Raw genomic sequence first — 230,686 nt, 5'->3', positions numbered from 1 at the left:
GCGTCGACACGATATTGAACGCGGCCACCGCGACCACCAGCAGCAGGATCAGGAACATCGCCGACTTCGTGAGCTGGATGGAGCGAAAGAAGTTGGCGTGCTTGCGAGTCCAGTCGTCGATGTAATAACCGCCGCCCAGCGACAGCGCCAACTCGCGCACCAGGTGAGGAGCGAGAAACATGTCCGTGAGCTTCAGGCGCACGCCAGTCACATCGTCGCCCATGCGATACAGACGCGCGGCGTCCTTCAGATTGATGTAGGCGAGATTGCGATCGAACTCGTACATCTCTGCGTTGAAAATGCCGACCACCTTGAACGCACGATAGACCGGCATGACGCCCACCGGCGTCGTCTTGCGCAGCGGAGTCACGACCACGACCCGATCGCCCAACGACACATTCAACGTCTTCGCGAGCTCCACGCCGAGCACGATCCCGAAGCCGCCGGGCTGCAGCTCTTCGAACGACCCTTGTGACATCTTCTCGGTGATCGATGTGACTTTGCGCTCGTAATCGGGCAGCACGCCGGTGACCATGGCGCCGCTGCTCTTCGGGCCCGCCATCAACAAAGCCTGCGCCTCGATGTAGGGCGCAGACGCCACCACTTCGGGATGCTCGCCGATCTTCGCCGCGGTTCCTTGCCAGTCGGGCAGGCCCGCGCCGAACGCACTGATCGCAGCGTGCGATGTGAGACTCAGAATGCGACCGCGCACCTCGCGCTCGAAGCCATTCATCACCGACAGCACGACGATGAGCACCGCCACGCCGATGGCGATGCCGAGCATCGAGATGGTCGAGATGAAAGAAACGAACCGGTTGCCCCGATTCGAGCGCAGATAGCGCCGGCCGATCAGGAACTCGTAACGCTTACTCATAGCGCAACGCTTCCGCAGGCTCGGTGGCCGCGCCCCGCAGCGACGGATAGATCGTCGCCAGCACCGTGAGCGCTAACGCGGTGAGCGTGATGCCCATGACCTGCGGCCACTGCACCTCCGAGGGCATGTCGGAGATCACGAACACAGTCGGATCGAAGACCTTCGCACCGAACAGGCCTTCCAGGAACGGCACGATGGTAGAAACATTGAACGCCAGCAGCAGCCCGACGACGAGGCCGAGCAGCGCGCCGAACCAGCCGATCAACACACCTTGCGTCATGAACACGCCAACGACGGCCCGCGGCGTCATGCCGACGGTGCGCAATATCGCGATATCGGTGCGCTTCTCGTTCACCACCATGACCAGCGCCGCGATGATGTTGAAGGCAGCCACCGCGACGATGAGCATGAGGATCAACGTCATCATGGTCTTCTCGATGCGCACCGCGCGGAAATAGCTGGCGTTCTCGATCGACCAGTCGCTCACTTTGAACTTGCCGCCGAGCGCCTCGTTGATCTGCGGCGTGCGCACCGGCGCGGCGAAGATGTCGTCGAACTTCAAGCGCAGTCCATTGGGCATGCCATGCGTTCCCGCAAGGCCGGATGCATCTTGCAGATGTATCAGGGCGAGCACGTTGTCCTGCTCCTGCGCGCCCGCCTCGAACACGCCGCTGACGATGAAGTTCTGAATGCGCGGCTTGAGATCGATGCCGCTCACCACGCCTTCGCCCTGAGCCGACAGCGCCGGCACGAGCACCGTGATCTCATCGCCGACCCGCGCATCGAGCGCATAAGCGAGACCCGCGCCAAGGATGATGTGCTGCTCGCCCGCGATCAGATCGGTGAAGCTGCCGACCTGCATGTGCGCGCCGATGTCGGAAACCTGCGACTCCAGCTCAGGATCGACGCCGCGGATCAGCGCCGCCCGCATGTCCGCGCCTCGCCCGAGCATGCCTTGCAGATCGATATAGGGGGCGACGCCGACGACGCCCTCTTCCTTGCGGATCCGATCCGCGAGCGCCGGCCAGTCCTGCAGCTGTTCAGGTTCGCCGGACAAGGTGGCATGGGAGGCCAGGCTCAGCAGGCGCCCCCGCATCTCGCCTTCCAGCCCGTTCATGACCGAAATCACCGTGATCAGCGCCGCCACCCCGACGCAGATGCCCAGCATCGAAACCCAACTGATGAATGAGACGAAGAAGCCTTGGCTGCGGCTGCGCACGTAGCGCAGCCCGATGTAAAGCGGCAGGGGGTGGAACATGTCACTCCTTTCGGGCGGGCAAGGCTACCCTGGCCCGGCCGTTATGGAAACTGGCCGCCAAAATGTGAACTGCGACAACAATTTGGGGTGTCGTGCTTGGCCCTTATGTAAGCCGTGCAGTACAGTCCCCGCCGGTCCTCCGTTGCGCCGCTGACGGCGCACAGAATTGAACATCGGGGCCGGATGGTTGATCCCAGGAGGGTGTCATGAGCTTTCAGATTCGCCCGAAACTGCGCTCCAAGCTGCCGCTGCTCGCGGCCCTGGCCGTGTCCGCGGCCGCTACGGCTGTACAGGCCGATGAGCTGACCACCCCGCCTGCCCCCTCCGCCAGCCAGCAGACGAACGTGCCGGCGCGTGGCACGTCCATGGAAAAGGTCGAAGCTCAATTCGGCGCCCCCAGCGAGCGCCTCCCGGCCGTCGGCGAACCGCCGATCACGCGCTGGAAATACCCCGGCTTCGAGGTCTATTTCGAGCATCAGCTGGTCATCCACACGGTCGTCTCGGCCTCCTAGGGCCCGCGTTAAGAGCTGACGCAGCCGCCGTCAGGTCCTCTCTGGTAGAGTCATCGCCCCTTCGGGGACGCCGCGAGGCGTCGACCCGAGTGTCTGCTATTTGGAACTGACACCCGCGCCCATATTTCAGGCGAGCGATGACCGACTCCGACCGTCCGATTCTTCCCAGCCGTACACAACTGCAGGTTCGTTGGGGCCAGCTTTACGGCTCCGCGACTGCGTTGTGGTTAGCCGAGGCCGCCCGCAAATCCTCTCAGCCGATGCTGGTCGTCGCGCACGACGCGCGCGCCGCCAGCCGCATCGAGGACGAGCTGCGCTTTTTCTGCGAGCCCGGTACGCCGATTGAAACGTTCGCGGGCTGGGAAACGCTGCCCTACGACCTGTTCTCACCGCATCCCGACATCGTTTCGCAACGACTGCGATTGCTGTCGACCCTGCCTCGGCTGACCCAGGGCATCGTCATCGTCGATCTGGAAACGATGCTGCAGCGATTGCCGCCGCAGGCTTACATCGATGCGCATGCGTTCGATCTGCGGGCCGGCGAAACATTCGATGTCGCCGCGTTCCGCGATCGCCTGGCCGGCGCCGGCTACGTCTCGAGCTCACAAGTGATGGCGCCTGGCGAGTTCGCGGTGCGCGGCTCGATCGTCGACCTCTATCCGATGGGCAGCGACTCGCCCTATCGCCTCGACATGTTCGATGACGAGGTCGAATCGATCCGCAAGTTCGATCCGGAAACGCAGCGCTCCGGCGACAAGGTGCCGGCGTTGCGTTTGTTGCCTGCGCGCGAGTTCCCGCTCACCGCCGAAGGCATTCAGAACTTCAAGCGCCGCTTCCGCAATCGCTTCCCCGGCGATCTCACGCGCATGTCGATCTATCGCGATATCGCCGAGGGCGCGCCACCGCCGGGCATCGAGTACTACTTGCCGCTGTTCTTCGACAAGACGGCGACGCTGCTCGATTACCTGCCACAGAACACCATCATCGCCGTCGAACGTGAGATCGACTCGATGGCGACGCAGGCGTTCACCGAGGTCGAAAACCGTTACGAGCAACGCGGCCACGACGTGGATCGACCGATCCTGCTGCCGCGTGAAGTGTTCATGCCGGTCGCCGAGTTCATGCAGCGCATGACGTCGTATCGACGCATCGAGCTGTCGCGCGTCGAGCTTGATCCTCTGACGCAAACACTGCCCTATCAAAACTTTTCCACTCGCGTGCCGCCGAGCCTGCGGGTCGATCAGCGCAGTGAAGAGCCCGCGCGCGAGCTGGTGAATTTCGTCAGCGCGTTCCAAGGGCGCGTATTGCTCGCGGCCGAATCCGCTGGGCGCCGCGAGATGCTGATCGACCTGCTGTCCAAGAGCCATTTGAAGCCGCAACTGGTCGAGAGCTGGTCGGCCTTCGAGGCCAGCAAGGATCGCCTCGCGATCACGGTGTCGCCGATTTCGACCGGCCTGCAGTTGGATGACCCGCCGCTCGCCTTGATCGCCGAGGAACAACTGTTCGGCGAGCGCGCACGACAGGAGCGCCGTCGACGCCGGCCGGAGCGCGATCCGGAAAAGATCATTCGCGATCTCACCGATCTGCATCCGGGCTCGCCGGTCGTGCACGAGGAATACGGTGTCGGCCGTTTCGTCGGCCTGGCGACGCTGGATGTCGGCGGCCTCACCAGCGAGTTCCTGGTCCTCGAATATGCCGAGGGCGACAAGTTATATGTTCCGGTGCAGGCGCTCGATCTGGTCAGCCGCTACACCGGCGCGCCGGCCGAACATGCGCCGCTGCATAAGCTCGGCGGCGATGCCTGGGAAAAGGCGCGCAAGAAAGCTGCGCAGCGCATTCGCGATACTGCAGCCGAGCTGCTGGATTTGTATTCGCGGCGAGCCGCGCGCCAGGGCGAACAACTGCTTGCGCCTGAAGACGATCTGCGTGCGTTCGAAGCCGCGTTCAAGTTCGAAGAGACACCCGATCAGGCGGCAGCCATTCGCTCGGTGGTCGACGATCTCGGCAGCGGCCGGCCCATGGATCGCGTGGTCTGCGGCGACGTGGGCTTCGGCAAAACCGAAGTGGCGCTGCGCGCCGCGTTCGTCGCCGTGCAGGCGGGCAAGCAAGTCGTCGTGCTCGTGCCGACCACCCTGCTCGCCCAGCAGCACTATCAAACATTCGCCGACCGCTTCGCCGATTGGCCGGTGCGCGTGGAATCGTTGTCGCGCTTCCGTACGACCAAGGAAGTGAATCAGGTCATGGAGACGCTGGAGTCCGGTCAGACGGACATCGTCGTCGGCACGCATCGCCTGTTGCAGTCGGGCGTGAAGTTCGCGCGGCTTGGCCTGCTCATCATCGACGAAGAGCATCGCTTCGGCGTCAAAGACAAAGAGAAGCTGAAACAGCTGCGCGCTGAAGTGGATGTTCTGACGCTCACGGCGACGCCGATTCCACGTACGTTGAATATGGCCATGGGTGGCCTGCGGGAGCTGTCGTTGATCACGACGCCGCCCGTATCGCGACTGTCGATCAAAACGTTCGTTTCGCAGTGGGACACGGCGACGATCCGCGAGGCCTGTCTTCGCGAAATCCGCCGCGGCGGTCAGATCTATTTCCTGCATAACAGCGTCGACACGATCGAGAAGACAGCGCGCACATTGGCCGAGCTCGTTCCGGAAGCGCGCATTGCCGTCGGCCACGGTCAGATGCGCGAGCGCGAGCTCGAACAGGTAATGCTGGATTTCTATCACCAGCGCTCCAACCTGCTGGTGTGTACGACCATCGTCGAGAGCGGCATCGACGTGCCGTCCGCGAACACCATCATCATCGATCGCGCCGACAAGCTCGGCCTGGCACAGCTGCACCAGCTGCGCGGACGCGTCGGTCGCTCGCATCACCAGGCGTACGCGTATTTGATGACGCCGCCGCGCAATCTGATGACGGCAGACGCGGTGAAACGTTTGGAAGCGATCGAGTCGCTGGAAGACTTGGGCGCAGGCTTCACACTCGCCACTCACGATCTCGAGATTCGCGGCGCCGGCGAATTGCTCGGCGAGGAACAGAGCGGTCAGATCCAGGAGATCGGCTACGCGCTCTACATGGAGATGCTGGAACGCGCGGTCAACGCGCTCAAATCCGGCAAGGTGCCGCAACTCGATCAGCCCATGCACCAGGGACCGGAAGTCGATCTGCATGCGCCGTCGTTGTTGCCGGATGAATATCTGCCCGACGTGCACTTGCGCCTGGTGCTGTACAAGCGCATCGCGGCTGCCAAGACGAACGAAGAGTTGCGAGAGCTGCAGGTGGAGATGATCGACCGCTTCGGCCTGCTGCCGCCACCGGCGAAGAACCTGTTCCGTATTGCCGAGTTCAAGCAGGCGGCACGCAACTTGGGCTTGCGCAAGATCGACATCGGACCGGGCGGCGGCTCAGTGACGTTCGAAAGCGACACCAAGGTCGAACCCGGCACATTGATCCGTTACGTTCAGCGCAACTCCCGCACCCACCGCCTCGAAGGCGGCAACAAGCTGAAGTTCACCCTGAACATGGAACAGGAAGAGCTGCGCTTCACCCAGGCCGAACAGCTGCTCGCCGAGCTCGGCAAAGCGACGCCGACTGCCGCCGAGCTCGCAGCGGAAAAAGCCCGCGAGAAAACGATCGCGGCCGCCGCGACCAAGGTCAATCCGCCGCCGAAGGCTCCGCCGCCGAAGCCGACCGTGAGCTACAAGCCCGGCTCGAGCAAGCCGCAGCGATTCAAACGCTGAGCAACTGGTAAACTCATCGCATGAGCCATTCAGCTTTCTTCTCTCGCGTGAGGGCCGGCCAGCGCAAGCTGGGCGTGGCGGTGTTGCTTGCGGCATTCATGTCGGTGAGCTCCGCCGTCGCCCAACAAGTGGCCCCCATTCAGTCCTACGACGTCGAATTGCTGATCTTTCGCAATCTCGGCGGCCGGGAGACGCCGGAGAGCTGGGGCGTGGAAGCGGCCGACTCCGTTCAGCAAATGGAGATTCCTGACGACGAGTCCGAGCCGGCAACGCCGCCGACGACCGCGGCGCCGCCGGTCGCGAGCTACCCTGCCCTGCCCGCGGCAAAGATGAAGCTGACCGCCATCGAGGAAACATTGCGTCGCAGCCGCGGTTATCAGCCGCTGGCGCACATCGGTTGGACTCAGCCGGGCTACGCGCGGAACGACGCGAGATATCTTTCGGTCGGCTCACTCGTGCCTGCGTCGGCGGGATTACAGGGCCAGATCGCGCTCACGCGCGGCCGCTATCTGCATCTCACATTGGATCTGGTGCTGGATGGCGGCGAAGGCTCCAGCTATGTGCTGCGACAGACGCGTCGCATGCGGAGCAACGAACGCCATTACATCGACAGCCCGAAGTTTGGCGTGATCGCGATCATCACGCCGAGCAGTGAATGATCAGTCCGCCTCGCGGCTGACGACGCGATTGCGGCCCAGCTCCTTGGCGTCCTTCAGCGCCTTCAGCGCCATTTCATAAACTCGTTCAGGCGCCGCATCGTGCGGCGGCACCAGCGACACCACGCCACAGCTCGCGGTCACGTAGCGAGACACGATCGAGCGCGGATGATGAATGGCGAGATCGCGCACTCGTCCGAGCACCGCTTCCGCCAGCTTCGATGCCTGGGCCAGATCCAGCCCCGTCGTCACCGCCGCGATCTGATCCTCGTCGAACCGGCCGCACAGGTCGCTGGCGCGCCGGAAACAGCCGCTGATGACGCGCGAGATGCGCTTGAAGGATTGATCGGAGCCGTTCTTGCCGAACGTCTCTTTGTAGGTGAAGTAACAATCCAGATCGAAAATCAGGAAGCTCAGGCGGCGCGACTCGCGCTGGGCCAGGCCCCAGTCGCGCTTCACCAGTTCATCGAAGTAAGTCCGGCGCAGCAGGCCGGTGAGCTTGTCGTCACGCAGATAAGCCAGCATGGTCTGCGTGGAGAGCGTCGGATCGGTCTTCTCGCGCGACTCGCTGAGCCGCAGGCGATCGCCGCCCTCGCGATGGAAACCTGCGAAGTGCGTCACATTCCCGTTGCCATCGCGCAGCGGCTGAATGGTCACTTCGTTCCAGAACATGGTGCCGTCTTTGCGGTAGTTACGCAGCGTGGTCTGCACCGATACGCCCTGCCGCAGCGCCGTCCGGATCTTCTCCAGGCCTTCCTGCTCATGGTCCTCGCCCTGCAGGAAACGCAGGTTGCGGCCGCGCATGTAGTTCGCGTCGTAGCCGGTGAGCTTCTCCATGGCCGCGTTCACGAAGATCACGGGGCGATCGGCCGCCCGGGCATCGCAAATGACCACGCCATCCGGGGCGGATTCCACCAGGCTCTGCAGCAGTGTTGCGTCGACGCTCATATGTTATGAATTCAACCGGAGATCGGGCCGTTCCATACAACCCTTGACCGCCCCCTCGCAGGTTTGCCAGTCCATCGAAGCGTGCAGGGCCTCCCGGGTCAATCCCGGCTTGCCGTGCAGGCGGGCCATGCGAACTTGACTTAAAGGATCCCCGCTCCCCCGCAAAGAATCGATGACCTGGAGCACACCTTGGCGATCGTTACACACCGAAAGCACGTCACAACCGGCCGCGAGGGCTGCTTTTGCCCGGGCCGGCATGTCGCCGATGGCCTGGGCGCCGGCCATCGAGAGGTCGTCGGTGAAGATGGCGCCGTCGAAACCGAGCCGGCCGCGCAGCTCGCTCTGCAGCCAGCGGCGTGAGAATCCGGCCGGTTTGTCGTCCACCTCGCTGAAGATGACGTGGGCCGCCATGATGGACGCCACGCCGTTGTCGATCAGCCGGCGGTACGGGGTGAGGTCGTCATCCATATCGGCCAGCGGCCGGCGGTCCACCGGCATGGCGACGTGCGAGTCCGGCACCACGAAACCGTGGCCGGGATAGTGTTTGGCGCAGGCCGACATGCCTGCCTCCCGCATGCCGCCCATGAACGCGATGGCCAGCTCCGAAACCACGCGGGGATCGCGATGGAAAGCGCGATCGCCGATCACGCTGCTGGCGCCGTAATCCAGATCGACGCACGGCGCGAAACTCATATCGATGCCGACCGCGCGCAGTTCGGCGGCCATCAGCCAGCCGCATTGGCGAGCCAGCAGGCGGCCCGCGACCGCGTCCAGGTCATATTGGCGCCCGATGATTCGCATCGACGGCAGCACGGTAAAACCCTGGCGAAACCGCTGCACGCGACCGCCCTCGTGATCGACCGTAACCAGCAACGGCGGCGAGCGCACGGCGCGAATTTCGGCGACCAGCTGCTGGAGCTGCTCGACGCTCTCGAAATTGCGTGTGAACAGGATCACAGCGCCGACCAGCGGATGCGCCAGCAGCTCGCGATCTTCCTGGGTCAGGGACTTGCCCTGCACGTCCATCATCACCGGGCCGAGCGTCATATGGGTTACGTCTATGGCTTCACGAATAATGCGGCCGATTCCACGTGGGCCGTATGCGGGAACATGTCCATCACGCCCGCGGCCTGCAGCTTATAACCATGCTCATGCACCAGAATACCCGCGTCGCGCGCGAGGCTGCCCGGATGACAGGAAATATACAACACGGTGTCGGCACCAGACTTAGCGACCACCGGCAGCACTTCTTTAGCGCCGGCGCGCGGCGGATCGAGCAGGACCTTGTCGAACTTGCCCGCCCAGAGCGCCGGCGACTGCGCTGAGCCGATGCTCTCGTCCGCGAGATTCGCCGTGAAAAACTGCGCATTTCCCAGGCCATTTCGCGAGGCGTTGTCTCGGGCCCGCGCGACCAGACCGGCCTCGCCCTCCACGCCCACGACTTGTCCGGCGCGCCGCGCCAGAGGCAGTGAGAAATTGCCCAGGCCGCAGAACAGATCGAGCACGCGATCGTCCGGCTTCAGCGCCAGCAGCTCGACGGCCCGATCGATCATCTGCAGGTTCAACGGACCGTTCACCTGAACGAAGTCGGTGGGCAGGAATTGCAGAGTGAGGCCGAAGGACGGCAGCCGGTATTCCAGCGGCTCGACATCCTCCATCGGCGCGATGGTCTCGTAGCCGCCAGGCTGCAGGAACATCTGCACCGAATGTTCGCGACCGAAGCGACGTAACAGCTCCCGGTCGGCCTCCGTCAACGGTTCGAGCACGCGCACGACGAGCGCAACCGCATTGTCGGCGACCGCGACTTCGATCTGCGGAACGCGATTGCGAATGCTCAAAGCAGTCACCAGCTCGGACAACGGCACGAGCAGCTGATCGAGCGGCGCTTGCAGCACTTCGCATCGTTGCAGGTCCGTGATGTATGGCGTGCTTCGCTCGCGAAAGCCCACGACGGTGCGATTCTTCTTCGGCACCCAGCGCGCCGCGAGACGCGCGCGACGACGATAATTCCAACTGCCAGCTTGCAGCGGCGGCAACGTTTCCTGCGGCGTGACTCTGCCGATGCGCGTCAACGAATCCATCAGCTGCTTCTGTTTGAACTGCAGCTGCTGCTCGCCCGAGAGGTGCTGCAGCACGCAGCCGCCGCACATGCCGAAATGAATGCAACGAGGCTCGATGCGATCCGGCGACGGCTCGATCACTCTGAGCAGCCGGCCTTCGTCGAAATTGCGGCCGCGCTTGATCCGCTGCCATTCCACCAGCTCGCCAGGCAATGCATCGTCGATGAATACGGTCTTGCCCTCGACGTGCGCGACGCCGCGGCCTTCGTGCGATAAGTCGGTAATCCGCGCGGTTTCCCGCGGGATGACCCCGGCCGAGCGCCCTTCGTTGCTCTGCCTATGGGCCTCTGGCTGAGCGGACGCGCGCTTTCTGGCTTTCGCGTTCACGTGCACGGCCCTTGCGAAATCACATCCGGCGGCGGCCCCCAGGCGGCGAGGAATTCCTGGAAATGCGGCTTGCCCTGGGCCGCGAGCACATCGCGCACGCGAGCCACCTCGGCGTGATATTCATCGCGCATCAAGCGACCGCGCATCAGCTCGAAACGCAAATAGACCAGGAAAGTATTCAGCACGTCGGTTTCACAATAGTTGCGGATCACATCGAGCTGGCCGTCGAGATACGCATCCCAGACTTTGTCGCCGCTCATGCCCAGCTTGCCCGGCAGTCCCAACAGCATCGCGGCCGCTTGCAGGCTCACGCGCGCCCGTCCCTGGAAGCTCGACAACACATCCATCAGGTCCAGATGCCGCGAGTGATAGCGGTTCAGATAGTTGTTGAAGCGGAACGATTGATCCTCTTCGCCCGACTCCCAATAGCGCGGCGCGACGATGCCATGGCGAAGCGCGCGATAATGCAGCACCGGCAGATCGAAGCCGCCGCCGTTCCAGGACACCAGGTCCGGCGTGAACTTGTCGATGCCGTCGTAGAAGCGCTGGATGATCTCCGCTTCCGAAGCGTTCGGATCGCCGAGCGACCAGACCTTGAAGGTGTCGCGCGTGCGCAGTGCGACCGAGATCGCGACCACGCGCTGCTGCTCATAAGAAAGAAATTCGGTGCCCGATTCCTCGCGCCGCTTGGCTTGCATGACGTAGCCGACCTGCTTGTCGCTCAGGTCGCCCAGATCGTAGATGCGCCGGCCCAGCTCGACGTCGGGAATGGTTTCTATATCGAAAACGAAAACAGCCATGCTCGCACCTCGGGTGCGCAAAGAAATCTTCAGGGATGCCGCCGGTGCGCCTCGGCGCAGAGGCCGGAAATCATCGTCCGGCGCGGGCCTGCAGCATCAGGCGCTTCATCTCCGAGACCGCCGTCGCCAGGCCGTGGATCACGGCATGCGCGACGATGGCGTGCCCGATGTTCAATTCGACGATCTCGGGAATCGCGGCGATGGGCTGCACGTTGTGATAGTGCAGGCCGTGCCCGGCATGCACTGTGAGCCCGAGCTTGGCGGCGTAACGGGCAGCAACCTCGATGCGATTGAGCTCTTTGGCGCGATGCTCGCCGAGCGCTTCGGCATAGGCGCCGGTGTGCAACTCGACGACAGGTGCGCCGACACGCACTGCGGCTTCCAGCTGCGCGGGCTCGGGATCGATGAACAGCGAGACACGGATGCCCGCCTCTTTCAGCCGGCCACAGATCCTTTTCAACGAGTCCTGCTGACCGAGCACATCGAGACCGCCCTCGGTCGTGACTTCGGTGCGCTTCTCCGGCACCAGGCACACGTCGGGGGGCCGCACTTCCAAGGCGATTCGCACCATTTCATCGGTCGCAGCCATCTCCAGGTTCAGCCGCGTCTGCAGCGCGCCCTTGCACATGCGGACATCGCGGTCCTGGATATGCCGACGGTCTTCGCGCAGATGAATGGTGATGCTGTCCGCGCCCGCCTGCTCGGCGATCAACGCCGCAAACAGCGGATCAGGATAGGTAGTGCGGCGCGCCTGACGGAGCGTGGCTACGTGATCGACATTGACACCGAGGTGAAGCATTCGAGAATGCTGTCATTTTCCCTTTCTCAACGCCAGCATCACGTGCCGGGTGCGCAGCTCTCGGCCATCCAGGCAGCGGTCCAAAGCGGCGCGCAGCAAACGGCGGGCATCGGTACAAACTGCCGGATCCGACAGCTCCTCGCGTCCGAGCGACAGCAGCGTTGCGCCGGAATAAACCAGGGCGCTCTCGGCAGCGCCTTCGACGCGCACCGGACCTTGTTCCATCCGGTAATGATAGGAAGCGTCCGGATCGAGCTGCGAGCCATCCTGTGCATCCCGTTCCAAGGCGAGACCATAGCCGATCGCTTCGAGCAGGCGCTTCTCGAACAGGCGCAGCGGACGGATCGCATCCTCGAGCTTCAACCGATCCATCGTCTGCGAATAGAGCGCGAACACATCGGGATGGCTGTCATGCCGAGCGAACAGCTTCAGCAGCAGCTCGTTCAAGTAAAAGCCGTGCACCAGTCGGTCGGCCGGCAACGGCGTCATCGCGCCGTCGAACTCCGCACCGGTGAGCTGCCCCGCCTCGCCTCGCCCGCTCCATGAAACGAGCAAACGGTTGAACGGTTGCAGGATGGGCAGTAGCGACGCGCTGGCCTTGGCGCCGCCGCGCGCGCCGCGGGCAAATACGGAGACTCGCCCGTGATCTCTAGTAAACAGCTCGAGAATCCGGCTCGTATCCCGATACGGCCGGTGATGCAGCACGTAGGCGGGCTGCAGTTGAATGCGGCGAGCGTCGCTCACGCTGCCTCACATCTCATATCCCAACTGCTTCAGCGCCATCTCGTTGTCCGACCAGTTCTCCTTGACCTTCACCCACAGCTCCAGGTGCACGGGCCGGCCGAACAGATTGGACATTTCGATGCGCGCCGAGCGGCCCACTTCCTTCAATTGCTCGCCGCCCTGGCCGATGACGATGGCCTTCTGGCCGGTGCGCTCGACCCAGATCACGGCATTGACCAGCAGCCGGCCGTCTTCTTCCTTGAATTGCTCGAGGGCCACGGTCAGTCCGTACGGCAGTTCCTGGCGCAGACGCAAGGTGAGTTTCTCGCGCACGATCTCGGCGGCCTGGAATTCCGGGCTGCGATCGGTCACCTGATCGGGCGGGAAATGCGGCGGCGACAGCGGCAGGTGCTTCGCGATGATCGACGGCAGCTGCTCGAGATTGCTTTTTTTCAGCGCCGACAGCGGCACCACTTCGACGAACTCGGCGCGACGATTCATTTCCTGGATGAACGGCAACATGCGCTCGCGCGGCTGCACCTTGTCGACTTTGCTGAGCACGAGAATGATCGGGCGCTTCTGCTGTTTCAGCGCATCGAGCACGCGCTGATCCTCTTCGCTCCAGCTCAACGACTCGACGACGAACAGGTTGATGTCCGCGTCCGCCAGCGATGACAGCGCGGCGCGATTCATATGTCGGTTCATCGCGCGACGCGCCGAGGAATGAATGCCCGGCGTGTCGACGAAAATGATCTGCTCTTCCGGTCGCGTCAGGATGCCGAGGATGCGATGACGCGTGGTCTGCGGCTTGGGACTGACGATGCTGACCTTGCGGTGGAGCAAGGCATTCAGCAGCGTCGACTTGCCCACGTTGGGCCGGCCGACGATCGCGGCGAAACCGCAGCGATAGTTCGACGGGACGGGATCGCCCGCCTCGGCCTGCTCGGCGCCGTCGTCCACATCATCGAACTCAGGGGGATCCTCATGCATCGCGCTTACTCATCAAAGGTGATCAGGGCCGAGGGGAAATTCCCTGGCTCTCGTGAAAGGCTGCCAACAACAGTTGCGCGGCGGCCTGCTCGGCACGGCGCCGGCTGGCGCCGCTCGCCGATACTTTCAGGCCCAGCGAGCTGACCGAGCAGCGCACCTGGAAAACTTGATTGTGCGCCTCGCCGGAGATGGATTCGACTGCGTATGAAGGCAAGGGCAATCCGCGTGCCTGCAGCGCCTCCTGCAGACGCGTCTTGGGATCTTTGAGCTCGGCCGCGCTCGGCAGCCGGTCCAGCCGCGGCACGAACAGGCGCTCGATCACCCCAGCCGCGGCCTCGAAGCCGCCGTCGAGATAGACCGCGCCAAACAGCGCCTCGAGGGCGTCGGCCAGAATCGATTTGCGTCGGAAACCGCCGGACTTCAGCTCGCCGGATCCCAGCCGCAGCTGGCTGCCCAGATCGATTTCCGCGGCGATCACAGCCAGCGCCTCTCCGCTCACCAGGCTGGCGCGGAAGCGGGACAGGTCGCCTTCGTCGGCGGTCGCGAACTCATGGAACACCAGCTTGGCGACGACGCAGTTGAGGACCGCGTCGCCGAGGAACTCCAGGCGCTCGTTGTGCGAGCCACCGGCGCTGCGATGGGTGAGCGCCGACTCGAGCAAGGCCGGGTCGCGGCACTCGTATCCAAGCTTGTCACGCAGCCATTGGGAAGCAGTCTTCAAGTCTCAGCCATCGCTCCGCCGGTGCTGACAGTCTTGTCGAAGTCGACGACCAGCGAAATATTCGAGATGAAAGGCGCTTCGGCACGATACCAGGCGCGCATGCTGTAGCCGTTGCCGCTCCGCTTGACCTCAATGTCCTTGTAGTCGACGCTTTTGATGTCCTCGATTGACCAGCGCCGCCCGAGTGCGGTCCGGATGTCCTTCGGCGAGGCGGCGCCTTCTTGGGCGGTCTGTTCCATCGCCCGGACGACCGCCATGTACTCGAGGTACAGCGGCACCACCCGGATCACGCCGTATAAGCCCAAGCCCACGATGGCGAGGATGGTGATCATGCCCAGGGCTGTGGCGCCACGCTGACGAGACCGCATGCACGAACTCCGTTAAACAGGCCGGATATAGGCCAGCATGGCGCGCAAGATACTCCAATCAGTGGATTGGAGCGCCGATCCGGTCCCAAATTGGCGCGTTCGGCAGGTCCCAGTTGAGCCAGATCCGGACCGCTTTGCCGACCAGGTTGCGCTCCGGCACGAAGCCGACATCGAAGAACCGGCTGTCCTTGCTGTTGTCCCGGTTGTCGCCCATGAAGAAGTAATGGCCGGCCGGCACGATCTCATCGTAATCCCGGCCCTCGCCGTCGTACCGGTCACGCATGTACAGCACGCTGTGGTCGACGTTGCCGAGATGCTCGGTCGCCCGCATCGCGCGGGTGCCGTGTTCGTTATAAGGCCCGTTCAATTCCGTCGGCACGCGCTCGCCGTTGATATACAGGTTCTCGCCGCGCACCACGATGTGGTCGCCCGGCAGGCCGACCAGCCGCTTGATGTAGTTGGTCGCCGGATCCCGCGGCAGGCGGAACACGATGACATCGCCCCGCTGCGGATCGCCGATCGAGACGACCTTGGTGTTGACCACCGGCAGGCGCAGACCGTAGGAAAACTTGTTGACGAAGATGAAGTCGCCGTCCAGCAGCGTCGGCATCATCGAGTCGGAGGGAATGCGGAACGGCTCGAACAGGAACGAGCGGATCAGCAGCACGATCAGGATGACGGGAAAGAACGAGCGCGCGTATTCGACCATCAGCGGCTCGCGAATGTTGTCCGGCGCCACGCCTTTGGCGCTGGCCGCAGCCACACGCTTGGGCTTGAAGGCCAGCGAGTCGATGCCCCAGATCAGGCCGGTCAGCAACGTTGCCGCGACCAGGATGAACGAGAAGTCGAAGATCATGCTTTGTCCACTTATTCTTTCTTGGCCTTGCCTACCTGCAGAACCGCCAGGAACGCCTCCTGCGGGATTTCGACCGAGCCCACCTGCTTCATGCGCTTCTTGCCTTCTTTCTGCTTCTCCAGCAGCTTGCGCTTGCGCGAGATGTCGCCGCCGTAGCATTTGGCCAAGACATTCTTGCGCAGCGCCTTCACGGTCGCGCGGGCGACCACGTGACTGCCGATCGCCGCTTGAATCGCGATCTCGAACTGCTGCCGGGGAATCAGCTCCTGCATCTTATCCACCAGTTCCCTGCCGCGGTGGTACGCGTTGTCCTTGTGCACGATCAACGACAGCGCATCGACGCGATCGCTATTGATCAGCACGTCCAGCTTCACCAGCGGCGCGGTCTCGAAGCGGTTGAATTCGTAATCGAACGAAGCATAGCCGCGGCTCACCGACTTCAGTCGATCGAAGAAGTCGAGCACCACTTCAGCCATCGGCATTTCGTATTGCAGCGAGACCTGGTTGCCCACGTACAGCATCTTGGTCTGGCGGCCGCGCTTTTCCGTGCACAACGTGATCACCGCGCCGACGTACTCCGGCGGCAGCAGAATGTTTGCTGTGATGATGGGCTCACGCAGATCTTCGATGTCGTTGCTCGGCGGCAGCTTCGAAGGATTGTCGACGTTGACGATGGTGCCATCGGTTTTCAGGATCTCGTACACCACCGTCGGCGCGCTTGTGATGAGGTCCAGGTTGTACTCGCGCTCCAATCGCTCCTGCACGATGTCCATGTGCAGCAGGCCCAGGAAGCCGATGCGGAAGCCGAAGCCGAGCGCCGTCGAGACTTCCGGTTCGTAGTGCAGCGCCGAGTCATTAAGCTTGAGCTTGGCGAGCGCGTCTCTGAAGTTTTCGTAATCGTCCGACTGCACCGGAAACAAGCCGGCGAACACGCGCGGCTGCACCTGTTTGAAGCCAGGCAGCGGCTCGCTGGCCGGCCGGCTGTCGAGCGTGATGGTGTCACCCACCGGCGCGCCGTTGATCTCTTTGATGCCGGCGATGACGAAGCCCACTTCGCCCGCTTCGAGCGTCTCGCTCGGCTTGGACTTCGGCGTGAAGCGGCCGAGCTTGTCGACCTGGTGCGCGCGGCCGGTCGACCACATGCGGATCTTCTGGCCCATGCGCAGCGAGCCATTCATCACACGCACCAGCGACACGACGCCGACGTAATTGTCGAACCACGAGTCGATGATCAACGCTTGCAGCGGTCCGTCCGGATCGCCCTTCGGCGGCGGGACGCGCGCGATCAACTGCTCGAGCAGCTCGGGCACGTTCTCACCGGTCTTGGCGCTGACTCGGATCGCGTCCTCGGCCTCGATGCCGATGATTTCTTCGATCTCCTTGATCACCCGATCCGGCTCGGCCGACGGCAGATCGATCTTGTTCAGCACCGGCACCACTTCGAGGCCCTGCTCGATGGCCGTGTAGCAGTTCGCGACGCTCTGCGCTTCGACGCCCTGCGCCGCGTCCACGACCAGCAGCGCGCCTTCGCACGCAGCCAGCGAGCGGGACACTTCGTAGGAGAAGTCCACGTGGCCCGGCGTATCGATCATGTTGAGCTGATACGTCTGGCCGTCGCGCGCCTTGTAGCGCAGCGACACGCTTTGCGCCTTGATGGTGATGCCGCGCTCCCGCTCCAGATCCATGGAGTCGAGCACCTGCGCCTCCATCTCGCGCTGTTCCAGACCGCCGGTCAACTGAATGAAGCGGTCGGCGAGCGTGGACTTGCCGTGATCGATATGGGCAATGATCGAGAAGTTGCGGATCAGCTTCATCTGCAAGGGCTTGTAATTGCGGGCCGGGGGACTGGCCGGCGGCCGCGGATTATAGCGGGGGTTGGCGGCCGGCGGTTGGCCGTTAGCGAACTGCCGGCTAGCGGACGATCTGCCGGACCCGCTCCCGGTCCAGGCGGTAGTCGCAGACGAAGTCGCCGTCGGCGAGCAGGACGGGCACCCGGTGACCGTATTTACGGGCCAGCGCCGGGTCGCCGTCGACATCGACCACGCTGACCCGGGCGGCCTCGGCGGGGCTCAATTCTTCGGCCAGCTCTGTCAGCAATTGCTCGCACAGGCTGCACTCGGCGCGGCTGAGCACCGTCCAAGCGGTCATTATTGCTGGGGCGGGACGGCGGTTGCGGGGGTGGGGGCGGTCTTGGCCTCATCCTTGGTGACGCTGGAGGCAATCGCTTCCAGGGTGACTGGCGACACTTCGCCTACAGCCGTGACCTGGTGACCGTCCAGTGCCCGCGAGAATGCAAAGGCGGCCCCGACCTTGGCCAGGCCCCGCATGGGCTGCGCCTGCGGGTCGGACGGCTCGATGAACACCGACACCGACGCCAGGCCATCCGAATACACCAGGTGCTGCACCGGAACGTTGGAGCCGGCGATCAATTGAATGCGCCACGCCGTCAGCCGGAAGCCCGCGGGCAGGCGAATCACGCCCCACCCTCCGACCTGACCCGCAGCCAGCTGTGGCTGCACGTCCTGCCGGATCCAGCGAAAACCTTCGCCGGAAATCGATGGCTTGAGACTGTCGGCGGGAATACGGTCGCGGAAGTTCAGCTCCGCGAACAGGATCTGCTCGATGACATTGCCGTCGCGATCGCACAGCTGCGACTTCAGCGGCATCGCGGTCTCGTCATCCAGCCACAGGCGATAGCCATAGCGGAACTGGTCGCGCGGGGTGACATTGATCACCTGCGTGCGGCGGCCCAGCGCCTTGGTGAATGGGCCGCGCTCGATGTTGTAGTGAGCTTCGAGCTCTTCGTTGTACGCCGGCACGGCGGCGAGCAGCGTGTTGTCGTCGGTGCGCTTCTCCACCAGCACCGTGCGACGGTCCGGCAGATAGCAAACCACTTCGCTCTGATTGCGGATGATTTCGCGGCCGCTGCCGTCGAGCGACACCAGCCGCTCGGTCACCTTGCCCTTGTCGACCCGGTGATAGATGCGCATCGCCTCCCGACGGGAGTCGCGCATGTGGAAAAAACGGCCTTCGTAATTGCGGGTGGCGAGCGCCTCCGACATGCGCTCGAGCCACTGGCGGGCTTCGCGATCCCCGGCATTCGCCGTGGAAGCCACCGTCAGCAAGGCGGCGATCAGCGTAACAGGCCATCTAATCAGCATAGAGACAGTGGCGCGCTGTGATGCCATCAACGTTCCGCGGAGCCGTCGTCGCCGATGGAAATCTTGATCTCGCCTTCGCCGGACTCGAGGGCTTGCGCTTCCTGGTCATCGGCCAGCACGCCGCTCAACACCGAGCGACGGCCGAGCGGCGATGAATATTCACTGTGCGCGACCACGTAATTGGTCAGGCGCGTCGCCGGAATGAAGGGAGACTGGGTCGTCGAGGTCGGCACCACGTAGCTCGACTCGGCATCCGATGCAACCACTGGCTCGTTCGCGGCAGGTTGATTCGCCGCGACCAGCGGAGTGCTCACCACACCCAGATCGGACTGACCGGTCGGCTGCATCGTCAGCACGGCGACCGCCGCGACACCGGCGGCAATGGCCATGCCGGCTGCGGGACGCAGATAGCGAATGACTGCCGGCGACATTCCCGAGGCGCGCTCGGCGGCGGCCGGCTTCTGAGCGACCTTCGGACGAGCCATCGGCGCCGCCGTCTCGGCCTGGGCCGGTTCAGCGGCCACTGCGGCCATGACCTTGCTGGCGAAATCGCGCGACGCGACCGCTGGACGTTCGGCCCGCATCGCCTCGCCGATCAGCGAGTAGCGGCCGATCGCGGCACGCAGCTCAGCCTCCCGCCCCACCCGCTTCAACAGCAGGTCGAGCTCCGCCGGCGGCAATTCGCCGTCCAGGCAGGCAGAAAGCTGTTCGTTCAGAGCATCCGTCATGCTGTCACCACGATGGTCTTCGCCCATCAAATTTGCCACAACTCCACGCCCGTCGGACGGCTCACCCCTGCTCACTCGATCATTTTAATCGAGTAGGGGCTTGAGCTTTTTATCGATGGCCTCGCGCGCCCGGAAAATCCGCGACCGCACCGTGCCCACCGGACAATCCATTGCTTCGGCAATCTCCTCGTACGACAGCCCTTCCAACTCGCGCAGCACGATGGCGGTGCGCAGGTCTTCGGGCAGTTGCTCCATGGCCTCTTCGACCACGGCGCGAATCTCGTCCGTCAGCAGCACCCCTTCGGGAGTGTCCGCTTCCTTCAGTTTCGCCTGCCGGTCGTACTGATCCGGATCCTGCAGATCCAGATCGAAGTCCACCGGCCGGCGTCGCTGCGACACCAACGCGTTTTTCGCGGTGTTGATCGCAATCCGATACAGCCATGTATAGAACGCGCTGTCACCGCGAAAAGATGCCAGTGCCCGGTACGCCTTGAGGAAGGCTTCCTGGGCGACATCCTCGGCCTCGGCGGCATCGTTGACGAAGCGGCCCACCAGCTTCAACACGCGATGCTGGTATTTCAGCACCAGCAGGTTGAACGCCGTCTGGTCGCCCGCCTGTACGCGCCGGACCAGTTCCTGGTCGGTGTCATCCGCGTTGATCGCGTTGGTCGTCAAGCGCCCGCTCCCTGCCCGGTGGGCGGAAGCGCGCTCATCGGCAACGCCACGACTGCCCTCATAGACTGACGAGCCGCGCGAAAGTTCGCTGCGACATAAGCGTTCCTGAACACTTGCTGAGCGATTGCGTGACGGGCTTCAAAAATCATCGTCCCGCACCGGCCAAAGCGCATAAAGAGACTGATTCCAGTCGCAACCGGGCGTTCAGACGCCGTAATTCTGCAGGTAGTACGTCGCCCTTCAGGATCAGCATCGAGCGATGCCGGGGGTGCGCGCCCGGAATGTGCCAGCGGAGCCACAACCAGCGGCTGCCGATGCGCGAGCTGGCGGACAGCGTGGCCGGAATATTTTGCCGGGTGGCGCTGGCGAGCCGCCAGCTGCCGTCGGACAACCAGCTGACCGCCGTCAACCGGTCGGTCCCGCCGAGCCATCCTTGCCACCACAGGCCGAACCCGACGAGGCTGGCGGCGATGACAAAAAACAGTGCGGCGGCCAGCGGCGGAATGGGCAGGAGCATGGCGGCGGCCGCGACTCCCAGCAGCGCGAGCGCGCCCAGCCGCCGTTCGGAGCGGCGGCTCCGTACGTCAAGCGTCAGCGTTGGGATTGCGGAGTCTGGCAATGACATGCGCCCAATCCGGATCGTCCGGGACCTCTCGTTGCACTACGTAGGCGAACAGCTGCGGGTCTGGCGCCTCGAGCAATGCTACGAAGGCCTGTTGTTCGGCAGCCGGGGCGGAAGGATACCGTTCCTTTAGATAGCGTTCGAGCAGCACGTCCAACTCGCGCATGCCCCGCCGGCAACGCCAGCGGAGCTGTCCCACGGTTGGCGGCCCATTCATAGACGATATGCCATCAGTGCTTGCGCTCGGCGATCTTCTTCTTGATCTCGGCAATCGCCTTGGCCGGATTCAGGTCCTTCGGACAGGCCTCGGTGCAGTTCATGATGGTGTGGCAGCGATACAGCTTGAACGGATCTTCCAGCGCATCCAGACGCTCGCCGGTCGCCTCGTCGCGGGTGTCCACGATCCAGCGATAGGCCGCCAGCAACGCCGCCGGACCCAGGTAACGATCGCCATTCCACCAGTAGCTCGGGCACGAGGTCGAGCAACAGGCGCACAGAATGCACGCCGCCGGACGGTCGATCTTCTCCTGATCTTCCTTGGACTGCAGGCGCTCGCGATCCGGCGGCGCCGGCGTGCGCGTCTGCAACCACGGCTTCACCGAAGCGTACTGCGCGTAGAAATTCGTGAGATCCGGCACGAGATCCTTGATCACCGGCATGTGCGGCAACGGGAAGATCTTCACCGTCCCTTTCACATCCTCGGTGGCGCGCGTGCAGGCCAGCGTGTTCACGCCGTCGATGTTCATCGCGCACGAGCCGCAAATGCCTTCACGGCACGAGCGACGGAACGTCAGCGTCGGATCGATCTCGTTTTTGATCTTGATCAGCGCGTCGAGCACCATCGGACCGCAGCTGGCCATGTCCACTTCATACGTGTCATAGCGCGGGTTCTGGCCCGACTCCGGATCGAAGCGATAGATCCGGAACGTCCGCACATCCTTGGCGCCTGCCGGCGCGGGGTAGTTCTTGCCGACGCCGATGACCGAGTTCTTGGGAAGACGGAATTGCGCCATGATCAGTACACCCTCGCCTTGGGCGGAACGACCTCAACGTCGTTGGTCAGTGTGTTCAAGTGCACGGGCCGGTAGTCGAGCGACACCTTGCCCTGCGGATCCACCCACGAGAGGGTGTGTTTCATCCAGTTCACATCGTCGCGCTCCGGGTAGTCCTCGTGGGCGTGCGCGCCACGGCTTTCCTTGCGGTTCTCGGCGGACACGATGGTTGCGACCGCCTGGCTGCGCAGGTTGTCGAGCTCGAGCGTTTCGATCAGGTCGGTGTTCCACACCATGCCGCGATCGCTGACGTTGACCTCGTCGAACGACTTGAACACTTCCTGCATCTTCTGCACTCCCTCGATGAGCGATTCGGAAGTGCGGAACACGGCCGCGTGGTTCTGCATCGTGCGCTGCATGTTCAGTCGGATGTCCGCGGTCTTCAGCGAGCCCTTGGCATTGCGGAACTTGTCGATGCGGCTGAGCGCGAGATCGCCCGCATCCTTCGGCAGCGGCCGATGTCTGGTATTCGGCTTGACGATCTCGGCAGCGTGACGCGCAGCTTCGCGGCCGAACACCACCAGGTCGAGCAGCGAGTTCGAGCCTAGACGGTTCGCGCCGTGCACGGACACGCACGCCGCCTCGCCCACCGCCATCAAACCCGGCACCACGGAATCGGGATTGCCGTTCTTCAACGTCACCACTTCGCCGTGATAGTTCGCCGGGATGCCGCCCATGTTGTAGTGAACCGTCGGCAGCACCGGAATCGGCTGCTTGGTCACATCGACGCCCGCGAAGATCTTCGCGGTCTCGGCGATGCCCGGCAGACGCTCGTGAATCACTTCGGCGCCGAGGTGCTCGAGGTGCAGATAGATGTGATCTTTGTGCGGGCCGACGCCGCGGCCTTCGCGAATCTCCATGGTCATGGAGCGGCTGACCACGTCGCGGGACGCGAGGTCCTTCGCGTTCGGCGCATAGCGCTCCATGAAACGTTCGCCCTGCGAGTTGCGCAGAATGCCACCCTCGCCGCGCACGCCTTCGGTGATCAGACAGCCGGCGCCGTAGATGCCGGTCGGATGGAACTGCACGAACTCCATGTCCTGCATCGGCAGACCGGCGCGCAGCACCATGCCGCCACCGTCGCCCGTGCAAGTGTGAGCAGACGTACAGGAGAAGTACGCACGACCGTAGCCGCCCGTCGCGAGAATCGTCTGATGACCGAGGAAACGATGCAGCGTGCCGTCCGCCATGTTGATGGCGACGACGCCGCGGCACTCGCCGTTCTCCATGATCAGGTCGACGGCGAAATATTCGATGAAGAACTGAGCTTCGTGACGCAGCGCCTGCTGATACAACGTATGCAGCATCGCGTGGCCGGTGCGGTCCGCCGCTGCGCAAGTACGCTGCGCGGTGCCCTTGCCGTAGTGCGTCGTCATGCCCCCGAACGGACGCTGATAAATGCGACCGTCATCGGTGCGCGAGAATGGCACGCCGTAGTGCTCCAGCTCGATCACCGCGCCGGGCGCTTCTTTGCACATGAACTCGATGGCGTCCTGATCGCCCAGCCAGTCCGACCCTTTGACGGTGTCGTACATGTGCCAGCGCCAGTCGTCTTCGCCCATGTTGCCGAGCGCGGCGCTGATGCCGCCCTGCGCGGCCACGGTGTGGCTGCGCGTTGGGAACACCTTCGTCAAACACGCAACGGACAGGCCGGAATGCGCCAGACCGAAAGTGGCGCGCAGGCCGGCGCCGCCGGCGCCGACGACCACGACGTCGTAACTATGGTCGATGAATTGATAGGCGCTCATGCGGCGCTCCCGAAAGCAATGCGCAGCACGGAGAAGATGCCGAGCGCGCCGAGAAGGAAATGAACGAACTGCAGGACGATCTTGGTGACGATCTTCGCGCCGTGCCCGGCGACGTAGTCCTCGACCACTTCCTGCACGCCCAGCAGCGAGTGATACAGCATGGTGCCGATCAACAGCGACAGCAGCACGGCGTTGATGGGCGCCGCGATCCAGGCAGTGACGCTCGCATAGCTCGTGTCAGGCATGCGAACCAATGAAAACACGAACCACAGGCCGAGCAGCACCAGCGCCACCGAGGTGACCCGCAGCGTCCACCAGTGACCGACGCCGTCGCCCGCCGAGCCCAGTCCCAGAACCCGTCCTACCGGACTGCGCAGACTCATACTTCACCCCGGCGCACGAGCAAGAACCACAACAACGCGGTCAACACGACCGCGCCCAGGAACGCGATCCAGCCGCTGGTGCGCGCCGTCTTCTTGTCGAAGCCCCGCCCCGTGTCCCACACCAGGTGACGCACGCCGTTCAACAAGTGATAGAAGAACGCAAACGAGAATCCGACCAGCAGAAGCTTGATCAGCGGATGCGCGAACACGGCCTGCGCGTTTGCATACGCCTCCGCGCCGCTGGCGGCAGCGACCAGCCAGTAAACAAACAACAGCGTACCCACGCTGAGCGCACAGCCGGTGAGCCGGTGCAGGAACGACAGCGTATTGGTGTACTGCCATCGATACATCATGAACGGCGATAGCGGCCGCTCGTACTTGGGATTGCTCATGTGAGGTAGGGCCTCAAGTCGGAAAGCGGATCAAAAATCGATGCAACGGCCGGCCTTTTCCCAATCGCCGAAGCGCGTCGGCTCCGGCCCGTCCCGGCCGCCGATTTCTTTCGGCGCGACGTGCTCGCTAGTGGAACCTGCGGTGCGTGGCTCGGTCGAAACGTCCGCGTGCGGCCCCTCGGCCCCAGCGTGTGAATCTGGCCGCGAATTTGTATCTGCCATTGAACCGGACGATGATGGCGGTGGACCGTTCGAACGGCCGGTAGTGTGCCAGAAGGCCCCCCTGCCCGGAACGGCGCGCTTTTCGTTTGTGGCGAGGCTTGATTTCGGATTTCACGAATGTCTGCCCCTATTTCCGTCCCAGCCGTGAGTATTTTCGCCCCCCTGACCAGGCTCGCCACCATTATGGTGAGCGGCGCCGACGCGCGCGCCTATTTGCAAGGTCAGCTGACGGCCGATCTGGACACGCTCGGCTCGAATCGAGCGCAGCTCACCTGCTGCAATTCCCCGCAAGGCCGAGTGCAAGCGGTGTTTTGGATGTTGGCACGGACCGAGGGCATTGCATTAGTGCTACCCGCGGCCCTGCTCGATAGCACCGTGCTGCGCCTACGCAAATATGTGCTTCGGGCGAAAGCGAAGATCGAGCCGGCCAAACATCTGCAGCTTGGTGTCGTGCCCCGCTCTGCCCTGCCCGCGGATGTGACTTTGGCTGAAGCCGGCTCGCACCAGGAGATCGGCGGTGTGAGCTATTTCACATTGCCCGGCATGGAAGATGTGCTGGTGCTTGGCGCGTTCTCTGCCGCTGTCGATGCGGCGAGGGAACATCAGTTCCATTTGTCACAAGTGCGCGCCGGCCTGCCTCAGGTTTATCCGGAAACTCACGAAGCGTTTGTCGCGCAAATGCTGAACATCGACCTGCTCGGCGGTATCGCCTTCGAGAAAGGTTGCTACACCGGCCAGGAAATCATCGCCCGCGCCCATTTCCGCGGCACCGTCAAACGCCGCATGTTTCTTTTTCACAGCGCCGGCGCGGCGCCCGTTCCTGGGACGCGCGTGTTGGCTGGGGAGCAACATGCTGGCGATGTGGTTGATGCCGCGAGCACCCAGGATGGATGCAACATCCTGGCGGTCATCAGTCTCGCGCAGCTCAACAGCGAGCTACACGTCGATGGACAGGATGGATTGCTTAAGCAGCTGCCGATGCCGTATTCGCCGTCGGAATAAGAGGTTTGGCAACGAAGAGGATGGGTGTGACACGCTCGCAGCCCCGGGTTACGGCGGCGGGAGAACTCTCAGAGGTGTTTCGCCTGCCGGCACGCATGAGCAAGCACAGTCTTGATTACGCCGGCGGCAGAGTTCTCGGAAGCTGTTCGCCTGCTGGCACGCATGAGCAAGCACAGTCTTAATCACGCTGGCGGCAGAGTTCTTGGAAGCTGTTCGCCTGCTGGCGCGCACGAGCAAGCACAGTCTTGATCACGCCGGCGGCAGAACTCTCGGAAGTCTTTCGCCTGCCGGCGCGCACGAGCAGGCGCAGCCTCGATTGCGCCGGCGGAGCAGCTCTTAGAGCCTTTCGCTGACTCTGCCCTCCCCCGCGCCCAGCGAAGCGCAGGCGCCGCGAAAGCGTGCTTGAGGCGCGAAGCGCCCCATGCTCGAAAGGAACCGGCGTGGCCCGCGACAGGAAGCATCGAGCCGCGCATCTTCGAGCTGGGGAAAGGTGGAGGGTCTCGGGAAGTTCGCAACCACGGTGACTCGGCCACCACGGCCATTCGAGCAAGCCGTTGCACGTTGGCAGTACCGATGACGATGCGCGTTGCAGCTCGCAGCGCGTTAGCGCGCAGCGAGCGACACGGACGGTGACGCGGCCACTGAGCAAATCGTGCGGCAGCCATCGAGGCAAAGCCCGCCGACAGTGAAGACGCTCGCGAGTTTCCCGAGACCCTCCACCTACGCCCCAGCTCTGCCGAAGGCTGCGCGCAATGCGTTAGCACCGCGCGCGTTAGCGCCAACGCGTCAGCGAAACCCGTCAGGTCTCCGGCCGCATGTATGGGAACAACAGCACATCGCGAATCGACGGGGAGTTGGTAAACAACATCACCAACCGATCGATGCCGATGCCCAAGCCTGCGGTCGGCGGCAAGCCGTACTCCAGCGCCCGGATGTAGTCGGCGTCGTACTGCATGGCCTCTTCATCGCCCGCCGTCTTGCGCGCAAGCTGATCTCTGAAGCGCTGCGCCTGGTCCTCTGGATCGTTCAGCTCGGAGAAGCCATTGGCGATCTCACGCCCGCCGATGAAGAACTCGAAGCGATCCGTGATGAACGGATCCGAGTCATTGCGCCGTGACAACGGCGACACTTCGGTCGGATAACCATAAACAAAGGTCGGCGCGAGCAGCCGATGTTCGGCCGTCTTCTCGAAGATCTCGATCTGCAGCTTGCCCGGCCCATCGCCCTGCCCGTAAGGAATTCCCAACTTATCGCAGTGGCCACGCAGGTACTCGAGATCACGCAGCTTGGCGCGCTCGATGCCGGGATTGAAGTGCACGACCAGGTCCTCGACCGTCACGCGACGGAACGGCTGACCGAAGTCGAACACCTCGCCCTGATATTCGATCTGCCGCTTGCCGAGGATGGTGTCGCACAGACCCTGGCACATCCGCTCGACCAGGTTCATCAGATCGGTGTAGTCCGCGTACGCCTGATACAACTCCAGCATCGTGAACTCGGGGTTGTGCCGGGTCGACACGCCCTCGTTACGGAAGTTGCGGTTGATCTCGTAAACCCGCTCGAAGCCGCCGACCACCAGGCGCTTCAGATAAAGCTCCGGTGCGATACGCAGAAACAAATCGATGCCGAGCTGGTTGTGATGCGTGACGAACGGCTTGGCGACCGCGCCGCCGGCGATCGCCTGCATCATCGGCGTCTCGACTTCGAGGAAGTCCATCGCGTCGAGGAAGTCACGCAAATACTTCACGAGCCGCGTGCGCGTGCGGAACGTCTGCCGGCTGTCCGGGCTGACGATGAGATCGACGTAACGCTGGCGATAGCGCGTTTCCTGATCCGACAGGCCGTGCCACTTGTCCGGCAGCGGCCGCAGCGACTTCACCAGCAGGCGCAGCTTCTCGACCTTCACCGACAGCTCGCCCGTCTTGGTGATGAACAGCGTGCCCTCCGCGCCGAGCACATCGCCGACATCCCATGTCTTGAACTCGTCGTAGACCGCGCCGACCGCGGCGCTCTGAATGAACAGCTGAATCTCGCCGCTGCGATCCGCGATCTTCGCAAAGCTCGCCTTGCCCATGACCCGCTTGATCATCATGCGGCCGCCGACCTTCACACGCACCGTGTTCTGATCGAACCAGGCGGGCTCGCGATCGCCGTACGCCGTCAGCAGCTGATCCGCCAGCGCGTCACGGCGGAAATCGTTCGGAAAGCCGTTGGCGCCCGCGCCGCGCAGCTTGTCGAGCTTGGCGCGCCGCTCGGCAATGAGCTTGTTCTCATCGACTGCTTCGGCAGCCGGTGCATTCGGGGCCTTGGTGTTTTCAGACATGTTTTACAGCCCCTGCTTCAGGCTCGCTTCCAGGAACGGATCCAGATCGCCATCGAGCACCTTGTCGGTGGCGCCGATTTCCACGTTGGTGCGCAGATCTTTGATGCGCGACTGATCCAGCACGTACGAACGGATCTGGTTGCCCCAGCTCACGTCGGACTTGGCGTCCTCGAGCACCTTGGCGGCGGCGTTGCGCTTGTTCACTTCCAGCTCGTACAGCTTGGCCTTCAGCATCTTCATCGCCTTGTCGCGATTCTTGTGCTGGCTGCGCTCGGCCTGGCAGGCCACGACGATGCCGGTGGGCATGTGCGTGATGCGCACGGCCGATTCGGTCTTGTTGACGTGCTGACCGCCGGCGCCGCTGGAGCGATACACATCGGTCTTCAGGTCCGCGGGGTTGATGTCGATCTTGATGTTGTCATCGACTTCGGGCGAGACGAACACCGACGCAAACGACGTGTGCCGGCGCGCGTTCGAATCGAACGGCGACTTGCGGACCAGGCGATGCACGCCGGTCTCGGTGCGCAGCCAGCCGTAGGCATACTCGCCGGTGAAGTTGATGGTGCAGCTCTTGATGCCGGCGACTTCGCCGTCGCTCACCTCTTCGACCTCGGTCTTGAAACCGCGCTGGTCGCCCCAGCGCAGATACATGCGCATGAGCATGCTGGCCCAGTCCTGCGCCTCGGTGCCGCCGGCGCCGGCCTGGATGTCCAGGAAGCAGCTGTGCGGATCCATCTCGCCCGGGAACATGCGCTGGAATTCCAGCTTCTTCAGCTGCGCATCGATGGCGGCGAGGTCACGCTCGACATCGGCGATCGCCGACGGCTCGTTCTCGGCGATGGCCAGTTCCAGCAGCTCCTCGGCATCCTTCACGCCATTGGTGACCTTATCCAGGGTGCCGACGATTTGCTCCAGGCGCGCGCGCTCCTTACCCAGTTCCTGGGCTCGGTCGGGCGTATTCCAGATGGCAGGATCTTCCAGCTCGCGGCTTACTTCCGCGAGGCGTTCGCTCTTGGTGTCGTAGTCAAAGAAACCTCCTGAGCGCCCCGCCGCGCTCGGTGAGGTCTTCGATGGAACGGCGGATGGGATTGGTTTCCATGTCTTGAGCTTGGCGTCGATCGCGGGAAATTGAGAAGGCGGATCCTAGCAAAAACCGACGCTTAAAGGACCCGCAAATACTCCACGACCAGCTGCAGGCGCTCCGAGCCGTTGTACCGGTTCACGTCCAGCCGGTAGGCCAGCTCCACCCGGGAATCCGGTTCGACGTGCGGCGCATCGTCGTGATCGAAGTGGCGGAACGCGATGGCCTCGCAGCTGGAGCCGCCCAGCGGCCCATCGCTCGACACACTGCGCACCTCCAGCTTCAAGTGGCGTTCGCCCAGAATGCGCACGTTGCGCACCTCGAAGCAGCCATCGAACATCGGCTCGGGAAAGTTCTGGCCCCACGGCCCCGCCTGCTGCAGCAGCCGCGCGACGTCGAGCGTCAACTCGTCGTGCTGCAGGCTGCCGTCGGAATGCACGATGCCGATGGTGTCGTCGATGCTCATCCAGCGGCGCACTTCGGCGTCGAACTCGGCGCGGAACATATCGAGCGTCGCGGCCGGCAAGGTCAGCCCCGCCGCCATCGCGTGGCCGCCGAACTTTTCGATCAGTCCCGGATGGCGAGTCGCGACCGCGTCGAGCACATCACGAATGTGCACGCCCGAGATCGAGCGCGCAGATCCCTTCAACGTATTCGCATCTGCGCGAGCCAGCGCGATGACCGGACGATTCACCCGCTCCTTGACGCGCGAAGCGACCAGTCCGACCACACCCTGGTGCCACGACTCATCGAACAAACAAAGCCCGAGCGGCAGCTGCGGATCTTCGGCGCGCATATCAGCGATCGCCATCAGCGCTTCCTGCTGCATCTGGAGCTCGAGCTCCTTGCGATCGCTGTTCAACTGCGTCAGCCGCGCCGCGAGCATGCGGGCCATGTTGGGATCGTCGGTCAGCAAACATTGAATGCCGATCGACATGTCATCGAGCCGGCCGGCCGCGTTCAAGCGCGGGCCGATCTGGAATCCCAGATGAGCTGCGACCACTTGCGATGGAATGCAACCCGCCGCCTCGACCAGCGCATGAATACCCGCGACACATCGACCCGCTCGGATGCGGCGCAGACCCTGATGGACCAGCACACGATTGTTTCTATCCAGCGGCACGAGATCCGCCACCGTGCCGAGGGCGACGAGATCGAGCAACTCTGTGACCGCCGGCGGCTTCGCGCATAAGCCGCGTTCCTGCATGGCTCTCGTGAGTGCGGCCATCAAATAAAACGCCACGCCGACGCCGGCCAGCGCCTTGCTGGGAAACAGATCGCCTGGCGCGTTGGGATTCACGATGGCGTTCGCGGCCGGCACGGTCGCGGGCGACAAGTGATGATCCGTAATCAATGTCTGGATCCCGAGCGAGGCGGCCATTGCCACACCGGCATGACTGGAGATGCCGTTATCGACGGTGACGATCAGCCCGGGTTTCATTTCCGCGGCGAGCTGCACGATCTCCGGCGTCAGGCCGTAGCCGTACTGAAATCGATTGGGCACCAGGAAGTCGACTTGTTTGAAGCCGAGCCCGCGCATCTGACGCACCACCAGCGCGGTGCTGGTCGCGCCGTCGGCATCGAAATCACCGACGATCACGATGCGACTGCCGCGACCAAAATGATCGCAGAGCAAATCGACCGCGGCATCGATGCCACCGAGGCGAGTGACCGGGATCAATCGCGCCAGGCCCAGATCGAGATCGTCAGCGGCGTTCACGCCTCGATTGGCGTACAAGCGTTTCAGCAATGGGTGCAGATCGCCGGGCAGCGCCATCGCCCCACCCGCCTCGCGGCGACGAATAGTGCGATTCAACATGCAGCCCAGTTCGCCGGCTGCAAATCACGACGCCACAGCTTGAACATGGCGGCGCGGTCGGCGACGACCTGCCACCCATCGAACATCACGGTGAGCCGGGCGATCGCGCCGCTCATCAAGGCGCGACTCGCCGGCGCCAGCCACTTTGTCTCGAGCGCCTCGACATCGGCCGCATCGATGAAAGCCACCGTCGGTCCGCTGATTCGAGACAGCAGCGAAGCAGCATCCGCCGGCTGCGACTGCATCGGCCGCTCATGCAGGCGAAAGACGCCACGCAAATAAACATCATCGCCGCAGGCGGCGGGCAGTGCCTGTGCACTCACGTCACTCAACATTCCTTCCCCATGCAACCAGATCGCATTCAGCGCCGGCAAGCCTCGCAGCTGACGCTGTGTGTTGACCGGATGCTCGTGTAACAACATTTGCAGCTCGGTCATCAACCGCCGCAGCCCGGCCGCATCGCGCCCGCTCGGCAGAATGTGTTCCGCCGGATTTGCAGCAGCAAACTCGGGAGTGACGGTCTGCACTTGCAGCGGCGCTTCGCTGCGCAGTAGCCATTCGCCATCAGCGCCGTCGTGCAGCTCGAAGCCCGTGGACTGTAGATGATCGGCGAACCTCGGCGCCAACGAGTTGCGTTCAGCAATGCTCATGCGCGCTTGGCCGTGCAGAGGCACCGTCGTCAACCGATCCAAACCCGCGGCGAAGTGTATAGGCTGCGCGCGCAGCCAGAAACCGCCGGCGCGCTCACCAGTAAGGCCAGTACGAATGACCGCGGCACTGGGATACTTATCGGCAACATCGTGGAGTTGAAGTGCGTCGAGGATGGCCGCATGCAAGGCATCCTGGCGGGCTTCGATCGGTCGCTTGCCCACGGAGCCGCGGCCGGCGAGACGCGCGAGTTGCGGCCATCGAGCGGGGCCGGCCTCATCCCCGGCGCGCAAGGGATTCAGGCCCGAAACGATCAAAGTCAGCGTCTTCAACATCTTCAACGCAGCGGCTTGCGACCTGCGCTATGGTAGCCCAATGAAACTCACCGACGAGAAAATTGCAGGCATCAACCTGATCCGCTCCTACGGGGACAGCGAGGTGCGCATCGGCGAGACCGTGATTCACGGCAGCTGCCTGGTGAAAGCGGATCGGATCGTCAGCGACTGGCGGCCGCAGAGCGTCGCCGAGTTGACGCTCGACGATCTGCAGCCGGCGCTGGCGATGCAGCCCGAATTGATCGTGATCGGTTCGGGCCCGAAGCAGGAATTCCCCGCGCCCGAGGTGCTGGGCGCAGTGATGTCGCGCGGCATCGGTTGTGAAGTGATGGATACAGGCGCGGCGTGCCGCACCTATAACATTCTCGCGAGCGAGGGACGCACCGTCGTCGCGGCGCTGCTGCTCAAGAACAGTTGAAGAACATTCTCCCGGTCACCCTGTTGGCCAGGATGACCGGGAGAAGACGCGAGGGACTGAAGATCGTTCGACCCAACTCGCCTGGCCGCTCCACTGGAGTCGTCGCCTGACGGAATATTCTTTTTCTTTTGCTTTTGTTCTTCTTCGCGCTGTTTCCTCGAATCCCCCTCCGCCCCCGCGTCTTCTCCCCGTCACCCGGCTTCGGTGGTATTACCGACGACACGATGGGGGCGGATTTAGACACACGATCGCGCAATGCGCAACCCTTGTTCGCTTCGCGAAATCCCCGGGGGCCGACGCGTCATCTCGACTGCAATGATCGGGCCAGTCGCTTCGACGCGTTGCTCACTCACCGTTGCGGCAGCAATGTCAGCGGATTGCCCGGCGTGCCATTGATCCGGATCTCGAAATACAGCTGCGGCGAGCCCTGCGGCCCGTTGCCCATGGTCGCGATGCGCTGACCCGCGGTGACTGCATCGCCTTCCGCGGTCAGCACCGACTGCAGATGTCCGTAGGCGCTCAAATACGTTTCGTTGTGCTTAACGATGATCAGCTGGCCATAACCCAGCAGCCCGGAGCCCGTATAAACGACGCGGCCGGGCCCAGCCGCGCGCACGTCCTGACCGAGCTGCCCCACGATCATCAGCCCATTGCCGCCGTTAGGACGCGATGTGAGCGTCGCAGTCCCGTTGCTCACTGGCCATTGCCACTTCACCGGCGGCCCGGAGGGAATTGCGGGCCGGCGGGGCGCCGTCGGTGTGGGTCGTGCCTTCGGTGGAGTCGCTCTACGCGAAGCGGAGGCCCCTGCTTTTGGAGCAGATGAAGCAGTGCGTGCGCTGCCGCCAGGAGCGGAGAGCCGCAGCGTCTGGCCAGGATAAATCACATAATCCCGGCCGATGCGATTCCATCGCGCCAGGTCTTTGTAATCGAGCTTGTGACGAAACGCGATGGAGTAAAGGGTGTCGCCGCGCTTTACGATATAGGTGCCCGCGCGCTCCGGATTCGACGCGCAGCCGGCCAGCAGGGCCAGCGCGATCAAGCAGGGCGCGAGCCACCGGCGCGACACAGAAATCAGTTGAGTCCCTTGAGCAGCGGCACGAAACTGACCAACCCCAGTGTCTCCTTGTGAAATTCGTCGCCGCGGCGTTCATCGACACGGCGTGTGATGCGCACCAACTGTTGCCGGCCTTCGGGCCCGACCGGCGCGATCAAGCGGCCACCCGGCGCCAGCTGCTGAAACAATACGTCCGGAATCGCGAGCGGCGCGGCCGCCATCAGAATGGCGTCGTAAGGCGCGTGCCCGCTCCAGCCCTGAAAGCCGTCGCCGTGACGTAAATGGACATTGGAGATATTCAGTTCCCGCAAACGCTGCCGCGCGCGCTCCTGCAGGGCGCCGATGCGCTCGATGCTGTAGATGAACCGCACCAGCGGCGACATCACCGCTGTTTGATAACCGCAGCCGGTGCCGATCTCCAGCACCTTGCCCGGCGTGCCCGCTTCGATCAGCGCTTCCGTCATGCGAGCGACGACGAACGGTTGTGAGATGGTCTGGCCGTGCCCGATAGGCAGCGCTGTATCTTCGTATGCACGCGTCGCGAGCGCTTCATCGACAAACAAGTGGCGCGGCACGTTGCGGATCTGATCGAGCACCGCTGGATTGACGATGCCCTGATCGCGCAGGCGCTGAACCAAACGTTCGCGCGTGCGTGCCGATGTCATGCCGATGCCGGCACGGTTTCCGCTGTTGTTTCTCGGCGGCGCGGGCGGCTTCATTCAGGCCGTCCCTGCAGCCAGTTGCGCATGTCGTCGAGCATCGAATGGCGCGTCAGATCGATCTGCAGCGGCGTCACCGAAACATAATTGTTCGCGACCGCATGGAAGTCGGTGCCCGGACCGGCATCCTGACTGCCGCCGGCAGGACCGACCCAATACACGGGACGCCCGCGCGGATCGGCCATCTTCACGATGGGATCGGAGCGATGGCGGAAACCCAGGCGCGTCGCCTGATAGCCGCGCAACTGATCGTAGGGAACATCGGGGACGTTCACGTTGAGAATGGTCGCCTGATGCAACGGCGAGCGCTGAATGCGCATCACCAACTCGGCAGCGACGCGTGCGGCCGTCTCGTAGTGCACGCCCGAGTCTGGCTGAATGACCAGCGACACGGCCATGGCAGGCAGGCCCAGAAAGCGTCCCTCGACGGCGGCGGCGACCGTGCCGGAGTAGATCACGTCATCGCCCAGGTTGGGACCGTCGTTGATGCCGGAGACCACCATGTCGTGGTCGTCCTCGCCTTCGAACAGTCCGGAGACCGCCAGGTGCACGCAATCCGTCGGCGTGCCGTTGACCACCAGGAAGCGGCGCTCGCCGAACGGCATCACGCGCAAGGGCACGTCCAGCGTCAGTGAGTTACTGGCACCGCTGCGGTTGCGGTCGGGCGCGACCACGGTAATGTCGGCAAGCGGCGTGAGCGCTTCGTCGAGGGCACGCAGGCCCTCGGCGCGGTAACCGTCGTCGTTGCTGAGAAGAATCTTCATGCATTCATGAAAGCTGGCGGCGCGGAACTATACTGGAAATGTCGCGTCGACTTCATGAGCCGGCGCTGGAGTAACGGGTGAACGACGATCCGGATCATGACAGCCAGGCCTTCCGGGAGGCGATGCGCGACGTACGCCGTTTGCGTGACACCAGCAAGCGCGCCCCGACGGCGCCCAAACCGCCGCCGCGAGCGCGCTTTACCCGGGCAGATCAGCAAGAGGTCCTGAGGGAAAGCCTGCTGCCGCCGAGCGATGAGGCCATGCTCGCGACCGGCGACGAGCTCAGCTTCCGCCGGCCGCACATTCCCGAATCGGTCCTGGTCAAGCTGCGCCGGGGTCACTACACCGTCGACGCCGAGCTCGACCTGCATGGCATGACCGGCGCCGAAGCCAAAGCCGCCATGCGCGACTTCCTCACCCAGGCCGTATTCCGGCGACTGAGCTGCGTTCGCATCATTCACGGCAAGGGCCGTGGCTCCGGACCGCGCGGCCCGGTGCTGAAGAACGTCGTGAACCAATGGCTGCAAAGGATCGACAACATCCAGGCCTTCGGCTCGGCGCGACAGGTGGACGGCGGCAGTGGCGCCGTCTACGTGCTGCTGCGAGTGAAGTGACGTATCAAACATCGGCTTCGGGTGTCTCAGCCTGGAACGCGTTGCCGATCAACTCATGAAGCACGGCCGTCGCGAACGAGCCTCGCTGCAAACGAAATTGCAGATGCACGTCGGCGCCGTCGATGCGCCACTTCAGCTCTCGCACCGGCACGCGCAGCGGCCGGCGCTCAGGCTCCATTCTCGCCTTCGCCAAACCTGCGGCGAGCACCGCGAATCGCCGCGCTGTCTGCGTTTCAAGAGTCGCGACTGCGCCCTTCGATAGCAACGAATCGCCGTGCCACATCGGCCCGGTGGGATGCACATCGAGTTGCTGGCAACGATCGCGCAGTGTGTCGTCGATGGTCTCGGCAAGGAAGAAACTGCCGCTGCCGTTGAGATTCACCACCTCGCCATCGAGCAGCCGATTCCAGGTGCCCGCGTTGAGTCGCTCGGCCAGCACCGCGTTGAAAATGACGGAACGCGCCGCTGATAACGCGAAGCCGCGCTCTGCTCGCTCCGGCGCCGGACCGCCCTCGAACCAGGCGACCGCCGTGGCGATATTGGAGCCATTGTGACCGAAGCGCTGCGGCCCGAAATAATTGGGCGCCCCCGCGGTTGCCAGCGTTTGCAGCCGCTGCTCGAGCAGCGCCGCATCGCCGGAGAACTCGCGCAGCACGATCTCGAAATCGTTGCCCTTCAGCGCGCCCCGCTTCAGTTTGCGTCGCGTGCGTTCGGCGCCGATGACTTCGAAGCCATCGCCTGTGACACCGAGCCAATTGGGAACGGCAGAACGGCCCGGCACGGTGAACGCCTGCTCGGCGACCGCATCGCGATCTTTCAAGCCCGCAAAGCCGACATCGCGCGGATGGATCTTGCCGATTCGCGCCAACTGCTTTGCGACCCACATCGTGTTCGCGCCGCGCTTGCGGACCTTCAACAGCAGATGATCGCCCTCGCCGTCCGCGTCGAAACCGAGCCATTCGCGCACGACGAAATCTTCCGGCGCGACACGCAAGCGCGCACTGCCAGCCGGTCCGCCGTGGGCGCACGGCAGATTCATGAGGTCGACGAAATTCATCCGGAGATATGCTCGATCAGTGCGATGGCCTGACACGCGAGCCCTTCGGCGCGGCCGATGAAGCCCATCTTTTCGCTGGTCGTGGCCTTGATGTTCACGCGAGTGATGTTGATGCCGAGATCGGCTGCAATGTTGGAGCGCATCGCCTCTCGATACTTGCCGAGACGCGGCGCTTCGCAAATGACGGTCGTATCGACGTTCACGACCACGTAGTCGCTCACCTTGAGCAGGTCGCGGACGTGACGAACGAACGCGCGGCTGTCGGCGCCTTTCCAGCGCGGATCGGTGTCTGGAAAGTGCATGCCGATATCGCCGAGCCCGGCCGCGCCGAGCAACGCATCGCAGATCGCGTGCAGCAGCACGTCGCCGTCCGAATGCGCGAGGATGCCATGGGAGTGTGGAATCTTTTCACCGCCGAGCGTCACGTGATCGCCCGCGGTGAATGCATGAACGTCGTACCCCTGCCCGATACGAAGTTGGGAAGTCATGTGGCGCTCCGTGATTTCAAAATGCGCTCGGCCCGCGGCAGGTCTTCGGGCAACGTGATCTTGACGTTGTCCGCGTCGCCCGCAACCAGCTTGGGTTGCAATCCGAGTGCCTCGATCGCCTGGGCCTCGTCGGTAACAGCCAGGCCTTTCGCCTGGGCGCTCTGCAGTGCTCTCTGCAAGAGATCGCGACGAAACATCTGCGGCGTGAGTGCACGCCACAGTTTCTCTCTGGGCACGGTTTGCAAGACGCGCCCGCCGTCGTCGGCGCGTTTCAACGTATCCACGACCGGCGCGGCGAGCAGTCCGCCCACGTCGTCATTGCTCAACTCGTTCAGCAAGCGATCGAGATCGCCGGCAGACAAGCACGGCCTCGCTGCATCGTGCACGAGCACCCAATCGTCGGGCGCTGCGCGATCCTGCAACGCTCGCAAGCCCGCGAGCACCGAGTCCATGCGCTCCGCGCCGCCGATTGCCGTAGCGATCTTGGCATCGCCTGCGATGGCGATCTGCGGCCAGCGCTGATCCTGTTCGGCAAGCACGACCACGATCGCAACGGTGCGCGCATGCGCCAGGAACGGCGCGAGCGACCACTCGATCACAGTGCGGCCGGCGAGCGGCAGGTATTGCTTGGGCACAGCGGCGCCCATACGGCGGGCACTGCCGGCCGCGGGCACGACGACCCAGAACCTCTTATCCACTAAAAGGAACCTCAAACGTCCGACTAAGGATCGGGCGCTAGTCTTTATCTCGGCGAGCGAGCCTGAATGACGCTGGCGGGGCTGTTGCCGCGCGAGCTGCCACCGCCGCTCTCTTCCGGTTCGCTGGGCGGCGCCGGCGTCGCGGGCTGAGCGGTCGGCTTGGGCTCGACCACCTGGTAGAAGGTCTCACCGCGACCGACCATGCCGAGATCGGTGCGCGCCCGCTCCTCGATGGCGACTGTGCCCTTCTTCAGGTCCTGCACTTCCGCCGCCAGCGTGCGATTGCGCTCCTTGAGCTCGCGATTCTGCTCGCGCTGCTGCTCGATCTGAGCGCGCAACTGATGGACCTCACGCATCCCGCCGTCGCCCAGCCACAGCCGGTACTGCAAGAGCACCAGGACGATGACCAGAGCGGCGGCGAGAACCTTCATGCGTGGTGTCGATCAGCTCAGCAGGACATGCCAGGCAGCGGCACCGGCAGCGCTTCGATGCCGGCGTACTTCGCTTCGCTGCCCAGCTCCTGCTCGATACGCAGCAGCTGGTTGTACTTGGCAATGCGATCCGAACGTGACATCGAGCCCGTCTTGATCTGCGTGGCGCGCGTCGCGACGGCGATATCGGCGATCGTCGCGTCCTCGGTCTCGCCCGAGCGATGCGACACCACCGCCGCGTAACCCGCATCCACCGCCATGTCGATGGCAGCGATGGTCTCGGTCAGCGTGCCGATCTGATTCACCTTGATCAGGATGGCGTTGGCGATGTGCTTCTCGATGCCCTGCTTCAGGAACTTGGTGTTGGTGACGAACAGGTCGTCGCCGACCAGCTGCACCTTCTTGCCGAGCCGCTCCGTCAGATGCGCCCAGCCGTCCCAATCGTCCTCGCTCATGCCATCTTCGATGGTGACGATGGGATAGCGGCCCACCAGGCCCTCGAGATAGTCGGCGAACTGCTTCGAGTTGAACTTACGGTTCTCCGACTCGAGATGATAGATGCCGTCCTTGAAGAACTCGGTGCTGGCCACGTCGAGGCCGAGGAAGATCTGCTTGCCGGCCTTGTAGCCGGCGCGGTCGATGGCTTCCAGAATGGTTTCCAGCGCCGCTTCGTTCGACGGCAGGTCCGGCGCGAAGCCGCCTTCATCGCCCACCGAGGTCGCGAGCTTGCGCTCGTGCAGGACCTTCTTCAGCGTGTGGAAGATTTCCGCGCCATAGCGCAGCGCCTCGGACAACGACGGTGCGCCGACCGGGAGAATCATGAACTCCTGGATGTCGACGCTGTTATCGGCGTGCGCGCCGCCGTTGATGATGTTCATCATCGGCACCGGCAGCGTCTTCGACGTGCCCAGGCGACGGAACAACGATTGTTTGGTTTCCTTCGCCATCGCATGCGCGTTGGCCATCGAAACGGCGAGCAGCGCATTCGCGCCGAGGCGCGACTTGGTCTCGGTGCCGTCGAGCTGAATCATGGCCTGGTCGATCGCCGCCTGGTCGCCGGCATCGCGGCCCACCAGCAGCTTCCTGATCTCGCCATTCACATTGGCGACGGCCTTGAGCACGCCCTTGCCGAGGTAACGCGATTTATCGCCATCGCGCAGTTCGATGGCTTCACGCGCACCGGTCGAAGCACCGGACGGGACTGCGGCGCGACCTACGGCGCCGGAATCCAGATACACATCGGCCTCCACGGTCGGATTGCCGCGCGAATCGATGATCTCGCGGCCGCGGATGTCGACGATCTTGCTCATAACAAACTTTCCTCGTATGGCCGTGACTTCACGGCTTGGTCCAGTTCTTTAAGTGTTGTCAGCAACGCTTCCATGCGCGCCAGCGGCCAGGCATTCGGGCCGTCGGACAAAGCTTTGGCGGGATCGGGATGCGTTTCCATGAACAATCCAGAGACGCCAGCTGCTACAGCCGCGCGCGCCAGCACCGGCACGAACTCGCGCTGACCGCCGGACGACGTGCCCTTGCCGCCGGGCAATTGCACCGAGTGAGTCGCATCGAATACGACCGGCGCGCCGGTCTCACGCATCACCGACAGCGAGCGCATGTCGGAGACCAGATTGTTGTAACCGAACGTGAAGCCGCGCTCGCACACCATGATCTGCTGATTGCCGGTGGAGCGCGCTTTCTCGACCACGTTGCCCATTTCCCAGGGCGACAGGAACTGGCCCTTCTTGATGTTCACGGGTCGATTGTGCGAGCAGACATTCACGATGAAATTGGTCTGGCGGGCCAGGAACGCCGGCGTCTGCATCACGTCGACGACCGAGGCGACCTCACCGAACGGCGTGTCCTCGTGAACGTCGGTGAGCACCGGCACGCCGAGCTGTTTCTTCACTTCCGAGAGGATGCGCAAGCCTTCTTCCATGCCCGGGCCGCGGAAGCTCTTCACGGACGAACGGTTCGCCTTGTCGAAAGACGACTTGAAGATGAACGGCACGTTCAAGCGCGTCGTCAGCTCCTTGAGCTTGCCGGCGACGTCGATGTTCAAGCCTTCGCTCTCGATGACGCAGGGGCCGGCGATCAGAAAAAACGGTTTGTCCGGCCCAACGTCGAAGTTCAGCAGTCGCATCGTCTTCAAATCTCTCTATCAGGCGCCGCCGACGGCGACGCGCTTTTCTTCCGGTTGCTGGCTCTGGTGATACGCGCGCGCAGCCTTCACGAAGCCGGAGAACAGCGGATGACCGTCACGCGGCGTGGAGCGGAATTCCGGATGGAACTGGCTCGCCACGAAGAACGGATGCGACGGCAGCTCGATCATTTCCACCAGCCCGTCGCGCGAGAAGCCGGAGAAGCGCAGGCCCGCGTTCATCAGCTTCTGCAGGTAACGGTTGTTGAACTCGTAACGATGGCGATGACGTTCCATCACCGTGTCCGAGCCGTAGATCTGATGCGCCTTCGAGCCGTGCGACAGACGCGCTTCCTGCGCGCCCAGGCGCATGGTGCCGCCCATGTCCGACTTCTCGGTGCGCTGCTCGACCACGCCCTTCTCGTCCTGCCACTCGGTGATGAGTGCGACGACCGGATGCGGAGCACCGCGGTTGAATTCTGTTGAATGCGCGCCCTGCAGGCCGGCGATGTTGCGCGCGAATTCGATGATCGCCAGCTGCATGCCCAGGCAGATGCCGAGGTACGGAATCTGGCGCTCGCGGGCGAACTTGATCGCCGCGATCTTGCCTTCGACGCCGCGCTCGCCGAAGCCGCCGGGCACCAGGATGGCGTCGACGCCTTCGAGACAAGCGGTGCCATGCTTCTCCACGTCCGTCGCTTCGACGAACTGGATGTTGACGCGGGTACGAGTGCGCACGCCCGCGTGAGTCAGCGCTTCCGTCAACGAGATGTAAGAGTCGCGCAGGTTGACGTATTTGCCGACCATCGCGATCGTGACCTTCGCCTCCGGATTCGCCTTGGCGTTCACGACCTGCTTCCACTCGCTCAGATCGGCCGGCGGCACGTCGAGGCGCAGCTTGTCGACCACGATGTCGTCCAGGCCTTCTTCGTGCAGCAACTGCGGAATCTTGTAGAGATCGTCGGCGTCCACCGCCGTGATCACGGCGCGCTCTTCCACGTTCGTGAACAGCGCGATCTTACGACGATGCTCGGCCGGCACGGCGTTCTGCGAACGGCACACCAGGATGTCCGGCTGGATACCGATGGAGCGCAGCTCCTTCACCGAGTGCTGGGTCGGCTTGGTCTTGATCTCGCCCGAGCTCGGGATGTACGGGATCAGGGTCAGGTGCATGTAGAGCACGTTGTTGCGGCCGAGCTCGACGCCCAATTGACGGATCGCCTCGAGGAACGGCAGCGACTCGATGTCGCCGACCGTGCCGCCGATCTCCACCATGCAGATGTCGGCATCGCCGGCGCCCATGCGGATGCAATGCTTGATTTCGTCGGTGATGTGCGGAATGACCTGCACGGTCGCGCCCAGGTAATCGCCGCGACGCTCCTTCGCGATCACGCGCTCGTAGATGCGCCCGGTCGTGAAGTTCGAATTACGTGAAGTCGTGGTGCGCACGAAGCGCTCGTAGTGACCGAGGTCGAGATCGCTCTCGTAGCCGTCGGTGGTCACGAACACTTCGCCGTGCTGGAACGGGCTCATGGTGCCTGGATCGACGTTGATGTACGGATCCAGCTTCACCATGCTGACCTTGAGGCCGCGCGATTCCAGGATGGCGCCCAGGGAAGCCGCGGCAATGCCTTTGCCCAGCGAGGAAACAACACCGCCGGTTACACAGATAAAACGCGTCATCGTAAAGCACCGTCGCAAACAAGAAGGGTGGGATCTGGAATCGTGACGCGCCAGATCGAGGTGGGCGCATCAATGAATCACGACGGGAGCGCAGTGTATCTCAATACGTTGCGTACGGATAGACGAGAACGGATAGAAATCCTCTATACGTTGGGGTAGCGCCCGACTATGGCGGGTCGGTGCTCCCACACGATCGACACGGCGGGCTCGCCGTCCGTCGCGGCGAACTCGTCGGCAATCCACAAATCGCCGACAGCGACGAGTTGCTTGCCCGCGTAGACCAGCGGCAGGCGCTCGCGCCACCACGGCAGGACCGCCGACGCTTGCAGCAGCTTCTTGAGCTTGTGGTGAATCGCGTGACCGACGGGCTGAATCGTCTCGCCGCCCTCGCGAAAGCGCACAGTCAACGTTGCGGGCAGCTTAGCAGCGCTGAGCCGCCCAGGCTCTCCAGGAGAGATACGTAACGAGCCGAGGCCCGCCGGCAATTGCAGGGGCGCATGGGCAGGCCAGGCAATCGCCTGCCCGGTATCGAGCGCCGGCAACTTTTGCTCGCAATAGAGCCAGCCCCGATGGCGGCGCATCTCCCAACCGTCCCAGCCGACGCAAGGCACGCGATCCATGCTCGCAGCCAACATGTCGTGCTCGATGCCTGCCAGCTTGCGCGTCGAAGGAGCACGCGCGCCACGGCGGCGGATCCAATAGCGCAACAGGTTCCGGCGACGCTCCGGATTGAGCGCCCTCAACGCCTCGACACTCAGACACTCGCCATCGATGGCGCGCTCGGCGTCGATGGCCGCTAGTTGCTCCAGCGCCCGCCAGGCTTCTTGCAAGTGCTGCGAGGAACGAAGCGCCGTTTGCGCGGCGGCCGGCCAGCGCTCGCGAAGCGCCGACACGATGCGATGACGCACGAAGTTGCGATCGAGCGCCAGATTCGTGTTGGAGGGATCCGTGAGCCAGTGCAATCCTTCTGCCCTCGCCCACATCTCCAACTCGGCGCGCGTGAAATCCCAGAGCGGCCGGAGCAAGGCGCCGCGAGCGAAAGGCTCGAACACTTGCATCGCGCCCAGGCCCAGCACGCCGGCGCCTCGCATCAACGCGAGCAGCATGGTTTCCAACTGATCGTCGGCGTGATGACCGACTAGAAGATATTCGCCAGGACGCAGCTCCCTGGCGAAAGCAGCGTAGCGAGCGTCACGCGCAGCGGCCTCGAGACCGACTTCATCGATGCCCGTGACAGCGACACGCATGGAGGTGAATTCAACCTGCAACGCTTGCGCCTGACGTGCGCAGTGGTCCCGCCACAGCGCCGAGTCCGCATGCAATCCATGATCGATGTGCACGGCGCGCACCCGATAGCTGTTCGGCTCGGCTGCGAGCCGAGCGAACGAATGCAACAACACCGTGGAATCGAGCCCGCCGCTGAAAGCGACACAAACGGCAGCATCGGGTGGCAGCCATGCCCTGCCCCCAGCTCTACCTTGCACTCGATCTTGCAGCTCACGTGGAGTGAACATGAGCCACGATACCGTCAGCCGACGCTGTAAACTCCGTAGCCGCGCAGGCGCTGTTCGCGCGCCTTCATCAACTGCTCCAGCGGCTTGGCCTGCAGATCGTTGAGATGACGCAGCAGTGCGTCCTTCAACGTATCGGCCATGACTTGCGGATCGCGATGCGCGCCGCCCAGAGGTTCCTTCAACACTTCATCCACGATGCCGCCCAGCTTGGCGATGCGCTCGGCGCTCACGCCCATGGCCTCGGCCGCGAGATCCTTCTTATCGCCGCTACGCCACAGAATGCCGGCGCAGCCTTCGGGTGAGATCACCGAGTAAATGCTGTATTGGAGCATCAGCAGGCGATCGCCGACGCCGATGGCGAGCGCGCCGCCCGAGCCACCCTCGCCGATCACGACGCTGATGATGGGGGTTTGCAGGGTCGCCATCTCGAACAGGTTGCGCGCGATTGCCTCGCTCTGGCCGCGCTCTTCGGCGCCGACGCCCGGATAGGCGCCCGAGGTGTCGATGAAGGTGATCAACGGCACCTGGAAACGTTCGGCCATGTGCATCAGGCGCAGCGCCTTGCGATAGCCTTCGGGCTTGGGCATGCCGTAATTACGACGCACGCGCTCCTTGGTGTCGCGGCCCTTTTGCTGCCCGATGATCATCACCGGCCGGCCGTCCAGGCGCGCCACGCCGCCTACGATGGCGTGGTCGTCGGCATACATGCGGTCGCCGTGCAGTTCCTGGAAATCCGTGAAGATCGTGCTGATGTAATCCAGCGTGTACGGGCGCTGCGGATGACGGGCCAGCTGCGCGATCTGCCATTGGCTGAGGTTGGAGAAGATGCTGGTGGTCAGCGCACGGCTCTTGGCGCGCAGACGGGCGATCTCCTCGCCGATATTCACCTCGGCGTCGCTGGAGACGAACTTGAGCTCGTCGATCTTCGCCTCCAGTTCGGCGATCGGCTGCTCGAAGTCCAGGAAATTCATTGCCATGCAAACAGTTGCCTCATCCTTTGGAGGCGCGAACATAGCGGGGGCCAGCGCGAAGGGCAAGCTTGAAGCCCGCTCCACGTAGGCGGCCCACCGCCTGAACGGGCGCCCGCCGGCCCCGCCCCGTTGACCCCGTTGCCGTATCCGTGCCGTTTACACCCATCAGCCACCCACAGCGGAGCTGATATGCGCCGGTTCGTGCCCCTCCTGATGATCGTCGCCCTGTCGATGCCGGTCCAGGCGCTTGCCGGGCGGGACCCGGCGCTCTCGACCATCCACCGCCTGGCCCGCGTCGAGATCTTCGATCGGACCGCCGGCTACACCCTGCCCGTACACGTTCACGAGAACCGCCTGTACGTGGTCGGAGAGCCGGGACATCAGTATGAAGTGCGGCTCGATAACCGAACCAGCGAGCGGTTGCTTGCGGTCACCAGCGTCGATGGCGTGAATGTCATCACGGGCAAGACCGCCGATGAACGGCAGTCCGGCTATGTGCTCGATCCCTGGGATGGCGTGGACATCGAAGGCTGGCGCAAGAGCCTGGACGAAGTCGCGACCTTCTACTTCACACGGCTGAAGGATTCGTACGCGGCCCGGACCGGCCGGCCGGACAATGTGGGAGTCATTGGAGTGGCGGTGTTTCGAGAGCGTCGTCCCTGCTGCCACCCCTATCCGTATCAGGACCGCGACGGCGTGAGCTCACAAAGCGCGCCCGCGCCGGAGCGCGCCGAAGCACCGGCCGCCGCGGACGAATCTCTCGCTCGCCGTCCGCAGGAGAAATTGGGCACCGGCCATGGTCACCGCGAAACATCGCCGGCGGAGTACGTCGACTTTCAGCGCGGCTCGCACGTGCCGATCGAGACCATCGTCATCTACTACGACTCGCACAAGAACCTGGTCGCGCGAGGCGTGATTCCGGACTCACGCCGCTACGCCGATCGCGACGATCCCAATCCGTTTCCGGACGGAATGTTTACTCCCGATCCGGCGCGCTAAGCCTCTGTATCCGGCGCGCCGCCCACCTTGGCCAGATCCTGCTGATTCACCTTGTCGACGTTGAATTTCGCGAGGCGCTCTTTCATGGTCTTGAGCACTTCCGGCAACGGCGGCGGCTCGTCCTTGATCCAGCGCAGCGGATTGATACGAGCGACGACGAACGCGCGCAGGTACGGGCTCACCAGGCCGCGCTCTTTCAACTTCTCGATGACGCTCATCACTTTCTCATCCAGCTCGAACAGCTGGTCGGCGTACTTCTGATGAACCTTCAGCGACGCCTGCAACGTCTCCGAGGAGAACTCCTCGAGCCGCCGCAGGATGGGATGGTAGGCGCCGCCTGCGAAGTTGCCTTTGCGCTCGTAGCACAGGCCCAGTGTCACCAGCGCGGCCTCTTCCAGATAGAACGCGAAATCGTTTTCGGGCCGGCGCGGGTCCTCGTCGATCAAGCCTTTGTAGATCCGGATCACCTCGAGCGCCCGCTCGCGCAAGTTGTGCGCCTTCTCGGTGTTGAGCGCCAGGATCTGCCATGCGATCTCGCGCTTCGGCACGACCAGCGCAATGATCGACTTGGCGCCGAGCCGGCGCATGGCTTCGAGCCGGTGCCGGCCATTCGGCGTCCAGAAGCCTTGTTTCGGCGCAGTGATGGCAATCACCGGATCCAGAAACAAACCGGTGCGGTCGATGACGCCGGAGAGTTTCTTGTAATGCGCATCGGACAGGTCGCGCTGAAATGGCGTGGGCTCGACCTGATCGATGGGTAGCGCCGCCAGCAGCAGCGGATTGCGGCCGAGCGGCTCGCAGTAGCTTCCGATGACGTAGCCACCCTCGCCCTCGATACGCTCGGCGACGGCGGCGGCATCGGCCGGCAAATTCTCCAGTCGACATTCGGCGGGCAATACGCCACGTGTGCGCGGCGCAGCTTTTTTCGGTGTCTTACGCTTCGCGGGCGCTCGCTTACGTTTCGCCGTTGTTTTGCTTTTGGTCGCCACGACTACTCCCTGCAAAGGATGCATACGGATCGGCATACGCAATTGCTGCACATAAATCCTACGCGGAACCCGCCAGCAATTCATGGCGTTGTTTTTTCGAACCGGGCGGACGTCTTGCCTGAAGTCACCCCGTACCTGACGAGTTCCGAGGAGGTCCCCCAATGCGAAACGGCGCTTTTGATTCCCCTATCCGGCATCTGCGCAAGGATCTGCAGTGCGTAGCCCGTGACGCCGAAGAACTGCTGCGCGCCACTGCCGATGTTACCAACGAACGCGTTCAAGAAGCGCGCTACCGCACCCAGAAAACCGTGCAGCGAGCGTTCGATAATCTGTACGACCGTCGGATGCAGCGCCGCGTTCGCAAATACGCCCGCTACACGGATGCCTATGTGCGCGATCACTCGTGGGCCATCATCGGTGCGGTCGCCGGCGTTGCGCTGGTCGTCGGTCTGCTCGCCCGTCGCGAGTGAGGACCTGCCATGACCCAGACGCACGATAGCAAGGTGCGCGACGCCATCAGCGATCCGACGCGCGAATATCGCAAGCCCATCGACGTGGTCAAAGACGACCAGCTCGATCACGACGAAAAGCTGCGCATCCTCGAATCCTGGAAAAAGGATGCCGAGCTGTTGTCGGTCGCTCAGGATGAGAACATGGCTGGCGGCGAGCGCCCGCAGCTGCAGGACGTGATGCTCGCGATCCAGGAATTGGAGCGGACCCGCGGCTCGATCAACTGAGCCGCGGCCAGCTTGCGGAGCCTGCTCAGTTCTTACCGAGATTGAGCAGGTTTGCCGGTGAATACTGATCGGTGAGGATGCGCGCGCCGCGCTCCCAGTCCTGCTTGCGCGAGAACAAAGGCAACAACTTGTTCGCGCTGATGCCAAACGAATTGAAGGCTTTCTCGAAGCGTTGGCTGTTGGCACGCAGCTGATCCGCATTCGGCAACGGCCCGTTGGCCGCGATGATCACGCGGTTCTCTTTTTTCAGATTGAAGAACTCCGGAAACACCGACGCGTACGTGGTCGACTCGTGATCGTAGAGCCGGCTCGAGGAGAACGTGTTGGCGGCGAGCACGCCGCCCGGCGCCAGCAGCGCCTTCACTTCCTGCAAGAACTCCTGCGTCAGCAGGTGCTCGGGAATGTATTCATGGTCGAAGGCGTCGAGCATGATGAGGTCATAGCTCCGCTGCTCGCGCAGCGCCCGCTTCACCTGCACGCGGCCGTCCGCTTCGATCACATTCAGTGCGCTGTTGTCCCCCAGGTCGAAATAGCGCCGCGCAACCTTGACGACCGCCGGATCGATCTCGACCACATCGATGCGCGCCTCGGGCGCCAACTCGTGCAGCGCGCGGGGAATCGTGCCGCCACCGAGGCCGATGATGAGCACCGACTTCGGCTCGGGCTTCACGAATAGCGAGCTCAGCATCATCTGCGGATAGTTCATGACGATGCGGTCCGGATGCTTCACGTCCTGACAGGTCTGCCGCCCGATGCGGCAAAAGCGCGTGAAGCAGATACAGCGCACGTCGCCCGTCTCGTAGACGAGCACTTCACGATACAGCGAACGCTCGGAGTGCAATAACTTCATATTGTCGGCGCTCGCCCCCTGGGCCGCGAGCAAGCCAGCGACCAACAATAACAACGCTTGCCAGCTACTGCGCATTCGCTTCTCCGCGTACCAGGCAGGCGGCCGCGCCGATGACCCCGGAAATCGCCATCAGCGCGAGCAGGATGTGGTTCACTTCCATGAGCAGCACCAGATAGAAGGAAGTCAGCAGCGTGCCGGCAGCACTGCCAAAAGTCGACACGAAATACAGCTGGCCGGCGTGGCGGCCCGAGCTGGAGCGGTCCGGCACGATCAAGCGCACTGCGTACGGCGAAATCATTCCCGAGAACACCGTCGGAATGAAGAACAGCACCGTCGCGCCCACCAAGGAGCCGAAGCGCGGATCGGGAATCGCGTTGGCCACCGCGTCGAGCAGCGGCACGGCGAACAGCAGCAGCGGCAGCACCGTGAGTGCGGCGACGATCAGAATGAGCCCGAGCTTGCGCACCGACGGCGCATTCATCGACAGCCGGCCGCCGGCCAGATAGCCGATGGACAACGCCAGCATGAACACCGTGATGATGGCGCCCCACACGTAGATGCTGCTGCCGAAGGTCGGCGCGAGCAAGCGCCCGCCGAGCAACTCCACCGCCATGACAAAGAATCCGGACCAGCCTGCGATCAAGTAGCTCAGTATCAGCTGCATACCCGCGGTCTTTTTGCGAAAAAATCACTGATCCGCTTTGGTGGCGGGCGGCGGAATTTCACCCGATGCGGCGACGATTTCGAAGGAATCCTTGAGCGTGCCCCGGACCCTCGGCGCCGCGCCTCGCATCCACACCTGGCTGGAGAAGTCGCGCGATTCTCCCGGAGGAACGACGATCGAGATCCAATGTTTGTCCTGCCACACCACCGCGCAGCCGGTCGGATCCAGCGCGCCCTCGTAGCAATCCCGGCGCGTCACCAGCAGCGTGATCGACTTCAGCAGCGCCTCCGATTTGTTCTCGATCCGGCCTCGCAGCTCGAACGGCGCGCCGCCGCCCGACATCGTCAAGTCATCCACGCGCACCTGGTCCGGCATGATGATTTGCAATACCGCCGCCGGCGAAGTCGGCCGCCCGCGCTGTTGAACCTGGGGCCCATCGTCATCCGCAGGCACACGTAAGCGTTGAACCACGGCCCATGTCAGCATCGCACCGAGCAGCACGCAGCCGACGATGCCGACTGGGCGATAGCGCGGTACCGCCAGCGCGATCACGATGAAAATTGTAGCGAGTATCCAGTACACGCTGACAGCATACCTCGTCCATCCCGCCTCGTGCCGGAACCTCGTCGACCGACGGGCGTTTTAGATCGCACCGACGCACTGGAGGACGACTCATGGGATCACCGCGAAACGAAGGCGAAGGCAACAAGTCCGCCGATCGCAACTATCGCAAGGCGACCAAGGAGTTCGTCGAATCCGAGCGCGGTCAGCAGGAAATCGAGAACGCCGGCAATGTATCGCCGAGCGAGGAGCAGGACATCCGGCGCGCCGAGGAGCAAGCCAAGCAGCGCGCGAAGGATCACGATCCGGCGGAGATGACCAACCACTCCGACGCAACGACGCGAGAAGGCACCAGCAGAGAAGGTTCGTCTCGGAATTCACGGCCCGCACATTAGACTGGCGGATGGGTATGACTCCGTCGGCCTAGCAGGCCGTGAATTTCGGAGCGGTGTGACGATCCAGGGAAATCCTGGGTTGTCCACCGCTTCCTTTTATGTTTGCATTTTTCCGGGCGTGCTTTTCTTTGCCAGCGGCTTCGTTCACCATCGCCGCGGGCCCACTAATAACTCCACCAAGTGAACGATAGCGCGGGGATCGCAGCTGCCGAGACCACAGCCAGACAACGCCTCCGCGCAATTTTCGGCGGCTCCGTCGGCAACCTGATCGAGTGGTACGACTGGTACACATACGCCGCTTTCGCGATCTATTTCGCGCCGAGCTTTTTTCCCGAGAGCGATAGCACGGTGCAATTGCTGAACACCGCGGCGATCTTCGCCGTCGGGTTCTTGATGCGTCCGATTGGCGGCTGGGTGTTGGGCCGCTATGCAGACCGTCACGGACGCAAAGCTGCGCTGACTTTGTCGGTCACGCTGATGTGCCTGGGATCGTTGATCATCGCGGTCACCCCGACCTATCAGACTATCGGCGCCGCCGCGCCCGCCCTGCTCCTGATCGCGCGCCTCCTGCAAGGCTTCAGCGTCGGCGGCGAGTACGGCACCAGCGCGACCTACATGAGCGAGATCGCGACCAAGGGCAGCCGCGGTTTCTATTCAGGCATCCTGTACGTCACGCTGATCATGGGCCAGCTGCTGGCGCTGGCGGTGCTGATGGTGTTGCAGTTCTTCGTGCTCGAGGCGCATCAGCTGGAGTCCTGGGGCTGGCGCATTCCTTTCGCCATTGGCGCCGCCGCCGCGCTCGCCGCGCTGTATCTGCGCCGGAATCTGGTCGAGACCGAGGCGTTCAAGAAGAAAGCCGAAACCGCCGAGGCGGGCCAGTTGACGCTGCTGCTGCGACATCCGCGCGAAGTGCTGATCGTCATCGGGCTGACCATGGGCGGCACGCTGTTCTTCTATACCTTCACCACCTACATGCAGAAGTTCCTGGTGAACACCGTCGGCCTGAGCAAAGGCGAATCGACTCTGGTGTCGACCGCGAATCTGTTCATATTCATGCTGCTGCAGCCGTTGATGGGCGCGCTGTCGGATCGCTACGGCCGCCGCCCGATGTTGATCGTGTTCGGCGTGCTGGCGTTGTTCGGGACGGTGCCGCTGCTGTCGGCGTTGTCACAGGCGCACGATGCGTGGACGGCATTCTTCCTGATATTCGTCGCCCTGGCGATTTCGTCGCTGTACAGTTCCATCAGCGCCGTGGTGAAAGCCGAATTGTTTCCAGTGGAGATCCGCGCGCTGGGCGTGGGCCTGCCGTATGCGATCACGGTCTCCTTGTTCGGCGGCACCGCCGAGATGATCGCGCTGTCGTTCAAGAACATCGGCCACGAAGAGCTGTTCTACTGGTACGTGACAGCCTGCGTGTTCGTCTCGCTGCTGGTCTATATCTTCATGCGCGAGCCGCAGCGAGAGTCACTCATTTAGCAAAGGAATGGGCATGTCGCCGGAATCCCCCGAAGCCGTCGGTCTCGCGAGCAGCCGGTTGCAGTATCTCGACCGATACATTCAGCAGCGCTACGTAGAAATGGGACGCCTGCCCTGCGCGCTCACACTCATCGAGCGCCGCGGCCAGACAGCTCATTTCAGCGTGCAGGGACAGATGGATCTGGAGCGCGCGCGGCCGCTGCAGCAAGACACCCTGTTCCGCATTTATTCCATGACCAAGCCCATCACCAGCGTCGCGCTGATGATGCTGGTCGAGGACGGGCTGATCGCCCTCGACGACCCGGTGCATCGTTACATTCCTCAGTGGCGCAATCTCGGTGTGTACGAAGCAGGCTTTCTGGAAACCTTCCGCACGCGACCGACCAACGCGCCGATGCGCATCATCGACCTGCTTCGCCACACCTCGGGCCTGACCTACGGTCTGCAGCAGCGGACCAATGTCGATGCCGCGTATCGCAAGTTCGGCTTCGGCGATCCCGCCGGCGCCGGCACCCTCGAGGCGATGATCGACGGTCTCGCAAAACTGCCGCTGGAAGCTTCGCCCGGCGATGTTTGGAATTACTCCGTTTCCACCGACGTGCTCGGCTATCTGGTCGGCAAGATCTCGGGCGTGCCGTTCGACGATTTCCTGCGCCAACGAATCTTCGCGCCGCTCGGCATGGTGGACACGGACTTCTACGTGCCGGCAGAGAAAGCATCGCGGCTCGCGGCCTGCTACATGCTCGATAAGAGCGGTCGGTTGCGATTGCAGGACGATCCGGCGACCAGCGGTTACCTGCGGCCGCCCGCATTCATCTCCGGTGGCGGCGGGCTCGTATCGACGGCCGCCGATTATCTGCGCTTCTGTCGCATGCTCTTGAACGGCGGCGCCCTCGACGGCTTTCGCCTGCTCAGCCCGAAAACCGTCGAGCTCATGACCGCCAACCATTTGCCCGGCGGCAAGGAGCTCCCGGACATGTCGGTCTCGCTGTTCAGCGAGGCGGGCTATTCGGGCGTGGGCTTCGGGCTCGGCTTCGCGGTCACGACCCATCCGGCGCGCACGCTCGTTCCCGGCAGCCAGGGCGATTTTTCCTGGGGCGGCATGGCGAGCACGTACTTCTGGATCGATCCGCGCGAACAGCTGATCGTGATCTTCATGACCCAGTTGATCCCGTCGACGACCTATAACCTGCGTCGCGAACTGCGCACGCTGGTCTATTCGGCGTTCACATGAGCCCGCTCGTTGCGGCATGATGCGCCCTTCGCGACAGGGAGAAGAACGACGCATGCGATTCCAAGCGATGTCCCGCACGCTCGCCTGGGCAACGATTGCCTTCGGCCTGTGCCTGCAAACCGCCGCGAGCCTCGCGGCCGAGAGTGAATTCGCCGTGCCGCCCGCGCCGGCCCGCACCGAGGGTGACGGCCCCTACTCGCAGCTCATCCTGCGCAGCGCGATTGTCATCAATGGCACCGGCACGCCCGCGTTCGGCCCGACCGATATCGTCATCGAAGGCAATCGCATCGTCGACGTGTTTCCGGTCGGCTCGCCGGGCGGCAGCAAGGAACCGCCGAACCGGCCCAAGCTCAAAGCCGGCGGCCGCGAGATCGATCTGCGCAATCACTATGTACTGCCCGGCCTCGTCGACATGCACGGTCACATCGGCGGCAAGGAACAAGGCGTACCGTCGGAGTATGTATACAAACTCTGGATGGGCCATGGCATCACGACCATCCGCGACCCCGGCTGCGGCAACGGCATCGAATGGTGCGCCAGTGAGACGCGCCGTAGCGAACGTAACGAGATCACTGCGCCACGCATCTTCCCCTATGCATTCCTCACTCCAGAGAAGCCTCTGACCACGCCGGAGGAAGGACGGAAGTGGGTGCGCGACATCAAGGCCAAGGGCGCGGTCGGCATGAAATGTTTCGGCTATCGGCCGGAGGTGCTGCAAGCGATCTTCGACGAGCTGAAGAAACAAGGCATGCGCAGCGCCTGCCATCACGCGCAGATGGATGTGAGCCGGGTGAACGTGCTGACCACCGCGCGCTGGGGCCTTACCTCGATGGAACATTGGTATGGCCTGCCAGAAGCGCTCTTCGATGACCGAACCGTGCAGAATTATCCACCGGACTACAATTATTTTAACGAACAGGACCGGTTCGCCCAGGCTGGGCGGTTGTGGCGTCAGGCCGCCGAGCCCGGCAGCGAAAAATACGAGGCCGTGATCAAGGAGCTGCTGGCGCTCGACTTCACGATCGATCCGACCTTCACGATTTACCTGGCGTCACGCGACTTGATGCGCGCTCGTCGCGCCGACTGGCACGAGGACTACACCCTGCCGCAGCTGTGGGACTTCTACACGCCGAATCGCGACAACCACGGCAGCTTCTTCTTCGACTGGGGCAGCGAGGACGAGGTCGCCTGGCGCGATAACTATCGCCCGTGGATGGCGTTCGTGAACGATTACAAGAACCGCGGCGGCCGGGTCACGGTCGGATCGGACTCGGGCTTCATCTATCAGCTGTATGGCTTCGGCACGATCCAGGAACTGGAGCTGCTGCGTGAAGCCGGCTTCCATCCATTGGAAGTGCTCCGCTCGGCGACGCTCAACGGCGCTCAGGCTCTCGGCGCGGCGGATCGCATCGGCTCGGTCGAGCCGGGCAAGCTCGCCGACCTCGCCGTGCTCGATGAGAATCCGGTGGCGAACTTCAAAGTGATGTATGGCACCGGTCACGTCCGCCTGGGCGATGACGGCCGCACTCATCGCGTCGGCGGTGTGAAGTACACGATCAAGGACGGCATCGTGTACGACGCCAGAGGCCTGTTGAAAGACGTGCGCGACATGGTCGCCGCGGAAAAACAGAAGCGCGGCGTCACCCAGCTCGCTCAGCCGTAACCGACCTTCAGTTCATTTCGGCAAACCGACACCGCCGACCGGCTCGACGGTCACGCCATCGCTGAAGCCCGCGATCATCGGACGGGCTTTGGCGATGGTCGCCTGCACCGCCGGCAGTTTCAGCGAAGCCGCATGGCTGTCCTTGTGGTCCCAGACTTCGGTGATCCAGATCGCGTTTTCGTCTTTCACGTCGCGAGCCACGATGTAGCTCAGGCATCCGGGCATGCCCTCGGTGCCTTCGAGCAGCAAGCCGATCAATTCCTCGCGCTTGCCAGGCGTTGCCGTCATCTTGCCGATCAAACCGAACATGTGTCCTGCTCCTGTCCGCGCATTGTCGCCTGTCGTCGGCAGCGTGCAGCCGCCGACGGTTGCCATCATGGCCACGGTAAATTCTCGTCTCCCGAGCGCCATTTCATTCCTCCGTGGCATAAGACTTATGCGCGGATCTTACATCCCAGGCCGGCCAGCTCGCAGTTGCACCCGCTCGCGAAAGCCGCAACACTTTCGCGCCATGAAAACTGTGCCCTGTTTCGCCCCATGACTTCGACGCGCAAGGCGCCGTCGGATGGCGGCGGCATCGTCTATTCCACCGGCATCGGCGAGCGCTGCCCCAACTGTCTGCGCCCGGTGCGCGAATGCGTCTGTAAAAAGGGCACGCCCGGCAAGACCGCCAGCGATGGCGTCGTCCGCGTCAGTCGTGAGACTGCCGGCCGCAAAGGCAAAGGCGTCACTGTGATCACCGGCCTCGGCCTGCCGCCCGATCAGCTCGCGGCGCTGGCCACCGAGCTGAAGAAAAAATGCGGCTCGGGCGGCGCGGTCGACAACGGCCGCATCGAAATCCAGGGCGACCACCGCGACAAACTGGTCCAGGAGCTGACGCAGCGGGGCTTCAAAGCCAAGCGCGCCGGCGGCTGACGGCCTGCACACTCATTCGATTCAACCGCTGCCCGATCGGCAGCTTCAATGGAGATCTGCATGAAATCATCGTCCCTGCTCGCCCTGGCAGTCGCAGCCGCCGCGCTGACTGCAGGCGCCGTGAGCGCCGCCCCGGTCAAGTACAACATCGATCCGAACCACACCTACCCGAGCTTCACCGCCGACCACATGGGCGGCTTGTCCAACTGGCGCGGCAAGATCAACAGCAGCTCCGGCACTGTGACGCTCGACAAGGAAGCGCAGACCGGCACGGTCGACGTGAAGATGGACATGTCGGCGATCGACTTCGGTCACGAGAAGATGAACACCCACGCCAAGTCGGCGGAGATCTTCAACGTCGAACAGTTCCCGAACGCGACCTACACCGGCAAGCTGGTGAACTTCAAGAACGGCGCCCCCACCGAAATCGACGGCAGCCTCACCCTGCACGGCGTGACCAAGCCAGTGAAGCTGAAGATCAACAGCTTCCTGTGCAAGCCGAACCCGATGAACAAGAAAGAAACCTGCGGCGCCGATGCCAGCGGCAAGATCGACCGCGAAGAGTTCGGCGTGGACTACGGCAAGGGCTACGGCTTTAAACAGGAAGTCGAGCTGCAGATTCAGGTCGAGGCCGTGAAGGCCGACTGAGGTTTGCTGTTCGAGCGGACGCGCGAGCTGCGTCCGCTCGATTCAACGCACGAGTCAGCGTCGGTCCGCGCAACTCAAAAGCGACCGACTCCGTCAACGATAGGTTCGCGCGAACCAGCGGAGAAACAGCAGGAACGACCAAAGAGCAAACAATCCCCACCCGAGCCACGCGTACCGGCGCGTGCCGCCGTCCTCGACCAGCGCTTTGTATCGACCGGTGAGCTCAGAAGCGGGCCCAGGGAAGAGGACGACCGCGAGGCCAATACCCGGTAACCCAAAGAAGGGCAGGAATCGCAGCGCTCGCCGTAATCGCCCGCCATTCATCGCTTCCCTGAACCCATCGGCGCCGAAATAAACCGTCGCGGCTACCAGGCCTACCAACAGCAATGCCGCAACGATCGTCGGGCCCCGCCATAGATCGGAGCCCACTCCAAAGCTCGCGCCCCACTCCACGCGATAACGATGTGCCAACACCGCCGTGGGGACCAAGAGAATGGCCAGAGCGACCAGGGTTTCGCTATCGAAGTGCATGAATCACGACACGCATCGATCAGATCGCTATTGTTTCTCTCTTCGCCGCCCGATCACCCAGGACCGAGCACGCCAGCGCCGCCACAACGAACACGAATCCCACCCACGACATGAATCGTGGCGGCACCAGAGGCCACGCCGTTGCACCGATGCTCGCGCCGACTGCCATGCCCAGGTAAGTCACCGATGAATTGAGTGCAATCGTAGCAGCGGCGAGCATCGGAGCGACGGCAACGAGGCGCGCCTGTTGCACCGCTGGAAAACCCGAGCTGCCGAGGCTCCATAGAAACTGGGCGACATAGATCGTCGCGGCCCAGAAAGAGAACAGCGGCCACAGCAACAGCATGGTCGCCGAAGTGATATTGCAGCGGTACGCAACGAGCGTAGCGCCGAACCGACGCACCATCCGAACGCTCAGCAGATTGCCGAGCAACGCGCCCGCACCGGCGGTAAACAACAGCAGCGCCAACGCCGCACCTGCGATCCCTTGCACGGCTTTAACGATAGGTGCGATGTAGCTCATCATCACGGCGCCGCCCACGTTGGTGAGCGCCGTAGCGGCAGTCAGCCAGCGCAGGGCTGGCGAGCGCAGCACCTGGAACCAGCGCACCCAGTTGAGCGGCGGCACCATCACGTTCGGCGGCACCGAGCGCCAGATAAAGAGCGCGATGACGGCACTCGCAACGCCAATGAATGCAAACGACATGCGCCACGACGACACGGCTGCGATCAACACCGAAATCGGATTGCCCAGCACCGAGCCCACCGACCACCCGACCATCAGTTTCGCCAGCACCGGGGCGCGCTCCTTCTCCGGCGTGAGCATGCTCAACGTCGCAGCGACCTGCGGCGTGTACACAGCGGAAGTCACCGCCGCGAGCACGCGAGCCAGCATCAAATGCTCGTAGCTTTGGCTGAGCGCAGCCAGCAGATTCGCGAGGGCGCAGATCGCCATCGAACCGGTGAGCAGCTTACGTCGATCGATGCGAGAGCCGAGCGTGGCCAGAGTCGGTGCGCAAACGGCAGCCGCGATACCGAAGGCCGCGATCAGCAGCCCGGCCTGCTCGATGGGAATCTGCAGCGAGCTCGAAATATCGCTGAGCAGACCGCCGACGCTCAGAAAGCTGGTGGCGACGAAGAAGTTGCCGGCGATGAGGACGAAAAGACGCTGTGGGGCCACGGCGGTGGACGGATCGACGCTCGGAGGTTTGTCAAAGATATGCGCTTGGGTCGCGCATCATCTCCGACTGCTTCTCAGCCGCCAAACATTTCGCTCAATGCAAGCCGCCGGGCGGACCGTAGATCAACTTGAAGCCATCGTGACCGCACAACTGCGACAGCCGCTCCGTCAGCTCGCGGGTCGGTTTGACCTGCCACTCTTGAGATAGCACCAGCTCGGCTCGCGCAGCGGAACCGGTGTAGTAGACCGCGACTGCACAGCGGCCGCCGCGGAACGGGCGCAAAGTCTGTTCGAGCTGCTTGAGAAAGCCGCGCTGGCCGGCTGCATCGAGCCCGGGCGGCCAGCGGATCGCCAGGCGCTTGCCGTGCAGCTCACGGGCCTGATCGATGTCGATGACCTTCTTGGCGTTGAGGCGCCAGCCTTCGATGTATTCGTCGAACCGCAGCTGGCCCTCGACGATCACGATCGCGCTCTTGGCGATCACCGTGCGGTACTGCTGCCACTGGTCTTCGAACATCGACGCTTCCATGCGGCCGCTACGGTCGTCGAGCGTGAAGATCACACGCTGGCCGCGCTTGCCGACATCGAACACCATGCCGCCGACCGTCACCGGCTTGCCCTTGAATTGCTGGAAGCTGCCTTCCTGAGCCGGCGCAGGACGATCGCTGGTCAGATCGACGATGCGGCCGCTGGTGATGGGCTTGACCTCCGCCTCGAACTCTTCGAACGGATGGCCGGTGAGATACAAGCCAAGCGTGTCGCGCTCGCCATCCAGACGCACGCGCCGGCTCCAGTCCGGCAGGACCTCCGTAACAACCTGGGGCGCCGCCGTCGGGCTCGTATCCATCAAGCCGAACATGTCGTTTTGACCGACCGCTCGAGCGCGAATCGTTTGATCCGCGAGCTGCATCGCCGAGGGCAGCGAATGCATCAGCGTCGCACGGTTGGCGCCGAGCGAGTCGACCGCGCCGGAGCGGATCAACGCCTCCAGCACGCGACGGTTCATTCGATTCGCGTCACTGCGCCGGCACATGTCCGCCAGGTCGCGGTATGGCTCGCTCTGGCGGGCTTCGACCAGCATGTCCACGACGTTCTGGCCGACGCCCTTGATCGCGCCCAGGCCGTAACGGATGGTGCGGTCGTTCGATACGGTGAACATGAACTGCGAGGAATTCACATCCGGCGGCTCGACCTTCAGCTTCATGCGCCGCGCTTCGTCGATCAACGTCACGACCTTGTCGGTCTTGTCCATATCGGACGACAGCACCGCCGCCATGAACGCCGCCGGATAGTGCGCCTTCAACCACGCGGTCTGATACGTCAGCAGCGCGTACGCGGCCGAGTGCGATTTGTTGAAGCCGTAACCGGCGAATTTCTCCATCAGGTCGAAGATGTGCTCGGCCTGATGCTGATCGACGCCGCGCCCGGTGGCGCCCGTCACGAAAATGGTCCGTTGCTTGGCCATTTCCTCGGGCTTCTTCTTGCCCATCGCGCGACGGAGCAAGTCGGCGCCGCCGAGCGAATAGCCGGCGAGCACCTGCGCGATCTGCATCACCTGCTCCTGGTACAGGATGACGCCGTAGGTCGGCGCGAGCACCGGCTTCAGATCGGGATGCAGATAATCGATGGGACCGGTCGTGGTGCCGCGCTTGCGCGCGATGAAGTCGTCCACCATGCCCGACTCGAGCGGGCCGGGGCGGAACAGCGCCACGAGCGCGACGATGTCTTCGAAGCAGTCGGGCTGCAGGCGGCGGATCAGATCCTTCATGCCGCGAGATTCCAGCTGGAACACCGCGGTGGTCTCGTAACGCTTCAGCAGCTCGAACGTCGCGACGTCATCCATCGGCAGCGCGTTGATATCCAACGGCGGCTCGCCCTTCCCGGCGCGCTGCGCATTGATGACCTTCAGCGCCCAATCGATGATGGTGAGCGTGCGCAGACCCAGGAAGTCGAACTTCACCAGACCCGCTTGTTCGACGTCGTCCTTGTCGAACTGCGTGACGACGCTCTGACCGTTCTCGTCGCAGAACAGCGGCGAGAAATCGGTGAGCACGGACGGCGAAATGACGACGCCACCGGCGTGCATGCCGGCGTTACGCACCAGGCCTTCGAGCGACATCGCCATGTCGAGAATGGCGCGGGTCTCTTCCTCGTTCTGATAACGACGCCGCAGCTCTTCTTCCTTCGCGAGCGCGTCCTTCAGCGTGATGCCCAGCTCGAACGGAATCAGCTTGGCGATGGAGTCGGCGAAGCCATAGCTCTGACCGAACACACGCGCCACGTCGCGCACCACGGCCTTCGCCGCCATGGTGCCGTAAGTGATGATTTGCGAAACGCGCTCGCGCCCGTAGTGATGGGCGACGTAATCGATCACGCGATCGCGGCCGTCCATGCAGAAGTCGACGTCGAAGTCGGGCATGGAAACGCGCTCGGGATTCAAGAAGCGCTCGAACAGCAAGTCGTAGCGCAGCGGATCGATATCGGTGATGCCGAGGCAGAATGCCACCAGCGAGCCTGCGCCGGAGCCGCGGCCCGGCCCCACCGGCACGCCATTCTCTTTCGCCCACCTGATGAAGTCGGCGACGATCAGGAAGTAGCCGGGGAAGCCCATCTGGATGATGACGCCCAGCTCGATCTCCAGACGTTCCGTGTACTCCTCATCCGGAATGACGCGCCCCTGCACCGGCGCCGCCTTCAACTGCACCAGGCGCTGGGCCAGACCCTGCCGCGATTGCTCACGCAAGAAGTCGTCGACCGGCATGTCGCCCGGGGTCGGGAACTTCGGCAGCACGCTCTTGCCGAGCTTCAGCTCCAGGCTGCAACGGCGTGCGATTTCGACCGTGTTCTCGAGCGCCTCGGGCACATCCTTGAACAGCTCCGCCATTTCCTTCGGCGACTTGAGATATTGCTGCTCGGAGTAACGACGGCGCCGCTTCGGATCGGCGAGCAATGCGCCGTCATGAATACATACGCGCGCCTCGTGCGACTCGAAATCTTCTTTGCGAATAAAGCGCACATCGTTGGTCGCCACCACTGGAATGCCACGCTCGACGGCAAGATCCAGCGCGCCCTGCACGTGACGCTCATCGCCCTCGCGCCCGGTGCGTTGCAGTTCCAGATAGAAACGATCGCCGAACAAGCTCAGCCAGAAATCCAGCGCGCTGTTGGCCTCATCGAAACGGCCATTGAGGATGGCGCGGCCAATATCGCCTTCACGCGCGCCGGACAGCGCGATCAGCCCTTTGAGGTCCTCGGGATTGAGCCAGCTGCGATCCACCGTCGCGACGCCCTTCTTCTGGCCTTCCAGGTAGGACTTGCTGACCAGCTTGGACAGATTGTTGTAACCGACCGGGGTCTGACACAGCAGCACCAGCGAGGACGGCTCCACGCGCTCGCCGGTTTCATGGATGCGCAGATCGACGCCGATGATGGGCTTCACGCCGGCGGACTGCGCCGCCTTGTAGAACTTCACCATCGCGAACAGATTGCTCTGATCGGTGAGCGCGACCGACGGCATCTTCGCGGCCGCGACCGAGTCCATCAGGCCAGGGATGCCCTCGCCTTCGCTGGTGATGCGCACCACGCTGTCGACCAGCGAGTACTCGGTGTGCAGATGTAAATGGACGAACGACACTAGCTGTCCATCGGCCACGGCCGGTCCCGAACCATGAAGCTCATCGCGTGCCCACCCTAGGCACAGGGATGTGCCCGCCGCCACAGGCGGCGAGCGCAGGAGGAAAAGTCGCGCCTTTTCCTCCCTGCGCCACAGCGCGAGTGGCAGGATGCCCGAGTCGCTGTTTCATACTAGAGCTCGACCACGGCAGCTTCGGGCGCCATCTCGCCCATATCGGCCAGCGTCAAGCGACGCTCACCGGCGAGCCGCACCGGCTCGAAGCTGCGCCGATGAATCGGCGTCGGGCCGTGGCGCTTCAGCGCCTTGTAGTGCTGCGGCGTGCTGTAGCCCTTGTGAGCGGCAAATCCGTATTCGGGATAGAGCGCATCCAGCTCGACCATCATGCGATCGCGCGCCACCTTGGCGAGAATCGAGGCCGCGCCGATGCAGGTCTTGAGCGCGTCGCCATCGACGATGGCTTCGTAGCTGCACTTCATCGGCAGCCCGATGAACGACGGACACAGGTTGCCGTCGACCTGCACGTGTCCCGGATGAATGTGCAAACCGATGAGCGCACGGCGCATGGCCAGGTGCGTTGCCTGCAGAATGTTGTGGCAGTCGATCTCTTCCACGTCGGCCCAGGCCACCGACCACGACAGCGCCGCGCCACGAATCTTGATCGCGAGCTCTTCGCGCTCCTCGGCCTCGAGCTGCTTGGAATCCTTGATGCCGCGAATACGACGGCGCGGATCGAGGATCACCGCCGCGGCGACCACCGGTCCCGCAAGCGGTCCGCGACCCGCCTCATCGACGCCCGCGACCAGCCCGGGCGCCTGCAACGGCAAGGCCATCGTCCGTTGAGATGCTGCCCGCTGAGATGCTGCCATCGCCTGTTTCTACACCGACAACCTACGCTTCACCAACAAGTCCACGATCGCGTCCGCCGCACGCGCACTGGCGTCGCGCCGGAGGGTCTCGTGAATGGTAGCGAAGTTTTGCACGAGCTCATCGCGATCGGCACGGTCCAATTGCTGAAGCACCGCGGGACCGAGCACGTCGGCGCGAACCTCGGCGTTGAAGAACTCCGGCACCAGCTCCCGGCCGGCCAGCAGGTTGGGCTGCGAGAAGAACGGCGCCTTGAAGAGTTTCAAATGCTTGAGCAGGAAACTTGTCAGCATCCCTAAACGATAGGCGACCACCATCGGGCGCTTCACCAGGGTCGCTTCCAGGGTCGCAGTGCCTGAAGCGAGCAGCACGACGTCGCTGGCCGCCATCACGGTCTGCGCATGACCGTTGATCAGCGTGACCCGATCGAGCAGCGCCGGAGTGCCGATAGTGGCGCGCTCCAGCGCCTCCTCGAAGATTCTTCGCGCCGGCTCGCTGGCCAGCGCCGCGATGAAGCGCAATTGCGGCCGCTCACGAACCAGCCACGCCATGGTCTGCGTGAAGTCCGGACTGAGCCGCGACACCTCGCCTTGCCGGCTGCCTGGCAACACGGCGACATACTGGCCCTTCTCGGGCAGCGCGAGCTGATAACGCGCAGTCGCGGCGCTCAGCTCCATGGGTACGACGTCGGCGAGCGGATGGCCGACGAATTCGGCGTGCACCGAATGCGAGTCGTAGAACGGCTTCTCGAACGGCAACAGGCACAGCACCAGATCCACCGCCCGGCCGATCGTATGCACGCGCCCCTGCCGCCAGGCCCAGACCTGGGGGCTGACGTATTGCACCGTCGGAATGCCCGCTTCCTTGAAGCGCGGTGCGATGCGCAGATTGAATTCCTTCGCATCGACGCCGACGTAAACCGCCGGCCGTTCGGCCAGCACGCGGTCGATCAGTTGGCGACGAATGCGCAGCAGCTTCGGCAGGTGGGGAAGGATTTCGAACAGCCCCATCACCGACAGATTCTCCATCCGTTCCCAGGCTTCGCAGCCCGCGGCGACCATGCGAGAGCCGGCGATGCCGGCGAAGCGAGCCTGCGGAATGCGCTGGCGCAGCGCCGTGATGAGTTGAGCACCGAGGTTGTCGCCCGATGCCTCGCCGGCTACCAGAACGATCAGTGGTGCGGCGTCGGAGTTAGCCACTTAGTGTTGTTACCTGACGATGCCCACTCGCTCGCGCCGGGGCGTGGAGTCGTTGAGGAAATCGATCAGCGGCTGCAGCTCGGGCTGGGTCTTGGCGCGCTGCTCGATCTGCTCGGTGGCTTCGATGAGCTTCAGTTGCGAGCGATACAGGATGCGATAGGCATCGCGGATGTTTCGGATCTGCTCGGCCGAGTAGCCGCGACGCTTCAGTCCTTCCGAATTCACGCTGTGCGGCTCGGCGGGACGCCCCACCGCCATCACGAACGGCGGCACATCGCGGGTCACGGCGGTATTGTTTGCGATGAACGCATGCGCGCCGACCTGGCAGAACTGATGGATGCCGGCGAAGCCGCCCATGTGCACCCAGTCGCCAATGATCACGTGGCCGCCGAGCGTGCCGTAGTTCGCGAGCACGCAGTGCGAGCCGATGACGCAGTCGTGGCCGACGTGCGCTCCGGTCATGAACAGATTGTCGCTGCCGATGCGCGTGACCAGTTGATCCTTGGTCGTGCCGCGATTGATCGTGGTGTTCTCGCGGAAGGTGTTGCGGTCGCCGATTTCGAGCCGGGTCGGCTCATTGTTGTATTTCAGGTCCTGCGGCGCGGCGCCGATCGAGGCGAACTGAAAAATCTTGTTGTCGCTGCCGATCGTGGTCGGGCCGTCGATCACCACGTGCGGCCCGATCCAGGTGCCCGCGCCGATGACGACATTGGCGCCGATGACGGTGTACGCGCCAACTTGCACATCCGGCGCGAGCTGCGCGCTGGGATCGATCAGCGCTGTGGAATGAATAGCCATGGCAACTGCTGTTTATTTCCGTGTTTCGCCGGGGGCAACCATCATTTCAGCGCTGCACGCTTCCTGGCCATCGACCTCGGCGATCGTCGAGAATTTCCAGATGCCGCGGATCGAGCGCTCCAGCGTCGCTTTCAGGATCAATTGATCGCCCGGCTCGACCGGCTTGCGGAAGCGCGCCTTGTCGATGCCGACGAAGTACAGCTGACGGTGCTCGTCCGGGTACACGCCGGCGGTCACGAACGCGAGGATGCCGGCAGTCTGGGCCAGCGCCTCGAGGATGATCACGCCCGGAAACACCGGCCGATGCGGAAAGTGGCCGGGGAAGAACGGCTCGTTGATGGTGACGTTCTTGAGCGCGCGGATGTGCTTGCCCGAGACGCACTCGAGCACCCGGTCCACCAACAGGAACGGATAGCGATGCGGCAGGCGGCGCATCACCTCGTGAATGTCCATCTTCAACACGTCGCCGGCGCCCTGGCCTTGCTCTGGTGTGCTATCGGTCATCTGAAGCCTTGTTATTCCTCACGCGAATCAGTTTCTTCGCCATCGCTGGCCGCGCCCCGCTCCCGGCGGACCTCGCGGACGAACTCGTCCAGGTGCTGGAAGCGGGCGGCATTTTTGCGGAAACGGGAGGTTTCGTCGACCGGTATCCCGCTCGAGTAGTAACCGGGCTTACGGATGCTGCCCGACACGAAGGATTTACCGGTAATCACGACGTCGTCGCAGATGCTCAGGTGCCCGGCCACCCCGGCCATGCCGCCGATCATGCAGCGCTTGCCGATGGTCGCGCTGCCGGAGATTCCGGCACAGCCGGCGATCGCGGTGTGGTCGCCGATGCGCACGTTGTGGCCGATCTGGATCTGGTTATCCATCTTCACGCCATCGCCGATGACGGTGTCGTCGATGGCGCCTCGGTCGATAGTGGTGCTGGCGCCGATCTCGACATCGCTGCCGATGCGCACCGTGCCCACCTGCGGCACCTTCAGCCACTCGCCTTGATCGGGTGCGAGACCGAAGCCGTCCGCGCCGATCACGACGCTCGGATGAAACAAACAACGGTCGCCGACGATCACGCCGCGACACAAAGTCACATTCGCCGTGAGCCGCGTGTCGTCTCCGATCGTGACATCGTCCATGACGACGCAGCCCGGCCCGATGGCCGTGCGCGCGCCGATTTTCACATTCGCGCCGATGACGGCATGCGGACCGATCGATGCGCTCGCATCGATCTGCGCCGACGCATCTACGACCGACGTTGCATGTCGTCCCGGGGGCGCAGCGGGCGGCGGATATAACAAAGCCGCGATGCGCGCATAGGTCGCATATGGATTCTTCGCGAGCAGTGCGCTCACCGGGCAGGCATCGGCCAGCTTCGGATCGAGCACGACGACGCCCGCCTTGGTCTGCTGCAAATAACGGCGATAGCGTGGATTCGCCAGAAACGTGACGGACGCGGCGTCCGCACTCTCCAGCGCAGCGACCCGCGACACGCGCAGGTCAGGATCGCCTTTGAGGATGCAGCCAAAGCGGACGGCGATCTCGCCCAGGCTGAGGCCGGGCTGCGCGGACATCGCCGTCGCCCGGCTCAGCGGCGCAGCCCGGAACGGCTGCGCGCGGATTGAATGGAGCTATCCATGGATTACTGCTTCGCCGGCGGCGACGCGGGCTTCGCCGGAGGCGTGGCCGGCTTCGGGCCGCCACCCGTCTTGGCGCGAGCCTGCAAGGCAGTGAGGATCTGCGGAGTGATGTCGAGCGACTCGTTGACGAACAACACGCCGTCGCCGACCACCAGGTCGAAGCCCGAAGACCGCGCGTAGGTCTGCACTTCCTGCAGCAGCGAGCGCTGCAGCTTGCCCAGCTCTTCGTTACGACGCACGTTCAGGTCTTCGACATATTCGTTCTGCTTGCGAGCCAGGTCGCGCTGACCTTCGCGCAGCTCCTTCTCGGAATTGCGACGCTCGTTCTCGGCCATCACCGCGCCGTCACGCTGCAGTTTCTCTTCCTTGGCCTTCAGATCTTTCTGCTGAGCCGCCATCTCGCGCTGACGCGGCGAGAACTCATCCTGCAGCGCCTGCATGGCCGACTTCGCCTGCGGCGCCTCCTCCAGCAGCCGCGGCACGTTGACCACGGCAATCTTCAGCTGCGTCTGGGCGCCGGCGATCGGCGCGAACAGGGCGACGGACAGCGCCAGCGGAGCGAGCAGAAAAGCAGGAATGCTCAAACGTGCCATATCCAACCTCGGAAAAAGTATTCCCAAATTATCGTAATAAGAAGCTAACTACCGGCCCGTGCGGACCGTCAGAACGCCTGGCCGATCGAGAACTGGAAGCCCTCGGTTTCGTCGCCGTAGCGCGCGTTGGTGTCGCCACTGACCTTCTTGAGCGGCACCGCGTAGCTGAACCGGAACACGCCCAGCGGGGCGAGCCATTGCACGGCCACACCGGCGGACTGCCGGAGCTCATCATAACTGAACCCGTAGTCCACTTCAGTCGTCTGATCGGGCCCGTAGAACTTGATGTTCTGATCCGAGAACACGTTGCCGATGTCGTAGAACAGGCTGAAACGGGCGCTATTACGCCACTTTTCCGGCATCGGCAGCAGCAGCTCGGTCTGGGCGATGGTCTTGATATTGCCGCCGTACGGGCGGCCGAAGTTGTCCTTGGGACCCAGGCGGCTTTCGCGGAAACCGCGCACCGAGTCCGGGCCGCCGCCAAAATACTGGCGATACGGCGGCAGCGCGGTGGTATCGCCCAGCGCTTCACCATAAGCCAGCTCGAAATTGATCATCAGCGTCAGGCTGCGCCAGATCGGCAGGAACTGCAGGTAATCGTACGACGCGGTCCAGAACTCCACGTCGCTGCCCGGCACCGTGTAACCGATATTGAAACGATGACGCGCGCCGCGGTCCGCGAAGATGGCGCGGTTGCGCGAGTCGTAACGCCAGCCCATGTTCAGCTCGAGCGTGTCGAACGAGCTGCTGTACAAGTTGTATTCGAAGCTGTCGTCGCAAGCGCCGTCGACCACGAACTCCACGCAGCGGGTCTTGGCGTTGCCGTTCGAGCGCACCCAGTCGGTGGCCTGCGTGGCGCTGCCGCCTTCGCTGGTGACCAGCTCGGCGCGTTGCGCCGACAGACCCACGCCGAGGTATTGATACTCGGTGATCGGCCAGTCGTAGTTGATGCCAAGCGTGATCGTCTCGGTATCGAAGTCCGAGGTCGCCGAGGTGAACTGCGTGACGTCGCGATAGCCCGCCGAAATGGTCCGCTGCACTTCGTCGATGGTCGTGTAGCGGTCGGTGTGCGAGAAGCTGAACGCCTTGGCGTAGCGGCCGGAGTTGATCTCCATGGCGATACGGTTGCCCGTGCCCATGAAATTCGAGTGCACGAAATTGCCGTTCAGGATGATCGACTGCGACTCGGAGTAGCCGATGCCGCCGCCGAACTGGCCGGGCAAGCCCTCCTCGATCTGGAAATCGACGTCCACCAGGTCGGCCGCGCCCGGCACCTGGTTGGTTTCCACCTCGACCTTCTGGATGAACGGCAGACGCTGGATACGTTGTTTGGAACGCTCCACCGCGGCGTTCGACAGATACGCGCCTTCGAACTGGCGCATTTCGCGGCGGAACACTTCGTCGTTCACACCCGAGGTGCCGTTGAAATTCACACGGCGAACATACACGCGGTTCTTCGGATCGACGACGAAGGTCAGCGAAATTTCCTTGGTGTCGTTGTTCGGCGTCGGCACCGGATCGACGGTCGCGAACGCGTAGCCGTCGATACCGAGGCGCAGCTTCATCGCCTCCTGGGTCGCGGTGATCTGCCGCAGCGAATAGGTGTCGCCGGGCTTGAAGAAGATCAGGCGGCGCAGCTCCGATTCCGGCACGACCATGTTGCCGGCCATCTTGATCTCGGAGATCTTGAACACATCGCCTTCGTCGACGTTGACCGTGACGAAGATGTCGTCCTTCTCGGGTGCGATCGCGACCTGCGTCGAGGTCACATGGAAATTCGCGTAGCCGCGGTCCATGTAGTACGAGCGCAGCTTTTCCAGATCGCCCGACAGCGATTCGCGCGAGTAACGATCGTCCTGCCGGTACCAGGACAGCCAGTTCGGCGTGTTCAGCTCGAATTCTTCGCGCAGATCCTCGTCGCTGAACGCCGTGTTGCCGGCGATGTTGATCTGGCGGATGCGGGCGCGCTTGCCCTCGTTCACGTCGATGGTCAGCTTGACCTTGTTGCCCGGTACTTCCTCGACCTTGGTGTCGACCCGCACCGCGTACTTGCCGCGGGAGAAATATTGATCGGTGAGGTACTGCTTCACCTCATCGAGCACCGACTGATCGAAGGTCTTGCCGGTGGCGAGACCGACGTTGCGCAGCGACTTCTGCAGGTCTTCGGTCTTGATGTCCTTGTTGCCCTTGATCTCGAAGCTCTCGATCGAGGGCCGCTCGAGCACCGCGACCACCAGCGTGCCGCCGTCGCGTCGAATCTCGACGTCGCGGAAGAAGCCGGTGTTGTACATCGCACGCAGCGCTTCCTGAATGCGGCGCTCGTCGATCTGATCGCCGATGTTCACCGGCAGATAGTTGTACACCGTGCCTTCGGAAATGCGCTGCAGGCCTTCGATACGGATATCGCCGACCGTGAAGCTGGACTGCGACGCGGCGACTTGCGCGACCGCTACGCCAGGCCAAACGCCTGGCACAACGCCTGCCGCTGCGACCGCGAGAGTCGCGTGGATGATGGACTTCAACCGCATCAGCCCTATGCCCCTATTTTCTCTTTTGGAGTTGCCGCCAAGTAGCCCCGACCCTGCATCATGTGCATCAGGGGCGGCATTAATTCAGATGTCGCACGATGTCGTTGTAGAAGGCCAGCGTCATCATCAGGATCAACATCGCGATGCCGATGCTGTGCCCGAGCTGGAGTGCACGTTCTGAGACCGGCTTGCCCTTCACCAGTTCCGCGAGCTGATACACGATCTGGCCGCCGTCCAGGATCGGAATCGGCAACAGGTTCAGCACGCCCAGGCTGATACTGATCAGCGCCAGGATCCCCAGGAAGAAGCGCCAGCCCTGCCGGATCGCGAAGCCGGCCGTTTCGGCGATGCTGATCGGTCCGGAAATCGCCTTCAGCGACACGTTGCCGGTCACGATCCGGCCGACGATGCGCAACGTGAACACCGAGGTGTCCCAGGTCTTCGTGGCCGCCTGCCCCACCGCGGCGAACACGCCGTACTTCTGCAGCGCCACCATGTCCTCGAAGGTGCGGCCGGTCTTGATCGGCTTGTTCTCCGGCCCGACGCCGATCCGTCCGATGAGCTTACCAGCCTCCATGCTCTCGCCGATGGTCAGCGGCACCGCCAGGATCTGCCCATCGCGGCGAATCTCCAACGTCACGTCGCGGCCTGGGTACGGTTTGACCCGCGTCACCAGCTCGCTGAAATCGGCCACCGGCAGCTGATCCACCTTCAGGATCTCATCGCCGACCTTGAGCCCGGCACGGGCCGCAGCGCTGTCGTCCATCACGGTCGCAATCACCGCGGGCACTCTCGGCCGCCAGATATCGAACCCCAGTCCCGGCATGAGCGCGTCGGGCTGCGTGAGCTCGCGGCTGCGATTGCCGGCATTCAGGATCAGGTCGCGCTCGCTGCCATCGACGCCGCGGACGCGCATGTGAATCTGGCCGTCATCGGTGAGGTCGTCGATGATGCCGAGCGTGGCTTCTTCCCAAGTATCGGTGGGCTGGCCGCCGACGTTGACGATGTGATCCTCGAACCGCAGGCCGGCTTGCGCGGCGATCGAATTGGGCTCGACGTCGCCGACGATGGACCGCGGCGCCGGCACGCCCGCGGTGAACAGGATCCAATACAGAAACACCGCGAAAAACAGGTTGAACAGCGGCCCGGCGAGCAGCACGGCAATGCGCTTCCACACCGGCTGGCGAGTGAACGCGCGCGGCAAATCGTGTTCCGGAACATCGCCTTCGCGCTCATCGAGCAGGCGCACGTAGCCGCCGAGCGGAATGGCCGCGATCACGTACTCGACTCGATCCTGGTCGCGGCCGACGCGCTTCCACAGCGGCTTGCCGAAACCGATCGAGAACCGCAGCACCTTGATGCCGAGCCGGCGCGCCACCCAGTAGTGGCCGAACTCGTGCACCGAGACCAGGATGCCGATGGCGATGATGAATCCGACGATGGCGATGAGCCATTCCAGCGGATTGCTTGGGGTAATCATGCACACACTCCCGCGGCCGCCGTCAGGGCCGCTTGCGCCTCGCGACGCGCCCAGTCATCCGCGCCCAACACATCGTCGAGCGAGCTCGCCGGCAACGTCCGGTGACGCGCCAGCACGCGCTCGATCACTTCCGGAATTTCCAGGAATGACAGCCGGCGCTGTAAGAAAGCTTCGACCGCGACTTCGTTGGCAGCGTTCAATACCGCCGGAGCGGTGCCGCCCGCTTCGGCCGCGGCACGCGCCAGCTTCAAGGCTGGAAAGCGGGTCGCGTCGGGAGCTTCGAAGTCCAGCCGCGCGGCCCGCAAAATATCGAGGGATTCTACACCGGAGGCGATCCGCTCCGGCCACCCGAGCGCATGTGCGATCGGCGTGCGCATGTCGGGATTCCCCAACTGCGCCAGCATCGAGCCATCGATGTATTCGACCAGCGAGTGCACGATGCTCTGAGGATGCACGACCACCTCGACCTGCGCCGGCGGCAAGGCGAACAGCAAACAAGCCTCGATCTGTTCCAGTCCCTTGTTCATCAGCGTGGCGGAATCCACCGAGATCTTGCGCCCCATCACCCAACGCGGGTGCTTGCAGGCTTGTTCAGGCGTGACCGCCCGCAACGCGCTGACCGGCGTTCGCAAGAAAGGTCCGCCCGAAGCGGTCAGCAGCACCCGCCGGACATCGGCGCGGGTCACACCGGCCTGAGTCGCGCCCGGGCCGCTCATACACTGGAACACCGCGTTGTGCTCGCTATCCACCGGCAACAACGTCGCCCCACCCTCGCGCACCGCTTGCATGAACAGGGGGCCGGACATCACCAGCGCTTCCTTGTTCGCGAGCATGATCCGCTTGCCCGCGTGCGCGGCGGCCAGGCTGGAACGCAGACCGGCGGCGCCGACGATCGCAGCCATCACCGCATCCACCTGCTCGTGAGCGGCAACTTCGCTCAATGCCGCTTCGCCGACCAATACGCGGGTCGTGCAGCCGGCGGCGTGTAATTCCGCAGTGAATTTCGCGGCCGCGACCGGATCGACCACCACCGCAAATTGCGGACGATGGGCAAGACATTGCTCACGCAGCCGCGCAATGTTGTTGTGAGCGCTGAGCGCGAACACTTCGAAACGATCGGGATGACGGGCCAGCACGTCGAGCGTGCTCAGGCCGATGCTGCCGGTCGAGCCGAGCACAGCCACTCTCATCCGTGCCGCGCTCATCGCAGTAGCCCCAGCCGTTCGAGGCCGATCAGGAATACGGGCGCCGCGGCGGTAACGCTATCGACGCGATCGAGCACGCCGCCATGGCCGGGCAGCAGATTGCCGCTGTCTTTGAGGCCCGCGTGACGCTTGAACATGCTTTCGGTCAGATCTCCGACCACTGAAGCGATCGCAACCAGGATGCACAACGCCATGAAAGGCACGGTGTCCATGCTGAACCACCACACGCCGAACGCCGCCATCAGCGCAGCAGCCACCAGGCCGCCGCCCACGCCTTCCCAGGTCTTGCCCGGGCTGACCCGCGGCGCCAGCTTGTGCTTGCCGAGGGAGCGGCCGGCGAAATATGCGCCTATATCCGCAGCCACCACCAGCAGCAGCAGGAACAACATCAATTGCGGACCTTGCGCATGCAAGCGCACCAGCGCGAGCCAGACCGGCACCAGCGCAAACAGGCCGGCGACCGCGGCCGTGGCGCGATTCACGCTGGCCGGCGCGAAGCCGATCCAAAGCAGCGCCAGTACCCACCAGGCGAGCGAGGCATACAGCAACAGGCTCGATTCGGCGCTATCGACCCCGACATACCAGGCCAGGCCCAGGCACGCCGCAATGAAGGCCACGTAGGCCAGGCGCGTCGAAGTGTGGGTGAATCCTGGGAAAGCCGACCACTCCCAGGCCCCCGCCGCCACCAGCAGCGCCAGCACGGCGCAGGTGATGGGATGGGGAACCCAGAGAATGACGAAGATGACGAAGGGAGCCAGCACCAGCGCCGTAATCACCCGCTGGCGAAGCATCAGCGCGCCCCCACTTGGCCCGGCGTCAGGCCAAAGCGCCGCTGCCGGCGCGAAAAATGCTCGATCGCCGCGTCCAGCTCGCGGGCCCCGAAGTCGGGCCAGAGGGTGTCGCTGAAATACAGCTCGGTGTAGGCGAGATTCCACAGCAGAAAGTTGCTGATGCGCTGTTCTCCCCCGGTGCGGATGAGCAGGTCGGGATCCGGCAGCCCCGCCAGCGCCAGACCGGCGCCGACCGCCGCCTCGTCGATGGCCTCGCTCTGTATCTCTCCGGCAGCACAGCGGCGGGCAAGTTCCCGGGTGGCGTTCGCGATATCCCAACGGCCGCCGTAGGCGACCGCGATCACCAGCGCCATGCCCTGGTTGTTGGCCGTCAGCCGCATTGCCGCTTCCATCCGCTCGCGCAGCGCCGTGGCCAGCTGCGACAGATTGCCGATGAAACGCAGCCGCAGACCGTTGCGATGCAAGCTCTCGATCTCCTCATCCAGCGCTTCGAGGAACCGGTTCATCAGCATCGATACTTCTTCGCGCGGCCGCTGCCAGTTCTCGCTGGAGAACGCGAACAAGGTGAGCGCTTCGACGCCGCGCTCGGCGCAGGCTTCGACGATCTGTTTGACCGTGCGCACGCCCATGCCATGACCCGCCGTGCGCGGCAACGCCCGGGCAGCGGCCCAACGGCCGTTGCCATCCATGATCACCGCGATGTGCCGCGGAATGCCGCCGGAGGTGTGATTCTTCACGAGCTGGTTCGGATCAGATCTGCATCAGCTCTTTTTCTTTTTCCTGCAGCACCTGCTCGATCTCGGCAACGTACTTGTCGGTGAGCTTCTGCACTTCTTCGCCGGCGCGGCGCTCGTCGTCCTGCGACAGCAGCTTTTCCTTGAGCATGTCCTTGATCTCGGTGTTCACATCGCGGCGCACGTTGCGAACCGCGACGCGCGCGTTCTCCGCTTCGTGACGCACGACCTTGGTGAGATCGCGACGGCGCTCTTCGGTGAGCGGCGGCATCGGCACGCGAATCACGGTGCCCGCGGTGTTCGGCATCAAGCCCAGGTCGGACTTCATGATCGCCTTCTCGATCACGCCCACCATGGTCTTCTCCCACGGCGTCACGGTGATGGTGCGCGCATCTTCCAAGGCGACGTTCGCGACCTGATTCAACGGCACTTCATTGCCGTAATACTCGACGCGAATGTGCTCGAGCAGGCTCGGATGCGCGCGGCCGGTGCGCAGCCGCTTCAGCTCATTGCGAAACGCGACGACGCATTTCTGCATACGCTCGACGGCGTCCTTTTTTACGTCTTCTAACATGTGAGTTCTCCGGACTACCCGTTGGTGACCAACGTGCCGACGTCCTCGCCACGCACGATGCGCAGCAGCTCGCCGGGAGTGTTCAAATCGAATACGCGCAGCGGCAGGTTGTTGTCGCGGCACATGACGATGGCGGTGGCGTCCATCACGTTGAGACGATCCATCAGCACCTTATCGAAGGTGAGGCGCGCATAACGCGTGGCGTTCGGATTCTTCATCGGATCGTCGTCATAGATGCCGTTGACCTTGGTCGCCTTGAGCAGCAGATCCGCTTCGATCTCGATGGCGCGCAACGAGGCCGCCGTGTCGGTCGTGAAGAACGGATTGCCGGTGCCGGCGGCGAGGATGGTCACCCGTCCCTTCTCCAGGTGGCGGACCGCACGCCGCCGGATGTATTCCTCGCAGACCTCGTTGATGCGGATCGCCGACATCACCCGGGCGTGCATGCCGAGCGCCTCGATCGCATCCTGCATGGCGAGCGAGTTCATCACCGTCGCCAGCATGCCCATGTGGTCGCCGGTCACGCGGTCCATGCCGGCGCGGGCCAGACCCGCGCCACGGAAAATGTTGCCGCCGCCGATCACCACGGCCACCTGCATCCCGAGGCCCATGACCTCGCGGATCTCCATCGCCACGCGCTTGAGGAACTTGGGATCGATGCCGTAGTCCTCCTCGCCCATCAGCGCTTCGCCGGAGAGCTTCAGGAGGATGCGACGTAGGCCGTTCGGAGCGGGGTTGGCTGCCATGAAAACCTTAGCGTTCAGATAAAACCCAGATAAACCTGTGGGCCATTATAAAGAACCCCGCCGTAGCGGGGTTCAAATCGTAATGTCTTCTTAAGCTTGCCGGAGGTTACGCCTTCTTGGCGCTCTCCACCTGCTTGCGCACTTCCTCGGCGAAATCTTCCTGCTTCTTCTCGATGCCGGCGCCGACCTCGTAACGCACGATGGACAGCACTTCGCCGCCCGCCTTCTTCAGGTACTGCTCGACCGTCTGCTTGTCGTCTTTGACAAACGGCTGGCCCATCAGCGTGATCTCGTTCAGCCACTTGCGGACCTTGCCCTCGACGATCTTCTCGAGCAATTCGCGCGGTTTGCCGGCGTTCTTCGGATCCTGCGCGGCCTGCTCGACGAACACGCCCTTCTCCTTGGCGACTTCGTCGGCCGGCACTTCGGAGGCCGTGACGCGCGCCGGATTGATGGCGGCCACGTGCATCGCGATGTCCTTGGCGACCGCTTCGTCGCCGGACTTCATCACGACCAGCGCGCCGATGCGCGTGCCGTGCAGGTAGGCGCCGACCACGGCCGGGGCTTCCACGATCTGGAAACGACGGATGCTGATGTTCTCGCCGATCTTGGCGATCAACGCACGGCGCCATTCTTCAATAGACTTGGCTTCGATCGCCTGGCCGCCCGCAATGGCCTGCTCGCCCAGCGCGGCCACATCGGCCGGACGCTGCTCGAGAGCCACTTTGGCAACCGCGCTGGCGAAGTTCTGGAAGTCCTTCTCGCGCGCGACGAAATCCGTCTCGCAGTTCACTTCGGCGATCGCGGCGCGCTTGCCGTCGGCCGAGCGCTCCAGAACGATCACGCCTTCGGCGGCGACGCGGGAGGCCTTCTTGTCGGCCTTGGCCAGACCGGCCTTGCGCATCGCTTCCGCGGCGGCGTCCAGGTCGCCATTGGCTTCGACCAGCGCCTTCTTACATTCCATCATGCCTGCGCCAGTTCTCTCGCGCAGGATCTTCACTGCTTCAGCTGTAACGGCCATGGATCAATTACTCCGTCGGCTTGGCAGCGCCGTCCGCAGCGGGGGCAGCAGCCGCAGGCGTGCCGGTGGTGCCCGGCTTGCGCTTGGCGAGCGCCGCCTGACGGCGCGCCATGAACTCTTCGGGGGACACGTCGCCTTCGACGTCATCGACCTCGGCGGCCACGACTTCCTCGACCTGGCCTTCGGCCATCTTCTCGGGAGCGCGACGGCGCGTCGGGGTCTTCTTCTTCACCTGAGCCGGCTTGCCGCCGCGCTCACGACGGGCGGGAGGCGCACCGGCCGACTTCGGCTTCGGCTTGCCTTCCTCGTCCAGCTCGACGAACTCGTCTTCGCCCGCCGGCACTTCCGGCTGCGCCGAACGGCCGTCCAGCACCGCATCCGCGACGCCTTCGGCGTACAACGAGATGGCGCGCATGGCGTCGTCGTTGCCCGGCACGACGTAGTCCACGTCATCGGGCGTGCAGTTGGTGTCGACGATGGCGACGACCGGGATGCCCAGCTTCTTCGCCTCGTGAATGGCAATCTTCTCGTGACCCACGTCGATCACGAACAGCACGTCGGGCAGCGACTCCATCGCCTTGATGCCGCCCAGGCTGCGTTCCAGCTTCTCGCGCTCGCGACGCAGGCCCTGGGCCTCGCGCTTGCTGTGCTGTTCGAGCGTGCCGTTGGTCGCCATCTCATCGAGGGTCGTCAGACGCTTGATGGAACCGCGCACGGTCTTGAAATTGGTGAGCATGCCACCCAACCAACGGTGGCTGACAAAAGGCATGCCGGCGCGCTGCGCGGCAGTCTTCACAGCTTCACGGGCCGAACGCTTGGTGCCGACGAACAGCACGCGGCCGCCGTCCGCCACGACCTGGCGGATGAAGCCCGCTGCGTCGTTGTACATCGGCAGCGTCTTTTCGAGGTTGATGATGTGGATTCGGTTACGCTCGCCGAAGATATAAGGGGCCATCTTCGGGTTCCAGAAGCGGGTTTGGTGTCCGAAATGAACGCCCGCTTCCAGCATCTGTCGCATGGACACGCTGGTCATCGCAAAACTCCTAAGGGGTTGAGCCTCCATCTGCCCCAGCTGACGACTCGTATTCATCCCGGAGGATTCAGTACGAGCACCCCGTCACCTGTGTCGGTCAGATGTGAGAATTCAGGTTAAAGAGAGAGATTCGTTGCCAAAAAAACGCGCGCTTTATACCATAAACTCCATGATCGTTCACAACTTTTTCCTGCTGGCCCTAAACCCATGATGCGCGGGCTGTTGCAGTCGCTAAACCGTAAGGTCGCAGGCGTCGAAGAAAGCGCGGCCTCCCTGACTTCCGCCCCCAATGCCATGCAGGTGACGATCAAAACTCCCGCCGAACAGGAACAGATGCGCGTCGCCGGTCGACTGGCCGCGGACGTGCTCGACATGATCGGCCCGTACGTCGTGCCCGGCGTCACGACCGAAGAGCTCAATGCCCGCTGCCACGACTACATCGTCAATGTGCAGAAGGCCGTGCCGGCTCCGCTGAATTACCGCGGCTTCCCGAAGTCGATCTGCACCTCGGTGAATCACGTGGTCTGCCACGGCATCCCGAGCCCGGACAAGCGCCTGAAACAGGGCGACATCATCAATCTGGACATCACCGTCATCAAAGACGGCTGGCATGGCGACACCAGCCGGATGTTCGCAGTCGGCAAGATCGCGCCGGCCGCGCAGCGGCTCATCGATATCACCCACGAAGCCATGTGGACCGGCATCCGCCAGATCCGCCCCGGCGCCCGGCTGGGCGATCTTGGTGCAGCCATCCAGCAGTTCGTGGAGCCGCAACACCTGTCGATCGTGCGCGAGTATTGCGGACACGGCATCGGTCGAATCTTCCACGAAGATCCCCAGGTGCTGCATTATGGCGAGCGAGGCCGCGGCGTAGAGCTGGTTCCCGGCATGACCTTCACGGTCGAGCCCATGGTGAATGCCGGCAAACGCCACGTGCGGCTGCTGCCCGACGGCTGGACCGTCATCACCAAGGATCATTCCTTGTCCGCACAATGGGAACACACGGTCCTGGTGACCGACACCGGCTACGAAGTGCTGACCCTCGGCGCCGCTCAGCGCTGAGTATCATTGCACCCTTCTCTCGGTTCTTAGTCGGGTCCCCATGCCTGTCGTCACGCCAGATGACCTGGAAGAGCTTGCCTCGCCTACGCAGGCAAGCGATCCGTTGTGGGACTATCTCGCAGCCATGCAGCCGCAGCTGGCCGCGAATCCGCAAGATGTCGCGACCTTCCGCACGGCCCTCACCGAGGGCGACAACCGCCTCAAGCAGCGCTTTCTCGATGACGAGCCGGTCGAGCGCCTGGTGCGCGACCGCGCGCGCCTGGTCGACGCTTTGTTGAAAACCGCGTGGTCGATGCACATCGGCGAACACGTGCGCGACGTTGCATTGATCGCGGTCGGCGGCTACGGGCGCGGCGAGCTGAACCTCTGTTCCGACATCGACATCATGATCCTGCTGCCCAAGAGCGAATCCGCTCCGTGGCAGGGCTCGCTGGAAAAATTCCTCACCTTCATGTGGGACATCGGCCTGGAAGTGGGCCACAGCGTGCGCACCATCGACGACTGCCAGCGCGAAAGCGCCGCCGACGTCAGTGTCGCGACGACGATGATCGAAGCCCGCCTCCTCCAAGGTCCCGAGTTGTTGTTCGAAGCGATGCGCCGCGCGCTCGCGCCCGAGCGCGTGTGGCCGACGCGAGACTTCTTCGAAGCGAAGGTCGCCGAGCAGACGGCTCGTCACCATCGTTATTACGACACCGCGTACAACCTCGAGCCGAATGTGAAATCGAGCCCGGGCGGCCTGCGCGATATTCAAACCATCGGCTGGGTTGCGAAGCGCCACTTCGGCGCCGAGTCGCTCGATGAGCTGGTCGAGCACGGCTTTCTCACCCGCAGCGAATTGCGCAAGCTGAAAACGGCGCAAGCGTTCCTGTGGAAAGTCCGCTTCGCGTTGCACGTGCTGACGTCGCGCCGCGAAGACCGCTTGCTGTTCGATCATCAGATCCGGCTCGCGAAAATGTTCGGTTACGAAGACGCGACCTACACGCTCGCGGTCGAACAGTTCATGCAGCGTTACTACCGCACGGCCATGGATGTGAGCCTGCTGAACGAAATGCTGTTGCAGCTGTTCCGCGAGGCCATCCTCACCGATCCGAACGTGCCGCCGGTGCCGGTGAACGCACGCTTCCAGATCCGCAACGACTACCTCGAAGTCACCTCCGACGACGTGTTCGATCGTTATCCGTCGGCCATGCTGGAGCTGTTCGTCATCATCGAGCAGAACTCCGAGAAGATCCGCGGCGTGCGCGCGGAAACGATCCGTCAGCTGACGCGCCATCTGTGGCTGATCGATGAAGAGTTCCGCCAGCATCCGCGCAATCATCGTTTGTTCTTCGAAATCCTGAGCGCGCCGGTCGGCGTGACGCACGAGCTGCGTCGCATGAACCTGTACGGCGTGCTCGGCCGCTACATTCCGGCGTTCGGCCGCATCGTCGGCCGCATGCAATACGATTTGTTTCATGCGTACACGGTCGACGCGCACACCCTGTTCGTCGTCAGCAACCTGCGTCGCCTGGCGATGCCGAAGTACGATCATGAGTTCCCGGCGTTGTCGCGCATCATGCAGTCGCTGCCGAAGCAGGAGCTGGCGTATCTGGCTGCGATCTTCCACGACATCGCCAAGGGCCGCGGCGGCGATCACTCCGATCTCGGCTCGGTCGATGCCGAAGCCTTCTGTCTCGAGCAGGGCCTGTCGCGTTACGACGCCCGCCTGGTCGCCTGGCTGGTGCGCAACCATCTGGTGCTGTCGGTCACCGCGCAGAAGAAAGACATCTCCGATCCGAAGGTCATCAACGAATTCGCCCAGCACGTCGGCGACCAGACGCATCTGGATTATTTGTATGTGCTGACGGTCGCGGACGTCCGCGGCACGAATCCGAAGCTCTGGAACAACTGGAAACAGTCGTTGTTCGCCGAGTTCTACGAGCGCACGCGCCAGGCCCTGCGTCGCGGCCACGAAAGCCCGCTCGATAAGGATGAGTTGATCGCGGAGACGCAGGCGCGAGCCAAAGACCTCACGGCGCGCAATGGGGTCGGCGAAATCCTGCGGCAATCCGTGTGGCAGCGATTCACCGTCGATTACTTCCTGCGGCATACGCCGGAAGAAATCGCCTGGCACACGAAGATGCTGGCGGAGCGCGATAACGGCGATCAGGGCTCGCTAGTGTCGGTGCAGCAGCTCTCCGGACGCGGCGGCACGGGCATTTCGACATACACGCCGCAGACTCAGCACAGCTTCGCTCGCACCACTGCCCTGCTCGACCAGCTCGGCTTGAACATCGTCGACGCTCGCATCACGCCGACCGCCGATGGCTTCAGCCTCGATGTGTATCACGTGCTGGAAGATACCGGCGCGGAGATCACCGATCCGGCGCGCATTCGTGACATCGAGCAACAGCTGGCGCACGCGCTGTCGAAGCCCGACAACGTTGCTGTGACCGTGACTCGTCGCGCCCCTCGCCAGGTGCGCATGTTCACGACCGCGACGCAGGTTACGTTCAGCGAAGAGCCGGTGAACGGCCGGACCATCGTCGAAATCATCGCCGGCGACCGGCCTGGCCTGCTCTCGCAAGTCGCCAAAGTGTTCATGGCTTCGGAGGTGAAGATCTTCACCTCGAAGATCATGACCGTGGGCGAGCGCGCCGAGGACGTGTTCTACATCACCGACGACGCCGGTGGACCCTTGAGCGCCCAGGCGAAGCAGCAGCTGGCGCAACGAATTACCGAGACACTCGACCGCCGCGTATGAATCCCGCTCTGAACAAGCTGCAGCCGTATCCCTTCGAACGGCTGCGGACGCTGCTGGCCGGCGCTCAGCCGCCCGCCGATCTCTCCTGGATCGCGATGTATATCGGCGAGCCGAGACACCCCGCGCCGCCGTTCGTGATCGACGCGCTCACGCGCAACATGGAAGGCCTGGGCAGCTATCCCCTCACCGCGGGCATTCCGCAGCTCCGCGAGTCGATCGCCAATTGGCTGACCCGTCGTTTCCGGTTGCCGGTCGGCTCTGTATCGCCCGAGTCGATGGTCCTGCCGGTCAACGGCACTCGCGAAGCGCTGTTCGCATTCGTGCAGGCCATGACGGATCCGAGCAAGCAGCCGCTGCTGGTGATGCCGAATCCGTTCTATCAAATCTATGAAGGCGCGGCGCTGCTCGCGGGCGCCGAGCCCTACTTCGTGCCGAACGATGCCGCCCACTCGGCATTGCCCGATCTGGATGCCGTGCCCGCCGATGTCTGGAAGCGTTGCCAGATTCTGTTCCTGTGCTCGCCCAGCAATCCCACCGGCGCGGTGGCCAGCATCGAATATCTCCAGCACGCATTGAAGCTCGCGGAGCGCTACGACTTCATCGTCGCGTCCGACGAGTGCTACAGCGAGATCTATTTCGATGAAGCCAATCCGCCCGCGGGCCTGCTGCAAGCCGCGGCCGCCGCCGGCAACACGTCATACGAACGCTGCGTCGTGTTTCACAGCTTGTCGAAGCGCTCCAGCGTGCCGGGCCTGCGCTCCGGGTTCGTCGCCGGCGACGCCAAGCTGATCAAGCCGTTCCTGCTCTATCGCACGTATCACGGCTCGGCCATGCCGCCGCCGGTTCAGTTCGCCAGCATCGCGGCTTGGAACGACGAAGCGCACGTGCTCGAGAATCGCAATCTGTACCGCCAGAAGTTCGCGGCGGTTCTGCCGATCCTGCGCGAGGTAATGCCGGTCGAATTGCCCGAGGCCGCGTTCTATCTGTGGCCCGAGGTCGACAACGACGAGCGCTTCACGCGCGAGTTGTTCGAGAGGCAGAACATCACGCTGTTGCCGGGCAGCTACATCGCACGCCCCATGCCCGATGGCACCAATCCAGGGCGGGGCCGCGTGCGTATTTCACTGGTCGCGAAGGTGCCCGAGTGCATCGAAGCCGCCTCACGCATTCGCGAGTTCGTGAAGAGCAGGAAATAACACCACTGACTTTAGTCAGTGGTTGGCGCTCGGTTTGGGATACAATTCCGCCATGACCGAGCTAGCCAACATCATCAACGCCGCTTTCGAGCGTCGCTCCGAGTTCAATCCCAAGAACGCCCCCACCGATGTCCGCGGTGCAGTCGAAGAAGCTCTGACGCTGCTCGACAACGGCAAGGCCCGGGTCGCCGAAAAGCGCGACGGCAAATGGGTCGTCAATCAGTGGCTGAAGAAGGCCGTGCTGCTGTCGTTCCGGCTTTATGACAATCGGCCGATGGAAGCCGGCTTCACCCAGTTCTTCGACAAGGTGCCGCTGAAGTACTCCGATTACGACGAAGCGCGCTTCCGCGCCGAAGGTGTGCGCGTCGTGCCGCATGCCATCGTCCGTCGTGGCGCATTCGTGTCGCCGAATTCGATTCTGATGCCCTCCTACGTCAACGTCGGCGCCTTCGTCGGCGAAGGCACGATGGTGGACACGTGGGCAACCGTCGGTTCGTGCGCGCAGATCGGCAAGAACGTGCATCTGTCGGGCGGCGCCGGTATCGGCGGCGTGCTCGAACCGTTGCAGGCCAACCCGACCATCATCGAGGACAACTGCTTCATCGGCGCCCGCTCCGAGATCGTCGAGGGCGTGATCGTCGAGGAAGGCGCGGTCATCTCGATGGGCGTATTCATCGGCGCCAGCACCAAGATTTACGACCGCGAGCGCGATGAAGTCACCTATGGTCGCGTGCCCGCCGGCGCGGTCGTCGTTGCCGGCTCGCTGCCTTCGGCGACCGGCAAATGCGGCCTGTACTGCGCCGTGATCGTGAAGCGCGTCGATGCGCAGACGCGCTCCAAAGTCAGCCTCAACGAACTCCTGCGCGATTGATCCCTACTTCGGGTACTTCGTCACCAGCAGGCTGTAGACAGTCTCGGCGCCGGTGACGAAGTTGCCCAGGCGCATGTTCTCGTCGAACGTGTGCTGATTGTTATCGGCGTTCACCGTCGGCACCAGCAAGAACGGCAGTCCCAGCGCCTCGACCAGTACATCGGTCGGCACCGTTCCTCCCATCATCCTGATTCGCACCGGCTCCGCCTTCGGCGCCGGCGCAGTGGCCGACTTCAAAGCAGTCATCGCCCAGCGCCCGACCGGCGCATCCATCGGCACGCGCGCCGCGGCTTCCACGCTCCCGAGCTTGAACATCGCGAGCTTGTCGTAGTTCGCGCGCTGCTCTTTTGTCGGCGCCGCGTCGACCAGATGATAGCCCTGTTTCTCGATGTGACGTTTCAGCAGCTCGAACAGGCGGCGGCCGTCCGTCTCCGGTGTCGTGCGGATGTCGATTTCAGCGACGGCTTCGCTGGGCACGATGTTCGACGCCTTTGCTCCGACCGAAGCCGAGGCCATGCCTCGCACGTTGAGCGATGGATACTGAAGCGCTTCCTGGTAGGTCGCACCGACGCGCTCGGCTTTCGCAATACCGGCGCGCTTGAGCAGCGCGGCCTCATCGTCGCCGGTCGCTCTGAGAATCTGACGGTCGGCGTCGCTGAGCTCGATGCCATCGTAATAACCCTCGACCCGCACACGCCCGTCGTCATCCTTCATCGATGCCAGCAACGAAGCGAGCCGCAGCGCCGGGTTCGGCACATAGTTGCCGAAGTGACCGCTGTGTAACGGCGCGGTTGGCCCAAATACGGTCAGCGTCGCCTGCGTGATGCCGCGATTGCCGAACACCAGCGTCGGCTTGCCGGAGCCATGCAGCGGCCCGTCGAGCACGATCAGCGCGTCCGCTTTGAACAGCTGCGCATGGGCTTTGACCGTGGTCGCGAGACTCGGCGAGCCCATCTCCTCTTCCGAATCGAGCAGCACTTTGACGTTGATGGCCGGTGTCTTGCGCTGTGATTGCAGTACATCCACCGCCGTCAGCAGCATGACGATGGGCGATTTATCGTCGGACGCCGAGCGTGCGAACACGCGCAGCTCCGGGTCGAACGGCTTTGCAAACAATCGCTCCCGCGGCACCTCTTGCCACGCGCCCTGCGCGTTTCTCTCCTTCACGACCGGCTCGAAGGGATCTTTCTGCGCCCACTCTTCTTTGACGATGGGCTGCCCATCGAAGTGGGCATAGAACAGGATCGTCGGCACCGACGCCCGCGCACCGTCCAACTCGGCCAGGAGCATGGGCCGCCCGGCGGGATTCTCGAGCCGATGGGTCTTGAAGCCGCGCTTCTGAAAGCTCTGCTCCAGGAATACGACGTTGCGCTCGATGTCCTTCGGCTCGGCTGCAACGTTCGGCAGGCTGAGCAGCTCGAGATACTCCGGGAGGTTCTTCTGCGTGGCCGCCGTGATTGCTGTGGCCTGCGAGCCGGCGAACGCATTCGCCTGCAGCAGCAGAACGCACAGGCCTGCCGCGATGCTGTTCAGTCGATGCATCAATTCGCTCCCGCCGCGCGACTATCCTGCTTGCCGCCCCACTGCACATACATCAAGCATTCATCGCTGAGACAACTGTCGACGTGCGTCTGATTGCCGGGTTGGAACCAATAGCTGCCCGGACCGAGCAGCTTGGCGGTCGCCGCGGTTTCGCCGGGCTGCCAATGTTTCATCTGGCCTTTGACCACGACGAGATCGTAGTCCGAGGAGTGAACGTGCATGCGCCCGTCGCCTTTGCCGAACTTCATCAACATGGACGAGGGTCCATTCGCCGGATCGCCGCGGAGGATGGCGACCTCTGGAGACCCCGGCCGTGCGGGATCCATGGGCTTGAACACAGCGCCCTCGATCGGAGTCACGATCATTTGCGGTCCGGAGGCCGCGTAGATGCCGGCGGCGAAGCCGAAAACAGTACAGGCGACCGATAGGGATATCGCGCGACGAACCATGGCAGGCCCCCTTCCGATAGATCGGCGCATCATACGATGTCGCGACGCTGGGGGAATCTGCGTCGAGTCGGCCGGCCGCCATCGTGCGGCGGAGCGTGAGAAATTATTTCTCGGGCGTGCCGGCTTCGGCGGCTTTCTTTGTATGTCTTACGTCTTCGCCGCTGGCGACGAACAGGACTTGCTCGGCGATGTTCTTGGCATGATCGCCGATGCGCTCCAGCCCTTTGAGTGCGAACACGGTATCGATCGTCGCGCCGAGGAAACGAGCGTCTTGCATGGCCAGCGTCAGGATCTGACGAAGGGCGGCGGCAAACTCATCGTCGAGCTCCGAATCGCGAGCCCGCACGGCGCTCGCCATCTCCGCATTCGATTCGTCCAGGGAACGCACGGCATCGCGAAGCATGCCCGTGGTCAGCTCCGCCATGTGCCGAAGGAAACGTGCGACCGCGAGCACTGGCCCTTGCGGCTCGCCCGTGGCGACGCGGGCGGCGAACTTCGCGATCTTCTTCGCTTCGTCGCCGGCGCGCTCCAACTCGACCGTGATCCGCGACGCGGCCTTGGCCATGCGCAGATCGCTCGCCATCGGCTGATGAAGCGCGATCAGGCGAAACGCCTCGCGATCGACGAAACGCTCCAGCTCGTTGACTTTGTTTTCCCGGGACAGCACCAGGTCGGCGACTGCGGCGTCACCGTCGAGCAGCGCACGCACGGCGGCCGACACCTGGTCGATCACCAGCCCGCCCATGCCCACGATCTGCAGGCGCAGATCGGAGAGCGCGGCATCGAATGCCTTGGCGGTATGGCCTTCCACGGGATCGGACCCGCCCATGTTCATGGCGATAGAAAGTTAGCCGTAACGACCGGTGATGTAGTCTTCGGTCGCCTTCTTGCTCGGGTTGGTGAAGATCTTGGCGGCCTCGTCGAATTCGATGAGCTCGCCGAGATACATGAAGGCGGTGTAGTCGGAGACACGCGCCGCCTGTTGCATGTTGTGAGTCACGATCAGCACCGTGACCTGATCGCGCAACGTCGAGATCAGCTCCTCGATCTTGGCCGTGGCGATCGGATCGAGCGCCGAGGTCGGCTCGTCGAACAGCAGGATTTCCGGCGTGGTCGCGAGCGCGCGGGCGATACACAGACGCTGCATCTGGCCGCCGGACAATGCCAGCGCCGAATCCTGCAAGCGGTCTTTCACTTCATCCCACAACGCGGCGCCACGCAGCGCCTTCTCCACTTCCTCGGCGAGCGTCGCGCGATTGCGCACGCCACGCAGACGCAGCCCATAGGCCACATTTTCAAAAATCGTCTTGGGGAACGGGTTCGGCTTCTGGAACACCATGCCGATGCGCATGCGCACTTCGATCGGATCGATGCCGGCACCGACCAGATTGATGTTGTCCGGATGCAGCGTGATGCTGCCTTCGTAGCGCGTGTCCGGCTGCAGATCGTGCATACGGTTGAAACAACGCAGGAACGTGCTCTTGCCGCAGCCCGACGGACCGATCAGCGCCGTGACCTGCTTGTCCGCAATGGGAATCGAGAGGTTCTTCAGCGCGCGGTTCTGGCCGTAATAGAAATTCAGGTTCTCGACCTGCGCCTTCACGCTGGTGATCGCACGCGACTGACGAGTGTCGTCCACCGCGATGTTCACGCGAGGCGTCACGGCTCCGGCCGGGCGCGCATTCTCTTCGTTACGCAAAGTGCTCTCCGGGGTGCCCCGTGTGCTCGTGGTCTCGATCATAGGTCACCAATTGATCTTCTTGCGGAAGCGGTAGCGGATCCAGATCGCCACCGCGTTCATGAGCAGCGTCATGCCGAGCAGGATAGCGCCGGCCGCAGCCGCGTTCGCCTGGAACGCCTGGTCCGGACGCGACACCCAGTTGAACATCTGGATGGGCATGGCCGTGAACGGATCGTTCAACCACTGGAAAGAGATAAACGGAAACTCGCTGGTGATCGGCGAGGACGGCAGGAACGCGATGAAGCTCAGCGCGCCGATGGTGATGATGGGCGCCGTCTCGCCGATGGCGCGCGACAGGCCGAGGATCATGCCGGTGAGAATGCCGCCCGTGGAGTACGGCAGCACGTGGTCCTTGGTCACTTCCCAGCGCGTGGCGCCCAGGCCATACGCCGCTTCGCGAATCGACTTCGGCACGGCGCGGATCGACTCACGCGTCGCGACGATGACGATGGGCAGGATCAGCAGCGCCAGCGTCAGGCCGGCGGCGGCGATGCTCTGCCCCAGCCCGAACTGATACACGAACAGGCCCAGCGCCAGCAGGCCGTAGACGATGGACGGCACGCCCGCCAGATTGGTCACGTTGATCTCGATGATCGCGGTGAACCAGTTCTTCGGCGCGTACTCTTCGAGATAGATCGCCGCGGCCACGCCGACCGGCACCGCGCAGAACGCAGTCACCAGCATAATCAGCGAGGTGCCGACCCAGGCGCCCAGAATGCCGGCGCGCTCGGCGCGGCGTGACGGGAAGTTGGTGAAGAAGTCCCAGCCGAAGCGCTCCGAGCCGTCGAGCACCAGGTTCATGAACAGCACGGCCAGCACGCCCAGACAGGCGAACATCAGCACCAGGCCGACGATCACGAACACCTGGTCGAGCATCTTCCGCCGCGACAGGCCGGTGCGGATCGAATCCGGGTGCAAATAATCCGGAACGTTTGCGGTGGCCATCAGTACGCCTCGCGGAACTTACGCGTCAGCGAGAAGCCGATCACGTTGAAGATGAGCGTGATCAACATCAGCACCAGACCGGCGGCAAAAATACTCTGATAACCGATACTGCCGTGGGGCAGATCGCCCAGGCTGACCTGCACGATGTAAGCGGTGATGGTCGCGGCCTGCTCGCGCGGATCGAAGGTGAAGTTCGGCTGCATGCCGGCGGCGATCGCGACGACCATCGTCTCACCGACGGCGCGCGAGATGCCGAGAATGAACGCGGCCGCAAGGCCGGAGAACGCGCCCGGCACAACGACACGGAGCGCCGTCTGCAAGCGGGTCGCGCCCATCGCGTACGAGCCTTCGCGCATGTAACGCGGGACGGCGCGCATCGCGTCTTCGCTGACCGACGCGACATAAGGAACGATCATCAAGCCGATCACCAGGCCGGCGCTCAGCATGTTGAAGCCCGGCAGCTCGGGCATGAGCATCTGTAACAACGGCGTCACCGCTGTCAGCGCGAAGTAGCCGTACACCACGGTCGGCACCGCGCCGAGCAATTCGAGGATCGGTTTGACCGTCTCGCGCAGCCGGTGCGACGCGAACTCGCTCAGGTAGATCGCAATGATGGTGCCCACCGGCACGGCGACGATCAGCGCCACGATCGTGGTCGTCAACGTGCCCGCCACCAGCGGCAGGATGCCGTAGTGAGCGTCCGCGAACAGCGGCGTCCACATCGTGTCGGTGAGGAAGTCTTTCAGCGAGACGTGCTCGAAGAACGCGGCCGATTCGGTCAACAGGATGACCACGATGGCCAGGGTCGTGAACACCGCGACCAGGCCGGCCGCGAGCAGGAACGTCTCGACGATGCGGTCCCGGATCTTGCGGTAGCGCAGGCCGCTGCGCGAAACCAGATCGTTGGAAGTTGTAGCCGCCGTAGAAGCCATAGATACCCGCTTGCCCGTGTGTCACGCCGCCAGGTGCGTGCACCGGCCCGTCCGCGAAGGGCGCATTGTAGTGTTACAGCGCCTCTGATCCCAGCTCCAGCTGTGGCGGAACTCCCGGCAAGGGGAGCACCGGGAATTCCGCCCGCTGGTTTACCCTATTTATCGAAGCCGATTAGAGCTTGCCTTCGCGCGCCAGCAGCGCGTCGATGGTCACACCGACTTCCGGCACGCCGCCGAACACGGTGCCCAGCTTCTTGTCGTTGAAGTGTTTCAACGCCACCTTGTAAGCCTCGGCCGGCAGCGGGACATAACCCACTTCCTCGGCGAGCTTGGCGCCATCGGTCAGGTAGAAATTGATGAACTCCTTGACTTCGGCGCGGGCGGCGGCGGTATCGCGCACGTAGATGAAGAGCGGACGCGACAGCGGGTTGTAGCTGCCATCGTTCACGGCGGCGATGCTCGGGCCGATTTCCTTGCCCTGCGGATTCACGATCGGCACCGCGCGCATCTTGTCCTTGTGCGCGATGTAGTACGCGTAGCCGAAGTAGCCGATGGCGTTCTTGTTGTTCTCCACGCCCTGCACGAGCACGTTGTCGTCTTCGCTCGCGGTGTAGTCGCCACGGCTGGCCTTGGCCTTGCCGTTCACGGCTTCGGTGAAGTAGTCGAACGTGCCGGAGTCGGCGCCGGGACCGAACAGCATCAGCGGCTGGGCCGGCCATTCGGAACGCACCTGGTTCCACTTGGTCACGCGGCCCTGCGCGCCCGGCTCCCACATCTTCTTCAGGTCAGCCGCGGTCAGCGACTTGACCCAGTTGTTCTGCGGGTTGACCACGACGGTCAGCGCGTCGAACGCCACCGGCAGCTCCATATATTTGATGCCGGCCTTGGCGCAGACTTCCATCTCTTCCTTCAGGATGGGGCGCGAGGCGTTGGAGATGTCGGTCTCGCCACGGCAGAAGCGCTTGAAGCCGCCGCCCGTGCCGGCGATGCCGACGGTGACGCGAACCTTGCCCTTCTTGCTGATCTGGAATTCCTCGGCGACCGCTTCGGCGATCGGGAACACGGTGCTGGAGCCGTCGATCTTGATGACGCTCTGCGCGTGTGCGAACTGCGGCGCGGCTACAGCCGCGAAGCCCGTCAGGAAGACCGACGCGCCCAACTTGTGCCACAACTTCATTGATTTGAACCCTCGTTATGGGAGAGAGGACCGAAACAGGTGAATCAGCTAGCTGGCGCGGAGTCTGACGGCCTTCGATGACAGTCGTATTACAGCCGGGCCGGTTCGGCTCCGATTTCGTCATCTGGGCGTAACAAGCCGCTCACGGTCGCAGAAAATTCGTTTTGGGGTAGCGACTTAGCGACACCCCTTGCGAGCCGGGGTGCACCTGGATATAAGACCGCGCCCACTTCCCCACCGCTGCTCTCTCGCTTGCAGGAGTTCACGCCCTTGCCCACGCCCGCCGACGACCCGACTCTGCTCCTGACCCAGGAACTCATCCGTCGTCCCTCGGTCAGCCCGGAGGATCAGGGTTGCCTGCAGATCATCGCGCAGCGCCTCGAGGCCGCGGGCTTCCGCGTCGAGCGCATGCCGTTCGGTCCGGTCGAGAATATCTGGGCCCTGCACGGCACCGAGCGCCCGCTGCTGTGCTTCGCCGGACACACCGACGTGGTCCCGACGGGTCCGCGGGAAGAGTGGCACACCGATCCGTTCGAGCCGGTCATCCGCGACGGCATTCTGTATGGCCGGGGCGCCGCGGATATGAAGAGCGGCCTTGCCGCCATGGTCGTCGCCACCGAGCGCTTTGTCGCCAAGCACCCCAATCACAAAGGCACCCTCGCCTTCCTGCTGACCAGCGACGAGGAAGGCCCGTCGGTCGACGGCACCCGTCGCGTCATGGAAGTGCTCGAGTCGCGCAACGAGAAGATCGACTACTGCGTGGTCGGCGAGCCGAGCAGCACCGACAAACTGGGCGATGTGATCAAGATCGGCCGGCGTGGCTCGCTGTCAGGCAAGCTGACCGTGCACGGCGTCCAGGGGCACGTCGCATATCCCCATCTGGCCGACAACCCGGTTCACGCCGTGGCGCCGGCGTTGGCCGAGCTCGCGGCACGCACCTGGGACAAAGGCAACGAGTTCTTCCAGCCAACGACGTTCCAGATCTCGAACATCAGCGCCGGCACCGGCGCGCCGAACGTGATCCCGGGCGAGCTCAAGGCTCGCTTCAACATCCGCTTCTCCACCGAGCAGACGGTCGAGAAACTGCAGTCCACGATCACCGAGATCCTGAACCGTCACAAGGTGAACTACACGCTGGAGTGGTTTGTCTCCGGCCTGCCCTTCTTCACCGCGCCGGGCGCGCTGTCGAAGGCCGTGGTGCAGGCGATTCAGGAAAAAGCGAATCGCACTCCGGAGCTGTCCACCACCGGCGGCACCTCAGACGGCCGCTTCATCGCGCCCACCGGCGCGCAAGTCGTCGAGCTCGGCGTGCTCAACGCCAGCATTCACAAGGTGAACGAGAACGTGCGGGTCGACGACATCGTCACGCTCACGCAGATGTATGAGCGGGTGATGGAGTTGATGCTGGCTAAGTAATTACTTGGCGCGGGCGGCGATATTGACGATCGCCGCCCAGGCGCCCAGCGCCACCAGCGAGATCAGCACCCACCAGGGCATGGACAGACCGAGCAGGCTCCAGTCGATCTTGCCGCACTCGCCCGAGCCGAACAGCACTTTGTTGATCACGTCCGTGACGGGCATGATTTCCAGCAGATAGTTCAAGTCCGCGCCGCAGGCAGCCACCGAACCCGGCGGCTGCGCCTGGATCCAGATGTGACGCGCGGAAATGCCGATGCCCACGAGCGTCGCCAGATCGATCAGCACGCCGTACGCCAGCGCTCCCTTGTTCGAGGCGGGATTGTGAAGCGCGGCGATCAGAAACAAGACGCCGACCGCGATCACCGCGACACGCTGAAAAATACACAGCGGACACGGCTCCAGCCCGAGCACGTGCTGCGCATACAGCGCGTACCCCATCAGAGCCGCACAAGCGAGAAAGCCCAGCGCGTTACCGACGCGACGATTGATTGTCAGCATGAATTAGCGGGCTGGCGGAAGCGATTCCTGCTGGCGCTGTGAGCGCGACTGCAGATGCTTTTCGACGTCTTCCATCGAGAGATGGCGGATGTCCTTGCCGTGAACCATGTAGACCACGTATTCGCAAACGTTCTTCGCGTGGTCGCCGATGCGCTCGAGCGCACGGGCCACCCACAGCACATCCAGCGCCCGGCGAATGGTGCGCGGATCTTCCATCATGAAGGTGATGCACTGGCGCTGGATGGCTTCGAACTCCTCGTCCACCAGGCGATCTTTTTTCGCGATCGCGACGGCGCCTTCCGGATCCAGGCGCGCGAACGCATCGAGCGCTTCATGCACCATGTCGCCGACCAGCCGGCCCAGATGCTTGATCTCGCGGTAGCGATCCGCCGGGCGCTCCACCGCCGCCAGGCGGGAGCCGATGTAGCCGATCTTCTCCGCTTCGTCGCCGATGCGCTCCAGATCGGTGATGGTCTTGATGACCGCCACGATCAAGCGCAGATCGGAGGCCGCCGGCGACCGCGTCGCCAGAATCCGGCTGCAGTCGTCGTCGATGGACACTTCCATGGCGTTCACTTTCTGGTCGCCGCGCGCCACCTGCTCGCCCAGGCGGCTGTCGCCCTGAACCAGCGCCGTCACCGCCTGCTTGAGCTGCTCCTCGACGAAGCCGCCCATTTGCAGCACGTTGGTACGGACGCGCTCCAGGTCGTCGTTGTAGCGACTCAGGATGTGATGAGAGAGATCGGACTTTTCCATGACATCACCTTTGGGATCGCAGGCTGTATAACCCGCGGACTGGGAAAAGAAAAGGGCGGAGAGCGCCACACGCTCTCCGCCCTGCCTGGCGGGTGCTCGAATCAGAACTTGACGTTGAAATCGACCTGCAGACGATCGTAGTCGACATCGACCTGACCGAGGCTGTTGGCCACTTCGGCGTTGCGCTTGTTCAAGAAGTACGTGGTGTTGAGCGTCCAGTTGCGCACTGGCGTGTAAGCGGCGCGCAGCACCCAACCTTCGTTGTCGGAAAAGCCGCCGGCGAAGTCGGAGTCGATCAGCTGCGCGAACAGTGCATCCTTCTCGATCTTCTGATAGCCGGCGCCCAGTTCCCAAGTGCGATAGTTCGACGCCTTGCCGAACAGCACACCCGCGGCCCAGGCCATGTTCTCATCCGATGGGTCCTGGTTCTCCGCAACGTCCGCCCAGACGGAGAACGGCAGCTCGCCGAGCAGCGTGTTGAACTCGGCGCTCAGGTTGATGACTTCGTAGTCATAACGCAGCACTTGAGCGGTCCCCGCGGTATCCGTCGTGTTGTTGTTCGAGTTCGAGTTATAGAACGGCGAACGACCGACGGCCGCGCTCAGATCGTAGTAATGAGCGGCAAGCATGAGGGTGCTCGTCCCCACCGGCAAACGCATGCCCAGCTGCAGACCGTGCAACATAGTGTCCGCGGTGCGGGTGTTCTCGGTGCCGGACTGTTCGATCAGCCAGTAGTTGTAGGCGGTGCCGAAGAACATGCCGTTCTGGAAACCGAGCGCCAGGCCTTCCGGCGTAATGTCGTTATCCCAGAACAGGCTCTGGCCGGGCTTCACGAACGGCTGCTTCATCTTGCCGCCGATCAGGTTGCCCCACGAGGCGAACTTCCAATCGAAGTACGCCAGATCGAGATCGAACGGCTTCTTGGAAAACACGTCTTTCAGGCTCTGATTGCCCGACCGTGGATCGTTGCCTTCGGCGGTCGTCATGCCGATACCCACGGTGATGTTGTCGGTCGCCTTCACGGTCGCAGTCAGACGCGCGCGGATGCGATCGCGATAACGATCCGCCGTCGGCACCAGGCCCACACCGCTCACGTTGCTCAACGTTTCATCGCTGATGTATTCGTAGCGATAACGCATGTCGCCGGTGAACGCGACCTTGCCGGCCCAATCGGCGCCCTTGGTCTTGGCGACTTCGACTGCCTGCTGCGCCGTTTCCTTGCGCAGGCCGCGGGCCTCGCCTTTCAGATAATCGTCGTTGGCCTGCAGCTTCTCATCCATGGCCTTGAGCTGTTCGTTCTCCGACTTCAGCTCGGTGTTTTCCTGTTCCAGCTTGTCGACTCGCTGCATGAGCGCTTCGAGCTGCTCACGGATCTGCGCCAGCTCGTTGGGACTGGCTGCCTGGACGCCCATGGACACCGAGGACAGTGCAGTCGCCACTGCGGCTGCGAGCACGAGATTCTTCACATTGCTCTCCGTTCGTGGTTAGGGAAAACAACGCCCGCGACATGCAGGCATTGCCCCAAGTGAACTTAACGGTGAGCGTTATACGGCCGACTTATTACAGTAATGTTTCAGGAGGCCATATTCGGCGCCCGGAAATTGCAGTTGCATTACGGCGACAGGCGTCAAATATTACAAGCAGCAACAATTCGGGCGCAGCTGCGGCCCTACAGAGGGAATATTCCAGGCAGCAGCACGCGAGCCCGGTTTTCCGGGCCGCGGCTGGGAAGCAACAAGTCAAGCGGTGGCGAGGACGCCGGCGCTGCGTGGAATCACGCGAGTGCGAGGGAAATGACAGGTGAAGGTGCTGCCGACGCCTTCCTTGCTCTTGATCTCGAGCGTGGCGTCGTGACGCTGCAAAGCATGTTTGACGATGGCCAGGCCCAGGCCCGAACCGCCCATGCTGCGCGCCCGCCCCGGGTCGACCCGATAGAAACGTTCGGTCAGACGCGGAATGTGCTCTTCGGCGATGCCGACGCCGGTGTCGCGGACCGACAGATGCGCGCCGGAATCGTCGACCCACCAGCGCAACTCCATCTCGCCTTCCGTCGGCGTGTACTTGACGGCGTTGGTGATCAGGTTCGACGCCACCGAGTGCAGCTCCGACTCGATGCCTTTCAACAACGCATCGCTTTCCAGATTCAGCCGCACGTTGCGGGGACGCTCATCGAGCGCCATCACTTCCTTGCGTAACAGCGCGAGCATGCCGGCCATGTCGACCGCGCTCTCCTCCTGTGTGTGCTCGCCCGACTCGAGCTTCGACAGCTCGAGCAGATCCTTGATGATGGTGCGCATGCGGTCGGCCTGCCTGCGCATCTCCAGCACCGGCGTATTCCATGCCGGATCGAGCTCTTGGTCGTCGGCTAGCGCGTCGAGATAACCGCTGATGACGGTCAGCGGCGAGCGCAGCTCGTGCGATGCATTGGCGACGAAGTCTTTGCGCATCGACTGCAGCTGCTGCTCCTGGCTCACATCGCGCACCATCAGCAACTGCCGTTCGGCGGTCCCGGTGCGCACGAGGTTGAAAGCCAGCCAGCGATCGGTCTCCAGGTCCTGCACGATCGGGCCTTCGCTCGGATAACCGGTTTTCAAGTAATCGACGAACGCGGGATGACGCACCAGATTCTCGACGCGGATGCCGACATCGCGCTTGCGCCGCAGCCGCAGCCAGTCGCCCGCGCGGCCGTTGAACCACAGAATTTCATGATCGGGGCCGAGCAGCACGGCGCCCTCGGGCATCGCGCTGGTGAGGCGGCGAAATTCGCGCAGCAAGCCGGTGACTCGGGCCCGGTGAAACTGCTTGCGTCGATAAATGCGGCTGATGATGGTCACGACTTCTCCCCACACGCCGCTGATGTCCGGAGGCGACTCGACGCGGCGGTGGCGCAGCCAATACTCCACGCGCAGCACGTTCCGCAGCTGCACGATCGAATAGATACCGAAGGTGATCGCCAGCGCCAGCGCGACACGGCCGAACATCAGGCCGATCAGGAACGCGGCTGCCAGCGCGATGCCGAGCCGGGACACCGATCGCCAGCCCGACGGCGAAAAAGCGCTGAGTATTTTCTTCAACGGCTACTCCGCGCGCGTTGAGAATCGATATCCCGAGCCTCGCACGGTCTGAATGAAACGATCGTAATTGAAAGCCTCGAGCGCTTTGCGCAAGCGACGGATGTGCACATCGACCGTTCGTTCTTCCACATAAACGTTGCCTCCCCAGACGCGATCGAGGAGTTGGGCGCGACTGTACACCCGCTCCGCATGCGTCATGAAGAAAGACAGCAGCCTATATTCGGTCGGGCCGAGCTGCACAGTGCGATCGCCCACGGTGACGCGGTGGCCGGCGGCATCCAGCACCAGCCCTTCGGCCTCGATCAGCTCTTCGCCGCTGCCATTGGTCGACCTGCGCAAAACTGCATTGATGCGGGCCAACAGCTCGCGCGGGGAAAACGGCTTGGTGACGTAGTCGTCGGCGCCGCTGTCCAGACCCATGACCTTGTCCTGCTCCTCGGCGCGGGCGGTGAGCATGATCACCGGCACTTCCTGGGTTTCCTTGTCGCGTTTCAACGCGCGGGTCAGCTCCAGGCCGCTCATGTCGGGCAACATCCAGTCGATCAGCACCAGATCGGGACGCTGGTCGGCGATGCTGGCCCGCGCGGCGCTCACGTCCGCCGCTTCCCTCACCTCGAAACCGCTACGTCGCAATCCGAAGGCGATCATCTCGCGGATGGGCCGCTCATCCTCGACGATCAGAATTTGCTTGGTTGCCATGACTTAGCGAAGTGGCCTTGATTCAATGACATGGGTGACGGCGCACATTACAGCAATGAAGTATTACAGTCGCATGACGCGCCTGGAGGAAATCACCCGATAGATGACAAAGCTGCGAACCCAGGCACGAATTACCCGGCTTTATTGCAGGCGGCTTACAGGCCTGTGAGCCTCAGGCGCCTTTGACATGCGCGACCTGATCGCGCACGTAAACGGGCTCGGCTTCGGCCGCGGGCCGGGCCCGGCCCGCCCGAAATTCCGCTTCCGCCAGCAAGGCGATGTCGCTGGCCTTGGGTAATGCGGCTTCATGAACGATGCGGTCGCCGGTGGCCAATCGTGCGCGCAGCTTCGGGTATGCCTTGAACCCCGTGCCGGCCACGACGGTGTAGTTGCCGTCAACGACCGCATCTGGTGCATCCACCCGCTCTGCCGACAGCGGCGTGACCAGGTCCGCGCCGTGCTCGCGAGCGAAGCTCGACCAGTACACCTGATCCATGCGGGCATCCATGCACACCAGAATTCGATCGCCCGGCTGCGCCACTTGCTGAGCCACGGCGGCGAGATTCGAGATGCCCACGGTTTGCAGGCCCACGCCGAACGCGAGCCCCTGAACGACGCCGACACCGATACGAACACCGGTGAATGCGCCCGGCCCGCGCCCGTAAGCAATGCCGTCGAGATCGGCGAGGCGCACACCCGCTTCCTGCAGCACCGAGTCGACCATCGGCAACACCAGATCGGCCGCGCCCCGCGGCTGTTCGCTGCTTCGCTCAATCACTTTGCCGTCCAGGCGCAGAGCGACGGAGCAACGTTCGGTGGCCGTATCGATTGCAAGCAAACGCATGAGATTACCAATCAATGACGGCGGAAGGATTCATCGCGTTGGGATCGGGGGCGAGCCCGATGGCGCTCAACCGCTCGAACAGGAACTGCTGGACGTCGACCAGATTCCCGGTGCGCGGCATGGACGGCAGGCTGTCCAGGAAAATGCGTCCGTAGCCCTTGGTCCGGAGCCGCTCGTCACACAGCATGATGACGCCGAAATCGTTCGGGTCGCGCATCAACCGGCCGACGCCCTGCTTCAACGTGATCACCGCTTGCGGGATCTGCTCCTCGAAGAACGCATTGCCGCCGCGACGCTCGATGGCGTCCAGACGCGCCTTGAGCACGGGATCGTCCGGTGCGGCGAACGGCAGCTTGTCGATGATCACCACCGACAGCGCCGCGCCCTTCACATCGACACCTTCCCAAAAACTGCTCGTTCCCAGCAGCACGGCATTGCCCCGCTCGCGGAACCTGGACAACAACGCCTCGCGGGGCGCGTCGCCTTGAACCAGCACTGGGAACGGCAACGCCGGGCCCAAGCGCGCCAACAACAGGTCCGCGGCTTCACGAAGCGCGCGATGACTCGTGAACAACATGAAGGCGCGCCCACCGCTTGCCCGCAACACCGGCAACGCGGCGTCGACGACACTCACTGTGTGTCGCGGCGACGATGGCGGCGGCAATCCTTTCGGCAGATACAAAAGTGTCTGCGACTCATAGTCGAACGGACTGCCGTAGCGCGCGGTTCGCGCGTCACGCATGCCAATCCGCTGCATGAAGTGATCGAAGCTTTCACCGATGGCAAGCGTCGCTGACGTGCACACCCAGGCCGCGGCGTTCGCTTGCACGAGCTTGCCGAGTTGCTCGGCCACGTCGAGCGGCACCAGATGAAACGACACGCCCTGCCCCGAACTCTGCGCCCACCGCACGCTCGGCACGGTCGCTTTGCTCTCTTCTTCGATCATCGAGTTCAATCGGTCCGCCAGATCGGCGGCGCGCCGGCGCAGATTGGCCAACCCCGTGTTGTCTTTGGAGCCTTCGACCAGCGACTGCGTCAGATCGTCCAGCGACGCGCGCAGACTCGCGAGCCCTTCGATCGTGAGCGAAGGCCAGTCTTTGTATTCGCAGCGCTCGCGCTGGCTGCGGAGCGAATCCTGCAGATCGATCAGCTGCCGGTCGATGGTTTGCGAGAACGCGGCAGACACGGCCTGCTGAGGCCCGGCCAGCAACAATTCGCTGGCGAGATCGCGCGCCAACGACTGCAGCTGACGACTCGAAACCGTGAAGCCCAGAAAATTCGCCGCCACTTCGGGCAGCTGATGAGCCTCGTCGATGACAATCGCGTCGGCGCCCGGCAGCAGATCGCCGAAGCCTTCTTCCTTCAACACCAGGTCGGCCATCAGCAAATGATGATTCACGACCACGATGTCGGCGGCCTGCGCATTGCGCCGGGCGTTGACGACGTGGCAACGATCGAAGGATGGGCACTCGGGCCCGAGACAGTTATCGCGTGTCGATGTCACCCACGGCCACACCGGATCCGAATCGCTGAGCTGCGTGAGCTCGGAGATATCGCCTTCCTTGGTGACCTGCGCCCAGGTGCGCACCCGATTCAACGCGACGGCGACTTCGCGCCGAAGGCCGCGAGAGACGGCTTGCTGCTCGGCCATCTCGAGCCGGTGCACGCACAGATAATTGGCGCGCCCTTTCAATAGCGCAACGCGCGCCGGACGACCGATCGCCGCCGACACCGTCGGCAAATCGCGATGGAACAACTGATCCTGCAGATTGCGCGTGCCGGTGGAGATGATCACTCGCCGGCCGGAGAGCAACGCGGGCACCAGATACGCGAACGTCTTGCCCGTCCCCGTGCCCGCTTCGACGATGAGCCGGCCCTGCGAGCGCAGCGCCTGCCACACGTGCTCGGCCATCGCGATCTGCTCATCGCGCGTCGCGAACCCAGGGATCGCCGTCGCCAGCGGTCCCTCGGCGCCAAAGATTTCCTCGAAGTCCTGCATCAGTTGAAAGTCGCTCTGAACCGAGCCAACGCGGTGGCTCCTGGCGCCAGCGGGTTCTCCAGCGTCCAGCGGATGTGGGTGTAACGCGCCGGTGGCGCGCGCGTGCCGTCAGTCTGCTTCAAGTTCTCGGGCCGGCCAAAGCTCTGGCCGCCATCGATCGAGAACTCGATCTCCGCCCCCGGCCCGGCCGCGGAGCCCGGCAGGTAGGTGGTATTGGCGGGTATCAATTGACTGACCTGGACCTTATTGGCGAAGACCGGCGTTGGGTTGGTAATTCGGACGGTGTAGTAGACGACCTGACCTTGCGAAAGCCGGGTCGCCGGCACCAGTCGAAAGACCGGGCGCTCAGCGGGTCCGGTGGTCTCGCGAACCTCGGCGACCAGCTGAGTGCGCAGCTCGACCGCCTCGGTGGCGCCAGCAAGCGTGGCGAACGTTGTCAGCCATGCCGAGACTAAAACCAGGGATTTCATCAAGATACGAAATATTCCTGCGTTATCCCATGAGCGAACGTGTTACGGAAACCCGACAGGCCATGCAGCGCGGAAGACGCTGGGTATAATCACTGGCACTAATACATCTATGAGTTTTCATGAAGTCGCGAGGTTGCCGCTCTAATGACCACGTCTAATGCATCGCTCAAACGCTGGGTGGAGGATGTCGCCCGCCTCACCCAGCCGGATTCGATCCACTGGTGCAACGGGTCGGATGCCGAGAACAGCGCATTGATCGAAGCGATGCTCAAGAGCGGCGATCTTATCAAGCTCAACCAGGACACCCATCCCAATTGTTATCTGCACCGCTCTCACCCTTCCGACGTGGCGCGCGTCGAGCATCTGACGTACGTCTGCACGCGCAATAAGGAGGATGCGGGCCCGAACAATCACTGGATGGATCCCATCGAAGCCCATCGCAAGGTCGACAACCTGTTCGCCGGCGCGATGAAGGGCCGGACCATGTACGTGATCCCGTACTGCATGGGCCCGATCGATTCGCCGTTCGCCCGCTGCGGCGTCGAGATCAGCGACAGCCCGTATGTCGTCGTCAACATGCGCATGATGACTCGCATGGGCGACGCCGCGCTGAAGCGCATCGAGCGCGAAGACAAGTATGTGAAGGGCCTGCACTCGATCGGCGATCTGAATCCCGACCGCCGTTTCATCATGCACTTCCCCGAAGAGCTCACCATCAAGAGCGTGGGCTCGGGCTACGGCGGCAACGCGCTGCTCGGCAAGAAGTGTCACGCACTGCGCATCGCCAGCTTCCAGGCGCGCGAAGAAGGCTGGCTCGCCGAGCACATGCTGCTCATGGGCCTGCAGAGCCCCGAAGGCAAGACCCATTACGTCGCTGCGGCCTTCCCGTCCGCCTGCGGCAAGACCAATCTGGCCATGCTCGTTCCGCCGAACTCGATGCCCGGCTGGAAGATCTGGACGCTGGGCGACGACATCAGCTGGCTGCATGTCGATGACGAAGGTCAGTTGCGCGCGATCAATCCCGAATCGGGTTACTTCGGTGTCGTGCCGGGCACGAACCGCAAGACCAACTGCAACGCCTACGACATGATCCAGCGCGACACGATTTTCACCAATGTCGCGGTGACCGAAGACAATCAGCCCTGGTGGGAAGGGCTCGAGACCGGCAAGCCGGCACTCGATTGGCAAGGCAAGCCGTACACCGGCAATGGCCCCGCTGCTCATCCGAACTCACGTTTCACCGTTTCGGCGAAGCAGAACCCCATTTACTCCACGCTCGCGGACGCGCCGGAAGGCGTGCCGATTTCCGCGATCCTGTTCGGTGGCCGTCGTCGCGAAGTTGCCCCGCTGGTTTATGAAGCGCGCAACTGGGCACATGGCGTGCTTGTCGGCGCGGGCATGGCCTCCGAGACGACCGCCGCGGCCGTTGGCCAGATGGGCGTCGTGCGTCGTGACTCGATGGCGATGAAGCCTTTCGCCGGCTACAACTTCGCCGATTACTTCGGCCATTGGCTCAAGCTCGGCAGCGGCAAGAACGCCAGCAAGCTGCCGAAGATCTTCCACGTCAACTGGTTCCGCCAGGACCGCAACGGCAAGTTCATGTGGCCCGGCTTCGGCGAGAACCTGCGCGTGCTGAAGTGGATCGCCGACCGCTGCGACGGCCGAGCCGAAGCGATCGAAACTCCGATCGGCCTCGTGCCTCGCAAGCAGGACCTGGACGTGAGCGGGCTCAACATGGATGCGTCCACGCTCGAGACCTTGCTGTCCATCGACCCCGCCGCCTGGCGCCAGGAAATCGATGCGATCGGCAAGTACCTGGATGAGTACGGCAGCCGCGTGCCGAGTCAGCTGCGTGAAGAGTTGAAGGGCGTGGCGAAGCGATTGGAAGCGTCGAACGCCGCGTAAAAACTCGAGCAGATGAAACAAAGCGGCGGCGCCTCACGGTGCCGCCGCTTTTTTATTTGCTGAAGACGGGCGAAAAAAGGCCGGACTCCCAGAAGGAATCCGGCCCTGCGATTGCCTCGACTCAGGCGCTGATTACAGCGAGCCCGGCAGCGTCCAACCCTGGTACCACAGGTTCGAGCCGTTCGGGTTCACCGCGCCCAGGAAGTTGTTCGCTTCGAGGAACGTGGTGTCCGCAGCGCTTTCCGAGTGAGCACCCTTGAACGCGGTCCAGTCGTAGTTCGCGCCGAGGGTGGCCTGCGCCACCGCTGTGGTGTAGTTCGCGGCCAGCGCCGGATCGACGGCGAACACCGTGGTCTGATTCAGCACCGCATCGCCGAACGGGCCGCAGTTGACGATGACGTTATCGAAGTACAACGAAACGTTGCGGTTGGCCTGCGCCCCGCTGCCGCTCACCAGCACGCAGCTTGTCACGGCGCTGCTCGGGCGCAGCGTAATGATGCCGTTGTGGAAGAAGCCGCCGGTGCGAGCCTTGAGGTTCAACGCAGTCGCGTTCGCGTCGATCGTGTTCACCAGGAACGTGAAGTTGGCCAGCGTCGGCTTCGACAGCATGGGGCTGGTCGTGCTGCCGTCGGTGTCAGCCTCGACGGCATTGCCGTCCGTGTTGTCACCCGCCTGATTGACGATGACGTACTGGATGTTGCCCTGGTAGCCCTCGTCCCAGTCGATCGTGTCGTCGAGGTTGTTCGTCAACACCAGGTGCTTCATGTTCACCGTGCCGCCGTACATCTCGATGGCGTCGTCCTTGTTGTTGTGGACTTGCACGTAATCGACCGTCGTGCCCGAACCGACGCCGACGAACGAGATGCCGTTGATCTCGTTGCCCGGCGCGAACGCATAGCCGCCTTCAGCGACGACCACATACTTCAGCACGCCGCTGTTGTCCGCGTTGTTCTTGCCGCCGGCGAAGCCCGACTCGCCCTCGGAATCGACGTTACATCCCTTGGTGGGGTCCGTATTGCACTCCATGTTGTTGTGCTGAGCATAGCCATGGAGGATCAAGCCGCCCCATTCGCCGGTGCCGTCGTAGTTATCGTCCTCCGAGCTGAAAACGATCGGCGCCGCGGCGGTGCCTTCGGCCATGATCTTCGAGCCACGGGTGATGATGATGTTGGCGAACGTGCCCACCTGCGCCTTGATCTGCGTGCCGGCTTCGATCGTCAGCGTGACGTTTTGCACGGTCAGGCCGTTGGCGAGCGTACCCGCGTTCACGCCCATTTCGCCGTTGCCATTGCCGACCGTCACGCGATCGGCGATGTACCAGATCGTGTTGGCGGTGAGCACGGTGCTCGCCGAGATGGTCGACGGCAGCTGGCAGACGTTCGTGCCAGTGGAGGTCTGCGGGCGCGCCGTAGCGAAGCTCGGGCAGGTGGAAACGCCGTTGCCGGGGTTGGTCGGATTGTTTGGCGCCTCGTTGATGGTGTCGCCTTCGATCGTCAACGAACTACGATCGCCATCCGAGCAGGCGGACAGCCCCAAGGCGCTGGCAACCGCCGCCGCGACCAGGACCAACTTATTCGAACGCATGATGACTCCTCTAACTTGAATATACGGTTGCTGTCGCAACGACCTGCTTTGGATCAGAACTTCCAATCGAAACCGGCTTCGAACTCCGCGCCGCGGCGGTAGCTCTGGAAGATCTTGCCGCCCTGCGTGAACTCGACATCCGAGTCCAGCAGATTGATGGCTTTGAACTTGAGCACGAAGTCGTCGAAGACCTCGTAGCGATAGTTGAAATTCAGGCTCAGGCGCGGCTCTTCGATGATGTCCGGATTGCCCTGGATGCCCACGTCCTGGATGGACTCGCCGTTCTGGTTGAGCAGCAGCGTGTACTGCTGGCGCGTGCCGATGTTGTCGTAGCCGAGGATCAGGTTGGCCGTGTAATCGGGCTGACCCTGCAGCTTGCGCGACTGACCGTTGGCGAGATCCACATCGGATTCGATATAGCTCGCGTTGACCGCTACGAACAAAGTATGCGTGTACGCAGCGTTGAGCCCGAACTCTTTGCGGCCATCGAGTTCAACGCCGTAGATCGTCGCCGCATCCGAGTTCTGGAACGTACGGGTGTTGCCCGCGGTGCCCGAGGCGCTCACCGCGACCCGCTCGATCGGATCCTTCAAATCCTTGTAGAACAGCGCGATGCTGGCGTTATCGGCATCGTTCCAATACTGCTCGAAGCGCAGGTCGTAGTTATCGACCTCCGAAATCTTCAGCAGCGGATTGCCGCGCACGCGGAAGTCGAACTCGTTGTCGTAGAACGTGGCGTTCGATGTTTCCTTGAAATCCGGCCGCGCGACGGTGCGAGCCGCGGTGGCGCGCAGCTGGCTCTTGTCGCTCACGAACCAGTTGAACGACAGCGACGGCAGGAAATTTCCTTCGTCGATCTCCGAGCGCACCGCCTCCTCGGCGCCGGACAGACTGAATGTATCGGTCGTCTGTTTGAACTGCTCGTAGCGTCCGCCGCCCACGATCTGGAAATTGCTGAACTTATAGTCGTAGCTCACATAGCCGGCATACAGATCGAGCTCGGCTTCGTAAGAATCGCTGGCCAGCGTCTTGTCTTCGAAGGCATAACCGGTCGAGGGATTGCCCGTGATGGTATCGATGTTGATGACATCGCCGACGCTCAGGTTCGGTGCATTGCTCTCGGCGCCACGGAAGCCGTAGCTGCGCGATTCGGATTCGCGCTCGCGGGTGATTCCTTGCAGACCGGCTGACAGCGTCGAGTTGTCGAACTCATAGCTCCAGTCGGTCGACACATCCAGGTTGTCGTCGGTCAGGTCGTCGTAGCGACGCAGCAGGTCAGGTGTCTTCAGGTTGTAGATGCCCGTACCGCTGCCGGCGCCGTCGGTGATCTGACCCGTGACCGGATCGACGTCATCGCCAGTGCGCAGGTCATAGCGCACTTCACGACGATCCGGCGATTCGCGCTCGGCGCGGCTTGCGGTCACCTGCCACTTCGCCAGCAGATTGCCGAGGCTGTGCTGGCCGCTGAACTGCTGCGCGATGAACATGCGCTCGACCCATTCCATGCTGTAACGATAGGACGGCACCAACTCGTCGCCGTCGAAACCGTCGGAGACGCGCACCGAGCTCTCGGTCGAACGCGACAACAGCGAATTCGACGCGAAGCTGTGATCGCCGATGCTCAAGCCCAGCGACAGCAGTCCGCTCATATCTGCGTTGTTGCTGTGCTCTTCGAACTTGAAGTCATCGAGCAGGTCGCCGCCGCTGCCGTAGGTGCGCGAGATGCCGTCCGTGCGCTGCGACCAGCCGTTGGTGAAATTGGCGGCCGCGAAATAACCCAGCTCCGAGTCGCCGATGCCCAAGGTGTCGCCGTAGTTGAGATTCAGCGTGCCCTTCGGCCCGGCGGTCGTGGTCGTCGGATCGAGATTGTCCTTGATGAGCAGGCCGCCGGCCTGCTGCAACTTGCGAATCGTGTTGGCCGACAGGTCGGTGCGATTCATCGCGTCCGAGATCAGCGGCAGCAAGCCATCCTCCTGGCGGCTGCCGTCGTCGATGCCGAAGAAGTCGAAGTCGCCGCTGATCGGATCGGAGTTGACCTTGTCGCCGGTGAGATCGGAGTTGTAGCCGATCGATGCGCTCACCGAGCCGCCGGGCTGATTCGGGAACGTGCGAGTGTTGATGACCAGGTTGCCGCCGGTGCTCTCGCCCGGCATGTTGGCCGTGAAGGTCTTTCTCACATCCAGCTGCGAGACCATGTTGGTCGGAAACAAATCGAGCGGCACCGTGCGCTTCGACGGATCGGTGCTGGGCATGGTGGCGCCGTTGAGCGTCGTCGAGACGTAACGATCGCCGAGGCCGCGGATGAAGACATAGCGATCTTCCTGGATCGTGATGCTCGGCACGCGCACGACTGAAGCAGCGACGTCCGAACCACCGGCGCGCGCCAAGGCCTCGGCATCGATGATGTCGACGATGTTCGCTGCCGCCTGCTCCGTCTCGCCGCGTTCGCGCTGGCTCACGACGACGACTTGTTCCACGTCGGCGGGCACGACATTCACCGCCGCCGCGCCTTCGCCGGCGAACGCCAGGTTCTGCTGGCCGTTGATGCCGCTGACGACTCGCACGTTTTGACGGAGCGGCCCGCCCGTGATCATCGGGTGACTCACCACGATCTCATAAGAGCCGCGAGGCAGTTCCAGCGTGTAACGGCCGTTCGCGTCGGTGGTCGCCAATGCACGTGCATTGCGAACCGCGACCGTGGCGTGATCGAGGGGCGTGCCGTTCAAAGTCACAACGCCACTGAGAGAACCAGCCGCCGCGCCGCTGCGCTCGGCGGCGACTTGATTCTTTGCATACGAATCGATCGCGACCGCCGGCTCCGAGTTCGCCGCGAGCGTGACGGTGATGTCTACGTTCTGACCGTCGGCGGCGTCGAAACGAAACACATGCACCGGCTGGCCGGAAGCCAGCACCTGCACGCTGTGAGGACCGGCGCCGAGATCGAAAACAAAACTGCCGCCGGCGCTGACCGGCTTCGGCGCGCCGCCGTCGAGTGAGATCGCCAGGTCGGTGGCGAGCGCGCCGTCGCGGAATACATGGAGCACCAGTTCGTCGTCGGCCGCGGCGGCATTGGCCAGGCAGGTCAGTACCGCTGCGGAAATGAGGTTCTGGCTGAATTTCTTCATTGAACGGGCTCTCGCCATCGCTGTTCGAGAAGATCGTTCCCGGCGGGAACGATCCTCGGTGCTACTAGGTTCGGTATTAATATGAGTGCCGGTCGGGCGGCGGCACGATGTTGATGATGCTGAAGCCAAGCCGCGCCGCCGTTTTCATATGAGGCGCAACCTTAGAGCGCACGTCTTACAAATGCGCTACTGAAATGTGACAGTCACATTACGATGCAACGATTGGCGAACGACGCAGCGGTGCGATTCCGGCGCGTAATGTGAAGTCGGGACAGGAATTCTTGCGGGCAGCCGGGAGCGGCCGCGGCGGCAAGTAACAGAATCGAATTATGACGGTGAGATTATGGCGCGTGCGGCGCGGTCAGCTGTGCTCTGACCGCTGCCAGGGGTCGCGCTATTCTTCGCAGACGTAGCGAACGGTCAGCGACGAATTATTCTCCGGCACGCGGCCGAAGCCGATCAGGCCTTCGCCTTTCAATTGCATCGTATCGCGCCGAACGAAGGCTTCTTCGCCTTCGCGAGTGGTGACGAATGTGCCGTTGGTGCTCTGATCGACCAGCTGAAACTTGTTGCGGACCAGCTCGATCTTGGCGTGCAGACGTGAAATCAGATTGCCTTTCACGACAATGTCATTTTCTTCTGCACGACCGATGGCGATGTTCGCGCGGTTCTCGTCGACGACGATCTCCTGTCCTTGAAACCGCAAACGCAGCCGGCGCGAGCGTTGTTTGTCACGACCGGCAGTGGTGGCGCCGAGCGCGATGGCGGGCAACATGCTCGTGGCATCTTCCTTCTGCCACAGCACCTCGAACAGCTCGTCCTCGTTGGTCTTGCCCTTGAGGGTGGCAACGTCGATCTGGCGCACGGCCGACTGCCATTCGGGCGCCAGCCGCTCGACCATGGCGCTGGTGATCATGATCTGCCCGGCCTTGGCCTGGCTGGTCATGCGGTTGGCGGTGTGGACGGCCGCGCCGAAGATGTCGCGGTTCTCGAGCACCACCGGCCCGAAGTGGCCGCCGATGCGGATCGCGATGGGCTGGCCCTCGACCTTCAGCTCGGCATGAATGCGGATGTCATGTTGCATGCGGCTGCCGGCGTTGATGGCGTCGTTCGCGGTGGGGAACGTCGCCATGATTTCGTCGCCGATGGTCTTGATGACCGTGCCGTGATTCTGCTCGGTGGCCGCCCGCATGATCTCTACGCAGGTCAGCACCATATCCCGGGCGCGCAGGTCGCCCATGACTTCGTAGATTCGTGTGCTGCCGACTACGTCGGCAAACAGAATGGCTAGTTCGATGTCCTTTCCCATGACCCCTTGGCGCTCATCGTCGTCTCCCGCCTCGTCGCCGCCCCATTGGTATCCTTGCTGTTCCGCTTGAGGTTCCCGGCCCGCACCCGAACGGCCGGGTACGGACGGCAGTATATACGACAACGCTACATAACCCCGCAGGATCCCTACACATTGACGGGCTGCGAGGGCCAAAAAAGGAGTTCGGATGCTCGAAATGGTTCCCCCCCACGCCCGGCGCCGCCCCGTTGGGACCGGTTCCGCCGCCAGTTTTCTGGCACTGTTGGCCCTCGCCGTTCAGCTTTCGGCCGGCCCGACCCTGGCCCAGGGCACGCAGCTTGCCGATTGGAGCGAGGCCGATCTGGCCACCGCAGGCGCCCTGCGCGACCGCGCCCTGAAAGGCACTTCCGCTTACGAGCACGTCAGCTCGCTGGTCACCGAGGTCGGTCCGCGGCTCGCCGGCTCGCCCGGCGATGAGGCGGCGGTGCGCTGGGCCATGAACCGGCTGGGCAAGCTGGGCTTCACCGGCGTGCGCACCCAGGATGTGCTGGTCCCCCGGTGGATCCGGGGCACGACCGAAGTCACTCTGCTGGGCCCCGCCGCTCAGCCGCTGGTCGCCGCCACCTTGGGCGGCAGCATCGGCACCGGCGAGGAAGGCATCGAAGCGCAGGTGGTCGAGGTCGCCTCGCTGGAGGCGCTGACCGCGATGCAGGCCGGCGATATCCGCAACAAGGTCGTCTTCATCAACCAGCGCATGGAGCGGACCAAGGACGGCGCGTCCTATGGCACGACCGTGAAGAATCGTACGCAGGGTGCGAGCGCGGCCGGGAATCTCGGCGCGGTCGCCCTGGTGATCCGATCCGTCGGCACCTCGGACGAGCGCTTCGCCCACACCGGCCGCATGACGTACGACGTGAGTGCGCCTCGCATCCCGGCGTTCTCGTTGTCGAATCCCGATGCCGACACCTTGTCGCGTCAATTGAAAACAAACAAACAGCTGCGGCTGCGCTTGAAGTCGACGGCCCGCGAAATGCCGCCGGCCTGGTCGGCCAACGTCATCGGCGAGATCCCCGGCACGGATCGCGCCGGCGAAATCGTGCTGTTGGGCGCGCACCTGGATTCATGGGACCTGGGCCAGGGCGCCCTCGATGACGGCGCCGGCGTGGCCATCGTCGTCGAAGCGGCACGCTTGATCTCGCGTCTCGATCGCAAGCCGTCGCGCACGATTCGCGTCGTGCTGTTTGCGAACGAGGAGTTCGGCCTGTCGGGCGCGAAGGAATATGCGCGACTGATCGGCGATGAACAGGCCAAGCACGTGCTGGCGATGGAAGCCGATACCGGCATCGGCCCGGTGATCCGGCTCGAATCGCAAGTGGCGCCCGAATTTCTAGGCGCTATCGAGAAGATGCGTGCAGCGATGCAGCCCTTGCCCATCGAAGGCGGCAGCAACAACGCCTCGGGTGGCGCGGATCTCGGCCCGCTTCGCTCACTCGGCGTCCCGGTGCTGGATCCCGTGCTCGATGCCAGCCTGTACTTCGACGTGCACCACACGATGAACGACACGCTCGCCAAGGTCGACGCCAAGGTGCTCGACCAAACCGTCGCCGCGTACGCCGTCGCCGCCTATCTGGCCGCGACCAAACAAGGTGATTTCGGCCGGCTGGCGCCGGTGCCGTTCAATCGTTGAAGGTGCCGTTCGATCGCTGAGCCGGTCTTCTGCCCCCTCCCGTTCACGGGAGGGGGTCGGGGGTCTTCCGGCTGATTACTCAGCGAATCTCGCTGAAATCCACGTTCATCACCGGATACTGCCGCCACTCGCCCACGGGCGCATCGAGGTCGAGCGCGCCACGATTGACAAGCGAGCGCACTAACTCAGCAGTGAATGCCTGGGTGAGCCCGCCGATTCGATAAATGGTGTTCGCGTCGACCGGTACCTTGCCCGAGGCGTCCGCGTGACCGACACCGCCCGACCAAACGAGACCGTCACGCGTAACGATGCCGATCATGATGGAGGGAATATTGCGATCGGCGCGCTCTTGCTCGGCCACAACCAGTGCCGCCTCGCCCGCCCGCTGCCAGCCCCCGTCGGTGTTGTTGGACGCCGCCGTCGCTATGGCAGGCATCAATGCCGCAGCCATGACCACGGATCGCCACATATCCTTCCCCTTTCTTGTATTCGCCGTTCGGGGAATTCTACCGTGACTGCTCCCTTCGCTTTCTTTCCTTTCTTCCCGCCTGCTGCGACGGGGCAGCTAGGCGGCTTGTACGATCCTCAAAGCGTCGAGCAGCAGCTCCGCTCCCGCCGTCGGCTGGCCGGCGCCTTCGGACAGATAGCGGCGCCATGAACGCACTCTGGGCAGCCCGGCGTACAAGCCCTGAACATGCTTCACCATGCTACGCAGCCGATGCCCCTCTAAGAGCCGGGTGCGCACATACTCCGCGTACTGTTGGATCACCAGCTCGCGCGCCGGCAAATCCCAGCCTGGATCGAACACTGCCTGTTCGAGCTGCGCCAACAGATACGGATTCGAATAAGCCTCGCGCCCGATCATCACGCCGTCGAATGTTTGCAAGTGAGCCTGCACTTCTTCGACCGTGCGAATGCCGCCGTTCAATACGAATGTGAGATTGGGGAACTCGGCGATCAAGGCGGCCGCGACGTCGTACTTCAACGGCGGAATCTCGCGATTCTCTTTCGGGCTCAGCCCTTTGAGAATTGCCTTGCGAGCATGCACGACGAATACCTCGCAACCCGCCGCAGCCACCGTCGCAATGAACTTGCGCAGGAACTCGAACTCGTCAGCCGCCTGCGGCATCGGCTCGATCCCGATCCGGCACTTCACCGTCACCGGCACACTCACCACCGCACGCATGGCGCTCACGCACTCGGCCACCAGCGACGGCTCGCCCATCAAACAAGCACCGAAGCGCCCGCTCTGCACGCGATCGCTCGGGCAACCGCAGTTCAGATTGACCTCGTCGTACCCCGCGTCCTCTCCCATCTTCGCCGCCACCGCCAGCTCCTTCGGATCGCTGCCGCCCAGCTGCAAGGCCACCGGGTGTTCGGCATTGTCATAAGTGAGCAGCCGCGCGCCATCGCCACGGACCAGGGCGGCCGAGGTCAGCATCTCTGTATATAAGAGAGTGTTCGGGCTGAGCAGGCGCAGGAAATACCGACAGTGCCTGTCGGTGTAATCCATCATAGGAGCTACACTGATGCGTCTTGCCCGTTCCAGGGCCGAAAAACCGAGCATTTCGCCGGGTTTTCCGCTGCTTTCCAACACCGTCATTTCTGCGCTATTTCCGGACATTTGTGGGCATTTATTGCTGGCAATTGTCCCAAATTTGTCCCCAAATGGGCTTGGGACAATTGGGAGGTCGCCATGGCCACAATCGTAACAAGAAAGGGGGAGTCGGGACCCAGCTTTCAAGCACGATTGCGGCTCACGCGGAATGGGGAGCTGATCCACAAGGAGTCCAAGACCTTCTCCACGAAGGCGGCGGCAAAGCTATGGGCGCAAGCACGGGAGGTCGAACTACAGGATCCAAAGGCTCTGACAATCGCCATTTCCGGCGGCACCCGTACCCTCGCCGCTCTCATCCGCTGGTACATCGAAACCTTCGAGACGATCTCCCCTTGGCAACGCTCAAAACAGTCTGCCCTTGAGTTCCTCGAGAGGCATCCGATTGGACAACTCGATCCCCTGACTGTCACGGCCGACCTTCTTATCAATCACATTCGGAATCGCCGCCTGAACGGCGCCGGCCCCTCCACCGCCGCAAACGATCTAGTGTGGATTCGGATCGTGCTTGACGCAGCCAAGGTGGGCCAACAGCTCCCGATCCCTTTAGATGTCGTGGACGAAGCTCACGAGTACTGCCTCAAGCATCGTCTAATCGCCCGCAGCAATCGTCGGCAAAGGCGGCCTACAAACGAAGAGCTGGAGAGGCTCGACGGGTACTTTCAGATCCGCGATCGACACAAATGTACCGTTGTCCCAATGCGGCGGGTCATGTGGTTTGGCATCACGTCCACTCGACGCGAAGCCGAAATCTGCCGGTTAGAGCACGCCGATAACGAGCCCTCGGGGCAGACAGGACTCGTGAGAGATGCAAAGCACCCGCGGGAAAAGTTGGGCAATCACTTGAGGTTCAAATACACCCCGGAGGGATGGGGCATCGTCCAGGCAGTGCAGCTACCGGGTCGCTACATCTTTCCTTACAACCCCAACACCGTTAGCGACGCATTCACAACTGCGTGCCGCATCCTCGGAATCGAGGATCTACATTTCCACGACCTTCGCCATGAAGCAATCAGCCGCCTCTTCGAGTTGGGATATGACATTCACGAAGTGGCGCTGTTCTCTCTACATTCCTCTTGGGATGACCTGAAACGCTATACGCAACTGCGACCCGAAAATCTTAGACAAGTCATCCGAAAGCCTTCGGGAGAAGTCGAGGTGATCAGTCCACCCATCAGAATCACGACATATCCGTGCCCACCTGCCGCGGAACTCATCCCACCAAACACTCGCGCGTCGAGAGCGCGAATATTCCGTCAACTCGAGGCTATGGAGCAGCGAGTGCAAGTGACTCAGTGAGAAGCAATTCAGCGTGATGCTCGATCTCGCTGCTTGTCGATCAACTCAGCCAGGTCAGTGGCACTCACGAGCCAGGGCGCCTTCTGCGATCCGAGGCGAAAGACGCGACATGGAAGCAAGCCCGTCGGCGCGCGTCGACGGGCTTCATCCTCACTCAGTCCGAAGTATTTGGGCGCGACCTTCTGTAGCGGGATATTGGCCTCGCCGAACTCGGCGAGAAGACCAAAGTATGTGTTGTTCATACAGCACCATCCAGACTGGTCCGTGGATCACACAGATGTTTTGTGTAATTACCAAATCAGGGTGTACGCCGGAACCGAAGAAATCAATGCAGGTATCTTGCGACTTCGTGTTCAAACTCTCGTCGCATCCAGTCGCAGGAGTCGCGCAGACCGCAACACTTTCGAGGCTGTCGCGTTCTGTCGCAGGCGAGCAGACATCTGTGCGCTTTGCTCCCGGGGGACGAACTTGATAGTGGGCTCCGCATCCGTGCGCGAGTGACGGAATAGCACCGGAGTGCCTCACGCGCTGTCCGCAGTAGAACTGCGGCGTGCGTACGGCACGCGCGAAATGTTGCTCCCGCGCGGCGTGACGTAACCACCTGAGGCAATAACTGGGCACACAAAGGACTCGTCGTGCGGATGGGACTCGACCCTGCGAATGCATCGATTCCACATGGCTGGCACCAGCGATACCGGTGAACAGTTAAAAGCACACGGGGCGAAAACTGGGGCGCAGTACTCACGAATCCGAGCGATCTTATCCTCTCGGCGTCAAGGAATTGTGCCGTGGACGCTTCGCCCCCTTATCTGCTCGGAGCACTTTACGGACATCCATCGTATCAAGTGCGCTCTTTGCGCCCTCGCGGGTGATGATCCCGCGGGCGATAAGATCTTCCAGCGCATCCTCCCATCGAAGCACACGCTGGTTCTGAACGTAGTCCCAGTCCCGCTCAGAGTCGCCGTGCGGAGGCAGGTCAGCACGAGCGATATAGGCATCCCAGATTCGATGCCTGCCCTGCACGTCAGCGATTTCACCGGCGCATAGAACTGCGGTGAGCACGTCCAGGGTACGGATCCCGTCCCGAGGGGTCGTTGGAAGCGTTCGTAAGACAGCACCCGAGACATCCTCCGCCGGCGCGTCAACGAGTAGGCACGCATGGGAGGCAGCTTTCAACATCGCCGCGCCCCCCGCATCAGGCCGCTCGATGATTATCCGCCGATGTCCGAACGCAAGGGCGCTCTCAATCGACGGGTAGATTGGGATGTCTGGGCAGCGCACAGAGAGATCGGAATCCCCCCGCCCGTACTCTCCCCGAAAGTTAGGCTGGATTCGCGCGACTGGTCCGACCTCATCAGTCAGCGGGATCACAGCCTCGAGCAGTGCATGACGATGTTCACCCAGACCCCAGCTACCTACCATGATCATGCCGTAGGGACGGTATGCAAGTGCCCGCTTGAGGATACCTGCTATCTGGGGCGGGACGGTCACAATAGGCACGATGGGTGGGCTGGCCACAGGCCGGACGGGACCTTCGACAAATCGGTCCATTTCGAGGAACTCACCAGTCTCGCTGACGCGGCCGCGCAAAGTTGGGTCGACATAGCCTGGCGCTTCGTCGAGTTGCAGCATCAGCGCCAGATCTGCATGAAGCGTCATCCGGCTCGGCGTCCGGGCGAGCACAACAACTCGATGATTGGCGCCGTCAACCAGGTTCGAGGAACACAGTATTCGGGCTGCGCAGTCTTCCCAACTCTCCTGGGTCATGTCCATCGGACCAAGGATGATGAGCGAGCCATTGGGTGCCCTGCGCAAACCGTTGGAGAAGATGCCCCGCTCCCCCAAAGCGATAGAAGTTTGCGCGCTTTCGCCCGCAGCCTCGCAGTACATCATCTCGCCCGGTGCCTCGCGCTCGTAGCGCTCGATGACTGCATCGATGGCGCCCTGTGAGGGCGCGACATAAATGCCTGGAGAAGGCCCCGTAGGCCACACCATCCGGGCGTTAATCGCCGGCGCTACAGTCGAATTCGCGCTCAGCACTCGTAGCAACTCATTGGCTCCGATCGAGATATCTCGCTGTTCCAGGAGACGATGGGTGAGCCGAGGCAATGGCCATGCTTAAGTTCATAGCCGCGCTTGGCCAGAAATTGACGCAGCCGCGCCGCTAGGATCTTCAATTGCTGAGTATCCATATAAGCTCCGACGGGCATTTATCCGGCGCATGCTTTGCGGGTCGCCCGATGGAGTTATGTGGATAACCTTCGGACTGTCAGGAACCGTCTTCGTCGTACCCTATCGGGCGCATGCGGCAGGTGACGGCAACCGGCAGTAACTATACCACCGCGCGGGACATCGGGCGCAATCCCAGCCCGTTGTTGCGGGCTGTGGAGTCGATGTCGGCTGAAAAAAAATAGCGGGTGTCACGAGAACTGTTTGCCGTGCCGGTACAAGATGTCACCCACCCGAAGGGACTAAACCGTGCGCGCGATAAGCAATGCATTCATGCAACAGGTTGAAGTGGTTCAGAAGAATCGCTGGGACCAAGGCCCCCTAGAGATTGCCTTCGTCGAACCGTCTCCGCGAATCTCCGGCACTGAGCAAGGGTTCAAACTCCAAGTTGCTCTTCATACATGGAATCAGAACTACGCCGCCGGACAGATCCGACCGGGCGACGTGTTCGAGGCAGTGACGGCTCGCGTGCCCGGCATCGAACACCGTACCAATCCCAACATTATCCTGGCACCAGTGACTGACGCGGGCGTCAGTGAGCTGCATGTGATGCTCGCATCTCTTCTACCGGATGCAGTGCTGCGCGAAAGCGGGCTCACGCGCTTGCGCGCGAATATGGGACTCATGCTCACTGGCCGCTACGATCTTCCATCAACGTTCCCGGTCAAAGTCGAGCAAGCATTCGCTGACGTTATATGGTCCAAGCTCGCGCCCCAGAAGCGCACGAAGCCAGAGTTCTTTTCAAGATCCTCGCCTCTGCGCCTACTAGCAGGGGATGCCAGATTCTGGATGAACCGCATCTATCGAATCGCCCTTGACCGCCGCGAGAACGGATTTGTTCCGGTCGTTCAGTCCAACGAACGCTGGGACTCAATAGATGACCTGCGAAAGCAGTTCCAGGAAAGTATTCCGGCGGAAGAATATGCCTGCTTCGATCTAAGACGGCCTCTGATGGGCGGCACGATCTGGGATGAGAATGACCACAGCGAACGCGACACGGTATTGGAGGAAGCGATTCAAGGCGCGGGCATCATGGAGTCGCTGACCCCCGTCATTGAGCTTCTCCAGCGCCAGCGTGCTCACGAGGATTTTTCATCGCGCGTCTCTTGGATCAAGGAGGACTTTGAACGCAGCTTCTATTCGAAACGAGCGAAGCTCAAAGTAGAACTCATCGAAACACTCGACGATGCGCCCGTGTGGAGCACCGATGAATGCGAAGGATATGGGGAGGTTTTGTTCCGAGACCTCATGGCCGCATTGGACGTTCGAAAGCGCCAACTATTCCTTGCGCTACGCATGGGAAAGACGGTGACTGAGATCGCTGCGAGCGAAGGGCTCGCAGGGCACGCAGCACTCTCCCGGCGCGTGCAAGCATTGAAAGCCAAACTCGCCCAACTACTGCAATGATCGAGCCCTGACAGGCCACCATAGATATAATCCAAAGCGCGCATTGCGATCACCCCTGGCACGCTAGGATTTCGTAGAACTTGCGCATAAGCTAGCTCGAACGAATAAAAGCGCGTGCGGCCAAACACGCAACAACGGATCCGCACCGGTCAGCTGTGTTCCGTACACACAGGGGAAATATTACTAATGGCGCGTGTACTAAAACTAGACTCGGTAAGCGACGACATCCACAGAGGATTGTCGCGCTCATTTCAGTCTGGCCACATCAATTTCATGATCGGGTCCGGCGCCTCGTGGCCAGCAATTGCAACCGCAGGCTCGATCGAACAAGAGATCGTAAAGCTATTCGACAGCAACAAGGAAGATGATGGTTATCTGAAATTGTATGACTTTTTGACCACGATTCAGACGCCCACCAACGATTTGCTCGCCGACGCCGAGAACGCAAAGAACGCTGAAACCGTTGGCCACTATGTCAAATACCTGGGCATCATAGAGGCGATATTGAGCGAACGCCGAACCAGATTGTTGCCCAAGCAAGCGACGATCTTCACTACCAACTACGACTTATTCATCGAAAAGGCATCGCTCTCATATCCATCTCTGCGGCTGAATGATGGGTTCAGTCGTACGCCAAGCTTGAATGGCCGTGCTGACTACTCCTCGCGCACATTCTTTACGACGACATCCAGTACAGGAAACCTATATAACTACAAAGTCGACATCCCTTGTATCAATCTCATCAAGCTGCACGGATCTCTGTCCTGGAAGAGGGACGGCGACAACGTTCTGTTCTCTGTTGAGAAAAAGCCCATACTTCCCGATGACAAGAGCCCAGCAAAGGTTCGGGAATTCGTCGATGAGTACGCTGTTGTTTTGCCACAGACAAAGAAGTTCAGAACAACGCTGATGGAAAGCACATACTACGAACTACTCAGGATCTACGCTAACGAACTTGATCGAGAAGGCACCTTGCTTATTGGCTTTGGGTTTTCCTTCGGGGACGAACACATCCTTGGGATCACGCGGCGCGCCCTGAAGAATCCGACATTGAGACTTGTTGCATTCGCATTCAGCGACGCAGACACAGAGGCATTCCTTAAGCGATTCGACGGATACAACAACGTCGAAGTAATCGCCCCTCCTGCAGGCAGAAAAATCGACTTCAAAGCCTTCAATGAAATCCTAGGAAGCGTGCTCCCGGCGCTCAACGAGAAAAAGAAATGAATGTTACAACGCCAACCCAAGATGCTGTTCTACGGATTGGCGAGGTCGCTGGCGTAGATGGCCGGAAGGTGTATGTGCTCGTCGACAAGAACAAGAATCTTTCAGACATGTTCTTCGACGGCGACATCCTCAGAAACATATCAGTGAACAGCTATGTCGAGATCCGCAAGGGATTTCTGAGCCTCATCGGCAGAGTCGAAGGCGAGAAGATCGAAGACGACTATTCCCGTACAGGCGCCGAGAACTTTGAGGCCGTAAATACAAACAAGAGAATCCTGACAGTGGCCCTTGCCGGGTATATTGACGAACGCGGGAAGTTTACTGGCGGGACGAAGGAACTGCCGCTAATCGGAAACGAGGCATACATCGTAACTCGCGATAAAATCCGGCTCGTTCACAACCTTACTAAAGAGGCAGACTCGCCGTCCGTAACCATTGCCAGCATCGAGGGACACGATTTCGACATCGAATTCCCCGTTGATGGCTTGTTCAATAGCCACATAGCGATCTTCGGGAACACTGGCAGTGGGAAATCAAATACGCTTGCGTACCTGTACCAGGAATTTGTTGGCACGTTGTCGAAACGGAATCCGGCGGCGTTTGAAACGAAAATTAAACTTCTTCTCTTTGACTTCAATGGCGAATACACCAGCGCTCATTGCATCACTGAGAACAAGGTAGTTTACCGCCTCTCCACACGGGAGGCCAATGCGGACAAGCTTCCCATGGCAGAGGGCGCGCTCTTGGATATCGAGGTTTTATCAATCTTGTCGGATGCGACAGACAAGACACAAAAGCCATTCCTCAGCCGAGCCATTCGGTTCTACAAGAAGGTTCATGACGCAGACGACGGAGACCCAGAAGCGTACTTGAAGAACATTATCCGGAATCGAGTGAGAGATGTTCTGCAGATGAGCGACAAGATTCGGGCATTCTTGTTGTTGGACTACCTGCGCGAGATCTTGCCCCCAGCAGAGGATGAGAATGGCGATCCTTTGGACTTGGCCGGGGATTTGGCATGGCACAACACCGTATCGGAATTTAGGATCAAGCCCGACGGGCCGTTCTTGGCGCAGAGACCTGAAAAGATCCTCGAAACGCGCCTCTATAATCATGTCGCCAATTTCAAACTTGGCGATAGCCTTCTTTCCAGGCTTATCGTCTTTTTATATTTGCACCTGATCTTTGATGTGCTGGCGAATCGGGCTCAGAACGAGCATGTCGCACCAGTCATCAATAGGCTCAAGGCCAAGAAAGCCGACATTGATCGAGTATTCGATCTCGGAAGTGACCTCCCATTCTGGCAGAAGAACTTTGTTGTTGTTGGTCTTGCAGACCTTAACTTAGAGATGAAGAAGACACTGCCTTTGCTACTCGCAAAGAAACTATACGCTGAACATAAGACGGAAGGCCCTGATAAATCGCTGAGCATTCTTATCGATGAGGCGCACAACATTCTTTCTACAGCTTCATTCCGTGAGACTGAGAGCTGGAAGGATTACAGGCTCGAAACTTTCGAGGAAATAATTAAAGAGGGGCGGAAGTTCGGAGTTTTCGTTACGATATCAAGCCAGAGGCCGAACGACATTTCGCCGACGATTACATCTCAGGCGCACAACTACTTCATTCATAGGCTTCTTAATGAACGCGATCTCGCCACGATCTCCAGCGCGGTGTCGTACATCGATCGTGTAACCGAAGAGTCCATTCCGACTCTACCAACGGGAACCTGCATTTTCAGCGGGATTGCCAGCCAGATGCCACTAAAGATCAATGTGAAGCCACTTCCCGATTTGGGCAAACCCCAGAGCGATACGAGAAAATTCAGTGCACTTGTTCCCAAACAGCAAGGCGCTTAGACGCGATCGATTGAATCAGGAAGCCCAGCGTGAGACACCACCGAGACAACAGACTCGCCAGCTTCGCCTGCCGCCGAATAATCCCGTATTCAATGGCTGCGGCCTCGTGCCCAACCGATATTCGCCACAAAAGCACGATAGGCGAACACTCCCAACAACTCACTTCCTAAAGAGTTCTCGACCTGTCTGGCGTCGAACTCCTGAGCCGACGGACTATGTCGACGGCTATCCACTCCCGGTCGACGTAAGCCGGCGGCATTTCGTTTACAAACTGCCGCACCCGGCTGGCGAGTTCGATCTCACCATCGTGCTTTAGCAGTTCACTTACAAAGGCCCACCCTCGCTCAACGTCGCGCCGAGTCCGCAGCAGTTTTTCCTTGCCACCCAGCTTGACCCGCCCACTACGCAACTCCTTCGCCACAGATTGCACTCGCTCCTCGAAACGAGTCGACTCCCCTCGGCGCATTGCTCGGTAGATCCCGTCCATCTGATGCGTTCGAGTCACGCCTCGCACCGCGCGCTCCGTGGCGTTGGCTGCGACACCCTGAGCGCGTAGTGCCTCTGCGAAATCCCGCCGCCATTGCCGCAACGTGTCCTTGCGGATGTTCAGTCGCGTGCCTTGCTCGCTGACTGCCTTCAGGACGAGGTGCACATGGGGATGATCTTGATCCGTGTGCAGCACCATCGCGTAACGATGCTGAAGCGCGAACGTCTCCTGGGCGAAGTGACGAACGGCGGCCAACAACTTGCCTGGCGGCGTTCCTTTAGGCATCGAGAACATCACGTTATGTACCAGCTTCGATGGCTTCCTCCCTGGCAGGCCCCTGTAGACTACCTTGTCTTCGCGCTCCTGTAGCGCAAGCCCCCAATCTTCGAGTAGTGCCCTCTCAGCTCCCTGCAAGTGGAGCCGCTCGCCATCATCCGTCTCCAGCTCGAGCCCGCCGCGCCGATCGATGTAACGTAGATGTCTCCACACGGCGCCCACGGTGCGCCCGCCGCCCGTCACCTTGATCATGACCTCGGGAACGCGGGCCACTGTTCGACCGATCTGCTCCCGCTCGGCGGGAGTGAAGGTTCGGCCATGACCTGGTGAACGCCGGCCGTAGCTCGCTATATCCAGGAGTGGTTTCTGGCTGCGAAGATCGACCGTGCGCTTACCCATGGCCAGTCTCCCAACTACGTAGGTTGGCGTCGATCAATTGCCTGACGTGGTTCCTCAGACCTTCGCATGCACGCAACAGCGTCTTCAAATCTTCCCGGCTCGGGCCGACTACCCTGCCCCCTTGGTTCGCATGTCGGGCGAGTTGGTTGAGGTTGCGACCGATGGAACTTAGCTGCCCGACCGACTGCGTAAGCAACAACCGCTCCTCCCTGGGCAGTGGAGCTACGCCTCGCAGATGACTCCGAATCACTAGGGACGCATATGTCGCCATTGGCATTCCCCTGGCCTTGGCACGGGCGTGGAGCAATGCCTGATCGTCCGCCAGAAGCCGGACCATCAATCTCGCCTGGCGCGGCATCTCATCCTTCGAGTCGGCCTCGAGCACCACACCCGAAGACTGAAGCGTCGTCTCAATCAGGCGCCTCAACCACGCCGACTCTGTGAGCTGCTGCTGACGCGCGATCGCTTCGACGACTGCATGTGTCGTCGCCGGCAGGCGTGTGCGAAGGATGCGCGTGTTACTCATGGGACATGAATGTGGCCCATGAGCAGCCGAAAGGCTATCCTGCCTATTTCACCTCTTTGTGCAAAAAGGCCCTTGGGTGCTGTCGTCGATTGTTTGCTCCAGCCGAGAGCTGCGGCGCTGACCATCCAGATGCTTAAGCCCACATCGATGTAGCGGAAGGCGGTTCTGCAAATTTGCACGGTAGCGGGCAAGCGATGGACGCGGCCTCCACTCCGCGTCCACCGGGCACTGTCTTACGCTACGTGAGCACGCAACAATGCGGGCAGCCAACCGCTACCCGACAGCTTCTCCTCGGCCGACTTGGCGAGACTGCCCTTCTTGAGGAGCGCCATTGCGCGCACTGTCTCCGGCGGAGCGGCTTGCCCGACAGCCTCCAAGATCCGCCACTTCGGTAGGCTCGCGAAGTACCCGTCGGCTGTAGGAATCCACCAGTCACGCATGTCGAGATTCGCAGCCTTCGCTACCTCATCAAAGGGACTGCGCCGATCATCCGACTGCACTCCATTCAGGCATCGCGCGACACAGTACGCAATCAACTCCTTCCGCGTCTCTTCTGTCTGCTCCATGAGCCATCCGAAAAGCGCTTCCGCATCCGGCAAAGACGAGCGCAGCCTATCGTACTGCTCCCGCATATCTGCATGAGCCCGAGTTTGGACCACGTCATCCGCGTCCCGCTCAAGCTCCGGCGGTTCTAAGTCAACCCTTAGTGAACTGCCTCCGCGAGCGCCTGGAGCATAGAAGGTGCGCAGAACAAGAGCGTGCACAAGCGCAACGACTGCTGTGTTGGGCTGCTTCACCAAGGCAGCTTGAAGCGCCACGGTTCGGTAGACCGTCAAGCGTCTGGTCAATGCGGCCGAGTGCGTGCGCGGCTGCTTGTCAGTCTCGCCCCGTCCGTCTGCCGCAGCGGTGATCGCCCGTCGGCGGTCCTCTGGTCTGATGCGATTCCGATCGACGATCACCTTGCCATCGCTTCCAATGGAAATGATCGCACCGGCGACAGCCAAATCGTCCGGGTGGGACACACACAGTGAATCCTCCACCGCCTCAATCTGATCGTCGAGCGCCTCCCGTTCCGCATGCAACAAGGTCAGCGTCTCCTCGTCGCCCGTGCCTTCGATCTCCTTCTCGATGGCATCAAGACGCTCTTGACCGCGCCGGAGGCGATCAGCCTCCTCCTCGGTAGGTTCACGAGATATCGTCCGGACCCGCCCATAGGTAGCCCGCTTCGAGCAATCCATGCTGAGATCTACCTCCACCCAAGCGAAACCCTCCTTCTTCACCGCTGCCGCGCGCCTGTCCAGTTTGTCCTTGGCGATACGCTCGACCAGGGCACGATCAACAAGATAGATATCGTCCTCGTCTGAAAATAGATCGCGCCGAACCGGTCCGCCAGCTTTCTCGTACGCCTTCAACGTTACAAAGCGCGCCAATGGGTCTGTGATCGGCACCTCCTGCAGAGTGACTGCGGCGCGAATATCCTCCGGCGTTCTGCGGTTCGGCGGCAGCTCCTTCCATACTTCGCACTGACGGGAATGATCCTCCGTGATTGCAAATGCCATCAGTTGCTCCATAGTCACCTTTCCGTCCCGATACAACGAGATGAAGTCCGGAGCCACATTGGCCAGCTTCAAGCGCCGTTGGACGACAGACGGTGTTACTGAAAACTGCGCTGCCACGTCCTCGATGGTGGAACCATCGTCGATGAGCTGCTTGAACGCCACGAACTGATCTGCCGGGTGCATCGAGGCACACAACTCATTCTCCGAGAGGCTAATGCCCCTCGGACTAGCATCGTCGTTCACCTGACATCGCATCAGCGCGTCTTCAACGATGCGCTTCCATTTCACACGCAGTAGCTGCGCCAGCCGCCGCCCTTCACCAGCAGTGACCAAGTAATAGCCGGTCGGCTGGCCGTCATCAGCCCGCTCCGTCTCGACCGTCATCTCGTGGATCTGTCCGTATGCATCGATGTTTCTCGCCAGCGCTTCGATGTGCTGTTTAGTGTGCGGAGTCTGTCGAACATTTCTCGGTGATTTTTTCAGCCGGTTCAGCGGAAGCAATCGCGACTCGAATGAACTGTTCATGGTGCATCTCCAGTGTTGAGTGTGAGAGTGGGGATAAAATTTCACCCCCGCTCACCCGCTCGCAAACCGGATTTCAACCGCGCGAAAAGATCGAGATGCCGGCGGGACCGGAAAAATCCGTGCCCCCAACGGGGCGAAGCAGCGCGTCTGCGCGCTGGCGCGGATTTTGTGAACACAGCGATGATCGGAGCCAGGCGGCAGCGAAGAACACCATTCTCAACTCCGATAGCTTGCTACAAAGTGAGGGAGCGACAACTCGCCCCCTCCTATGTGGACGCTTCACAAGAGCCCGCGCTCAGCCATGGACTCGATCGTTGCGTCCCCGACCACCAGATGATCCTCGACTCGCACGTCGATGAGCGCCAAGGCTTCCTTAAGTCGGCGAGTAATGAGTCTGTCTTGCGGACTCGGCTCAGCGACGCCGCTTGGATGGTTATGAACAAAGATCACGGAGGTAGCGTTGTATGCCAACGCTTGTTTTACCACTTCCCTCGGATGGATCGCGGCGCCGTCGACCGTTCCACGGAATAGCTCAACGCAGGCAATCACTCGACATTTCGCGTCAAGATATAGACAGGAAAAGACTTCATACTCCAGACGCCCGAAACGCAGTTGCAGGTACTCTCGAGCCGCGCGCGGCTCGTTGATGGGATCACTCAGAATCATACGTTTCGAGGCCAACCGAAGGGCCACGGCAATCACGGCGTCATCGCTCAGTTTCACGTATCTGCCGCCATGCTTTGCAGATAAGGTTGTCGTAAACCGCTCCCGATCAGGCAGTGAGCCGGATGATGCGTGCCCGGCCGAGTTGTCGATGGATCCGTTGCACTCACACATGGATCTCTCCTCTTGGGCAGGCGGGATTGCCTGCATCGAGGACCCGCCCCACCGAAGCGCAGCCGTCAGTGCCGCGCGAAGCGCGCTCGCGAGCACGACGCAGTCGCGCGCAGGCATTGACGGCGAGAACGGTGGGGCATACTCATTGAATGCAGGCAATTCGCATCAGCTCGCCAGGCATTCGGATGGACGGACCGGATCATCTGAACTGTGACATCGACTCCGGTCTGGGAAGTCCGAGAATCGCGCGTAGCTAACGCTGAGGCGCGGACCTGTAAGTCCACGCCTCAGCAGAGGTCACAAGCCTTCTACGGTTTCGAAGTCATAGCTGAAGTGTCGCCAGCCATGGATGTGAGTCAACTGATCTCTCACCAACTCCCATTCAAACTCGCCACGCGAACCTTCCGCGTTTTGCCAGCCCGGGTGGCGTGTCTCGAGCAGCTCTCGAAAGAATAGTGAGAGAGCTCGATAGGTTTTCGAGCTGAGTAGCGGGTTGAAAAGTACTAAATTTTCGCTATAGAAGAGCGGATCGCTCATTCGTCCAGTGTCCCAAGCACCGTCGTACACGATCCGCACATACGCTACATTCGACCGCCGCAGCGCTGCCGCTACTGCCGGCATCCTTTGGGACAAATGTGGAGTTTGAGACCGCTCTTCTCGCGCGTCTGACGAGGTTCCGTTCGTTCGGTCGCTCATGATCGCTCTCCGCCTGGGCGGGATTGCCCGCGCTCGATCCAGCTCGGCGCGCGCAGCCGTCAAGAGCGGAGCCGCCGTCTGCGGCGGTCGTGCATATGCACGACTCTTGGCGGCGAGCACGGCGTGCTATCTTCGCGCAATCAGGCAATCCTCCCTACTCTCGACATTCGGAAGTACGCTTATCCCGCGTGGGGTTGGAGCGCATCCTTGCGCTCCGCGCGCTCCTAGACGCAGCGACCCAACGTCGCGTCACGCGCTCTTGTGCTCGTGAGTGAGTTTGTTATCAAGGACATACCAATCAAACTGTCCCCTCGCTCGCTTGTCGCCTTCCTCAGCGTACTGGCGCACAAGTATCCCGTAGATGCTTATCACCTCAGCAAGTACCAGAATCGGGCATGGTGATAAGCCGATGCGCTGCTGAGCATCGACACAAGTTACTGTGAATGTCGTCACGCAGTTCTCGCGTTCATAGACCGCGACCAACTGCACGATGCCAGCTTCGCGAAGTTGACTCGCCAATTCCGCGAGCCTTTGAGATACCGGGGCGGAAGCCATCGCATCTGTGTCGGTCGAGTTGGCGTCAGTGCTCTCCATTGAGTCGTTCATGACATCTCTCCTTCTCGGGCGAACTTGCCCGCGATAAGGCACCGACTCCGATTCGGACGCCAAAGAGCGAAGCCGCCGTCCGCGGCGGGCGCGCCTCTGCGCGACTCTTTGGTCGGTGGAATCGGAGTCGGTAACTTCGCAACAGGCAAGGTCGGCCATCCAGCAAGGTCAGGCCGTATGCGCGAACAGAACAAAGCGAAGCGCGTCCACGCAATAATGCGTGTGAAGGGGAGCACCGGCTAGTTCAGCGAAGTACCCGATGCTCTCGCTCAGACGATTCACGTCACCAAGCAGCGAGCTCACGCATAGTGCCGTCACTCGAATGCTTCACAACGCGATTTCCAGCCTTACTCGTCGCATCGAATGACACTTCCGCCCAGACAGCTGCAGGCGACTCGATCCCGGTTTTGTCCAGAAATCGGCGAATCGACCTCAAATCGGACGGTTCGTAAGCGAGGCTAAGATCCGAGGCGTAGGACAAGATCTCGTCGGTTTGGGAATCCACCCAACCGATGTGCAGATAGAACTTGGCGGTGGGCCGGTCGTATCCAATCGTCACGCGAACGGGCTGTTCCTGCACCTCGGCATCGAAGATATGACGACTCATGACACACTCCGAAAGATCGCAAGCGAGATTGCCTGCGGGAGTGGCACGCCACACCGGTCTTCAGCTTCCAGGTCGCTTGCGCCTTGCGAGGCCGTCCGGCCTCGGCCTGGAAGGTGAAGACCGATGTGGCAGACTGGAACAGGCAGGCACTCAATGTGGCCTCGATACGCATTCTGAGTGTGGACAAGAATGGGAGGGACGCCTCCAGCGCCCCTCCCACTTGGCGTTACGCCAACTCAACCATGGCTCGCTCCCACAAAGCTGTGTTGAGTCGAACGCCCTCGCGAATTGCACCGATACCTCGCATCCTCACCTGGCGTTTGGTAGCAGTAATCCGTCGAGCGCCGCCGCGCAGGAGGTACTCCTGCACGACATTGAGCGTGTGCCACAAGTCGGTTCCCTCGTCCTCAGGACGTCTTGCAACAAGGAGCTCGGCCGGAGAAACGGCGTGCCCAACGGGTTCATCGGGATATCGAATAGCAAGCGCGTCGCTTGCAAACTCGAGACGTTGTTCCTCATCCAGAGGGAAGTGGCGCATCCGATCGATGACAGCACTGACCTCGCCGAAGTGATCCGAGAGTCGCAATGCTGCCTCCAAAACCTCCATGGGGGCGCTGCCCCGATGTGGTACTCGCCAGCAGGGAAATGCGGTGTCGCTCACGATCATGCCGTTCCCACAAATTGCTCGAAACAGAGCGATCCGGACCTGGTACGCGCTCGTCCCGTCATGCGAGTTGAGTATCAGGATCTCCGGCACAACTTCCCCAATGAACACGGCGGATTTGGCTTTCCGAAAGCGCAGGGCGTGACATGCAAACTCTGGCTGCTGTTTGCGAGAACGAGATTGCGCGGCTTGAACGACGTTGAAGCCGGCCGTGCTCATAGTTTCGATGACGCTCGAGGTAGGCAAGAACGCGTACCTCGTAGACAGCTTTGCATGCGGAGCTGTCGTGTATGCTGCTGGTGTTAGCCTCTCCAGTTGCGCGCGATCAAGCCCATCGTTGAAGGCGCTATCGATCTGGACGTCGCCGAGCAGTGTCTGGATGGTATCCATGACGATTCCTCATTCGATTGATTTGGGCGGGATTGCCCGACGGGCAGACATCGCGACGTGGCCCGTAGTCAAGGATGCAAACCGCCGCAGGCGGCGAGTGCTTCGCACTCGTCCTTGACGGAGGGATCGCCGTGATAGTCTGGCCCGTTCAGCAATCCCGCCGCGCGTATCGTCAGTTTTGTTATCCGTCGGATTTACGACAGGCCTCTGCCGAGGAGATGCTTGCTCAGGGGCGTTACGTGTCGTCGCTTCGTTCTATCGTGTTCGATCGTCGCTGCGACCCTCATGGCCGGACGGCCCATCAGACTGAGTGCCACCGCGCGTTTGAGAATGTACTGGAGTATCAGCTTGGGCGTGAACGGTTAGAGCCGTTTGTTTCAGGCGCATTGCGACGCCGGCGATGAATTGGAGCCGCTGCTTCGGATCACTGAGACGGCGCTCAGCGAGCACGCGTGCCGCCTTCATCGGAAGCATCGCTCGAGCAAGTTCCGGATCTTCCTTCGCCGCGCGCTGCGCGGCGAGCTGTTCGTCTCGGCGGCGACGGGCGGACTTATCCTGAGCGGCGAACCACTCAGGTTTCTCGGCACGCCATTGCACACGCCCTGTCTGCGGGTCTTGATCGAGCCGCCGAAAGGCGGCCCGATCGCCGATGCGCACATGCGTCGCCGATTGTGCGATGGCCTTGGCGAGTCCGCGCCCCCACAACGTCACCACGCCTCCTGATGTGAGTAACCGTGCGTAGTAGCTCGGCGCCTCTGTGGGTTGAAATCGGTAGCGCGCGGTGCCGTGCCCCAGAAGCTTGCCTTCCATAGTCTCTGTGCTGATGCGGTGATCGCGGGGCGCAATGGTGCGTTCTGTCGCACCGGGTCGCGACGGTGCAGCCGGTTCGGTGCGTGCACTGGTCTGCGTCGGCGGGCTCTCGCGGCCGGCCGTCGCGTCAGGTTGCGGCGCATCCGTAGAGGTCGACTTCGTGGGTGTACGCGCGTTCGGCCACACATCCGCGAACGTGGCTCCGGTGCGTCGGCGAGTCGGCCCCTCACTCATGCGAAGTACTCAGCCGGATGCGGAGACACCGTCACGGTCCCTCATGCTCGGTGTACATGCCATGGGCACGAGAGAAATAATCTTGCGCAAGCCGCCGCTCCTCGCTCCCCAGCGAGCAGTAACCGTCGTTACGCGGCCCCTTAGCCAAATTCTTGAACGAGCAGACGTCCGCAATGAATGCTCGGAGCACCACAGTGGGCTGCTGCCGGTACGCACGACATAGCTCGCGAAACTCTCTCGGTAAATCGATGGTCACCGTTTCCAGGTCCTGGCGGACAAGCGAGCCGTTGCCACCAGGAATCACACCGACCTTCGTTAAGAGGTACCGATCAACGCGCCGACCATCAGCACGCAGAAGCTTCCATGCCCACCGATCACTTGCCGAATCGTCACGTTCGGGCGCACGACGCATTCTCTGATCAGGGTATGGCCGCCAGCCCCAACCATGTGGCATCACACCGAGGCGCAGGACGCCGATCTCTCCGACGCGCCACCAGCGCAGTTCATCGCGGCGCGAAAGCTTGAGCAGGTGACCGCCGACGAAATAGAGAGTGCCGTTGTGAGCGTCGATTCTCAGCAACTCGACATCGTAGTAATCCTGGACGACACGAGAATCCGTGGCCATCGGTTGGTCCTCAGCTCAAGGCGCGCGCGGGAGTTCGTACGCGCTGGACTGTTCGCTCCCGCAACTGCGGAGCTGCGGGTGTTGCCTCGCTGTCGAGCACCTGCGATAACTGTGCACGCACTCCTTCAACGAACTGACCTCGCAAAGCGACGTCGGGTATCCGAGCCTCTGCGAGCAACTCAGCTGCCCTGAGTGTCGCCAGCGCGTTCGTGAGCGCCGAGTCGTCACGCGCGGATTCCCGTGCCAAGGCGGACGGCTCATGCAATGCTTGGCTACGAGGGCTGTACGGGGAACCGTTCGCGCGAGAGCTGCCATTCGACCCGCGTGCTTGCTGACGCACGTCCCATTCGTTACGGTGAGCGGAAACTTCCTCTTCTCCGAGCACACGTCCCTCCGCATCGCGCGCAGGCCGTTTCACGGCAACGCTCTTACGGCCCGTGAGCTCCACTTCAACGAGGTCGCCCTCCTTCACTCCGGCTTGATTCAGGGCGCGGGGGAAATCAACGCCCCAGAGTTCTTTCGTCCCGTTGGCAGTTTCAAGGCGAACGAAATAGGACGGCTCCTGGTCGTCGCGGAATTTGTAGCGGGCTTCGCCATGCTCGATTAGCCGCCCGGCATACACCCGCGAACGCTGCGATCCACTGCGCGTTCCTTTGCGCCCCCCATTGCTCACCACCTCTGGCTCGAGTGTCGATACCGCAGGCGCCGGATCGGCCTGGGGTGGCTTGGCGCCGTGCCGATTCGATGCCGTCAAGGGCGCATTGCGCTCCCGATTCGCTTCGCGTTCGAACGACATCTGCGTCTGCCGGGGCATCTCGGCCCCTCGTTCAGGGGCGGCTGACGCCGCAGGCGTCGACATTCCTCGATACGACGAAGGAATCACTGGTCGTGGCGGGTCGATCAAAGGTTCAAGCGACTCTTGCGCAGAGCGAGCTTTGGCCAGGTCGCGTACAAACTGCCGCTTGTCCTGTTCGGTCGGCTCATAGCCACGCACCACTAGCCCAGCGTAAGTCGCCTGTCGCCATGCCTCGCGCCTGAAACGCTCCGTACCAGAGACGGTGATGTCATTCCAACCGCGCGCCTGAGCAATCTCGACAAGGCTGCGCACAACCTCAGTGTTCTCGGAGCGAGTAACTACCTTCTTTCCTTTGTCCTCGAAAGCGACGTTGCCACCCGGAAAGTAGTAATAGCGCCCCATTCGCACGAAACGTTCGCGCACATCCTCTGGGACTGAACGCGTATCGAGCGGCGCTGAGCGCGGCGCCCAAATGGCTGGCGGTCCCGCCTGTGGCTGCGATGCCGCCCTTGGCGCGAATCCTTCTGGCTCCGGCTCGAGCTCCGGTAATAGCCGTCGGGCGTCCGCGCGCGACGCAGCTGTCGGATCGGCCTGATAAGTCCACGGAGGATCCGAGGTGATGCGCTGAACAGCTCGATCGATCCAACTAACGATCGCCGGTGAGGGCCGCAGCTCATTTGTCAGTGGCTCCCCGCGGGCACGTTTGCTCGCTGGGCCTGCGGGCCGTGATGGCGGTGTTGGCGGAGTAATGTCGACCATGAACATCTCCTCGCAGCTAACGGGTGCGCGCACTCGGGCGCGTGGTCACACGGGGACCGACGGCTATGGGGTGCGACGAGTTTGACGACGATGACGTGGCAGGAGACGAAGCGGCTACGGATGGGGCTGCAGGCGCATCCGCCGTTCGTCTCTCGAGGACCGGCAGTGGCATACCCCGCTCAACAGCGTGCGCCAATGTCTCGCGGACCAGCGAGACGAATCTATCTCGCTGCGTCGGGGAGACTCTCTCTTTCGCGACTCGCCGCGCGGAATCGAGCGCGAGGTACGCGGGCAGCAGCTGCGGGTAGGTTTTGATTGCTTCGCGCGGATGCAGTCGCTCGCTCCGCAAGGCTTCCGCCGCAAGCAGTGCCTCGTCGTAGAACGCTCGCTCTTCAATCGCCCAGTGAGTTCGCGGTGAGTCGAAGCGGCGTTGCTCAACTACCTTCCCGGCACTATCGCGCGCGCTGTAAAGAACTGTGGCCGGCAGAATACTGTTCTCTCGCACGCCAACCTGCTCCCCGATCTTCGGTTGTGTGCGCGATTGCGCGAGCGCAGTCTTTAGCGCCGGAGACCAGAACACACGCTCGCCACGCTCCGTCGCAAGCTTCACGAAATAGGACTGCGGCGCGTCGGGCTTGCCCTCGTGCCGGCCGGGCCCGTGATCAATGAAGCGACCGAAGGTCACGCGATCCACCTCGGGCCGCGGCGGATCGAGCGCAGCGGCAGCGACGTCTGCTGCGCGTCGCCACGTTCCGGCTACGGTTGACGCAGCGGATGGAGAGCGCTCGCGCGGATTCGCCATGATGGCTCACCTCGTCTCGAGCGCGGCCATGAAGCTGTCCACGGCGGTCTGCATCTCCGCGTCGCTCCAAGGCCCATCATGTGTAGGGAACTCCACCTGCGAGAAGTCACAAGCGAAGTCTTCCAGCTTGAGTTCATCTAGTCGGTCGAGGTCAGCGGCCGCTGCTGGCCGCGCACTCGTGGCGGCACCTTCCGCAGGCAGGACGACGGATGCTTCCATGGGGACACTCTCTGTCTGGAGATTCGGGGAACGACCGTTCATCGCGCTGGACGATTGCGAGTTATAGGATCTGGGTAGCGGCAACGTTGGGGCCGGCAACAGTCGAGCCATAAAGCGGGGATCGCACCAATAGCAGATTTTTTGAGCGCGAATCGGCCGCAGCCCCTCGCAGAACACGATCTCCTCATGGCTGCCGAGCTCTTTCACCTCCTGAGGTAATAGCAGCGGTCGTTTCTGTTCGCTCACCGATATCGTCGCACCTCGCGATGACAGACCCCATCCAGCGAACTGTGGAAGCGAGCGCGAGCGCACGCGCACGGTCGTATCGCCAAGATCCTCTGAGATCTCCCTCGCATCCTCATAATCCCTTGCCGCAAACGCGATGCGAGCACCCAAACTCTTTAGAATTGTTCGGCTGTTCTCGGGTCCATACACCTCGCGCAGCTGCGAAGGTGCCTGAAATACCATCAGCACTCGCACGTTGTAACCGGGCACATAGCTGATGGCTTCTGACAGAATCGGAATACGGCCGAGCGCCGGACATTCATCCAGCAGCATCATCACCTGCAGCTTCAGTGTCGGGTCGTGTTCCGGGAGAGTACGCGTCTGCAAACCGATTGCCTGCTCGAAGAACAGCGACAGCACCGGACGCAGCCGGTGTAAATCGTCCGGATTGACTGCGACATAGATGCTCATGGGCCGGCGTCGCAGGTCACGCAGATCAAAATCGTTGCGCGCGGTCGCTCGATCCAGAATTGGGTTTAGCCACAGATCGAGCCGGCTCGTGAATGTTTTCCGGATCGAGCTCGCGGTCACCGGCGCAAGATCGATCACATCGTAGAGCGCACGCACACACGTCGGCGACAAGGGATAGCGGCCGCTGTTACGGCCTTGGACGATTCGTTTCCAGTGGGCACCAAATCCTTCATCGTCAGATGCCATGCCTTGCCGCAGAATCTCGCCCACCGTCTTTGGCAAGGACGGCGTCTCGAATAGATACAAGCCGATGCCCAAAAAGAGCGACCGCGCCGATGCAATCCAGAACGGATCGGTACCAGGGACTTCCGGATAGAGCATGCTGCCGATGCGCTGCAAATCGTTGACCCGCTGATCTGGAATCGGGCTCACATAGCTCAATGGATTCCAAGCGGCGGTAAACCCAGAGTCAGACAAGGGATCAAATAAAAAGCAGTCGTAGCCTTGAGCTGCACGGTATCCGGCGGTGATCGTCCAGTTCTCTCGCTTGATGTCGACGCAGACCGCACTACCTGCCCAATTCAGGAGATTCGGAATCACTACGCCGACACCTTTACCCGCCCTCGGCGGCGCGGCGAGCGCGACGCCTTGCTGACCCGGAAGGACGAGATATCGACCGTGCATCTCGCCGAGCAGAAGCCCCTCCTCGCCGAGCAGCCCGGCGCGCTTGATTTCGCGTCGATGTTCGAATCGCGCAGCGCCGTGCAGTGGACGGGGCTGCGGCCAGCCCGCCGCAACTGCCGCGATGCCCACCACACCGAAACTCAACACCGAGCAGACGAGCACGCGTCGACGTATCTGCGGTCGATCGCCGTAGTAATAGAGATATCGAGATGTAGTCAGCGGCGTTGCGTTGAACGCGGCAACATCGAGTGACCACAGTAAGAGATAACCCGCAAGCCACTGCGCGACGATCACCGCAGCGGTACCACAGGCGAGCACCCACGCCGCTCGTGAGATCGGACGTTTATGCGCGGTAGTCCTGACTGCGCTTGCGTGCAGGCTCATACCACACCTCCGTGATGTATCGATCCCGCCCGTCGCGCCCGAACTGCACGACGACGTCGACCAACTGATGGAGCAGTTTCCGGATGTCATCAGGCGCAAGCGCCGCACCGGCGCGACTCTGCTGGACAAGCAATGTCAGTTGCTCGAAGGCGAGTGTTGCGCTCGACGCGTGGATGCTGGTGATCGAACCGGGATGACCAGAAGCGACCGAGCGCAGATAGTCCCAGGCCTCCTCCGCGCGCAGCTCTGCGAGCAGAATGCGATCGGGCCGCAGGCGCAACGAACATTCGAGAAGCTGCTTGGGCGATACCGACGCGCCGCTCTGCCCGCCCTTCGAATAGAACAATCTCACGTGATTCGGGTGGCGATCGAGCGTGAGTTCGGCCGCGTCCTCGATGGTGATCAGCCGCTCGTGGACGGGGATGTCGCAGATGAGTGCTCGCGTGAACGTGGTTTTTCCGGTGCCTGTAGCTCCGGAGACGATAATGTTACGTCGGGTATGCACGGCGAGGCGCAAGAACTGTTCGTAGTCGCCAGCGGCCAGCAGACGCACAAGCGTCTCCTCGCTACCATCCAGCGCGTCACGTGCACGACGGGTGCGACCAAACAAACCTTGAGCGGCGAGTTCCTCGAGCGACCAGGTGCACGGCGACGGGCGCCTTATCGCCATCGTGATAGTCCCGGCCGACGCAGCAGGCGGCAAGACGATCTGAATGCGCTCTCCGCCAGGAAGTGTTGCTGATAGCAGCGGCGCATCCTCAGCGATGCGTTGGTGGGTCGAATGCGCGATCAACTTGGCCAGACGCAAACACCAATCGAACGTTGCGACGGGCAACGCTTCGCGCTGCCAGCCGGACTGTGATTCGACGAACAACTCCCCTGGTCGGTTGATGCAGACCTCCGTGACCTCGGGTCGCGACAACCACGGCGCGAGCGGACGCAGAGTCATCGCGAGGGAAGTCTGCGCTTCGCGCACACCCCGCGTGTCTGGTGCGGCGACATCAGCTAAGGCAACAGCACTACCTCGTGAGGCGAAGCTCATAGATCCTCCGGAAGTCAACATCTCGCGCCGTCATGACCTGGATTCGATCGCCTTGATGCACGAGTACTGTGGGTGGGATACCGATGGTTTGGCGCAGCACTTCGGTGAGCACACCGCTGGACGCCGAGGGTTGAACGACGACCGCGCCATCACCCTGTTGAGATTGCGATGCGGCTTGTACAACGCCATCGATGACGGACACCAAGATCGCGGCGCCGAACCGCTCAAAGAAATGACGGTTCACGTGGCCCGGTAGTCCTGAACGTCCGAGCGCATCAGTGCCGGGGGATTCGAGTGGCACGACGACTCCGTTGGGCGTACGCGCTTCGGTCCATAGCACGAACACCCGAGCGTTCCCTTGGCGAACATCTCCACGGGTCTCGCCGAAGAGCGTGCTGCCGCGTTCTATCAGCACGACCCTGCCATCCGCGCCAAACGTGTCGGTCGCGGTCACACAGGTGGTCACACCCGCGAGACTGGTGTCGATCGCCGTGATCAACGTGCAGTCGACCGGCGTACCCTTAGACAGCAATAGGTGCCGCGACGGCAGCACACGCGCCTCACTCGCTGGCAACACGCTTGGCGTGAGCGAGCCTTCAAGCGTCGACGCACCTGCCGCCGCGGCGAGATCGCGCTCAGTACCGAGTTCACCGCGGGATATCGACGGGGGCGCTGCTCGGCCATCCCGGGTGGCCTGGCTGATGCCAATGAACACAGTGCCGGTGAGCCGCCGATCGACCGGCGCCTGGTGCGCTGAGCTCGCAGGTGTGCCCGCGGACCCGGCACTGGCATCCGGCGCAAAGACGTGCACATCCTGCGCTTGTGCAACACCAGGCAATGGTGGCGGCTCACCGAGGGCTCTATTCATCCAGGATGCAGACTTGTCCTCCACCGGCGCATCCAGCGGCACAACGCGCGGCGCGTGAATTGGGCCGAGCGGAGGAACAATCATCTCCGACTGAGCGCGCTCACGTGTGGCTCGTTCGGCGCTTGCTTGTGTGCGCTCTCCACGCCCGAGCGCATGTGAGTAGTACCACGCTAGAAATCCGACACCTATGACTGCCATCAGCCCGATGGCGAGCGTGCTGCTCACCCGACTTTGCATCGAACGGACGCGGTTGACGGAGGGAATGCCACGCTCCCCAGCAACGCCGGATATCGACTCGACGCGCTCTTGCGAAAAATCACCCTTCGCTTCAGCGCTCGGCGGTTCGGACCCTGCGTTGCCCGCAATCTCACCCACTACGCCACTGACGTCGTCATGCGATGACCTGCTCATGGGTGCACCTGCCTGACGTCACGCACCACGTTGGGTGAGATCGTCCCGTTGGGCAGTCGCTCGCCGCTACCCGCGTAGCCTCGATTGACGATGCACCCGACGAGGCGTCCTCGCCGCAGAATGAGTCGTGGCGCAAGCCGATGGATGATCACCTCGCCGTCCTGGAGACTGAAGTTCAACAGCGCCTCTGAGCCGTCCTGGTGTCGCACGAACATCGCTGGGATTTCGCTGCGCGTTCCAAAACGAATGCGCGTGTGAACACCGTCATCCGTCACCGCATCGGGCTTGAGAGCCGGATGGCCGCAGTACCAGTAGTCAACATTCACGCTTCGGCTAAGCGAAGGCGCTGAGTCCGAAAACGCCCGCTCCACGCGCGACCGATCTGACTCCGGTGCCGCTGGGTACGAGAAGCGCAACGAATACATCGGCGGCGGTTCCACCTCGCGAGCGAGGGGCTCAGACTCGACGTGATACTCAAAATGGTATCGGCGCCGATCCGTCACTAGGATGAGATTCGTTGCGACGAACGGGACGCGTGGTTTAAGAAACAGATGGTGATCTTGAACATCAACCGCGATGGCCTCGCTATCTCCAGCTCCGAGACCTCGATACTGCTCGCCGGGTTCGAGCTCTATGTGAAGGGCATAGCCGACCGCGCCATTCAGGCGATACACCTGATCGGCCACGTACGGCAAGGAGCGCACTCTGGTATCGACCACGCCCGACAAGCGCAAAGCATCCTTGCTTGGCATAGGCAATTCATCAGCGAGCACTACGCAGCTGACGAAACACAACCCGATGCAGGTAAGCCGGCCCCACATGGCGGTCACTCCTTTGCCACTGAATCGCGCGTTCCGGTACGCTCGCCGGCGGATTCAGCTTCGGCGCGATAGTCGATAATGCGGAGACCCAGTGGATTCCAGCGCCGTACGTTCGGATCCGAGGCCGGTTTGGTATACGCGTACTGAATGGTCGCGATCCAGTACGTGCGCTGTTCGTCCGCTCCGTTGCCCCGACGAAGTGCCTTCGCGAATCGAACCTGTGCAAGATCAGAGAGTCCACTGCTGCGCGTGAAGAATGTAACGCTCTGGACGTCTGTGCGGACTGTCGACCCGTCCTTGTAGACATTCAGGGGTGAAGCCGGATTCGCGGTCGCCCAGTCCGCCGCCCACACCTGGTTGCGTTGCGCGGCGTGGAATGCAGCACACTCTTCGTAGTCACTCTCGGCCGTCGACCAGGAGAAGCGCTCGCAGACAGTGACGTAGTGAGTGAGTAGATATCGAGTGATCGTCTCGCTCAACGTGCCACTCCCGTCGTACGGCGGAACGACATCGACGATGCCGGTGCGCGAATCCACACGCACGAGGAATGGTTCGACCGACTTCAGTGGCATCAACAGCATCAACGCAATCACGCTGGCCAACAGACACACGATGCTGACGCCGGCCACAATCCAGGCAGTGCGTGCTCGCCGTTCGAACTCGCGCGCACGATCGCGATCCCAGCTCTGTGCCTCAGCGAAGTAACTGGCCAACGACGGATCGGTGCTCATGATTGCTCCGGCACCTTCGGCTCACCCGTCACCGGATCTTCTATCGTTGCCGGGAGATTGATCGGCGACAGGCGTCGATCGCAGTCCACCGGTACGGCCCGCTTACTTGCACAGCCAGCGAGCACTACCACCACCGCCAGTAACATCCATGCTTTCATGTCTTGCTCCTTCTCTTTGGATCAGCGCCGTGCTGACGGGCTCACGGCGTTTTGACCCGTCAGCGCTCGTGACACCCGGCGGCCTCCGCCCAGCATCGCGCTGCGCGCATGGAACCCGGCCTTGCGAGACAACGAATCCCAACGCGTGGTTTCCTGGTCCAGCAGTGCACCTCGCGTGAATTGCCGGAACGAATTGGAGGCGTGACCCATACCCCAGGCGATGGCCGCACTCATCACGCCAAAGCTTGAAAGCGCGATGCCGCTCGCGAGCCCCGCCGCCATCGGCATCACCTGGCGCATGATGAGCAGCGTCAACCCGGAGGCGAGCCCTACCCGGACCGCATCGACAATCTGGATCCCCGTGCCGACCGCGGCGACCTGACGCGTGGTAGCAATCAGCATCGTGAGCATGAACGCAGCAATCATTACAGTGAGCAACGCGATCAGCGCGTAGTTCGCGAGCTGCGCAAGCCACGACTCCAGGAATCGTCGCGTTGCATTGAACAGCGCCATTACCAAGAACAGCGGGCCGAGGCTTAACAGCACGGCCAGCGCGACATGCGATAACGCGAGAAGAAACATCGTGTACACTGCAGTCACGCCGACCAGCAGGAAGACAATGATTCCGGCGGCGTAGTAAGAGATGTTCCCGCCAAAGATGGAGCCCTTCGCCAGCAACGACTGCGCCGCATCCGCTCCCTGAAACATGACGTCGTCGGCGATTCCAACAGGATCATTCGCACCCACCACGGCAGCGGCAAGCTCCGACGGTGCGTGATAGAACATTTCAACGATGACATCGTGGTAGAGCCACAAGCGCATACTCAGGCCGAGTATCAGCGCCAGCATGCCGATGCGTTTCAAGCCTTCAGTCAGAGGCTCCTCGATTCTGCCGGTGAGGTGAAGAAAGCCCCAGATCATGACGTAGAGCACGGCCACCGTGGCTACCGCGGGCTCCAACGCAGTGGCGACTCGGACGACCATCTGCGCGATGTAGTCGAGCAGTATGTCGTTCAACCAACCATAGAACTGAGCGAAGAATCCCACGGCGGCACTCCTTGCGCGTGCGAGAACTAGAACTGCAGGGGTGGCAACTGCCGCAGCGAGCCAATGTCGGTGATGGCACGCTCGAGCAGACGTTGCCGCTGCGCCTCGGATTCCGCCTGCGCGGCCTGGCGCAGCACTTCGAGCTTGCTTTGCTCATTGGCGAGCATCGCTGTCTCGGCGCCGATACGCGCCTGAAGATCCAGCACGGCTTTCTCATCACCCGCACTGGAGATGGCATCGATAAGCTGTTCGATGCTCGCGAATCGGTTACTCGTCGCCTGCAGCGCTTGGCGCGCCAGCCCTTGCATCATGGCCGTCGTGCGTCGCGTGGCCTCGATATCTGCGCGCTCCGCCGGGGACAGAGCGGCAAGCTGGGCCGCTGACAGCACAGCATTCGCCCGTGTCGCTGCGTTCACTTCTGCCGCTAGGGCACTGTAAGCGCCCTGAGCTCCTTGCGCGGCGGCGACCAACGCCGCCCAGTCCTGCGGCAGATAGTTCCGATTGACTCCACGCAATAGCAGTTGCATGCCTCGGGAGCCGGTGATGGCCCTGTAATGGGAGCGTTGGGCCTCCAACTGGTTACGGGCCGTGTCGAGCTGCTGCTGCAAGGTCTGCAGCTGCTGCACCAACTGGGCGATCGCTCCCACGTCAACCACAGCCCATTGCGCATGGGCTGCGGATACCGTCACAAGCGACAATGCCCCTATTGCGATAAACCGACTCAAAAGCGATCGCATATAGCCTCCCCGGTAAATGTTCAGGCCCCGATGGACCGATACTCCGCAAGAAACACTGGCAGCCACGTCTCCGGCGCAGAACCATGGCGCTCGATCAGTTCCCGCATAAGCGCCCCAGTGCCGGCGCGTCCGGACAAAACGGCGAGTTCATCCGAACATCCCCGCAGATCGAGCGTGCACACAACGCTGTGATGACCCTGCTTGATAAGGCAGCTGCCAGGCCTCAGCTCGAGCTTGACCAGCGAGAATTCGCGCTCCGTCAAGCTACATCCATCGATGTAGTCCTCACGCGTGGCATCGGGATTAGGCAAAAACAACTTCGTTGCGGTCTGCTCGAGAATGACCCGAGAGATGCGGCTACCAATCACATTGCTTGGGCTCTGCGCGGCCGCAACCAATGCGGCATCGAGCTTGCGGAAAGTCTGCAAGCCGTCCTTAGCGAAGCCGCTGAATGCCTCGTCATCCAGTTGCCTGGAGAATTCGTCCGCCCAACACACCACGCGTCCGCAGCCGACGAGGGTGCGTACGAGGTGGAAGAGATACATGGTGATCGGAGTCCGCACGCGCGCATGCTCGATGAAGTCTGTGATGTCAAACCCCATTACCGCGTGCTCCGCCAGTCCTGGCAGAAACACATCATTAGGATTGTCGAATACCCAAGCATCCTCGCCACCACCATCGGCACACCACGGCGCGAGTCGTGCACAGATGCCTTCGGCATCCGTCACATCCAAGTACTCGAGCACGCGCGATAGACGGCGTGTTGGAGGATCGAGCGCCATCACACCGCGCAGCGCCTGATCGAGCTCGTTCTCCTCGCGCGCCGAAAGCGGTCGATCGGGTCGCCTCACGAGCACGCGCAACCAGTGACGCAGAAAATCCACGTTGCCCGCTGTGGGCACGAGCTGCAGAGGATTGAATCCAGTGGCGATGCCATTGCGCAGCGGCGCATACGGGCCGCCCAGCGCGCGAATGAGAATCTCAAGCCCGCAATCCTTGTCGATTACGATTTGCGTCGTGCGAAATCGGGTCAGCATCGTCAACAGAAACCCGATCCACACCGTCTTACCGCTGCCAGTCGGCCCGAGAATGAGCGTGTGGCCAACGTCGCGACGAGCCCCGCCATCCGTGGCGCGCGGATCACTCGCATGCAAGGAGAAATAAAATGGCGAACGGACGGGCGTCACCAGCAGAGCTGCGGCCTCGCCCCAGTGATTGCCCGTGGCCCGACCGATCGGATAGTTATCAAATGAAGCGAATGCCGCGAAGTTACGCGAGGTCACCGGCGCTTTTCGGGGGCGCATGGCGAAGTAACCTGGTAACTGCGACCACCACGCTGCCTCCATCCCGAGATCTTCGCGAGCGAAGGCGAACTGCGTGTCGACGAGCAGACCAGTCGCCATTGCTAGCCGATCGTTCAGTGGCTTCAACCGACGCGCCACATCCTGATCCGCGGTGTCCTCGGTCAGCTCTGCCAATACCTGCAACGACCAGTGATGGTCCCCCATCACCCACTCGCCGCCGGAGAGTTCGTCGAGCGCCACATGCAACGCCTCCGCCTGCGAGACAGCGTAGTCACCGGCGTTTCGCATCTGGTTGTGCTGGCGAACGAGCAGGCCCTGAGCGGTGGCGCGACTCAGAAACGTGAATGACTGAGTCATCACGAACGGGAATGGCGCCGCCAGCAGTCCGTTGAACATGCCCGGAGTCGTAGGAGTGCCGTACTCGCGGATTCCCAGCATGCCAGCCACGCGCGTAGCGGCGGCCATTCGGTACTCGATCGCCTCAGCACCGAAGATGGGACGCGTGGCACCGAGCACCTCGCTCAACGGTGCGCGCGGTAGAGCGACCACCCGTGGTTCCGTATCGAGCAGCTGCGTGAAGAACTCGAGCAGCGTCGAGAATGGCCGTCCTTCGCGCTCCACCACTCCGAGCGTTTCAGGATCGTAGGCTTGCAAGTGCTCGGTCATTGTCTGTCTCAACTGCGCGCACTGCTCAAGCGAGTCCAGAAGCTCAAGTGCCGCTCCGTTGGGATCGGTGCGAGTGAGCAGCCGCGCAGCCAATCCAGTGGTGCGTCCTGGCGCCGGTCGATACACGAGCGAGACATACAGCTCATTGCACATCAGCCGGTCGCGCACACGCTGTCGATACGCATCGAGCAACTGTGCGGCGAAACCGGGCGAGAAGTCGCCCTGAGGCTCGACGCTAACTGCGCGCCGAATGACATGCGTCCAGACAGCCAGGTGGGGGCTGGCGATCGTTCGCCACAACACGTTCAGCCGTTCGTGGCGAACGTTGAGATCTTCATCATCGGCGGTCGCGAAGCTTGCACCATGCAGACGCATCGTTTGCACGTAGTCGCCGCCTACGGTGCGCACTACGTTGGGCGCGACATGGGCGGAGTACGGAATGCGATCGGCTAGTCCGGTTTCTCGTTTCGCCCGTGCCACGGAGAGCAAGTCACGCATACATGCACCTCACAGCCGAACGTGCGGCACTCGACGCCGCCGTCCCTCGCCATCTGGCAGATCCAGCAGCAGCGGGCTATAACTCGTGCCGCGCCAATACCGCATCGTTCCGACAAGTGCCGGCACGCGAGTCCTCAGCCACAGTGCCGCGAGATCAAAGAACCTGACATCGCGTTGACATAGGAGCGCGGCTACACCGTGCAGTGGGATAGCAAGTAGCAACGTGAGCAGGTTCTTGCTCAACAGGAACACTTCCATCGTGATTACCATCTCGCCCAGCAGCGCGAGGTACGTCACACCCCATCGCATCGGCGGGCGGGTCGCACCGACGAACAGTGGGTCCAAAGTGAGGCCAGCGTTTCGTTCGCTCATGACGTGATCCTCAGACACCAAAGAGGCCACGAATCCAGGCGACGAATTGGGGCGCGCCGAAGATGACAGCAATGCCGATCAGAACACCGATGGGCCAGCCCCAAGAGATTCGACCGGTCGCCGCGACGATGCCAAGGACCATCACGAGAATGATTGCGATAGGCGTAGCGATGGCGACAATGTCTGTGACGAGACTCTGTGCCCCGACGTGGAACGGCGATGCCTGCGCCCAGACCAGCGGTGTCGCGAGCAACAGCACGCAACCGAACGCCACCGTGTGCAACCAAATGATACTTGGCGCAGCAACATCGGATTGGGTCGTCACGGTCTGCCTCCACTGCATCCGGGCGACCGGCGGCCGCCTCGTGGGACAGAATCAAATCACCGCATCAGCCCGCGCCGTGAGCGACGAAATTGTCGTGTTTGTTTAAAAACATTCCTGATAGAGGTATGGTTCAGGAGCGATTCACCGGCCATGCGACACCCTGCGACAGGACGCAACAGGTTGCGACAGGGATGCGCACATCTCGACAGAGGAGCGTGAGCGATGATCTCCGAACCGCACAGCCGCCCCCTGCAAATATTTCTCACCAGCCTGAAGCTCGCGTGGCGAGCGATGTCTGTTCCGATCTATACCGTGCTGGTGATACTGGAGCCCTTCGTGGGCTTCTTCCTGAGCGCGCTGACCGTACTCGGGGTTCTCACGGCGATCGGCGTGAAGCTCGCGCTGCCGGACGCCCCGTTCTGGACGCTGCTCGCGACTGCGCTAGGTTTTGGCGTGTTACTGGCGGTGTACTACCTGCTCATGCGGCTGTTCCGTCCGAGGTGAGCGGGAACCAACCGCGACAACTGACGAATCATCGCCCTCACTTTGCCGACGCTGTCTGATCGTCATTTCGTAGTAGAACGCGGTTCCTCCACCCCATAGAGTGGCTGCGGCGCGCTCGCGACGGACCGTCGTTCAGCGAGACCACACTCCCGCGTTGCTCAAACATCAGTTAGTGACACAACGACTAACATCGAACACTCAAGCGCGCGGCGTTGTGTTGTCCATCCTGAACGGAATGCGTCGGAAATTACCGATGTAATGAACCCGTCATTTATAATGCAATCCTTCTCGCACAGTGAGGTGCAGGCGAATTTACGTCTCAGGACAGAGGGAGAGCCATGTGGAACAGGCGCTCTATTGATACGGATTTTCGAACACGCCAATCCGCTCTATGCTTCGCGTTGCTGACAAGCAGCCCGTTCACGATCGCACAGTCCTCACTCGATCAAAACGACCTTTCGAGCGGGCCAGCACTCGCGCCGGCAATCCATGCAACACGACTGGACTACTCGGAATGGGATATTCCTGAGGCCGTCACAGTCATTACGCAGGAAGACATTTGGCGGATTGGTTATCTGGAAATCTCAGAGATCTTTCGCTCTGTTCCCGGCTTCCGCATTGTCAAGACGGGTGACGAGTCGCGCGTGTCTTACCACGGCACTACCGCGCGGCAAAATCGCCGCATGCGCATTACGATCGACGGTCACACAATACTGGTGGCCGACGGTCAGTACATCGAGTTCGATCGCCTACCGATTCAGTTGGAGGACATCCGTCGCATCACCATCACGCGAGGCCCCAACGCAGCCGCCTTCGGTGAGAACGCCTTCCTCGCAAGTATCAACTTCGAAACGCTCGGCCGTGACGATCCCCGCGGGCTGTCGCTGCGGGGTGGAGGTGGTGACAACGCCCGGCGACGCATCGGCCTCGGAGTCAATGAGCAGCTGGGTCCTTACGCAGTCGCCTTGTCGGCGGGCACCGAGCGCGACGGCGGCTATGACTATCTCGATTCCGATCGCACGCCGCGACAGGATGGCAAGGACATCGACCAGGCACGGATCGCAGTATCTCGTGACGTAGGAAGCAGCGGTCACCTCCGACTGGACGCGAGTGGCTACGATAGTCGACATCAAACGGGATTCAGACCGCTGCGCTTCACAGGCCAGCAGCGCAATGATGGCCGGTTCATCGGACTCGCCTATCAGCATGAGTCCGTCGAAGCGACGCGGATCGACTTGATGATCAGTCACAATCGCCAAACCGAGTCTGTGCGGCAACATGGATGCTACACGCCCGATGCAATTGCAGGCGCAATGGCATTCGCCACCGATCCGGCACAACTGGCAGGATTGCTCGCACCGACGCTCTTCGTGCCAACCCTGCTCGGTGCGTCCCTAGCAGATACCTGCTTCTTCACCGATCTCGGCGTCGAATCGGAACGCAGCGAGATCGAAGTTGAGTACGAGTCCAACAGCGGCCCATGGAGATACGCGCTCGGCACCTCAGCAGGGCTGAGCGACGCATCCAGCGAGCAGTACCTGGCAGGCGTCGATGCACAACTCCGCTCTTACCGACTGTTCGGTGAGATCGCTCGACCGATTGGTCCTGTGCATGCAAGCGCAGGATTGATGGCACAGCGTGCGTCCAACATTGCAGACACGCAGCTCGCGTGGCGTGGGGCGCTCAATTGGCAGTTCCGGCCTGAGCAAATCATACGTTACTCCTACGCCCGTAGCTTTCGAATCCCCTCGCTCGTTGAAACCGAGGCTGACTGGGCCGGAGCATTTCACTTTGGCCGCCGCAACGAGCCGCTGGCGAGCTACACATTCAGCCTTCCCTTACCAAACGTGAGCATGGAGCGTCGCCTCAGGCCCGAGCGAATTGAAGCGCACGCCCTTGGCTACTTCGGCTCCTTCCGCAACTCGACTCTGACGCTGGATATCAAGGCCTTCACCGAACATCTGTCGAATCCGGTCGAAGCGGATGTCATTCACTTCTCGTCACCTCCTTTCAACAGCACAGCATTCACTCTACGCGGGGTGGAAACAGAGATCGGGGTGCGCGCGAGTGAGCGTTGGCGAATCAGTGGGCAGTACTCTTATCTGGACACGACCGCCCGTACCGCCTTCGAACAAGGGCTACATGGCCGGCACGCAGGCTCGCTTGCACTGACCTACCAACCCACCCCGGCCCATCAGATTTCCGCCGCTTACTATGGCAACAGCGCGATCTCGGGCCTTTCATATGGTCGATACGACCTGGTGTATGCCCACCAACGCGCATTCAAGGGATGGCAGTGGCGCTCGCAGCTGATTCTTCAATACTATGCTCGCGAAGCCCACGGAATTCGCGACGCCTCACTGTACCTGTCGGATGAGGGATACTTTGAACGCCGCGGGCAGCTTTTCGCGTATGTGGAGCTAACGTTCTAGGAGAGAGCGCCGTGCGTCGCTGGAGTAAATTCCCCGCAGCCATCGCGTGCGTGTTCGTCGTCACTTTCGCCTCTGGAAGCGCCTGGATCGCGTTCCCCTATCGCACTCAAGAGCCGTTGGTCAGCCCGCTTGAGCGCGTAACCAAGGAGGAAGCCTCGATTAGTGCCGCCTCTGCTGAGGGCGCCGATCTTGCATCGCTGATTGCTGCTTTCCAACCACAGCCACATCGATCGTTTTGCGGTCCAGCCACGCTTGCGACGGTGCTGCGCGCGGATGGCGACGTTTCAGCTACCGAGTGGGGCCTATTCGATTCCGCCATTGCTGGTTTGCGAACATTCTATGGCGGCATGTCGCTATCGGACCTCGCCAGTCTGGCTCGAGCCAATGGCTTGCACACTGAGCTCGTTCGAGGTGATGAGTTCACAGTGGATAGCTTTCGCAAACGTCTCAGGCAGAACCTGGCACACGCCGGCGACTACGTCATCATCAACTACGATCGGCGTGTTCTGAATCAGGCTGGCGCTGGCCACATATCGGCCGCGGGTGGTTACGACTCGAACCGTGACGCCTTTCTGGTTTTAGATCAGGCAGCTTATCGGTATCCGTGGACCTGGGTCCCGACGCAAGAGTTGTACGAAGCGACCCGCACACTCGACGGCGCTGAGTACCGCGGAGTGTTGTTCGTTAAGGGCGCTCGCGCGCCGGATGCGTCACACTAGCGCAAGAGCTGAGATTTGACCGAACCGGAACGCCTTGTCACCCGGAGCGCTGCCTCGATTACTTCGATGACGCGGCTATACTGAACAGGCTTCTGCACGATTCCAGCGAAGCCGGCATCCATCAGCTTCGCTCCCAATTGAGTAGTCACATGACCCGCTGGGCAAAGCGCTATCAGCGGCGGCGGTGCAATCGCCTGTGACCGCAAACGATGGATCAATGCGAAAGCGTCGGAGATATCGCTGCTGACATCGATCAGCAGCACGTCGTGCACGCTCAATGCGGACAGATCGGCCAGCGCCTGGCCGACTGAGATCATCCTGAATTCGACGTGCGCAAGATCGCCTCGCGCCGTGAGGCGTCCGAGGTCGAGATCATCCGTTACGATACCGGCTAAGACGGAGCCGTGACTCGCTTCATGCGACAGCGTCGCGCTCGAGGTCGAGGGTCCTCGCTTGAACCGACACGTCAGCTCGACAACAACGCTGACACTGCCGGAGTCAGACACCGTATAGGTGGGCGCGACTCCAATCGATCGCAGCAGATATTCCAGCACTCGAGCATCACGATCGGTCCAGCGCAGCTGGGTAGGCGGAATCCGCCCAAACCCGGCGCCGCCCACGCGCTCAAACCATCCATCTACTGCAGAATCATGCGACGGACCGTAGGAGGCCTTGAGCGTGAACACCACATGCAACTGATCCTCCGCCACCGGCACGAACTGAGCGGTTACCTGAACAGCGTGTTCCAAGCAGTGCCGTTCCATCGATTGAATCAGATGCATCAGCGCCTTACGCAGCCGTACGCTATCAATCTCCAGAAATGGCTCCGTCGGGCAGTCGGCGCCCACATCCGGTCCGGTCATAGTCAGAGCAATGTGCGCTTCAGGGGCCCCGGCGTACTGACGAACATCTTGCTGAAAATCCAGCCAGAGATCGGTTAGAGCAACGGGTGGCGAAGCCCGGAGCCGACGCACTGCTGCGACCTGCATCAACTCGGTCAAACTCGAGCGCGCATCTTGCAGCAGCGCCAGCGCTCGTCGGATTCGCGCCTTCAGTGACGGATCGTTGTTTGCGACCGCTACGGCCGTCAGTTCACCCTGCATAGCATGGAGCGGCCCCTCCAGATCTTCCGTCAGCCAGTGGACAAGCGCATCGCGTGCTAACCCTTCGTCATCCGCCTCTTGGAGGGCGCGGTTGGCATCATCACGTCGGCGTTCGAGCTCTCGGGTATACGCCGAGATCCGCTCGATCGTCGAGTTGATGGAATGACTTAGGCGTGACAATTCGTCGTCGCCGCGCACCGGGATGCGCGTGTGATACACACCTTCACGCAAAGCACCCATTCCGAGATGAATCTGCTCTATTGGTTCGATCAGGCGGCTGCGCAGTATTCGCTGCATGACGCCAACGACGAGGGCAATGAGTAGCAGGCTGATCGTAATTTGAACTCCGATCTGCTGACGCTTCTCTTGAACAGATTTATCATTCATGGAAATAGCAATGTGACCAAGAGTCGCCTCTGCCGCGACCTCAAAGTCGGACAACCCCTCGCCGAGCGTTCGAACCGTGAACCAGTCCGCGGAGGAGATTGCCGTAGCACACTTTCCGTGGCGGCTGACGATTCGTTCGTCAACATCTCTCAGCACGACACAAGCGATGGAACTGGAGTTTCGCAGCAACTCGTTTGTCACCTCATCGAAGGCCAGGATATTTCCGACGATCAGAGCCTCGGCGGCGCGCGCCCGCAGAAGCTCAACAATCATCCGCTGACCGCTACGAAGTTCGTTGCGAGCTTGCTCCACCCGAGCGAAGCCGTTGAGAACGAGCAATGTCATCGCGAGCACCGCAAGCGGAAGCAGCGCAAGCCCATAGATCCGTTGTCGAATGGTGCGGATCATCGGCGCCGCCTGCCTTCACGCACAGTGCGCACTAGTATCGACGTCGATGGCAGGGTGAGATTCAGCGAACGCGCCAGGCGCGGATTTACCGCGACATCTACCTCCTCTACGAACACGGGGGCCATGAGCTCTTGGGTAGCCGCGTACTGAGACACCACATCAGCCACCGCAGCCGCGATATTCTCCGGAGAGATGTAGACCGAGGCGAGGCTGCCGACACGAGAAAGCATTTCCGAATGTCCGATGAGGACCACTCGGCGCCCGTAGAGCGTGCGGACCGCATGATTGATGTTGTCCCGAGTCAGCACCCCGTCTGGCAACACCAGGATGGCATTCAGCGAACCCGCTTGCCTCAACACCCCGTCGATATCGTCCCCTGTGCGAAACTTCAGAGCACGGATCGTGTCGTGAATTGGAGGACGAAGCAGAGCGTTTGCACTTGGGGTGTCAAACACCCCAATGAGCGCATTTTCTCCGAGCACAGCACGCGCGAGTGTGAACTGATCTTGTGGATCCGGATTAGAAAACACCGCAGTCACACGGATTGTGCGGCCCGCTACATCAATGATTCTTCGGAAATCCGTACTTGTGAGATATGAAGCGATCACCGGCTTTCCATCGCCGCGATTCAGTGCCCGTCGTAAGGCCGCTGGACCGATCGTGACACGCACATCGAGAGTGCTCCACTCCGGATGCATCTCGAGGGTCTGACCAATCAGTTCGGTTAGTGCGGCGCCCTGCTCCGTAGGTTCAGGTCCGGGATCTATCTCGATCTGCGCCATCGAAATTGCGGGCACGAGCACCGAGACGCATAAGAGCGCACATCGGAAGTAGCGCAAAAGCGTTTCCATACGCGCAGCCATTCGTGGTTCCGTCACCGCATTGACAAGTGGCCAGAGGCAGAACTATAAGTCAAAGCAGCTGTCATTATAATTGACAGATACCGGTATTCTAAATGGCACTGCGCACGCCACCGAGACGCTCTTCGACCACCGCGCGCGCTCCTGAGTCGGTGGCGCAACCGAATGTTGTCGATGGTTTCTCGAGCCGGTTCAACGTGCTGCTGGATCGTGCGGGATTCCCGAAGTCGAATCGCCCTGGCGCCGTCGCGAAGCGATTTCAGGTCGTACTCAATACCGCAAAGCATTGGTGTTTGAGCGATCGAATTCCGCAGACTCATGCGGATCTCACGCGCATTGTTGAACATTTGCTCCGTGATATACCCACCCGTTTAGATGCCCGTGCAGTGATCGCTTGGCTGCTCGCAGGCGACGCCGTCCCCCACCCCTTTGGCGATGACGACACGCTGGGAGTGGTCGAGCTCTACCTCGAAGTCGCGGAGTTTGCTCGGCGCCAAGGCGTGGAGTTCAGCGAATTGCCGCGCGACGTGCGCCAAGTAATTTTGCGAACTGTGCGGGCACGGATCGGCTCCAGCAACGCTGGTGATGGCCAACCGCGCCTCGACCCTACAACTCGCGAGGTTCTGGCCGGCATGCTGGAAACTGGCCGCGCGCTTAATCGATCACCCTGACGATGTGGCGCTGAATGCAGCGCTCCTCAAGGTGTCCACGATCCGCTGCGTGGCGAACGTAATCGGACTTCGTCTTTGCCAGGGATGCGGAGGCGCGAATGGGTGCTGACCCTTACACGGAATCGAATCTCCCTGCCCCATCAGCAAACGGGCGCGATGGTTCGCGTCATCCACAATCGTTTGCCTCGCTGTTCGACATCAATAGGCAAACGATAGCGCTGCTGATGGACGTCGCCGCCACGCCGGTGCTCGATCGAACTTGGTCCGGATGGCGAATGCTGGGCAACGAACTGATGCAGCTCGAAGCCAACCAACGCGAGAGCCTGGCTCGATGTCCCTTCTCCCTCATTGATGTGGGCCTGCGAGAGGTACCTGACTGTGCTGGCTGCGATAGCGCGCCAGACGGCCCCATCCAGGGAGAGCTGATGTTCTCTCTCATGACGCCGCAGACCCGGCTGCACCATCTCGCGCATGCTGCCCTCCTATTTTCGTGGCATTTAGTTCGCAGCGATTTGATCGCAGCACGCCTCGTATTCGCGATGGACTCCGCAACCACTTCGTTCATGGCGCGGGTCACATTATCCGACATTCGACGGATTGCGCAGGAGCGGGTTCGCAACGGTTGCGTGGGTCCTCGATGGCATGATCGACCAGCCGTCTGGTTGCGTCTAATACATATGGCGCGCTCCCCACAGAATGACGACTTCGCAACCGTATCAACGCGTGGTCTGCAGTTGTTTCTTCAGGAATTGGTTACTAATGGGCGTAGGAGATAATGCAAGACGCGACCCGATCAGCTGTTTCTACACAAACACGTCAAATTCATCGCTTGTTATCGCGCTAGCACACTATGCAAGCTGAGATACCTAAAGGAATCGGTCGAGATGCCATGCGTTCGCGCAGGAAGCCTTTTCGGCGCTCATCCGTCCCGGCGTGCACCGAGCCTTCTCGGCAGCTACCGTTACCCATTGGGCCACCGACTCCACTGCGCTCACCCTCACCATCTACGACGCACCCAGTCCCTCGAGCATCGAGGACTTCGGACGCGACCTTGGCATCGGACCAGGTGCTGAAGACGCGACAAGTCCTGCAAATCACAGGATGCCATCGCTCAACAATCTATCGCCGAATGCGTGCCGGCACGTTCCCGCGGCAACACTCCTCCAAGGGCTGGCGGCGGTCAGACATCGAAAGGTGGTTGGCGGATGAGCCCAAGGATTCGGGATAAACATCCTGAGGTAAGGACGGGACTACGAACGCCATGCGAATCATTGATGATCGTTACATGCAGCATCGCAGGCGCCTCGATCTCGCCTGGCGCCTGATCCAGTATGAAGTCCGGACACGAACGATTTCCAATTGGACGCAGCTCGCACCCCATAGAATTCGCGCCCTTTATAGGAGCTATGCCACGCAGGACCATGGGGCGGTAAAGCGTCGACGCGGCGTATCACCTTACCGCCTCGAGATTATCCTTGACTCGACCCGGCTGCGACTTGAGGCCGCGATATTCGCAGCGCTGTGTCGGTCTCTGGATTTATTGCCCACAGAAAGAGTCAGTCAGCCTGAGCGCGACTTGCCAAACCTGGATCGAGGCGAACTACTTTGCGACGCCTATGCCTGGTTCCGCGTGGAGATCCCTCCCGCCAAGATTACCCTTGAGCAGGGCTTACTGGTCTTGAATGAGTTAGCACGCGGTGAGCAGATCGAACTTGCGAGCTGCCGCTCGTGCGGCGGCGTGATCTTGTCAGATCGGCTGTCGCACGGTCGATCGGAATGCGCGTTCTGCTCGCGTACGGAGCGGGACCAGACTGAGTCCGTTGCAGGCAAAAGAACCCTCAGCCAGAAGCCGCGACAACACGCTCAAGCCGGGGTCGGCTCGTCGTGAGACCTGCGGACGCGCTAGCTCGGAACGCTCATGACTCTGAACGCTCGGCACGAGTTGCGCCCGCCAGTGCAGCGCCGGCACGACCTCGCCATTGCAGCCCTTGTCCCTGTACGCGGCCGTGTCGCTCCAGTCGGGCCTGAATCCCAGCGGGAGTTCGGTCATGTGCCTGTGCCAGCTGCGCGACGGTCTGTCCGGCGTCGAATCTCTCCAATAGCTTGCAGTCCTCCTCTTCGCTCCATGGCTTGCCTGCATTGCCCGGCATGCTCCGTCGGTTAGCACGAGTCCTTGATCGAGAAGTTGACTCGAGCGCACGAAGCGCAACATACAGCGCGCGTATCACGTCCAGTTCTTGGAGAACCGGCGGCAACTCCATCGGCTCGTTATTCGTCGGATCGAGACCGTTCGCGAGCGCAGAAACGATTTTGAGAGCCTGTTGGTCGTTCATATGCTATGTCCTCTTCTGCCCATCTGTTCACGCCTATGTCAGCAAGAGGGCGGCGATGCTGACCGCCTTCCTGACTGCTCTAGCGTGTCTATGATTCGGACGACGAACCTCTGCTGCGTTTTCGAAAGTGCCTGCAGCCGTTCGGCATTGCGGATAGCCCGCGGCGACAGTCGCGACTTGGCTGCGCGCGTTGGTGGAGCGATGCCGACCAACTCCTCGACCGAAACAGAGAACACACGCGCGATCTTCGCTAGAACAAGAACCGATACTCGCCGCTCGCCCAGCTCATAAGCGAAGACAGCCTGTTGCGAAACGCGGATGGCGCGCGCCAACTCCGCCTGAGTAAACCCACGCGCCTTTCGTAGCTGGCAGATACGAGCGCCGAGAGCTTTGAAGTACGCCCGGGACTCGGCGTGGATCATGGCGCCGATACCGCCACATTGACGGTTAAAGAAATCAACCGGGGGGCCTCGAAGCCGGGAGTCCCAGGGCAGCGGGGTCAAGCGCGGTCAGCGCCGAATCACAATCTGCCGCGAGGCTGTACACGACCAATAGGTGAGGCGCCGTCGCCCGAGGCGTTCTGCGAAGGAAATACGTCATGGCGCTCAGCACTGCTTGCACCCGGCGCAAGCGCCTACGCTGCTCCTCCAGAGCAACACCCACATCCGGTGAACGGAGGTGCAGCACCGCCGCGACTACCAGTTTCGAAGCGACGCTATTGAGCATCTCGGCCACGAGCTCGCAACAGCAGCCTAGATTCGGTCTGTCGGGCGGAAAATCGTAGGACGCATGGATCGATGTCGCGGTATCACGAGCTGTCGCACCTGCTTCCTGCAACTGGGCGCGTACGCGGTCCAAGACCGTCGGAATCGACGGCTGAGACTGAGTCGGAAGCACCCTTTTGGCGGGGCGGCGGCGAGGCATTGCCGCCCCTCATCCGCCAGAGCGGCAGGCCGAACGCCTGGAGCCAGCCGCGGCAGCGCCCCAACCCTCGATGGCCTTGGACTGGCCGGCCCCTGCAGGCTGAAGAAACCAGGCATTCGGGCCGCGGCCCCGGCCTGGGAGGGAACTCGTACCTGGTACGCTCCGCGCGAAGCGTGCGCGCGCGTGACGCGCGCGTCGGCTAAACTGACGAGCAGCCATGTGCACAACCTCGTGACAGGTTGGGTATGTGGTCAGGCGTCCTGCGGTGTTCCACCACCGACGGACGCCGCCCGGCTTCCTAGATTGGGAAGCTCTAACTTCCCAATTTGGGAAGCTTGATCATGCCGAACCGGTTTGAGCTTTGCAAACAAAATATCAACAGCCATCCATGGACTGACGAATGACCAAGGATTTCCAGGAGAAACTGGCCGAGGACGAAGCGAGGCTTATCGATGGGATCGCTCGCGTCCGCGAGCGCAAAGGTATGACGAGAGAACAGGTGTCGCTGGCAATGGGCGCGCCAAAGAACCTGATGTCCAAGCTTGAGAGTCACAGCCGCGGGCTTGAAGGCGCTCTGATCATTGCCATCGCCGACGCGATGAACATGAAAGCTGTCCAGCTCTTCCGCGAAGCCCTGCGGGAAGTCGACGAGAAATAATTGCCCGTACGATCGTGTCGGGAATGCGCCGAGTCCTTCACGATTGAGCTAGCCACGGCCCTACCGCCGCACGCGAGGAGGCAACTGCTGCATCGTAAATGCGTCGGGTCGGATGCCAGACTCGATATCTTTCCAACTCACCGGTGCCGCGATCGGATGGCCAAGCCTTGCGCGGGGCGAAAACGTACCCACGGCTGTTGTTCCCCGGCCGTTGCGAAGGTAGTCCACGAAGAGTCGCTTAGAGCGCTGAGCGAATGCGGCTGAGACTGTAAAGCGATCCGGATCAGTTTCTGTTAGACGTTCGGCGATGAGCCTACTGCGACGGTGAGCAGCGTCATGCGTCATGGTTTCAGCCAATGGAACCATCAAATGGATGCCTTTCCCGCCCGTTAGTTTCGGCCAGCTCTCGAACCCCTCTTGCTCCAAAAGTTCGCGCAACGTCAGAGCGGCATCGATTACGAAGCTCCAGCTGATACCTTCACTGGGGTCTAAGTCAAAAACCAAGGTGTCGGCTTTCTCAATATCATCGACCAGAGCATTCCATGGATGCAGCTCAACCGCACCGATCTGTACGAGCCCGATCAAGCCTCTCAGATCTTCGACCCATAGCCTCGTGCCCTCGCCGCCCGAACGCTTCTGGACGTTTAGCTGGTGCACACCTTCAGGGATCGGCGGCAATGGGCCCTTGTGATAGAAGGTAGTGCCCTGCACATGCCTCACGAGTTTCAGCGGCCGACGGGAGAGATAGGGCAACGCGCGCTGATGGACGCGCTTCCAGTAGGCGACGAGCTCCTCCCGGCTTGCAGGATCAGCATCAGGCAATAGCTGCAGTATGTTTTCTTTTGGAACGCTCGCTGAACTGCTGGCGCGTCGCTCACGCCTCACCTTAACCGGAGGGGCGCCAGCGAGATCATCACGCAATCCTTTGAATACCGGCTCGCGCAGGCGCCCGCCCGATGTGAAGGCGCTGTACTCGACTTCCGCTGTCACAACCGGGTCTACCCACGTTGCCTTCGGTTTCTTGATCGGCTCGGACAACGGAGATGAGGCGATGATGTGAGGATCAAGTCGCTCGCGGAGCCTGTAAAGATCATGGGTTTTGAAACCCGTTTGCGCCTTGCCAGCGTACAGCAGCTTGCCGTCAACCAAGCGCCCCAGATAGAGAGATGCGATTCGGCGTGGCTTCGCGCCCAGCTTCTCCACGAAGGCGATGATCGGAAAGTCTCCAGACTGTTTGCACTTCTGCTTCAGCCATGAATCCTGTTCTCCCGATCGGTATGGAGCATCAAGTCTCTTGCTTACGATGCCTTCCAGATTCATTCGACAGGCAAGCTCGATCATCGTGGAGCGCTCAGGATGTAAATTCTCACTGAGACGGATGTGCTCCGAGGCGGCCCCGACAACCTCAGCAAGCGCAGCGCGCCGATCCCTCAATGTAGCATCGCGTATATCCCATCCATCGTGATAGAGAAGGTCGAAAGCGTAGAAGATCATTCGATCATCACGCCCGTCGGCGAGATCTGCCTCGAGAAGGTGAAAGTCGGGAACACCGTTGTCATCTGGGACAACGATCTCGCCATCGAGAATGGCGTTCCTAACGTTCAGCCGGCCAAGGGCGCGCGCAACAGCTAGGAACCGCTCCGTCCAGTCGAAGCCACGCCTGGTGAATATGGTCGCACGCCCGCCGGCAATGTGCGGCTGGGCTCGATATCCATCGAACTTGATCTCGTGAGCCCACTCTCCTTTTTGCGGAGGAGATCCGATCTTCGGATTGCATGGCTCAACGAATCCCGGCATTGGCGAGCGTCTCGCGCCGGTCGTAGTGGTCTTTCGAGGACGGGACGGCATGAAGGGCAAAGTCAGTGGATTTACTGCAAAAACGACGGGATCTCCTGGACGGTTCCTACCGCGAGCGGCGTTAGCATCGTGCACGGAACCGACGACGCTCCGCAGAGTTGCGGTTTACAGGTGCCCCTGTGAATCTGAACTCAGTACTACAGTCGATCGCGGACTCTGGCGCGGAAGTAACCGCGGTCATTCGCGATGAGTGGGACTGTGGCTGGCAGGTCAGGTTGGATGAGGCGACGGAGCCGCTAGCGGCCGATCTCAAGGAAGCCGCGCAATGGCTTCATGGGCAGATGCTAGAGCGGTATCCCCTGTCCAAGTACAGAGATCGAATGGCCGAGCTATCAAGCACCGCGCCGACAGGAAGCCTCGATATAAGTGAGATATTGGAGACCCTATATAAGAATGAGGATCGGGTTGGTTTGAGATTGGTCGCAAGTAAAGGCTGGGACATAACTTTCGATCACACCACCAAACGAGTTGCTTCGCTCCGTGAAGCCGCGCAGTGGCTCAACCAGCAGCGTCCGGGCTTCGGGGCCGCAACATCGACGAGCTGATTTGAGACATTGAGTCGCGATTCACTTCCGTACTCACCGTAGAAGTCTCGATCGGGTGAGCGCCGCCAGCGCGAGATTGCCATTTCTCGGGCTCACGCTGCTCACATCTGAGACTCAAATGTGTCCTCAAGGCTCAGTGACTTATGTCACGAGGACTACGCGAAATTGCGACTCACGATGGCCTGCGCTTGCGGGCACTCTTGCGCTTGGTCGCCACGGGAGAAGGCGCCAAGTTGAGTAGTGCGTTACTGGCGGAGGGTGAATCCTCCGCCTTTTCTCATTTGCTGTAGATGCTCCGCACATGGGTGCACTACGCTGCTTCGGCGATTCTGTGCTCGTAATACGGGCGGTACCGTTGACTCAATATCTCGAACAGCTCTGCCGAGCTACGACCACGGGGCCCGAGCCAAGCAAGCGCAGCTTCCCGAGTCAGGTTAATCGGGCAACGGTTATGGCCTGCCGCCGCCACTTCCGCGGGTGGATCATCTGTGATCAGTGCCATCGAAAAGAGAGTTTCATCATCTCTTTCCCAACGCGACCAGATGCAAGGCACTAACATCTGTGTGGCATCTTTTGGCTTGAATTGAAGGACGACATTCTCCGGCTGCTCGCCCTCGCTCAACACCCGCCCCTGCATGTCATGTCGTTTGACGTTCTCGCGAAACCCATCTAACACGAGCAAGCCGTGGTTCTTCCCGAAGACCGGGCGCCACCAGTCTTCGAGCGAATCGAGGCGTGCATTGTAGTTGCCTTGCAATCGATGATCTGTCACCGGCGCATGCCCCGGCAATCGACAGTGATATCGCATGGGCGTCAATGTTCGCTGACCATCACGCTCGATGATCAATGGACCATAGTGCATCGGATAGACGATCTCGTCCTCCTCCGTCGTCTCGGCATCAAGAAAGTCATTCAACCATTTCAGGCGCTGCTGGATCTTGTTGGCAGTCACCTGCAGCTCCTTCTGTGCCGTCTTGGTCTCCTTCTTCTCGAGCTTCTGCTGAGCCTCGACGTGGCGGCGATGTAGATCCACAATCTCCGCCTCCCATTCGGGGATACGCTGACTGCGGTATTGATGGATGGCAGCGACGATGGAGGTGGTGGCCTCCTCTTGCATGCCGAGAAACTGCCGGTCAAAGGCGATCGGTATCTTGAACGACTTTGGGTCTGCCGCGCGTGCCTCGTAGGCTCGCTGAAAGCCGGCAAAATCGATGTTGATGCCAAATTCTCGTTCCAACCGACGCAAATCCGCGGCGACGAGCGCTGCGTAACACATCCACCACCCCAAAATCCGACGCTTGAAACCTGATCATGCCACGAGTACGCCCCCGCACAAGCCGGCAGATCGCTCGCGAATGCTATGCCCAGGTGACCTGGCACACCTCGACCGGCAGCTGCTGGCTGGCAAAGTAACTCAACCATCGCCGCTGATTGTCTTGCGGGCGATCACCCGGCCCTTTCACCTCGATCAACTTATAAGTGAGCGTGGCGGGGAAAAACTGCACGAGGTCGGGGAATCCCGTTGCGTTCTCGCTCAGATCATCGAGCAGCCGAGCGAAGTACAGTTTCAGGTGCTCCGCCGGGATGCACGTCAGGGCGAGCTGCAATAACGGTTCATCGAGGGCGAACCAATGCACGAACGGTGCGCTCGTGCCGTACTTCTCAGTGAATGTGCGCAGAATGATCGTCGCGTGCTCTCCCGTTTCCAGGTGCTGCAGGCACAGGTTGAAGGTGGAACGGCGTCGGGCCACGAACTCAGGACACCCAAGGTCGGCGGGCCCCGACTGAAAAGGATGGAAGAAGGCGCCACGCACCGGTAGAAAAATGGCTTCCCAGCACAGCAGACCAAACAGAGAACAGATGAGGCTGTTCTCCACATAGTGCACCGGCGCGTCAATCCGCGACAGATGCTCCTGTACAAGCATCTCAACGCGCCGCTCTGGATCAGGACTCAACCGCAAGCGGGTTGAGACCCAGGCAGCCTGCGCGGCGCGCTTCATTGGCTTTATGCCCTGGCGCCGCTCGATACGTGCAACGATCCGCGTCGCTCGCTGCACGATCAGCTCGCTTGAGCGTTCCTCGATCAATGCGCGCGCAGTCACCAGGGCTTCCTCATCGCGTTCGAGACGCTCCAGTACTCTCACCTGACGTATGCGTGCGTCGGGCTGAGTGTTGTCCCGATACATCAGTAGCGCTGCGCGAGGATCTTCCTCGCGTTCCGCAATCTGCCCCAAGTGATATCGCAATCGATCCCAGCGTCGGCGCAGCCAGTCTTGAGCAGGCGGCGCGTTTGGCAAGATCTCCAGTGCCTCCGGCAATTTAGCGCCCTCGCCCATGACTTCGTAGCAACGATACAGTGCGTAGAAGAACTCGATGTCTTCGCGCGACTGGAACGGCCGGCTCGCAAGATCGAGTGGCACAGGCTCGTACTTGAATACCTGCAAGTACGCGAGCGTGTATTCGTGCCACTCCTGATAAAAATTCCCGAAGTGCAGTAGGCGAAACTGCAGCACCAACGGCGCAATCGATACGTGATAGACGGCTTCGTTCGTATTCAGCCAGTCCTGGAACGGTCGGTCGGCGCCCTGCTCTGCGACGAGTGCATCGTAGGCATCTTGTTTGTTCATTCGCCCGATGCGCTCGCCGAATCGCATGCCCAGCTCTGCGCGTGTGGACAGTCGAAACACCTCTTGGAGCGCCAGCACTGGCCGTGGATCCAACCAACCCATCTCCGCCAACGCCTGCACCGCGTCCGCAAGCGGATCGATCTCTGCGTATCGAATCTTGGATTGACGGAACAGATCGCCCCGGCGCATAGACAACCGCGCCAATAGCGCTTGCGCGGCGATCGGTAGCGAATTCAGGTCAGCCGCGAACTGCCGCTCCGCCGGTGAGAGCAAGTCGTCATTGCGCTCGACAACCCACTGGATGGCCTGTCGGAAATTGCGCAAGTAGTAGAGGGCATCGGTGAGCGCTGGGCCACTCATGATCATGGGTTAACCTGGGTTTATGTACAGCATACCCGTTTTGCCGCTCTGACACGAGTCAGTGCGCGGTGCATTGAAAATTTATTTGGCCTCTGATCAGCCGGTTAGCAGAAGCCTAGGGGCCGGACCCACGAATTTGCCGGTCTCACGTCTTCCCCCGCGCGGCGATGCGATTTAGGATCTGTACATCTGTACAGTCATTCTAACTGCCATGCCGGACCGGCCCGATCACATCTGCTGCCCCATCTGCAACGGCACCGTATTCCAGCCGGTGGTGGTTAAGCGTCCGGATGGCTCGCAGGTCACGAGTCGATTCATCTACTGCGCTAACTGCACAATCGTCTGCCTGGATCCTGTGGCGTTGACACGCGCATTCGAAGATCGGCCGAATGCACGACGGACTGCCTCGAGCATGCCTGCGATTCAGTCCTGGTCGAAGATCACGCAGCGGCGACGGGAGCGGGAGTGATCGATGACGACGGTGACGCTCGCGGACATTCCTCTGCTCTGGCGCGCAGAGTCGCTCGCCTCGACCCAGGATTACTGCATCCCGACCGGCTATGCGGCCCTCGATCGAGCCCTCGGCAGCGGTTGGCCCCTGCCCGCCCTCATCGAAGTGCTATGTGACGAGCATGGCATTGGCGAGTTGACACTGCTGCTCGCCCTGTTGCGACGACGCAGTCTAGTGGCTGACACCGCGGGTCGACAGATCGTGCTCTGGTTGTCGCCGCCCTTCGATGTACACGCCGCCGCACTCACACAGTGTGGTCTCACGCCTGAGGATCATTGGGTCTGCCCGATCCCTCAGCCGAGCGACCTGCAATGGGCCATGACGCAGGCACTTCGCTCGGGCGCGTGCCTCGCCGTGATCGCTTGGGCTCGGCACTTGAAACCTGCGGCGCTTCGCACACTCAAGCTTGCGGCGATGACGGGACGCGGCGTTGGCGTGTTGTTCCGATCGACGAGTGAGGCACGCCTTGCGTCTCCCGCCACCTTGCGCATTTCGCTGCGCAGTAGCGCCGGCGCGCTCGATCTTTCGATTCTGAAGATGCAGGGTCGACGACCCAGCACCGTGCGAATCGTTCGGTCCGACGCGGAGCGATAAGCATGGCCGCCGCCGCCCAACTGATGTTATTCGACGCGCCGGCGCAATCGGTCCCACCGATTCAGCCAGTCGCACCCTTACCCGCATTCATCGAATCGTCACCAGGGTACTCGCCACGCGCAGCCCCTTTACGACGACGAGCGCAAGCCTGGCTGGCATTGCATTTTGCCAATCTGTCGCTCGCAGCGGCGTACCGAACAGCACCGCCAGAGCGGCGAGCGCTACTCGACACGTCAGCGTGGGCCGTGATCGAAGATGATCGCCTGAAACACGTCGTGGCTTGTGATGAGCGGGCATGGAGCCACGGTGTGCGCCCGGGTCATCGTATGAACGCCGCTATCGCCTTCTGTGGGTCGCTCACGCTGGTTTCGCGTAACGCCCGCACTGAAAGAGACTTGCTCGAGCACATCGCTACTGAGTGCTTGAACTACACGTCCGCCGTCAGCGTGCAGCCGCCCAACGAAGTACTCCTCGAGGTCCGCGGCAGTTTGCGGCTCTTCGGCGGACCCGCCGCGCTCATCGAGCGCGTACAAACGGATCTGGCCATCATCAACGCCGCCTTGCAAGTGGCCCTTGCTCCAACGGCCCGAAGCGCACAGTGGCTCGCTCGAGCGTCGACCGCGCCGTGCGTATGCCTGCCGCGTCAACTCACCGATACGCTGAGCTCGTTGCCCATCTCCAGCTTGCAGTGGCCGCTGGCAGTCGAGCTGCAACTCGCACGCTTCGGCGTGACCAGCCTCGGCGATTTGATGCGTCTGTCGCGCAAGGACCTGGCGCGGCGCATTGGTGCCGGTCCCGTGCGCGAGCTGCAGCAGGCCATGGGACGCACCGAATGGCTTCATCACGGGTGGTCAACACCGCCGAGCTACCACCATCGTGTGTTGCTCGATTTCGAGATCGAAACGACCACGTTGCTGGAAAAGATGCTCGAGCGGCCGCTTGCTCGATTGAAAAGGACACTCATCGGTGCGACCCGCTCGATCGATGAACTCACGGTGACACTAAAACATCGTGACGGCACCACGCCCCTCACGCTGCGTCTCCAACAGCCGACCGCTGACACCGCGCACTTAGCAAGCCTGCTACACGAACACCTCGATCGACTGGCGTTACGTGCGCCGGTACGTGAAGTGTTGCTCGATGCGCCCAGGTTGCTCGTTGCGTCTGCACGCAATCGTCCGCTCGCGATGGATCCCGCGACACGCAGAGAGGTTACCGACGCTTCGGAAATGAAGGCACGCTTACTCGAGCAACTTCAAAGTCGCTTCGGCGCGCACGCAGTCCGCGCATTGACGGTCCACTGCCATCACGTGCCCGAACGCGCGCAGTGCTTAGCCACGCCATCGCGGGAGTTCGCCCCCGTATCGACACCGCCTCGTCTACCTAGACGCCCTTTGTGGATGCTGCGCGAACCGAAATCGATCACGCGCGAGCATCAGGCGGGTGGCTTCCAGATCGAGTCCAGCCCGGAAACCATCGAGGCGGAAAGTTGGGAAGGCTTGAGCGTGAGACGCGCCTACTACCGGGCGAGAAAGCGGGACGGCACCCAGTGCTGGATCTATCGCGACTTGGAGAAGCGTGATCAGTGGTTCCTGCACGGGTTGTTTGGATGAGCGATGTACGCCGAACTGCACGCCTTGAGCAATTTCTCATTCTTGAGAGGCGCTTCCTTCCCTGAAGAACTGGTTGAGCGTGCGGCGGCACTCGGTTACCGCGCGATCGCCATTACCGATGAGTGCAGTGTCGCGGGCGTCGTTCGCGCGCACGAGGCGGCGAAGAAAGCCCATCTCCACTTGGTTGTAGGCGCCACGCTTACCTGTAGCGATGGCCTAACCGTCGTTGTCTTAGCCGCCTCTCGCGAGGGCTATGGCAACTTATGCCGATTGATCACGCGAGCACGACGCGCGGCGATCAAAGGCACCTACCTGCTCGAGCGTGCATGGCTAGCGGACGCCCTGAATGAGTGCTGTTTGATCTGGCTGCCGGATCAACAAAACGATGAAGCGAATGGTCATTGGCTGCAAGGACAGTATGCAGGGCGACTCTGGATTGGGGTGGAGTTACATCACGACGGACATGATCGCGAGCAGGTTCGTCGTGCAAGGGACTTATCCGCCGCGCTGACTCTACCGATCACCGCCTGCGGCGGCGTGCTCATGCACGAGCGCGAGCGAAAGCCCCTCTTGGACGTGCTGACCGCGATTCGTTTACGCCTGCCTGTCTCGCAGTGTGGGTATGCGCTCGAGCCCAATCGCGATCGCCACCTCCACGCCATCAAAGTGCTGGCCGCCCGCTATCCCGCTGAGTGGTTGGCGGAGAGTGTGCGCATCGCCGATCAGTGCCGATTCTCGCTGGACGAGATCAAATACCAGTTCCCCGCGGAACTCGTCCCAGATGAACACACGGCCTCGAGCTGGCTGCGCAAGCTGGCGTACGACGGCGCCCGGGAACGATGGCCGGAAGAAATCCCCGCGAAAGTTCAGACGCTGCTCGAACATGAGTTGTCGCTGATTGCGGAGCTGCGGTATGAGCATTTCTTTCTCACCGTCTGGGACCTGGTCCGCTTCGCCCGCGAACGTCATATCCTCTGTCAGGGGCGCGGCTCGGCGGCGAACTCCGTCGTTTGCTATTGCCTGGGAATTACGATCGTCGATCCATCGCGTCAGTCCGTGCTATTCGAGCGGTTCATCAGCAAGGAGCGTCACGAGCCGCCGGACATCGATGTCGATTTCGAGCACGAACGACGTGAAGAGGTCATGCAGTACTTGTATCAGCGCTACGGTCGCCATCGAGCGGGCATCGCTGCGACTGTCATCACGTACCGTCTGAAGAGCGCGCTTCGCGATGTCGCCAAGGCGCTCGGGTTCGATCTTCTGCAAGTCGAGCGATTGATCGGCGCGCTATCTCGGCGCGAAACGGACGATCCGCAGGAACTCCCCAAGTGGCTCGCCGAGGTCGGCTTTGATGCCAGCAATCCGCTCATCGAGCGACTAATGAAATTGGTGGCAGAGATCGTGGGCTTTCCGCGCCACCTCTCACAGCACGTCGGCGGCTTTGTCATCGCCGCCCATCGCCTCGATGAACTGGTACCCATCGAGAACGCGAGCATGCAGGATCGAACCGTGATTCAGTGGGACAAGGATGACTTGGAAAGCCTGGGACTATTGAAAGTCGATGTGCTTGCTCTCGGCATGCTGAGCGCGATTCGAAAGACGCTTGATCTTCACAACGGTGCGACCGGTGAGTCGCTCACCATGGCCACCCTGCCGACCGAAGATCCGGCAACCTACGAGATGTTTTGCCGCGCAGATACTGTCGGTGTCTTTCAGATTGAGAGTCGCGCGCAGATGTCGATGCTGCCGCGGCTGAAGCCACGCCAATTCTACGACCTGGTCGTGGAAGTGGGTCTCGTGCGTCCCGGTCCGATTGTCGGTGATATGGTTCATCCCTATTTGCGCCGGCGTATGGGAACAGAACCCATCACTTACCCCAGTGAGGCGGTACGTCGCGTGCTCGAACGAACGCTGGGCATCCCGATTTGGCAGGAGCAAGCCATGGAATTGGCCGTGGTCGCCGCCGGATTTACGCTCGGCGAAGCCGATGCGCTGCGCCGAGCGATGGCGGCCTGGCGTCGTCATGGCAACTTAGATGCCTTTCACGAGAAGTTGCTCACCGGCCTTCGAGAGCGAGGTTACAGTGAGCAGTTCGCGGATCAGCTGTGGCGACAGCTACAAGGATTTAGCGCCTATGGCTTTCCTGAATCGCACGCCGCGAGTTTCGCGGCCATCGCCTATGCTAGTGGCTGGCTGAAATGTCATTCCCCCGCCGCCTTCGCTGCAGGTTTGATCAACAGCCAACCGATGGGCTTCTATTCGCCCCAGCAGATCATTCGCGACGTGCGAGAGCATGGCGTCGAAGTGCGCCCCATCGATGTGATACGAAGTCATTGGGACTGCACGCTCGAGGTGGCTACGGCCGGCGAAGCGCCGGCGTTGAGGCTGGGGTTGCGCCTTGTCAAAGGCTTGAGTGAAACAGGCGCGGCCGCGCTTCTCAGCGCGCGCCATTCACGACCGTTTATCGACACGGGAGATCTGGTCCGTCGAAGTGAGCTTGCGCGCCGCGACTTGGAACTGTTGGCGGGCGCCAATGCACTCTCTGCACTGGCAGGCAATCGTCATCACGCAGCCTGGACACTCGCGGGTGTAGAAACCGATTACGCGTTGCTGACGGATGCGCCCCCCAAGGAAGCCATGCCGCTGCTCCGAGCGCCCAGCGAGGGGCAAAGCATTCTGGCAGATTTCCGCAGCACGGGACTTTCACTGCGCCGGCATCCAGTAGCGTTGCTGCGCGACCGATTAGTTCGGCGCAATATTCTGTCGGCCAGACAGGTGCTCGAGTCGGAGAATGGTGCTGAGGTTCGCTTCGTGGGATTGGTCACGTTACGCCAGAGCCCGAGCACGGCCAAACACACGACATTCATGACCCTCGAGGACGAGACCGGCATCGTGCAAGTCATCGTTTGGAATCAGGTAGCGCAAACGTACAGAGCTGCTTTTCTTGGCGCCTCGCTCCTTGAGATTCGCGGAACATTTCAACACGAGAGCGGCGTCAAGAATGTCGTCGCGCTGGCGCTGTTCGATCACACGCGTTGGCTGGGTGTTCTCAGAGTACCGTCACGTGATTTCCACTGAGACAAACATAGCACCTATTCCCCAGACAATGTTTCCCGGAGTTTGCGCTGGAACCACGCAACGTCGTGCCATCGGTCAAATTTTCGCCCGACCGACTGAAATGTTCCGATGTAGTTGAAGCCCACAGCTCTATGCAACGCCATGCTTGCTTCATTCGGTTGTGCAACTCGGCGTACGCACGGGTCTGAAGGGCCTCCTCGAGATCCTGCAGCCGATGTCCCTGATGGCCCTGCTGCTGACGCTAGTGCTTCTGTTCGGGTTTCAAGGGAAGGAGATCATTGCGCAACCGCTCGTGATTGCGCTGCTAGCAGTGCCATTCTAGTGCAGGTCTACTTCAACGCGGGTCTCGCCTACTGGCTGAATCGAGTGAGCAGTGAGATTCACTGCGTGGCCGCACCTTCCGCACTCATCGGCGCGAGCAACTTCTTCGAGCTTGCGGTTGCAGCTGCGGTGAGTCTATTCGGACTACAGTCTGGGGCTGCGCTTGCCATTGTGGTCGGAGTGCTCATCGAAGTGCCGGTCATGCTGTCGGTGGTGCACTTCACCATGAAGACACATGGATTGGTACAACCGCGGCCCCGCGGTGAAACGTCGAATCGAAGCGAACGGTTGCGCCTTAGCCTTGCGTGCATCGATTTCGGTGATGGGGCGGGCTCTGCGGCTCAGGGAGCGGCAGAATCGTGCGGTCCGGCGTATTGCGGCGCGTGTCCCCCATCGATCAGGCTCCTTCGGTGTGCGGTTTTCATGCCGAGTGAAGCACGCCGCTCAGCTCTCGGCTCTAACACATCAATGCGCAGTTGCAACTCGCCTGACGAGACCGGAAAGTTACCTTCTGCCACCGAAGCGAGCTTGACTATCAACCTCGATCCCACACCGCTGCCAGAGTTCTTTGCTAGCGACGGACGCTGGGAGCTCACGCTCACATCAACCTTGTCGCGTAGCGCAAGCGGACTGGGTACTCATAGCCCAGATCGTGGAAGAATGCGAACAGAGCGTCAGCGGCACATCGAGATAGGCGTCGTGGAGTCGTCCTTGGTGACGGTGATGATCCCTCGAAAGTGCTGTCGCGCCGAGCATAGATCACTCGGAAGGTTCTTGAGCACGACGACTGAGGTTGTTTTTCCTGCGCCTGGAAACAGCGAGCTGTTCTCCCGGCTTGTCGGTAGCGGCGTACGCGCCGTGACTCCATTCCGGAACACTCGGAATGCGGGAACGTTAAGGATCACCACTCGCTTTGCGAGCCATGACAGCTCTTTTGCTGCAAACAGGACCTGACATGCGAATCATCGCTCTGGTTGTTGTCGCTGTGTTCGCGGTGATATTCGCGATTCAAAACACAGACGTTGCTACAGTATCGCTGCTGTGGTGGCAGGTGCGGGCGTCGCTCGCGGTCATCATGATCTTGTGTCTCAGCATGGGATTGTTGGTCGGTCTTGCCGTGCTCGCACCGCTGCTGTACCGCCGTCGCAATGCCACCCGTGAGTTGCAAAGTCGTCTCGCTGCCATGGAGGCGAACGACATCGAACGTAAGGCGCGCACAACTCGCGTACCCTTCGACGCCGCACCGGCAACTCGGCCGGACGGCCGATGACGCGGGGGAGCGGGCTGGCGCCGGCGCAAAGACAACCCCTCGCGCCGGACCCTCCGCACCTTACCGGGCCGCCGCCGTATCGGACACGCCGGTTGGTGAGTGGCACAGCCTCAATCAATCGCCCTGACGTGTCGAATTGACCGCCCGCCTCCGCAAACTCCTGTACGCGCTAGGCAACGCTTTCTGGCTGCTGCCGGCTGCGATGGTGATCCTCGGCATTCTCTCGGCGTTCGCCTTGATCGCCGTCGATCGCAGCGGGCTCATCTCGAGCAGGATTCTGCAAGGCAACTGGCTCTACAACGGCGGCGGCACCGGCGCGCGCACTTTGCTCGGGGCCGTGGCGGCATCTACGATCGGCGTCGCGGGCACCGTGTTCTCGATCACGATCGCCGCGCTGTCGCTGGCGGCCGGTCAGATGGGCCCACGGCTGCTGCAGAACTTCACCCGTGATCGGGGCAATCAGATCACACTGGGTGCATTTCTCGGCACATTCTCCTACGCGATGATGGTACTGCGCTCGGTTCGTACGCAGAGCGAAGGCGAGTTCGTGCCGCATCTGGCACTGAGCGTGGGAATTCTTCTGGCGTTCTTTTGCGTGGCGACGCTGGTGTTTTTCGTTGGTCATATGGCGGGCCGCATCAACGTCGACTCCGTCATCGACCTGGTCGGAACCGAAGTTCGCAAGGCGATCGCACGCCTCACCGTCGCAGATCCCGAGCCCGCGCCACCGCCAGCGAGCTTCTGGCTGCATTCCACTGAAGTCGTCGATGATCGGCGCGGCTATCTGCAGCAACTCGATGCCGACACCCTCGCCGACTGGGCGGCGGTCAACGAGACCGCGATCCGCCTGCTACTTCGACCCGGAGAATATCTGTTTCCCGGCGCCGTCATCGCCTTGGTCACGCCGGCCGTCGAAGGCGCGGGCGTCGCAATCCGCGACGCGACTGCATTGTCCTCGCAGCGCGCCTCTTCAGCCGACCTCGAATCGGAAATTCGACAGCTGGTCGAAGTGGCCGTTCGCGCGCTCTCGCCTGGAATCAACGATCCCCACACCGCGATGAGTGTGCTCGATCGTCTCGGTGCCGCGCTGTGCGACGTAGCGAGCGTCCATCTGCCTACTGGCGTCCATCTGCGCAATGATCGGCCGGCGCTGATCGTCCCGAGCGTGAACTACGACGGCCTGACCGATTCGATGTTTCATCTCATCCGCCAGAATGCCGCTGGCAGCGCCGCGACGCTGATCCGGATGTTGGAGGTCCTCACCGCGGTCGTGGGGTGTGAACACGACACGACGCGCAGGCAGAGCCTGCAACGTCACGTGGACTTGATCGTGGACGACGCCAAACGCAACATCGAAAACCCAGCCGATCTAGCGGACATCCGCGCTCGCCATGACAATTTCGCGACGATGATGGAGCACGGTGCTATCGGCGCCGTGTGCGGAGCTCGCCCCGACCCGTCCGACGCGTCGACACTCTGGTCGCGCGACCGCGGATGGAGCCAAGACCGCTGGCTTTAGCTCGACCGCACGCTTCGTACATAAAGGCGGCCGATGGACAGGCCAACCGCCGCAGCAAGAAACGAGGCAACCAGTACGCCGAGTTTGGCGGCGGCCAGCAAGCGGGCATCCGCGAAGGCAAGCATCGCGATGAATATCGACATCGTGAAACCGATGCCGCCCAGACAGCCGACCACCAGCAGCCCCTGCCAGGTCACATGGGGCGGCAGGCGACTCAAGCCACTGCGCACCGCGAGCCAGCTGCCGAGCAGAATGCCGATCGGCTTGCCAAAGACCAGCGCGAGCACGACGCCGGCGAGTACACTCAACGAGGCGCCGCTGAGATTGGCGCCAGCAAGAGGAACGCCCGCATTGGCCAGCGCGAACAGCGGCATCACACCGAACGCAACCCACGGATGCAAGGCGGCTTGTACGCGCACGACCGGTGACAACAGGTCACGCTGCGCTTCCTCCAATCGATGCAGCGGCGAAACCAATTCGCGTTCATCGACAGTCGCTGCTTGCGAGCGTGCGCCAAACTCATTCAATGCCTGAGTAGCGACCTCCACGGGCTGTTCGCGCCTGCGGCGACGAACCACCGGTGTCATCAGGCCGAGCACTACGCCCGCCAGCGTTGGATGCGCCCCAGACAGAAGCAGCCCGTACCACACGATGACACCGGGCAATAGATACGAGAACGCCGAAGCGATGCCGATCGTCTGGAAGCCGAGCACGATGGCAATGCCCAGCGCGGCCACCAGCAAACCGGTGTAGTCGAGGCCACTGGAATAAAAGATCGCGATGATCAGCACCGCCGCGATGTCGTCGATGATGGCTAGCGCGAGCAGAAAGATTCTGATCGAGCCAGGTATGGAGCGTCCGAGCAGCGCCAGCACGCCGACCGCGAACGCGATATCGGTGGCGGTCGGAATTGCCCAGCCGTGCTGTAAGGCCGGATCCGAGTTGATGGCCAGATAAATCAGCGCCGGCACGACCACGCCGCCAACTGCGGCGGCCACCGGGAGCGACGCCAGCGCCGCGGTGGACAGGGTGCCTTCATGAATTTCTCGGCGGATTTCCATGCCGACGACGAGAAAGAAAATCGTCATCAGTCCGTCATTGATCCAGAAATGCAGCGATTGCGAAAAGGCGGATGTGCCGATACTGATGCTGATCGGGGTGTGCCACACATGCTCGTAGCTCGCCGCCCAGGGAGAGTTCGCCCAACCCAATGCGGCGGCCGCCGCCAGTAGCAGAACGATGCCGCTGACCGCCTCGATGTGCAGGAACCGCTCTAATGCGGCGAAGAATCGTTCAGCCAGGATTTGAGGCGCGGCGGGCGCCTGCGCGCGGTTGGGCGAGTTCAAGACACATTGCTCCAAATAGGAGACTGGCGGCCCGACCAACCTCTTTGCCTACCGGAACGAATCGCCCGGCACCCGCGCCAATTTAGCCTGAAGCAACGTCGCCAGTCGAATGCGATTCGCACGCCGATCGAGTACACGCGCTCCAGGTCTGCGCCCGGTGCGCCCAGTGGGAAGCCAGTCTGTCGACTCGTCGACATGCGGAAGGTCGAAGGGATCCGCGATACCCTAACCGTGCATCAGCAGAGTGTCAGCGGAGCTCGTCCAGCGGCGAAGTAATCAGTAGGCACATGCATCCCGACTCGCTCCAGACACGCTGATCTGAAGTGCCGACCTCGGCCCTGTTGTAGTCCCCTGGCTGAAGTTTACGATCCTCGATCCACAGCTCCCCCTCCAGCAGGTACAACTCTTCCAGGCCTGCGTGACTGTGCGGGGGATAAGAGATGCCTGGGGCGAGCCGTACAAGCATACTCACACGATCCTTTTCGGCATCCATCGACAATAGTTTGCAGGTAATGCCAGGAGCAACCTCGTTCCATAGAGGTTCTTGCCAACCCTGTGCGACAGATGAGGTCACTGCGGACGCGGCTGACGATGGCATCTTCCTTTGCGGAACATGGGCAATACGTTCCAGCAAGCGCTCCCACAGCGGAGTTGGAAGCGGTAGCTCCTGCACGCGCCGAGCGCTCAACGCATCGGTGAGCCCACCTACCGCGTGGTACTCCTGCTGGCACTCCGGGCAAACGGTCAGATGCGCAGCCATCAACTCGGCTTCATTGCTGTCCAGAAGAGCCAGCGCATAGGAGGCAACCAGGTCTCGCCGCCCGCATCGAGTGCGTTCCGATCGCGAGCTCATGTTTCCTCACCTCGTGCGCGCAAAGCGTATTGCAGCGTCGCCCATCCTGAACGGATCCGACCCTTGATTGTTCCGATGGGCTGCCCACACTGCGTGGCGAACTCCGAGTACGACAAGCCATTGAGCAATGTGGCCTCGATCGCCTGGCGTTCCTCCACCGTCAGCGCCTCGAGTGCTCTCTGGAGTGGAGCGCTGGCTCGAGCACTGAAGTCGCTGTCGCCACTGGGAACAGGGTCGGCCGACATTTCCGTGGCGACTTGACCGGAATCGCCATGAGCTGAACTATCACTGCCTGCATGGGTGAGCGCGAGGTTCCGGGCTTGCCGCATGATCCACCCAAGCACCGGTCCCTCCGTCGTCTCGAACACCGGCGCTTCGCACCACACCATCTGAAAGACGTCGAGAATCAGCGTATCCGTCAGGTGACGATTGCCCGTGAGCCGCATCAAGTAAGTGAATACGACAGGAAACGTTTTATCGGAGAGCGTGCGCAAGGCGGCTTGGTCCCCGGCCGAGATGGCACGAACGAGGGCCAGCCATTCCTTCTCAGAAACAAGAGCGATCGTTGGATCAGCGTACAGCAACTCACCGAGCGTCGGCGTTCTGCCCGCAGTGGCTCGATTGGTAGGCGCAACACTCACAATCGGGATCGTGCCTCGTACGTAAGCTCTACGCAAGGTCATTCCGCGAGTACCGCAAACCATTCATGCGGTAGTGACTGGAAGAACCGGGCTTCGATGTCAGGGACTGAATCGCCGGGTCAAATGCGACAGCGCTGTTCGCGTTCGGCATCGCATTCCCGCGAGCCTCGAGAAGGTCGACCACTTCATGCCCATAGCAGCCATCTCAAACCTAGGTATGACGGGCTGTAATGGTACGCCCTGAGTCTCATGTCATTCTCGTAGCGCTCGCGCCTACCATTTGACTCAGCGCACCTATCGATGACCGTTCGAGGAGTCCAGGCTCATGGCAACTTCCAGCAAGCAGAAGCGTAAACCCAACATCGTTCTCATCCTCTCGGATGACTTCGGCTACGGAGACGCTGGAGTCTATGGCGGCGGCGAAAATCGCGGCATGCCGACCCCGAATATCGATCGCATGGCTGCCGAGGGTATGCAATTCATGTCCTTCTACGCGCAACCAAGCTGCACCCCGGGTCGCGCGGCCGTGCTGACAGGCCGCATCCCGAACCGCAGTGGCATGACGACGGTCGCGTTTCAAGGACAGGGCGGAGGCTTGCCAGCCGCCGAGTGGACGCTCGCTTCTGTTCTCAAGACTGCGGGATATAAAACATTCTTCACCGGCAAGTGGCATCTGGGCGAGTCGGACTACGCGCTGCCCAACGCACATGGTTATGACGAAATGAGGTACGCGGGCCTGTACCACCTCAACGCTTACACCTACGCCGATCCGGAATGGTTCCCCGATATGGATCCGGAACTGCGCAAGATGTTCGAGAAGGTAACGAAAGGGGCGCTCTCGGGAAACGCGGGCCAGCAAGCGAAGGAAGAGTTCAAGGTCAACGGTCAGTACGTCAACACCCCGAACAAAGGTGTCGTCGGCATTCCGTTCTTCGACGAATATGTGGAGAAGGCCGCGCTCGAATACCTCGATCGCAACGCCAAGTCCACCGAACCGTTCTTCATGAGCGTGATGTTCATGAAGGTCCATCAGCCGAACATGCCGGCGCCCGAGTTCAAGGGCAAGTCGCTGTCGAAATCGAAGTTTGCCGATTCGGTCGTGGAGAACGACACACGAATCGGCCGCATCATGGACAAGATCCGTGCGCTGGGACTCGAGGGCAACACTTATGTGTTCTGGACCACCGATAACGGTGCTTGGCAGGATGTCTATCCGGATGCCGGATTCACGCCTTTCCGCGGAACCAAAGGTACGGTGCGCGAAGGCGGCAATCGCGTCCCGTCCATCGCGTGGGGACCGGGAATCAAGGCAGGATCGCGAAATTCGGACATCGTCGGTGGCTTGGACTACATGGCGACGTTCGCAGCGCTGGCCGGTGTAGACCTGCCGAAAATGGATCGCGAAGGAGAGCCAATCATCTTCGACAGCTACGACATGTCACCGGTGTTGTTCGGCACCGGCAAAAGCGAGCGCAAGAGCTGGTTCTACTTCACGGAAGACGAACTGTCTCCAGGCGCAGCGCGCGTCGGTAACTACAAGGCAGTCTTCAACCTGCGCGGCGATGATGGCGCGAGAACGGGCGGCCTGGCCGTCGACAGCAATCTGGGCTGGAAAGGCGCAAACGCCTACGTCGCTACCGTACCTCAGGTGTTCGACCTCTGGCAGGATCCGCAGGAGCGCTATGACATTTTCATGAACAACTATACGGAGCACACCTGGACGCTCGTGTCGATCAATGGCGCCATCCAGGAATTGATGAAGACCTACGCGAAATATCCGCCGCGTAAGTTGCAGAGCGAGAGCTATACGGGCCCGATCACGCTCACGCGCTATCAACGTTTCGAGCACGTCCGCACACAACTTGCGAAGCAGGGATTCAATATCGGCCTGCCGGTAGGCAACTGATCGCGCGAGTCTCGATGCTCCTGAATCAGCGATATAGCCGATACAACCTGCGATTCTGGGATGTCGCCCAACTATCGTCGACGCGACTAGCAGACGTCCTCCGCGCTGAGTATGCGAAGGTCCGACCTTGTTACCTACTGCGCCGCCGAGGATTGCAGCTGTCGGCCCGGCGACGCCGACAGGAGGAAGGGCATCATTGCGACCAAGCCACCTGATCCGACCAGCTGACAGCCCGACTTCCGAACCGTCAAAGCATGTTTGCCTCCAGTGCTTGTCAGCCCGCTTTCACTGCACCAGGAGAGCCCGCCCGTTCGTTGAACTGCGCTCGCCACTCGAGCGCCAGGCTCACCCGACCCGCGGACGTCATCGCAATGATTTCTTCTTCTCCGGAGGCGCGTTGGGATCGATGAATGCGTTCGCGTCGACGCTTGCTTTGGCTCCGCCCAAGTAGCTGGCGCGAATCGCCATGCCGGGCCTTCCAGGCAGGCTCACGACGCGGCCCTCTGCATCCGCGAAGTGGTAGCCGTCCTTCTGCCGGGTAACGAACTCGCCCTCCACCGGCGTGATGGTCATGTTCCAGGTATCGATCACGTCGACCTTGAAGCGCATGCCATCGACCACGCCACGCTTGTAGAGTTGAAACGTCCAGCCCGTCGGCGCCGAGTGTCCGAAATAAGTGAGATAGTACCGCCCGGCCTGACCCACGGTGTCCGGATCGTTCCATAGATCGATGGGATCGAGCCCCTCTGCCGGTCCCTGCTCCAGTATCTTGCGAAGGAACGCGAGACGCGGCGCGCTCTGACCTCGCAGACTGCCGCCGAAAGAAGTCCATGTGTCATTGCCCAACGAATGAAAGTAGTCGCCATGGCCGACATAGGTGCCACCGACAGTGCCGCACCAGAATCGATGCACCATCTCCTGACCGCTCAAGTCGGCCCAGCGATATGACGCATCGCCTTCGTATCTCACCTCATCGTAGACCACAGGCTTGCGCCAGACATCGCGATAGATCTCCGCGCTCGCGGCAGATTGCACTGCCACGCCGTTCTGAATGCTGGCGTGAGAGATCCATGGCTTGCCGTGGTCGAACATCTCCTTGCCATTGTGGATGGAACGTAGATGATCGTATGGATCGGCCTGCTGTACGAGCCGGCCGAGACGATTCCAATCCGCCTCGGTCTTGGTGCGCAGGAAGTCGTACTCGTTGGCAAGCGACCACCACACGTTGCGGAACGCGGCGAACCGCGCGACCACATAGCGCACATAACGATCGTCGTTCTCGGCCGACATCGTCTCGAAGCCCCATCTGCCATAGGGATTGAACAGGATCAGGTCCGCCTCGATGCCCAGATCGCGCAGCTGGCCGATGCGTTTCTCGTAGTGACGAAAGAACTCCGGATTGAAGCGAGTGAAATCCCAGTCTCGCGGTGGCCGCCCCGCGAACGGCCAGCGTGACGGTGGGTGCTTGGCCATGAAGGGATTGGGCTGCTGGGTGATGAGCATGCGCGCCTTGTTGAACGGCGAGCCCGCGAGGGTTTGCAGCGTCCGCTCCTGCACTTCATCGGGCGTGTCGAGCCAGTTGTAGATGGTCGTGCCGATCTGCTTGTAGGGCGTGCCGTCGGCATACGCAAAATGATAGGTGTTGCGCACCCGGACCGGCCCATGGTTGCCCTTGCTCGGCGCGGTGACGTTGAGCTCACCGGTCTTGTTGGTCAGCTCCCAGCGGTTCGCCTTCGTTTCATACCGCCACCGCCCCTGCTCGTCGGGCATGAAGCGGATGCGGTAGATTCCATCGCCGTCGTAGAAACCATCCACCTCCACGCGTCTGCTTCCGTTATCGAATATCGCGGCGAGTCTTACATCGACGAAGGGGTTGCCGTCGCGCGGCCCCTGCAACGTGATTTCGTGGAGACCCCACTGCTCGACGGTGGCCGGTTCCGCGGCGCGCAGCAGACTCGTGACAAACAAACAAACGACCAGCACTGCGGCATGCAGCTGTTTATGCATAGACACCTCTCGATACCGAGCCGAACTCATAACGACCAGACTGCGCTTCGCAGACCAGGAAATCGCCCTCGCGAGCGAGCACTTGCAGCCCTGCCGTCTGCTCCAGGGGCTGATTCGCTTCGGTAACGGCCGAGCCCGGCGCGCTGGGAATGAATATCGTCGCAGTCGTGTTGGCTGGAACGCGCACGATCCAGGTCACTTCGTCACCGACTCGCCGCCAGGCGCTTACAATTTCGCCGTGCATGCTGCGGAAGCGGGCCCGGGCGAAACTCAGGCCGCCGCCGAGAAACGGCCGCAGCACGAACCTCTGGAAGCCGGGCACTTCGGGATCGAGCTCGATCCCGGCAACGTGCCGGAACAGCCATTCGCCCACGGAGCCGAGCGAATAGTGATTGAAGGAATTCATGTGCGGGTTGAAATAACGTTCCTCGTGCGTCCAGCCGTTCCAGCGTTCCCAGATCGTCGTCGCGCCGTGCTTCACAGGGTACAGCCACGACGGATAGTCCTCGCGGGCAAGCAGGCGATACGCGACGTCCGCGCGGCCTGCCGACGTGAGCTCGGGATTCAGGTGACTGATGCCGATGAAGCCCGTGCTCAAGTGCCAGTCCAGCGCGCGGATGTTTTCCACCAGGTGATCGACGGCCGCGCCGCGAAGCTCGACTGGCAGCAGATCGAAAGCCAACGCCAGCAGATAGCCCGTTTGAGTGTTGGGCGTGACGCGCCCGTTCGGCTCGACCCACTCCCTCTGGAAAGCCGCGCGCACATGCTCGAACATGTTCCGGAAGCGCCGCGCGTCCGACTCTCGGCCGAGTTCATGAGCGATGCGCGCCAGCTTGGCGCAATCGTCGGCCCAGTACGCAGTCGCGAGCAGGTATTTCATCGGTGAATGCGTGCCGAACGAGGTGTCGCTCGGAATGCACAGCCAGTCGCCGTAGTTGTTGCCCAAGTCATGCACGCGCATTCCATCCGGGTTGCGCGAGGCGATCCAGTCCACCCACTTGACCATGGCCGCGTAGTGACGCTCCAGGATCCGGCGGTCACCGTAGATGCGCCAGATCATGTAAGGCACGATGACACCTGCATCGGCCCAGCCGGCCGACCCGGCGAGATTGTCCAGGCCAACGAAATTCTCGCCCTCGCGCAAGCGGGGCGCGGTGTCTGGAAAGATGCCTTCCGGTGTCTGCGCGTCTGCTACGTCGATCATCCACTTCGTGAAGAACGCAGCGACATCCATGTTGTAGCTGGCGGTCCGCAGGAAAACCTGGGCATCGCCCATCCACCCGAGCCGCTCGTCGCGCTGAGGACAATCGGTAGGGACGGAAAGGAAGTTATCCTTCTGCGACCACAGGCCATTCAGCCACAGACGATTGATCGCGGGATGTGAGCACAGGAAGTCGCCTGCCTCCGGCGTTGCGGACCGCACTACGCAGCCTGTCACTGCTCGCTCATCCGGCACACCGGCGAGCCCGGACAGCTCGACGTATTGAAAACCGTGGAACGTGAAATGCGGTTGGAATGTTTCTTCACCGCCGCCCTTGCAGACATACACGTCAGTGGCTTTGGCTCTGCGCAGATTGTCGGTGTAGAGCGTGCGGTCCGGATTGAGTCGTTCGCCGTGTCGGATCGTGATACGTGTGCCCGCGGGCGAGCGCACTCTCAGTCGAACCCAGCCCGCGATGTTCTGCCCGAGGTCGTAGATGTATGTTCCGAGCGCGATCTGGTGCATGGCGACCGGCGCGAGTTGCTCGACGACACGCACCGGTTCGGATCGCTGTGCAACCAGCACTGCGGCAGGCGCGGCCACTTCCCGAGCCGCGAGCCAACCCTGCTGGGCAAAGCTCGGCTGATCCCATCCCCTGCGTTCGCGGCGCGCGTCGTAGAATTCTCCCATCATGAAATCGGAGCTGAGGATCGGGCCGGTGTTGCAGGTCCACGAGCGATCGGTGCCGATGAGGATGCGCCGGCCATCGGTGAGCTCGATCTCCAGCTGCACGAGCAGGCTGTTTTCGAGCGATCCGTAGCGGGCGCGCGTCTCCTGCCATCCGACGTAACCGCTCCACCAACCATCGCCGAGCGTTGCGCCCAGCGCGTTCCGCCCCTCCGCCAACAGCGCGGTGACATCATATGTTCGGTAGTGAATGCGCATGTCGTAGTCGGTCCATTCCGGCGCGAAGATATCGTCGCCGACGCGACGACCGTTGGCGCGCAGCTCGAACACACCACGAGCACTGACGTAAAGCGTCGCGCGCGAGATCGGGCCGGGCACATCGAACTCCCTGCGGAACATCGCCGGGGTGCCGGAATCGATCAGCGTTGGTGCAGTGGCCTGCGCGTCACGACCGATGATTTCCGTCGGCGCGCAGATCCAATGCGCCGTCCATGCCGATGCTTCCAGCAATCCCATCGTCCAGGCCGCCCAGGCGGATCGCGCCGCGCAGTCATTTTCATCCCAGACTTCAACGTCCCAATGGCAAGCGTCACGTGAAGATAGCGGACTGCCCGCATACACGACGTGCGCAGTCTGGCCGCTTTCGACGCGCCCACTGTCCCACCGATCAGCCTCGCCTGCCGCAAGCTTCTCCGCCGTACTGGCAACGCGAATGCGGTACGCCATCTGTCTTGCGCCCCGCCGCTCGGATTCGAGGATCCAGCTCAGGCGTGGCGCCCGTTCGTCGATGCCGAGCGGATCGACCAGATACTCGCAACGCAGATTGACTATGCTCAATCGACTGCCGCCGGGCGCCGCGATCATCTCCGGGCACGCTCGCTTTCGATCTGCTCCAGCGGTTTGCCGGAGGTGTTGGGCATGAAGAGGAAGCCGACCGCACCGCTGATCACCAGAAACAGCGTCAGTAGCGTGGCCAGCGTGGAGATGTCACCTCGACTGGCGATCGCCGGCACGAAGAAGCTCCAGATGCCGACCGCGATGCGCGCCGTGCCAAAAGTGAGTCCTTGCGCCGTCCCTCGCAGCAGAGTCGGAAACAGCTCCTGACTGAACACCTTGTAGAATGCCTCGCCCGCCAGCGCGCCGCCCGACGCGAACAGGGCGATGTTCAGCACGATCACCGGAATGCTGAATGGCATCACGATCAGAAGCACATAGGCGAAGATCTGGGCAACGGCGCCGACCGCCCACAGCCGTTTGCGCGTCTCGTGACTGCGATCGGCGTACGGCATGAACACGAACCACCCGACCAGCATCGCGCTGACGAAGGCGATGCTTGGCAACCCTACCGCGAGCGCCTGGACGTTGGCTGCGTCCGCTTCGATATGCTTGGAGATGAGATATGAGTTGAATGCCCCGGCCGTGCCTGCCGCGAGATTCCAGAACAGATAGATCGTGAGCGTCCACAGCAGCGCACGCAGGTTTGCCCCGGCAAACAGTGCGTGAATGCTCTGACTCGCCGTAGCGGTGGCCGCCTTCCAGCGAGCCGACTCGCTCAGCCCACGACGCATCGCCCACGTGACCATCGCCACGACGAACAGATGCAACAGAACGATGCGGATGCCCAGCAATCCCCATCGGGAGAGCGCCAACGCCAGCCACAATACGATCGCCGGGCCGAGGCACCACGCAACCTGCGTCAGTCCGAGCAGTTTTCCTCGAGCCTTCGCCGGCGCGAGCTCGCCAACCAGCGCCAGCGAGGTCGGCACGTCCGCACCTACCGCGAGACCGACTACGAACGTGCCCAGGAACAGCATTGCGGGATTGATCGCGAACGCGATGCAAAGGATGCCAGCGGCGTAGACGAGCAGGTCGTATTGATAGATCCGCTTGCGCCCGAGCTTGTCGCCAAGCCAGCCGCCAACAAAAGCGCCCAGCGCGCAACCGATGGCGTTGGGACCGATGGCGGCCAACGCGCCCACCGCAGTGTCGGTCAGGCCGAAGCGCTGCTGGAACAACGCCATCGCCGCGCCGAGCGCGACGATGGAGCCGGCGTCCAGATATGAAGCCATACCCGCCAGCGCGGACCACTTCCATTGCTGGCGGGTCACGACAACGGCGCCGTGTGCAGCTTCGGAGCCGAGCGGCAACTCCATCGCCGCCTGCAGTTCGTCCTCGCGATTGACTGTCACTGGCGGGCTGACGAGCAACTGTGGGCGACGATAATTAGCGATTTTTCAACACAGACCGCGCTTTGCGTGACCAAGCCAGTCGCGGCTACGCTGCTGTACGTGCCTGTGTAGCGCAGTTCGCGATTGCGCCGCTGCATGTCGTATCCCCCGTCATCGTCTGCTCGATCGCTCTGGATAGCTCGCGAGTACGCGACCTGTCTCGACGCCCTGTACGGTCACATTAAAGGCAACCAGGCCAGCACTTCTTCTCGAAACACCCGTAAGACTTCCGGGATCGTAATTTTCGGGCGCGCTGGGAACACAGGTCGACGTTGGCCTCGCGCAGCGAGGAGACGCTCCAGGCGTTCATTGACTCCGCGACGTGCACGTCGTGCCTTGGTCATGCGCGGCCGGACGACCATCGCGTCTGAGTCGACAAACGCTCGCTTCGTCAACGCATCCTAGCGAGGCCGCGTGACCGAGTTGGCTGACTCCGACCTGGGCAGCATCCAGTCCGCGCGTTGCGCGAAATCAGATTGGATATCCGGGAGCCACTTGCGAATGCTGTCGGCGCCGGAGTCATCGTACCAGTGCCTCGTGGCCGGATTGCGTCGGGCGTATTGTCCGCCCCATCCACCTTGATCGGGCTGCTCCGGATCGTTCAAGCCGCGCGTCGCGCTGACCAGATGCAGGAACGAGGGGGTGTCGCCTTCCTTCATGCCCGGCTCGTCCGGATCGAAACCGCTGCGCGGGTACACCGCCCCCAACGGACCGTGACCTTCGCGAACGTTGGCGCTTATCCACTGCAGATCGCCCAGGGGTGAATCGTGAGCAAACATTCCCGCGTAGGTCCGTTGCGAGACGATGACGAACAACTGCGGAAACGTATCCAGCAGCCACTGCCCGGAGCCATCCTGCCCGGTCTTCTGGCCCAGCCCGATCATGAAGATGCGCAGCTTTGCAATGAAACGCTGCAGTTCGGCCGGGCTGCGAGTCTGCTGTACTTTCCAGATGGCCTGGGCCACATCGCCCGAGCCGCCCCAGACGCAGATCCAGAGCGGACGAGGGTCGGATCGGTCCACGGCCCGGATGATGGCTTGCGAAGCTTCCGAATCCTTACCCTGCCCGATCACCTCATCGACGGGTTTGCCCCACGTGCCGGAGCGGCCCTGCCACGTCACCGCCCGCAATTGATCCGCAGTCGGATAGCGACCATCGCGCAGGCGAAGGTTCTCATCGACCTGGTCGTAGAGATCCAGGATATCTAGGATGTGCCGTTTGTTTGCGACGTTGGCGAACGTGCCGGCTGAGGCGACCAGCCCCTCGACGTCGAGGTCGTTCGTATACAGCAGGAACCGCACCATCGACTGCACATCGTCCGGGTCGCTGCGCTTTTCGGCGGGCCCCTGCCCGCTCTTGCCTGCAATGACGTCCAGCGGCGGGAAATCAGAAGTGACGATCACGCGCGGCGCGGTGCCGGCGGCAGGGCGCGACTGCGCGCAACAAGTGCCGGCGCCAATCAGGCCAGTCACGAGAACTAAAAATGGTCGAATCAGTATCTTCATGGTTCGTCAGCTTTGCTCCGGCGGAAGCAGCATCGTAAAAAATCATTTGTCTGCAGTGCGAAGGTTTGCAGTAGTCTGTGCCCTCAGCGAAGCAGTTTCCCAGCGTCCACGGCCATGATCCGAGTGAAGTTCGTAGACGAACGAGGCGAGCGCGTCGTCGAGGCCGCCGAAGGCGAAACCCTGATGCAGGCGGCGCGCTACGACGCGTTCACCACCTTGCTGGGCGAGTGCGGCGGCTCATGCATCTGCGCTTCGTGTCACGCGTATATCGACGCCGCCTGGCTGCAGGCGCTGCCCCCGGTCTCGATCAACGAAGCTCAGATGCTCGATGTGATCGAGAATTGCCGGTACAACTCGCGCCTGACCTGCCGTGTTCGCCTCAAGCCGGAACTGGACGGCATCACCGTTCGCATACCGCGCAGAGCCGGATAGCTGCCGGGGCAGATGACGGGCTCGCCGCTCGCGGCGGGCCCGTCGTTCTCTGCCAATCTCCCGCTCTATCGGATCGCGTACTGGACTCCGAAGAAGTACTGCCGTCCCGAGCCGTTCGAAAGATCTTCCAGCAGCAGGCCATTGGTGCCCATCAACGTGTGGGTGACTTCATCCGTCAAGTTCAGCATGTCCAAGCTGACGCTCAGCGCATCGTTGAACCGGTAGCTCACCTTGGCGTCGAGCAGGTTGATGTCGTCCGTGATGTCTTCGCCCGCATCCGGAGCCCCCGGAACGTTGAACAGCGAAGGAACCCGGGTCGCGGCATCGCCCGTGTGTGTGTACGAGACGCGCCCGGAGAAGCCGGCCTTTTCATACCACAAGGTCGCGTTGTAGGCCGTGTCGGACTGATTCAACAATCGGCCCTTCGTATCGCCATACCTCACCTCGGATGAGATATCGGTGTAGTTGAGCTTCACACCAAAGGAGCGGATCCAGTTGGGACCGAAGTTGAACGGTGTCTGAAACTGCAGCTCGTATCCTTCCAGCGTTCCGCCCGGGCCGTTTTGTACTGCAATGTAGTCGAACAGATCCTGCGGTGTGGCGGGGGTATTCGCCAGCAGACTGTCCGGCAGTCCCAGCGACTGCCAGGTGACCCGTCTCGTGACGCTCGCGGGGAAGGATTCGATGTCCTTGCCGAAGTAAGCCAGCGACACGAGGGCTTCTTCAGCGAAATACCATTCGACAGCCAGGTCGATCGCTTCGGCACGAAACGGCTCGAGGCCCGGATTGCCGGCGGTGTAGCGGCGGTTGAATCCATCCACGGTCCCGCCAGGCGTCAGATCGGCGAGATCCGGTCGTGCCATCACTTTAGCCCATGAAGCACGCACGACGACGCCGTCGGTGGCCCACAGTCCGAGATTGACCGAGGGCAGCGTGTCGCTGTACTCCCTGGTGACTGTGACGGGCGCAGTGGCAATGTCGCCGGTGGAGTCCACTTCGGTCTCGACGTAGCGCACGCCCACGTTGCCGAAGAACCGACGGGAAGCGATCTCGGTCTTGAAATCCAGCTGCGCATAGGCACCCGAATCGGTTTCCTGCACGTTGCGCCGCCCGGCGGATCCAGGCGAAATCCCGAAGCACGGATCGTTGGCAAGCGAGCCGGCACCCGGAAAATTGAGCTGCGCGGCGAAGGCATCCCAGTCTGCCAGGAAATAGCTCTGCCCGCGCCAATCGGTGTAGACACGACCGAGGTTGCTGCCGACCGCGAGCTGCTGCTGCGTGATATTGCATCCCGCCGGTGGCGCGACAACTCCCTGCGGGCTGCCGTGCAGGCTCAAGTTTCTATTCGAGGCGAGCAGATCGAACTCATACTCCTTCTGCGAAGCGCCGCCGCTCAGCTTGAATGTGTCGTTGATCTCCCAGCTCAGATCGGCTTTGAGCGTGTCGTAGGTATTTTCGTTGAAGTATTCGAGGTAGCGGCTTTCGGAGATCAGCCAGTTCGCCGGATTGGCCAGGTCGAAACCGTAGGTGAAGGTGGGGTTGGACTGCCCGTTGCGGTAGTCGTACGTGAAGTTCTGATTGAAGGCTTCCAGAATGGCGAGGGTTTCGACGGCTTCAGACTTGGCCTTGGACGTGCCCGCCAGAATTCGCAGGTTGACGTTCTCGCCGAGGCCTTGCTCGAGCGTCAACGAGAACGTATTCATGGTGGACTCGTTGTCCCGCTCGACGCCTTCGGAACGGATGTCTATGCCCGACATGTCCGCGTAGAGCAATGCGTTCTTGGATGCATCGTACTCATAGGCGTTGAGGGTCGTTTCGAGCCGGCCGGTGTTGGTGGTTCGTGACAGGGAGATCGGCGTGAGCGCCGGGTCGCTCGACGTCCAATCGAAGCTCGAATGCAGCGCGTCGAACGTCAGCAGCGTCGAATCGGTGGGCGCCCACTGCAGCGCTCCGGTCGCTCCCAGGGACTCGAAGTTCTTGGTACCGTTGAAATAGCGAGGGAAGCGCGGGTGATACGCGTTGTTGATCTCGGCCGGCAGGCTGGCCGAGTTGCGCCACCGATTGGCGCCCGCCCCACTGTTCGCTTCCCATCGGCCGGAGTTGTGACTCTCGTTGGCGGTATGGGTGTCCGAGTACGCTACCGACAGCGCGCCGCCGAATGTCCCTGCATCGTTCTTCATGCTCAGCAGAGCGGCGAACCGCGGGTCCAGCTTATTGGCGTTCTCGTTCTGCCCCAGCTCCGCGGAAGTCACGAATGTGTTTCGATCCATCTCCAGCGGACGCGCCGTGTGCAGGTCGATGGTAGCCCCCAGCGAGCCCTCCTCCATCCTCGCCTCCGTGGACTTGGCAACGTCGATCCGGGTGAACAGCTCGGATGCAAACACGTTGAAATCGAAGGAGCGATCTCGCGTGTTGAAGTCCACAGCCTGCACTTCCATGCCGTTCAGCGTGGTGCGCGTAAACGTGGAGTTAAGTCCGCGCACGGTGAGGTTCTTGCCTCGACCGTCGGCGCGGGTGGTCGTCACGCCTGGGATGCGCGCCATGGCTTCGGCCAGATTGGTATCCGGGAAGTCGCCAATGTCTTCGGCGACGATGCTGTCGCCCATGATGATGCTATCTCTTTTCAGGTCGAGGCTGGCATTCAAGCTGCTGCGATAGCCTGTGACGACGATTTCCTCCAACGCTCCGGGCTGGTTCGGCTCGGACTGAGCCGAACCGAACTGCGAATAGGCCGAGGTGCCGATCAGGAGCGAGCACACGGTAAGCCGCTTTGCGAACGAACTCATCTGGATTCCCCCAACTAGATGTAACGACATGCGCCGGGCTCGGAAGCCCGGCGCTGCCGGTTGCTTTATGCTGGCGGGTTATAAGTAACGGATGGCTCCAGGCGATTCATCCTGTATTCCGCGCAAATTCACCTGTATCCTGACACCGGTGGCAGTTGCGGGATCGGCGCCGAGATCCGATCGAGGACGAGCCAACCAGAATTGTCACGATCGATGCGGCGACAACTCGACTCCGCTGGTCGATCGAGAATGGAAAGGATGCGGACCAAGCTGCTAACAAGGCGAGCGGGACTGCACCTCGCAGCCCCGCTCGGAAAGGAAGGTTACCTGCCGACGAGAACTCCGACTTGCACCGGTCCGAAGCTCAGGCCGCTGGCCGGTTCAGTGACGTTATACGTGAAGCTCGCAAGTCCGCTCGCGTTCGGTGCCGCCGTGAAGCGCGCGGTACGACCATCGCCGAGCAGCGTCACGGTTCCGTTGTTGTCGGACGCGACGCTGAAGGCGAGACCGGTCAAACCGCCGTTCAAGCTGGCGAGATCCACATCCACCGAGCCGTTGCGATTGCAGACGGCATGACCGTCGGCGAGCCAGTTGAGATATTTCTCGAGCATGGTGTAGCCGCTCGCGTCCGTGTCATTACGATCCGCCGCATTGGAAGAGTTCAATCCCAGCGCGGCCTCCCAGAAATCCGGCATGCCATCGCTGTCGGCATCCGCCGGCGCGGCCTCCGAAGCAAGCGTCGGCCAGCCGCCGACCTGGGATGGATTGTTGATGATCTGGCCGGTTTGCTGACGAATCGTGCTGGCGATGCGTCGGTCGACGGCGTCGCGCCGCCAGGGCATCGCACCTCCCTGAGTCAACACGCGAAGATAGGCACTTCCCGCTGAATCACTCGCCACCGGCGGTACGTCGAATGCTGTGCTCTGGCGCGCATGACTTCCGCAGAACATGCTCCAACCGGTGTCCGTACCGTCGACCAAGCCATTCTTGTTCAGATCGATCAGATTGCCCGACTGGTAGGTCCTGAGGCTGCCGCCACTGTCCATTGCGCAGGTGGAGTTCGAACTGGGGCCGGCGATGAGATAGTTGCCGATGTAGTTCAATTCGATGGTTGCATCGTCGGGTCCGCTGTAGCCGATGCGATCCCCCCAGTTGTAGAACACGTTGTTGCGCAGATCCAGGCGGAAACCTGCATTCGGCGGATCGGTGCCGGGGCGAGGGTTGCGGCTCAGGTTGTGCGCCCAAAGGTTGTGATGCCACGAATAGATGGTGGAATGCTGAGAAGCGATGATGCTGCCGAAAGCATGTCCAGCTGGATTCAACGCCTCGGTGATGTAGGAGTGCTGCACGGTCAGGTCCCGCACATCGCGGCTCGCTGACAACACTTCATCGGAGCCCCACGACGCCGATACATGGTCGATGATGATATTCCGGCCGGAGCTGATCCACATTCCGTCGATGGCCGCGCTCGACCCGGGACGGACGCGAAGGTGGCGAACGATTACGTCAGTGGCGCCGCCCGTCACGTTGAAACTCTGATTGCGCAGGGCGATCCCATCCCCTGGCGCGCTCTGACCGGCGATCGTGAGCTTGGATTTATTGATCGACAGCGTCGAATTCAGGGCGATGGTGCCGGAGACCTTGAAGAGAATCGTGCGCCCGCTGGCGGGTGTGCCGGCGATGCCGGCTCGCAAAGAACCCGTTCCCGAATCGGCCAGCGTCGTCACGTAATAAACATCTCCGCCACGACCGCCGGTAGCGTTGGCGCCGGCGCCTTGGGCTCCGGGAAACGCGGCGAGCGCGCCAGCGACGACCGTAAGTGTGGCCGCCTGGCTTGGGACGGAGCCGACGGCGTTACTCACATCCACGCTGTAGCTCCCGGCATGCGAGACCTGGACATTCGATATCGAGTAGCTGTTGCTGGTTGCGCCGGCGATGGTCGAGCCATTCCTGCGCCACTGATAGCTCAGCGGCTCGGTGCCCATGGCGATGACGCTGAATGTAACGTTGCTGCCGGTTGCGACGCTCTGGCTCTGCGGGTGGGAGGTGATGGTCGGTGCGACCGGCACGCTGTTCACCGTAAGCGACGCTACCTCGCTGGTGACCGAACCCGCCGAATTGCTCACGATGACGGCATAGTTGCCGGCATGCGATGCCTGCACGTTGGTGATGGTGTAGCTGGGGGCGGTCGCGCCGGCGAGGTTCGTCCCGTTTCTTTGCCACTGATAGCTCAGCGGCTGCGTCCCTGTGGCGGTGACGCTGAAGGTGACGTTACTGCCCGCCGCCACGGTTCGACTTTGCGGCTGCGAGCTGATGGTTGGAGCGCTCGCGCCGGCAAGACTCCGCAGCTGATACGCGTTGAAGATCGCGGTGGCATTCGGCACGGAAGAGTCCGTGCCTGTGTTGCCGCCGGTGAGCGTGATCATCTGAGTCGCAGCATCGGCGGTGAACACCCCCGTGACGTACTGGCCGATGCCGCCGAGCGCGTTTTGAACGTTGTGCTCGAGGCTCACATTGCTGGTCCCGCCACCCACCACCGTGATCAGCCCGGGATTGTTCTGACCTAGATTCACGACGCGGTAGTCGTGCACCCAGAGCTGGAACTCATAAGGCGTACCGACCGTCAGGTTCTTCAAAGTCAGAGTGGTACGCGCCGTGGCTGCGGCGTTGGCCACGTCGCCATCGTTGAAGTGTCCCGAGGAGAGCAGGTTCTTGTAGTTGACCGACAGGCCACTGAACGGTGCACTGTTGCCGCCGAACCCCTGAAAGCCGTTGACGTTGCTGCCGTCGCTGGTCACCAGAGCATCGCCATTGGGAAGATTGGTGGTGGTGCCCACGTACGGGGAGCGCGCGAATGTCACTCCATTTACCGTCACATCGATGTCGAGTGATTGCCCCTGTCTGGTGAGATTGGCTGCTCGCACCAGCGTGCCATTGGTGCTCACATCGGCCTCACTCGTGATGTTCACAGGTGAGCTCCAGCTGATGACAGCCGCCTCGGCGCTGCATATCAGCGCTGCCGCGGCAAACAGACCCAATCCGGAGACGAGTCTTCTACGTATCCTGGAATAGCTATGCATCTTTGCACCCTTCCATGAGTAGTGATCGAGCGGTAGTGATCGAGCGTCGATGGCGACGCGCGTGCGGATGCCGTCAGCTCGCGTCAACCGGCTGGGCTAACGGTTCCCCCGAGCCGATGATTTACCGCCGCTCGAAGCCCGCTTCCACCTGTTTTCTATCGATGATGTCTTGAATGCTAAGCCGGTGGCCTGGATCTATTCCGACAGGCTCCCGGCGCGAAGGATCAGCCAGCCCGGCCCTTCGGTGCGCCGAACCTGTCGAGTGCGACCGCGACGATGATCACCAGACCCTTGATGACCTGCTGCCAGAAAGGAGACACGTCGAGCAGAAACAGGCCGTTGTTGAGCACACCGATGATGAGACAACCAATGACCGTTCCCACGATGGAGCCTCGGCCGCCGGATAGCGACGTGCCGCCAATCACCACGGCGGCGATGGAGTCGAGCTCGTAACCCAGACCCGCATTGGGCTGCGCGGAATCGAGACGCGCCGTCACGAGGAGGCCGGCAACTCCGCTCAGCACGCCGCCGACGACGTACACGATCAGCTTGACTCGCTCGACGCGTACCCCCGCGAGAAGCGCGGCTCGCTCGCTGCCGCCGACGGCATAGAGATGCCGGCCGAAAGCTGTGCGCTTGCAAACGAGCGCAGCGAGCATGACGATCACCAGTACTTCCCAAACCGGCATGGGGATGCCGAGCCATGCGCCTGTGCCGATGAAGCCGAACGATGGCCCGAGTCCAGTGATAGGAAATCCTCCGGTCCACAGCAACGTGAGGCCGCGCGCGATACTGAGCATCGCAAGCGTAGCGACGAAGGGTGGCAGCTGCAGGCGCGTGATCGCTAAGCCATTGCACGCGCCCGCTGCGGCACCAACGGCAATAGCCGACACGATGGCGCCGGTGATTGTGAAATCGAGGTGCACGCCAAGAAAAGGCAACGCAATGCCTTGCTTGAGCAAGCCCGCCGCCACCGCCCCGGAGAGCGCCAGCACGGCGCCGACAGACAGGTCGATGCCGCCGCTGATGATGATCAGTGTCATGCCTACCGACAGGCACAGATTCACCGAGATCTGCCGCAGAATATTCCAACCGTTATCGGACGTAAGGAAGGTGTCAGTCATCAGGCCGAGGCCGACGACCATTAACGCGAGCGCGAGCAGCGACTGCAACCGCGCCACCGATGGAGTATTCAGAATCGTCACATTCACGCCCGCGACCTCGTCGAGTTCGGTAAAGCAGCCGTCATGATCGCTTCAGCGGTGGCGGTGTCGGCGGCGAACTCGCCGGCATTGGCGCCCTGGCACATCACCATGATGCGATCGGAAAGCGCCATGATCTCCGGCAGCTCGGAGGAGACCATGACGATCGACAGACCGCCCGCCACCAGTTCCTCGATGAGCGCGTAGATTTCGTTGCGCGCATTGATATCGATGCCACGCGTTGGCTCATCCAACAGCAGCACCTTCGGACGGGTGGCGAGCCACTTCGCCAGAATCACCTTCTGCTGATTGCCGCCGCTGAGATTGCGCACCGGTTCCCGCAGCGATGATCCGCGCCAGTGGATGCGTTGGAGCAAAGTACGCGCACATTCCGTCTCGAGTGCCGGATGGATCAATCCCCAACGTTTCATCGCGCCCAGACACGCCAGCGTGGCGTTCTGTTGCGTGCTCATGTCCAACACCAGTCCATCACGCTTTCTATCCTCCGGAGCAAACGCAAGCCCCGCATCGACGGCCTCCGCCGGCGACGCGAAGCGCGCTTCACGCCCGTCGATGGCGAGATCTAGACGAGCGCGACGCGCATGCATGCCGAAGATTGTCTCCAGCAGTTCGGTGCGTCCGGCGCCCATGAGCCCGAAGATGCCCAACACTTCACCGCGGCACAGATGCAAGTCGACGTTGCGCACCAGGTAGTCGCCAGGCCGGGAGGGATGCGGCAGATACGCCTGCTTTACGCAGAGCACCGGCTCCTTCGTCGAGCGTCGCACGCGTCGCGCATGCGTTGCTGTCGGGGTGCGTCCGACCATGAGGCTGACGATCTGCTCGTGGGTCAGCGACTCGTAGGATGCCTGAGTGATCATCCGGCCATCTCGCATGATGGCGACTTCGTCGGCCAGGTCCGCGAGCTCTTCGAACTTGTGAGTGATGTAGACGATCGCGACGCCCGCGGCCTTGAGCTCTTTGATCATGCGCAGTAGCGATTCGATCTCGCCTTGCGACAGTGCCGAGGTAGGCTCATCCATGATGATCACTCGCGCATTGGCGGACAGCGCCCGCGCGATTTCAACAACCTGCTGCTGCCCGACGCGCAGCGAGTGTAGCGGCGCATCTGCTGGTATATCGAGCTGCATGCGCGCCAGCAGGCTGCGCGTGTGACGATGCATCGCTGCGTAATCGAGTGTGCCCCAGCGCGTGGTCGCTTCCTCGCCGAGGAAGATGTTCTCGGCGACGGTCAGATTCGCGCTCAGGCCCAGTTCCTGAAATATGGTGGCGATTCCTCCGCGGCGCGCTTCACTCGGATGACGGAAGCTGATGACTGTGCCGTCGAGCAGAATTTCGCCCCTGTCCGGCGGCTGTACGCCGGCGAGCACACTCATCAGCGTGGATTTGCCGGCACCGTTTTCTCCGACCAGTGCGACGAGCTTGCCGGCCGACAAGCGCAGGCTGACATCTTGCAGGGCGCGGACGCCAGGAAAGCTCTTGGAGATGTTGCGTGCCTCGAGCACGTGAGATGTCGCGGCCGTTGATGTCATTTCAAAGGACTGACGTCGATCGCGACCACTTCCAGCGCACCTCCGCGACGCGCGAACCGGGCACCGCCAGTAAAGTTCAGCACTTCGCCGGGCCGATTCAGTGCGGCGATACGTGGCTGCACTTCCCGCTCCGATAGCAAATTCAACTCGGCACTGAGGGCGTTGAACTGGAAGGAGTCAAAGTCCCCGATCTGGACCAGCGATGTGGAATCGCGCAGCGAGTTGCCGAAAACCGGGCCGGTAACCAGCAGCACGCGCGTGGAATGTTCGGCAATTTCGAGCACTACCCCTTTGCGGGTAGACTCGAGCACGCGACCCGAGCCAGTCACGAAAAAAAATGCCGGGCCACCATGACCGATGCGTCGGCCATATTCTTGCTCCGCCGCTCCAGGGTCGCGCTCGAAGGCAGCCAGCAGCGTGGACAACGGAACTGCGCGTTCCTGCGTGCCGAGCATTTGTTTCCAAAGCTCCCGGGCACTGTGCGCCGGGCTCTGCGAGGGCCCCGAGTCCCTTGCAACGGATGCGGCCGGCGCGTCCAGCGTACGAACGTGGAACGGCGGCAGCACCCAACAGAAAATGCCGAGCGCCAGCCCCCAGATCGCGACGGCGCGCCAGCGGCGTCGATTACTCGCCACGGCGGCCATGTTCACCAAACTCCCCGATGTTGCCACGAGTGACCAGATCGACATGGATCGGCAGCCGTGCCGGCAGGTTGCGCTCCCCCTGCAGATAGCGATCGGCGAATTCCGCCACCATCCGCGCCATCGTCTTCGGATACTGCATCGCTGTGGCAGTGAGCTTGCCTTCGGCAATCGACGCGAGCGCATCGTCCGAGCCATCGAATCCGAAGACCTTCACCTTGCCGGCGAGTCCCGCGCTCAACAACGCCTGATAGGCGCCAAGAGCCATGGCGTCGTTGCCGCAAAACACCGCGTCGATGGAGGTGCTCCGCTGCAGGATCGATTCCATGACTTCGAGCGCTTTGCTGCGATCGAACTCCGCGCTCTGCTGGGCGATCATTTCCAGGCCCGGATAGCGATCGACGACGCTGTGAAAGCCCTTCGAACGGTTCCAGGTGTTGTTGTCGGTCACGATACCGAGCAGTTCCACGTACCTGCCCCGCTCGCCCAGTTGCTCGACGAACTCGATGGCCACGTCCACCGCGCCGGCATAGTTGTCCGAGAGTACTTGAGAAACGGGCGCCCGTGAGTTGATCTCGCGATCCATCGTGAACACCGGAATGTTCGCCACGCGCGCCTTCATCACGTTGGCGACGGAGCCCTCGGCATCGGTGGCGTTCAGCAGCACGGCGGCGTAACGCGATGCCACGATATTCTCGAAATGCGCAGCTTCTTTCGCTGGATCGTTCTGCGAATCGAAGATTGTCACCTTGTAGTTCCGGCGCTGCGCTTCGTCGCGCGCCGTGTTTGCCAGCACCACGAACCAGGGATTGTTGAGCGTCGAAACCACCACGGCGATCTGACGGCTCTGCGCCCCTGGAGCAGGCGCGGGTGTCGATTCGGCCGGACCACGCGAGCAGGCCACGAGCCCGCACGCCAAGATGATTCCAGCGACCGCTCCGATGACGGAACGCAGTGCTCTCATTCTTTCATCCCCCTTCGACTCGTCTGCCGGCGGTTCAGGTCACGCCCAGCACCTGCTGCACGGCTCGCTGCCAGCCTCGATAACGGCAGTCGGCCTCGTCCGGCGACATCTTGCGACGGTACGCATGAGCTTCGCTCGTCAATTCTCTCATGGCCTGCGGCGACGGGTACCATCCTATCCCCAACATGCCCATCATGGCCGCGCCGATCGCCGAACACTCGGGATGACGCGGCAGCCGCAGTTCGATGCCCAGCACGTCCGCGGTGAACTGCATGAGCGGATCGCTGCGAGTCGCGCCGCCATCACAACGCAGCTCGCTGACGGCGACGCCCGCTTCGGCCTGCAGCATCTCGATCACATCGCGCAACTGAAAAGCAATGGCTTCCAGCGCCGCCCTGACAATGTGTCCTCGATGGCTATGCGCGCTTAGCCCTACGATCGCCGCACGAGCCGCATCACGCCAGTATGGCGCACCGAGTCCGGCGAACGCCGGCACGAGATATACCTCGTTACGCTCGCCGGCGGCCTGAGCAAGGCGCTCGGCTTCCTCCAGAGTGACGAACAGACCCAGTTGATCACGCAACCAGTTCATGGTCGCCGCCGAGAAATTGATGATACCTTCGAGCGCATAAGTGACCCGCCCGCCCTGCACCCACGCCAGCGACGCCACAGCGCCCCGGGTCGAGCGTGCCGGCGATGAGCCGACGTTCACGAGTACCGATGTGCCGCTGCCGAACGTCGCCTTGGCGCTGCCCGGTTCAAAACATCCTTGCGCAAACATCGCCGCCTGTGAATCGCCCATCACGCCGCGTATCGGCACCGCATACGGTAACAAACCATCCAGTGTGCTCTCACCGAACTGAGCATCGCAATCCCGGACCTCAGCCAGCGCGCACGACGGTACCTGCCACCAAGAGCAAAGGTCCTCGTCCCACGCCCGCTGGTGGATATCGAATAATAGAGTCCTGCTCGCATTGCTCGGATCGGTCGCGAAGACCTGCCCTCGCGTCATTCTGTAGATGAGGTACGTCTCCATCGTACCGATGAGCACTTCGGCGTTCTGCAGTCGGCGGGCTATATCCGGGCGCTCCTGCACCAGCCACTGCAGCTTCGATGCGCTGAAGTAGCCATCGATCCGCAACCCAGTGCGTGCACGGACCGTCGAGTCGCGTCCCCTGCGCAGTTGCTCGGCGCATAACTCATCACCGCGCCGGCATTGCCATACCATCGCCGGATGAACGGGGGCGCCGGTGACGCGATCGAAAATCACCACCGTCTCCCGCTGATTTGCAATGCTGATGGCGCTGATCTCGATCCCGGAGCACGCGCCGGACTGTTGCAGCTCGCGCACAGTCGCGAGCACGTTCGCCCAGATCTCCTCTGCATCGTGCTCGACCCATCCCGGTTGTGGATAGTGCTGCCGATGGTCCCTGCCCGCTCTCGCGAGCACCGCGCCAGATGGATCGACCAGCAGCGCTTTGGTCGCCGAAGTACTCTGATCGATGGACAACACGGCCTTCATCAGATGGACTCGAGCAAACGATGCGCGGTTCGCGCCAGACCTTCCATCGTGATGCCGTAGTGCCGGAATATGTCCGCCTGGCTGCCGGTGACCGTGTATTCATCCGGGATGGCCACCATCTTGAACTGAGTTCGCGCTCCTGACTCAAGCAGCAACGAAGCGCAGGCTTCACCCAGGCCGCCGCACACGGAATGCTCTTCGACGGTGATCAAGGCTTTGCATTCTCGAGCGGCTGCCAGCACGGGTCCTTGGTCGAAGGGACGCAGCGCCGGTACACTGACGACTCGACAGGAAATTCGCTCGCGATCGTACAGATCCTCAGCGGCGAGCAGCGCGTGAATGACCGCTTCGCCGATCGCAATGAATGCGACGTCGGTGCCCTCGCGGACCACCATCGCGGATCGCACATGGTTACCCGTCTCCGGTCCATGCACGTCGTACATTGGCGCCTTGCCGAATCTCAGATAAACCGGATGCACGGCCTGCGAGGCGTACAACACCGCCGCGTGGGTCTCTTTGTTGTCTGCCGGTGCCACGATGCTGACGTTGTTGATGGCGCGCAGCGCCGCGAAATCGTGCAGCGAATGATGTGTCGAGCCGAGCGCTCCGTAACTCACGCCAGCGCTGATACCCACGAGCACGACGGGATGATCCGAGTAGGCTACGTCAGCTTTGATTTGCTCCAGCGCGCGCGCGGTGAGAAAACAGGCAGGAGAAACCGCAAACACTTTCTTGCCCGTGGCCGCCAGTCCGGCCGCGATGCCGACCAGATTCTGCTCGGCGATGCCGACCTCGACGATCTGCTTTGGCAGGCGCTGACCGAACCCGACGAGCTTGCCCGACCCGCGCGAGTCGCTGGTGACGACCATCACGTTGCGATCCCGGGCGGCGATCTCGGTGAGTGTCGCCGCGAACTCTTCGAGGTTCGGACGACCGAGCCGCAAGCCGAGCCGCGCCGCCCTCTGGCGTGCGTCGTCCGAATACATTGAGGGCGTTCGGGCGCTCACTGGTGCCCTCCCACCTGGCGCAGCGCCGCTCCCAGCTCCTCCATGGCGCGGCGATACTCATCGACGTCCGGCACGCCGTGATGCCACTTCAGCACGCCTTCCATGAAGCTCACACCCTTGCCTTTGATGGTGTCGGCGAGCAGCACCATGGGCTTGCCTTGCGGAGGCGGAACGGTGAGCGCGTTGGTGAGCGCAGCGACATTGTGGCCGTCGACAGTACGCACGTGCCAGCCGAACGCGCCGAACTTGGATTCGAGCGGCTCGCTGCTCAGCACATCTTTGGTCGGTCCGGTGATCTGCAACCGGTTGCGATCGACGATCGCGACCAGCTGATCGAGTTCATAATGCGCCGCCGCCATCGCGGCCTCCCACACCGAACCCTCCGCGAGCTCACCATCGCCGAGCAGCACGAACACACGGTTACGCAGATCATCGTGACGCAACCCGAGCGCGAGTCCAACGCCGAAGGCGAGCCCATGCCCCAAGGCGCCGGTATTGTGCTCCACGCCCGGCACCTTGCGTGTCGGGTGACCGATGAAGTGCGAGCCGTACTCACAGAGCGTCGTCAGCTGCGAACGCGGAAAGAATCCTAGATCGGCCAGCACCACATAGAGCGCCTCGACGCAATGTCCCTTGCTCTGAATGTAGCGGTCGCGATCGGGCTGATCGAACCTCGCCGGCGATATCCTCATGACGCGGTTGTAGAGCACATTGAGAATATCGATGGACGACAAGCTGCCGCCGGTATGGCCCGCGCCTGCATGCGAAATGATCCGCAGCACATCCTTGCGATACTCGAGCGACTTGATCATCAGCTCTCGGTCGCTGACGCCGAGCGCGTGTGAGGCGCTCATCGCAGATCGCCGAGAATGGTTTGATAAACCAGGCGCTGCGCAGCCAATGCATCCTGATTGGTTCGCACTTCGTGCAATTGCGCGAGATCGATCCGATCGAGCGCCGCATCCAGCAACTTGAGCATGCCGATGCTGTGTCGGGCGGCAACAACCGGATCCTCACGGAACGGAAACTGGTCGAGCAGGATCGGACGTTGCCAGCCGATGCTCCGCAGGGCGAGCATGAACTCCAGGGTCTCGATCAGATGCACCGCCCCGACAGTGAGATCGTCATCCCACTGCCGCCAGTTGTCGTTCACTTCCACGCTACGCAACTTGCCGCGCCGAGCGATCAGCTGCAGTTCTTCAGCAGGTGTTTCCTGTGCGAACAGCGAGTGACCGAGATCCATGACGATGCCGACGTTGTCGACGCCCATGTCCTGAATCGCCAGCAGCGTGCGTGCCGCCGAGCTGAAAGTAATGTGAGTTCTCGGTTCCTTGGACTTGTATTCGATTGCGAATCCCATCTGCGGGTGGCTTGCTGCCAGCGAGCGCACGCCGGCGACGGCCAGATCCCAAAGCTGGGTATATTCCGCCTGAAAGGGATAGTCATACCCGTCCTGCCCTGGCCAGAACTTCACGTAATCGGCTTCGAGCAGTTGCGCCACATCGATGGCGCGCTTGCATAGATCGATGGCATCGCCGCGCAGCTTCGAGTCCGGATTGGTGAAGCTGCCGCGCTGAAACTTGCGCGTATAGATGGCGGGCGTGACAGCGATCGCTCGCAAGCCCGCATCCTGAAGCGCGGACTTCACCTGCGCGGGCGTGACGCCCGGCTCGAATGGATAATTGATGTCGACCGCAGATAGCAGTCCGACTTCTCCGGCACGAGCGATGGCCTGAAGTGTTCCGACGGGGGGGCCGTATGCGTCCGTCGCATACCGATCGACGAACTGCCCGAACATCCACAAGCCGGCGCCAAAAGACAACGACACCGCGCGTGGCGGGCTATTGGTGCTGAACATCATCTCCCCCTTCATATCCAGCCTCGGCAGGCTGTCTTCGCGTCATGACGAGTTAGGGTAGGCTGATTTTTAGAGGCATTCTTCCTTCCAACGATAAAAGACTTCCTGTATCGTAATGTCATGACGTCGTTCGATCCGAAGCGCCCCGACTTCGCGCCGTATGGCTTCACGTGCGAACTGTGGCGCCCCACGCCGATGCCGCGACCCGACCGGCACAATGAAATCGAGATCAACCTGCTGCGCAGTGGCTTGGTCACCTATCTGCTCGGCGGTCGCAAGGTGCAGGTGGCCGCACAGAGATTGAGCGTGTTCTGGGCGGCGATTCCCCATCAGATCCTGTCGTTCGAGGACACCACCGAATATTTCGTGGTCACCCTGCCGCTTGCCTGGTTCCTGCAATGCAAGTTGCCGGATCAACTGGTCAAGCCGCTGCTCCACGGCGAGGTCATTGCCGAGTCGATCGACACGCGAGCGGCGGCGGACATCGAATTACTGTCGCGCTGGGAGCAGGATTTTCGCGAGCCCGGCGAGAGCCTGCGCAAGGCGGTGCTCCTGGAGCTCGAAGCGAGGCTGTTGCGTCTGGCCGTCACAACGCCTTCCGCGACGAGTCGGAGGCCGCGCCCGGGACACCGCGCCGTCAGCCATGCGGGCTTGAGCAAAGTGGAGCAGATGGCTTGCTTCATCGCGCAGCGCTATACCCAGCCGCTGAGCGTGGAGGAAATCGGCGAGGTCGTGGGATTGCACCCCAACTACGCCATGAACCTGTTCAAGAAGACCTTCGGCATCACGCTGGTGAACTACATCACTCAGCATCGCGTATCGCATGCACAGCGATTGCTCGCTACGACGGATGCGAAGATCGTGGATATTGCGCTCGCCTCAGGGTTCACTTCGACCAGCCGCTTCAACGCTGCGTTCGATGCTGAATGTGGCTGCTCGCCTCGCGCCTATCGGCGCGAGCACCAGCTTACGGATTGAAAGCTCACTGCAGATCCAATGCAGTGACGGCCGTTACTTCCTGACATCGACGATCACCCGCTGGTATCGCGTCAAGCGCGGCGTGCCGTGATCGGTCACCGCAACGATGAAATGCATCGTGCCGGTGCCGGGCGCCATGACTCGCCGCGTCGGCACCGTGAACCAGGCCTGCGGCTGATCGAAGTTCGTGATCTCGACGAACTCGCCCGTATCGCGGCCAGACACGGTGAACGTTCCGGCTTCCGGGTAAAAGAACCAGCGATAGGACAGCGCATCGCCATCCGGATCGCTCGTGCCCGCAGCGCTCAAGTCGACGCGCTCGCCTTGTCTCGCCGTCAGCTCGCGCGCATGATCGAGCTTCACGATCGGTGGATGGTTCGCATCGCCGGGCGCCTTGATGGTCCAATCCATGCGAGCGGCGAAGTCATTCTGATAGTCGCGGCGCCAGCGCCAGATCGTGGCGTGATTGGTCGTGTGCCAGTTGCCGTCCACGCCCAATACTTCATCGACGGCATCGGTCCAGATAGGGCGCGTTTCCTGCTCGACGTGCCAGCGCTGCTTGCGCGGCTGATACAACTCGTAACGTCCGCCCCACCCGCCCCAGTTGGGATGCTCGGGTTCGTTAAGTCCATTGTCCAGCAGGCCGAGGAAGCTCGGCGTATCACCTTCCATCAGGAACTCGGTGTGCGGATGCTGGGCGCCGAGCGGACCTTTGTTACGGATGTTCCGATCGAGCCACGGGTTGTCAACGATCGGAAAATCGGCGCCTCCAAACCGTCCATGGACGCGATCGCCGCTGATGCCGCTCCAGGTGGCGAAGTGATACGCGCCGCCCGCCGAGAGCCCAGGACTGACGATATAGAACAGCGTGGGAAAGTTCTTGCGGATCCACGGGCCTGAATCGTCCTGATCCGAGATCGTGTATACGCGCAATTTGGCGACGAACTTTGCCAGCGCCTGTTTGGAACGCGTGGCTCGGACTTTATGAAGCGCCTGCGCGAGCACGTTGGGACCGCCCCAGACGGTTACCCACAGCGGCCGCGAGTCGTCGCGGTCAGCGGCGGCAATGAGCGCCGCGGAGCCCTGTGAGTCCTTGTCATCACCCACTGCCTGCATGCCCAGGAGCGGCAGGCCTTCACTGATGACAGAGCGCAAACGCTCAGCGGTCGGCCATCCTGACTCATGCTTCTCCAGGTTATCCCGTACCTCGCCATAGGCGTCGACGATAGTGCGAATACGAGCCGCGGCGGTTCGATTCGGCAAGTGCACCGAGGTCGTAGCAACCAGGCCTTCGATATCGAAGTTGTTCGCATAGGCAAGCAAACGCACCATGGATTGCGCGTCATCCGGTTCGTTCTCGATATCGGTGAGCACGAACAATCGCACTTTGTCGCCGGGCGCAGCATGCGCGTCCACACTGAAAGCCAACAATGCGAGCAGGAGGGTCAGCAAACGAGTCTTCATAGGCATGTTCGTCGGATCAACCATCGTAGAAAATCTGCACCATGACCTGCGCAGCGACCCCGAGCATGGCCGGGGGTCCGTGACATGCAGGGGGCCGGGGTCGCTGCGCCGTCAACTGTCGATCTGCGCCAACTTGCTTACCTCAGGGCGGAGATCAAAGTCGTCATGTGTGTCGTAAAGACAGCCGTGCTGATGCCGCGTACCGGCACCCGATCATCGGCTTGAACGTCGGCTTGAATCGACATCCCAGGACGCGGCACAGAAATCCCGTCCGTGACCCAGGCGCCGCGCGCATCCAGCGAGGCGATCACTCCGGCCACCTCAGCAACATCGGGGCGCGATCGCCTGTGTGTATCCAGTGCAACCAGACGCTCGGCCCGCTGCTTCGGCGAAAGCGCGGCTATTGCTTCATGATCGGCACGCAGCGCCTTCACATCGACGATCGGCTTGCCGCCCCAGCGGCAAGGTTTACCTTCGCACCGGGTCTGCGAGGGATCGGTAACCCATTTATATTTGCCATAGCCTTCCGACGTGCGCTCGCCGGTGCGAACGACATATAGCGGCCGGTTGGTTCCCGGTTCCCAGTAACGCGGCGTTGGATAGCGCTCCGACGCCGACTCACGATTGATCCGGTCGAACCAATCGAGGCATCGCGGCACTGGCGCCAGGTAACGCGGATCACCCGTTCGCAGATACATGACGTGCAGGATGTCGATGACGCTGCGACTTTCACGCACGACATAGCCTGCGGGTTCATGCGTTCGCGCAGTGGCGGGACGCATGTCCGGACCATACTGCTCGGCCCAGCATGCCTGGCCGACGGGGCCTTGCAAGCTGATCAGCGCATCGACGCCGCGCCGGGCGGCTTCCCAATAGCGTTCATCTGCGAAGGTATCGAACGCCTGCAGCAGCACCTTGATATTGTGCTCGGCGGCCCCGTCGTTGAGCGTGAAGAAAGAGGTGTAGTCGGGCAATCCATCGTGGGCGTACTCATACCGCAACGGGTAACGCTGCGGCCAGGCACCATTCGGATACTGCGAGATCAACAGGAAATGGAGCGCTCGGGCCACCGGTTCGCGATAGGCGGCCTCGTGACTCACGCTATAGAAGCGCAGCAGGAACTGGGCGGCGTCCGATGTGACGTGATCGTCAAAAGTCGCGTTGCCGTAGTAGTGCCGATACTCTTCCAGTCCATACGGAAATCTGGACGCAACGTCCTCGTACCACTGCGGCAGGCCACGTGGATCGAAGTCGATGAAGTAGTGCCAGCCGCCGAGCGGATGCTGTCCGAACACCAGTGCGTCGGCGGCCTTGCGTGCCGCCTCCAGGTAGTAGCGGTCGCCGGTGGCCTCGTAGGCGTCGAGCATGACCTCCCCCACTCGCTCGGTGCCCCCTTGCAGCCAGATCTGCGACGGCCGAGCCGGCACCTCGCCCCAACGCTGCGAAAGATCGTCGCTGACCACCCACACGTAGCCACCGTGCACGGCCACCTTGTCCACCATGAAAACGGCGGCCTGCTTCATCGCCTTCAGAATCTCCTCGCGCCCCGGCTGCGAGGCTTTCGCGTTCCCGAACAGCGCTATTGTCATCAAAACCAAGCCGAGCGCACTCAGCGACCAATGAACTCTGTCGTTGCCATTCGATACCACTGACATCATGTACCTCTGCTCAAGAAAGCGATCTACTCGGCGCGTTCCATCGAGCATCGCCAGCGTGCTCGATGGAACCGTCACGGCGTCACCCTCGACTACAGCTTGACACGCAAGCCGAGCGTGAACGTTCGACCGAATCCCTGGTGCAACTGAATGATCTCCACGTCGCTGTAGACCCAGCGCTGGGTATGCTCGTCCGTGAGGTTCTGTATCTCGGCGGTGAGGCTCATATAGTCGCCGACATCGAAACGCCACGACGCATCCACATAGAGATTGTCCTCCACCGCGCGGAAGTCATTGATGAGCGGCGCGTTGCACGGCGCGCCGCCGCTGGTGGTCAGTCCAATCTCGCAAGTGCCCGCCGATACCGGAAAGAGCTGCATATATTCGGATCGATACGCTCCGGAAATGCGCGCTTCCCAGCGATCCGTCGCATAGTAGAGCGTGGCGTTGAACGAGTTGGGCGACGCGTTGAGATACGGTGCGGTCTGCGTTTGCCCGGTGTTGCTGTTGACTATGTATTGCAGCTCCGACTCGATGCGTGTGTAGTTGAGGATGGTGCCAAAGTTGTTGAACGGCGCCGGCAGGAACGTGAACGGCTGTTGATAGGACAACTCCGCGCCACGGATGAAGCCGCCGGGCGAATCGCGCTGCGTAGTGATGCCGAAGGTGCCGCCGTTATTGATGTGCGCGAGCAGTGGCGCATCGGTGATGGTCGCCACGTACGCACTCAGCAGCTCTGGCGGCAGCACCTGCGACAGCGGCCCATCGCTGCGTACCGACTGCGGGAACGATTCGATGTCCTTGTAGAACAACGCAGCAGCCAGCAAGCCTTCACTGCTGAAGTACCACTCCAGGCCGAGATCGTAGTTGGTCGCGCGGAATGGCTCGAGGTACGGGTTGCCCATCGTAAAGGCCGGCGCTGAATTGCAGCCAGCGCTGGTGCCGCTGCAACCGGTCGGCAGGTTGCCGTTGGGACGCAGGTCGTTGAGCCGCGGGCGGGCCATGACTTTCGCGGCGCCGATACGCAGCAGCGTATCGGGCAGCACCTCGTAGGCAAGATTCAACGATGGCAGCGTGTCGTTGTATTCGTTGTTCGCGGTGAGGATTTGGTTCGCGAGCAGCCCAGCGGATTCCACTTCCGTCTTCGCGTAGCGCACGCCGAAATTTCCGAACAACCGCCGGCCGCCCGGCTGAGCGTTCATCGTCAGCTCGGCGTAGCCGCTGGTATCGGTTTCGGAAACGGCGTTGGTGCTCCCGGTGCGTTCGTTGAGGCGCCAGTCGCCCCATTGATTGATGCAGTTGCATTGCACGTCGAAGGCGTTACGGAAGCCATCGAAACTCGGTGCGAACCAGCGGGTCGGTGTGCCATTCGAAACATCGATGCCGCCTTCGCCGTAAGAAACCATCCGGCCGAACTCGCCAATAGCGCGGCCCGCCTCGCGCTCGGTTGGAATCATGGGCTGAGCACCCGAGTTACGCCGCAGCTCGAGCGCGGAATAATCGAACTTCTTGCGCCCGCCGCCAAAGTTCACGCCGAAGGTGTCAGAGAAAGTCCAGGTGAAATTCAGTTTCGCCGTTTCAAACTCGTTGTCCACGGCCCAGCGAACCGTGCGCACTTCCGACAACCCTTTCACGAGGCTCCAATTGTTCGGATCCGCCGGATCGAATCCGAGATTCATGACGGGCATGGAGCCGCCGCTGCGTTCATCGAATACGAAACCGTCCATGTCCAGATTGTTGAACTCGACCAGCATGCCGTTGCTTCGATATTCCGACTTGGAGGTGCCGATCAGCGCGGTCATGCTCAGCGCATCGCTGAACCGGTGTTCGAAATTCAGCGAGATCTGATCGAACGTCGTCTCGTTCTCCGTGCCGTCGGCGGCATTGCGCCAGTCCACGTTGTCGAGCGCAATGTAGTCGGCGAACGCGCGACCATCGCGGTTCGTGACTACGTTCACGTCCCGCACCTGCATGTTGGGGCGTCCGACGAGCTGCGCCCAGTTCGCGATGCCATTGGCGCTCGGGATATAGCCGACCGAGGCAGGCGAGTTGTAGTAGTCGTAGGGCTCGAGATTGTGCGGATTGAAGCTGAACTGCGTGCCGGCAACCGGCGTGGTTCCGTACAGCGCCTGACCACAATCGCGATCGTCCACCGTGCCCGTGACCTGATCGCATCTCGCGTACAGGCCGCGCCGGGCCGCCGCATTCAGCGAAGCTGGATTGATTGCCGCCGTGGCGTTGTATCCATTGCGATTGCCGCTGATGGGCGTGAGCTCATAGAGCACTTCTTCACTCTTGTACGAGGACAGAAGATAGTCCAGCGACAGTAACGATCGATCGGTCGGACGCCATTGCACGCCGAAGGTCACCCCGAGGCGTTCGTAGCTGATTTCCTCGTGACTCAGCGTCGGGAAGGTTGGAATGAATGCCGTCAGGGGCAGCGCCGCGTACGCCGCCGGGTCGGAACCGCAACCCAGCAGCCCCGGATTTGCCGCGCAAGAGAGCGCTGGATTCGCGTGGGTCGCGTTGGAAGGACGCGCATAGCCGAACGTAGCCGGCGTCAACCCCGCGTGCTGCGAATTTCGATACAGGATGTCGGCCTGACCGGTGTTGCGATCGTACTTGTCGATGACCGAATCACGTTCGCTGTAGGCCGCCGAAGCGATGATGCCCAGCCTGTTGTCGAAGAACGTGTCCGTGATGAGTGCCGCCAGGCGCGGCGATACCTTATCGCCGGCATCGTAGTACGCACCCGAGGCGGAAAGTGCGGTAGCGAAGCGCCCGTAATCCAGAGCGCGGGGCGTCGAGAGCGCGACCGTCGAGCCCAACGAGCCTTCGTCAGTCGACGCCGCGGCGGTCTTCTGAACCTTGAGACTGCCGAACAGCTCCGACGCAAACGAGTTGAATTCGAAGGAACGGCTGCGATTGGGAGACGAGCCAGAATTGCCGCCGCCCGCGGTGGACAGCGCGTCCATGCCGTTGATAGTGGTGGTTACGAAATCGCCGCCGAGACCGCGAACGGTGATGGTGCGGCCCTCGCCGTCGACTCGATCGATCGATACGCCCGGCAAACGCTGCAGCGACTCGGCCAGATTGCTGTCCGGAAAATCCGCCATGTCCTCGGCGTTGATCTCGTCGACCTGCGTGAACGACTCGCGTTTGGTCTCGATTCCGCTCGCGAGCGCGCTGCGGATACCTGTCACGATGACCTCTTCGAGCTGTGAGGTCTGCGCGGTCGTCTGCGACCACGCTGGAGCGTAGGCCGCCATCCACATCCCCGCCATCGCCAACGCCCTGCCGGACGTCGTGCAGATGGCACGCGTAACAACACGATTGCGCTGCTGCATCTTTAATCCCCCAGACAGTCCTTGTACCGAACGCTCTCGTGACCACGCGACCGCGCAGCCCTCCCGGCGCTCTTTGCCCGTTCAAGGTAATCTGTCGATTGCAGCGAATCTTCTCGATCTCACCTAAAGATTCCCAGGATAATAATCTTTCGGAGCCATTCCAGAGCTCGGACGGTTCGCAGGACCGTCATGGATGCAGTACGAATCGATGATGGAAGAGGCTCGCAGCGTGCGTTGCCGGCCTCAGAACCCGCTCAGGACCGCCGCGGTTGAAGTGGCAACTCTCGCTTCCATGCCGGATAGTCTTCGTCGAGCAGCCGGCGAGGCCAGGTGCCGTAGTACCCATAACCCGTGCGGCGCTCGCGTTCGATTTCCGCGAAGTTGTAACGGAACACCGAGTCCCGGCCCAGAAAAATCGGACGGTTGGAGCCGAGTTCATAAAAGCGAGCCCAAAGAGTTTCGGCCGCTGATTCCGCCATCACGCGCTTGTCTGCTAACCCATCATCACTCGTAAAGCGTTCCAGGCGAATGCCGACGATAGCCGACTGCCGCAGCCAGCGCACGCCGCCTTCGATTGCGGCGACGATCTGCGGCGTCGGCGCCTCGATGCTCATGAGAAAGCGCAGGATGCCCACGCTCTCACTGCCCGATAACGAGGGCGGCTCGTAACGACGCGCCCAGGCGGGTTCGAGTGTCCGCTCGTCATACTGTGCGCACCAGGCGGTCAGGAACCCGTTTTGTTTGATCTGGGTTCTCAATATGAGATCGATGCCTCGCGCAACCGCCTGCGCCGCCCGCTCCCGGCGCACATCGTCGACGAACTCGTAGGGTGGCTTTCCGGATGCGATGTCACGCAGCAGACTCATCACGCGGATCATCGCGTCGTCGTTGAATGTAATGTGCGAGTAGTAGCCGCTGCGTAGCGGATAGAATTGTGGCCATCCGCCATTGGGATATTGCGCGGCAAGCGTGTAGTCCAGGCCGCGATTGAACGCATCCCGATAGACTCTCGCGCCCGTAGCGTGCACGACGCGCGCCAGGAACTCCATCGGCAATGTGGTGCCGTCGTTATCGAAAGTATTCTCTTTACCGTCGGAGGGAATATCCGCGGCGGTTCGCGGTGCCTTCGCCAAGTCGGTGTTCTTTGGCCAGCCACCCTCAGCCGACTGATACTGCAGGACACTGTCCGCGATCCCCCGAGCCTGCGCGGATCGATACCAATTCGACGCTTGCCGAGCGACGCCGGGGTTCCAGGCGACTGGCGCAGTCGCCGAGCATCCCGATAAGATCGCAAGCCCGGACAGAGCCACCAGGAAACGAATCGCACGCGCCGAGATGGGTTGTGCGGGCCGATGGCTGGGCATCACAGGTCTCCCATCGCCAGTCATTCGGACGCGCGAGTCGCCGGACGCGCCTCCAACTTCGCACCGACGAGTTCCAGCGGCGAGTTGAACTCTTCGGCGGTACGCAGCGTGTAGTCGCGAAACTCCGCTGCGGTCCGATTCACGGTGCCCTCGCTCCATCCCGCGGCGATCAGGTACTCGAATGAGCGCTCATTGTTCGGCTTGATGCGCAGTACGTGGTTGCCTTCGCTGGTAGGCACGAAGACGTATTCCGGCGAAAACTTTTCAGGCACGACCAGTGCGGTACCGACGAAATCCACCATCAAGCTGTTCTCACGCAAGCCGTCGTCGTCCTGGTTGCGGATCGCCTCAGGTGCGCCGCTGATGACGATGCCGCGCGCTTTATGAAAACTGGTTTCACTCAGATGCTTGCGCATACCCACGGCAAAAGCGGTGTCGGGATTGTCAGGGTTGAACACAGAGAAGTGGACGCGCGCCGTCGCATAGCTCTGCCCCGCGTACGCGCTGTACATTTGTTCCAGCTCATACTTTCCGGCGCCCGAGTCCCAATTGAAGGTGCGCGCTCGGACGATCGAGCGCACCGGCCCATTGGCCAACACCGTAAATGCATAGCGAGTGTCGCTGCGTGGACCTGCGTTGAAGCCGGTGCCCAGCGAGCGCGCCGTAAACCTGGGGCGCGAGACGACGTTGGGATTCTTTGCGTCTTCGAACACGCCGATACCGCCGCCGCCGAACGACGCCCCTACCTGCATGATGTCAGAGCCGTAGGCAACATCGGTCGCGGACACGCCGTAACCGTCGAGATTCTCCATGTACAGGCGGTGCGACATCAGCACCGGGCGCCGCTTGCCGAACACGTCGATATCGGTCGGATACCACAGTTTCCAGCCGATGTTCTCCGACTCCCAGAACGGTACAGTGTGTCGGGCATAAGAACCGATCGCGGCATGCGTCCGGTGCACGTGCCAACCACGGTTGTGGAAGCCGAGATAGAGATAGAAGACCTTGCTCTGCCCCGCCGCGAAATCGGACATGAAGAACAGCTCGTCCCAGAGGCCGTCCTGGTCGAGATCGTCGAGCTGATAGGCAATCCAGGCGCCGTTGCTTTCCCGGCGCGTCTCGTGTCCGCCTTGTCGCTGGAAGAGCTCCGCCGAAGGCTCGGGCCGGCCTGGCAGGCTCGGGTCGACGAGCGTGAGGGCGAATTCGTGGCTGTCCGGCAGCATGCCGAGCTGATCGCGCCGGATGGTCACTGGATTGTTGTGCCGCTCGCGGTCCAGTGTATTGCGCACTACCAGTTCGACGCGCTGCATAGGCTCGAAATCGCCTTGTGCATACCATGGCCGCGATGTAACTGATTCGTCACCTGCGGCCAGCAGCGGTTGTAACAGCAAAGCCAGCAATGCAGTTGGGATACGGATGTATCGCATTGTCGTCGCTTCGGTTTCCGTCACTCGGCTCGCAGGATCAGCACGGCGTCTTCCCATCTCTCGGGAGGAAACATGCCGCGGGCCTCATTCGGCTCGAATCGCCCTGCCGGCTGCTCTGCGCCGTCGCGCGGATCGAACCATCGCGCCACCGCAGCTTTGCCCAGCGTGTTCGTTATCTTCGCGTGCGAGTTATTGGAAAAATAAACCAGCGCCAGCTGGCCAGAGGCAGCCGTAACGGCCGCCTTCAGGCTTTCACCTTGCCCGGCGCCGGCGACCATGCGCCCTTCTGGAATCCACTGCGGCCAGCCGTGCTCCAGCAGAAATTTCTTCGCCACTCCGGCGAACTGGGCGGCGCCTGGAAAATCGAGCGACTGTTGCCAGGTGTAGCCGCAGTTGTAGTCGCCGCCGTTGCCGCGCATAGCCCAGATCGGCCCCGCCCCGTACGTGTGCCCGGCGCCGCCGGCAAAGAAGGTATGGTAGATCTGGCGGCGCGTTTTGAGCGGTGTGACCCAACCGCACTCGCGACGATAAGAGCCGAATTCGTAGGACCCCTCGAGGAACAGGCTCGGCTTGATCGGCCGCTGCAATTCGTAGTCGCGCAGCATCGTCGGGTAGACCTGCTCCACCTCGCTCCACACTTCCACGCCGTTGGCGCTCAGCCAGGCATCCTCGTGGAACCATTTGGAAGAATTGTCTAGAAAGTCGCCATCCGGGTGATAGGTCATGAAAACCTGCTTCCAGGCCGGATGCGCCCGGTTCCATGAGAGCCGCTGCCCGGTCACACCGTGCGCGATTCCCTCTGCCATCGCCCTGAACACGGCGCGCTTGTCGTACTCCGCGTACCCATCGCTGCCGTAGCCCTGATACTGCGCCTTGGCATCGCCGCCGAGCACCCAGACGATGTGCGGCTCCCGTTGATAGCGCTTGCCGAGGAACTCGCCATAGGACTTCGCCTCTGACTCCGTGAATTCCTGATGAGCGCCACCAAACTGCGGAGTGACGTAGGCTCGTCCCCAACAGGGCAACAGCGCCAGATACATGTTCCGCTGCTTGATCGCGCGAATCACATAGTCCGCGTGATCCCAGTAGTCATTGGGCGCGTCGGGGCTGCCCCCCTCGACCACCAGCGGCTCGGCCGTGTTGGGAGAATCCTCGCCGCCGCTGAAGGGACGATGACCGTAGGCATTGGCCGCGTTGTGAGGTCCGCTCCGCATCCCGCCGCCGTGCGGATACCAGAACGCTACCGACTGGATGACCGTGAATCCCAGTCGTTGACGGTGATCAAGGTATTGATCGATCTCTTCGCGAGTGAGCTGTTGAAACATTCCCCACGCGGTATCGCCGATCCAAAGCAGCGCGGTGCCATCCGCATGTTGTATGGCGTGGCCATTTGAGGACACCTCGAGCTTGCCATGCTGCTGCCAGGGCGCCTCCGCTCTGCCCGGCTGACCCAGCAACGAGGCGCACAGCAGGACAATCAGAAAAATTGTTTTCATGGTCAGTTCAATACTTATGTGATTCGTAAAGGCCGCCGGCAGCCAAGCGCCATGAACGCTGCGTGATAAGAAACGCAACGTCGATGACGCATCGAGGGATTCGCTTCGATGGCGGCTTGTGAGGACCGGAACGGTCAATGCGTGCGAATGGCACGTGAAACAGCAGGATGACGCTGCACCTGAAATCCCCCAACGTTTGTATCGAGTCTCGCAGGGCTGCACGCAGCGGGCCCGACGGTCTCTCGTCGCCATGACGGTAGTCCGCTCACGCCAGTGAATCTTCTCGATATCTGCCGAAAGCTTCTAGGATACTAATCTTTCAGGTGCATTGGCTCTCTCGATCTGCTGCCGCCGCGTTAGGTTCGACGCTGGACCGGAAGCTGGCCATTTACTGGCCAATGAAGGTTGCCTGCGGAATGCTTACAGAGGATGCCCATGACCCGACAGCGAAGATTCCTATTCATGATCAAGGTGGCGGCGGCGCTGCTACTGGGCTGCGCAAGCTCTGCCGTTCGGGCGGAGCTGGTTACCTGGACTTTCGCAGAATTCCCACGCATCGCTGACCATCACGCTCGAGTACTCGGCGCGCCTCGCGCGCAGATCGTGGATGGTCGCCACGCGCTCTGCTTCGATGGCCGGTCCGACGGAGTCATCGTCACAACGAATCCGCTCGCTGGTCAGGCGCAGTTCACCATCGAGGTGTTGATCAAACCGGATGGAACGGGAGACGAGGAACAACGCTTCCTGCATATCGAGGATGAACGTGCCAGCCGCCTGCTGCTGGAGACGAGACTGACTCGCGAGCGACAATGGGCACTCGATACCTTCATGTACGCTTCGAGCGAAGATAATCGGGTGCTTCTCGATCGTGCCAAGCTGCATGCGGCGGATCGCTGGCACTGGGTGGCGCTGTCGTTCGATGGACGGACCATGGCGCACTACGTGAATGGTGCCAAGGAAATGGACGGGCCCGTACCATTTCATCCCATGAAGGACGGTCGCATCTCCCTGGGTGTGCGGTTGAACGAGCGATCCTGGTACAAAGGATGCATCGCCGAAGTTCGTTTCACGTCAGAGGCCCTGGCGAGCCCAACTCGGATCGTGGACTCGCTTCGACCTGAGACATTCGACTCGCGACGATGATCGAGACTGAGACGCTCGAGTTGCTTCGCACGGACGCACTGTGATCAGCGCAACAGCAAGATGGGGATCAAACACGTCGGTCGCCGTGCTTCCAACAATCAGCTGCCGGATACGGGAATGGCCATAGGCTCCCATCACGAGCAGATCGATGGATTTGCGGTGACGTAGTGTCCTATCACTGCGTCGCGTTACCAGATCGAATGGCGCTGTGAATTTTTCGACGCCCCTGCGCGTCGTCTCGCTGCCATCGAAAGCAATCAGGAATTGCTGGATCGGATTGAACTGCCGTGAGGCAACCATCAGCGGCCGATGCACCGCGCTCGTATGGCGCGCCCCAGGTCCGAGCCAAGATGCATCGTTGCAAAGTCAGCGTGCTCGCCCTGTTCCCACTTTCGCGGCGTCGAGGCGCCAACGCCGATCAGACGCGCCTATCGTCGAACCACTGTTGGTGACCGCGTTATTCAAACAAATGAACCGCAAATGGAGTCCTTTCTACGAGAACAGCAGTCCTCCGTTGACATCCAGATTGACGGCTTTGAGGAACGATCCGTCTGTCGATGCCAGGCATGCAACGACTTCTGCCACCTCGCTGGCTTTGCCCTCGCGCCGCAGCGGGGTGGCCCCGGCCACAGTCGTGCGCACTTCGGGCTTGGAGAACATGTCATGGAAGCTCGTACTGATCATGCCGGGACAGACCGCATTCACGCAGGTACCGCGGAGCCCGAGCTCTTTCGCCATGACTCGAGTAAATGTAGAAACGGCACCTTTGGCTGTTGCATAAATGGATGCACCCGCGCCTCCGCCATCTCGCCCAGCCTGGGAGGAAAGATTCACGATCGCCGACCCGCGCGGCATGTAAGGCACGGCAGCTCGCGTCATCAGGAAGGTCGATTTCAGATTGAGGGACATGACCCGATCGAAGAATGCTTCATCGATCTGCGCAAGAGTTCGGCGCTCGACCAGCCCGCGTGCAACGTTTACTAGCAGGTGGATATCCTGACCATAGGCGCGATGGGCAGCTGCAATGATCGATCAACGTCTTCTTGATGGGTCACATCGGCGCGACCGAGGATCGCCGTGCCGACGGCGATCTCTATCGTTTGCAATGCCTGCTCCGCACTCGCCACATCATTCGCTTAGTTGATACGATTGCCACCTTGTCTTTAATGCGCATGCGTCGGTCTCGCAGATTCAATCGCATACGGCGCCTCAGCGTCGATCGCTGGTAGGGCACCCATTCTGGCAATCACCCATCGCGCCAGCTGTTGACCACGTTCCACCGCCGCCGCCTTGCCTTGCGCGAGGCGAAGGCGCGCGCCCAGATATCCTGCATTGAAGGCGTCGCCCGCCCCACTGGTGTCGACGACTTGCACGACCGAAGACGGCGGCATCACCTCTCCACCGGAGTGCGCATCGACCAACAGACAGCCTCGCTCGCCGACCTTGACCACTACTTCCTGGCAGCCTAGCGCGATCCAGCGCGATGCGATTTCCCGCTCGGTCAAGGCCGACACATATAACTGTCGCTCGTCGACGTCCGTCGGCAGCCCGATCGTGGCAGTGCCCATGGCGGATTCGGACACCGCACGGGCCTGCTCGAGGTCCGGCCACAGATTGCGACGGAAATTGCTGTCGTAGGCGACCTGATCTCCCTGCGCACGCACGCCGGCCGCCAGCTCCAGCAATCGTTCGCGTCCTTCCTGCGGAAGTATCGCGAGCGATATCAGACTGAAGTACAGCAATTCAGCATTGCGTGCCTCGTCTAGCGCCGCCTGCATGGCTGGAAGCGCGAACATCTCGCGTGCAGCGCTTTGATCCCGCCAGGTGAGGAAACTGCGCTCGCCATTCTGATCGAGGTGAATGGCGTAGATCCCCGGACTACGCATCGGATGACGCAACACGAAGCTCGTGTCGATGCCTTCCGACGCCCAACCTGCAACCAGCGCATCGCTGATCGGATCGGTTCCCACCGCGGTGACATACGCCACCCGGCAGCCCATTCGCGCAAGATGGATCGCGGTATTGAGGGTATCCCCACCATAGCGCAGTCCAGCGGAAGCGCCACGGCTGTGATACTCCAGCATCGCTTCGCCGAAGACAAAAATGGTCATTCCAGGCGTCCCGATCGCCAGCGTTCGTTTCCTACGAGAAGTACAGACCGCCGTTCACATCGAGGTTGGTGCCAGTCAGAAAACTGGCATCTTCGGATACCAGATAGGCCGCGGCAGCGGCCACTTCCAGAGCCGCTCCCTGACGGCGCAGCGGCGTGGATGCGGCGACATTCTCACGCACCGCGTCCTTGGTGAATCGGTCATGGAAGGACGTGGCGATCATCCCTGGACACAAGGAGTTCACCCGAATGCCCCTAGGCCCGAGTTCCTTGGCCATCGCCCTTGTAAAGGACATGACCGCGCCCTTTGAGGTCGAATAGGCAGCAGCACCCGGGCCACCGCCATCGCGTCCGGCCTGCGACGCTAGATTGACAATCGCACTCCCCGCCGGCATGTAAGGCACGACCGCTTTCGTCGCCAGGAAAGTCGACGTCGTGTTCAGGGCCATCACTTGATTGAAGAAGTCGAGATCCATTTCGGCGAGCGTCTTGCGCGCAATCATGCCGCCCGTGACGTTCACTAGGATATCGATCTGTTCGCCGAAGGCCTTACGGGACTCCGCCACCAGGCGCTCGACATCGGCCACGACGGTGAGATCCGCCTTGACCAGGATCGCACTCCCTCCCGCCGCCATGATCGCCGCCAGCGTTGCCTCGCCGTCCGTCTTATTGTTGCAGTAGTTGACGACCACTCTGGCGCCTTCTTCCGCGAGCCGCTCCGAGACCGCGCGCCCGATGTCGCGGCTGCCGCCCGTTACGATTGCGATCTTGCCTTCAAGCTTCTTCATGCTTCACCTTCTGCATCACGACAAACTTTCATTCCGACTTGCTGGTGACCTTCTCTACCCTGCCGCCGAGAAAAATCAGCGAAGCAATGGATAAAGGGACGAACAGCGAGCTCATGACGAACACCGGCGCAAACGAAACGCTGGTCATGACCGGTACCAGCTTCGTCACCACCAACACACTGAGGACGGCCGCCGTGCCGCTCATCCCGGCCATCAGACCCACGGAGCTTCCGTGGAAGTAGTCGCTGGGCAGCGTCTGGATGTTGCCGATCGCGACTTGGAACCCAAACAGAATCACAGCGATGAGCAACACGGCTGTCAGCGGGTCCGATGCCCTGCCGGTCAGGAGCAAGGCCGGCAGCATCAGCAGTCCGCCGAATATCACCATCGCCTTGCGCGCAAAGCCCACCGAACACCCGGATCGAATGAGGATGCCGGCAAACCAGCCACCGCTCAGGGCGCCCAGCATGGCCCCGACATATGGCACCCAGCCGAACGCGCCGATCTGCTGGACGTCGAATCCGAAGCTCTCCGAAAGATAGATCGGCAGCCACGACACGAAGAGCCACCAGATCGGATCCAGGAACAAACGGCTGAGAATGATTGCCCAGCTCTCCTTGTGTGAGAGAAGTTGTTTCATGGTTGGCGCGTAAAGTTGCCCGACGGGCACAGCGCTCTCGATTTCCGTACCGGCGCCAAGAATGTGAATTCGTTCCTTATTCGTTAGCCAGGGGTGAATCGCCGGTCCGGCCTTGTAGATCACCAACCAGGGAATGATCCAGAGCGCGCCAAGCACGCCGACCGCCGCAAATGTCGCCTTCCAGCCGAACAGGGTGAAGAGCCACGCAATGAGTGGCAATGAGACGATCGCGCCGAGCGATGCGCCGGAGTTGAAGATCCCCTGTGCGAATGCCCGCTCCCGGGGCGGGAACCACTCGGCGTTGGCCTTGACGGCGCCTGGCCAGTTGCCGGCCTCCGAAAATGCCAGCGTCGAGCGAAGGAGCGCGAACGCACCGATGCTGCGTGCCGTGGCGTGCAAGGCAATCGATGCTGACCAGATGATGATCGACGCCACGAACCCCATGCGCGTGCCGATCACATCAAAGATCTTGCCGAAGGCAGATTGCCCAAGCGCATAGAACATCGTGAAAACCACGACCAGGTTGGCGTAGTCGTCTTTGCTTGCGCCGATATCCTTGGAGATCTCCGGCCACATGATCGCAAGCGCGTTCCGATCGATGTAGTTGATCACTGTCGCAAGCGCCACCAGCGATACGATGAACCAGCGAAGTCCTCTGATCTTCAAGTTGTCACCACTGCTCACGAGGAGGCGGAAAGGAAATCCGCCCGCAGCGGGCTGAAGCAGTCGATCAGCACGCCTGCTTCGACGCACTTGGCCCCATGCTGGGTGTCCGAGGGGATGTAGACACAATCGCCGGCGCCGACTTCCACCACGTCATTTCCGACCTGGAACTGGAATCGACCCGACTCCACATACGTCACCTGGCTGTGCGGGTGTGCGTGCAAGCTTCCGACCGCGCCCAGCTGAAACCACACGCGGCAAAGCATCAGCTCCGGACAGTAGCCCAGCATCTGTCGCTCGACTCCGGCATCCACCGCGACGCGGTCCGTCTGAGCGCCAACTACGAAGTGCTGGCTTGCTGTTGCGCTCGTCATTCTGTTGCTTGCCTCATGTTCGCCGATTCCTCAGCCCTTGAACGATTCGCTGGCCGTAGCACGACGCGCCCCACTGCCCCGGTCCACCGGATGTTCTCGTCGCCAACGATGACCTCATGGGTGCGGTTCGCGTCCGGGTCGTGCGCCATGGCAGCAGCGACGCGGCGGCCGGCCAACGTCTCTATGATCAGGATGTCTGCATCATTTCGACTTTCCAGCGACAGAGTCCGAATCTGGCTGTCGCTAGCGCTGGCCTGTTCGAGCTCTGGATCGTAGTTGCCGTGAGTCTCGAGAATTCCAGCAAAGACTGTGTCGCTGGACTCGATGAGTCGATGGATCAGCATCGGCTGCCGGCGAAGATTGAATGAGGGATCGTTAGCGCCGCTCTCGCCGAGAATCAGCTGTGATCCCGGCTGCGGAACCCAGCGCCACGTGTAGAAGCGCTCACCCAGTTGCCATGTCAGGAAGGCATCCGCTGCGGTCGGCGCCCCTTCCGCATCCACCCAGATGTGCTGGTAGCCGTTGTCGCTGCCGAGCACAGGACGATTGGCGGAGTAGGACTTCGAATTCGGTCCGACGCGCATCAGGTGACCCTGATAGTGCAATGGCAGCTCGTAGCGATGCGATCGAGACGAATGGGTCCGCACGAGGTCAGCGACGACAGGCGCATCCAGGCCCTCGATCGTGACCATCGCCAGCACTCGCGTGAAGGTCACGCCTGCATATGCGTTATCCATCTGCGCAACGCTGAAAGAGAGATCGGAGGAGTCGCCATACGCCAGTTGCCGAGGCGCGTGCTCGTCTGCCACATGCGCATCTGCGTTGAAATGGCTGACGCCATCGACTACCAAAGTATTGTGTGCAACGGTCTGCTTGGCCCAGGATTCGTTCTCGGGCAGGTAACGCCCGCCATCCTTAGCCTCGATATTCAGGAAACGTGCGGCACCGTAGTCCGTGAGGATCTCCGCTGCGTTGTCGAAGTATTGCCAGCTGAGCTTGTCGAAGTGACCGTGACCCATTCCCTGTGACGTGTTTTTCGCCACAAGCGCTTGGCCTCGCTCCGAGTCACCTCTACGTAGCACTACGACAGCGCCGTCCTTGCCTTCCGGACCATCTCCAAGCAGCAACGATCGGAACGGAAAGTCCCTGCTCAAGCCGCGAGCCACATCGAGGGCGACGAGCCTTCCGGCATCCGACAGCGCGACGCGCCTCTGCCATTGTGCAATCGACAGCAGTGCAGGGTCGCGCGTTTGTGTGTAGCCGATCGCCACGCCCTGATAGAGCTCCTCCGTGTTCAGGGACTTGTCCTTGATCGCATCGTTGAAGGCGAAGAAGTGGCCGGCGTACGTCAGCTGTATGGTGGTGTACAGAGCCTTCAGCAGGATCCCGTCGCGCCGTTCGAATATTTTTCTATCCGGCTCATTGCGTTCGATGGCATCTGCAAACAAAAGGAATGGCAGAAGCGCATAACGCTGATAATAAGGTCCCTCCGTGTAATACCCGTCCGGGGAGAAAAGCTGGTCCATCTGGCGCAGGAACCCCGACCGACCATCGAGCTTCGATCCGAGCAGCGCACGCTGCACGAGGTTTTCATCGCCAAGCACGTAGCCGGTCATGCCGACGCCGGCCGTGGACCAGGTGGCGTGATTGTGGATCCGGTCGAACGTGGCCACCGACTCTTCGGACAAGAAGCGCGCAGCGCTGCGAAACAGATCCTCATCGATCCGCCGCCGCTCAGCGTCCTTGAGTTCCGCACGAATTTCCGCGTAGCCCTGGATGGCATGCACCAGCCACACGGCATCATTCAGGTTCTGCCAGAACAACCGCCCATACTGCTGGTTCGAGCGCGCTGGATGCGGTCCCAGCCGGGGATAGAGATCCGCATAGGCCAGTAGCAAGTTACGGACGAAATCCGCGTAAGCCTGCTCGCCAGTCAGTTTGTACAGGCGACCTGCTTCGTAGATCGCACGATAGTTGCGCTTGTGCTGTTCGTGGGTGTACCCCCCGCCAGGATCCTTCGGCACGGGAACATTGATACCTTCGCGCATCATGTCGGCGACGAAGGCCTTCGATCGCGCGACCTCGGCGGCAAACAGAGGCGCCGCGGGCTCGCTCAGGCCTGCGCCCGCGCTGAGTTCCGCACTCGCTGTTGCAGCGAGAGAGAGAGCGGCGGCTACCGCAGCGATCACGCACGCCAGGATCGTGCGCCACGCGAATCGTTTCACGGACCGCTCCCATCGAATGTGTTTTGTTGCATCGTGACCCGCACCGGACCTTTGGCGATGCTTTCCGTCAGGATCGGACGTGGTGTGTTCTTGAAAGTGTTGCCAGAGATGAGGGTCGCCGGATTGCCCGTGGTCTGCACAACACGCAACGGTGCGGATCCTTCAAATACGGACCGCTCGATCAACGCATGCTGCACGCCGTGCAGCGCGAGCGTCGCCGCTTCACCACGCCGCTCGGCATGACCACAGCGAACGACCCGGTTATCCTCGAATAGCAGGTGCGGACCGAACGTGCTCTCGTCCGTACCGCCTCGATACAGGGAGACGATGGCATTCCCGACGTTCGTGAACTCCGACTTCCTGATGGTGACGTAGTCTGCGTTGTATCTCCCCAGGTCGTCCGTCTCGGCGTCGGCCGCGACCACCGCGCCCGTGATGTCACGGAAGCGGCTGTTCGCAATGGTGATCCGATCCGCCAGCGAGCCCTTACCGAGAGTGATGACGTCGAATGCCTTGTTGACACTCAGTCCACGTACGTCGACTTTGTCGAGCTCGATCTCGAAGCCTGCGGGCATTGGTTTAGTGGACGTGCGAATCACCGCATTGCCCACGGCGTCCGGCGCTTCACTGCCGTCGATCTCGACCTGCACCAGGCGAAGATTTCCACCGACGCCCATTTCGAACAGCGATGGACGACTGAAACGGATGACGCTGCGGCGAGCCGCACTCGCCCCTTCAATGGAAATCGATTTGTTCACCACCAAAGTCCGATCGACCCGATAGCTGCCCTCCGCGAGCAGCAGTCGGTCGCCCTCTTTCGCGCGGCCGATCGCTTCGCCGAGGGTGTTTTCTCCGAGCGGCACCTGTATCGACGAGCCACCGCCGAAGGTGCTGGCACGCTTGGGTTTGGGGTACCAGGGAGCACCGACGTCATCGATTGACGCCAGCTTGAGATTCCGGGGCGCGCCTACGTCGGCCAGTGCGGGGTCAACGGCATACAACAGGCCGTTATTCGCCCTCGTGGTGGCCACCGACTGCTCGGTCACACCCTGCATGTCGGCAAGCGGCGGATGCGCAACGATTCTGTTTCCAGAGAACGCGATGCCGGAGATGCTCGACTCAATCAGGATGCGACTGCCGAGCCCGTCGAACAGGAAAAGATTATTCCTGAGCTTGCTGCCAACCGGCGCTGCCGAGCGTTCCGCATCCGCACCCGTACCCAGGCTCATTCGCGCACTGTCGACGATCGTATTGTTTTCGATCAGGGCGTTCTGTACCTGCACGTAGCGGTGGATGGGAGAGTTCGGGACACCATTCATGATGGCCAGGGCGCTAGCGAATCCATCGCCTGCAACTCCCTCCAGGTAATTGCCCCGCACTGTCTGGTTCCGATTGATCACGCGGATTCCGCCGGTATGCTCCACCCCCTTCCCGAGGAATACGTTGCGATCAACGAGGTTTCCGTCGCCATGGCGCAAAGTCAGTGAACCGCGAGACTCGAGGAAGAGATTGCCACGCACGATGTTTGCGCCCGATTTGATCGAGATGATTTCCACCTCGCCATCGCAGCGATCGAACACGTTGTTCTCGATCACGCTCTTGGAGTCGTACATCGAATAGGCGCTGGTGCCGACGCGAATGGTCTCGCCGCCATTCGATCCGAGTACTGGACGCGGGCCGAAGTAGTTGTGATCGATCCTATGCCCATTTTCTCGACTGCCCTCCTCATCGAGAAGCACCGCGAGCGTGACTCCGGCGTTGGTCTTGCCGATCAGGCTGCTGTGATCGAAGCGGTTGCGCTTGCCGCTCAGCGCCACCCAGTAGTCGGTTTGCAGCCGGTCGGGTTGGTTGAAACGATCGATCACGACCTGAGTCACCCGTGAGTCGGTCGCCAGGTCCGTCTTCGAAGTCCGGAAGGAGATCACCTCGCCGGTGGGCGAATAACCATCCTTGAACACCAGCCCGCTCACGACAATGTTCGAACCCGAAACTCTCAGGTTGGACTGTCCGGTAATGATGACCTGGCCCGCCGTCTCGGCAGTCAGGCTGATCGGATCGTCAGATGTTCCGCGTCCTGCAAACACCATCTCGAAATCACGCCATTCCCCGTTGGCCAGGATCACCCTGTCGCCCGGCTTCAGATCGGCCGTCGCTCTGGAGTACTCCTCCTGATCGTGAACCAGGATGGTAGCGCCCGCCTCGGCGGCACCTGCGGGCACGCAAAGCGCTCCAGCGACCAGGAACAACAGAATCGGCATGCGAGCCATTCGGAGCATCTTTGCTTTACACCCTGTTCGGTTCTATTCGAGCGGTGCTGCTCGCGACCAACGCAAATTCCCAGGCGACGGCACCACGTCAAGTTGTCGCCTGGAACTTGGATAGTGTCGTGGAGCGAGACCCCGGCATCGAGCCGGGAGCCCGAGCGGACACCATCGATGTCACGACCTAATACCGGTAGCTGGCACCAATGGTGATTCGACGATCAGTAATTCCCTGGAAGCACAGCAGCGCACCATCATTGACGCAATAGGTAGGCGCGTCTTCCTTCGTCAGGTTGATGGCTTCCAGTCCGACGTCGAAATGATCATTTACTGCGTAATTGATGCTGGCATTGACCTGCGATCGAGCAGCCTGAACATGATCGAAACCAAACAGTGCGGCACCAGAGCTCGCGTAGTCCGTGGTCCGGTAATCCGACCGCCACGTGTAGCGCACTCGGGAGGAGATGCCATACTTTTCGTAGTACAACGTGATGTTGTAGGCATCCTCGGAGAGGTCGGGAAGCGTGGCGCGTTGACTGGCGTCAGGGAATCCAAGCGAAGTAAAGATTTGATCAGCACGACTCGATGGATACTGGAAGGTATCGCCGCCGGAAAATTCCTGATGCGTGTAATTAGTGATGAAACCAAACCCGGACGCCCAGCCCAGCTTGTCTTCGAAGCCCGAGAGATCGTACTGGAAGGCGAATTCAACGCCCTCCTGCGTCGTGCTGCCAGCACCGTTGACGATCGTCGCAGCCGGCACACACATGCCGAGTCTGCCGACTTCCGAGGGAGGCGCGTAGGTATTGCGGACCGCGATCGGGTTGTAGATACCGCCGGCCTCGCAAGGCGCCGTGAGGTCGCGATATCCATTCCCGTCCACTGGCGAATCAATCGTTCGAGTAACGAACAAATTGTCGCGACGCTTGTGGAAGACACCCAGACTCACGACGCTGGAGGGCGAGAAATACCATTCGGCGGACAGATCGAACGAGGTCACCTCTTCGGGTTGCAACGCCGGATTGCCTACCGCGACGGCTGCGTTTTCGCTGCTGGAGAATGCCACCGAGGTTGACAGGTCGTTGAAATCAGGGCGACGGATGTCTTTTCCCCAGCCAGTACGGATGATCAGGTCGTCTCGTACGTTCGCGACCAGGTTGAGTCGCGGCAGCAGGAAATCGTAGTCACCCGTCTCTGTTCTCGGCGTCACCACCGGCGCACCGCCCACGGTGGTGATTGAATTTCCCAGGGACTTGATGTCGGTCTGCAGGTAGCGAAGCCCGAGGTTGCCTCGGAAGATCCCAACGCTGAAATTCGCTTGCGCATACATCGCATGCGTCTTCTCAGAAATGTCGAAGTACGAGGCCGCGGTGGACGTTGGCGTGCCGATAAGCGCTTGGTTCCTGCCATTGGCCGCGTTGTTGGCGGCAATGGCTGCATTCAGGCCATTCACCATGCCTTGAATATCGCTGAATGCCATCGCTGGATTGAGTTGCAAAAAATCGGCCACATAAAGCGATCGACCATCGCCGTCGTTGTAATTGTCGGGGCCGGCGGTGAGCACACCGGAGAACATGTCGCCCGTCGGCGAGTCCGCCAGGGATCCGATGGAAAAGTTTGAGCTTCGGACATCGCTGAGACTCGAGCTCTCGTTGTAACGATAGCCGAGGCCGATCGAGGTAATGCCGGCACGTTCCAGGCGGTAAGAAAAATCTGTCCGAAACGCGTCTTCACTGTTCTCGGTCTTGCTCGCCGTTTGATCGAATTGCGCCAGGACATAGTTCGCGGGATCCAGCAGCATCTCGACCGTTGGCGTCGTCGGCAGTCCTTGCGCAATCCCGAATGCCAGCGCACCGCCCGTTAGATCGAATTGGACCGGCACTCCATTGTCGATTCTGGACCCCCTTGCCGAATTCGGATTGATGAAGTTCAGAGTAGATGTGATCCCGGGGAAGTCCGAATCCGAGGATGCGGAGGAGAGTTCGACGGTCACTGAATATCTGTCACGCTCCCACTCGCCGCCCAACCGCAAGACATCGCTGTCCGTCACGCGGGACGCCGTGTCGGTCGAGGTGCGCATGTTCGGATCCAGGTTGCCGGTTTGCTGCGGATAAAGAATGCCGCGGTTGACCGCCTGAATGGTGCCGATATTCTGCCGGCCGATTTCGCTGTCGAGTGTTCCGAAATCGATCGTTTCAAACCCGGTGTACGATCCGGTGCCAATCACGCTGTTCACGCCCGACAGCTGCACCCGGTACCCCTCCTGCCTGCGCTCCTGCCGGTTGATGACCGCATCGAAGGCAAACTTCAATTCGTCGTTCGGCGCCCATTCGAGCGAACCCGCGAGGTTTTTCGTCTTGTATCGGAAGTTGTCGTAGTCCTGGTTCAGGAATTGGACCGCCAGAAAATCGAACGGTACGTTGTCACCTGCGGCGGTGGAATTGACGTTCTGCGTCGTCGATGACAACACATCGCGATCCGCGCGAGGACGGAATGCGGTTACATTCGATTCTGCGTAACTGCCACTGATCACAGCTCCGATTTGCCCGATGCCTGTGGACCAGTTGTCGCCCCACGCGCCTGAAGCCCTCGGTGTCGGATCGCTGTCGGCCGCAAGGTCGCTCTTCTCCCCCTGGACACGGATCGACCCCAATGTCTCGCGCAGCTCGAGCGGACGTATGGTCTTCAGGTTGATCGTCCCACCCACCGACCCTTCGATCGTCTTCGCTTCCGGTGCTTTGACCACTTCCACCGCGGAGATGATCGCCGAGGAAACATCGTCGAAGTTGATACCGCTGCGCCCTGCACCGGAGCCCACCGTGGAGACCCCATTTATCTCAATGCGGTTTGCGTTCGTGCCTCGGATCTGCACGCCGGTTCCGACGCCGGCGGCACGGGTAATCTGAACGCCAGTGACGTTCTCCAGAACTTCCGCCAGATTCTGATCCGGCAGTTTTCCGATGTCTTCGGCCATGATCACTTCGATCAGGTTGTCCGCCGCCTGCTTTTCCTCGAGCGCAGTCGCAAGCGAACTTCGGATGCCGGTGACGACCACTTCCTCCAAGGCCGTGTTGCCTTCCTGACCCTGCCCGAAGCAGGCCACTGTCACAGTCAATCCAGACGCAAATAACGCCAGCTTCGCAGTACCCCGGTCGATGATCACGGTCGTTCCCCCTTGGAATGAACGGTCTTATGAGTGCGTTGTAACCGGGAAGGTGAGCCAGATATGCACCTGATGTCAACCACTTTCTTCAATTTGGTATCTACAAGTGGTAGGACCACTTTTCAACAAGGATTCTCTCGCAGAGCCGCTGACTCACGAGAAATGCTTGAAATCCAGAGGATTCCTGTCAACTATTCTGCTATACCAGAGGCTCGGCGATTCTTACTGAACCGGACGCGACATGGCTCACGACAAACGGATCTATCATTCGGTTGCGAATCAGATCATGCAGCTGATCACCAGCGGAGCATTCCCGCCCGGCAGCAAACTGCCGGGCGAGCGAGAGCTCGCAGAGAAATTCGATGTAAGTCGTGTTGCAGTGAGGGAGGCGGAGATCGCACTTCAGGCGCTTGGTCACCTCAGCATCAAGTCAGGCTCCGGTGTCCGGGTACTCAGCACAACCGCGCGCGAAGAATCATCGCTTCCACAAGTCAGCCCCTTCGAGCTGACCGAAGCCCGCTTGTTGTTCGAGTCCGAAGCGGCCGCGTTAGCGGCGCGTCACATCGATGAGGAAACCCTGGCGCGACTGGAGGAGTTGGTCCAGCGCATGTCCAGCAAGAATCCGTCCGACGAAGAAGATTCACAGCTTGCCGATCGAGAGTTCCACCTGACTATTGCCACCGCCTCGGGTAACGCCGCGGTTCGCTATGTCATCGAAACTCTGTGGAAGCTGAGGACTCAAATTCCCGAGATCCGCCAGGTCCATGCAGCTATTTGCGCTGAGGAAGATGCCAGGGATCGCGGCACCGAACATGCTGAGATTCTCGAGGCATTGAAGAACCGGAATCCGGACAAGGCGCGCGGCGCGATGCAAAACCATTTCAGGCGACTGCTCGGTTCAATGATCGACGTAACTGAAGAGCAAGCGCTCAGGAAGCTTCGCCACCAAGCAACTCGAAGCCGCGAACGGTACCTGCAGTCATCAAGCGGCTGATTGGAGTCGGGCTTTCCGTTCATTCATTGCGCGCGTCGCCGGACCGTTACATCTCCGGTCGGAGCTACGGTTTGCAAGGGGCCTCAGGACAGCGTCAGCGAGCAAGTGCTCGCGAGTAACGGCCGCGCGTGCGATATGCTTTGCGCTCCCGATGCCCGGCGGTGGGCGGATTCCTCGGCACGTTGGTTGCGACACTCGCCGGATTTTCTTCTGGCGGCATCTTCGTGATAGGGGCTGTTGCGGTTCAGCCTCCTTCATCAACGCGCCTCCTCTCGTGCGAGTTTCGCTTCCCACCGCCGATCCGTCGATCTATCTCGCCTGTGGGCTCGGCGTCACATTCCCGGTATTGCTGCTGGTAGGCTTGCCGCTGATTGCGCAGTTGGTATTGCTTTGGGAACGACTACTCGAGCCTGGCGGCAGATAAGGGCAGTGATGCCTGCAAGTGATCCACGCCCGCTCATTCGGCGCCGCGACCGACAGCAACGGCGAGGTCACACCTCTGAGCCGTCGCACGGCGAGTTGGTCGACGAATTGAAGGTGTTGGTGGTATGGATGCCCACCGGAGCCGTCTGGATGGATCGGTGCACGCTGGGCTACACGAAGCGGAGCGAGAAGTCGTCGCCGCTCTGCCTCTTGTAGGTCCGACCGAGTTGATCCATCGGCTATTGAAAAGGAACATCCTTCCTGGATGCGCACTCAGGACGAGGCGCGTCATGTTCGAGCTTTTGCCTTCCAGTCAGCCTTCTCGACGACGACGCGCCAAGTGCGTTCTGGTTCCGGAGGCGGCCCTGATACGATCGCGTCGGGATGACCGCCGCAAATACTGATCTTTACCAGATGCACTCCGCGATACAGAAAACCGAGATCGATACACGAGCCTTCGTCTTCTTCGGCTGATCCCCCGCTTTGATGTTCCCTCGATGCAACTCCGGAAGGGAGAGCCCGCTTCGCAGCCCGGAGCGTCGCGACCGGTCGCATCTCGTCGCATGGTGTCGCGAAAAAGTCTGGGGTACAGTGTTGATGTGTGATGCGAATTTTTTTGTTTTCTGTTGGCCTTTCGCGTTGTCCCCAAATTGTCCCCGCCGCTTTCTTCGACGTCGTAAGCGAATGTTTCTACTCAACTAACGCGAACTACCGATCCCATCCATCATTGGAGCTACACTCACCTTCCGAGCCCTTGAGAGGCTGGAAATCTCGTTCGAAATGCCTATTTTTCCAGTGGTTTCCATTCGCGGCGTTAGTGCGGATTTTCTGCGGATTCGGGGGAGTATTTGAGTTGCCGGGGCGACAAAAAGGCGACATAAACGCTTGTCGCCCCGAGGTAAGCCTACCATGCCCTATATCAAGTTGAGAAAGCAGGCCGACGGCTCTGTGCGCTATACGGCAATTGTCCGGATCAGACGCAGCGGGAAGATGCTTCACCAAGAAGCCAAAACCTTCACGCACCGAACGGCTGCCGAACGCTGGGCCAAGCATCGCGAGGTCGCCCTGGAGAACCCCACCGCCCTCGCCCGCGCGCAGCAGCCTTCGACCAAGTTGAGCAAGCTGATCCGGTGGTACATAGACAGCTTTGAGCACATCTCGAAGTGGCAGCGGAGCAAGCAATCGCAACTCCTATTTCTTGAGAAGCACCCGATCGGTGATGTAGACGCCATATTTCTGGAATCCGCAACGCTCGTCGATCACGTCCGCTCGCGTCGGGCGAAAGGTGCCGGTCCGATGACGATCTCAAACGATCTCACGTGGATCGGCGTGGTGCTCCGAGCCGCAAAGAGCGTCAAAGGATTGCCTGTTCACCCTGAAGTCGTCGATGACGCGCGGACCGCATGCCGCGAACTGCGGCTGATTGGCAAGAGTCGGCGTCGTGAACGCCGGCCGACGCCACAAGAGTTGGTAAAGCTCGACGACTACTTCAGCCGCCGAGACGGGCGTGCACGGGTTCCCATGAGAGATATCATCTGGTTCGCGATTCACTCTGCCCGGCGAGAATCGGAAATCTGCCGCATCGAGTGGGCCGACAATGACCAGCGCGGACGCACGGGGCTTGTGCGCGACGCCAAACATCCGAGACACAAGGAAGGCAACCATCGTCGATTCAAGCTCACAGCCGAAGCCTGGGCGATTGTTGTGCGCCAACCCAAGAATAGCGAATACATCTTCCCCTACGATCCCAGAAGCGTTTCTGCGGCCTTTACGCGAGCCTGCCACGTCCTTGGCATCAAGGATTTGCGTTTCCACGACCTGCGCCACGAGGCGACTAGTCGCCTGTTCGAGCGCGGCTACCAAATCCATGAAGTCGCCCAATTCACTCTTCACGAGTCATGGAATGAGCTCAAGCGATACACCAATCTCCGGCCCGAGAAGGTGCGCGAGATTCCACAGCCCGCCTCTAATGCCGATCACCTGACCGAAGACGTGCCAGGAACGAACCCATGTGCGGCCTAACCGGCCTTCTGCCGCTGACGATCAATCAGTTCAGCAAGGTCCACAGCGCTAATCAGCCACGGTGACTTCTGCCCGCCCAGCCGAAAGGCTCTGCACGGAAGTAGCTTGGACGGTGCTCGGCGGCGCGCCTCTTGATAGCTAAGTCCGAAGTACTTCGGTGCGACCTTGTCGAGAGGAATATTCGCCTCGCCGAACTCGGCAAGAAGCCCAAAGTATGTGTTGCTCATCGGAACATCCCCGAATCCTTCGGTCGTGCATTGACGATGCGAATATCGGAACGGATAAGCAAGCGGCGAATTTAGCGTCTCTGATGAAAAACAACCGCCAGTTCGCCGGTCAACGAGCAATCGTCTGCAACGTTCAGTTGCGTGCTGTCGCACCGAGTCGCAGATTGTCGCGGTAACCAATCCAATTTACTGGTGCCCCTCCCAACTGCGCAGATTGGCGTCGACCAGCTGTCGGACGTGATCTCTTAATGCCTCGCATGCTCGCAACAGCGCGCGGAGATCCGCACGGCTCGGTCCTAGCACGGGGCCTCCTTCGTTCGCATGTCGGGCGATCTGGTTGAGATTGCGACCGATGGCCGATAGCTCACCGATGGCCTGGTTGAGCAATGCCCGCTCATCCCTGAGCAGTGGGATTACGCCACGGAGGTGGCTTCTCATTACCACCGAAACATACGTCGCGGCGGGTATTCCGCGTGCGCCGGCTCGGGCGCTCAGCAATGCCCGATCGTCGGGAAGCAATCGAATCATCAGCCTCGCCTGCCGAGGTTCCTCATCCTTGCCCTCGACGCACTGGGGAATCGCACCAGACGACTGAAGAGTCGTCTCTATCAAACGCCTGAGCCAGGCCGACTCCGTGAGCTGCTGCTGACGCGCAATCGCTTCAACGACTTTGTGAGTCGTCTCGGGCACACGTGTACGAAGGATGCGCGTGTTCTTCATGGCCACGAATGTGGCCCATGAGCAACCGAAAGGCTATCCTGCCTTTCTATCGCCTTTGTTTAAAAAAGCCCCGTCGGCGCGCTGTCAGTAACCCCTGCCCGCTCCGTTGACTACCTCCAGCACGTCGATGATCCGAACGACAAAGCGTTGCTGCGTTTTCGAGAGGGCTTGCAGCCGCTCTGCGTTGCGCATCGCTCTTGGAGAGAGCCGCCCTTTCCTGGTCCGCACAGCGGCGAAGCCGAATAGCTGATCCATCGACAGCCCGAACAACCTTGCGACCCGCTCCAGGACGAGAGCTGAGACCCGCCTGTCTCCCAGTTCATAGGCAAACACCGCCTGCTGAGATACCCCGAGCGCCCGGGCGAATTCGGCTTGCGTCATGCCTCGTGCCTTTCGTAACTGCGCGATACGCTTCCCGAACACAGCGAAATAAACCCGGCTGTCTTTCTTGATCTGCGACCCAGACGATGTGGCTTGCGCGCCGCTCACTTTTGCACACTGCGTTATGACACCGGACCACCGGTATCAGCGCCATCCGATGCTTGGTTTGGCGCCGGGCCGCACTCGCCCGACTTGAAGCGCTTCATGATCTTCTCGAGCTGGTCCACGGACTCCTCGATCAACCGCGCGATCAACTTGGCTACGTCGGCATGCATTGTCGCGTCGTCGTCATCGGCATAAAGCAAGACGTCGTACAGGCATCTGGCCATCCCGCAGACCTGGTTGAGGTTGGCGCGCTCGGCTTCGATCAATTCTTCGAGAGAGTGTCCGCTGGGAAGCGGTTCATAGGATTGCCTCCGCTCCATAAGCTGTTACCTCCTGTGGAGCGGCGAGGCACACAGCCGTTCGATGACGCCTGTATCACCGATCACCCGCCCGCACAGAGCCGCTCGGCCGAAGCTACAGCTGCATACCCCGACCGCCTGCCCCACTCCCGGAGCTGCTGCCGGATGCGGCTCGACTCGCTTCTTCTCAGTCAGTAAACTCCCGAGTCGATGCGCAGGCGTGCCACAGACGACGCCGACATGCGCCTTTATCTGTCGAGGTTTCTGCAGGCGGTAGACGAGACCGGCTGGCCACGCCACAGCGCGAAACTCCTGTTTTACATCGCTGGGCAGCCGGACGGACGGATCCCTTACAGCAAAGCCCTTCTGGATCTCAGTCTCAATGAGGGACAGTTGGAGCGAGCCATCGCGGCGCTGACCGCCGCGAAATTGATCGTTCGCGCGGACAATCATGAGAACGCCCGCGCAGTCGACCTGCAAGTAACGCCGACGGGCGAGGACGTGATCGGTAAATTAAACGACCTCGCCGATGGCAGAAAGTCGATCTCCGAAAAACGAAGATAATAGATAGACATCTCTCATCTCCGAAACTCGAAGATGAAGCGAATATAGCCCCTCCTCCGCGCGGAGCGCAAGCCATTCTTCGCATAGGCGGCGCACTCTCGCTCGCCGCTCGACACCAGTGCTCAGCAGTGCTAGCGCGTAGTCACGCTGAAGGCGAGAGCAGCTGGTTCAGACCCCGGCATGATCGCCAGCCTGCACCACCATCACGGATGGCATCTCTGCTCGGTGGCCTGAGATCTGACGCTTGTTCGCCACTCCAAACGGACGCCCCGCAGTCCGCCGCAGAGAGAGACCCGTTGATGTCGACATAGGCCGCCTGCAGTGCTGGAGACTTTGAACCTGATGAGGAGTGTTCTGTAAGTCCGGCTCTGAGGCGGCGGCGTGCCACTGTGGCCTGCATTCGCTCCGCAACGTACCTTCTGGACATGTGAAGCGCGCAGGCACGTCGAGTGGAGCGCCCAGGGCCAAAGCCGCACGATCATGAGGACGGACGCAGCCCGCGTGCCCGCCAGCAGCATGGTCCGCATGGCTGATCGTTGGTGTAAGAACGCATGAATCCATGCCGCAAGTGGGCCAGAATATACGCTACAATTTACCGAGTCCGTGTCGAATACCAATGCCACTCGTGCCTGTATAAGTCGCAGATTCGAATGCCATCCGGATGCTGCTCTCCGACATCGCAACTGATAACGTGCTTCCATTCGACGTCGATTCGTGCGCATTCCCGATTCGGATATCAAAGTGTCATGAGGTCATGCTCAGAGAACTCTAACAACAGCCAGTAGCGACATTGAACTCATGGATCGAATACAGCAGCTCAATTACGAGAAAGATTTCCGCATCGCTTTCTTGGAATCCAAGGGGGACGGTTTTCAACGCCTGTTCGAAAAGCTGATGTCGAAGGCCCACCCCAACGATTTCATGGCTTGCCGTCCCTGGGGCAATGTTGGGGATCGGAAGAACGATGGATACTTATCTTCCGCGCGGATCCTGTTCCAGAGTTACGCCCCCAATGAACTGAGTGCTGCCGAAGCCACCAAGAAGATCAACGAGGATTTTGAGGGCGGCAAAGAGTACTGGGAGGAATACGTTGATGAATGGACCTTCGTCCACAACGCGCCCGATGGTCGCTTGGGACCGCACATCATCGAAGCGCTCGCCAAACTCAGGAAAAATAACCCGACGATTAAAATCAGCCACTGCGGATATGAGGAGATGCTGGCGAAATTCCGCCAGTTGAGTTTGTCCGATCTTGAATCTTGGTTCGGCCCCTCATTGACGATGGAAGCAAACGTCAATCTGGGTTACAGCGACTTGGAGGCCGTTCTGACTCACATCCGCATCACGCCCCCACCTGCGACGAGTGTCGTGAAGGACGTTTCACGCGGGAAGATCGAGGCAAACCTTCTGTCGCAGGCGGTTGCTGATTTCTTGAAGATCGGCATGCAGAAATCGCCGCTTGTCGCACAGTTCTTCAACAGCTGGAAGAACCCCACCTACGGCGAGCAAATCGCTGTAGCGTTCAAGAACAAATATACATTGCTGAGGGACTCGACACCTAGAATTCATCCCGACGAGATTTTCGGCCGACTCGAAGTCTGGGCAGGAGGAATGGCGAATACTACACCTACGCACAAGGCGGCGGTCCTGGCTGTCATGGCGTACCTGTTCGACAAGTGCGAAATATTCGAAGATGCTCAGGCGGTGGAACGAGCATGATCCTGCCATCAAAGCATCTTCCACAGGACCGCGCTCTGCTCACAGTCGGGGCCCATATATTGACCTTTCTCGGCCGCCCCAAAACCGTGTCAGCACTATGGGAGGAACTGAACAAGCTTGACGACCGCCCGGCCGCCACGACGCCTCGGCGAATCACCTACGACTGGTTTTTGCTCGCACTTGATCTTCTGTATTCTCTTGGAACCATTGAACTCAACAACGGTTTGGTGGCGCGGAGGACAGCTTGATTCACCACATTTTCAGCACGCTGCCAAGTTTCAAGAATCTCAGGAATCTGAAGTCAGGCCTGAATGTTCTTTTGGCGCAAAAGACCGAGGGTGCGTCCAGCAAGCAAACGCGCAATCGCGCTGGTAAAACCAGCTTCGTTGAACTCATCCATTTCTTGACAGGCGCTGAGGCCGGTCCGGAGTCCATTTTCCGAACACAGGAGTTAAGCGAGTATCTCTTTGGCATGGACTTCGATTTGAAAGGTAGACGAACCGTCGTTGAACGCAGTGGTAACAGCAAAGCCAAGATTTTCGTAACAGCCCCACCAGCTGCGAAAGCCAAGTTCTCACCAACCGAGTGGTGTGCGTTTCTCGGCGAGCAAATGTTCGGATTGAGCAGCCTTGAAGCTGCCGGCACCAAGCCGCCCTCGTTCCGGTCGCTGTTCGCCTATTTTGTGCGGCGTCAGGCGAGTGGCGCCTTCATGACGCCGGAGAAGCAGGCCGCGATGCAGGGAACGGGTGACATGCAAATGGCGCTTATGTTCCTACTAGGATTGGACTGGCAAATCGCGCGAGATTGGCAAGGTGTTCGCGATCGTGAAAAGACTCTGGAAGAACTGAAGAAGGCGGCCGGATCTGGGGCATTCGGCTCAATCATCGGAAAGGCATCAGACTTGCGCACGCAGCTAACTCTGCAAGAAGCTCGGCTCAAAAAACTCGCTGCAGAAATCGAGACCTTCCAGGTGCTGCCGGAATACCGAGAGCTGGAAGTTGAAAGCTCCATGCTGACACGACAAATCAACGAGTTGGCCAATACCAACACCATCGACTTCTCGGCTATCCGCGATCTAGAAGGAGCGCTAGCCTCCGAAGTTCCCCCTGATCTCGAAGACCTCCAAGCCGTCTATCAAGAAGCCGGCGTCGCGCTTCCCGGCTTGGTGAAGCGCCGCTATGAGGACGTGAAGAGCTTTCATGAATCGGTGGTCCGCAATCGAAGGGACTACCTATCTAGCGAACTCGAAGCAGCGAAACTGCGTATCGAAGTGCGGGACCGGAAAAAGGCGCAGCTTGACCAGCGGCGCGCTGAGATCCTTGGCATTCTGAGAAGCCATGGCGCACTCGAACAATTCCTAAAGCTACAAGGAGAACTTGGGCGACTGGAGTCCGAAGTTGAATCGCTGCGCCAACGCTTCGAAGCCGCCGAGCAGCTTGAAGGCACAAAGAACGAATTGGAGATCGAGCGCAACCGCCTTACGATCCGCCTGCGGCGTGACTTCGCCGAGCAGAAAGACCGACTAGCCGAAGCTATCGTCGCGTTCGAGGAAACCTCACAACGTCTGTATGAGTCAGCCGGCAGTATGACTGTCGATGAAACGTCCAACGGCCCGATGTTCAAGTTCCCGATGCAGGGCGAACGTAGTAAGGGCATCAAGAACATGCAGATCTTCTGCTTCGACATGATGCTCATGCGTTTGTGCGTCAAGCGTCAGATCGGACCGGGCTTTCTGATCCACGACAGTCATCTGTTTGACGGTGTTGATGGACGTCAAGTCATCAGTGCGCTGCGCCTTGGCGCGGAGATATCCAACGAACTTGGCTTCCAGTACATCGTGACGATGAACGAAGATGATGCGTTCAAGGAGGCCATTGAGGGCTTCGATCTCAACGACTACGTGCTTCCTACACGCTTGACTGACGCCACAGAGGATGGAGGACTCTTCGGCATTCGATTTGGTTAAACAAAATGCACACTTCAGACGATACCGAAAACATGAAGTCAGGCAAGTGGAAAAGCCAACTCATATCCTCCAGCCTTCCTCTGGAATTTGAAGTGGCGAAGCTTCTTGTGGCAAAGGGATTTTCGACTACTTCCGATTTCTCATACTCGCGATCCGATGCAAACGCCGTAAAAGATTTCTCAGTTGATCTCCGTGCCACCTACTTTACGAGGTCACAGAGACGCAGCCCCATGTGTGAACTCAAGCTTCTAGTGGAGTGCAAACAAAGGCATAGCTCCAACTGGCTGTTCCTACCGGACCCAAACACCGACGACTTTCTGCCAACAAGCTGGGGGCATACCGTCCGGGTAATCGATCAGTTCTCGCCATGGTTCTGTGACTCAGCCCACTCCGCTTTGGACGGAGGGGCGATTCCGGTTTGCTACAAAGCCACTGAAATCACTGAAAGAGACAGATCATATGATGCCGAGATTAGACATGGACTATTTCAGCTTCAATGGGCAGTTCCAAGGCTTATAGTAGAATCCATACGAGAGTCCGCACACTCCAAACACGATGATCGCTCTCCGTTTTTCTTTACTGCTGTCTTAGTCACTAACGCGAATCTGTTCGTCGCCCATCGAAACATAAGCACAAGAAAGATTGAGCAAGCGACCTCTGTCCGAGACCTAGGCAAACCGGTGCCGATGCTGGTCTACTACTTGGACCCAGGCCCTGAATTTGACAGGCACTGCAAACTTGAATGCGATTCCGTTGAGCACCTTTCCAAGAGGTTCGCGGATACAGAGAAGGAGAGGATTCGAAATAGCGACTACATCACTGACTTACCTTCGAGCGTCATCTCAACATTGATGCGGAACGGCGACACCGTGCCATCGCCATTCTCTCACTTCTTAATCTGCAACATCGCTGCGCTCCCACACCTCATCAACGAACTCAAGAAAATTGCTAACCGTCACGCTACAAACCTGCGGCCGCAGCGACGACGGCATCGAAATCGGCGTCGGTTATCGGCATAGGTATCGATTCGCTTAACGCGCGATGTATAGATCGCTTGTCCAGTTTCGCATAAAGATAATGGTTTAAGACTCGGGGCAACTACTGCCGACTTAATTAACCGGCGTTTCTCTTGCTGAGATTAGGGAGCGACTACCGCTGCCAGTTCGCCGATATTCCATCACCGAGAACCAAACATGACTCAGCGCTCGATATCCGCCACCAACTACAGCGCTAAATCAGCTGTAGCTCTCGAAACAAGACAGCTTGCCGCCCCTCCTTCCGGTCAGCCACTTTACGGACATCAACATCAGCAATGTAATGTGGAGTGACAAATGAACAGAGAGCAAGCCCAACACGCACTTCAGCGCTTTGTCGCCGACGACGAATTCAGCGTCCTAGCGCTTTCAGGGAACTGGGGAATCGGAAAGACTCATCTGTGGATGGAGTTTACGAAAGGGAAACTGCCCGCCAAGTTTAACGGTGTCAGCTACGTCTCGCTATTCGGACTCGCGTCCATCGACGCCCTTCGCCTAAAGGCGACCGGCAACATAGTTCTTCGCAAGGATCGAAGCGAGATACTGCGTCGATACAAAGACCAAGCAAAAACATCGCTCATTCCTTACGACCTGGTGTCCTCAGGTATGAACAAGATTGCTCAAGTACTCGGATCTGGATGGATGGGACTTGCAACGGAGGCCGCCTACTGGTTTCTGCGCGACTCGCTTGTTTGCCTCGATGACATCGAACGCGCTGACGACGACCTTACGCCTGCGATGATCATGGGATTCGTTGATGAACTCAAAAGCAAAGGCTGCAAGATCGTGCTTGTCCTAAATCGCGAAAAGGCAAGGCAGGACGAATTGACTCGTTATTGGGAAAAGGTTGTCGATATCGACGTGAAGCTGAAACCTACAATTGCCGACAATGTTTCTATCGCCTTTGCCCCCTCCACGATAGAGGCGGCATACGGGCACTGGGCGAGACCTGTGTTCGAGGCCGTCGAAGCCGACAACATTCGTGTGCACAAGCGCGCCGCCTGGCTCACCCGACAGCTTGACAAACTGCTGACGGACTACCCTACTGAATTGCGGCGCTATGTCACAGAGCATGCCGCAGTACTTACTTGGGCTCTAATCGACCCTTCTGCCGCCATCCCACCGGCCATGATTCTGTCTTCGCAGTATGGATCCCTATACCTGACAATGATCAAAGAGGCCGGAAAGGAGCGGGAACTGACAGACGTCGAGAGGCGATGGGTCTCTGCAACTGAGCGCCTTGATTTCTCGCCGGCCAGCTTCGATCCGGTTCTGATTGATTTGATCACAACCGGGTGGTGTGACACAGATGCGCTCGCGGCGCTGCTAAGAGACCTTGCGACTGAGTTTCGCGTAAACTCGGCTCGTCGGCGCCTCCGTGAAACGTATCGTCTCTATCAGGAATCATTTGCACTCAACCGCAACGCATACGTAGCGACCCTCCGGGGCGTGCTCGCCGATGAGCTCAACCATCTTTCACTGTTCGAGTTCGATGGCGGGATCGATAGCCTGAAGCGAAATGGCGGGGATTTCGAGGATCTGGTCACACGATACATTTCAGACCGCGGGTCGCACTTGCAAGCCGTAGCCGAGGCTTCCGAGCAGAACACTCAGCCTATCAACGCACGCCTTGCAGCGGAAATTCTCCGGAGAGAACAACAATATGAGAGCACGCGGCACTCCATCGATTCCGTGGCAGAACATCTGATCTCTAGCGATGGCTGGTCTCCCACTCATATTCGATTTCTTCAAAATCAAACGTCAGATAAGTTCAAGAATTGGCTACTGTCTAATCCATCGAACTTAAGAGAGAAGATTACTGCGATCCTGGACTTCAGAAAGATGGATAACGAGTTTCACCGAAACGCAGCTAGTCCACTGGAGCAAGCACTTCGGGGACTCGCAGATGAGGACGAATTCCATCGCGAGCGAATTGAAAAGGTATATGAGATACAGTTGAACCCAGCTTCTTCAAAGATGTGAATACGAGGCGCCACGTCGGAGCACTCGCACAGGCGCGGTAAGGCAACTATCTGAGCCGCGCATCGATAGAAATGGGCAGAATACGAGAACTTACGTCACCCCGACCATGAGGGACCGAC

The 230,686-nt window shown here is 61.5% G+C and carries 196 protein-coding genes and 4 pseudogenes (1 of these 200 only partly in view); 51 read left to right on the top strand and 149 right to left on the bottom strand.

Going from position 1 to position 230,686, the window contains the following annotated elements; translation table 11 throughout:
* Nucleotides 1-874: the 5' portion of a lipoprotein-releasing ABC transporter permease subunit gene (locus GYH35_RS14395; protein WP_161812447.1), read on the bottom strand. 374 nt of this gene lie to the left of the window's left edge; only the first 874 of its 1,248 coding nucleotides appear in the window; its start codon is at nucleotides 872-874; its stop codon lies off the left edge, out of view.
* A complete protein-coding gene (locus tag GYH35_RS14390; RefSeq protein ID WP_161828801.1) occupies nucleotides 867-2,132 on the bottom strand; it encodes a lipoprotein-releasing ABC transporter permease subunit in 1,266 nt (421 codons plus the stop codon). Before GYH35_RS14390 ends, GYH35_RS14395 begins: the two co-directional genes overlap by 8 nt.
* A gap of 206 nt (nucleotides 2,133-2,338) precedes the next feature.
* On the opposite strand from GYH35_RS14390, the gene GYH35_RS14385 reads away from it, so the two are divergent.
* The 3 genes from GYH35_RS14385 to GYH35_RS14375 all read left to right on the top strand — a co-directional run bounded on the left by GYH35_RS14385 (nucleotide 2,339) and on the right by GYH35_RS14375 (nucleotide 7,049).
* Nucleotides 2,339-2,644: a hypothetical protein gene (locus GYH35_RS14385; RefSeq protein ID WP_161812445.1), complete on the top strand. Its 306-nt coding sequence runs from the start codon at nucleotides 2,339-2,341 to the stop codon at nucleotides 2,642-2,644.
* 137 nt (nucleotides 2,645-2,781) lie between these two features.
* Nucleotides 2,782-6,390, top strand: coding sequence for a transcription-repair coupling factor (gene mfd / locus GYH35_RS14380; RefSeq protein ID WP_202624317.1), 3,609 nt, complete (start codon nucleotides 2,782-2,784; stop codon nucleotides 6,388-6,390).
* A gap of 20 nt (nucleotides 6,391-6,410) precedes the next feature.
* Nucleotides 6,411-7,049 carry a CsiV family protein gene (locus tag GYH35_RS14375; protein WP_161812590.1) on the top strand — a complete coding sequence of 213 codons (639 nt, stop codon included), beginning with the start codon at nucleotides 6,411-6,413 and terminating at the stop codon, nucleotides 7,047-7,049.
* On the opposite strand, the gene GYH35_RS14370 is transcribed toward GYH35_RS14375, so the two are convergent.
* The 22 genes from GYH35_RS14370 to GYH35_RS35455 all read right to left on the bottom strand — a co-directional run bounded on the left by GYH35_RS14370 (nucleotide 7,050) and on the right by GYH35_RS35455 (nucleotide 24,681).
* On the bottom strand, nucleotides 7,050-7,994 hold the full coding sequence (locus tag GYH35_RS14370) for a GGDEF domain-containing protein (protein ID WP_161812444.1): 945 nt from the start codon (nucleotides 7,992-7,994) through the stop codon (nucleotides 7,050-7,052).
* Between the two features lie 3 nt (nucleotides 7,995-7,997).
* On the bottom strand, nucleotides 7,998-9,041 hold the full coding sequence (gene nagZ / locus GYH35_RS14365; RefSeq protein ID WP_161828800.1) for a beta-N-acetylhexosaminidase: 1,044 nt from the start codon (nucleotides 9,039-9,041) through the stop codon (nucleotides 7,998-8,000).
* 11 nt (nucleotides 9,042-9,052) lie between these two features.
* Nucleotides 9,053-10,441 carry a 23S rRNA (uracil(1939)-C(5))-methyltransferase RlmD gene (gene rlmD, locus GYH35_RS14360; RefSeq protein WP_235936779.1) on the bottom strand — a complete coding sequence of 463 codons (1,389 nt, stop codon included), beginning with the start codon at nucleotides 10,439-10,441 and terminating at the stop codon, nucleotides 9,053-9,055.
* A complete protein-coding gene (locus tag GYH35_RS14355) occupies nucleotides 10,438-11,241 on the bottom strand; it encodes a 3'-5' exonuclease (protein WP_161812442.1) in 804 nt (267 codons plus the stop codon). The genes rlmD and GYH35_RS14355 overlap by 4 nt, the downstream gene beginning before the upstream one ends.
* A 70-nt stretch (nucleotides 11,242-11,311) precedes the next feature.
* Nucleotides 11,312-12,040, bottom strand: a complete 729-nt coding sequence (gene pdxJ, locus GYH35_RS14350) for a pyridoxine 5'-phosphate synthase (protein WP_161828799.1) — start codon at nucleotides 12,038-12,040, stop codon at nucleotides 11,312-11,314.
* Nucleotides 12,041-12,052: 12 nt separating this feature from the next.
* On the bottom strand, nucleotides 12,053-12,784 hold the full coding sequence (gene recO / locus GYH35_RS14345) for a DNA repair protein RecO (RefSeq protein ID WP_161828798.1): 732 nt from the start codon (nucleotides 12,782-12,784) through the stop codon (nucleotides 12,053-12,055).
* A 6-nt stretch (nucleotides 12,785-12,790) separates the two neighbouring features.
* Entirely contained in the window at nucleotides 12,791-13,753 is a 963-nt protein-coding gene (gene era / locus GYH35_RS14340; protein ID WP_161828797.1) for a GTPase Era, read from the bottom strand.
* Nucleotides 13,754-13,775: 22 nt separating this feature from the next.
* Nucleotides 13,776-14,474 carry a ribonuclease III gene (gene rnc, locus GYH35_RS14335; RefSeq protein WP_161812438.1) on the bottom strand — a complete coding sequence of 233 codons (699 nt, stop codon included), beginning with the start codon at nucleotides 14,472-14,474 and terminating at the stop codon, nucleotides 13,776-13,778.
* Nucleotides 14,471-14,806 carry a DUF4845 domain-containing protein gene (locus tag GYH35_RS14330; protein ID WP_161828796.1) on the bottom strand — a complete coding sequence of 112 codons (336 nt, stop codon included), beginning with the start codon at nucleotides 14,804-14,806 and terminating at the stop codon, nucleotides 14,471-14,473. Before GYH35_RS14330 ends, rnc begins: the two co-directional genes overlap by 4 nt.
* Before the next feature lie 94 nt (nucleotides 14,807-14,900).
* A complete protein-coding gene (gene lepB, locus GYH35_RS14325; protein WP_161812436.1) occupies nucleotides 14,901-15,698 on the bottom strand; it encodes a signal peptidase I in 798 nt (265 codons plus the stop codon).
* Between the two features lie 11 nt (nucleotides 15,699-15,709).
* On the bottom strand, nucleotides 15,710-17,512 hold the full coding sequence (gene lepA / locus GYH35_RS14320) for a translation elongation factor 4 (protein ID WP_161812435.1): 1,803 nt from the start codon (nucleotides 17,510-17,512) through the stop codon (nucleotides 15,710-15,712).
* A gap of 97 nt (nucleotides 17,513-17,609) precedes the next feature.
* The gene (locus tag GYH35_RS14315; protein ID WP_161812434.1) at nucleotides 17,610-17,846 is read right to left on the bottom strand and encodes a glutaredoxin family protein; all 237 of its coding nucleotides are present in this window, start codon (nucleotides 17,844-17,846) and stop codon (nucleotides 17,610-17,612) included.
* Complete coding sequence (locus GYH35_RS14310) at nucleotides 17,846-18,859, bottom strand: MucB/RseB C-terminal domain-containing protein (RefSeq protein ID WP_161828795.1); 1,014 nt, start codon at nucleotides 18,857-18,859, stop codon at nucleotides 17,846-17,848. The genes GYH35_RS14315 and GYH35_RS14310 overlap by 1 nt, the downstream gene beginning before the upstream one ends.
* 26 nt (nucleotides 18,860-18,885) lie before the next feature.
* Nucleotides 18,886-19,587 (bottom strand): sigma-E factor negative regulatory protein, encoded by a 702-nt coding sequence (locus tag GYH35_RS14305; RefSeq protein WP_161812432.1) that lies wholly within the window; start codon nucleotides 19,585-19,587, stop codon nucleotides 18,886-18,888.
* An 84-nt stretch (nucleotides 19,588-19,671) separates the two neighbouring features.
* Nucleotides 19,672-20,262 carry an RNA polymerase sigma factor RpoE gene (rpoE, locus tag GYH35_RS14300; protein WP_407676215.1) on the bottom strand — a complete coding sequence of 197 codons (591 nt, stop codon included), beginning with the start codon at nucleotides 20,260-20,262 and terminating at the stop codon, nucleotides 19,672-19,674.
* A gap of 145 nt (nucleotides 20,263-20,407) precedes the next feature.
* Nucleotides 20,408-20,887, bottom strand: a complete 480-nt coding sequence (locus GYH35_RS14295; RefSeq protein WP_161812431.1) for a hypothetical protein — start codon at nucleotides 20,885-20,887, stop codon at nucleotides 20,408-20,410.
* Nucleotides 20,847-21,050 (bottom strand): FAD assembly factor SdhE, encoded by a 204-nt coding sequence (locus GYH35_RS35460; protein WP_161812430.1) that lies wholly within the window; start codon nucleotides 21,048-21,050, stop codon nucleotides 20,847-20,849. The genes GYH35_RS14295 and GYH35_RS35460 overlap by 41 nt, the downstream gene beginning before the upstream one ends.
* A 64-nt stretch (nucleotides 21,051-21,114) precedes the next feature.
* On the bottom strand, nucleotides 21,115-21,897 hold the full coding sequence (locus GYH35_RS14285; protein ID WP_161812429.1) for a succinate dehydrogenase iron-sulfur subunit: 783 nt from the start codon (nucleotides 21,895-21,897) through the stop codon (nucleotides 21,115-21,117).
* Nucleotides 21,898-21,899: 2 nt separating this feature from the next.
* Nucleotides 21,900-23,684 carry a succinate dehydrogenase flavoprotein subunit gene (gene sdhA / locus GYH35_RS14280; protein ID WP_161812428.1) on the bottom strand — a complete coding sequence of 595 codons (1,785 nt, stop codon included), beginning with the start codon at nucleotides 23,682-23,684 and terminating at the stop codon, nucleotides 21,900-21,902.
* Nucleotides 23,681-24,067 (bottom strand): succinate dehydrogenase, hydrophobic membrane anchor protein, encoded by a 387-nt coding sequence (gene sdhD / locus GYH35_RS14275; protein ID WP_161812427.1) that lies wholly within the window; start codon nucleotides 24,065-24,067, stop codon nucleotides 23,681-23,683. The genes sdhA and sdhD overlap by 4 nt, the downstream gene beginning before the upstream one ends.
* Nucleotides 24,064-24,459: a succinate dehydrogenase, cytochrome b556 subunit gene (sdhC, locus tag GYH35_RS14270; protein WP_161812426.1), complete on the bottom strand. Its 396-nt coding sequence runs from the start codon at nucleotides 24,457-24,459 to the stop codon at nucleotides 24,064-24,066. Before sdhC ends, sdhD begins: the two co-directional genes overlap by 4 nt.
* Before the next feature lie 30 nt (nucleotides 24,460-24,489).
* Nucleotides 24,490-24,681 (bottom strand): DUF1674 domain-containing protein, encoded by a 192-nt coding sequence (locus tag GYH35_RS35455; protein WP_202624316.1) that lies wholly within the window; start codon nucleotides 24,679-24,681, stop codon nucleotides 24,490-24,492.
* A gap of 144 nt (nucleotides 24,682-24,825) precedes the next feature.
* Between GYH35_RS35455 and ygfZ the strand changes: the two genes are divergently transcribed.
* A complete protein-coding gene (gene ygfZ, locus GYH35_RS14260; protein ID WP_161828794.1) occupies nucleotides 24,826-25,683 on the top strand; it encodes a CAF17-like 4Fe-4S cluster assembly/insertion protein YgfZ in 858 nt (285 codons plus the stop codon).
* Between the two features lie 799 nt (nucleotides 25,684-26,482).
* Here the strand turns inward: ygfZ and lysS are convergent.
* The 4 genes from lysS to GYH35_RS14240 all read right to left on the bottom strand — a co-directional run bounded on the left by lysS (nucleotide 26,483) and on the right by GYH35_RS14240 (nucleotide 31,895).
* On the bottom strand, nucleotides 26,483-28,006 hold the full coding sequence (gene lysS, locus GYH35_RS14255; protein ID WP_161812424.1) for a lysine--tRNA ligase: 1,524 nt from the start codon (nucleotides 28,004-28,006) through the stop codon (nucleotides 26,483-26,485).
* Between the two features lie 3 nt (nucleotides 28,007-28,009).
* Nucleotides 28,010-29,105, bottom strand: a protein-coding gene (gene prfB, locus GYH35_RS14250; protein ID WP_129647167.1) for a peptide chain release factor 2 whose coding sequence is annotated in 2 segments (ribosomal slippage) — nucleotides 28,010-29,041 and nucleotides 29,043-29,105 — 1,095 coding nt in all. Because the reading frame shifts where the segments join, the coding sequence is not laid out codon by codon here.
* Nucleotides 29,106-29,166: 61 nt separating this feature from the next.
* Nucleotides 29,167-30,906, bottom strand: a complete 1,740-nt coding sequence (gene recJ, locus GYH35_RS14245; RefSeq protein ID WP_235936778.1) for a single-stranded-DNA-specific exonuclease RecJ — start codon at nucleotides 30,904-30,906, stop codon at nucleotides 29,167-29,169.
* Complete coding sequence (locus GYH35_RS14240) at nucleotides 30,900-31,895, bottom strand: hypothetical protein (protein ID WP_161812423.1); 996 nt, start codon at nucleotides 31,893-31,895, stop codon at nucleotides 30,900-30,902. Before GYH35_RS14240 ends, recJ begins: the two co-directional genes overlap by 7 nt.
* A gap of 34 nt (nucleotides 31,896-31,929) precedes the next feature.
* On the opposite strand from GYH35_RS14240, the gene GYH35_RS14235 reads away from it, so the two are divergent.
* Nucleotides 31,930-32,307: an Mth938-like domain-containing protein gene (locus tag GYH35_RS14235; protein ID WP_161812422.1), complete on the top strand. Its 378-nt coding sequence runs from the start codon at nucleotides 31,930-31,932 to the stop codon at nucleotides 32,305-32,307.
* 349 nt (nucleotides 32,308-32,656) lie between these two features.
* Here GYH35_RS14235 and GYH35_RS14230 read toward each other — a convergent pair whose 3' ends face one another.
* From GYH35_RS14230 to surE, 3 genes are read right to left on the bottom strand one after another with little or no spacing between them, the layout of a single operon-like run.
* Nucleotides 32,657-33,346: a peptidoglycan DD-metalloendopeptidase family protein gene (locus tag GYH35_RS14230; protein ID WP_202624315.1), complete on the bottom strand. Its 690-nt coding sequence runs from the start codon at nucleotides 33,344-33,346 to the stop codon at nucleotides 32,657-32,659.
* A 32-nt stretch (nucleotides 33,347-33,378) separates the two neighbouring features.
* Entirely contained in the window at nucleotides 33,379-34,080 is a 702-nt protein-coding gene (locus GYH35_RS14225; RefSeq protein WP_161812420.1) for a protein-L-isoaspartate(D-aspartate) O-methyltransferase, read from the bottom strand.
* The gene (gene surE / locus GYH35_RS14220; RefSeq protein ID WP_161812419.1) at nucleotides 34,077-34,844 is read right to left on the bottom strand and encodes a 5'/3'-nucleotidase SurE; all 768 of its coding nucleotides are present in this window, start codon (nucleotides 34,842-34,844) and stop codon (nucleotides 34,077-34,079) included. Before surE ends, GYH35_RS14225 begins: the two co-directional genes overlap by 4 nt.
* A gap of 77 nt (nucleotides 34,845-34,921) precedes the next feature.
* Here surE and GYH35_RS14215 point away from each other — a divergent pair, with 77 nt between their 5' ends.
* Nucleotides 34,922-35,458 carry a Smr/MutS family protein gene (locus tag GYH35_RS14215; RefSeq protein WP_202624314.1) on the top strand — a complete coding sequence of 179 codons (537 nt, stop codon included), beginning with the start codon at nucleotides 34,922-34,924 and terminating at the stop codon, nucleotides 35,456-35,458.
* Nucleotides 35,459-35,462: 4 nt separating this feature from the next.
* On the opposite strand, the gene truD is transcribed toward GYH35_RS14215, so the two are convergent.
* The 9 genes from truD to accA form a co-directional block, all read right to left on the bottom strand.
* The gene (gene truD / locus GYH35_RS14210; RefSeq protein ID WP_161812418.1) at nucleotides 35,463-36,515 is read right to left on the bottom strand and encodes a tRNA pseudouridine(13) synthase TruD; all 1,053 of its coding nucleotides are present in this window, start codon (nucleotides 36,513-36,515) and stop codon (nucleotides 35,463-35,465) included.
* Nucleotides 36,512-37,003: a 2-C-methyl-D-erythritol 2,4-cyclodiphosphate synthase gene (gene ispF, locus GYH35_RS14205; protein ID WP_161812417.1), complete on the bottom strand. Its 492-nt coding sequence runs from the start codon at nucleotides 37,001-37,003 to the stop codon at nucleotides 36,512-36,514. The genes truD and ispF overlap by 4 nt, the downstream gene beginning before the upstream one ends.
* Nucleotides 37,000-37,701 carry a 2-C-methyl-D-erythritol 4-phosphate cytidylyltransferase gene (gene ispD / locus GYH35_RS14200; protein ID WP_161828792.1) on the bottom strand — a complete coding sequence of 234 codons (702 nt, stop codon included), beginning with the start codon at nucleotides 37,699-37,701 and terminating at the stop codon, nucleotides 37,000-37,002. Before ispD ends, ispF begins: the two co-directional genes overlap by 4 nt.
* 44 nt (nucleotides 37,702-37,745) lie before the next feature.
* Entirely contained in the window at nucleotides 37,746-38,132 is a 387-nt protein-coding gene (gene ftsB, locus GYH35_RS14195; protein ID WP_161812415.1) for a cell division protein FtsB, read from the bottom strand.
* 17 nt (nucleotides 38,133-38,149) lie between these two features.
* Nucleotides 38,150-39,442, bottom strand: coding sequence for a phosphopyruvate hydratase (gene eno, locus GYH35_RS14190; protein WP_161828791.1), 1,293 nt, complete (start codon nucleotides 39,440-39,442; stop codon nucleotides 38,150-38,152).
* Nucleotides 39,439-40,272: a 3-deoxy-8-phosphooctulonate synthase gene (gene kdsA, locus GYH35_RS14185; protein WP_161812413.1), complete on the bottom strand. Its 834-nt coding sequence runs from the start codon at nucleotides 40,270-40,272 to the stop codon at nucleotides 39,439-39,441. Before kdsA ends, eno begins: the two co-directional genes overlap by 4 nt.
* 18 nt (nucleotides 40,273-40,290) lie before the next feature.
* Nucleotides 40,291-41,952, bottom strand: coding sequence for a CTP synthase (locus GYH35_RS14180; protein ID WP_161812412.1), 1,662 nt, complete (start codon nucleotides 41,950-41,952; stop codon nucleotides 40,291-40,293).
* 143 nt (nucleotides 41,953-42,095) lie between these two features.
* Nucleotides 42,096-43,466 (bottom strand): tRNA lysidine(34) synthetase TilS, encoded by a 1,371-nt coding sequence (gene tilS / locus GYH35_RS14175; protein ID WP_161828790.1) that lies wholly within the window; start codon nucleotides 43,464-43,466, stop codon nucleotides 42,096-42,098.
* Between the two features lie 14 nt (nucleotides 43,467-43,480).
* Nucleotides 43,481-44,443: an acetyl-CoA carboxylase carboxyl transferase subunit alpha gene (gene accA / locus GYH35_RS14170; RefSeq protein ID WP_161812410.1), complete on the bottom strand. Its 963-nt coding sequence runs from the start codon at nucleotides 44,441-44,443 to the stop codon at nucleotides 43,481-43,483.
* 183 nt (nucleotides 44,444-44,626) lie between these two features.
* Between accA and GYH35_RS14165 the strand changes: the two genes are divergently transcribed.
* On the top strand, nucleotides 44,627-45,436 hold the full coding sequence (locus GYH35_RS14165; protein ID WP_161828789.1) for a hypothetical protein: 810 nt from the start codon (nucleotides 44,627-44,629) through the stop codon (nucleotides 45,434-45,436).
* Here GYH35_RS14165 and GYH35_RS14160 read toward each other — a convergent pair.
* Complete coding sequence (locus GYH35_RS14160) at nucleotides 45,433-46,425, bottom strand: ParB N-terminal domain-containing protein (RefSeq protein WP_202624313.1); 993 nt, start codon at nucleotides 46,423-46,425, stop codon at nucleotides 45,433-45,435. The genes GYH35_RS14165 and GYH35_RS14160 overlap by 4 nt on opposite strands.
* A gap of 161 nt (nucleotides 46,426-46,586) precedes the next feature.
* Between GYH35_RS14160 and GYH35_RS14155 the strand changes: the two genes are divergently transcribed.
* Nucleotides 46,587-46,895 carry a DUF883 family protein gene (locus GYH35_RS14155; RefSeq protein ID WP_161812408.1) on the top strand — a complete coding sequence of 103 codons (309 nt, stop codon included), beginning with the start codon at nucleotides 46,587-46,589 and terminating at the stop codon, nucleotides 46,893-46,895.
* A 9-nt stretch (nucleotides 46,896-46,904) separates the two neighbouring features.
* Nucleotides 46,905-47,162, top strand: coding sequence for a hypothetical protein (locus tag GYH35_RS14150; protein ID WP_161812407.1), 258 nt, complete (start codon nucleotides 46,905-46,907; stop codon nucleotides 47,160-47,162).
* Nucleotides 47,163-47,187: 25 nt separating this feature from the next.
* On the opposite strand, the gene GYH35_RS14145 is transcribed toward GYH35_RS14150, so the two are convergent.
* The 3 genes from GYH35_RS14145 to GYH35_RS14135 are packed head-to-tail and all read right to left on the bottom strand — an operon-like array spanning nucleotide 47,188 to nucleotide 49,258.
* The gene (locus tag GYH35_RS14145) at nucleotides 47,188-48,087 is read right to left on the bottom strand and encodes a spermidine synthase (RefSeq protein WP_161812406.1); all 900 of its coding nucleotides are present in this window, start codon (nucleotides 48,085-48,087) and stop codon (nucleotides 47,188-47,190) included.
* Nucleotides 48,077-48,676 carry a fused MFS/spermidine synthase gene (locus tag GYH35_RS14140; protein WP_161828788.1) on the bottom strand — a complete coding sequence of 200 codons (600 nt, stop codon included), beginning with the start codon at nucleotides 48,674-48,676 and terminating at the stop codon, nucleotides 48,077-48,079. Before GYH35_RS14140 ends, GYH35_RS14145 begins: the two co-directional genes overlap by 11 nt.
* A 24-nt stretch (nucleotides 48,677-48,700) precedes the next feature.
* The gene (locus GYH35_RS14135) at nucleotides 48,701-49,258 is read right to left on the bottom strand and encodes a hypothetical protein (protein ID WP_161828787.1); all 558 of its coding nucleotides are present in this window, start codon (nucleotides 49,256-49,258) and stop codon (nucleotides 48,701-48,703) included.
* 92 nt (nucleotides 49,259-49,350) lie between these two features.
* Here GYH35_RS14135 and GYH35_RS14130 point away from each other — a divergent pair, with 92 nt between their 5' ends.
* From GYH35_RS14130 to GYH35_RS14115, 4 genes are all read left to right on the top strand, one after another.
* Nucleotides 49,351-49,632 (top strand): hypothetical protein, encoded by a 282-nt coding sequence (locus GYH35_RS14130; RefSeq protein ID WP_161828786.1) that lies wholly within the window; start codon nucleotides 49,351-49,353, stop codon nucleotides 49,630-49,632.
* 180 nt (nucleotides 49,633-49,812) lie between these two features.
* Entirely contained in the window at nucleotides 49,813-51,108 is a 1,296-nt protein-coding gene (locus tag GYH35_RS14125; protein ID WP_161812402.1) for an MFS transporter, read from the top strand.
* A 13-nt stretch (nucleotides 51,109-51,121) separates the two neighbouring features.
* Entirely contained in the window at nucleotides 51,122-52,342 is a 1,221-nt protein-coding gene (locus GYH35_RS14120; RefSeq protein WP_202624312.1) for a serine hydrolase domain-containing protein, read from the top strand.
* 52 nt (nucleotides 52,343-52,394) lie between these two features.
* A complete protein-coding gene (locus tag GYH35_RS14115; RefSeq protein WP_235936777.1) occupies nucleotides 52,395-54,005 on the top strand; it encodes an amidohydrolase family protein in 1,611 nt (536 codons plus the stop codon).
* A gap of 12 nt (nucleotides 54,006-54,017) precedes the next feature.
* Here the strand turns inward: GYH35_RS14115 and GYH35_RS14110 are convergent, their stop codons facing one another.
* Nucleotides 54,018-54,314, bottom strand: a complete 297-nt coding sequence (locus GYH35_RS14110; RefSeq protein WP_161812584.1) for a putative quinol monooxygenase — start codon at nucleotides 54,312-54,314, stop codon at nucleotides 54,018-54,020.
* Between the two features lie 228 nt (nucleotides 54,315-54,542).
* On the opposite strand from GYH35_RS14110, the gene GYH35_RS14105 reads away from it, so the two are divergent.
* Both GYH35_RS14105 and GYH35_RS14100 read left to right on the top strand, forming a co-directional pair.
* Nucleotides 54,543-54,920 carry a translation initiation factor Sui1 gene (locus GYH35_RS14105; RefSeq protein ID WP_161828784.1) on the top strand — a complete coding sequence of 126 codons (378 nt, stop codon included), beginning with the start codon at nucleotides 54,543-54,545 and terminating at the stop codon, nucleotides 54,918-54,920.
* Between the two features lie 60 nt (nucleotides 54,921-54,980).
* On the top strand, nucleotides 54,981-55,568 hold the full coding sequence (locus tag GYH35_RS14100) for a YceI family protein (protein WP_161828783.1): 588 nt from the start codon (nucleotides 54,981-54,983) through the stop codon (nucleotides 55,566-55,568).
* 93 nt (nucleotides 55,569-55,661) lie between these two features.
* Here the strand turns inward: GYH35_RS14100 and GYH35_RS14095 are convergent, their stop codons facing one another.
* The 18 genes and pseudogenes from GYH35_RS14095 to rpsB form a co-directional block, all read right to left on the bottom strand.
* Entirely contained in the window at nucleotides 55,662-56,099 is a 438-nt protein-coding gene (locus tag GYH35_RS14095) for a hypothetical protein (RefSeq protein ID WP_161828782.1), read from the bottom strand.
* 19 nt (nucleotides 56,100-56,118) lie between these two features.
* Nucleotides 56,119-57,279 (bottom strand): MFS transporter, encoded by a 1,161-nt coding sequence (locus tag GYH35_RS14090; RefSeq protein WP_161828781.1) that lies wholly within the window; start codon nucleotides 57,277-57,279, stop codon nucleotides 56,119-56,121.
* Between the two features lie 94 nt (nucleotides 57,280-57,373).
* Nucleotides 57,374-60,913 (bottom strand): DNA polymerase III subunit alpha, encoded by a 3,540-nt coding sequence (gene dnaE, locus GYH35_RS14085; protein ID WP_161828780.1) that lies wholly within the window; start codon nucleotides 60,911-60,913, stop codon nucleotides 57,374-57,376.
* Nucleotides 60,914-61,083: 170 nt separating this feature from the next.
* A complete protein-coding gene (gene rnhB, locus GYH35_RS14080) occupies nucleotides 61,084-61,779 on the bottom strand; it encodes a ribonuclease HII (RefSeq protein WP_161828779.1) in 696 nt (231 codons plus the stop codon).
* Nucleotides 61,780-61,788: 9 nt separating this feature from the next.
* The gene (gene lpxB, locus GYH35_RS14075) at nucleotides 61,789-62,976 is read right to left on the bottom strand and encodes a lipid-A-disaccharide synthase (RefSeq protein WP_161812394.1); all 1,188 of its coding nucleotides are present in this window, start codon (nucleotides 62,974-62,976) and stop codon (nucleotides 61,789-61,791) included.
* Between the two features lie 9 nt (nucleotides 62,977-62,985).
* Nucleotides 62,986-63,774 (bottom strand): acyl-ACP--UDP-N-acetylglucosamine O-acyltransferase, encoded by a 789-nt coding sequence (lpxA, locus tag GYH35_RS14070; RefSeq protein ID WP_161812393.1) that lies wholly within the window; start codon nucleotides 63,772-63,774, stop codon nucleotides 62,986-62,988.
* 12 nt (nucleotides 63,775-63,786) lie between these two features.
* Complete coding sequence (gene fabZ / locus GYH35_RS14065) at nucleotides 63,787-64,278, bottom strand: 3-hydroxyacyl-ACP dehydratase FabZ (RefSeq protein WP_407700206.1); 492 nt, start codon at nucleotides 64,276-64,278, stop codon at nucleotides 63,787-63,789.
* Between the two features lie 11 nt (nucleotides 64,279-64,289).
* Nucleotides 64,290-65,345, bottom strand: coding sequence for a UDP-3-O-(3-hydroxymyristoyl)glucosamine N-acyltransferase (gene lpxD, locus GYH35_RS14060; protein WP_161812392.1), 1,056 nt, complete (start codon nucleotides 65,343-65,345; stop codon nucleotides 64,290-64,292).
* A 68-nt stretch (nucleotides 65,346-65,413) separates the two neighbouring features.
* A complete protein-coding gene (locus GYH35_RS14055) occupies nucleotides 65,414-66,004 on the bottom strand; it encodes an OmpH family outer membrane protein (RefSeq protein WP_161812391.1) in 591 nt (196 codons plus the stop codon).
* A 68-nt stretch (nucleotides 66,005-66,072) separates the two neighbouring features.
* Entirely contained in the window at nucleotides 66,073-68,532 is a 2,460-nt protein-coding gene (gene bamA, locus GYH35_RS14050) for an outer membrane protein assembly factor BamA (RefSeq protein ID WP_161812390.1), read from the bottom strand.
* A gap of 79 nt (nucleotides 68,533-68,611) precedes the next feature.
* On the bottom strand, nucleotides 68,612-70,012 hold the full coding sequence (gene rseP / locus GYH35_RS14045) for an RIP metalloprotease RseP (RefSeq protein ID WP_161828778.1): 1,401 nt from the start codon (nucleotides 70,010-70,012) through the stop codon (nucleotides 68,612-68,614).
* Entirely contained in the window at nucleotides 70,009-71,217 is a 1,209-nt protein-coding gene (gene ispC, locus GYH35_RS14040) for a 1-deoxy-D-xylulose-5-phosphate reductoisomerase (protein ID WP_235936776.1), read from the bottom strand. Before ispC ends, rseP begins: the two co-directional genes overlap by 4 nt.
* Complete coding sequence (locus GYH35_RS14035) at nucleotides 71,214-72,008, bottom strand: phosphatidate cytidylyltransferase (RefSeq protein ID WP_161828777.1); 795 nt, start codon at nucleotides 72,006-72,008, stop codon at nucleotides 71,214-71,216. The genes ispC and GYH35_RS14035 overlap by 4 nt, the downstream gene beginning before the upstream one ends.
* Nucleotides 72,008-72,745 (bottom strand): polyprenyl diphosphate synthase, encoded by a 738-nt coding sequence (uppS, locus tag GYH35_RS14030; protein ID WP_268894936.1) that lies wholly within the window; start codon nucleotides 72,743-72,745, stop codon nucleotides 72,008-72,010. The genes GYH35_RS14035 and uppS overlap by 1 nt, the downstream gene beginning before the upstream one ends.
* Nucleotides 72,746-72,758: 13 nt before the next feature.
* The gene (gene frr / locus GYH35_RS14025; protein WP_129647086.1) at nucleotides 72,759-73,316 is read right to left on the bottom strand and encodes a ribosome recycling factor; all 558 of its coding nucleotides are present in this window, start codon (nucleotides 73,314-73,316) and stop codon (nucleotides 72,759-72,761) included.
* Nucleotides 73,317-73,330: 14 nt separating this feature from the next.
* Nucleotides 73,331-74,062, bottom strand: a complete 732-nt coding sequence (gene pyrH / locus GYH35_RS14020) for a UMP kinase (RefSeq protein WP_161812387.1) — start codon at nucleotides 74,060-74,062, stop codon at nucleotides 73,331-73,333.
* 106 nt (nucleotides 74,063-74,168) lie between these two features.
* Complete coding sequence (gene tsf, locus GYH35_RS14015) at nucleotides 74,169-75,083, bottom strand: translation elongation factor Ts (protein ID WP_161828776.1); 915 nt, start codon at nucleotides 75,081-75,083, stop codon at nucleotides 74,169-74,171.
* Between the two features lie 298 nt (nucleotides 75,084-75,381).
* A pseudogene (gene rpsB / locus GYH35_RS14010) lies at nucleotides 75,382-76,116 on the bottom strand (30S ribosomal protein S2); the annotation flags it as partial.
* A gap of 294 nt (nucleotides 76,117-76,410) precedes the next feature.
* Between rpsB and map the strand changes: the two are divergent.
* From map to dapD, 4 genes are read left to right on the top strand one after another with little or no spacing between them, the layout of a single operon-like run.
* Entirely contained in the window at nucleotides 76,411-77,178 is a 768-nt protein-coding gene (map, locus tag GYH35_RS14005) for a type I methionyl aminopeptidase (protein ID WP_161812581.1), read from the top strand.
* 40 nt (nucleotides 77,179-77,218) lie between these two features.
* Nucleotides 77,219-79,921, top strand: a complete 2,703-nt coding sequence (glnD, locus tag GYH35_RS14000; protein WP_161812384.1) for a [protein-PII] uridylyltransferase — start codon at nucleotides 77,219-77,221, stop codon at nucleotides 79,919-79,921.
* On the top strand, nucleotides 79,918-81,117 hold the full coding sequence (dapC, locus tag GYH35_RS13995) for a succinyldiaminopimelate transaminase (RefSeq protein ID WP_161828775.1): 1,200 nt from the start codon (nucleotides 79,918-79,920) through the stop codon (nucleotides 81,115-81,117). Before glnD ends, dapC begins: the two co-directional genes overlap by 4 nt.
* 52 nt (nucleotides 81,118-81,169) lie before the next feature.
* Nucleotides 81,170-81,988 carry a 2,3,4,5-tetrahydropyridine-2,6-dicarboxylate N-succinyltransferase gene (gene dapD / locus GYH35_RS13990; protein ID WP_161828774.1) on the top strand — a complete coding sequence of 273 codons (819 nt, stop codon included), beginning with the start codon at nucleotides 81,170-81,172 and terminating at the stop codon, nucleotides 81,986-81,988.
* A 3-nt stretch (nucleotides 81,989-81,991) separates the two neighbouring features.
* On the opposite strand, the gene GYH35_RS13985 is transcribed toward dapD, so the two are convergent.
* The 7 genes from GYH35_RS13985 to GYH35_RS13955 form a co-directional block, all read right to left on the bottom strand.
* Entirely contained in the window at nucleotides 81,992-83,530 is a 1,539-nt protein-coding gene (locus tag GYH35_RS13985) for a M20/M25/M40 family metallo-hydrolase (protein WP_161828773.1), read from the bottom strand.
* Nucleotides 83,530-83,979, bottom strand: coding sequence for a DUF4437 domain-containing protein (locus GYH35_RS13980; RefSeq protein WP_161828772.1), 450 nt, complete (start codon nucleotides 83,977-83,979; stop codon nucleotides 83,530-83,532). The genes GYH35_RS13985 and GYH35_RS13980 overlap by 1 nt, the downstream gene beginning before the upstream one ends.
* A 103-nt stretch (nucleotides 83,980-84,082) precedes the next feature.
* On the bottom strand, nucleotides 84,083-84,790 hold the full coding sequence (phoU, locus tag GYH35_RS13975; RefSeq protein WP_161828771.1) for a phosphate signaling complex protein PhoU: 708 nt from the start codon (nucleotides 84,788-84,790) through the stop codon (nucleotides 84,083-84,085).
* A 36-nt stretch (nucleotides 84,791-84,826) separates the two neighbouring features.
* Nucleotides 84,827-85,720, bottom strand: coding sequence for a phosphate ABC transporter ATP-binding protein PstB (gene pstB / locus GYH35_RS13970; protein WP_161812378.1), 894 nt, complete (start codon nucleotides 85,718-85,720; stop codon nucleotides 84,827-84,829).
* Between the two features lie 3 nt (nucleotides 85,721-85,723).
* Entirely contained in the window at nucleotides 85,724-86,665 is a 942-nt protein-coding gene (gene pstA, locus GYH35_RS13965; RefSeq protein WP_161812377.1) for a phosphate ABC transporter permease PstA, read from the bottom strand.
* Nucleotides 86,665-87,597, bottom strand: coding sequence for a phosphate ABC transporter permease subunit PstC (pstC, locus tag GYH35_RS13960; RefSeq protein ID WP_161812376.1), 933 nt, complete (start codon nucleotides 87,595-87,597; stop codon nucleotides 86,665-86,667). The genes pstA and pstC overlap by 1 nt, the downstream gene beginning before the upstream one ends.
* 172 nt (nucleotides 87,598-87,769) lie before the next feature.
* Nucleotides 87,770-88,774 (bottom strand): PstS family phosphate ABC transporter substrate-binding protein, encoded by a 1,005-nt coding sequence (locus tag GYH35_RS13955; RefSeq protein ID WP_161828770.1) that lies wholly within the window; start codon nucleotides 88,772-88,774, stop codon nucleotides 87,770-87,772.
* Nucleotides 88,775-89,044: 270 nt separating this feature from the next.
* Here GYH35_RS13955 and dapE point away from each other — a divergent pair, with 270 nt between their 5' ends.
* A complete protein-coding gene (dapE, locus tag GYH35_RS13950) occupies nucleotides 89,045-90,190 on the top strand; it encodes a succinyl-diaminopimelate desuccinylase (RefSeq protein ID WP_161812374.1) in 1,146 nt (381 codons plus the stop codon).
* On the opposite strand, the gene GYH35_RS13945 is transcribed toward dapE, so the two are convergent.
* From GYH35_RS13945 to GYH35_RS13910, 8 genes are all read right to left on the bottom strand, one after another.
* On the bottom strand, nucleotides 90,191-90,691 hold the full coding sequence (locus tag GYH35_RS13945) for a disulfide bond formation protein B (protein WP_161828769.1): 501 nt from the start codon (nucleotides 90,689-90,691) through the stop codon (nucleotides 90,191-90,193).
* A gap of 3 nt (nucleotides 90,692-90,694) precedes the next feature.
* A complete protein-coding gene (gene phoU, locus GYH35_RS13940) occupies nucleotides 90,695-91,447 on the bottom strand; it encodes a phosphate signaling complex protein PhoU (RefSeq protein WP_161812372.1) in 753 nt (250 codons plus the stop codon).
* A gap of 101 nt (nucleotides 91,448-91,548) precedes the next feature.
* The gene (locus GYH35_RS13935) at nucleotides 91,549-92,913 is read right to left on the bottom strand and encodes a putative porin (RefSeq protein ID WP_161828768.1); all 1,365 of its coding nucleotides are present in this window, start codon (nucleotides 92,911-92,913) and stop codon (nucleotides 91,549-91,551) included.
* A gap of 273 nt (nucleotides 92,914-93,186) precedes the next feature.
* Nucleotides 93,187-94,521, bottom strand: coding sequence for a phosphate regulon sensor histidine kinase PhoR (gene phoR / locus GYH35_RS13930; protein WP_161812370.1), 1,335 nt, complete (start codon nucleotides 94,519-94,521; stop codon nucleotides 93,187-93,189).
* Nucleotides 94,522-94,524: 3 nt separating this feature from the next.
* Entirely contained in the window at nucleotides 94,525-95,220 is a 696-nt protein-coding gene (gene phoB / locus GYH35_RS13925; protein WP_116811317.1) for a phosphate regulon transcriptional regulator PhoB, read from the bottom strand.
* A gap of 172 nt (nucleotides 95,221-95,392) precedes the next feature.
* Nucleotides 95,393-96,064: a tRNA (adenosine(37)-N6)-threonylcarbamoyltransferase complex dimerization subunit type 1 TsaB gene (gene tsaB, locus GYH35_RS13920; RefSeq protein WP_161828767.1), complete on the bottom strand. Its 672-nt coding sequence runs from the start codon at nucleotides 96,062-96,064 to the stop codon at nucleotides 95,393-95,395.
* Between the two features lie 4 nt (nucleotides 96,065-96,068).
* Nucleotides 96,069-98,063, bottom strand: coding sequence for an ATP-dependent DNA helicase (locus tag GYH35_RS13915; RefSeq protein WP_161828766.1), 1,995 nt, complete (start codon nucleotides 98,061-98,063; stop codon nucleotides 96,069-96,071).
* Nucleotides 98,063-98,533 carry a DUF11 domain-containing protein gene (locus tag GYH35_RS13910; RefSeq protein ID WP_161812367.1) on the bottom strand — a complete coding sequence of 157 codons (471 nt, stop codon included), beginning with the start codon at nucleotides 98,531-98,533 and terminating at the stop codon, nucleotides 98,063-98,065. Before GYH35_RS13910 ends, GYH35_RS13915 begins: the two co-directional genes overlap by 1 nt.
* Nucleotides 98,534-98,671: 138 nt before the next feature.
* On the opposite strand from GYH35_RS13910, the pseudogene GYH35_RS13905 reads away from it, so the two are divergent.
* Nucleotides 98,672-100,438 (top strand): annotated as a pseudogene (locus tag GYH35_RS13905) (phosphoenolpyruvate carboxykinase (GTP)); the annotation flags it as partial.
* 132 nt (nucleotides 100,439-100,570) lie between these two features.
* Here GYH35_RS13905 and GYH35_RS13900 read toward each other — a convergent pair.
* The 3 genes from GYH35_RS13900 to GYH35_RS13890 form a co-directional block, all read right to left on the bottom strand.
* Nucleotides 100,571-102,022, bottom strand: coding sequence for a hypothetical protein (locus tag GYH35_RS13900; protein ID WP_161812365.1), 1,452 nt, complete (start codon nucleotides 102,020-102,022; stop codon nucleotides 100,571-100,573).
* Nucleotides 102,023-102,075: 53 nt separating this feature from the next.
* Complete coding sequence (locus tag GYH35_RS13895) at nucleotides 102,076-105,147, bottom strand: TonB-dependent receptor (protein WP_161828765.1); 3,072 nt, start codon at nucleotides 105,145-105,147, stop codon at nucleotides 102,076-102,078.
* Nucleotides 105,148-105,541: 394 nt separating this feature from the next.
* Nucleotides 105,542-106,456, bottom strand: a complete 915-nt coding sequence (locus GYH35_RS13890) for an adenylate/guanylate cyclase domain-containing protein (protein WP_161812363.1) — start codon at nucleotides 106,454-106,456, stop codon at nucleotides 105,542-105,544.
* Between the two features lie 196 nt (nucleotides 106,457-106,652).
* On the opposite strand from GYH35_RS13890, the gene GYH35_RS13885 reads away from it, so the two are divergent.
* Nucleotides 106,653-108,122: a M20/M25/M40 family metallo-hydrolase gene (locus GYH35_RS13885; RefSeq protein ID WP_161828764.1), complete on the top strand. Its 1,470-nt coding sequence runs from the start codon at nucleotides 106,653-106,655 to the stop codon at nucleotides 108,120-108,122.
* A gap of 79 nt (nucleotides 108,123-108,201) precedes the next feature.
* Here GYH35_RS13885 and GYH35_RS13880 read toward each other — a convergent pair whose 3' ends face one another.
* Entirely contained in the window at nucleotides 108,202-108,591 is a 390-nt protein-coding gene (locus GYH35_RS13880; protein ID WP_161828763.1) for a serine hydrolase, read from the bottom strand.
* Between the two features lie 96 nt (nucleotides 108,592-108,687).
* Nucleotides 108,688-109,671, bottom strand: a complete 984-nt coding sequence (gene dusA / locus GYH35_RS13875) for a tRNA dihydrouridine(20/20a) synthase DusA (protein ID WP_407700212.1) — start codon at nucleotides 109,669-109,671, stop codon at nucleotides 108,688-108,690.
* A 147-nt stretch (nucleotides 109,672-109,818) separates the two neighbouring features.
* On the opposite strand from dusA, the gene GYH35_RS13870 reads away from it, so the two are divergent.
* Nucleotides 109,819-111,036 carry a tyrosine-type recombinase/integrase gene (locus GYH35_RS13870; protein WP_161828762.1) on the top strand — a complete coding sequence of 406 codons (1,218 nt, stop codon included), beginning with the start codon at nucleotides 109,819-109,821 and terminating at the stop codon, nucleotides 111,034-111,036.
* A gap of 8 nt (nucleotides 111,037-111,044) precedes the next feature.
* Here the strand turns inward: GYH35_RS13870 and GYH35_RS35450 are convergent, their stop codons facing one another.
* Together GYH35_RS35450 and GYH35_RS13860 are read right to left on the bottom strand one after the other, a co-directional pair.
* Nucleotides 111,045-111,278 carry a pyocin activator PrtN family protein gene (locus tag GYH35_RS35450; protein WP_161828761.1) on the bottom strand — a complete coding sequence of 78 codons (234 nt, stop codon included), beginning with the start codon at nucleotides 111,276-111,278 and terminating at the stop codon, nucleotides 111,045-111,047.
* A gap of 517 nt (nucleotides 111,279-111,795) precedes the next feature.
* Nucleotides 111,796-113,076 (bottom strand): hypothetical protein, encoded by a 1,281-nt coding sequence (locus tag GYH35_RS13860; RefSeq protein ID WP_161828760.1) that lies wholly within the window; start codon nucleotides 113,074-113,076, stop codon nucleotides 111,796-111,798.
* Nucleotides 113,077-113,538: 462 nt separating this feature from the next.
* Here GYH35_RS13860 and GYH35_RS13855 point away from each other — a divergent pair, with 462 nt between their 5' ends.
* From GYH35_RS13855 to GYH35_RS13845, 3 genes are all read left to right on the top strand, one after another.
* Nucleotides 113,539-114,672, top strand: a complete 1,134-nt coding sequence (locus GYH35_RS13855; protein WP_161828759.1) for a hypothetical protein — start codon at nucleotides 113,539-113,541, stop codon at nucleotides 114,670-114,672.
* 186 nt (nucleotides 114,673-114,858) lie between these two features.
* Nucleotides 114,859-115,899 (top strand): SIR2 family protein, encoded by a 1,041-nt coding sequence (locus GYH35_RS13850; protein WP_161828758.1) that lies wholly within the window; start codon nucleotides 114,859-114,861, stop codon nucleotides 115,897-115,899.
* Nucleotides 115,896-117,758: an ATP-binding protein gene (locus GYH35_RS13845; RefSeq protein ID WP_161828757.1), complete on the top strand. Its 1,863-nt coding sequence runs from the start codon at nucleotides 115,896-115,898 to the stop codon at nucleotides 117,756-117,758. Before GYH35_RS13850 ends, GYH35_RS13845 begins: the two co-directional genes overlap by 4 nt.
* A gap of 166 nt (nucleotides 117,759-117,924) precedes the next feature.
* Here the strand turns inward: GYH35_RS13845 and GYH35_RS13840 are convergent, their stop codons facing one another.
* The 21 genes and pseudogenes from GYH35_RS13840 to GYH35_RS13740 all read right to left on the bottom strand — a co-directional run bounded on the left by GYH35_RS13840 (nucleotide 117,925) and on the right by GYH35_RS13740 (nucleotide 140,319).
* The gene (locus GYH35_RS13840) at nucleotides 117,925-118,920 is read right to left on the bottom strand and encodes a relaxase/mobilization nuclease domain-containing protein (protein WP_161828756.1); all 996 of its coding nucleotides are present in this window, start codon (nucleotides 118,918-118,920) and stop codon (nucleotides 117,925-117,927) included.
* Nucleotides 118,913-119,278, bottom strand: coding sequence for a plasmid mobilization protein (locus GYH35_RS35445; protein ID WP_407700211.1), 366 nt, complete (start codon nucleotides 119,276-119,278; stop codon nucleotides 118,913-118,915). The genes GYH35_RS13840 and GYH35_RS35445 overlap by 8 nt, the downstream gene beginning before the upstream one ends.
* 401 nt (nucleotides 119,279-119,679) lie before the next feature.
* Entirely contained in the window at nucleotides 119,680-121,530 is a 1,851-nt protein-coding gene (locus GYH35_RS13830) for a ParB/RepB/Spo0J family partition protein (protein ID WP_161828754.1), read from the bottom strand.
* Nucleotides 121,531-121,809: 279 nt separating this feature from the next.
* A pseudogene (locus GYH35_RS13825) lies at nucleotides 121,810-122,226 on the bottom strand (JAB domain-containing protein); the annotation flags it as partial.
* A gap of 1,086 nt (nucleotides 122,227-123,312) precedes the next feature.
* Nucleotides 123,313-123,669, bottom strand: coding sequence for a hypothetical protein (locus GYH35_RS13820; RefSeq protein ID WP_161828753.1), 357 nt, complete (start codon nucleotides 123,667-123,669; stop codon nucleotides 123,313-123,315).
* A 283-nt stretch (nucleotides 123,670-123,952) separates the two neighbouring features.
* Nucleotides 123,953-124,276 carry a hypothetical protein gene (locus tag GYH35_RS13815; RefSeq protein WP_161828752.1) on the bottom strand — a complete coding sequence of 108 codons (324 nt, stop codon included), beginning with the start codon at nucleotides 124,274-124,276 and terminating at the stop codon, nucleotides 123,953-123,955.
* 226 nt (nucleotides 124,277-124,502) lie between these two features.
* Nucleotides 124,503-125,330: a DUF932 domain-containing protein gene (locus GYH35_RS13810; RefSeq protein ID WP_161828751.1), complete on the bottom strand. Its 828-nt coding sequence runs from the start codon at nucleotides 125,328-125,330 to the stop codon at nucleotides 124,503-124,505.
* Between the two features lie 1,075 nt (nucleotides 125,331-126,405).
* Nucleotides 126,406-126,999, bottom strand: a complete 594-nt coding sequence (locus GYH35_RS13805; protein WP_161828750.1) for a hypothetical protein — start codon at nucleotides 126,997-126,999, stop codon at nucleotides 126,406-126,408.
* A 10-nt stretch (nucleotides 127,000-127,009) separates the two neighbouring features.
* Nucleotides 127,010-128,218, bottom strand: a complete 1,209-nt coding sequence (locus tag GYH35_RS13800; protein ID WP_161828749.1) for an LPD7 domain-containing protein — start codon at nucleotides 128,216-128,218, stop codon at nucleotides 127,010-127,012.
* A 352-nt stretch (nucleotides 128,219-128,570) separates the two neighbouring features.
* Nucleotides 128,571-129,356: a hypothetical protein gene (locus GYH35_RS13795; protein ID WP_161828748.1), complete on the bottom strand. Its 786-nt coding sequence runs from the start codon at nucleotides 129,354-129,356 to the stop codon at nucleotides 128,571-128,573.
* 6 nt (nucleotides 129,357-129,362) lie between these two features.
* Nucleotides 129,363-131,339: a type IV secretory system conjugative DNA transfer family protein gene (locus GYH35_RS13790; RefSeq protein WP_161828747.1), complete on the bottom strand. Its 1,977-nt coding sequence runs from the start codon at nucleotides 131,337-131,339 to the stop codon at nucleotides 129,363-129,365.
* A complete protein-coding gene (virB11, locus tag GYH35_RS13785; RefSeq protein WP_161828746.1) occupies nucleotides 131,299-132,381 on the bottom strand; it encodes a P-type DNA transfer ATPase VirB11 in 1,083 nt (360 codons plus the stop codon). The genes GYH35_RS13790 and virB11 overlap by 41 nt, the downstream gene beginning before the upstream one ends.
* Nucleotides 132,359-133,333 (bottom strand): type IV secretion system protein VirB10, encoded by a 975-nt coding sequence (virB10, locus tag GYH35_RS13780; RefSeq protein WP_161828745.1) that lies wholly within the window; start codon nucleotides 133,331-133,333, stop codon nucleotides 132,359-132,361. Before virB10 ends, virB11 begins: the two co-directional genes overlap by 23 nt.
* A gap of 323 nt (nucleotides 133,334-133,656) precedes the next feature.
* Nucleotides 133,657-134,412: a TrbG/VirB9 family P-type conjugative transfer protein gene (locus GYH35_RS13775; RefSeq protein WP_161828744.1), complete on the bottom strand. Its 756-nt coding sequence runs from the start codon at nucleotides 134,410-134,412 to the stop codon at nucleotides 133,657-133,659.
* Between the two features lie 74 nt (nucleotides 134,413-134,486).
* A complete protein-coding gene (locus GYH35_RS13770) occupies nucleotides 134,487-135,212 on the bottom strand; it encodes a virB8 family protein (RefSeq protein WP_161828743.1) in 726 nt (241 codons plus the stop codon).
* Nucleotides 135,209-135,370, bottom strand: a complete 162-nt coding sequence (locus GYH35_RS13765; RefSeq protein WP_161828742.1) for a hypothetical protein — start codon at nucleotides 135,368-135,370, stop codon at nucleotides 135,209-135,211. Before GYH35_RS13765 ends, GYH35_RS13770 begins: the two co-directional genes overlap by 4 nt.
* Nucleotides 135,371-135,391: 21 nt before the next feature.
* Nucleotides 135,392-136,417, bottom strand: coding sequence for a type IV secretion system protein (locus GYH35_RS13760; RefSeq protein ID WP_161828741.1), 1,026 nt, complete (start codon nucleotides 136,415-136,417; stop codon nucleotides 135,392-135,394).
* 26 nt (nucleotides 136,418-136,443) lie between these two features.
* Nucleotides 136,444-137,154 (bottom strand): type IV secretion system protein, encoded by a 711-nt coding sequence (locus GYH35_RS13755; protein ID WP_161828740.1) that lies wholly within the window; start codon nucleotides 137,152-137,154, stop codon nucleotides 136,444-136,446.
* 20 nt (nucleotides 137,155-137,174) lie between these two features.
* Complete coding sequence (locus tag GYH35_RS13750) at nucleotides 137,175-139,622, bottom strand: VirB4 family type IV secretion/conjugal transfer ATPase (RefSeq protein ID WP_161828739.1); 2,448 nt, start codon at nucleotides 139,620-139,622, stop codon at nucleotides 137,175-137,177.
* Nucleotides 139,623-139,631: 9 nt separating this feature from the next.
* On the bottom strand, nucleotides 139,632-139,994 hold the full coding sequence (locus GYH35_RS13745; protein ID WP_161828738.1) for a type IV secretion system protein VirB3: 363 nt from the start codon (nucleotides 139,992-139,994) through the stop codon (nucleotides 139,632-139,634).
* Nucleotides 139,995-140,004: 10 nt separating this feature from the next.
* Nucleotides 140,005-140,319 (bottom strand): TrbC/VirB2 family protein, encoded by a 315-nt coding sequence (locus GYH35_RS13740; protein ID WP_161828737.1) that lies wholly within the window; start codon nucleotides 140,317-140,319, stop codon nucleotides 140,005-140,007.
* A gap of 222 nt (nucleotides 140,320-140,541) precedes the next feature.
* Here GYH35_RS13740 and GYH35_RS13735 point away from each other — a divergent pair, with 222 nt between their 5' ends.
* The 3 genes from GYH35_RS13735 to GYH35_RS13725 all read left to right on the top strand — a co-directional run bounded on the left by GYH35_RS13735 (nucleotide 140,542) and on the right by GYH35_RS13725 (nucleotide 143,974).
* Nucleotides 140,542-140,823 (top strand): DUF4175 domain-containing protein, encoded by a 282-nt coding sequence (locus GYH35_RS13735; RefSeq protein ID WP_161828736.1) that lies wholly within the window; start codon nucleotides 140,542-140,544, stop codon nucleotides 140,821-140,823.
* A gap of 338 nt (nucleotides 140,824-141,161) precedes the next feature.
* The gene (locus GYH35_RS13730) at nucleotides 141,162-143,255 is read left to right on the top strand and encodes a TonB-dependent receptor plug domain-containing protein (protein WP_161828735.1); all 2,094 of its coding nucleotides are present in this window, start codon (nucleotides 141,162-141,164) and stop codon (nucleotides 143,253-143,255) included.
* Nucleotides 143,256-143,266: 11 nt separating this feature from the next.
* Nucleotides 143,267-143,974, top strand: coding sequence for a phytochelatin synthase family protein (locus GYH35_RS13725; protein WP_161828734.1), 708 nt, complete (start codon nucleotides 143,267-143,269; stop codon nucleotides 143,972-143,974).
* Here the strand turns inward: GYH35_RS13725 and GYH35_RS13720 are convergent.
* Both GYH35_RS13720 and GYH35_RS13715 read right to left on the bottom strand, forming a co-directional pair.
* The gene (locus GYH35_RS13720) at nucleotides 143,971-145,872 is read right to left on the bottom strand and encodes a HAMP domain-containing protein (RefSeq protein WP_161828733.1); all 1,902 of its coding nucleotides are present in this window, start codon (nucleotides 145,870-145,872) and stop codon (nucleotides 143,971-143,973) included. The two genes, GYH35_RS13725 and GYH35_RS13720, sit on opposite strands and share 4 nt — an antisense overlap.
* A complete protein-coding gene (locus GYH35_RS13715; RefSeq protein WP_161828732.1) occupies nucleotides 145,869-146,735 on the bottom strand; it encodes a hypothetical protein in 867 nt (288 codons plus the stop codon). Before GYH35_RS13715 ends, GYH35_RS13720 begins: the two co-directional genes overlap by 4 nt.
* 92 nt (nucleotides 146,736-146,827) lie before the next feature.
* On the opposite strand from GYH35_RS13715, the gene GYH35_RS13710 reads away from it, so the two are divergent.
* Complete coding sequence (locus GYH35_RS13710; protein WP_161828731.1) at nucleotides 146,828-147,403, top strand: hypothetical protein; 576 nt, start codon at nucleotides 146,828-146,830, stop codon at nucleotides 147,401-147,403.
* Between the two features lie 140 nt (nucleotides 147,404-147,543).
* Here the strand turns inward: GYH35_RS13710 and GYH35_RS13705 are convergent, their stop codons facing one another.
* On the bottom strand, nucleotides 147,544-147,876 hold the full coding sequence (locus GYH35_RS13705) for a hypothetical protein (RefSeq protein WP_161828730.1): 333 nt from the start codon (nucleotides 147,874-147,876) through the stop codon (nucleotides 147,544-147,546).
* Nucleotides 147,877-148,253: 377 nt separating this feature from the next.
* On the opposite strand from GYH35_RS13705, the gene GYH35_RS35440 reads away from it, so the two are divergent.
* Together GYH35_RS35440 and GYH35_RS13695 are read left to right on the top strand one after the other, a co-directional pair.
* Nucleotides 148,254-148,631: a helix-turn-helix transcriptional regulator gene (locus GYH35_RS35440; protein ID WP_407700205.1), complete on the top strand. Its 378-nt coding sequence runs from the start codon at nucleotides 148,254-148,256 to the stop codon at nucleotides 148,629-148,631.
* A gap of 33 nt (nucleotides 148,632-148,664) precedes the next feature.
* Nucleotides 148,665-149,291: a hypothetical protein gene (locus tag GYH35_RS13695; protein WP_161828728.1), complete on the top strand. Its 627-nt coding sequence runs from the start codon at nucleotides 148,665-148,667 to the stop codon at nucleotides 149,289-149,291.
* 28 nt (nucleotides 149,292-149,319) lie between these two features.
* On the opposite strand, the gene GYH35_RS13690 is transcribed toward GYH35_RS13695, so the two are convergent.
* On the bottom strand, nucleotides 149,320-149,736 hold the full coding sequence (locus GYH35_RS13690) for a hypothetical protein (protein WP_161828727.1): 417 nt from the start codon (nucleotides 149,734-149,736) through the stop codon (nucleotides 149,320-149,322).
* A 38-nt stretch (nucleotides 149,737-149,774) separates the two neighbouring features.
* The gene (locus GYH35_RS35435; protein WP_161828726.1) at nucleotides 149,775-150,158 is read right to left on the bottom strand and encodes a helix-turn-helix transcriptional regulator; all 384 of its coding nucleotides are present in this window, start codon (nucleotides 150,156-150,158) and stop codon (nucleotides 149,775-149,777) included.
* 902 nt (nucleotides 150,159-151,060) lie between these two features.
* Between GYH35_RS35435 and GYH35_RS13680 the strand changes: the two genes are divergently transcribed.
* Nucleotides 151,061-151,318 carry a helix-turn-helix domain-containing protein gene (locus GYH35_RS13680; RefSeq protein WP_161828725.1) on the top strand — a complete coding sequence of 86 codons (258 nt, stop codon included), beginning with the start codon at nucleotides 151,061-151,063 and terminating at the stop codon, nucleotides 151,316-151,318.
* A gap of 60 nt (nucleotides 151,319-151,378) precedes the next feature.
* On the opposite strand, the gene ligD is transcribed toward GYH35_RS13680, so the two are convergent.
* The 3 genes from ligD to GYH35_RS13665 all read right to left on the bottom strand — a co-directional run bounded on the left by ligD (nucleotide 151,379) and on the right by GYH35_RS13665 (nucleotide 156,713).
* Nucleotides 151,379-153,115, bottom strand: coding sequence for a DNA ligase D (ligD, locus tag GYH35_RS13675; protein WP_202624309.1), 1,737 nt, complete (start codon nucleotides 153,113-153,115; stop codon nucleotides 151,379-151,381).
* A 915-nt stretch (nucleotides 153,116-154,030) separates the two neighbouring features.
* Nucleotides 154,031-154,996 carry an SOS response-associated peptidase family protein gene (locus tag GYH35_RS13670; protein ID WP_161828723.1) on the bottom strand — a complete coding sequence of 322 codons (966 nt, stop codon included), beginning with the start codon at nucleotides 154,994-154,996 and terminating at the stop codon, nucleotides 154,031-154,033.
* A gap of 82 nt (nucleotides 154,997-155,078) precedes the next feature.
* Nucleotides 155,079-156,713: a VRR-NUC domain-containing protein gene (locus tag GYH35_RS13665; protein WP_161828722.1), complete on the bottom strand. Its 1,635-nt coding sequence runs from the start codon at nucleotides 156,711-156,713 to the stop codon at nucleotides 155,079-155,081.
* A 466-nt stretch (nucleotides 156,714-157,179) separates the two neighbouring features.
* On the opposite strand from GYH35_RS13665, the gene imuA reads away from it, so the two are divergent.
* The 6 genes and pseudogenes from imuA (at nucleotide 157,180) to GYH35_RS13630 (ending at nucleotide 165,613) form a co-directional block, all read left to right on the top strand.
* On the top strand, nucleotides 157,180-157,812 hold the full coding sequence (imuA, locus tag GYH35_RS13660) for a translesion DNA synthesis-associated protein ImuA (RefSeq protein ID WP_161828721.1): 633 nt from the start codon (nucleotides 157,180-157,182) through the stop codon (nucleotides 157,810-157,812).
* A 2-nt stretch (nucleotides 157,813-157,814) separates the two neighbouring features.
* Nucleotides 157,815-159,425, top strand: coding sequence for a Y-family DNA polymerase (locus GYH35_RS13655; RefSeq protein ID WP_308683793.1), 1,611 nt, complete (start codon nucleotides 157,815-157,817; stop codon nucleotides 159,423-159,425).
* 3 nt (nucleotides 159,426-159,428) lie between these two features.
* The gene (locus GYH35_RS13650; RefSeq protein ID WP_161828719.1) at nucleotides 159,429-162,503 is read left to right on the top strand and encodes an error-prone DNA polymerase; all 3,075 of its coding nucleotides are present in this window, start codon (nucleotides 159,429-159,431) and stop codon (nucleotides 162,501-162,503) included.
* Nucleotides 162,504-162,687: 184 nt separating this feature from the next.
* A pseudogene (locus tag GYH35_RS34915) lies at nucleotides 162,688-163,098 on the top strand (arsenic resistance protein); the annotation flags it as partial.
* Between the two features lie 681 nt (nucleotides 163,099-163,779).
* A complete protein-coding gene (locus GYH35_RS13635) occupies nucleotides 163,780-164,094 on the top strand; it encodes a LapA family protein (RefSeq protein ID WP_161828717.1) in 315 nt (104 codons plus the stop codon).
* Between the two features lie 136 nt (nucleotides 164,095-164,230).
* Nucleotides 164,231-165,613, top strand: a complete 1,383-nt coding sequence (locus tag GYH35_RS13630; RefSeq protein WP_161828716.1) for a DUF2254 domain-containing protein — start codon at nucleotides 164,231-164,233, stop codon at nucleotides 165,611-165,613.
* Here GYH35_RS13630 and nhaA read toward each other — a convergent pair.
* The 3 genes from nhaA to GYH35_RS13615 all read right to left on the bottom strand — a co-directional run bounded on the left by nhaA (nucleotide 165,610) and on the right by GYH35_RS13615 (nucleotide 168,453).
* Complete coding sequence (nhaA, locus tag GYH35_RS13625) at nucleotides 165,610-166,959, bottom strand: Na+/H+ antiporter NhaA (RefSeq protein ID WP_202624308.1); 1,350 nt, start codon at nucleotides 166,957-166,959, stop codon at nucleotides 165,610-165,612. The genes GYH35_RS13630 and nhaA overlap by 4 nt on opposite strands.
* A gap of 247 nt (nucleotides 166,960-167,206) precedes the next feature.
* On the bottom strand, nucleotides 167,207-167,812 hold the full coding sequence (locus tag GYH35_RS13620) for a cupin domain-containing protein (RefSeq protein WP_161828715.1): 606 nt from the start codon (nucleotides 167,810-167,812) through the stop codon (nucleotides 167,207-167,209).
* Nucleotides 167,809-168,453 (bottom strand): RNA polymerase sigma factor, encoded by a 645-nt coding sequence (locus GYH35_RS13615; RefSeq protein ID WP_161828714.1) that lies wholly within the window; start codon nucleotides 168,451-168,453, stop codon nucleotides 167,809-167,811. The genes GYH35_RS13620 and GYH35_RS13615 overlap by 4 nt, the downstream gene beginning before the upstream one ends.
* Nucleotides 168,454-168,778: 325 nt before the next feature.
* Between GYH35_RS13615 and GYH35_RS13610 the strand changes: the two genes are divergently transcribed.
* The gene (locus GYH35_RS13610; protein ID WP_161828713.1) at nucleotides 168,779-170,359 is read left to right on the top strand and encodes an arylsulfatase; all 1,581 of its coding nucleotides are present in this window, start codon (nucleotides 168,779-168,781) and stop codon (nucleotides 170,357-170,359) included.
* 363 nt (nucleotides 170,360-170,722) lie between these two features.
* Here GYH35_RS13610 and GYH35_RS13605 read toward each other — a convergent pair whose 3' ends face one another.
* From GYH35_RS13605 to GYH35_RS13590, 4 genes are all read right to left on the bottom strand, one after another.
* Entirely contained in the window at nucleotides 170,723-172,366 is a 1,644-nt protein-coding gene (locus tag GYH35_RS13605; protein ID WP_161828712.1) for a DUF5060 domain-containing protein, read from the bottom strand.
* Nucleotides 172,359-175,091 carry a glycoside hydrolase family 78 protein gene (locus GYH35_RS13600; protein ID WP_202624307.1) on the bottom strand — a complete coding sequence of 911 codons (2,733 nt, stop codon included), beginning with the start codon at nucleotides 175,089-175,091 and terminating at the stop codon, nucleotides 172,359-172,361. The genes GYH35_RS13605 and GYH35_RS13600 overlap by 8 nt, the downstream gene beginning before the upstream one ends.
* 23 nt (nucleotides 175,092-175,114) lie before the next feature.
* Complete coding sequence (locus GYH35_RS13595) at nucleotides 175,115-176,407, bottom strand: MFS transporter (protein WP_407700209.1); 1,293 nt, start codon at nucleotides 176,405-176,407, stop codon at nucleotides 175,115-175,117.
* 476 nt (nucleotides 176,408-176,883) lie between these two features.
* Nucleotides 176,884-177,987, bottom strand: coding sequence for a DUF1593 domain-containing protein (locus GYH35_RS13590; RefSeq protein ID WP_161828710.1), 1,104 nt, complete (start codon nucleotides 177,985-177,987; stop codon nucleotides 176,884-176,886).
* A gap of 123 nt (nucleotides 177,988-178,110) precedes the next feature.
* On the opposite strand from GYH35_RS13590, the gene GYH35_RS13585 reads away from it, so the two are divergent.
* On the top strand, nucleotides 178,111-178,419 hold the full coding sequence (locus tag GYH35_RS13585; protein ID WP_161828709.1) for a 2Fe-2S iron-sulfur cluster-binding protein: 309 nt from the start codon (nucleotides 178,111-178,113) through the stop codon (nucleotides 178,417-178,419).
* A 65-nt stretch (nucleotides 178,420-178,484) separates the two neighbouring features.
* Here GYH35_RS13585 and GYH35_RS13580 read toward each other — a convergent pair whose 3' ends face one another.
* The 10 genes from GYH35_RS13580 to GYH35_RS13535 all read right to left on the bottom strand — a co-directional run bounded on the left by GYH35_RS13580 (nucleotide 178,485) and on the right by GYH35_RS13535 (nucleotide 193,035).
* Nucleotides 178,485-181,205 carry a TonB-dependent receptor gene (locus tag GYH35_RS13580; protein ID WP_161828708.1) on the bottom strand — a complete coding sequence of 907 codons (2,721 nt, stop codon included), beginning with the start codon at nucleotides 181,203-181,205 and terminating at the stop codon, nucleotides 178,485-178,487.
* Nucleotides 181,206-181,528: 323 nt separating this feature from the next.
* The gene (locus GYH35_RS13575; RefSeq protein WP_161828707.1) at nucleotides 181,529-184,174 is read right to left on the bottom strand and encodes an immunoglobulin domain-containing protein; all 2,646 of its coding nucleotides are present in this window, start codon (nucleotides 184,172-184,174) and stop codon (nucleotides 181,529-181,531) included.
* A gap of 335 nt (nucleotides 184,175-184,509) precedes the next feature.
* A complete protein-coding gene (locus GYH35_RS13570; protein WP_161828850.1) occupies nucleotides 184,510-185,430 on the bottom strand; it encodes an ABC transporter permease in 921 nt (306 codons plus the stop codon).
* A 62-nt stretch (nucleotides 185,431-185,492) separates the two neighbouring features.
* Nucleotides 185,493-187,040, bottom strand: coding sequence for a sugar ABC transporter ATP-binding protein (locus GYH35_RS13565; protein ID WP_161828706.1), 1,548 nt, complete (start codon nucleotides 187,038-187,040; stop codon nucleotides 185,493-185,495).
* A complete protein-coding gene (locus tag GYH35_RS13560) occupies nucleotides 187,037-187,684 on the bottom strand; it encodes a DUF2291 family protein (protein ID WP_161828705.1) in 648 nt (215 codons plus the stop codon). The genes GYH35_RS13565 and GYH35_RS13560 overlap by 4 nt, the downstream gene beginning before the upstream one ends.
* Entirely contained in the window at nucleotides 187,665-188,645 is a 981-nt protein-coding gene (locus tag GYH35_RS13555; protein ID WP_161828704.1) for a D-ribose ABC transporter substrate-binding protein, read from the bottom strand. Before GYH35_RS13555 ends, GYH35_RS13560 begins: the two co-directional genes overlap by 20 nt.
* Nucleotides 188,646-188,679: 34 nt before the next feature.
* Nucleotides 188,680-190,167, bottom strand: coding sequence for an FGGY family carbohydrate kinase (locus GYH35_RS13550; RefSeq protein WP_161828703.1), 1,488 nt, complete (start codon nucleotides 190,165-190,167; stop codon nucleotides 188,680-188,682).
* Nucleotides 190,167-191,153, bottom strand: a complete 987-nt coding sequence (locus GYH35_RS13545; RefSeq protein WP_161828849.1) for a transketolase family protein — start codon at nucleotides 191,151-191,153, stop codon at nucleotides 190,167-190,169. Before GYH35_RS13545 ends, GYH35_RS13550 begins: the two co-directional genes overlap by 1 nt.
* Nucleotides 191,154-191,170: 17 nt before the next feature.
* Nucleotides 191,171-192,028 carry a transketolase gene (locus tag GYH35_RS13540; protein ID WP_161828702.1) on the bottom strand — a complete coding sequence of 286 codons (858 nt, stop codon included), beginning with the start codon at nucleotides 192,026-192,028 and terminating at the stop codon, nucleotides 191,171-191,173.
* Nucleotides 192,025-193,035, bottom strand: a complete 1,011-nt coding sequence (locus GYH35_RS13535; RefSeq protein ID WP_202624303.1) for a sugar phosphate isomerase/epimerase family protein — start codon at nucleotides 193,033-193,035, stop codon at nucleotides 192,025-192,027. The genes GYH35_RS13540 and GYH35_RS13535 overlap by 4 nt, the downstream gene beginning before the upstream one ends.
* Before the next feature lie 117 nt (nucleotides 193,036-193,152).
* Here GYH35_RS13535 and GYH35_RS13530 point away from each other — a divergent pair, with 117 nt between their 5' ends.
* Nucleotides 193,153-194,010 carry a helix-turn-helix domain-containing protein gene (locus GYH35_RS13530; protein ID WP_161828701.1) on the top strand — a complete coding sequence of 286 codons (858 nt, stop codon included), beginning with the start codon at nucleotides 193,153-193,155 and terminating at the stop codon, nucleotides 194,008-194,010.
* 33 nt (nucleotides 194,011-194,043) lie between these two features.
* On the opposite strand, the gene GYH35_RS13525 is transcribed toward GYH35_RS13530, so the two are convergent.
* The 6 genes from GYH35_RS13525 to GYH35_RS13500 form a co-directional block, all read right to left on the bottom strand.
* A complete protein-coding gene (locus tag GYH35_RS13525; protein WP_161828700.1) occupies nucleotides 194,044-195,480 on the bottom strand; it encodes a DUF1593 domain-containing protein in 1,437 nt (478 codons plus the stop codon).
* A 131-nt stretch (nucleotides 195,481-195,611) separates the two neighbouring features.
* Complete coding sequence (locus GYH35_RS13520) at nucleotides 195,612-197,132, bottom strand: pectate lyase (protein WP_161828699.1); 1,521 nt, start codon at nucleotides 197,130-197,132, stop codon at nucleotides 195,612-195,614.
* A gap of 89 nt (nucleotides 197,133-197,221) precedes the next feature.
* Nucleotides 197,222-200,476 carry a TonB-dependent receptor gene (locus GYH35_RS13515; protein WP_161828698.1) on the bottom strand — a complete coding sequence of 1,085 codons (3,255 nt, stop codon included), beginning with the start codon at nucleotides 200,474-200,476 and terminating at the stop codon, nucleotides 197,222-197,224.
* 254 nt (nucleotides 200,477-200,730) lie between these two features.
* Nucleotides 200,731-201,840 carry a pectate lyase gene (gene pelA, locus GYH35_RS13510; RefSeq protein ID WP_161828697.1) on the bottom strand — a complete coding sequence of 370 codons (1,110 nt, stop codon included), beginning with the start codon at nucleotides 201,838-201,840 and terminating at the stop codon, nucleotides 200,731-200,733.
* 20 nt (nucleotides 201,841-201,860) lie between these two features.
* A complete protein-coding gene (locus tag GYH35_RS13505; protein ID WP_161828696.1) occupies nucleotides 201,861-203,150 on the bottom strand; it encodes a DUF4861 family protein in 1,290 nt (429 codons plus the stop codon).
* Between the two features lie 137 nt (nucleotides 203,151-203,287).
* Nucleotides 203,288-204,763: an apiosidase-like domain-containing protein gene (locus GYH35_RS13500; protein ID WP_161828695.1), complete on the bottom strand. Its 1,476-nt coding sequence runs from the start codon at nucleotides 204,761-204,763 to the stop codon at nucleotides 203,288-203,290.
* Nucleotides 204,764-205,234: 471 nt separating this feature from the next.
* Between GYH35_RS13500 and GYH35_RS13495 the strand changes: the two genes are divergently transcribed.
* A complete protein-coding gene (locus GYH35_RS13495; RefSeq protein ID WP_161828694.1) occupies nucleotides 205,235-205,906 on the top strand; it encodes a LamG domain-containing protein in 672 nt (223 codons plus the stop codon).
* A 492-nt stretch (nucleotides 205,907-206,398) separates the two neighbouring features.
* On the opposite strand, the gene GYH35_RS13490 is transcribed toward GYH35_RS13495, so the two are convergent.
* The 8 genes from GYH35_RS13490 to GYH35_RS13455 all read right to left on the bottom strand — a co-directional run bounded on the left by GYH35_RS13490 (nucleotide 206,399) and on the right by GYH35_RS13455 (nucleotide 218,124).
* On the bottom strand, nucleotides 206,399-206,869 hold the full coding sequence (locus GYH35_RS13490; RefSeq protein WP_235936783.1) for an SDR family NAD(P)-dependent oxidoreductase: 471 nt from the start codon (nucleotides 206,867-206,869) through the stop codon (nucleotides 206,399-206,401).
* A gap of 200 nt (nucleotides 206,870-207,069) precedes the next feature.
* Nucleotides 207,070-208,017, bottom strand: a complete 948-nt coding sequence (locus tag GYH35_RS13485; protein ID WP_202624300.1) for a sugar kinase — start codon at nucleotides 208,015-208,017, stop codon at nucleotides 207,070-207,072.
* Between the two features lie 31 nt (nucleotides 208,018-208,048).
* On the bottom strand, nucleotides 208,049-208,804 hold the full coding sequence (locus tag GYH35_RS13480) for an SDR family NAD(P)-dependent oxidoreductase (protein WP_161828693.1): 756 nt from the start codon (nucleotides 208,802-208,804) through the stop codon (nucleotides 208,049-208,051).
* 28 nt (nucleotides 208,805-208,832) lie between these two features.
* On the bottom strand, nucleotides 208,833-210,104 hold the full coding sequence (locus tag GYH35_RS13475) for an MFS transporter (protein WP_161828846.1): 1,272 nt from the start codon (nucleotides 210,102-210,104) through the stop codon (nucleotides 208,833-208,835).
* A 20-nt stretch (nucleotides 210,105-210,124) separates the two neighbouring features.
* Entirely contained in the window at nucleotides 210,125-210,481 is a 357-nt protein-coding gene (locus GYH35_RS13470) for a cupin domain-containing protein (RefSeq protein ID WP_161828692.1), read from the bottom strand.
* Entirely contained in the window at nucleotides 210,478-212,706 is a 2,229-nt protein-coding gene (locus tag GYH35_RS13465) for a heparinase II/III domain-containing protein (protein ID WP_161828691.1), read from the bottom strand. Before GYH35_RS13465 ends, GYH35_RS13470 begins: the two co-directional genes overlap by 4 nt.
* Entirely contained in the window at nucleotides 212,703-214,973 is a 2,271-nt protein-coding gene (locus GYH35_RS13460) for a polysaccharide lyase 6 family protein (protein WP_161828690.1), read from the bottom strand. The genes GYH35_RS13465 and GYH35_RS13460 overlap by 4 nt, the downstream gene beginning before the upstream one ends.
* A gap of 178 nt (nucleotides 214,974-215,151) precedes the next feature.
* Nucleotides 215,152-218,124: a TonB-dependent receptor gene (locus GYH35_RS13455; RefSeq protein ID WP_407700208.1), complete on the bottom strand. Its 2,973-nt coding sequence runs from the start codon at nucleotides 218,122-218,124 to the stop codon at nucleotides 215,152-215,154.
* 247 nt (nucleotides 218,125-218,371) lie between these two features.
* On the opposite strand from GYH35_RS13455, the gene GYH35_RS13450 reads away from it, so the two are divergent.
* The 3 genes from GYH35_RS13450 to GYH35_RS13440 all read left to right on the top strand — a co-directional run bounded on the left by GYH35_RS13450 (nucleotide 218,372) and on the right by GYH35_RS13440 (nucleotide 221,569).
* Nucleotides 218,372-219,124, top strand: a complete 753-nt coding sequence (locus tag GYH35_RS13450) for a FadR/GntR family transcriptional regulator (RefSeq protein ID WP_161828688.1) — start codon at nucleotides 218,372-218,374, stop codon at nucleotides 219,122-219,124.
* 151 nt (nucleotides 219,125-219,275) lie between these two features.
* The gene (locus GYH35_RS35135; protein WP_268894935.1) at nucleotides 219,276-219,548 is read left to right on the top strand and encodes a sodium-dependent bicarbonate transport family permease; all 273 of its coding nucleotides are present in this window, start codon (nucleotides 219,276-219,278) and stop codon (nucleotides 219,546-219,548) included.
* Between the two features lie 908 nt (nucleotides 219,549-220,456).
* Nucleotides 220,457-221,569 carry a tyrosine-type recombinase/integrase gene (locus GYH35_RS13440; protein ID WP_161828686.1) on the top strand — a complete coding sequence of 371 codons (1,113 nt, stop codon included), beginning with the start codon at nucleotides 220,457-220,459 and terminating at the stop codon, nucleotides 221,567-221,569.
* On the opposite strand, the gene GYH35_RS13435 is transcribed toward GYH35_RS13440, so the two are convergent.
* The 4 genes from GYH35_RS13435 to GYH35_RS13420 all read right to left on the bottom strand — a co-directional run bounded on the left by GYH35_RS13435 (nucleotide 221,566) and on the right by GYH35_RS13420 (nucleotide 223,268).
* Nucleotides 221,566-221,796 (bottom strand): pyocin activator PrtN family protein, encoded by a 231-nt coding sequence (locus tag GYH35_RS13435; RefSeq protein ID WP_161828685.1) that lies wholly within the window; start codon nucleotides 221,794-221,796, stop codon nucleotides 221,566-221,568. The two genes, GYH35_RS13440 and GYH35_RS13435, sit on opposite strands and share 4 nt — an antisense overlap.
* A gap of 186 nt (nucleotides 221,797-221,982) precedes the next feature.
* The gene (locus GYH35_RS35430) at nucleotides 221,983-222,516 is read right to left on the bottom strand and encodes a plasmid mobilization protein (protein ID WP_407700207.1); all 534 of its coding nucleotides are present in this window, start codon (nucleotides 222,514-222,516) and stop codon (nucleotides 221,983-221,985) included.
* Nucleotides 222,517-222,600: 84 nt separating this feature from the next.
* Nucleotides 222,601-222,939: a helix-turn-helix domain-containing protein gene (locus GYH35_RS13425; protein ID WP_268894940.1), complete on the bottom strand. Its 339-nt coding sequence runs from the start codon at nucleotides 222,937-222,939 to the stop codon at nucleotides 222,601-222,603.
* Between the two features lie 80 nt (nucleotides 222,940-223,019).
* Entirely contained in the window at nucleotides 223,020-223,268 is a 249-nt protein-coding gene (locus tag GYH35_RS13420) for a hypothetical protein (protein WP_161828682.1), read from the bottom strand.
* A 273-nt stretch (nucleotides 223,269-223,541) separates the two neighbouring features.
* Here GYH35_RS13420 and GYH35_RS13415 point away from each other — a divergent pair, with 273 nt between their 5' ends.
* The 5 genes from GYH35_RS13415 to GYH35_RS13395 all read left to right on the top strand — a co-directional run bounded on the left by GYH35_RS13415 (nucleotide 223,542) and on the right by GYH35_RS13395 (nucleotide 230,567).
* Nucleotides 223,542-223,865 carry a hypothetical protein gene (locus tag GYH35_RS13415; protein WP_161828681.1) on the top strand — a complete coding sequence of 108 codons (324 nt, stop codon included), beginning with the start codon at nucleotides 223,542-223,544 and terminating at the stop codon, nucleotides 223,863-223,865.
* A 798-nt stretch (nucleotides 223,866-224,663) separates the two neighbouring features.
* Nucleotides 224,664-225,584 carry an ABC-three component system protein gene (locus GYH35_RS13410; protein ID WP_161828680.1) on the top strand — a complete coding sequence of 307 codons (921 nt, stop codon included), beginning with the start codon at nucleotides 224,664-224,666 and terminating at the stop codon, nucleotides 225,582-225,584.
* Entirely contained in the window at nucleotides 225,581-225,832 is a 252-nt protein-coding gene (locus GYH35_RS13405; protein ID WP_161828679.1) for an ABC-three component system middle component 6, read from the top strand. Before GYH35_RS13410 ends, GYH35_RS13405 begins: the two co-directional genes overlap by 4 nt.
* Nucleotides 225,829-227,550 (top strand): ABC-three component system protein, encoded by a 1,722-nt coding sequence (locus GYH35_RS13400; protein ID WP_161828678.1) that lies wholly within the window; start codon nucleotides 225,829-225,831, stop codon nucleotides 227,548-227,550. Before GYH35_RS13405 ends, GYH35_RS13400 begins: the two co-directional genes overlap by 4 nt.
* A 1,331-nt stretch (nucleotides 227,551-228,881) precedes the next feature.
* Nucleotides 228,882-230,567 (top strand): hypothetical protein, encoded by a 1,686-nt coding sequence (locus GYH35_RS13395; RefSeq protein ID WP_161828677.1) that lies wholly within the window; start codon nucleotides 228,882-228,884, stop codon nucleotides 230,565-230,567.
* Nucleotides 230,568-230,686: the final 119 nt, after the last annotated feature.

This window comes from Steroidobacter agaridevorans (assembly GCF_009932555.1).
Classification (GTDB): Bacteria; Pseudomonadota; Gammaproteobacteria; order Steroidobacterales; family Steroidobacteraceae; genus Steroidobacter; species Steroidobacter agaridevorans.
The sequence above is the reverse complement of the archived record's forward strand: the minus strand, read 5'-3'. Positions and strand labels throughout refer to the sequence as shown.

Excerpts from the sequence above, each read along its gene's own strand:
- pdxJ (WP_161828799.1), bottom strand. The coding sequence starts at position 12,040 with ATGCTTCACCTCGGTGTCAATGTCGATCACGTAGCCACGCTCCGTCAG.
- GYH35_RS13750 (WP_161828739.1), bottom strand. The coding sequence starts at position 139,622 with ATGCGTGACTTGCTCTCCGTGGCACGGGCGAAACGAGAAACCGGACTA.
- GYH35_RS14140 (WP_161828788.1), bottom strand. The coding sequence starts at position 48,676 with ATGCAGCTGATACTGAGCTACTTGATCGCAGGCTGGTCCGGATTCTTT.
- GYH35_RS14385 (WP_161812445.1), top strand. The coding sequence starts at position 2,339 with ATGAGCTTTCAGATTCGCCCGAAACTGCGCTCCAAGCTGCCGCTGCTC.
- lysS (WP_161812424.1), bottom strand. The coding sequence starts at position 28,006 with ATGTCTGAAAACACCAAGGCCCCGAATGCACCGGCTGCCGAAGCAGTC.
- GYH35_RS14295 (WP_161812431.1), bottom strand. The coding sequence starts at position 20,887 with ATGTCATTGCCAGACTCCGCAATCCCAACGCTGACGCTTGACGTACGG.
- GYH35_RS13770 (WP_161828743.1), bottom strand. The coding sequence starts at position 135,212 with ATGAGCACCGATCCGTCGTTGGCCAGTTACTTCGCTGAGGCACAGAGC.
- GYH35_RS13915 (WP_161828766.1), bottom strand. The coding sequence starts at position 98,063 with ATGCAGGACTTCGAGGAAATCTTTGGCGCCGAGGGACCGCTGGCGACG.
- GYH35_RS35430 (WP_407700207.1), bottom strand. The coding sequence starts at position 222,516 with ATGAAGAACACGCGCATCCTTCGTACACGTGTGCCCGAGACGACTCAC.
- GYH35_RS13880 (WP_161828763.1), bottom strand. The coding sequence starts at position 108,591 with ATGTGGCGATCCGTGGTCATGGCTGCGGCATTGATGCCTGCCATAGCG.
- surE (WP_161812419.1), bottom strand. The coding sequence starts at position 34,844 with ATGAAGATTCTTCTCAGCAACGACGACGGTTACCGCGCCGAGGGCCTG.
- GYH35_RS14375 (WP_161812590.1), top strand. The coding sequence starts at position 6,411 with ATGAGCCATTCAGCTTTCTTCTCTCGCGTGAGGGCCGGCCAGCGCAAG.
- GYH35_RS13535 (WP_202624303.1), bottom strand. The coding sequence starts at position 193,035 with ATGATGTTCAGCACCAATAGCCCGCCACGCGCGGTGTCGTTGTCTTTT.
- lpxD (WP_161812392.1), bottom strand. The coding sequence starts at position 65,345 with ATGTCCGCGCAGCCCGGCCTCAGCCTGGGCGAGATCGCCGTCCGCTTT.
- dapC (WP_161828775.1), top strand. The coding sequence starts at position 79,918 with ATGAATCCCGCTCTGAACAAGCTGCAGCCGTATCCCTTCGAACGGCTG.
- GYH35_RS14310 (WP_161828795.1), bottom strand. The coding sequence starts at position 18,859 with ATGCTGATTAGATGGCCTGTTACGCTGATCGCCGCCTTGCTGACGGTG.
- GYH35_RS13550 (WP_161828703.1), bottom strand. The coding sequence starts at position 190,167 with ATGAAGGCCGTGTTGTCCATCGATCAGAGTACTTCGGCGACCAAAGCG.
- GYH35_RS13955 (WP_161828770.1), bottom strand. The coding sequence starts at position 88,774 with ATGAAGTTGTGGCACAAGTTGGGCGCGTCGGTCTTCCTGACGGGCTTC.
- GYH35_RS13765 (WP_161828742.1), bottom strand. The coding sequence starts at position 135,370 with ATGAAAGCATGGATGTTACTGGCGGTGGTGGTAGTGCTCGCTGGCTGT.
- virB11 (WP_161828746.1), bottom strand. The coding sequence starts at position 132,381 with ATGAGCTTCGCCTCACGAGGTAGTGCTGTTGCCTTAGCTGATGTCGCC.
- GYH35_RS13650 (WP_161828719.1), top strand. The coding sequence starts at position 159,429 with ATGTACGCCGAACTGCACGCCTTGAGCAATTTCTCATTCTTGAGAGGC.
- GYH35_RS14370 (WP_161812444.1), bottom strand. The coding sequence starts at position 7,994 with ATGAGCGTCGACGCAACACTGCTGCAGAGCCTGGTGGAATCCGCCCCG.
- GYH35_RS13795 (WP_161828748.1), bottom strand. The coding sequence starts at position 129,356 with ATGGCGAATCCGCGCGAGCGCTCTCCATCCGCTGCGTCAACCGTAGCC.
- GYH35_RS14095 (WP_161828782.1), bottom strand. The coding sequence starts at position 56,099 with ATGCACTTCGATAGCGAAACCCTGGTCGCTCTGGCCATTCTCTTGGTC.
- GYH35_RS13515 (WP_161828698.1), bottom strand. The coding sequence starts at position 200,476 with ATGCAGCAGCGCAATCGTGTTGTTACGCGTGCCATCTGCACGACGTCC.
- GYH35_RS14235 (WP_161812422.1), top strand. The coding sequence starts at position 31,930 with ATGAAACTCACCGACGAGAAAATTGCAGGCATCAACCTGATCCGCTCC.
- GYH35_RS14145 (WP_161812406.1), bottom strand. The coding sequence starts at position 48,087 with ATGCGCAGTAGCTGGCAAGCGTTGTTATTGTTGGTCGCTGGCTTGCTC.
- GYH35_RS13790 (WP_161828747.1), bottom strand. The coding sequence starts at position 131,339 with ATGAGCCTGCACGCAAGCGCAGTCAGGACTACCGCGCATAAACGTCCG.
- GYH35_RS13665 (WP_161828722.1), bottom strand. The coding sequence starts at position 156,713 with ATGATCATGAGTGGCCCAGCGCTCACCGATGCCCTCTACTACTTGCGC.
- GYH35_RS14390 (WP_161828801.1), bottom strand. The coding sequence starts at position 2,132 with ATGTTCCACCCCCTGCCGCTTTACATCGGGCTGCGCTACGTGCGCAGC.
- phoB (WP_116811317.1), bottom strand. The coding sequence starts at position 95,220 with ATGGCAACCAAGCAAATTCTGATCGTCGAGGATGAGCGGCCCATCCGC.
- rnhB (WP_161828779.1), bottom strand. The coding sequence starts at position 61,779 with ATGGCAGCATCTCAGCGGGCAGCATCTCAACGGACGATGGCCTTGCCG.
- GYH35_RS14100 (WP_161828783.1), top strand. The coding sequence starts at position 54,981 with ATGAAATCATCGTCCCTGCTCGCCCTGGCAGTCGCAGCCGCCGCGCTG.
- GYH35_RS35450 (WP_161828761.1), bottom strand. The coding sequence starts at position 111,278 with ATGAACAACACATACTTTGGTCTTCTCGCCGAGTTCGGCGAGGCCAAT.
- GYH35_RS13540 (WP_161828702.1), bottom strand. The coding sequence starts at position 192,028 with ATGAGCGCCTCACACGCGCTCGGCGTCAGCGACCGAGAGCTGATGATC.
- GYH35_RS13985 (WP_161828773.1), bottom strand. The coding sequence starts at position 83,530 with ATGCATCGACTGAACAGCATCGCGGCAGGCCTGTGCGTTCTGCTGCTG.
- GYH35_RS13410 (WP_161828680.1), top strand. The coding sequence starts at position 224,664 with ATGGATCGAATACAGCAGCTCAATTACGAGAAAGATTTCCGCATCGCT.
- GYH35_RS14155 (WP_161812408.1), top strand. The coding sequence starts at position 46,587 with ATGCGAAACGGCGCTTTTGATTCCCCTATCCGGCATCTGCGCAAGGAT.
- GYH35_RS13870 (WP_161828762.1), top strand. The coding sequence starts at position 109,819 with ATGGCCACAATCGTAACAAGAAAGGGGGAGTCGGGACCCAGCTTTCAA.
- GYH35_RS13610 (WP_161828713.1), top strand. The coding sequence starts at position 168,779 with ATGGCAACTTCCAGCAAGCAGAAGCGTAAACCCAACATCGTTCTCATC.
- GYH35_RS13435 (WP_161828685.1), bottom strand. The coding sequence starts at position 221,796 with ATGAGCAACACATACTTTGGGCTTCTTGCCGAGTTCGGCGAGGCGAAT.
- virB10 (WP_161828745.1), bottom strand. The coding sequence starts at position 133,333 with ATGATTGTTCCTCCGCTCGGCCCAATTCACGCGCCGCGCGTTGTGCCG.
- map (WP_161812581.1), top strand. The coding sequence starts at position 76,411 with ATGCAGGTGACGATCAAAACTCCCGCCGAACAGGAACAGATGCGCGTC.
- GYH35_RS13720 (WP_161828733.1), bottom strand. The coding sequence starts at position 145,872 with ATGATCCGCACCATTCGACAACGGATCTATGGGCTTGCGCTGCTTCCG.
- GYH35_RS35455 (WP_202624316.1), bottom strand. The coding sequence starts at position 24,681 with ATGGCAGATACAAATTCGCGGCCAGATTCACACGCTGGGGCCGAGGGG.
- GYH35_RS13845 (WP_161828757.1), top strand. The coding sequence starts at position 115,896 with ATGAATGTTACAACGCCAACCCAAGATGCTGTTCTACGGATTGGCGAG.
- GYH35_RS35440 (WP_407700205.1), top strand. The coding sequence starts at position 148,254 with ATGCAAGCTGAGATACCTAAAGGAATCGGTCGAGATGCCATGCGTTCG.
- nagZ (WP_161828800.1), bottom strand. The coding sequence starts at position 9,041 with ATGACGCTCGGCCCGGTGATGATGGACGTGCAGGGCAAGTCCCTGACC.
- GYH35_RS13945 (WP_161828769.1), bottom strand. The coding sequence starts at position 90,691 with ATGCTGACAATCAATCGTCGCGTCGGTAACGCGCTGGGCTTTCTCGCT.
- GYH35_RS14120 (WP_202624312.1), top strand. The coding sequence starts at position 51,122 with ATGTCGCCGGAATCCCCCGAAGCCGTCGGTCTCGCGAGCAGCCGGTTG.
- frr (WP_129647086.1), bottom strand. The coding sequence starts at position 73,316 with ATGTTAGAAGACGTAAAAAAGGACGCCGTCGAGCGTATGCAGAAATGC.
- GYH35_RS13735 (WP_161828736.1), top strand. The coding sequence starts at position 140,542 with ATGATCTCCGAACCGCACAGCCGCCCCCTGCAAATATTTCTCACCAGC.
- GYH35_RS13900 (WP_161812365.1), bottom strand. The coding sequence starts at position 102,022 with ATGCGTTCGAATAAGTTGGTCCTGGTCGCGGCGGCGGTTGCCAGCGCC.
- GYH35_RS13520 (WP_161828699.1), bottom strand. The coding sequence starts at position 197,132 with ATGATGTCAGTGGTATCGAATGGCAACGACAGAGTTCATTGGTCGCTG.
- recJ (WP_235936778.1), bottom strand. The coding sequence starts at position 30,906 with ATGTTGAATCGCACTATTCGTCGCCGCGAGGCGGGTGGGGCGATGGCG.
- GYH35_RS13580 (WP_161828708.1), bottom strand. The coding sequence starts at position 181,205 with ATGAGTTCGTTCGCAAAGCGGCTTACCGTGTGCTCGCTCCTGATCGGC.
- truD (WP_161812418.1), bottom strand. The coding sequence starts at position 36,515 with ATGAATTTCGTCGACCTCATGAATCTGCCGTGCGCCCACGGCGGACCG.
- GYH35_RS35445 (WP_407700211.1), bottom strand. The coding sequence starts at position 119,278 with ATGCCGCGCCAGGCGAGATTGATGGTCCGGCTTCTGGCGGACGATCAG.
- ligD (WP_202624309.1), bottom strand. The coding sequence starts at position 153,115 with ATGCCGGGATTCGTTGAGCCATGCAATCCGAAGATCGGATCTCCTCCG.
- GYH35_RS13895 (WP_161828765.1), bottom strand. The coding sequence starts at position 105,147 with ATGAAGAAATTCAGCCAGAACCTCATTTCCGCAGCGGTACTGACCTGC.
- GYH35_RS13415 (WP_161828681.1), top strand. The coding sequence starts at position 223,542 with ATGCGCCTTTATCTGTCGAGGTTTCTGCAGGCGGTAGACGAGACCGGC.
- GYH35_RS13670 (WP_161828723.1), bottom strand. The coding sequence starts at position 154,996 with ATGTGTTACGCAGCGCTCGTCGCCGCGGATTTGCGTCGGTTGGAACGA.
- fabZ (WP_407700206.1), bottom strand. The coding sequence starts at position 64,278 with ATGACCGATAGCACACCAGAGCAAGGCCAGGGCGCCGGCGACGTGTTG.
- tilS (WP_161828790.1), bottom strand. The coding sequence starts at position 43,466 with ATGTTCACTCCACGTGAGCTGCAAGATCGAGTGCAAGGTAGAGCTGGG.
- sdhC (WP_161812426.1), bottom strand. The coding sequence starts at position 24,459 with ATGAGCAATCCCAAGTACGAGCGGCCGCTATCGCCGTTCATGATGTAT.
- bamA (WP_161812390.1), bottom strand. The coding sequence starts at position 68,532 with ATGCGGTTGAAGTCCATCATCCACGCGACTCTCGCGGTCGCAGCGGCA.
- GYH35_RS13605 (WP_161828712.1), bottom strand. The coding sequence starts at position 172,366 with ATGCATAAACAGCTGCATGCCGCAGTGCTGGTCGTTTGTTTGTTTGTC.
- GYH35_RS14110 (WP_161812584.1), bottom strand. The coding sequence starts at position 54,314 with ATGTTCGGTTTGATCGGCAAGATGACGGCAACGCCTGGCAAGCGCGAG.
- GYH35_RS14355 (WP_161812442.1), bottom strand. The coding sequence starts at position 11,241 with ATGGCTGTTTTCGTTTTCGATATAGAAACCATTCCCGACGTCGAGCTG.
- GYH35_RS13815 (WP_161828752.1), bottom strand. The coding sequence starts at position 124,276 with ATGAGTCGTCATATCTTCGATGCCGAGGTGCAGGAACAGCCCGTTCGC.
- glnD (WP_161812384.1), top strand. The coding sequence starts at position 77,219 with ATGCCTGTCGTCACGCCAGATGACCTGGAAGAGCTTGCCTCGCCTACG.
- GYH35_RS14055 (WP_161812391.1), bottom strand. The coding sequence starts at position 66,004 with ATGGCACGTTTGAGCATTCCTGCTTTTCTGCTCGCTCCGCTGGCGCTG.
- GYH35_RS14165 (WP_161828789.1), top strand. The coding sequence starts at position 44,627 with ATGCGCCGGTTCGTGCCCCTCCTGATGATCGTCGCCCTGTCGATGCCG.
- GYH35_RS13565 (WP_161828706.1), bottom strand. The coding sequence starts at position 187,040 with ATGACATCAACGGCCGCGACATCTCACGTGCTCGAGGCACGCAACATC.
- GYH35_RS13440 (WP_161828686.1), top strand. The coding sequence starts at position 220,457 with ATGCCCTATATCAAGTTGAGAAAGCAGGCCGACGGCTCTGTGCGCTAT.
- GYH35_RS13710 (WP_161828731.1), top strand. The coding sequence starts at position 146,828 with ATGGCACTGCGCACGCCACCGAGACGCTCTTCGACCACCGCGCGCGCT.
- GYH35_RS14305 (WP_161812432.1), bottom strand. The coding sequence starts at position 19,587 with ATGACGGATGCTCTGAACGAACAGCTTTCTGCCTGCCTGGACGGCGAA.
- GYH35_RS13595 (WP_407700209.1), bottom strand. The coding sequence starts at position 176,407 with ATGGAGTTGCCGCTCGGCTCCGAAGCTGCACACGGCGCCGTTGTCGTG.
- GYH35_RS13890 (WP_161812363.1), bottom strand. The coding sequence starts at position 106,456 with ATGGGAAAGGACATCGAACTAGCCATTCTGTTTGCCGACGTAGTCGGC.
- phoU (WP_161812372.1), bottom strand. The coding sequence starts at position 91,447 with ATGGAAAAGTCCGATCTCTCTCATCACATCCTGAGTCGCTACAACGAC.
- GYH35_RS35460 (WP_161812430.1), bottom strand. The coding sequence starts at position 21,050 with ATGCGCGAGTTGGACGTGCTGCTCGAACGCTATCTAAAGGAACGGTAT.
- mfd (WP_202624317.1), top strand. The coding sequence starts at position 2,782 with ATGACCGACTCCGACCGTCCGATTCTTCCCAGCCGTACACAACTGCAG.
- sdhD (WP_161812427.1), bottom strand. The coding sequence starts at position 24,067 with ATGAGTCTGCGCAGTCCGGTAGGACGGGTTCTGGGACTGGGCTCGGCG.
- GYH35_RS13690 (WP_161828727.1), bottom strand. The coding sequence starts at position 149,736 with ATGAACGACCAACAGGCTCTCAAAATCGTTTCTGCGCTCGCGAACGGT.
- lepB (WP_161812436.1), bottom strand. The coding sequence starts at position 15,698 with ATGATCTTCGACTTCTCGTTCATCCTGGTCGCGGCAACGTTGCTGACC.
- GYH35_RS13695 (WP_161828728.1), top strand. The coding sequence starts at position 148,665 with ATGCGAATCATTGATGATCGTTACATGCAGCATCGCAGGCGCCTCGAT.
- GYH35_RS13805 (WP_161828750.1), bottom strand. The coding sequence starts at position 126,999 with ATGGCCACGGATTCTCGTGTCGTCCAGGATTACTACGATGTCGAGTTG.
- GYH35_RS14285 (WP_161812429.1), bottom strand. The coding sequence starts at position 21,897 with ATGGCGCAATTCCGTCTTCCCAAGAACTCGGTCATCGGCGTCGGCAAG.
- GYH35_RS13745 (WP_161828738.1), bottom strand. The coding sequence starts at position 139,994 with ATGAGCGAACGAAACGCTGGCCTCACTTTGGACCCACTGTTCGTCGGT.
- GYH35_RS13855 (WP_161828759.1), top strand. The coding sequence starts at position 113,539 with ATGCAACAGGTTGAAGTGGTTCAGAAGAATCGCTGGGACCAAGGCCCC.
- lepA (WP_161812435.1), bottom strand. The coding sequence starts at position 17,512 with ATGAAGCTGATCCGCAACTTCTCGATCATTGCCCATATCGATCACGGC.
- eno (WP_161828791.1), bottom strand. The coding sequence starts at position 39,442 with ATGAGCAAGATCGTCGACATCCGCGGCCGCGAGATCATCGATTCGCGC.
- GYH35_RS14130 (WP_161828786.1), top strand. The coding sequence starts at position 49,351 with ATGGGATCACCGCGAAACGAAGGCGAAGGCAACAAGTCCGCCGATCGC.
- GYH35_RS14115 (WP_235936777.1), top strand. The coding sequence starts at position 52,395 with ATGCGATTCCAAGCGATGTCCCGCACGCTCGCCTGGGCAACGATTGCC.
- kdsA (WP_161812413.1), bottom strand. The coding sequence starts at position 40,272 with ATGCGACTGCTGAACTTCGACGTTGGGCCGGACAAACCGTTTTTTCTG.
- GYH35_RS13850 (WP_161828758.1), top strand. The coding sequence starts at position 114,859 with ATGGCGCGTGTACTAAAACTAGACTCGGTAAGCGACGACATCCACAGA.
- pstA (WP_161812377.1), bottom strand. The coding sequence starts at position 86,665 with ATGGCCACCGCAAACGTTCCGGATTATTTGCACCCGGATTCGATCCGC.
- GYH35_RS13840 (WP_161828756.1), bottom strand. The coding sequence starts at position 118,920 with ATGGGTAAGCGCACGGTCGATCTTCGCAGCCAGAAACCACTCCTGGAT.
- GYH35_RS13460 (WP_161828690.1), bottom strand. The coding sequence starts at position 214,973 with ATGGCTCGCATGCCGATTCTGTTGTTCCTGGTCGCTGGAGCGCTTTGC.
- GYH35_RS13470 (WP_161828692.1), bottom strand. The coding sequence starts at position 210,481 with ATGACGAGCGCAACAGCAAGCCAGCACTTCGTAGTTGGCGCTCAGACG.
- GYH35_RS13910 (WP_161812367.1), bottom strand. The coding sequence starts at position 98,533 with ATGAAATCCCTGGTTTTAGTCTCGGCATGGCTGACAACGTTCGCCACG.
- GYH35_RS13755 (WP_161828740.1), bottom strand. The coding sequence starts at position 137,154 with ATGCGATCGCTTTTGAGTCGGTTTATCGCAATAGGGGCATTGTCGCTT.
- imuA (WP_161828721.1), top strand. The coding sequence starts at position 157,180 with ATGACGACGGTGACGCTCGCGGACATTCCTCTGCTCTGGCGCGCAGAG.
- GYH35_RS14330 (WP_161828796.1), bottom strand. The coding sequence starts at position 14,806 with ATGATCACCATCCTCGCCATCGTGGGCTTGGGCTTATACGGCGTGATC.
- GYH35_RS13655 (WP_308683793.1), top strand. The coding sequence starts at position 157,815 with ATGGCCGCCGCCGCCCAACTGATGTTATTCGACGCGCCGGCGCAATCG.
- GYH35_RS13980 (WP_161828772.1), bottom strand. The coding sequence starts at position 83,979 with ATGGTTCGTCGCGCGATATCCCTATCGGTCGCCTGTACTGTTTTCGGC.
- GYH35_RS13450 (WP_161828688.1), top strand. The coding sequence starts at position 218,372 with ATGGCTCACGACAAACGGATCTATCATTCGGTTGCGAATCAGATCATG.
- pstC (WP_161812376.1), bottom strand. The coding sequence starts at position 87,597 with ATGGCTTCTACGGCGGCTACAACTTCCAACGATCTGGTTTCGCGCAGC.
- GYH35_RS13590 (WP_161828710.1), bottom strand. The coding sequence starts at position 177,987 with ATGAAGATACTGATTCGACCATTTTTAGTTCTCGTGACTGGCCTGATT.
- GYH35_RS13560 (WP_161828705.1), bottom strand. The coding sequence starts at position 187,684 with ATGGCCGCCGTGGCGAGTAATCGACGCCGCTGGCGCGCCGTCGCGATC.
- GYH35_RS13635 (WP_161828717.1), top strand. The coding sequence starts at position 163,780 with ATGCGAATCATCGCTCTGGTTGTTGTCGCTGTGTTCGCGGTGATATTC.
- rseP (WP_161828778.1), bottom strand. The coding sequence starts at position 70,012 with ATGATTACCCCAAGCAATCCGCTGGAATGGCTCATCGCCATCGTCGGA.
- GYH35_RS13505 (WP_161828696.1), bottom strand. The coding sequence starts at position 203,150 with ATGCAGCGCGTCGAACTGGTAGTGCGCAATACACTGGACCGCGAGCGG.
- GYH35_RS13715 (WP_161828732.1), bottom strand. The coding sequence starts at position 146,735 with ATGGCTGCGCGTATGGAAACGCTTTTGCGCTACTTCCGATGTGCGCTC.
- ftsB (WP_161812415.1), bottom strand. The coding sequence starts at position 38,132 with ATGAAGGTTCTCGCCGCCGCTCTGGTCATCGTCCTGGTGCTCTTGCAG.
- GYH35_RS35135 (WP_268894935.1), top strand. The coding sequence starts at position 219,276 with ATGCCCGGCGGTGGGCGGATTCCTCGGCACGTTGGTTGCGACACTCGC.
- lpxA (WP_161812393.1), bottom strand. The coding sequence starts at position 63,774 with ATGGCTATTCATTCCACAGCGCTGATCGATCCCAGCGCGCAGCTCGCG.
- GYH35_RS13775 (WP_161828744.1), bottom strand. The coding sequence starts at position 134,412 with ATGCCAAGCAAGGATGCTTTGCGCTTGTCGGGCGTGGTCGATACCAGA.
- GYH35_RS13705 (WP_161828730.1), bottom strand. The coding sequence starts at position 147,876 with ATGCGCGAGATGGTGCAGCCGGGTCTGCGGCGTCATGAGAGAGAACAT.
- GYH35_RS13885 (WP_161828764.1), top strand. The coding sequence starts at position 106,653 with ATGGTTCCCCCCCACGCCCGGCGCCGCCCCGTTGGGACCGGTTCCGCC.
- accA (WP_161812410.1), bottom strand. The coding sequence starts at position 44,443 with ATGGCAATGAATTTCCTGGACTTCGAGCAGCCGATCGCCGAACTGGAG.
- GYH35_RS14150 (WP_161812407.1), top strand. The coding sequence starts at position 46,905 with ATGACCCAGACGCACGATAGCAAGGTGCGCGACGCCATCAGCGATCCG.
- GYH35_RS13545 (WP_161828849.1), bottom strand. The coding sequence starts at position 191,153 with ATGTATTCGGACGACGCACGCCAGAGGGCGGCGCGGCTCGGCTTGCGG.
- GYH35_RS13680 (WP_161828725.1), top strand. The coding sequence starts at position 151,061 with ATGACCAAGGATTTCCAGGAGAAACTGGCCGAGGACGAAGCGAGGCTT.
- GYH35_RS13820 (WP_161828753.1), bottom strand. The coding sequence starts at position 123,669 with ATGAACGACTCAATGGAGAGCACTGACGCCAACTCGACCGACACAGAT.
- pstB (WP_161812378.1), bottom strand. The coding sequence starts at position 85,720 with ATGATCGAGACCACGAGCACACGGGGCACCCCGGAGAGCACTTTGCGT.
- tsaB (WP_161828767.1), bottom strand. The coding sequence starts at position 96,064 with ATGCGTTTGCTTGCAATCGATACGGCCACCGAACGTTGCTCCGTCGCT.
- ispF (WP_161812417.1), bottom strand. The coding sequence starts at position 37,003 with ATGACTTCCCAACTTCGTATCGGGCAGGGGTACGACGTTCATGCATTC.
- GYH35_RS13500 (WP_161828695.1), bottom strand. The coding sequence starts at position 204,763 with ATGAAAACAATTTTTCTGATTGTCCTGCTGTGCGCCTCGTTGCTGGGT.
- GYH35_RS13810 (WP_161828751.1), bottom strand. The coding sequence starts at position 125,330 with ATGGATACCATCCAGACACTGCTCGGCGACGTCCAGATCGATAGCGCC.
- GYH35_RS13395 (WP_161828677.1), top strand. The coding sequence starts at position 228,882 with ATGAACAGAGAGCAAGCCCAACACGCACTTCAGCGCTTTGTCGCCGAC.
- tsf (WP_161828776.1), bottom strand. The coding sequence starts at position 75,083 with ATGGCCGTTACAGCTGAAGCAGTGAAGATCCTGCGCGAGAGAACTGGC.
- GYH35_RS35435 (WP_161828726.1), bottom strand. The coding sequence starts at position 150,158 with ATGATCCACGCCGAGTCCCGGGCGTACTTCAAAGCTCTCGGCGCTCGT.
- pyrH (WP_161812387.1), bottom strand. The coding sequence starts at position 74,062 with ATGGCAGCCAACCCCGCTCCGAACGGCCTACGTCGCATCCTCCTGAAG.
- GYH35_RS13620 (WP_161828715.1), bottom strand. The coding sequence starts at position 167,812 with ATGAGCTCGCGATCGGAACGCACTCGATGCGGGCGGCGAGACCTGGTT.
- GYH35_RS13570 (WP_161828850.1), bottom strand. The coding sequence starts at position 185,430 with ATGGTCGTCGGCCTCGGCCTGATGACTGACACCTTCCTTACGTCCGAT.
- GYH35_RS13485 (WP_202624300.1), bottom strand. The coding sequence starts at position 208,017 with ATGACCATTTTTGTCTTCGGCGAAGCGATGCTGGAGTATCACAGCCGT.
- GYH35_RS13530 (WP_161828701.1), top strand. The coding sequence starts at position 193,153 with ATGACGTCGTTCGATCCGAAGCGCCCCGACTTCGCGCCGTATGGCTTC.
- GYH35_RS14225 (WP_161812420.1), bottom strand. The coding sequence starts at position 34,080 with ATGAAGCCGCCCGCGCCGCCGAGAAACAACAGCGGAAACCGTGCCGGC.
- dapD (WP_161828774.1), top strand. The coding sequence starts at position 81,170 with ATGACCGAGCTAGCCAACATCATCAACGCCGCTTTCGAGCGTCGCTCC.
- pelA (WP_161828697.1), bottom strand. The coding sequence starts at position 201,840 with ATGCCCAGCCATCGGCCCGCACAACCCATCTCGGCGCGTGCGATTCGT.
- GYH35_RS13730 (WP_161828735.1), top strand. The coding sequence starts at position 141,162 with ATGTGGAACAGGCGCTCTATTGATACGGATTTTCGAACACGCCAATCC.
- era (WP_161828797.1), bottom strand. The coding sequence starts at position 13,753 with ATGCATGAGGATCCCCCTGAGTTCGATGATGTGGACGACGGCGCCGAG.
- sdhA (WP_161812428.1), bottom strand. The coding sequence starts at position 23,684 with ATGAGCGCCTATCAATTCATCGACCATAGTTACGACGTCGTGGTCGTC.
- GYH35_RS13480 (WP_161828693.1), bottom strand. The coding sequence starts at position 208,804 with ATGAAGAAGCTTGAAGGCAAGATCGCAATCGTAACGGGCGGCAGCCGC.
- GYH35_RS14180 (WP_161812412.1), bottom strand. The coding sequence starts at position 41,952 with ATGACGCGTTTTATCTGTGTAACCGGCGGTGTTGTTTCCTCGCTGGGC.
- GYH35_RS13405 (WP_161828679.1), top strand. The coding sequence starts at position 225,581 with ATGATCCTGCCATCAAAGCATCTTCCACAGGACCGCGCTCTGCTCACA.
- GYH35_RS13525 (WP_161828700.1), bottom strand. The coding sequence starts at position 195,480 with ATGCCTATGAAGACTCGTTTGCTGACCCTCCTGCTCGCATTGTTGGCT.
- GYH35_RS13555 (WP_161828704.1), bottom strand. The coding sequence starts at position 188,645 with ATGAGAGCACTGCGTTCCGTCATCGGAGCGGTCGCTGGAATCATCTTG.
- GYH35_RS14315 (WP_161812434.1), bottom strand. The coding sequence starts at position 17,846 with ATGACCGCTTGGACGGTGCTCAGCCGCGCCGAGTGCAGCCTGTGCGAG.
- GYH35_RS13830 (WP_161828754.1), bottom strand. The coding sequence starts at position 121,530 with ATGAACAGTTCATTCGAGTCGCGATTGCTTCCGCTGAACCGGCTGAAA.
- GYH35_RS14105 (WP_161828784.1), top strand. The coding sequence starts at position 54,543 with ATGACTTCGACGCGCAAGGCGCCGTCGGATGGCGGCGGCATCGTCTAT.
- ispC (WP_235936776.1), bottom strand. The coding sequence starts at position 71,217 with ATGAGCGCGGCACGGATGAGAGTGGCTGTGCTCGGCTCGACCGGCAGC.
- GYH35_RS14035 (WP_161828777.1), bottom strand. The coding sequence starts at position 72,008 with ATGCTTCGCCAGCGGGTGATTACGGCGCTGGTGCTGGCTCCCTTCGTC.